We start from the raw sequence: 192,502 nt of genomic DNA on the forward strand, positions 1-192,502 counted from the left end.
CTTTCAGCGACAGATGGATCGCTTACTGTGATGCTAACAGTATCCCATATAAAAAAGTGGACTGTTATGCAACAGATATTATCCAACAGCTGGAAAGCTGCGATGCCCTGCTCTGGCATTGGCACCATGCAGATGAGAAGGCAGTACTGTTTGCAAGGCAGCTAACTTATTCACTGGAAGCACAGGGGAAAAAAGTATTCCCTGACAGCGCCACCGCCTGGTACTTTGATGATAAGGTAGGTCAGAAATATCTGATGGAAGCGATTGGTTCACCACTGGTGCCTTCTTATGTTTTTTACAATAAACAACAGGCGTTGGAATGGATAAATAACACCGCTTTCCCTAAAGTATTTAAGCTGAGAGGTGGCGCCGGATCTTCCAATGTAAAACTGGTGAAGAGTGCGGTGGCGGCCCGGCAACTGACAAACAAGGCATTTGGCCGCGGATTCTCTGCCAGGGATCGTTTTAGCCGCTTTAATGATGCGGTGTGGAGGCTAAAACGTGATAAAAATATAACTGCTGTTGCTGGTATTATTAAAGGATTAGGGAGAGTTTTTTTACCTACTGCATTCGAAAAAATGCGTGGCCGCGAAAAAGGATATGTGTACTTCCAGGACTTTATGAAAGCCAATGATTACGATACACGCATTATTGCTATTGGCGGAAAAGCCTTTGCTATCAGGCGTTATAATCGCGCAGGAGATTTTCGTGCATCCGGCAGCGGTGTAATCGGCTATGATAAAAAATTGTTTGATGAACGCTGCGTGCGCATTACACTGGATCTGGCTGCGCAACTAAAATCACAATCATTGGCGCTGGATTTCATCTTTGATGAACATAATACACCACTGATAGTAGAAATGAGTTATGGTTTTTCGATACAGGTGTATGATGATTGCACCGGCTACTGGGATACTGATTTAAACTGGCATGCGGGACCATTTATACCGCAGCACTTTATGATAGATGATTTGCTGGCAGCAATAGCTGCTGATAAAATGAGTGTAACATGAAACCACTACACGTAAAAATACTGGTGTCGCTGTTCATTCTCAGTCTTTTGTTTCTCAACAAAGAATGGCTGGTGATGTATGGTTGGGGAATCAGTTTCCTGATGTACCTGGCATTTTTTCTGGATCTGCAGAAAATAAAACATTTCGATTTTAGTCAGAATATACATGGGTATCGCATGTTTCCACTGGCTATGCTGGCACTGTTATCTGTTATATGGGCGCCCGACGGGGAAGCTACATTGCTGCATACACTTATGCTGTTTGTGACGATATTGAACAGCTTTGTACTCTACTATTTTGTGGTGCGGTATAACCTGTTTAGCCTGATCGTTTACCTGCTGCTGGGGTATTCTTTTATTAACTATTCGCTTGCATTGGGATTACCTTATTTCGGGTTCCTGCAGAATCATGATGAAGAGATGGCACGCTTTATAGGTACGGAGTTAAATCCCAATTACCTGGCTATTATGTTGTTATTCTCGATGTTCCTGAGCTTATTGTTTTTCCAGGAAAGATCTTCTTCTTCCAAAGCGCTTAAAGGATTGCACATCATTAATATCGTGCTGGCACTCTATACTATTTTTCTGACCGCCTCCCGCAAAGGAATTACGTTTAGTTTTTTACTGCTCTTCCTTTATGGTCTGATAAATTTCAAAAGGATGATGGCATCGTTTAAAACAATACTGATAGTAGGACTGGCAGGATCACTGGTGTTGTTTTTTGTGAAGATAGATTTTGTAACAGATACTATGGGGCCGGCTTTTGAACGACTGGGCAGGATGTTGTCAACAATGGGAGGTAAGAGCAATGAGGGGAGTACAGAAGAGCGCGTGATGTTTATTCGGGAAGGATGGATACAGTTTACAGCCAGCCCGTTTATTGGTTACGGCGCTGCCAGTTTTAAATATTACTATCATCTCTATGCACATAATAACTACATAGAATTATTGTTCGGCGTGGGCTTTCTGGGACCTCTTATTTATTACAGCATACACTTTTCTATACTGCGGAAATTATGGGAACACCGTACGGGCGCTTTCCTGGCAGCTTTCGTGCTGATCCTGATGCTGATGGATGTAGGCCTGGTATCATATTATGATAAACGTGTTATGCTGATGCTGCTGTTCATTATTGTGTTGGCAGACAGGAAAATTGCAGAGAGGAAAGCCGCGAAACAGTTGACCATACCCGCTGAGAATAGGTGGGAACAGGCAATATTCCCGGAAGAGTATGCGCATTTATCTTAAGGTATTGAATGAAAAACATGAAAAAGAAAATAGTGTTCATATTGCCCAGCTTAAAAGGTGGCGGTGCTGAAAAGGTGGTAATGAATATTATCAACTCACTCAATGTGGAGTTGTTTGATATTGTGATGATAGTGATTTGTTCATCCAACGATTACCTGGAACTGGTTACGCAAAAAGTAAAGCTGATACAGCTGAATAAGCCCAACACCCGATCCGGGTCGAAGGAGATTTATAATGTCTTAAAAGAAATACAGCCGGATATTGTTTTTACCAGTCTTAACCATATCAGCATTATTACTATTCTGATGCGTAAGATTAGTCGCAGCAGATTTGTTAGCGTGGTACGTTTGCCTACACTACCCAGTAATAAACTGGGAGCGGGTTTTAAAGGAAGAATAGAACGTTTTATGAATCGTCATATTCTCTGCCATGCGCATTATGTGATTGCACAAACGGAGCAGATGAAATCAGAAGCGGAAATACATTATAACATTCCTGCGGAAAAAGTAAAGCATATCCCCAATATTATAAATAATAAACAGGTAGAAACACTCAGCCAGGAATTGATCAATGTTTTTGACAACACCCGTTATAACCTGGTGGCAGCAGGAACATTATATTCCATGAAAGGATTTGATGTGCTCATTAAAGCAATGGACAGGGTGGTGAAGGTAATTCCGAAAGCGAGGCTGCATATACTTGGTAAAGAAAATACAGAACCAGGCTATGGAAAAAAATTGCATGACCTGGTGGAACAATATGGACTTGCGGATCATATATTATTTCATGGCTTTAAATCTAATCCTTATCCTTATTTCAGGGAAGGAGATGTGTTTGTATTGCCTTCCCGTAAAGAAGGATTTCCTAATGTAGTACTGGAAGCTTTGCTGCTTGGCACACCTGTGGTGGCTACCAGTTGTGTGGATTTTACCGGTGTTATTGATCCCGGTGTAAATGGTTTTATTGTACCGGTAGAAGATGAACATGCGCTGGCCAGCGCCATTATTAAAGCAAAAGATCTGCAGGGTAAAAGACTGGCTGCGCAGAATTTTGATTATTCTTCATTTTTTATGTCAATCTAAGGAGATGAAAAACCGTAAGATTTTATTTATTATCAATGGCTTGGGTTACGGTGGTGCGGAAAGCCAGTTAATAGGCATTATGCCGGCATTTGCAGATGCCGGCTATGAAGTATCTCTGGTAACAGTAGTGCGGGATCTGAGCCTGGCAGGAAGATTGGATAGCCGTATTAAACACTATAATCTTGGTGCCGGTGGTATTGGTTCTGTAGTGAAGGTATTCAGGCAATTATTCAGCATAGTAAAAGACATAGCACCTGATGTAATACACAGCCACCTGTTTAAGGCTAACCTGATAAGCCGGATGATTAAGCTACGATTCCCTGCTATCAGGGTTATTAATACTACCCATAGCAATTATGATCTGGCAGCTACTGTTTATAATCCTTATTTAATTTACCGGCTTACTTCACGATGGGTGGATTTTCATACAGCCGTGTCCGTACCTGCATTGGAAAACCTGAGTAAAAGGCATTGTATTGGACCTGACCGTTCTGCGATTGTACACAACGCCATTGATATAAGCAAGTTTACAATTGTTGAAGAAAAACCTGCTACTGATATATTTCGTTGGATAGCGATAGGACGGTTGATTGAAGTGAAAGATTATAAAAACCTGTTTGATGCGTTGCAGCTGATGCAGCCTCACGTAGCTGATTTTGTGGTGGATATTGCCGGTGATGGCGACCTGAAAACTACCTTGAAATCACAGGTAGAACTGGCGGGTTTATCCAGGCATGTGAATTTTCTTGGTATCGTTAAAAATATTCCTGCATTGCTGACGAACTACCATGGCTATGTGATTTCTTCCCGCAGCGAAGGATTGCCCATGGCTATGCTGGAGGCGATGTCTGCAGGATTGCCGGTAACAGGCACTGATGTGGGAGAAGTAAAATATATCATTGAAGATGCAGGCGGAGGAATAGTAGTCCCCCCTCAGGACCCAGCTGCACTGGCAGCAGGCATGCGACAAATGATGAATACGGAACCAGCTGCACTGGCATTACAGGGGCAACGGAATGCTGCTTTTGTCCGCAGTCATTTTGAAAAATCTATGATCCTTAAAAAATGGGAAGCCATTTATGAAAACGGCTATCAGGAAGCGTAAGAGAGTCTGATGCACTTATTGTTTTACCAATTATTAAGACGCAGGAATATGAACAGACACTTATTTATAACATTGACTTGCTTATGCCTGGTTTTCCTTGGTAGTGATGCTCAACCGGGATTTGTTTACCGGAAATTACCAGTTGGCTACACGGCTAATATTGGATTGGATGCGTTTGCAAAAGAAGCAACAGGCATCGCTAGTACAGCCTTTGACCTCACCTCCGTATTACCTGCCGGTTACAGCAAGGATGGTACTGTTGATTATACCACGCAATTACAGCAAGGTATTGATACGCATACGGAAGTGGTATTCCCCGATTTTCCTGTGCTGGTCAATGATAAAGGACTGCTGCTGAAAAATAACAGCAATGCGGTTTTCAGGAAACATTCAGCACTATTACTACAGCCTACAGATAAGAAAAATTATTCCGTGCTGAATATCATCGATGTAGAAAATGTAAAAGTATATTTTCCTGTTATAGCCGGTGACAGAAAAAATCACAAGGGCAATGAAGGGGAATGGGGAATGGGCTTGAGTATCCGGGGATCCAAAAACGTGACCATCATTCACCCGGTTGTAACAGACTGCTGGGGAGATGGCATTTATATCGGGCAATCGGCAAAGACGAAGGCAGTTTCTTCCAATATTACTATCTATAATGCTGCCCTGGATAATAACCGCCGCAACGGTATCAGCATCATTTCGGTAAATGGCTTAAAGCTGATAAGACCGGTTGTATCCAACAGTAACGGAACACTCCCGATGAGTGGTATTGATATTGAACCTAACGACAGCTGGGCATTGGTAAATAATATTGAGATGGATCATCCGGTTACATTTAATAACGCTAAATATGGTGTTGTAATAGGTTTAGACAGACTACCCGGAAGTGATGCGAGGGATGTAAATATTACGATTAATGGTCACCTCGATGATGGCTCTTCCGTTGGTTTCTGGCTGGGCGGTTCAAAAGATACTTATGCTAAAGGAACAATTCCTTTGAAAGGCAGTATTCAGGTAATAGACCCGGTATGGAAGAATAATGTTACGCCTTTTAAAGGATATAGAACTTATGATTTTGCACCTCAGTGCAAGTTTAGAAATGTATCTATTCAGAAAGCCGGCAGTACGGATGAAGTGAAGAAGCTGAAACTACAGCAAGGCAATAAGAAGAATTTAGAGATTCAATAGCAGATACCAATGGAGCATAAAAAAATAAAACTGCTGCGCGTTTCCACCATTCCTCATTCTTTGCACCTGCTGTTACGCGGACAGATCAGGTATATGAAAGATAATGGGATGGAGGTTTACATGGCCAGCACAACAGGACCTGAAGTGAATACCCTGATGAAAAATGAAGGAGCACCGCATTACCATGTTCCTTTGTCCAGATCGCTCAATCCTTTGCAGGACCTGAAAGCATTGTATCATATGGTAAAACTCATCAGGAAAATTAAACCAGACATTGTTCATTCACATTCACCCAAAGCCGGAACCATTGGTATGCTGGCTGCCTATATATGCAGAGTGCCTCTGAAAATGCACACCGTAGCAGGTTTACCACTGATGGAAAGCCAGGGGATGAAAAGAAAATTATTGGTGACCGTAGAAAAATTGACCTACCGGTTTGCGGACTGGATATTACCCAATTCGATGGAATTGGAAAAATATATCATTGAAAATAAACTGGCTCATAACAGTAATAAATTAAAGGTACTGGGAAAAGGTAGCAGCAATGGTATTGATCTTTCTTACTACAGCAAAACACCGGCTGTAATGCAGTCTGCACAAGCGTTTAAAGAAAAATATAATATCGCGGATGAGGAGGTTGTTTTATGCTTTGTAGGACGTCTTGCTTTTTATAAAGGTATCAATGAACTGGTGGCTGCATTTGAAATACTTACCCAAAAGTATAATAAACTCAGACTTGTGCTGGTAGGGCCCGCAGAAGATATCAATCCGCTGAATAAAGAAACGATCGCCTTAATGAATGACTTGCCCGGCATTATCAGTACCGGTCATCAGGATGATATCAGGCCTTATCTGGCAGCGGCGGACATATTTGTTTTTCCCAGCTACCGGGAGGGATTCCCGCAATCGTTAATGCAGGCGTGTGCAATGGGATTGCCTTGTATTACTACTGATATTAATGGCTGCAATGAGATGGTATTTAATGGGGTAAACGGCAGTTTAATTCCTGCTAAGCATGTAGCAGCTATTGTTGACGCCTGCGAAGTACTGATAGCAGATAAAACAAAACGGCTGCAGCTTGGCAAAAATAGCCGCGCTTATATAGAAGATAATTTTGAACAACAGCAATTCTGGCATAAGGTAAACAGCTTTTATATTAAACATTTAAACACGCAGTCATAAATGTCTAAGCATGTATTAATCACAGGAGCTTCCGGCTTTTTAGGAAAGATAATAGTAGATTATCTGTCGCAGCCAGCATTGGATTATTGTGTGGATACGCTGGGCAGAAGCACTTCTGCTACTTATAATACGGATCTGAGCAATGATGTGCCTGCACTTGAAAAAAAATATAATATCATTATTCATGCAGCCGGTAAAGCGCATGTGGTGCCAACATCAGCAGCCGAAGAAGCGGCATTTTTTAACGTGAATGTGGAAGGAACCAAAAATTTATGCAAAGCATTTACAACAACAGAAAAGCCCGATGCATTTATTTTTATCAGTACAGTAGCAGTATACGGAGTAGATGCTGGTCAGCTTATCAGTGAAGACGCTCCCCTTAATGGCAGTACGCCATACGCCAGGAGCAAAATTATGGCAGAGGAATGGCTACAGGAATGGGCTATACAAAATCAGGTGCAGCTAACTATTCTGCGTCTGCCATTAATTGCGGGCCCTAATCCACCCGGCAACCTGGGCGATATGTTGAGAGGTATTAAGTCAGGTCACTATTTCAGCATCGGTAAAGCAGATGCCAGGAAAAGTGTGGTATGGGCCGCAGACATTGCCGCCGTTATACCAATAGTGGCAAAGGTAGGAGGTGTGTTTAATCTTACAGACAGACATCACCCGAGTTTCGCTGAACTGGAAACCTGCATAGCTGCTGCATTGCACAGGAAAAGCCCTAAACGTATTCCATTGGTAGCTGCACAGTCGTTGGCTGCATTTGGAGACCTGGTGGGGAAACGTTTCCCGATAAATAGCCATAAACTCAGAAAAATTCTTTCTCCTTTGACCTTTGATGATCGCAAGGCAGGAAAATTGATACAATGGAATCCGTCTAATGTTATTGAAAAATTACCGACTATTTTATGATTTACCTGGTACTGATAGTATTGTTTTTTTTATTGATGTTCGGATACTTTCGTGTGGCCGACAAATATAATATTGTAGATAAACCCAATGAAAGAAGTTCACATAGCAGTATCACTATCCGGGGTGGAGGCATCATTTTTATAGTTGCTGCCCTGGTGGCGCTGGTATGGCATTTCAATGAATACTGGTTGCCTGTAGCAGGTATCATTATGGTTGGGATCATTAGTTTCCTGGATGACATATTTACTTTATCCAACAGGATACGGATTGTATTTCACATGATGGCTGTCACCTGTATGTTTGTTTATTTAAGTGTGTTTTCCAACTTTCCTGTTTACGGCGTTATTTGTTTATACATTTTGGCGATTGGAATTATCAATGCATATAATTTTATGGATGGTATAAATGGTATTACAGGTATATATAGCCTGGTAGTACTACTTTCCCTGCAGATGATTAACATACAGGTGATGCCCTTCATACAACCGGATATGGTATGGCTGCCCATACTGGCTTGTATTGTATTCCTGTTTTTTAATTTCAGAACAAAAGCAATTTGTTTTGCGGGAGATGTTGGAAGCGTAACCATCGCTTTCTGGATTATCACACTTTTACTGGATCTGATATTGACCAGTGGAAACTGGATATATATTCTTTTCCTGGCGGTGTATGGTGTAGATGCCATTCTAACCATTGTGCACCGGTTGTTATTGAAGCAAAATATATTTAAAGCACATAGGTCACATTTCTATCAAATATTAGCGAATGATCGTAAGGTGTCGCATCTCGTTATCAGTACAGCTTATGGTGTCATGCAGATGGCGATCAATTTATTGGTTATTTATAGTAATTGGAATGCGACACTCACTTTTGTGGTGATATGTGCGCCACTTACAGTGATTTATATTAGTCTGAAAAACAAATTAATGATAAAAACGGTGGCATTATGACAGGAAATAAAAATAGGAATGTAATCATCAGAAAGGAAACAGGCGGTCAGATGAATATTAACGATGATGTCAACGTAGTAATTTATGGTGCCGGTGGGCATGCTAATGTAGTAGCGGATCTCGTGGTAAGTACACAAAAAATACTTTGTGGATTTTTTGATGATGAGGCAGGAGAAGGGAATGCAACAGTGCAACAATATGGAACGCATCTTTTTAAAGAAGCGCGAATGATCATAGGTATCGGGAATAATACAGTGCGGCAACGTATTGCATATAGCGTTAAACATGCTTTTATTTCCCTGGTACATCCTGCTGCTTGTGTAGTCGATAGTGTTAAACGGGGAGAAGGAACAGTAGTGCTTGCCAACGCCGTAATACAGGCCAATGCGGTAATAGGAAAACATGTAATTATAAATGCGGGTGTGGTAATTGATCATGATGCGGTGATTGAAGATTTTGTGCACATCGCGCCCAATGCTTATATCGGCGGAAGTGCACATATAGAAAAAGGTGCTGTAGTAGGTGCAGGTGCTGTGATATCCAGGTTCGCAAAAGTAAAAGCCAATACGGTGGTGCCACCGCTGACAGTAGTTTAGATTAACTGCTAATTATTGGTTTTACGTATAGCATATATAGTATGAATTTATATATTTTCAGATGCATAAAACTCATTGGCTAGTGGCATTGGGGTTGTGTACCATGTCTCTTATGAAAACCTTAGCATTGACGGCACAGGATATTGTGATTCAGAACCCGTCGATGGAAGGCCCGCCACGTGCGGGTTCGGTACCATCTCCGTGGATACGCGCATTTCAATCACCGGATACACAACCTGGATTTTACGGGATTACATTACTCCCTTCACAAGGCAAAACATACGTAGGCGCCATTTATGGAACCGCCTGGATGGAAGGTGTTTCTCAGCAATTAATCTCACCGATGAAAGCCGGCACATCTTACCAGTTATCTTTCGACCTGGCAGCTCCTGCAAAATATGATACCCTGCAAATGTGTGGAGGCTCTATGGCTGTTTATGGCAGCAATAGTGCTACTGCAAGAGAAGAACTGCTATGGGCTTCCGGATCCTTTACACATGAACAATGGAAACGCTACACTGTAATACTCAGGCCAACAAAGGATTACAACTACCTTGTATTAATGCCTTATTTACCGGGTACCTGTGGTGCCAGCAGATATACCTCCTGTTTGATTGATAATCTTTCAGGTTCCTTAGCAGCAATACCAACTATCAGTTTTCAGATACAGCCTGCCTGCCGGGGTAGAAGTACCGGCAGTATTATGGCGCAGGCAACGCATGGTAAACCACCATATACTTATTTGTGGACCTACAATGGTGCTACGCAGGCATCCATAGATCAGCTACCGGTGGGAGACTATGAGGTAACGGTAACATCTGTCAGCGGTACCAGCGCAAAAGCAGTTGCACATGTGAACGACTATACGATGAATGTACACACCATCAACACTTTGCCATCCTGTTACGGCGACAAAAACGGTATCATTGAAGTAAAAGTGGAGAATGGTATTCCTCCTTACCGATATAGTAAAGATGAAGGACAACATTTTCAGGATCATCCTGAGTTTAAAGAACTAAGAGCCGGGGCCTATGCTTTTCTTATAAAAGATCAGATGAAATGTGAAGCCCGCAGCAGTAACACTTTGGCACAACCTGATCCGCTGGAGCTGCAAAAGATAAAAACCAGGGATGTGACCTGCACAGCAACAACGGACGGAAAAATTGTGCTGGATATTACCGGTGGCACGCAGCCCTATATCTACAGCCTGAATGACGGGATCTGGCAGGAAGATAATGCCTGGAAAAATTTGGATGCCGGTAATTATCATTTTCGCATAAAGGATATTAATAATTGCTTCATAAACGGTAACGCTGATATAATACGGAACATCCGTGCATGTGCCGTATTTGTACCTACTGCTTTTAGCCCAAATGGCGATGGACAAAATGATCTTTTCCGTGCTAAAGTAAATGACGATGTACACGATTACCGGCTGGCGGTTTATAGTCGCTGGGGGCAAATCGTTTTTATGACTACTGACCCGGAAGGTGCGTGGAACGGGGATTTTAAAGGCCGTCAGTTGCCAATGGATGTTTACGCCTGGGTGCTTACATATACAGATAGCAAACAACAGGGACGAAAACAAACCGGTAGTGTAACACTGCTCCGGTGAGTTACAAAGTCTTATTCCTGAAAGGATAATGCTCCAGTACTTTCCGCAGCTTTTTATTAGTAGCAATATTGGCTATAGCCTGCAGGTGCTTTTCATGATGCAGATCTGTTCCGATAAGGTCTGCCATTTGTGTGTCCAACATTTTTTCTGCGGCCTGTTGTATATGTTTGCCGTAATATCCGGTAAGTGATAAGAGATTTATCTGCAACAGGCAGCCCTGATTCTTTAACTGCCGGTAAGCATCTGCGTTTGAGTGAAAATAAGCATACCGTTCCGGATGCGCCAATACCGGCTGATAGCCGGCGCTCTGCAAATCAAATAACCATTTGTGTAGTTGTGGAGGGGCCGACATAAAAGAAATTTCCACCAATACCATATTGCCGGATAACGTCAGTAACGGCTTTTGCATAAGCGCTTCAAACTGTTCATCCATATAATATTCTGCCGCATGATATAATGGAATGGGAATATTTTTTGCTGTCAGCGCATCCAGTACTTCCTGGTAGGGCGTGGCCATGGTGATCGCAGAATTGGGATAACGATCCATCATGATATGTGGTGTGGTAATAATTTTTTTAATACCCATGAGCTGCAGCTGCTCAATGAAATACACTGCTGTGGCGGTGTCTGGCACACCATCATCAATACCTGGCAACAGGTGAGAATGGATATCAGTTTCCATGAAGGCCAGCACTTGCGCAGGCAAGGCTGCTTCATTTTTTCGTTTACGGAAAAAAAGCATAGCAGGTTTCTCTATAAAGTGATGGCATAAAAAATTCGCTGAACTATAACATAATCAGTGCCACGATTTCTTCCAGGAATTGTTGATCTGTTTCATCAAAATGCGATAACTGCTCGCTATCTACATCCAGTATTGCTTTTACTTCGCCCCCGCGAATCAGGGGTACCACTATTTCTGATTTAGACAAACTGCTACACGCAATATGTCCCGGAAATGCGGCTACATCAGGTACAATCAGGGTAGCAGCTTGTGCCCAGCTGCTGCCGCACACACCTCTGTTCTTACGGATACGGGTACACGCTACCGGTCCCTGAAAGGGGCCCAGCACCAGTTCATCTCCTTTCACCAGGTAAAACCCTACCCAAAACCATCCAAACTGCTCTTTCAACGCAGCGGCTACATTGGCCAGGTTAGCCACCAGGTCAGGCTCTCCCTCCAGTAATCCTTTGATCTGCGGAATCAGGGAAGTGTATTGTGCTGCTTTATCGCCCCGTATGATATGTAAGTCTTCTGCCATGATTGTTTATCTTATTACCAATTTTACAAAAATCGGGTATAAAAAACAAAACGGGAATTAATTCTCTAAAATCCATTGCCGGCATTAAATAACAAAGAGGTCCCGGTAACGGAACCTCTTTGTTATTATAATACGTGGTCTTATTTATTGTATCCTGATCACCTTGGTACTGCTCACTTTGCCTGTTTGCTGATTCGTTACTTTAATGATCCAGGTACCGGTAGGCACTTTGCTCATATCAACCCTGACCTGCTGTATACCTTTGGTTGATACGATGTAAATCTGCTGTATCACCGGGTTATGCCCTTTCAGATTCATCACTTCTATCAGCAGTTTATTGCCGGGATCACCGGTTATTTTCAACTGGAGGTCACTACCACCTACAGGGTTAGGATAGGCCACCAGCGTACCTGGTGCGGTGTTCAGGGCTGCTAATTTGGCAACAGCCGCCCCTGTGCAATCTTTTACATATGCCCAGGGTTTCCCGTCACCGGTATTAATATCCGGCTGGTCACCCTGTGTCCACCATTTGGCGTTATATACTTTGCCATTATATACTGCCTGATTGCCCGCCACATAAGTGCTGCTGCTGCTCCATACCGGTATGCCATTGCAGGTGTTTCCACCGCTGCCGGTTACCGTAACCGTTACTGCGGCAGAGGTAGTGGTAGCATTGCCATTGTCTGTCGCTTTAGCAGTGAGGGTGTAGGTCCCTGCTGCTACGTTACTCCAGGTGATGCTGTATGGTGCTGTACTATCTACACCCAGCAGGGTGGTGCCGTTATAAAAGGCAACGGATTTTATAGTGCCGTCGGAATCGGTGGCAGTGGCTTGTATGGTAATATTTGCCGGTGCTGCAAAAGTGGCATTGTTGGCCGGAGCAGTGATATTCACTACCGGTGGTATATTGCCTGGCGTACCACTACAATCTTTTATATATTCCCAGGGCAGGCCTGCACCTGTATTGAGATCAGGCTGATTGTTCTGTGTCCACCACCTGGCTTTATATACCTTACCGGCATATACTACCTGGTTGCCGCCTACATAAGCGGTAGCAGCAGACCATGCAGGAATACCATCGCAACCACCACCACCGGAAGGATTTACGGTAATATTAACTGCGGTGGAGGTGGCAGACGCACCACTGTTATCTGTTGCTTTGGCTGTAATGCTGTAGCTGCCTGCTGCTACGTTGGTCCAGCTATAGCTATAAGGTGCAATACTGTCTGTTGCCAGTAAAGTGCTGCCGTTATAAAATTCTACTTTTGTGATATTGCCCGCACTGTCTGTAGCTGTAGCTGTAATGGCTACCGTGGCCGGTGCGGTGAAAGTGGCGTTGTTAGCAGGCGCAGTAATGTTTACTACCGGTGGTTTGTGTACTATGCCATTTACTTTTACCGTAATAACGGAAGAAGTAGTACTGGCGCCTTTATCATCTGTAGCAACAGCCGTAAGACTATAAGTGCCCGCTGCTACACCGTTCCAGGTAAAGCTGTAAGGTGCGGTGCTGTCAGCTGCCAGTAAAGTGCTGCCATTATAAAACTGTACACGAGTTACTACACCATCAGTATCACTGGCTGCTGCCTGAATGGTAATGGTGGCGGGTGCTGTATAGGAGGCATTATTTGCCGGCGCGGTAATGTTTACTACTGGCGGCTTATTGACCGGTGTGGTACCAAAGAAATAACCATAGTAGTTATTGGCAAATTCATCACCGTTGGCTTTATCCCAGTTGATGGACCAGGTCATGATGCCCCTTAACCCGGGATAGCCTGCTGCTTTGCGCAACGTATAGGCGCCACCGTATGATTGCCCTTTTATGATGTAGTCCAATGCTTTTTTTACATTCGAAGGGGTGGTGTAACCGCCGCCGGCTGCATTGGCAGAAGCTGGCAGACCAAAGGCTACCTGGTCTTCCCGTAATGCAGGGAACGTTTTGCCGGTACCGGATACAGGGAATCCCTGCAGCAACATTTCCGACATGGAAACGATGAAGTCGGAAGTTGCCTGGTTGTAAATACCGTTATCCAGCGCCATTACTGAGCCGGTGTTATAATATTGCGGATGTATGAAAGTCAGCTCTGTGCGCAAGCCATATATCACCGGAAGGTAAGCCCCTACAAGCGGACTATAGGCAGCGCCATAGGCCGTTTGCACATAGTAGGTTTCAGGCGCCATGGTAAGCCAGCAATTTTTGCCCTGCCCTTTACGATAGGCGATGATCTCTTTCACTGCTGCTATCAGGTTTACTACCCTGGGAGTAGTAGGATTGGTGAAATCAGCATCACCGGTATTTAATTGCAGATTGGTTCCTCCTTCTATATCTAAATCAAATCCATCAAAATTGTATTGGTCCAGCAATGCTTTCATGGAGGTAACAAAAGCCTGCTTTTGTGCAGTAGTTGTCAGATCCAGGGTACCGTTTGCACCACCAATGGAGAGCAATACTTTTTTCTTTTGTGATTGAAGGTATTGTATGTCGCCCGCAAACTCTGCAGGGGTGGTATTTTCAGGCACCAGGCTCATAGTGGCCTTGTCGGTGCCGCTTATCGCAAAGGCAACCTGAATGACATTGTACTTGGGGTTTACATTACGTAAACGGATATACGGAGATGGATCTGTAGTAAGGCCCCAGTTTTGCCAGTAGCCCACAATCACTTTGCCGGTGTCTGTTACCTGACCGGTACCTACCGTAATATTCACTACTGCAGACGTCGTGCTGGCTCCCTTATTATCTGTTGCTATTGCAGTAATGGCATAACTGCCGGCAGCTACATTGGTCCAGTTATAACTGTAAGGTGCGGTGCTGTCTGTAGCAAGCAGGATATTATCTCTGTAAAAAGCTACCCGGCTGATGGTACCATCGGTATCGCTGGCTGCTGCCTGAATGGTAATACTGGCGGGCGCTGTATAAGATGCATTATTTGCCGGCGCAGTGATATTTACTTTAGGAGGTATGTTACCGGGCGTACCACTGGCAAATACTTCGTTGATCTTATTTACCAGTGGGGAAGTGGTGTTGGGACAATAGATCAGTTTTCCCTTTGCCTGCGTGGAGGCGGTCATATTCAGCATATCCCCGAATACCTGCCAGATAATTACCCCGGCCAGACTGTTATCTTTGATATACTGTGCTTTGGCAGCAATAGATCGTTCGTTATCATAACTAAGGAAAAAACTGCCGTTGGTTTTGTAAGGTACTTTCGCCACATCATCCCAGGCATCTGTCCAGCCGGTACCACTTCCTGTGTTTTGTGTAATATAGCTATAGTTAGGAGTGCCATCCCACACATCTTTAGCCCAGTTGGTATAATCTGCACAGGTTTGTATAGGACCATCCGGTTGCACGGTTTCTGCGCGTTTAACAGTAGGGGCGTTCACGGCTGCGGCTCCGCTGGTGATAACACCACGGCCATAGAACGGAGCCCCGAGATTTACCTTGCTCATATTTACACCAAGCGCACGGATACCTTTGGTAGTACCATCAAGGGAAAAGCCATTGTATTCCTCCCCGGGATAGTCGTACAACGGCGCATTATGTCCTGCTTTATTAGACCAGCCACCGTTATAATCATAGGTCATCATGTTAAAATAATTCATGGAATTATTGAGCCTTGCCCAGTCGAAGCCCGGCAGTTTTGCGGTGGAAGCAGCAAAGCAGGAAGTGATCAGTTTGGTAGTGCCAATAGCAGCCCGTAATTGTTCTACCAGTGTTGCGAAATTTGCGTAATCAGCTGCACTGTAATGTTCAATATTCATTCCGGCATCATTAGGATATTCCCAGTCGAAGTCGATGCCATCAAAACCCAGGCTGATCAGTTCCTGGCAGCCGGCAATGAATTTTGCACGCTTAGTGGCATCGGCTGCCATTTCAGGATAATGTTTGCACATACTCCAGCCTCCAACAGAGGCAAGTACCTTCACGCCTTTCTGATGAGCCAGGGCAATAACACCCGGGGCACCGCCCTGCTTTGGAACAGATAAAGGGAAGGTGCCGGTTTTACCGGTGTTAACGTTGCTCCATCCACTACCGGCATTACGATAGCCCAGTGAGTAAGCATAACTGGCATCAGGAACGTAGTAAAGAATATCCAGTTCGCCGTACAGCAGGTACATATCCCAGCTACTGTAAATATCCTCATCAACCAGTGGTGCAGGCTGTTGTACAGCACCCACCTGGTAAATGCTTTTGTTACGATAGTCACCGCTATGCAGTGATCCGTCTACGGCTACACCGAAGAAAGAAAAATTGAGAATGGTGTACTGTGAGTAATCTACATTCAGTTGGTTATATCCTCCGGCGGGAACGGTGCCGGCTATATTTTTCCAGGCGTCCCATTGTGTGATGTAACCGATTACTTGTTTGTTGTGTTGTTGGGTGGTGGCTGGCACAGGCGGACTTACCTGTGCTGTGAGGTTGTTGGGTAGCAACCCAATGAATAACCAACACGCCATCATTGTCCGGCAAATGATGCCAGGTTTTGATGTAAAGAAGGGTTTCATAATGAGAATTTAGATGGTTTGATGACGGTTAAATAAGGACTCGATTTTTAGTGCTGATTTACAGGGTCCGGTCTACAGTAACTTTGTTAATTTGGTTGATGCCAGGCTTCTTCTATAATATGGTTATCTTAAACAGATATGATTTTCATAACGGTACTGCACAGGTATATTAGCTCACTGGAGAAGGATGTCGGATAAAGCAGGGAAGAGTACCATATCGATAATAAAAATATTTTTTAAGTACTGCGGCGGTATTTCATGAGCAAATTATTATGACATCGCCTGAAAATCAGCAGCAGTTTTACAATGGAAAGATATTAAAAGAGATACGGTTAACAGATATTGCTTACCTGGTAAATGCTAAAAATTGTTTTAGTTAATGATGCCGTTACCAGGCAATTTAAATTTAGAATTATCCGTTATTATTGTATATTTATTTCAGTAACCATTGAAGATAGATAGTTAACCATTCAACCAATAATTGACGGTATGCGAAGGCGTTTTTTCGTTATTCATCCTTATTTCTGTCTGAGAAATGGTTAATTAAAATATCTTTGTTACACTATGAAACCATCTGAAGTAATATTAGTGAACGAATCGGACGAAGCTATTGGTACGATGGAAAAAATGGCTGCGCACTATAAAGGTTTGTTGCATCGTGCCTTCTCGGTATTCATCATTAATGATGCCGGGGAAATGTTATTACAGCAACGTGCGTTAGACAAATATCATTCGGCTGGTTTGTGGACGAATGCCTGCTGTAGCCACCCGTTTCCCGGCGAAGCAACCCTGGAAGCCGGCCATCGCCGTTTGCAGGAAGAGATGGGTTTTGATTGTGATCTCCACGAAATTTTTTCATTCACCTATAGAACGGAATTTGATAACGGGTTAACCGAACATGAATTTGACCACGTGTTGCTGGGTACCTATAATGGCATCATCTATCCCAATGCTGCCGAAGTAAATGACTACCGCTATTTGTCTGCCAACCACATACTGGAATTAATGGAAAAAGAGCCAGGCACATTCACCTCCTGGTTTCATTACGCATTGCCAATAGTTTTACAGCATCTTGATTTACGGGTAAATACAACGGGAGTATAATTGACCATTCATAAGACTGTTTTTTTTAAAGTTTAGCTATGCCACTTTTTGCTGTTAACCGGTTTGCGTTGTAAGTAAAATCAATTTTCAACACCTGCTATGCTGCTTCGTGTGGCGGGATTTTCGCATGCCTGCCCAACGATGTTTTTGCCGGGATAAACCCGGCACCACCTATGTCATTTTATAACCCGAATAGTTAACAATTAAACCCTCAAACACATGACTAGCATTCAATTTCCGCGGATCAGGTATCCCTTTCCCTCCCGTATTAACCAACGTGTGCAGGAAGCACATTTGCATGTTACTGATTGGGTAAAGTCTTACGGATTACTCTCTACAGAAAAAGCATTGGCCCGTTTCGGGAAAGCCCGTTTTGCCTGGCTGGTAGCCAGAGCTTATCCGGAGGCTACTTTAGAAGATCTCTACCTGATAACCGATTTTAACGCATGGCTGTTTATCCTCGATGACCATTGCGACGAGGCCGAAGTCGGTAAAAAATCTGATTACCTGAGAAGCGTTATGGCAGGACTGATGGATGTGCTGCAAAATAACAAACAGGTGACACTTGCTACAGCAGGCCCTATACCAGCTGCTTTGAGCAATATGTGGGAACGTATGCGGGCCATTGCCACACCCGCCTGGCGTTTACGCTTTATACGCAGCATGGAAGATTATTTTTCCGGTTGCATATGGGAAGCAGAAAATCGTGAAGCCGGCATCGTACCTGGTGTAGATGATTACATACGTATGCGGCTATTTACCGGTGCCGTTTTACCAGATGTAATATTGATCGATATTATCGAAAAAATTTATCTGCCAGAATCTTTATTACAACACGCTTTGCTGCAACGAATGGTACTGGCTGCCAGCAATATTATATGTTGGGCCAATGACATGTTTTCCTTTGGTAAAGAATCCAAGCAGGGCGATGTACATAACCTGGTGCTGGTATTACAACATGCCAACCAATCTACCCTGCAACAGGCTTTAGATGAGGCTGCCCGCATGCATAATGAAGAAGTAGCCATTTTTGCTACCCTGGAAAAATTGCTGCCGTTCCGGGGCGATGAAACAGATGCTGAATTGCTGCGTTACGTATCAATTTTACGCGCCTGGATTGCCGGTAATTTTGAATGGAGTTTGAATGATACAGGAAGGTATGGTGCAGCGATTAAAAAAGCGGTTACCGCATAAAAGGAAGGCCTTCTGCCTTTACCACAGACGGAGGCAGAAGGCCTTTACCCTTGTTTTCTTCGTTGCTCTATGAGCCGGCCTACCCACCAGAATGATAATGCAAGCACACCAAAGAAAATACCTTTATTGGTATGATCCCACAGGTATTCAAAGTAACGGGTATACAGGTCCAGCAGGAGGAAAATAACACCGAGATCACGCAGCAGATTATCTTTTATGCGGATACCCAGCAAGAGTATCCCGATGCACTGTGCCGTGTAGAAAATAACCCATTGCAGCAAATGTACCTGCCGCAAGTCCTGCCATTCCTGCCAGGTGCCGCAGTTACCAAAAATAGAAATCAGCCAGCCGGAAATAATGAACAACAGCCAGCCACCGTTCCAGGTAACATTTTTGATGAACGGGGAGCCAGCGCAGTCCCCATGCCAGCAACACCAGCACGGCACCTAATAATGCCATACGGCAGGGCAGGTTCATGCCCAGGAACAGGGAGGCATCATTTGTAAGGTAGTAGGTAAGTTTTATGTATGCAGGTATCAGGCATAGCAGCATGGAAAGCCATAGCAGCCGGGAATGAAGGGTAGCACCCAATATGCCGTAACAACAGGTGGCCAGCAACCAGAAAGCGCCATAGTTGCCCTCCAGATAATTCACACTCTTGCCAAGGTATACAACGCTCACGCCTATACTAAGAACCGGCAGCAGCCAGAATAATTCCCGGTTAAATGAAAATAACGGCTGATGTTTATTGCGCCGCCAGCCCTGGTAGCAAAGAAAAACAGTGAGACCCGCAAATAACAGGGCAATCACGCTATCGGTCAGCGAAAACTTTTTGCGGATGATCTCTATCCATTTTTCGTCCAGCACCAATGAGCCAAAGGCCATCAGCGCACAGGAAATCGCTGCAATAAAAATGTAAAGGGTAATGGTTTGCCAGTCGGTGTTATTAATGGAGTAACTTTTATGTAAATTATCTGCCTGCTCTTTACTAATGAGCTTTTCCTGCTGCCAGACATGGATGGCTTTATTAAGTAACTGGGCTTCTCTTTTATCTACTTCTAACATGGGCATCCTTTTCAGCTGTTATCGCCTTTGTGTACAAGACGGAGGGTATTACGTTTTTTAATTCTTAAACGGAAATAGTTGAATAGCATCAGGGCCGGTACACTGAAATAACTCAAACGTTGATACATCAGGTTTTCCGGGAACTTGAAATACACCAGGGCAATACACGTAAATCCGGTAGCCATGGAGAGAAAGTTATATTTAAAACGCTGATACAATAATTCTTTTTCGGTATGATGCCCGGGAATAGTAATAGCGGGATTTTTTTGGAAGATATAATAGCTGATCCAGAACAGTCCTGCCAGGCAGCCCGTGATATTACACAGATAAATAAACAGCGGCAGCATAAAATGCACCGACATTTGCAGCAAGGCAGAAGTAGAAAAAGGAAAGCACACAATAAAAAACAATAAGAAAAGATTACGTCTTATCAATCCTTCGTTGTAATTTTGAAGAAAGCGGCATAATTGTAAGTGCCGGGCCCAAAAATTCCCAATAAATATGAAGCTCACCATGAAAGCAAAAAATTCGTTCATGAGTGGCTTGAAAAGTGCAGGATAATCACTGGTAGGCGTATTCTCAGGAATATGTGGCAGTTTGATTTCAATAATCAGTAAAGTAATGGCTATAGCGAACACCGCATCGCTGAAGAGAATTAATCGCTCCAGCTCAAACTCACGATGAAACGGTTTGGGTTCCTTGATAACAGACATAGACATAGTAAAAACGATAGCTTTTGAAGCAATATACGAAAAGCAGTTAGCTTTTAGCGATTAGCAGTTAGCCCTTAGCGGATAATATCATATCAATATCCTGTTTTATCCGCTAAGGGCTAACTGCTAATCGCCAATAGCTAAAAGCTCACCACAACCTTTTTACCACTTTGTTGTTAAGTACTTATCAATCATCATATACTTTCAAAGTAATAAGTATGCGTTGTCGTCAGATCCTATTTACATTTCTTTTATTGTCAGGAATACCAGCAGTTTACGGGCAAGTGGATACAACGCAGCCCGGATCTTATGCCTTTAACCTGACCGATTGCATACAATACGGATTGGCCCATCATCACGATGTTGTAAATGCACGGCTCGATATTAATTTTTCACAGGAACAAATCAAAGAAGCCACTGGTAAACTCTTGCCACATGCGGATGTGAATGCGAGTTTTACAGATAATCTGAAACTGGCCACCTCCCTGATCCCGGATATTGCCAATGGTAACTATGATAAAAAGATCCCTGTGCAATTTGGTACCCGCTTCGCATCTGCGGTTACGGGTACGGTTAACCAGGCCATCTTCAATAGTGATTATTTCCTCGGATTAAAAGCCTCCAGGGTATACGGTGGACTGGCACAAAAGTCCTATACCCGCACAGCTATTGATACCCGCGTGGCTATCAGCAAAGCCTATTATGCAGTACTGGCCAGTGAAGAGAATATCCGGCTGGCAAAATCCAATATGGCCCAGCTAAATAAAACATTATCAGACACCAAATCCAGGTACGACGCCGGTGTGTCGGAAAGAGTAGATGTAGACAGGATCCAGGTATCCTATAACAATATTGTAACAGACATTGAAAATCAGATCAGGATACTCGTATATACGGTGCAGTTATTAAAGTTTCAGATGGGCATGCCCCAGGAAAGTAAGCTGGAACTGACACAAACGGTAAAGGACCTGAATGCGGAATCTTTTGTCACAGATACGATCGACTACCAGGTGCAGGACCGCGTTGAATATAGTATCCAGTCTACCCAGATTGCCCTGGATGAACTGCGCTTAAAAAGTAAAAAGATGGCTTATCTGCCATCTTTAAATGCTTATGTGAATTATGGATTTAACTATTTCTCTACCACATTCGGGAGTCTTTATAAAACCGGCTTCGGCGCTTCTGCATTAGGACTTACACTGGCCTGGCCTATTTTCACCGGTACCGAAAGGTTACACCAAATCAGGGAGAACAAGATTACTTTAGAAAAATCACACAATGATCTGGGATACCTGTCGCAACAAATCAAACTCGAAGTGTCTAATGCCAATACCCAGTATCAGAACTATAAAGCGCAGTTTGTAACACAGAAAACAAATATGGAACTCACCCAGGGCATATACGACCGTATTGTGCTCAAATTTGGACAGGGCGTTGCTACCAGTTTGGATGTTACTGCTGCGGAAAGTGATCTGAAACAAGCACAGGTGACTTACGTACAGGCACTGTTGAATACCCTGATCAGTAAAACAGACCTGGACAAAGCCATGGGCAAGATTAAATAGGTGAGCAGTTAGCGCTTAGCAGTTAGCTTTTAGTAAACCGCGTCAAGCAATCGCTTTAAATTGTAATTCGTAATTCGCAATTAATTTTTCATATGCATCTAAAAAATTACAAGCGGACCTTTTATGTGGCAGGTGTAATACTGTGCGGGGCCTGTGGCAACAGTAAGCAACAACATGCAGGCATGATGGGAAAAATGAAGGCTACAGTAACAGTTGCTGAAATAATACCCACTTCCTATACTGTACTGGAGAAATTCCCTGCTGTACTGACGGCACATGATGTTGTAGCAGTGCGTTCAGATGTGACGGGCTATCTCGAAGCTATTAAAGTGAAAGATGGAAGCAACGTCAGCAAAGGACAAGCGTTGTATGAGATAGATAAAAGCCGTTACGCTGCTACATACGGACAGGTGGCCGCTACGCAGCAGCAGGCAGAAGCAGACCTGGCCCAAAAGCAACGGGACTATGAAAGGTATAAGAGTTTGCTGGACCATGATGCCATTTCCAAACAAACAGTAGATCAGGCCAATACAGCAGTGTTAACCGCCAAAGCCAATGTGGCCGCAGCTAAAGCATCAGTAGCAAAGGCGGGTACCGATGTGAACCATGCGATTTTACGTGCACCCGTTACCGGTAAAATCGGGATCGTACAAATCAAAGTAGGTGATATTGTGAATGCCGGACAAACACTCATTAATACAATTGTGAATGAACATCCCATGTTCGCAGACTTTGACGTGCCACAGGCCCGTTTACCGGATTTTATCAGAATAGAAAAGGGTCAGGGAGACCAGAAATTTTTTATTCAGTTTGGTAACGGAGAACGTTATGGAGAAGAAGGGAAGATCTTTACCATCAATAATATAGTAGATGCACAAACCGGTACTGTCCGGGTACGGCTCGTTTTTCAGAATAAAACAGATATGCTGAAATCAGGTATGAGCTGCATCATTGTAATGCAATATGCTACACCAGCTACACAGATAGCCATCCCCGCCAAAGCTATTATTCAAAATTTATCTGAAACCAGTGTATATACACTTACCAAAGATAATGTGGTGAAACCGCAGGACATTGTTCCCGGGGCTGTTACCGATACAATGCTGCTGGTAAATAGCGGCCTCAATGCCGGTGATAGGGTAGTAGTAGAAGGCATACAAAAAGCAAAACCAGGAGATACAGTGAATGTGGCCGGAGCAGCTGCAGGCAAACATTAATACTAAATCACTATCACAGTATGATCTCAAAAACATTTATAGAGCGCAAGAATACTACGATCGTAATTGCTATCATCATTGTGATTGTAGGGCTCATTTGTATGATTAACCTGCCCATTGCCCAGTTACCCGATATAGCACCGCCGGTAACAGATGTAAGGGCCAGCTATGTGGGCGCCAACTCCACTACGGTAGAAGAAACAGTCACCACACCTATAGAAAATCAGGTAAACGGTACCCCCGGTGCCATGTATATACAGTCTGTAAGTGCCAACGATGGCTCTATGGGCATCACAGTCACTTTTAAGCTGGGTACCAACCCCGATATTGCTACGCTCGATGTGCAGAACCGTGTAAGCCTGGCGTTGCCGAGTACACCGGACGAAGTACGTCGTGTAGGCGTTACCGTTAAGAAGCGTTCCAACGACATGTTAATGGTAATTGCACTGAACTCACCCAAAGGAAAACATACCCGTGAGTTCCTGGACAACTACATGAATATATTCCTTAAACCCGAGCTGGCACGTATTTCCGGGGTAGGGGACGTAAATGCTTTTTCGCAGGATTACAGTATGCGTATCTGGCTGAATCCTGATAAGATGGCTTCATTGGGACTTACGGCCGGAGATATTGCGCGGGCTATTACAGAGCAGAACCAACAGGTGCCTGCCGGTAGCGTTGGAGCACCGCCCATGGCCAGCTCACAGGCATTTGAATATACCGTAAGCGTAAGGGGCCGGTTGGCTACCTCCGAAGAATTTGGTAACGTGGTGGTGGCTACCAGCAAAAACGGGAGCCTGGTACGCCTGCGGGATGTGGCACGTATCACCCTCGGCTCATTTACCTACGCCATTGAAGCAAAAGCAGATGGTAAAACAGGTAGCGGGATGGCTATCTACCTCTCACCCGGCGCCAACGCACTGGATGTAAATGACCTGGTAATTGCTAAAATGAATCTGCTGGCAAAATCTTTTCCGGAAGATGTAAACTGGCTGATACCATTTGAAACCACTTCTTTCGTAAAGATTTCTATCAAAGAAGTAATTCAAACCTTTATAGAAGCGCTGATACTGGTAGTGATTGTAGTATTTGTGTTCCTCCAGAACTGGCGGGCCACACTCATTCCTATATTGGTTATTCCCATTTCACTGATAGGTACTTTTATCTTCTTTCAGCTACTGGGATTTTCTATCAATACCCTTACGCTGTTTGGTTTTGTACTCGCTATCGGTATTGTGGTGGATGATGCTATAGTGGTGGTGGAGGCGGTACAGCATCATATTGATGCGGATTTGATGTCCCCGCGGGAAGCTACCTACAAAGCCATGTCGGAAGTGCAGGGACCGGTAATTGCTATTGCCCTCATACTGGCGGCGGTGTTTGTGCCGGTAGCATTTATTCCGGGTGTAAGCGGACGACTCTATCAACAGTTCGCTTTAACCATTGCGATCTCTGTATTGATATCTGCTTTCCTGGCACTAACGTTTACGCCTGCACTGACCGCCATTTTATTGCGGCCTGCACATCTTTCTAAAAAATCTCATGGACTCAATAAAATCTTTTTCAAATTCAATGAATGGTTTGCCAGGGTAACCAACCGCTATGGAAGAGGAGTTATGTTTGCTGTTCGTAAAACGCCGGTGGTATTGGTGCTCCTGGGAATCATTTTCGTAGTGGCCTTTTATCTGTTTAAGAAAACCCCTACTACTTTTGTACCCCAGGAAGATATGGGTGCCTTATTCATAGCACTGGAGCTGCCGGAAGCATCTTCCACTGAAAGAACCAGAGAGGTGGTGGCAGAGATCAGCGATATTTTATTGAAAGATAGTGCAGTCATACATTTCTTCGGCATCACCGGTATTAACTTTGTGGCAAACGCTACAAAACCTAATTCAGGAACTTTTTTTGTAAGTCTCAAGCCGTGGGATGAACGCTTATTGCACGGAGACAATATCAATACGGTGCTTGGGCGTATACAAGGGGCTACCAGCCATATTATCGGAGCCAATATTATTTGTATCCCTGCACCTACACTGCGTGGACTAGGTACCTCGGGTGGTTTCTCGTTTATCCTGGAGCAAAAAAGTAATCCGGATATACAGCAGTTTCTGCAGGTAATGGGACAGTTCCTCCAGGCCGCCAATCAACGGCCGGAAATAGCCAGGGCATATGCCTTCTTCAGTGCCAATACCCCACAATTCAATGTGGAGGTAGACCGTGATAAATGTAAACAACTCGGTGTAGCCGTAAGCGATGTATTCAACGCACTACAAACTTTCCTCGGCGGCCTGTATGTCAATGATTTTACTAAGTTCAGCCGCAGCTTCCGCGTGGTGTTGCAGGCAGATTCTTTATACCGTACCAGCATTAATAACCTGAACACATATTATGTCAGGAATGCTACCGGGAGTATGGTGCCACTCAGCGCGCTCATTACCACTAAAAAGACCGCCGGTGCACCGGTAATCAATCACTTTAACCTGTATCGTTCAGTAGAAATTGATGGAGATAGTAAGACGGGATATAGCAGTGGAGATGCCATTAGTGCACTGAAAGAAGTCGCCGCCAATGTACTCCCCGAAAACTTTGGTTACGAATGGGCCAATGTGTCGTTGCAGGAAATTCAGGCAGGTAACAGTAGTGTACTGATCTTTGCTTTATCTATTTTGTTTGTATTCCTCCTGCTCACCGCCTTATACGAAAGTTGGTCGGTGCCGTTCTCCGTACTGCTGGCGGTACCAATCGCCTTATTTGGTTCTATCCTGGCATTAACATTAACAAAACAAGCGAATAGCGTATACTCACAGATCGGTTTAATAACCCTGATCGGGCTGGCGGCTAAAAATGCCATCCTGATCGTGGAATTCTGCAAAGAGCGTGTAGACAGAGGTATGCCACTCCTGGACGCTACGCTGGAAGCAGTGAAACTGCGTTTGCGACCCATTCTCATGACTTCTTTTGCATTTATACTGGGGGTAATGCCACTATGCCTGGCAAAAGGGGCAGGTGCGGCCTCCCGTGTTAATATAGGTTTTACCGTAGTAGGGGGGATGCTGGCAGCTACAATGCTGGGCATTTTCTCAGTGCCTGTATTATATGTGCTCATCACAAAAATGTCTTACGGTAAAAAGAAACTGGCCGATCTGGAAGCACATGGTAATGAGGACAAGAAACCACATGGTCTGGGAGAATAACCTAACTTCATTACCCATGAAAAATACGGAACGCTTCAGCAGCCGCGTAGACAACTATGTAAAATACAGGCCACATTATCCTGCGGCCATCATTCCTTTCCTGCAACAGGAAGCCGGATTGTCGCACCACACAGTGGTTGCCGATATCGGCGCAGGTACGGGCATCTCTGCACAACCTTTCCTGGATAATGGCAACAAAGTATTTGCTGTTGAACCCAACAGGGAAATGAGGGAGATGTCTGAAAAATTACTGCAGCGCTATCCTGGCTACACTGCTATAACGGGTACGGCTGAACGTACCACTTTACCCGATGCTTCTATTGATCTGATCGTTGCCGGCACCGCCTTTCACTGGTTTGAGCAAAGTGCAACCAGGAAAGAGTTTCAGCGGATTGCCAGTAAAGATGCCTATGTGGTACTGATGTGGAATGTAAGGCAAACGGCATTGCCTTTTGAAAAGGGATATGATAAATTACTGCATCAATTTGGTACCGATTATAAAGACATGCAACATAGAAACGTAGGGGCGTCACAGTTAGCTACTTTTTTTACACAAGGCACCTTCAAAGAGAAAGCCTTCAGCAACGCACAAATCTTTGATTTCGCCGCACTAAAAGGCAGATTACTTTCTTCTTCTTACATACCCGAAAAGGAACATCCTTCTTACGACACTATGATGAAGGCTTTGGAAGAGTTATTTCAAAGATACCAGGAGCAGGGAATGGTGAAATTTCATTATGAAACGATGTTGTATACGGGGAAAATCTGAACTGTGATTTTTATGATTAGCGTGATTATCCTGATTAGCGAAGATTTTAGCGGATATTGTCTGAACCAGGATTTTTAGGATTGAATGGATTACCCTGATGGATGTTATGTTATTTGATTTGGAAAATATACGCGTATATCTTCACTATAATCTTCGGCACCCATCAGGGTAATCCATTCAATCCTAAAAATCCTGGTTCAGACAATATCCGCTAAAATCTTCGCTAATCAGGATAATCACACTAATCATAAAAATCACAGTTCAGACATTTTCATTTAATCATAAAACCCCTACACCAAACTATTATACAATATCTCAATCGGATGCAGCGCCTTCACACCGGTACCATCTTTCACCTGGTGCCGGCAACTGGTGCCCGGTGCCGCAATGATAGTGTCTGCTGCAGCACTACGCACCGCCGGAAATAATACCAGCTCACCTATTTGCATACTCAGATCGTAATGCTCTTTTTCATAGCCGAAAGAGCCGGCCATACCACAACAACCGGAAGGAATTACTTCCACCGTATAGTTTTGTGGCAGCGATAAAATCTTTTTGCTGTGCAGCGCAGAGGACAATGCTTTCTGCTGACAGTGGCCATGCAGCTTGATATGCTGCTTGCTGCCGGTAAATTGTGCGGCCGTTACATTGCCTTTATCTGCCTCGGCGGCTAAAAATTCATCTACCAGGAACACATTTCTGGCGAGGTCTTTTGCCTGCTGACGCAGGTTTTCACGCACCAGGTCAGGATATTCATCACGGAAACTAAGGATGGCAGAAGGTTCTACACCGAGTAAAGGAATATTTTCGTTGATAACGGTACTGAATATACGAACATTGTTTTCTGCAATATCGCGCGCTTTACGCAGCAATCCCTTAGACATATATGCACGGGCACTTTCAGGGTGTTCCGTCATTTGTACATCATAACCCAGGCGATGCAGCAACTGCACCGCTTTGATGCCGATAGCAGTATCATTGTAGTTGGTAAACTCATCGCAAAACAGGTACACCTTTTTGGTACCCACAGGCCCTTTCTTTTCCTGTGGCCATTTTTCGTAGAACCATTTCCGTAAGGTAATGTTATGCATACCAGGCAGGGAACGTTTTGCTGCAAAGCCGGAAAGCTTGCGGATGATGCCACCGGTGAAGTTGTTTTTGATCAGTGCATTGTAAATGCCTGGCGTAAGCGCCGCCAGAGCAGAGAGCTTGGAGAAATTACCAATTAGTTTTGAGCGGAAAGGCACACCGTTGGCATCGTAATAATGCTGCAGGAATTCCATCTTCAGCTTGGCCATATCTACGTTAGAAGGGCATTCTGATTTACAGCCCTTGCAAGCGAGACAAAGATCCAGCACCTCATAAATCTCTTTATGATCAAAACGGTTTTGTTTGTTGGAATGGGTAAGGAACTCGCGCAGGATATTAGCCCTGGCCCGGGTCGTATCTTTTTCATTGCGGGTAGCCATGTAGCTGGGGCACATAGTGCCGCCACTCAGCTCCGTTTTGCGGCAATCGCCGGAACCGTTGCACTGTTCGGCATGCTGCAGCATGGTTTGTTCCGGGAAATGAAAGATGGTCTTTAGTTCCGGTGTTTTTTGTCCGGGTTCATAGCGCAACATACTATTCATAGACGGTGTGTCTACGATTTTGTTGGGATTGAAAATATTCTCCGGATCCCAGGTGTATTTAATCTGACGCAGCAGTTCGTAGTTTTTATCACCTACCATTTGTTTGATAAATTCGCCCCGCAGCCTGCCATCACCATGTTCTCCACTGAGTGAGCCATGGTATTTTTTTACTAGGGTGGCAATTTCTTCCGCAATTTTGCGGAATAATAAATTGCCCGCTTCGGTTTTTAAATTGATGATAGGGCGCAGGTGAATTTCGCCGCTACCTGCGTGTGCATAGTGCACAGCGTATAGATCGTATTCTTTTAATATCTCATTAAAATCGCGGATAAAAGCTGGTAAATCTTCTACTGCTACGGCAGTATCTTCAATTACCGGTACTGCTTTTTCATCTCCGGGCAGGTTGCTGAGCAGGCCCAGACCAGCTTTGCGCAGGGCCCAGATCTTTTTGCTGTCGTCGCCAAAGAGGAGGGGGAAGTGCAATCCCAGTCCTGCAGCGCGCAGCGTGGCTTCCACCTTACCCGTTATTTCGATGATCTCTTCCCGGGTGTTCCGGCAAAATTCTACTACCAGGATAGCACCGGGATCTCCCTGTACAAAAAAGCGGTTTTTGCTTTGTTCAATATTATCCTTTGTGCATTCCAGGATGTAGTGATCAATCAGCTCGCTGGCGCTGGGCTTATATTCCATCACCATTACATTGGCGCGGAGCGATTCATCAATACTGTTGAAGTGAATGCATAAAAGCCCGACTTCCTTTGGTGGGAGCGGGTCTATATGTAGTTTTATCTCTGTTAAAAAAGCGAGTGTGCCTTCAGAACCTGCTATCAGCTTACAGAAGTTGAAATCTTCCGTACCGGTGGTGAAGGGCGCGGTATCCAGCAACATATCCACGGCGTAGCCGGTGTTGCGGCGCGGGATGCTTTTCTTTGGAAATTCTTTCCGGATCTCGTCCTGGTAACTATGATTACTCAGACTGGTCCGTATCTGTTTATAGATGCGGGTTTCCAGGGTATCAGGGCCTTCGCATTTCTGGTGAAAGGTTTCCGGATCCAGGATGCCGAAGGTTACTTCTTCGCCGTTGCTCAGCAGGGCTTTTACTTCCAGGAGGTGTTCGCGGGTGCTGCCATATACCACGGAGTTGGAACCGCAGGAGTTATTGCCCACCATACCACCTATCATGGCGCGGTTAGCGGTGGAGGTTTCCGGCCCGAAGTAGAAACCATGGGGTTTCAGGAACATGTTCAGCTCATCGCGGATGACGCCCGGTTGTACACGTACCCAGTTTTCTGCTGTATTAAGTTCCAGTATTTTAGTGAAGTTGCGGGACACATCGGTGATGATCCCATTACCTACTACCTGTCCTGCCAGGGAGGTGCCGGCTGTACGCGGAATCAGGGAGGTTTTATTTTCACGCGCAAAGCTGATTAATGTCTTCAGGTCACCAATATGCTGTGGAATAGCCACTGCCAGCGGCATTTCACGGTATGCCGACGCATCGGTGGCATATAGTGTTCGCATGGTATCGTCTGTATAAAGCGTGCCTTCCAGTTTTTTGGCCAATTGCTCCAGCTTGTCGCGCATCATGAATGTCCCGGTTTTGAAAAGGCGAAATTAATATTTCAGTCCGGCTTTTTAAATAATTTCACGCAAAGGCGCAAACTAATCCTTTATAAATTGAGGCTTTTTTACCTGCAGGCCACAAACCGCTTCCAGCTTGTCTATCAGGTATACTGCCAGTTCCGGCGATTTAGCTTCATCATGCATATGCATAAAAAAATACACTTCTTTCAAACCGTGGTCCAGCCAGTATTTGATACGATTGGCCCAGTCGTCAATGCGGGTATAATCCGTAGGGTGCAGACTGTTACCAACAAAACGGATAAATATTTTTGGAATGGTCAGATGCATATGCGCTACATCCCTTCTGCCGGCGGTATCAGTGATAATGGCGCCAACATTGAGTTCCCGGAGTTTTTCAAAGAGCTCCAGGCGGATGGCCTCATCTCCATACCATTGCCGGTGGCGCAGCTCTACAAAAAATTGCAGGTCAGTAGGCAGGGAGGCCAGGTATTCGTATAGGTATGACCGTTTGGCCGGACCATATTTATCACTCAACTGTAAAAAGATAGGCCCCAGGTGCTGCCCAAAGGCCAGCACGCCTTCCAGGAAAGCGGTGGTTTTGTCGCCGGCACTCACCAGGTTGCTGTAGTGACTGATAGATTGCGGTACTTTAGGGCAGAATTTAAAATCCAGTCCCTGTGCTTTAGTACCCCATTTTGCAATGGTTTCCGGTCCGTATATCTGGTAATGCGTAGCATTCAGCTCTATGCTATTAAAATGATGCACATATTCTTCCAGAAAATTAGCGTCCTTAGTGCCTTTGGGGTATATCTTCCCGATCCATTCCTTGCGGCCCCATTTGGCGCAGCCAAGATATGCCAGTGGCTTTTTTACAGGCTTCCCCTTTAATATTTGCTTATTAAATAACGGTTCTGCCGGTAATTTAAAATCGAGGTCCTCCAGTTCAGCGGGTGAAACGCGGCCAAAATCCATGTGATGAGATTTTACATGACAATCAATTCAGCTGTTAGCTGTTAGCATTTAGCTGTTAGTATGAAGCGATTAATAGAAAACAAATATAAGAAAAGCTATCCGCTAATGGCTCCTCCGCTAAACTAACAGCTAAAAGCCATCCGCTAATGGCCCTCCGCTAAACTAACAGCTAAATACTAACAGCTAAAAGCTATCCAAAAATAAAATATGCCCTTCCCTTTGTTTTCTTATTTTTCCACGTTAACTTAATAAAGATTATCAATTATTTAGCATGGAGATTTTACACATTAGCGCGGAATGTTACCCGGTAGCCAAAGTAGGTGGACTAGGTGATGTGGTTGGAGCGTTGCCCAAATATCAGCATCAGCTGGGGAGTATTGCCAAAGTGGTGATACCGGCCTACAGAACCAAGTATTTCGAAACGCATGAATTTGATGTGGTACATCAGGCCGGAATGTGGCTGGGCCACGACTGGTACCATTTCAATGTATTAAAAGAACGCAGTAATGAACTGGGATTCGACCTGTACCTGGTAGATATCCCGGGTTTGCTGGACACGCCCGGTGTATATGGTTACCCTAATGATACAGAACGTTTCCTGGCTTTTCAGATAGCAGTGCTGGACTGGATCAACGAGTGGCAGCACCTGCCGGATGTGATCCATTGTCATGATCACCACACCGGTTTAATTCCGTTTTTACTCAGCTACGGTTATAAATATACCCGTTTGAAAGAAGTGCCATCTGTGTTAACCATTCATAATGCACAGTACCAGGGCCAGTTTGGTTGGGATAAGCTCTATCTCATTCCTTCGTTCGATTTGTGGAAGTCGGGCTTGCTGGATTGGGGTGGCGCCATCAATCCGCTGGCAGCAGCTATCAAATGTGCGTGGCGCGTTACCACCGTGTCACCAGGTTACCTGGAAGAGCTGTTCTCCAATGCCAATGGCCTGGAAAGCCTTATCAGTCACGAACGGGGCAAAACCATCGGTATCCTCAACGGTATTGATACACTGGTATGGGACCCGTCGATAGATACTATGTTGCCCCTGAATTACGATATAGATACCGTAAATGAAGGCAAGCAGGAAAATAAACAACGCCTTTGCGAACGCTTCGGACTGGATTCGTCGCTGCCGCTCATTTCCTTTATAGGCCGACTGGTAGGCGACAAAGGCGCAGATCTGCTACCAGAGATCATCAGCCGTTCCCTGCATGAATTACCGGGCGAAGTAAATTTCCTGGTGCTGGGGAGTGGGGAACCACATGTGGAATGGTCGCTACAACAAACCCGGCAAACAGTGAGTTATGGTTTTAATGTACACATAGGATATAACGAACCTTTATCACACCTGATCTACGCCGGTAGCGATTTTCTCCTGATGCCCTCGCGTGTGGAGCCATGTGGCCTTAACCAGCTATATGCCCTGCGTTATGGAACCGTTCCGATGGTGCGCAGCACAGGCGGATTGAAAGATACCGTCGTTGATTTTGGCGATAAAAATGGATTTGGTATTCGTTTTAATCAGGCCGGGGTATGGGATGTATGTTATTCTGTAAAAAGAGCGATTGAACTGTATCACGATACCACACATTTACAGGCGGTACGCCTGCAGGGTATGCGAATAGATCACTCCTGGGGTAGTTCAGCACAACAATATCTGGATATGTATAATAGCATGAAATAGTATAAAAAGATCAGCTGCTTTAGAATTTGGTATGCTGTACCCGATAGGCGGCATACCCAACAACGCGTTTCAAGAACAATGATGAATTCGTAAAACCAATTTCCACTATATGACTAAGGACGTAATATCCATTATTCTCGGAGGCGGCGCCGGCACCCGCTTATATCCGCTTACCCGCCGCCGTTCCAAACCTGCGGTGCCATTGGCCGGTAAATACAGACTGGTGGATATTCCTATCTCCAATTGCTTGAATGCGGAGCTGAACCGCATCTTTGTATTAACCCAGTTCAATTCCGCTTCGCTCAACAAACACATCAAAAATACCTATCACTTCAGCAATTTTGATAAGGGATTTGTAGATATCCTGGCGGCAGAACAAACCCCCGATAATCCCACCTGGTATCAGGGTACAGCAGATGCAGTGAGACAGTGTATTCATCATATGGAGAATTTTGAATTTGAATACATACTCATCTTATCCGGTGACCAGCTGTATCAGATGGATTTCAAAAAGATGATCAGTCACCATATCGAAACCGGTGCGGAAATATCTATTGCTACTATCCCGGTAAGCGGCAAAGATGCTTCTGATTTCGGTATTCTGAAGGAAAATGAGCAGGGTGCCATCGTTTCATTTACAGAAAAGCCCTCACAGGCTGCACTGCCACCATGGGCATCGGAAGTAAGTGAAGAAATGCATAAAGAAGGCCGTGTTTACCTGGCCAGCATGGGTATTTATATCTTCAACAGGCAGGTATTATTTGACATGCTGAATGAACAACCGGAAGCAGCCGATTTCGGTAAACAGCTGATTCCACAGGCAATTGATGCCAAACGTAAGATCTTCAGCTATCAATATGAAGGCTATTGGACTGACATCGGGAATATCCAGTCCTTCTTTGAGGCCAACATCGGCTTAACAGACGATATCCCCCTGTTTAACCTCTTTAATGAATCCCAAACCATCTATTCCAGAGCCCGGATGTTGCCCCCTGCAAAAATTTCTGGTACCATGGATAAAACAATGATCGCAGATGGTTGTATAATAATGGCAGACAAGTTGGAACGCGTGGTGGTAGGTATCCGTACCCGTATCGGCAAAGGTTCGGTGATCACCAATACCTATATTATGGGTAGCGATTATTACCAGACCCTGGATGAAATTGAAAAAGCGAAAGCGCAGGGGCATCCTTCCATGGGAATCGGGGAAAATTGCATCATTGATCGCGCCATTATTGATAAGAACTGTAGCATTGGAAACGGCGTACATATTAAAGGAGGCAAACACTTATCTGACGGTGACTTTGAAAAGTATACCGTAAAAGACGGCATTGTTGTAGTAAAAAAGGGCGTAGTATTGGAGGACGGATTCAGTATTTAACAAAACTATACACATGCGATTGTCAATAGAGCGGAAGACCACAAAAATTTATCCTGATCTCAAGCGGGTAGTAGCCAGATTTTTTTTCAACGGAGAGGCCAGGGCTAAATCTATCATTCAGTTGGTAGCCGCCATGAACGATGCAGAAGTAGACATAACGATCATGCCTATACTGAGAGAGTTCTCCCGTCGTCATAGGAATATCACCCGCATTTTTGAGAGGCATGCAGACAGGTTACGCCATCTTTTTCCTGGCCTGCAAATCGATTACGATGGTTTGTCACTCAAAAGAAAATTGCTGACAGGCTCTTTTTTTACCAATGAATATTCTATAGAATCTGCCGCATTCTTTAATCCATCACTGATTGAAGATGTGGACCAGAGCGGATTAGAGGAGGGGCAGAAGCGCGTTATCATGAGCTTTCGTGCAGTCGGAGAAGGACACGTATCATCTATTGCATTCAGGTCCGGGCTAATTGATAAAGACAACACTATCTCGCTGATTGCCCCCGGGAATTATGTGGATGAAGCAGAAATCATCCGCAACTCCATGTACCAGAAACAAACTTTTTTTCAGAATGCGGCCTCCATCAAATTGCCGGATTCTGTGATGAAGGAAGTGCAAAACAGCCTGCAAGACCAGTTTGAGTACCTGGCACTCAAAAAAGTGATCCGGGAAATGCAGCAGCGTTACGCAGTAGATCATCTGCTTAAAAAAGCATTGGAAAGAATTTTATGGTTGGCAGATTCCTATTACGAATTGAATTTTTCGTTAGATACGGATCTCTCTGACCGGGTGGTATTTCCTTATTCAGATGCGGAAAGCAGAGGTATTGAAGATGCCCGCTTTGTAAAATACACCAGCGAAAATGGTAACATTACCTATTATGCTACCTACACCGCCTATGATGGTATTACCATTCAGCCTAAGCTGTTGCAAACGAAAGATTTCTACAATTTCAAGATCATGCCGCTATACGGCGAAGGTGCACAGAACAAGAACCTGGCACTGTTTCCCCGTAAGATCAAAGGTAAATATGTAATGATTTCCCGCATTGATGGTATCAACAGTTACATCATGTATTCTGATAAAATCAATATATGGGAAAATCCACAAATATTTCAAAGACCTAAATATGCCTGGGAATTTGTACAGGTGGGCAATTGCGGCTCGCCCATCGAAACCCCGGAAGGTTGGCTGATTATCACACATGGTGTTGGTCCTATGCGTACTTACTGCATCGGCGCCAGTTTGCTGGATCTGGACAATCCCGGGAAAGAGATTGGCCGCTTACGTGAGCCTTTACTGATGCCCAACAAAGATGAACGCGAAGGATATGTTCCCAACGTACTATACTCCTGCGGTTCTCTGATTCATAATGATGAACTGATCATCCCTTACGGCTTATCTGATTATGCTTCCGGTTTTGCTACGGTAAACCTGGAGAAGCTGCTCACGCAGATTATAGCGGATGGGGTGTAGGAGGTAAGGCCTTCGGCCTTTGTCTTTTCTTTACCATGATTTTGATGATTAATCTTGATTTTTCTGATTTCAGTTCTTTCTAATCAATGACTATACTGATTTTCTAAAAGCATATTATTAAACGATATAGATATCTTTTAAAAGAAAATAAAATCAGAAAAATCAAGATTAATCATCAAAATCATGGTAAAGAAAAGACAAAGGCCGAAGGCCTTCTTTATTCTTAATTCAGATCCTTGTATATACTTAGGTACCCTTCTACCATTTTTTCCGCACTGAAATTTTCTTTTGCATGCAGGTGACAGGCATATCTGTCTATTGTACTAAGCTCCTGCACACTGGCAACGGCTTCCTGGATGTTATGGACAAGGAATCCGGTGATGCCATCTTTAATCAATTCTGGCATAGCACCTTTATTGTAGGCGATGACAGGGGTTCCGCACAGCATGGCTTCAGCCACACTCAAACCAAAAGGTTCGTTAAAGCTGATAGGATGCAGCAGGGCACTGGCCTTGCCTAATAATTCGCTGCGTTTGTTTCCGCCCACGGCACCTATATATTTGATCTGATCATTATCAACAAGAGGTTTTACCTTTTCATTGTAGTAGGATTCATCCTGTATGATACCTGCTATGATCAGCCGGCGATGGGTTTGAAGGGCTATCTGTACAGCTTCATAAGTGCCTTTATGCGGATGTATGCGTCCGTAGTACAACAGGTAATTATCGGAGTTGGGTTCAAAAACAAAATCGGCAGTCCGGATGCCATTATATACAGTGGCCTTGTAATGCAGCGTATGGTGGCGGTCCGAATTACTGATGGATACATAAGCCCCAATATCATTGTACCGCTGATATACAGGTAAGATTTTTTCAGAAGAGAACCCATGGATGGTTGTTACCATAGGCGTTTTAATGAGCCGGGAATAGGTGAGGGGTAAAAAATCGAAATGATTGTGAATGATGTCAAAGTCCCTGGCTTGTTCCATCAGGTAACTGATATGCATACACTCGTTCACCTTAGCATCGGCATTGCTATCTTCTGCATATCCTTTGGCACAAATAGCGGCTAATTTCCCGGAAGTAATGGAATCTGCAGTAGCAAAAAGAGTCACGTCCATGCCTTTTGCCACCAGTCCTTCTGCCAGGTTGGAGGCCATCTGTTCCCATGGGCCATAATGCCTTGGCGGGGTACGCCAGGCCACCGGCGCCAATATTGCTATCTTCATAATTATTAATATTTACAATGATGACCTGTCAAAATGAAAGCCAAAGAACATTGGGTGGTGCCGGTCAACCAATAATCTGATAAAGCAATTAACTATTTACCTAACTTCGTTCATTCAAAAGTTTCGATGTATTGGCACCACATCGGTTAATATAATTGGTAATTTGTAATTCGCAACTTTATATGCTGGAGTATATTCCTTATGGGAAGACTGGTTATTTCAATCAGCTGGTAACAGATTTTTTAGCAGAACATCCGCAGATACGACCTTTTTACACCTATTCTCCTGTACATCCCGACTTTGCAGCGGCTATCAGGGCCCGGCAGCATTTTGATACACCGAGAACAGCACTGGTACAGGCGCTGGAGCAGCAATACCAGGACCTGGAACCGGTAAAAGCAGTGCAGGACAATATCACCGCTTTGCTGCAACCCAACACCTTTACGGTGTGTACTGCGCACCAACCCAATATCTTTACAGGTTATCTCTACTTTGCGTATAAAATCCTGCAAACCATCAAACTTTGCACGGAGCTGAAGCAGCAATATCCGCAGCACAACTTTGTGCCTGTATATTATATGGGCAGTGAAGATAATGACCTGGAAGAACTGGGCAGCATCTACCTCGAAGGCAAAACCCTTACCTGGCAAACCAGCCAGCAGGGAGCCGTAGGGCGCATGCAGCCGGAAGGACTGGAAGAGCTGATAACAACCGTGAAACAATCTTTAGGCTATGCTCCGCATACAGAAGAACTGATCACATTGCTACGTAAAGCCTACCTGGAACACCGTACTATCCAGGATGCCACACTATACCTGGTACACGAGTTGTTTGGCCGCTATGGTCTTGTAGTGCTGGTGCCGGACAATCCCACGCTGAAACGTTTATACATCCCCGTTATAAAGGATGAATTGTTTCATCAGTCGTCACATGCTATTGTAAATGATACCCTGGAAAAAATTTCTGCACATTATAAAGTACAGGCCAATCCCCGTGAAATAAATCTTTTTTATTTACAGGACGGCATACGGGAGCGCATTGTTCAGGAAGGGGATCAGTGGAAAGTATTACACACTTCGCTGACTTTCAACGCTGCTTCATTAGAAGCAGAGCTGGAAGCACATCCTGAACGCTTCAGCCCTAACGTGATCCTGCGTGGCATGTTCCAGGAAACCATTTTACCTAACCTCGCCTTTATTGGAGGGGGCGGTGAAATAGCCTACTGGCTTGAGTTACAGCAGCTGTTCGCTCATTTCAAAGTAACTTTCCCCATTTTGTTACTGCGTAACTCCCTGCTGTTGGCTGATGAAGGCTCTCAACAACGGATGGAGAAGCTGGGTATCTCTGTCTCCACGCTTTTCAAAAACACAGAGGATATTGTAAATGATTATGTGAAGCAACATACCAACGCATCACTGGTATTGAAAGATGAGTACACGGCTATAGAGAAATTATTTGATGAGCTGGAAGTAAAAGCACGCAGTATCGATGTAACACTCATTGCTACCACTGGTTCCGAAAGAAAGAAAGCATTAAAATCTATCGGTAAACTGGAACATAAGTTCCTGCGTGCTGAAAAGAAAAAATTTGCCTGGCAAACGGACCAGATCCGTCAGGTGAAAAATAAATTATTCCCTGCCGGCTCATTACAGGAGCGTAAAGAAAACTTTATGCCCTGGTATGCACAGGAAGGCCCGGCGTTCTTTGATCGTGTGCTGGCAGCCATTAACCCGGTAACGGATCAGTTTACCGTGATAAAGTATTAAAGCAGCAGCAAGCTGCTGAAATTGTCTTTCTCCCGATTAGGCTGATTACAATGATTTTTCTGATTTTATTTATTTCTAATCAATATGCTTACTGATTTTCTAAAAACATATTGTAAAACATTATAGTTATCTTTTAAAAGAAAATAAAATCAGAAAAATCATTGTAATCAGCCAAATCCTGCTAAAGAAAAGACAAAGGCCGAAGGCCTTCCCCCACTATTTACTTCATCAACGCCTTCCCCATATCTCTTACCAGCGACAATATCGCTACTAACTGATCATGCACCTGTTTTGTTTCCAGCATTTCATCGCGTATTGGCGTGGGGCCTTTACCATCATTGATTTCCTGCTGTCTTAGGTGCACCAGGTTTTCCAGGTGAGCCTCCAGCCGGTCAAAGGCGTGTACTTGTGGTGGTGGTGGTGCGGGTGTACTGCCAGCCGGATCTGTCATTAATGTGAGCTGATCCATGTAATGCAGCAGGTAGTCAGTGATCTCCCGGTATTCAGGCCGGGGGAAATGAACGCCGTGATGCATGCTGTACGCCGCCAGGGCCGCAGTGTGCGAAGTGAGTGTATGATTAAGTACCACATAGTGATATACCTGTGAAGCATTCTTCTGTTTACTTTTGGGCTCTGATAACATCCGCTGAAACGCCGACATCATATTGGCCGCTGTTACATACGTATCTTTCCGAGCCAGCTTAAAATCTGTTACGGATACGGTTTCATTGGAATAGGCCCGCATTACCAGTTCAAAATATTTCCGGTTCGCCACCATCATCTTTTTCATGTAGCCTGGCAGGAAGTTGTGCTCCCAGGTAGGCCATAGCAGCATGTTGGCAAAAAATGCCAGTCCCCCGCCAATGAAAGTATCCAATACCCTTTGTGTGGCATTGTATAAATCAGAAGGGTGCAGAAAATGCAGGAGGAAGATGATAAATGGTGTCACAAAAAATACGCTCAGCGTGTACTGGAAACTCATGAAACTATAAGCCCCCAGGATACATAATAACATGACGATAAAAATAATAGTACCGTTATGCGTAAGATAGAGTAGTCCTGCGGCAAATAAAGCACCGGTAACGGTACCTATTAAACGTTGTATGCTGCGCGATCTTGTTAAACCAAAACCGGGTTTCAATATCACGATAATGGTAAGCAATATCCAGTATATCCGGTCCAGGTGCAGGGCCATGCCCAGGCCGTAACCCGTTACAGTAGCCAGGCTCACGCGGATGGCATGCCGGAAGATATGCGACTTGAAGGTGAGGTTATCTTTGAACGTTTCAAAGTCATATTTCTGCCTGGTGGTAAATTTAGATAGCTCCAGTTTGGGATCTATGGCTTCATCTTTTAATCGCTCCAAACGGGTAAGCCGATGGAGGTTATATATACGTTGTGCCATATCCTGCAGGTTCTGCAGGATGTTGGTTAAAGGGATGGTACGTGTTCTTTCCTTGAGGGTAGGGAGTTTCATGGTAATATCGGCAATGGCCTGTTTTACCTTCTCCATTTCATATTTCAGGTTTGTTTTGGGCAGGGAACGCTGACCTGCTGCCACGGCCATGCCTATCGTTTTTAGCTCACCGGTAAATTCAATGATGAGGGTATGAAATTTTTCCAGGATGTCCTCTTCTTTGAAATCGGCCTGTAAGGCGTTATAATCTGTTTGCGAGGCCATGATCTGTTCCTGGAGGTCTACCATATCCAGGAAAATCAGTACCATGCTTTTGTTGATACTGGTAGTGCCTTGTTGGGCGGAGCGTCTTTTCAGCAGCAGCTCCCGCACATTTTCCTGTTTTTCATTTACAATCACCTGCTGTGATAGTACCGCTTTGTAGTTCTCATTCACGTTTACGCCTGGCGTATAAAAATTGGCCCGTACTTCCAGGTAGCGCGCCGTTTGAATGATGCAGTCGCCCAATGCCTGCTGTACGTTGAGATAAGGCCGTATCTGCCACAGGATCAGTGCCAGCGTCGCATACCAGATACTGCCCAGCAATACCATGGACGAGTGCAGCAGCGTTAATTGCGGCGATAGCTTTGATTCGCCCAGTATGGATACCATTACCAGCAAACAGCCCGTACCAATGTTTCCACCACGATTGCCGTATACCAGCATCATGGCATAAACAAAGCAGCAACCGGCTATCCATATCCCCATGGGCAGGGCGTATGGCATCAGCAGGCCTGTGCCGAGTGCAGTAAGGAAAATGAGTATGGTACTGATGATCAGCCCATTCCGTTTATGAATAATGGTGCCGGGAACGTCGCTGAGGGCCGTACACAGTGCCCCCATAGACATGGCTATGCCGAGGCCCAGTTCCCCGAATGCTGCAAATACCATAGACGGCACTACCACACTGATGGTAGTACGCATGCCGTTACTGAAATGATAACTATAAAGGAAATTTTTGATGTCGTTGATCCGCTGTTCTGTTCGCAAACGTAAATGGGTTTTGAAGGGGCAAAGATAATAAAACTAGGAGAAGGCCTTCGGCCTTTGTCTTTTCTTTAGCAGGATTAGGCTGATTTAGATGATTACCCTGATTTTATCTTCTTCTAAATAATATTTATATCTCCATATAATAATCTTTTAGAAAATTAGTATGGGATAATGATCAGAAAGAAATCAAATCAGAAAAATCATAATAATCAGCCTAATCCTGCTAAAGAAAAGACAAAGGCCGAAGGCCTTCCCTCCGCGAAACGATTTTCTAACAGGCAATTAAATTCTAATTATTCTTTTCACTATATTTATAATCAGTCTTTTAGGCTTTTGTTGTGTGCCGTGAGGGAGCGCAAATAACCGGTAATTGTGTATAAATAAATACCAGATATTATGGCTTCTCACTTAAATTACTTTTAGATACGGGTAAAATTATATCTTTGACGCCTTAAAAAACCTCGGAGTACGACGTGCGCTTAAAAACACTAGAAATTAAAGGCTTTAAAAGTTTTGCAGATAAAACCATCCTGAATTTTGATGAGGGTATCACCGGCGTCATAGGACCAAATGGTTGCGGCAAAAGTAATATCATCGACTCCATTCGCTGGGTAATCGGCGAGCATAAGATCAGCAACCTGCGTTCCGACAACCAGGCCGGACTTGTATTTAATGGCTCCAAAAGCCGCTCTGCCAGCGGTATGGCGGAAGTAAGCCTCACATTTGAGAACACCAAAAACGTACTTCCTACCGAATTTACTACGGTTACGATTACACGTAAATTTTATAAGAACGGCGATAGCGAATATCGCCTGAATGACGTTGCCTGTCGTTTGAAAGATATCCATAACCTGTTCATGGACACCGGCGTGAGTACAGACTCCTACGCCATCATTGAACTTGGGATGGTAGATGATATCATCAAGGATAAAGAAAACAGCCGTCGCCGTATGTTGGAACAGGCGGCTGGTATCTCCATATATAAAACCCGTAAAAAAGAAGCCAAATCCAAGCTGGACCTGACTGAAGGTGACCTCAACCGTATTGAGGATCTTTTGTTTGAGATCAATAACAACCTCAAAACGCTGGAAAGCCAGGCCCGTAAAGCAGAACGCTACTACGAGGTAAAAAAGGAATACCGCGAAATCAGTATAGAACTCGCCAAAGCCGCACTGGAAGGGTTTAACGTTACTTTCAAAGACCTGTCCGACAAACAACAGGAAGAAAGCGACCGCAAACTGGCACTGGAAACAGAAATAGTGACGGCAGAAGCAGCAGTGGAACAGGATAAGCTGCACTTTGTAGCCAAAGAACGGGAACTGCAAACGATGCAGAAATCGTTCAATGAACTGGTTTCTACCATCCGTACCAAAGAAAACGATAAAAACCTCGCCAGTCAGCAGCTCACATATCTGCGCGAACGCGAAAAAAATATCAGCGACTTCCTCGCCAATGCAGAAGGACAACTGCAGGGCCTTACCACCTCCATCGAATTTACAGAGAAACAGGTGGAAGAAGAAGGAGAGGTGTTTGAAACAATGGCAGATGAACTGGAAACCCTCCGCGATATGGTGGAGGAGAAGAAGGAACGTTTCCATCAGAAAAAACAATCGCTCGAAACATTGCGCAACGACCAGCAACGCTGGCAGCGCCAACAGTTTGAGGCAGAAAAGAAAGTAGCGGTAGCAGATACTTCTGTGCTCAACCTGCAACGCAGCATGCAACAACTGCAGGAAGAGAAAACCAACCGGCAACAGCAGATCACACAACTGGAAACAGAAAAAGAAACGCTGCAACACACGCTGGCAGGGAGCAAAACGGAACTGGACGAGATGGTCCGCTTCCAGGAAGAAACCAAAGGTAAAATCCTCGCTACCCAATCTGATATCGAAGGCCTCCGTGATAAACTGGTAGATGAAAACCGTACCCTCGATTCCAAAAAGAATGAATTTGATCTCTTAAAATCATTGGTAGACAGCCTGGAAGGCTATCCCGAGAGTATCAAATTCCTCAAAAAGAATCCGGACTGGAATAATAATGCCCCCATTCTGAGTGATATATTTTTCTGTAAGGAAGAATATCGTACCTGCGTGGAAAACCTGCTGGAGCCATATCTGAGCTACTATGTAGTGAATAATGTAGGTGAAGCGGTACAGGCCATCCAATTGCTGGACGGCAACAAAAAAGGGAAAGCCAATTTCTTTATCCTCGATCAGTTCCGTTTTGATGGCAGTCCGCTGCTGGCACCTCCAGGCACCATTCCCGCACTGGACGTGGTGGAGATAGAAGAGAAATACAAAGGACTGGGACAACACCTGCTGGGCAAAGTATTCATAGGAGAAGATATTACCCGCCTGGAATTCAGCCAGCTGGCCGACGAGCGCATATTACTGGTAGAGAAATCCGGCCGTATGCATCGTGGCAAATACAATATCAGCGGCGGTTCCGTAGGATTATTCGAAGGCAAAAAGTTGGGAAGGGCCAAGAACCTGGAGAAGCTGGAAGCCGAAATAAAAGACCTGGAAGTAGTGGTAGGCCGTTTACGGGTGGCACTCCAGGACAAACACAACGAAGTATTAGGCTACAATAGCCAACTCAATGAAAATAATATCAATGCTGCCCGCGAAAAGTTAAATCAGCTGAATAACCAGCTGTTTGGCCTGCAGAACAGGATTGAGAACTTCCATCACCTCATCGAAGCAGGTGATAAGCGACTGGAAGAAATGCAGCAATCCCTGGAAACCAACCAGGAAAGCATTTCCGGCGTGAAAGATGAACTGGAAAATCTGAACGATCGCGTAGGAGAACTGCAGGACAGCATTGTGGAAGCCGACAGAATGGCCCAGGAAGCAGAACAGCAGTTTAACATGGCCACCGTGCAGTTTAATAACCAGAACCTGCAACATACCCGGCAGCAAAGCAAAGTGCAGGCGCTGAAGCAGGAACTGGAGTTTAAGCGTAAACAACTGGCCGACCTCCACGTACAGATCACCAGCAACAAATCACAGCTGGAAGATGCCGTTGCCAATATCACAGCTGCGGCAGATAAGCTGAGTCATGCAGACGATGGCCTGGTAGAATTATTCCGCCAGCGTGAAGAAGAAGAAAAAGCACTCAACGAAAAAGACCAGGAATACTACAATTTCCGTAACCACCTGCAGGAGCTGGAAAGCACGCTGAGAACAAAACAGCGCGCCAAAGAGCAACTGGAGCTGCAACTCAATACGATCAAGGATAAGGTGAATGAACTGCGGCTGCAACTGGCTTCCATGAAGGAAAGGCTCAGCGTGGAGTTTAAAGTAAACCTCGATGAAATCATTGATGAGCAACGCAGTTCTGAGTTAACAGTAGATGATTTGCAGGGTAGTGCTGAAAGACTGAAAAAGCGCATGGAAAATATGGGAGAGATCAACCCCACGGCCATTGAAGCTTACCAGGAAATGAAAAAGAGATACGAATTTATCCTGGAGCAAAAAACGGATCTCGTATCCGCGAAAGACTCTCTCCTGGCTACTATACAGGAAGTAGAATCTACTGCCAACCAGAAGTTCCTCGATACTTTTAACCAGGTGAAAGAAAATTTCATCCGGGTATTTAAGGCATTGTTTACCGAAGAAGATCAGTGTGATATGATACTGAGCGATCCGGCCAACCTGGCTGATACCGGTATTGAGATCATCGCCAAACCAAAAGGTAAACGTCCGGCTGCCATTACACAGTTGTCCGGAGGAGAGAAAACCCTCACCGCAACGGCTTTGCTGTTTGCCATTTACCTGATTAAACCGGCTCCTTTCTGTATCCTGGATGAAGTGGATGCACCATTGGATGATGCCAATGTGGGCAAGTTCACCAATATGATCAGAAAGTTTTCCGACAATTCACAATTTATTATTGTAACCCACAACAAACAAACGATGGCCGCAGTAGACGTGATCTATGGCGTAACCATGCAGGAGCCCGGGGTTAGTAAACTGGTACCGGTAGATTTCAGAAGTTTGAACTGATAAAGCGTTTTTGTTGTTGTGAGAAGAGTCACTTAATTTTATTCTTTATTCTAAAAAAATAAAAAACCGTAAACACTATGGGCGCATGGGGCACCAGGAATTTTGAAAATGATGGATCACAGGATTGGATATTTGACCTGATTGAAAACAAGGACGGTGGTTTGGTTACTGATACGTTAGCCCGTATCATTAACAACATTGAAACACTGGAAGTACCAGATTGCGAAGAGGCACTGGCTGCGGCTGAATTAGTATCAGCGCTCGTAGGCCGCCCAAGCGAAGACTTTCCGGAAGATCCGCTTGAACAACTGGATGTACTGAACCTTATTGGTACACGTGCACTCAGAAATCAGGCTATAGCTGCAGTAAACAAAATTGTAGCTGGCTCCGAAATGAAAAACTATTGGGACGATGCCGGACAGGTCGAAGCCTGGGTTGCTGTGCAGACAGGGCTGATTAAGCGTTTGGATTAATTTCAGCGCATACAGACTGGTAGGAGCCGGGTAGGGATTGTCTTGCTCGGGGTTATCCTGCGCAGTATTGTCTTTTCAGGATTAGATGGATTCACCTGATTTTTTCATAAGATAATTAAAGGGAATAGCGAAGATCGAAGCGGTAATTACTGCAGCGGTTTTCGCTATTGTTTTATATGGCTACCTGTAGGGGAGCTTGTTCATCTCATAAAAAAAGCGCAGCTGATCATAAAGATCAGCTGCGCTGCTATATAAAAATTTATCTCTTTTAAATTAATATTCCTGCAATGGTAGCAGACATATAAGACGCTAACGTACCACACAACAAGGCTTTCAGCCCCAGTTTGGCAAGATCCGTTCTTCTGTCAGGTGCCAGTTCCCCGATACCACCAATCTGCATACCCACACTACTGAAGTTAGCAAAACCAGCAATCGCAATGGTTACAATGGCAATGCCTTTGGCAGAGATCACCGGAACTTTATGACTCGTCAGGCTTTTGAAAGCAACAAATTCATTGATGGTGAGCTTCTGTCCCAGTAAGGTAGCCACGTTTTGTACATCTCCTTTTGGTACGCCCATGGCCCAGGCCATCGGCATAAATATTTTACCGAAGATCCAGTCGAGGCTCAGGTCAAAACCAGGATTGAAGATATGGCCAATATGTATCAGGCACCAATCTACCAGTGTGATGAGGGCAATAAACCCGATCAGCATGGCTATCACGTTCATGGCTATCTTAAAACCGTCGCCTGCACCGTGAGAGATCGCATCAATAACATTGGTATAGTTACTCTTTACTTCCATTTTAACACGACTCATCGTCACGCTTTCCTCTGTTTCAGGAAATACTATTTTGGAAATCACCAGGGCGCCAGGTGCTGCCATCAGACTGGCAGTAATTAAAAAAGGAGCAATGTCCATTCCTGCCTGAAAGCCCATGTTGGCATATACTACCAGGATACCACCTGCAATACAGGCCAAGCTACCACTCATAGAAGCCAGTATTTCACTTTTGGTCATGCTGGATAAGTAAGGACGAATCATTACCTGCGCTTCTACCTGTCCTACAAAAGCACTGGCTACGTTGCTCAACGCTTCTGCTCCGCTCACACGCATGATAAAATTCATAGCCCTTGCAATAACGGCTACAACCCGCTGCATAATGCCATAGTGATATAAAATAGCCACCAGCACGCAAACGAGGATGATAGTTGCGGTTACGTTAAAAGCAAATACGAAACCCCCACCTGCATAATCCTTCATCGTACCATCAAACTGGGTAACACCAATGCCGCCATATACAAACGCTGCACCTTGTCGCGCAAATGCTTCCAGCTTGCCCATAGCATGACCTACCTGCTGAAAGAACCAGGTGATAGGAGGGACTTTAAATACTAAAATACCGATTACAATCTGTAAGGTGATACCACTGAGGACCAATCTGTAATTGATCCTGGTTCTGTTATTTGAAAATAAAAAAGCAATACCCAGTATAAGGAAGATGCCTATAATGCCCTGAAAGCGTTCCATAAATGCAAATAAATCGTAAAATGTGTGCAATGAAGCGACGAAGATAAGTTTTTTCAGCGTCGTGCAAATATGAAACTGTGACCTCGTATAATTTTTCAGAAAAAATATAATCAGAAATGTATTTTTACTTTTTGCAATCGAATTAAATGATGGGCCGTATACATTACTTTTTTATATCCACGTTATCCCTGGCCATGTTTGCCTGCGGACAAGGAAACAAGCATAAGAACGCCAGTCAGCACGAGAAAGACTCGATGGCTATGCGTGAAAAATTTGCTACATCACCGGTACTGGATGGCAAAACGGCCATCAGTAAAATGCAGTTCGACAAAGGACTGGCTGTTCAGTTGGTAGCTGAAGAGCCGATGGTAGTGGCACCCGTGGCCATGACCTTTGATGAGCGCGGAAGAATGTGGGTAGTAGAGATGACCGGCTTTATGCCCGATACTGCCGGTACCGGAGAAGATAAACCCGATGGAAAAATTGTGATCCTCGAAGATACCACTGGTGATGGAGTGATGGATAAACGCACTGTATTCCTGGACTCCCTGGTATTGCCAAGAGCAGTATGCCTGGTGGAAAATGGCGTACTGGTGGCCACACCGCCGCAGTTGTGGTTTATAGAGAACAACGGTGATAAACCCGGCAAAAGAACATTGGTAGATGATCAATACGCTGCCGGCGGCAATGTGGAGCATCAGCCCAATGGTCTGTTCCGGGCTATGGACAACTGGATCTACAACGCAAAATCGGATAGGCGTTACCGTAAGGTGGGAGATAAGTGGTTGAAAGAGAACACACATTTCCGTGGACAATGGGGCGTTACCCAGGACGATCAGGGCCGTCTTTATTATAACAATAACTCTGAAAACCTGCTGGGAGATTATTTCCCGCCGGGATTGGGAAGTAAAAACCCGCAACAGCAAAATGCTGCCGGTTATGATGAGAAGATAGTGCCGGATAATCATGTGTATCCCATCCGCGCTACACCCGGTGTAAATCGCGGTTACCAGAAAGGCGTGCTGGATGATAGTTTGCGCCTGGTGGAATTTACTGCCGCCTGCGGACCATTGATCTATCGTGGTGGACTGCTGCCTGCTGAATACGCAGGAAATGCTTTTGTAGCAGAACCCTCCGCCAACCTGATTAAAAGAAACCTGTTATCGGATAGCAGTTTTGTAGTGAAAGGCGTGCAGGCATATAAACATAAAGAGTTCCTGGCCAGCACTGATGAACGTTTCAGACCTACAGGCCTGTATACCGGTCCGGATGGCGCCATCTACATACCAGATATGTACAGGGGGATCCTGCAACATAAAACATATCTCACTCCTTATTTAAAAAATGAGATAAAAACGCGTAACCTCACGCAGCCATTGAATTGTGGTCGTATCTACCGTATTATTCCTGCTGGTGCCAAACCGCAGCATAAATCTATTTTACTTAACCCCGATTTGCTGCGCAACCTGCTGCATGATGCTAATGGAGCGTTGCGGGATAAAGCACAACAGCTGATCATTGATCATCAGATAACAGCACTGGTACCGGGTTTAAAGGAGATGTTGAAAGATACCCGCCAACCATTGGCACAAATTCACGCGTTATGGACACTGGAAGGATTGCATCATCTCACTTATGAAGATATAGCCGGCATCTGGCAACAACCCGATGCCCGGATGAAAGTGCAGGCATTGGCCACATTACCTTCCATATTAAACAGTACCAACGTGAAAGCTGTTGCAGTTGCGCTGGACAGCCTGAGTAATAACCCGGACCTGGCGCCGGTGGTTGGTTATTTATTACCGGCCGTATCCAAACTGGATAAAGGAGCAGGCGCTCACCTGGAAGATAAACTGATAAAAGCGTTTGCCCATAACCGTTATGTATCTGCTGCAGTGGTTAACAATGCTACAAATCGCGAAGCTGTTTTACTTAAACAGGTGATTGCCTGGAACCCTGATACTACATTGGTTTTGCGCAGACAACTGGAAATCGTACTGAAAAGTATGGCTAATAAGGAAAACGCAAAAAGAATGGCCGAACTGAAAGTGAGCTTGCCCCGTGGCTACAAAATATTCAATACCGTATGCCAGACCTGTCATGGTAAAAACGGTGATGGTATTGCTTCCATGGCCCCCCCGCTAAATGAAAGCAACTGGGTGAACGGTAATAAAAAAGCGTTTATCTCTATTGTATTATATGGTCTTACCGGCCCGGTGGAAGTGCATGGAAAAATGTATAAAGCCCCCGAAATAAATGGTGATATGCCAGGTATTGGTGGCAGTGATGAATTTAACGATGCTGATATTGCGCAACTCCTGACCTTTTTACGCAGTTCCTGGAATAATAAAGCAGGTAAGATTTCGGAAGCTGATATACAACAGGTGCGTAAACAATATAATGGCCGCCAGAAGCCCTTCACAGCAGCTGAATTGGGGAATTGATGCATAGTTGTAAATAAAACTCCTTATATTTGCCGGATACAATTGTTTTAATTGAATCCGGTAAATAGCATATTATTCTTTCTTAATACACCCTGTGCATCCAAACGCACGTGCGGGTTCCTTTTGCCGTTCTTATCCTGTCCAAAAGACTTCAACAATTAATCCCGGGCAACTTTAGCATGTAAAACGTTGTACCCGGGGGATGACTATCTGTATCATAACTTGTAGCTCAATCCATTTGTATTTTTTCCAAAACAATCTTATAAAATCAGTTTTATGAATCATCGGATAGCACGATGGGCGGTTTATTTTTTATGCCTTTTGCTGGATGTAAGTGTGGTAGTAAGCCTTTATCGTGGTTATTTAACCGGGTGGATATTTTTGCCGGTGGCAATAGGTATGACCATCCTTACGATTTATGACCGCCTGCAAAACAAGCATGCCCTGTTACGCAATTACCCATTGCTGGGAAGGATACGCTACCTGCTGGAGCAGATCCGGCCTGAGATGCGCCAATACTTTTTTGAATCAGATACAGATGGAAGACCATTTAACCGTCGTCAGCGTGCAGTGGTGTACCAGCGTGCAAAAGATGTAAAACAAACCGTAGCCTTTGGTGCATTGGAAAATATGTACGAGCCGGGCTATGAATGGGCGGCCCACACTGCATTTCCGATGAAAGTGAAACCAGAGGTATTAAGAGTGAACATTGGTAACGAACAATGCGATCATCCGTATAACGCCAGCCTGCTCAACATCAGCGCTATGAGTTATGGTGCCCTGAGTAAAACGGCTATTGCATCACTGAATGGTGGTGCGCAAATAGGTGGCTTTGCCCATAACACAGGCGAGGGGGGAATTAGCCCATACCACCTGCAACATGGTGGTGATCTGATCTGGCAGATAGGTACGGGTTACTTTGGTTGCCGCGATGAGAAAGGAGATTTTTCTCCTGAAATATTTGCGGTAGCTGCTGCTGAACCAACGGTGAAAATGATTGAGCTGAAACTGAGCCAGGGCGCCAAGCCTGGCAAGGGGGGCGTATTGCCGGCGGCTAAAAATACCCCGGAAATTGCGGCCATCCGTAAAGTGAAAGCGGGTGTAAGTGTATTGTCGCCCGCAGCGCATACTGCCTTTACCAATGAATATGAGATGCTGGCCTTTTTACAGCAGCTGCGTAAACTTTCCGGAGGCAAGCCGGTAGGATTTAAGCTGTGCGTGGGCCGTGCTGATGAGTTTGAGCGTATCTGTACTGCAATGGTAAATACGGGTATCTACCCCGATTTTATTACAGTAGATGGTGCAGAAGGCGGTACCGGTGCGGCGCCGCTGGAGTTTACAGATTCTATTGGTATGCCTTTATACGATGCATTGGCGTTGGTAGTGAACCTGCTGAAAAAATACAAATTAAAACAGGATGTCCGCATAATGGCCAGTGGCAAGGTGATTACGGGCTTTGATATTATGAAGCTCCTCGCCATGGGCGCAGATGCCTGTTATAGTGCCAGAGGTATGATGCTGGCATTGGGCTGTATTCAGGCGTTGCAATGCGATAGCGGTAGTTGCCCCGTAGGTGTGGCTACACAGGACCCTAATTTATACCAGGGGGTAAATGTGGCTGATAAAAAAGTACGCGTGGCTAATTATCACCGCAATACGATTGCTGCACTGGCAGAACTGATGGGTGCCTGCGGTTTTGCTTCAGCAGAAAAAGTGAGTCCTGCTGCCATGTACAGACGTGTAACAAGAACGGATATACGATCTTATGAAGAAATATATGCACCGGATCATAACAGATCTGCAGGAGCAGCATTGTTTCCGGGGCCTACTATTAACAACTGATAAAAATGTAGAACCAGGATCAAAGGATTGAATGGATTACCCTGATATTTATTTTACATTATAAAAAGAGAAAGCCCGGAACGCCGGGCTTTCTCTTTTTATAATGTAAAATAAATATCAAACAACAAAACGTCCATCAGGGTAATTCATTCAATCTTTTAATCCTGGTCTTATTTATAGGCGATCTTATCGCCGTAACCTATATGGTATTTATCACAGAACCCACCGTTTACTTCCAGCACATACTTTGCTTTTTTGAAAGAAGGTAAACTCTGCTCTGATAGTGGTGTGGCGTATTTCTGGATGGATACGATCTCCATATTATCAGCGATATAGATAATGTCAAGAGAGATGTAGGTATTTTTCATCCAGAAAGAGCGTTCTTCCATATCATTGAAGATGAAGAGCATGCCTTGTTCATCCGTCATGGATTTACGATACATCAGTCCATCTTCCCGCTGCTGGTCTGTTTGAGCTAACTGGATATCAATTTTGCGCAAGGTATCAGCACCGGATTTGGAGAGGAAGGCTAATGTTGCTTCTTTTTTGAAAGCAGTTCCATTAGCGGTTGCTGTTTGTACATTACTTACCACAGTGCCCGTGTCCGGAGCTGTGTTACTACTGTTATTATCTGCATTATGATGACAACCCGATACATACAGACTGGCTACCAGTATACATTTAAAGTGTAGTTGCATAAGATACAAGTGCTATTTGGTGAGCAGTTCTTCATCAGAAAAAACTACGTCAGAATAATCTTTTATTTCGTTGTAAACAGTATCTCTTTCCACTGGTTTTCTGCCGGCTTGTTTAATAAGCATGGCCAGCTGCGCTGTGTTCATAGAGGGGTTCTGTTCTTCAGAACCAGCCATAGAGTAGATTTTGGTAGTATCATCAATGGTACCGTCCAGATCATTTACGCCAAATGACAAGGTGAGCTGCGCAGTATTTCTTCCCAGCATAGGCCAGTAGGCTTTCAGGTGAGGGAAGTTATCCATGTACAAACGTGCAACAGCGTATAGTTTCAGATCTTCCACAATAGAGCTTTCCGGAATATGCGACATATCATTGCCTTTATTGCGGAATTTCAGCGGGATGAAGGTGTTGAAGCCGCCGGTTTCGTCCTGTAACTGGCGCAAACGCTCCATATGATCAATGCGGTGTGCGTAGGTTTCCACGTGTCCGTACAGCATGGTAGCATTGGTATGCATACCGCGGTTGTGGGCGGCTTTGTGAATAGCCAGCCATCCGTCGGCATCTACTTTATCATGGCATATTTTAGCGCGAACATCCGGGTGGAATATTTCCGCACCGCCGCCAGGCATGGATTGCAGGCCGGCTTCGTTGAGGATGCGCATTCCTTCTTCCACGCTCACTTTTGCTTTACGGAACATGTAATCCAGTTCCACGGCGGTGAATCCTTTCACATGGAGGTCCGGACGATGTGCCCTTATTTTCTGAATGAGTTCTACAAAGAAATCCAGTTGCATTTTAGGATGTACTCCACCTACGATATGTACTTCCGTAACGGGTTGGTTATCGTATTTTTTAACGATGTCCATCATCTGATCAATGCTCAGTTCCCAGCCGTCTTCCCGGTTTTTATACAAGCGGGAATAGGAGCAGAAGTGGCAGGTGAAGATGCAAACGTTGGTAGGTTCTATATGAAAATTACGGTTGAAGTAAGTTTTGTCGCCATGCCTCCGCTCTCGCACATGATTGGCTAGCGCACCCAAAAGGCCGATATCGCCTTTTTCAAATAAGATCAGCCCTTCATCGGGCGTAATTCTTTCCTGTTGGAGGATCTTTTCTGCAATACGCTTCAATTGAGCGTCCAGATTGGCTTGCTGAAGGAGCGTTTGAACAGCCGGATTATCTTTTCTCGTCGTCATCTTACTTTCATTAATTTGATGGTGTTGGCCCTGTTCCTGTAAATTAATTTTACAAAATAAACACCATTTGGTTCATTTACCAAATTAAAGGTCATACGGTTGCCGGCACCGATAGCAGTTGCTGGTTGACTCATCAAAAACTGTCCCTGCGCATTGTAAATGGCTACCCTTTGAAGGTCCGTCGGTACCTCGTAAAATGTCACCCAAACGATGCCATCTGTCGGGTTCGGGTTAATAAGTACGCCCTTTTCCTTTAGGGTCGGATTGACTTCTTTACTAACAATTCTTATATTATCAATATAAATGTTATTCTCTGAATTTGAGATGTTTCTGAAGGCTACCTGAAACCTTGCTTTATGTATAACAGCCGTTAGATCTACTGAATCACGACGCCATTCATTGGCGGCAGGAATGAACTCTGTTGTGAGCGCGGTAGGGTGGGTAATGAGATTAGGACCCCATTTGGCGTATACTATTTCACCTGTTTGCCGGCAATCAGATGTAACCAATATCTTTAATGTATCCCAGGCATTTCCGACACTTGCAGGATCGGTATATACTGCTGCGGCCACATCAAAAAAGAGGAATACAGAGTCATGTGCCTGCGGATCTATCACGGGTGTAATGAGATCATCTGCCTGATCGTTGGTGTTGTAGCCGAGGTTACGCATCAGCGCCGAAGCGTTACTGTTTTTGCCTACGTTGCGGGCACGTTCCCAGGTAAAGCTGTGGTCGGGGTTGTAGAGGTCCCAGCCCGGCGGTGGGAAGCTGTCGTTTTCAAAACCTTCTGCAAAAGGAAGCGTGGCTTCCGCATCATAACGGAAACGGCTGCTCGTGGTATCATTGGCGACGTTATCGTCGGGTAGTCCGTTTGGTGATTGTGTATAGGCTTTCAGGTCATAGATGCCAATGTTCACATCTGTGGCTGGTAAGGTAACGCTGGTTTCCTGCAAACTGCCCAGGCTGCCCGTCCACCGATAGGGAACAAGCGGGCCGTTATTGAGCCTGTAATAGATGGTAACGGCTGTCAGCGTATGCGCGCCTCTGTTGCGCATAGTAACTACCGGCTGCACATGGTTATTGCATATTTTGCCGTTGGGTGCTGCGACTGCCGTGAGCGAAGCATCTTCATTCAACAGGACAACCGGAACACAGCCATTAGAGGTGAGCAGCGTGCTGGTAATATTTTCCAGCACAAAGCGCATACGATCTGCTTGTCCGGCGGTAAAAAGGTGCATACAGGCATCATCGGTATAATCCATGTAGTTCATGAACATAATGCCGGGGAAGACAGTAGTGCAGTTATCCATCTTTGGAAAAGAAGGACATCCATAGGTATGATCTCCCTGCAAAGGGGTATCGGCAATGCCATCGTCCAGTACACATCCGCCGTCATCATCTGCCCATATATGCTTTAAACCAAAATAGTGGCCTATTTCGTGGGTGGTGGTCCTGCCCAGGTTATATACAGGTCTTATGCTGCCGGTGGTACCAAAGGCAGTATATTGAATCACAACACCTTCCTGTTCTGCCGGATAACCAGTGCCGGGAGGTGCCGCTACACCAAGGTAATTGCCGGAGAGCCGTGTTACCCATATGTTGAGGTATTTACTGGTATTCCAGGCGTCAGAGCCGCCGGTGCTGTTGTATTTTACATCCGGACTGCCGTTGAGGATGGGAAAGCTTTGTCCTGCTGCGGTTTTAACACGCACAATGCCGGTGGTAGGCTCATCAGCGGGTGTCCGCTGTGCGAGGCAAAAATTAATCTTTGTATTGCCAATGATAGGCTGCCAAACGGGGGGGACCTGGCTGATATCAGCGTTGGTGCCGGTATAGTCGTGGTTAAGCACATCCAGTTGTGATAACACCTGTGCAACGGTTACGGCAGCCGTGTCGTCCATCACAATATGCACCACTACCGGAATGGTTACTGTTTGCGGAACAGCATCCGCTTTTACACGAAATTGCTGGCGTTGTTGCCCCAGCATCATCCTGTTTTCGTTGTTCTGTATGAGTTGTTGTAGTTGTGGGTGCTCTATTATCCGTTGCTGGAGGGCAGCAGCGGTACCGCATTTTCGCTGGGCGATAGCAGTGGCACAATAAAAAAAGGTAAAAAGGATAATGATAGAATTGCGCAAAAAAGTAAAATTTGATGTTGATCAGATGATTTTAGATTGCTATTATTTACCGGATTGTAAGATACGTTGCAGAAGTGAAAATATAGGAAAGGGACAGATAATAAGCAAAAAAAGAGCGTCCCGGTTTGATCCGGAACGCTCTTTCAATCAGTTTTATATTACAATTACATGTTGGCCTGTATTTTCTTTTCCAGTACGGATTTAGGCACAGCGCCTACCTGTTTGTCTACAACCTGACCACCTTTTACAAACAGGATAGCCGGGATGCTGGTGATACCGTAGTTTACGGATAATTGTGGATTCTGATCCACGTTAACTTTTCCGATGTTTACTTTACCTGCGTAATCCTTAGACAGTTCTTCGATTACCGGACCGATAGCGCGACAAGGGCCACACCATTCTGCCCAAAAGTCAATAACAGTTAATTTATCGGAATCCAGAACTTCCGTTTGAAAATTCGCATCAGTGATTTCTAAAGCCATATGATACTGTGATTTTAATGTTTTATTAATGATTGTTTTGATTGCTGATTTCCAGTGTATAATCAAATCTTGATCCGGGTGCAAATTACTGCATTTTTGGCATCCTACTTATTGATTATCTCTATATAGACATCAATATCCGGCTGTTTATACAGGAAACCCGCCAACTCGTCATTCATCTCAATATTTTTGTTGAAAGTATGCAGTTTTGCCTGTAGCTGTTCATCCCGGTCGGTTAGCTGCAAATGCAGGATACTATTGCCCGGATAGCGGTTTACATTGTCTACCAGGAAATCAACGGTCTGACGGTTGAGGCTCTTAGGCATCGTATTCAGGAACACCTGTTTGGTATGCGTTTTCTTTACTTCCTGCAACAGCTGAATGCTGCCCACTTTAAACTCGTACTCGTTATCATTAAAGCGCTTGGATTTAAAGCCACCATTGATAAAGAGGCAAAGACCGGGTTTCAGGTAAGGTGCAAAACGGATAAAGTCTTCACTCCACAAAGCAAACTCAAATTTGCCGGTGTAATCTTCAATGGTCATTACCCCAAACTGACGGTTGTTGCGGGAAATTCGTTCCTGTGCATTGGTAATATATACGGCCAGTCTGAAGTTACGCTCTCTTGAACGACCGCCACCGCCGCCGGGTTGGGCTATCTCTGTTTGATATTCTACCAGCTCCTGCACGGAATTCATGTGGTAGTGCTTCATTTCAAAGCGATAATCATCCAGCGGATGACCGGAAATGTAGATACCTGTTACATCTCTTTCGTTATTCAGCTTCATGATCAGCGGCCATACATCGCAGGGCGCTATTTTTGGCGGTTCTACATCCGGCATATCATCGGCACCAAAAAGGCTGCCTACGTTGGAGGAACCGGCTGTTACCTGCTGCCCGAATTTTACAATCTTATCCAGACCAGTCAGTGTTTCACCTTCCGGTTTGTTAAAGTATTGTGCGCGGTGCAGTAGAGGGAAACAATCGAAAGCACCGGCCATCACCAGGGCTTCTATTGATTTTTTATTAACAGCGCGTTGATTTACGCGTTTGATAAAGTCAAAGATATTTTTGAAAGGACCTTCTCTTTTTCTTTCTTCCAGCAGATTTTCGATGGCGGCTTCGCCTACACCTTTTAATCCACCCAGGCCAAAACGTACCTGGCCCTGTTTGTTCACAGCAAAGCCTTTGAAGGATTCATTCACATCGGGCGGCAATACATCTATGCCCATGCGTTTGGATTCTTCCATGAAGAAAGTGATCTTTTCAATGTTGCTGGCGCAGTTCAGTACCGCAGCCATATATTCTGCCGGGTAGTGGGCTTTGAGGTAAGCCGTTTGATAGGCTACGAAAGCGTAACAGGTAGAGTGGGATTTGTTGAACGCATAAGAGGCAAATGCTTCCCAGTCGGTCCACACTTTTTCACAAACCTTGGGATCGTGGCCATTGCTGGCGCAGCCTTCCATGAATTGTGCCTTCATTTTATTCAGTACGGCAATCTGCTTTTTACCCATGGCTTTACGGAGTACATCCGCATCACCTTTGGAGAAGTTAGCCAGTTTCTGACTCAGCAACATCACCTGTTCCTGGTATACGGTGATCCCGTAGGTATCGTTCAGGTATTCCTCCATTACAGCCAGATCGTATTGTACAGGCTCCAATCCGTGTTTACGGCGGATAAAGGAGGGGATATACTCCAGCGGACCCGGACGGTACAAGGCGTTCATGGCAATCAGATCGTCGAATCTATCCGGCTTCAGTTCACGGAGGTATTTCTGCATACCGGGCGACTCAAACTGGAAGGTAGCGTTGGTTTCGCCTTTCTGATACAGGTCGTATGTTTTGGCATCGTCCAGCGGAATATTATCTATTTCAATGGAAAGACCGTGGTTCTGTCGAATCAGTTCCAGTGCGCCTTTGATGATGGTAAGGGTTTTCAGCCCCAAAAAGTCCATCTTGATTACGCCGGCGGATTCGATGATGCTTCCTTCAAACTGGGTGACCAACAGGTCGGAATCCTTTGCAGTGGATACGGGAATGAGATCGTACAGGTCTTGCGGTGCAATGATGATACCCGCTGCGTGGATACCGGTATTACGAACGGACCCCTCCAGTACACAGGCTTCACGAAGCACTTCTCCCTGGAGATCATCTCCTTTGATCAGTTCCCGCAGCTTTTTCACATTTTCAATATCTTCTCCGGCGAGGCCTTCTTTATCGGCCAGGCTCTTTTCTCCTTCCAGCGGTGCGTTGAAGAGGCGGGCCAGCTGTATGCCCGGTTTATCCGGCACCAGTTTGGCGAGGGCATTGGAATCTATCAGGGGCAGGTCCATTACACGGGCCACGTCTTTGATGCTCATTTTAGCGGCCATTGTACCATAGGTGATGATTTGCGCCACCTGGTTACGGCCATATTTCTGTACTACGTAGTCAATTACTTTCTGACGGCCTTCATCATCGAAGTCCGTATCAATATCGGGCATGCTCTTACGTTCCGGATTCAGGAAACGCTCAAACAGGAGGTTATACTTAATGGGGTCAATATTGGTGATACCTACACAATAGGCCACCGCGGAGCCGGCTGCAGAACCTCGTCCGGGGCCGATGAATACGCCAAGGTCGCGCCCCGCTTTGATGAAGTCGGCCACAATGAGGAAGTAACCGGCAAAACCCATGTTTTCGATTACCTGCAATTCAAAGTTGATACGTTCTTCCACTTCGGCGCTCATTCCCTGGTACCGGGTGCGGGCACCTTCAAAGGTAAGATGGCGCAGGTATTGATCCTGGGTGAAGAATTCTTTTGGAATAGGGAAGTTGGGCAGGAGAATATCTCTTTTGAGATCCAGCAGCTGTACTTTATCCACTATTTCGTTTGTATTGTCAATAGCTTGCGGCAGGTCATGAAACAATTTTGTCATTTCCTCCGTCGTCTTGAAATAGAACTGGTCGTTGTAAAACGCGAAGCGTCTGTTTTTTACCCCGGCATCATCATCTGAAAATTCTTTGTTGGTAGGTGTACTTTTCTTTTCACCGGTGTTGATACAAAGCAGGATATCGTGTGCATTGGCATCTGCCTGATCGACGTAGTGGGAGTCGTTGGATGCAATGATTTTTACATTGTATTTCTCTGCAAAGCGCAGCAGTACCACATTTACCTGGTCTTGTTCCGGAATGCCGTGGCGTTGCAGTTCTACGTAAAAATCATCTCCAAAAATATCCAGCCACCAGCGGAATTCTTTTTCGCCTTCTTCTTCTCCTTTACGCAGGATCACTTTAGGAACGGATGCACCCAAACAACAGGTAGTTGCAATCAGTCCTTTATGATATTGTAAAATCAGTTCTTTATCGATGCGCGGATACTTTCCGTACAACCCTTCCATGTAGCCGAGGGAACAAAGTTTGATAAGGTTACGATAACCTTCATCATCTTTTGCCAGTAATACCTGGTGATAGCGGATATCTTTTTCTTCCCGGGTAAACGCGCGTTTATGGCGGTTTTCTACTACATAAAATTCACAACCAACAATTGGTTTTACTTTGAGCCTTTTATCTTTCGGATCGCCTGGATTTAATTTATTGTTATATGCTTCTGCCACAAACTGGAATGCACCAAACATATTACCGTGGTCTGTAATCGCCAGTGCCGGCTGATTAGAAGACATGGCCTTTTTGTACAGCGATTTGATGTCTGCGGCGCCATCCAGTAAAGAGAATTGGGTATGTACGTGTAAGTGGGAAAAATTCATCTGCTAATCTGTTTCGTCAAGCGGCAAAAGTAGGATAAAAAAGTCTGAACTGTGATTTTTATGATTAGTATGATTATCCTGATGAGCGAAGATCTAAGCGGGTATTGTCTGAACCAGGATTTTTAGGATTGAATGGATTACCCTGATGGGCGTTATGTTGTTTTATATTGAAGATATCCGCTAAAATCTACGCTTTGATCTTCGGCACCCATCAGGATAATCCATTCAATCCTAAAAATCCTGGTTCAGACAATCTCCACTCATCAGGATAATCACAAAAATCATAAAAATCACAGTTCAGATGATCTATGTTCTTAAGAATCATGAAAATCACAGTTTCGTAATTACTTAATAGTTTGTATTTTAGCAAAAATTTAGCCAGACGCTTATGATTAGAGTAAAGGGACATCTTTGGGTGAAGTTATCGATTTGTGTATTGTCATTGAGTTCCTGCGCGTCTCTTCATAAAGGTACCGCTAAAAAAACGACGACTACGCCAACAACTGCTGACAACAGACATGCTGAGTTTATTGATGGCATTTCTACCGGTCGTAATAACCGCAACAATACTTCTTCCTATAATAAAGATGTCAGCATCAGCAAAAATATAACCCGCGGCAGTGCCAACCTGGAGAACGCGCAGAGCTGGCAGTTTAAATATGCACAGGTACTGGACGTACCCGTAGAAGAGGTGCTGAATCAACGGTTATATAGTTTTATTGAAGAATGGTGGGGCACCCCTTATCGTTTGGGAGGTAAAACCAGGAATGGGATTGATTGTTCCGGTTTTGTGAATACATTGCTGAATGCTGTTTTTCAACTGAGCATGGCAGGAAGTAATTCTGTTCAACTTTATAACCAGGTAACAAGGCTTAGCTCCCGCGAACTGCATGAAGGCGACCTGGTATTCTTTAAGATTCATCACAAACGCGTCTCCCATGTAGGCATCTACCTGGAGAATGATAAATTTGTGCATGCCTCTACCAGCGCTGGTGTAATGATCAGTGACCTGAAAGAGCCTTACTGGAAAAAGTATTTTGCCGGCGGCGGAAGACTGTAGCTCCTCCACACATTTGTTTTATTGTTAATTTTATGCGATTTTTACCGTTTTAATTTACTAAACTGCCTGTGGCAGTATCTATCCGTATTATGCAATTTGCTCCCATCGTATTATTCGTATATAATCGTCCTGAACTGACCCTCAGCACGCTCGTGCATCTGAGTAAGAACAAAGAGGCAGGGGAGAGTACATTATATGTTTTTTGTGATGGTCCTAAAGAAGGCGCTTCACCGGAGCAACTGGCACTGGTAAAAAAAGCACGTGAAATAGTTCATCAGCAACAATGGTGTAAGGAAGTGATCGTCATGGAAGCGGAAAAGAATAAGGGGCTGGCTACTTCCGTCATTGATGGTGTTACGGAGATTATAAATAAACATGGTAAGGTGATAGTGCTGGAAGATGATCTGGCCGTATCACCTTTTTTTCTGCAATATATGAACGACGGGCTCACGAAATATGAGCACGACGAGAAAATGATTTGTATTCATGGTTATCTCTATCCCATTGAGATACCAGCAGATTATAAACCGGATACTTTTCTGATACACGATCCCGGCTGTTTGGGATGGGGCACCTGGACAAGGGCCTGGAATAAATTTGAAAGAGATACAGATAAAGTGATTGCGCAGATCAGTGAAAAAAAAGGATTAAAGGCGGAATTTGATTTCTGGGGCGGTTATCCTTTTTTCAGGATGCTGCATCAGCATAAAAAGGGGAAAGTGAGTTCCTGGGCTATCCGCTGGAGAGCCGCAGCCTATATACATGACATGCTTACACTTTACCCGGTAAAATCGCTGGTAAGACATGATGGCAATGTGGCAACTGCTACCCATCATTTTATGGAAGATGACTATACATATACAGAAATTTACCAGGACAGAATTCGGGTAGAAGATATTCCCGTAAATAATTACCTGTTAATAGAAAAGAAATTCGGGACTTTTCTAAGACGTAATGCCGGCATGACCATTCAGGCAAAAATCAGGAACAGGATTATAAAATACTGGAGAAAAATTACGGGTAATGCTTAGGAAGATATTAAGAAGACTGAAAAGAAACATTATATCCCCGGTATCCTGGGAAAGTTTGAGAAGACTGGAACCGCTTTCCACCACCTTCGGCTTTGACAGAGGCACCCCCGTAGATCGTTATTATATAGAACAGTTTTTGAGCGCCAATAAGCACCTTATCCATAGCAATGTGCTGGAGATAGCAGAGAGCAATTATTCCAGGAAGTTTGGTGAAAATGTGAGCCGCTTTGAAGTATTGCATGTACAACCTGGTAAACAGGTAACCATACAAGGCGACCTGACTAATTACGCATCTTTGCCGGCCAATCATATCGATTGTTTTATATGTACACAGACGTTTAATTTTATTTACGATTTTAAGACGGCTATAGCAGGTGCGCATTACCTGCTTAAACCAGGTGGTGTATTGTTAGCTACCTTAGCAGGCATTACCCAGCTATCTGCCTATGATATGAAGCAGTGGGGCGATTATTGGCGGTTTACCCCGCAATCGGCCACAAAAGTATTTGGTGAAATTTTTGGAGAGGAAAATATAGAGATAACATCGTATGGGAATGTACTTGCCTGCACTGCCATCCTGCAGGGGATTGCAGCAGAGGAATTATCGGTAGCAGAGCTACAGCATAATGATCCTGTATACCCGGTAATTATCACCGTTAAAGCAAAAAAAGCATCACATGGGATTGATCAGCGATAACCTGGGAAAGATCAAACAGGTTTTTAGCAATAAGTTTTACCGGGAGTATTTCCGTTTATATCGTAAGCATTACGGCCAACAGATACAGCAGATAGCACCCGCTTCTTTCCTGCACTATGATATCAATATTGTAGACGGATCTTCTTTTGTATACCAGTATAAAGAAATATTTTTCAGCCGCGTATACCAGTTTGAGAGCAGCAACAAAATACCTGTGATCTTCGACTGTGGCGCTAATATAGGGTTAAGCTGTATTTATTTTAAGTCACTGTACCCAGAAGCCCGCATTACAGCCTTTGAAGCAGACCCGTTTATTGCCGGGGTGCTGAGCAGTAATATCAGTAAGAATAATTTGTCAGCTATCACAGTGGTAGCTAAGGCAGTATGGACGAATGAAGAAAGCATTACTTTCTATAGTGACAATGCAGATGGCGGGAATGTTTTTGGAGGCAACGCAGGTGGCACTAAAGTGAACGTTCCAACGGTGAGATTAAGGAGCATGCTGGAACAGGAAGGAACCATTGACTTTCTTAAAATGGACATAGAAGGCGCTGAGATAGCCGTGATAAAGGATTGCGATGGTGCTTTATCCGGGGTGGACAATATTTTTATAGAATATCATTCCTTTAATAAAACACCACAGGGGCTCGGTGAAATACTGGAAACGCTGCAACGAAACGGGTTCAGGTATTTTATTGAATCTGCCACTGAAAGAGCCATGCCGTTCATCAATAAAGCTACCGGAGAGGTGATGGACATGCAATTGAATATATTCGCCTATAAAATATAATACATACTGATGGGAAACCTAAGTGGGAAGATATTTTCTGTAATGCACTATGTTGCCAACAAGGTGCAACGTCCGGCTGTGATATTATTATACCACCGGGTAACGGAGTTATCCCAGGACCCTCAGCAGTTATCAGTTTCCCCTGCCCATTTTAATGATCAACTGGCGCACCTGAAATCGGATTATAACGTATTGGATGCGGATCAGTTTTTATATCATGTGCAGCACAAAAAAGCCTTTCCCGAAAGAGCGGTATTCGTCACTTTTGATGATGGGTATGCAGATAACTATCATGAAGCGATGCCGCTGCTGGTAAAACACGAAGTTCCTGCCTTGTTTTATATCACTACTTCAAAAATTGATACTTCCTACGAATTATGGTGGGATGACCTGGAACGTATCCTGTTAACCGACGGCACCTTACCGGCCACTTTGCAGATTAATATTGACGGCAGGTTGTGGGAATATGCGACGGGCACGCTAACGGCTATACGTGAAACTTATTACGCCCTGCAAACAATATTACGGTTTTGTAAACCGGCAGTTATTGAAGCAGCCATGCAGCAATTATATGACTGGTCGGGTAAAAGCGCTATGGGCAGGGCCTCACACCGGCTCATGACATGGGATGAAGTGAGGGATATTGGACAATCGCCTTTTGCTACTATTGGTTGTCATACACATCGTCATCCGGCAGTAGGGATGCTTACCTATGAAGAACAACTGGCTGAAATAGGTGCTTCCAAAGAGATACTCGAAGCAATACTGGCAGCGCCACAGGTACATTTTTCCTATCCTTTTGGCGGGAGAAAGTTCCTGGGCAGCAAACGTTATTATAATGCAGATAGTATCAGGGCCTGTAAAGCATTAGGGCTGCAGTTAGTATGCGCCAATTATCACGGACAGGTACATAGCTGGAGTAATCCTTTTGCATTACCAAGGATACTGGTGCGTGACTGGCCGCTGGAAGTATTTCGTCAACATATGGAACAGTTCTTTAAATACTAGCGGGTGAAAGTACTTTTTATCAATAAATATGAAAATAGCGGAGGTGCTGCCATTGCTGCCCAAAGAATAGGTGAGGGGCTGGAACGGTATTATCATACACAGAATCATTTTCTGGCCGGCATCCATCGCAAGGCAGCAGCTAATGTGACGGTAACCCGCAGTGGTGCCGTAGCTAATTTCATAGAAAGAGGTATCAATGTACTCAGCAATCGTTTGGGGCTGCAATATTTTTATTTTCCTTTTTCCACACCGGCTATATTGCAGTGCGCAAGGGCGTTTAAGCCCGATGTGATCAGTTTGCATAATATTCATGGTGGTTATTTTGATACGTCTTTATTACCCAAACTATCTGCCTGTGCGCCCATTGTATGGACGTTGCATGATATGTGGGCCATCACCGGCAACGCAGCACATACCTTTGGTGATACTTCCTGGAAAGCGGCAAAAGCCGGCCCGGGAGAACATAAACATGCTCCTGCTATAGGTTTTCCTACCGGTAATTACCTGATAAAACGAAAGCAGCGGCTGTATGCCGAAAGTGATCTGCATATTGTATCACCTTCGCGCTGGCTGTATGATATGACCACCGAAAGCCCGTTGACAAAACATCAACCGCTGTATCATATTCCCAATCCAATTGATACGGATTATTTTAAAGCGCAGGACAAAGCGGCTTCGCGGCAGGCACTGGGATTACCGGTGGATGCCCGGGTAATTACTTTTGTATCTGAAAGATTGTTTAACAGCGAATTCAAGGGAGGCGACGAACTGCTTAAAATATTACATTTACTGGATGAACAGCTGGACCGGGAGGTGCATCTGCTGATGATAGGGAGGGATCGTTTGCCCGGTACTTTTAAGCACCTGAAATGTGTGTATACCGGTTATGTGAAAGCCGTAGATAAAATGATGCAGTGTTATAGTGCCAGCGATATTTTCTTTTATCCTACGAAGGCTGATAATCTGCCGAATGTGCTGATAGAGGCCGGTAGCTGTGAAACAGCCTGTATTACTTTTGATGTAGGCGGTTGCCGCGAAATTGTATTGGATGGTAAAACCGGCTATGTAATTGCGCCGGGTATGCATGAGCAATTTGCTGCCAAAACATTGTCATTGCTACAGCATCCGGATAGGTGCCGTGAATTTGGAAAAGCTGCTAGGGCTTACATGGAGCAGCATTTTGGTATGAAGGTGATTGCAGAACAGTATCACCGGTTATTTGCATCCGTAATAAGATATTAGTTGAATTTATTTAAACAGCAGCTAGTGACGAATAGAGCTTCTTCACCGGTATTGAGCATTATTACCGTATGCTACAACGCCGAAAAATTTATTGAAAATACCATTCAGAGTGTGCTGGCGCAAACCTATCCGTATATAGAATATATTATTGTGGATGGTGCTTCCAAAGATAATACGCTGGGAGTAGTGGCGCCATACTGTTCCCGCATTGCCAAAGTAATTTCTGAAAAAGATAAAGGCCTATATGATGCTATGAACAAAGGCATGCAACTGGCTACCGGGGAGTATTTGCTGTTTTTGAATGCAGATGATACCCTGGCTGATAATGACGTGATAACGAAGATGCTGGCTACCTGTGCCGATGCAGATGTGTATTACGGAGAAGCCATGTTTATGGATGAAAATGGTGCTGACCTGGGATTACGCTCTGCGCAAACACCCCACCAGGTGCCGGAGCAGCTGAACTGGAAAAGCCTGAAACATGGAATGGTCGTGTCGCATCAGGCGTATATTATTCGTCGTAGTTTAAGTCCGTTGTACGATTTACAATACAAAGTTTGTGCGGACATAGACTGGATGATACGCTCGCTGAAGGCATCTCACAAAATATGTAACACGCACCAGGTGGTAGCAAAATTCAGGGTGGGCGGTACTTCCAAACAGCATCAACAGCTGGCCTGGAAGGAAAGATACAGCATATTAAGTAAGTATTATGGGCATCTTCCTAATTTTACACATCATTTATTTATAGGGCTGCGTTATATCTTCTCGAAAAAATATTAACAGGGATCATTACCTGTAAAAGAAAAGCCTCCGTTATGTTTTACCATGACGGAGGCTTTTATATGTTTTGCTTTTACTTTTTTACTACTGTTTCTTCTTTTTTGTTTTGTGTAAACAACTCCCAGCCGAATGCGGCTATTACTAACAACAGGAGCAGTGTAGAAGAAATACCTGCAATTTTCTGGCCTTTGAAGAAGGTGGCGGGTTCAAATTTCAGGTCAATTTTATGTTGTCCTGCAGGGATTTTTACACCACGCAGTGCGTAATCCACGCGTACAATATCTGCTGGCTTGTCATCAATGAAAGCTTTCCAGCCGGCAGGATAGTAGATTTCAGAGAATACGCCCAAACCTTCCTGGCTGTTATTGGATGTGTATGCGAGGCTATTCAAACCGTATTTGGTGAGTTTGATGGATGCGCTGGAATCAGTACCTGGTTTGAAGTTGCCACCCAGTTGCGATTGAAAACGTTTATCTATTACCGCTGTGTCGCGTGTATTCAGGTAATCCAGCGTTTTCATTTCGGTATTGGCATCCGGTGCCCATACGATATCTTTTACAAACCATGCGTTGCCGTAAGCATCGGGGTTGCGCTGTGCTACCGGCTGACCGGACTTCTGATCAGGTACTATAAAATATTTAGTGTTGAGCATATTCAACACGTGCATATTATTTTTAGCAATCTGATGAGAGATGAGATCCTGGTAGAGCCACAATTTGGCCGGGCTGTAACCACCTATACTCTTATGGAAATAGGAAGGTGTGGCATCGTCAAATGGTGAGGTAGCCACATTAAATACGCGGTAGTATGGATCCGGATCCTGTTTGATCTGCTGATCTGCTGCGGAAGGTGTTAATTCCTGCATGAAGGTCATATCATCTACAAAGCTGTCGTTGTTCAGATAATTTCTATCTACCTGTACCAGGTCAATCGTAACTGCAGCAGCAATAATAAAAGCAGCCACCGGCCATTTCAGTTTATCCTGCAGGAATGCCCAGATAGCACCTGCGGCAATAGCAATGAATACGATGGAGCGGAAACTATCTTTCAGCAACAGGCTGTTACGATCTTTTTCCAGCGCACGGATCAGGAGTTTACCATTTTCTTCTCCACCCATCATCTGTGCAAAGTATTGCAGCATACCGGCGTCGCTATGGCTGCTGAAACCAACGAAGAAGATACTGATCAGGTTAAAGAATACAATTATTCCACCTGTGATCAATAAGGATTTTTTCAATTTTGTGAGCAGTTCCGCTTTGGTGTGTTTGCCATTCGCTACTTCCTGTAAGCCCCAGCAGGCCAGCACTACAAAGGTGAGAGAGGGCAGTACCAATGCCTGTGCCGGTGCACGGAATTTGTTATATAGCGGGAGATGATAGAAGAGGAAGTCGTTGATGAAGCTCATATTTTTGCCCCATGCCAGGATGAAACCGATAGCAGTTACTGCTATCAACCACCACTTCTGCCAGCTGGTAACTAACAGTAACGACAATACGAAAAGAAAGCAGATGATAGCACCTACATACACGGGGCCGGAAGTTCCTTTTGCCTGTGCACCATAATACATGGGTAATTTCTGCTGCGACAGGAACTGATCTACCTGAGCCTGTTGTACACCCAGACTTATCATTTGCTCACCGAAATTTGAGCCGGAGCTCAATTTTTGTGCAGATGAATTACCTACGTAGCCAGGTATCAGGAAGGTAGCTGATTCCGGAACTCCATAGCTCCAGTCGTATGCATATTCTATTTCGAGACCGGTTGATTTCTTTTGTGTTACGTCATCCTGATCCAGTGTGAGCTCAGACTTGCTGCCACGCATGGTATAGTCTGCATATTCGTGGAGTATCAGCAGGCTATCCATAGAAGTAAGCACTGCTAATCCGCCTGCGATGGCCAGTAATCCGGATGCTTTGAAGAATTGTGGTAATTGTTTTTCTTTATAAGCATGAACAAATGCACCTGCTGCGAGGCACAATACCATGATCAGGGTATAATAAATAATCTGGAGATGGTTATTGTAGATGAGCATACCCGTAGCCAGGGCCGTTAAGGCGGCACCTGTCAAGAGGCGGCCACGGTAGGTAAGGATGATACCTGCCAGTACAGCGGGCATCAGGGCAATGTCGTACATTTTGGTAACGTGACCCACATCAATGATGATAACATTATAAGAGCAGAAAGCAAATGCAACGGCGCCCATAACACGGATCCAATATTTAAAATCCAGTATGCATAACAACAGGTACATGCATATCATGGCAAGGAATAACATGTTAATAGGGTCTGGCAGGTTTAGCGTAACCACCCTGTTCATATACGCTACTTTGTTGGCGCCGGGACCTGTAAATACTACATAGGAGGGCATGCCGGAAAACATGTTGTTAGACCACAGCGGACGTTCACCGGTTGCTTCATAAAAGTCCTTTGCCTCTTTAGCCATTCCTTTCACATTCTTCATGTCGCTTTGGTTCACTATCTTGCCTTCAAGGACAGGAGAGCAATACACAACAGCCAGCAATAAGAAAATGCCTATTGCCGCAACATGTGGAAGAATGGCTTTTAGCCAGTTTTGCTTCATCGGATATTTTGGATTTAGTTTTAAAGAAACAAAAATAACTGTAATTTATCCGAAATTTCAATATGCGCTGGTTACGTTTTCTGTTAAAATTTGCTTTCATATGCAATCTGTGCTTTATTATCGGTGAAATCCTTCGTATTACAGCGTATAATCATTCATGGGATGCTATTGTTAATCACGTGCTGGTTTTGGGTGTAGGTATGGCATTTCCGCTGAACGGACTGGTATGTATACTAACGGCCATCCTGTTACTGCTGAAAAAAATACAATGGAAAGCGTTGCCCCCCTGGTTATATTTGCTCAATATTGCTATCTTAATATTTCAACTTATAGTTAATTTTTAAATGATTAAGAACATCTTAAACGATAAGCCCACCAAACTTTTTATGGTATTTGCCTGTTTTTTTGTGGCAAATGCACTGATTGCAGAATGTATTGGTGGTAAATTATTTTCGCTGGAGAAATTATTCGGATTGCCTGTTCATACATTTACCCTGTTTGGCGAAAGCGGGTTGGCATACACACTTACAGCCGGCGTATTATTATGGCCACTGGAATTTGTGATGACAGATATTGTAAATGAATACTTTGGCCCCAAGGCAGTGCGCCGTATTTCCTATATCGCTGTAGCGCTGATCTCTTATGCCTTTATCATGTTTTTTGTGGCCATGAAAGTGCCGGCAGACAGCTGGTGGCGTGGTAGCAAGGCAGAAGGCGGGATTCCGGACATGCAAACCGCTTTCTCAGGTATTTTTGGTCAGGGTATGTGGATTATCCTGGGTAGCTTAACCGCTTTCCTGGTGAGCCAGATTGTAGATGTGACGGTATTTCACAGAATAAAAAGGCATACCGGCGAAAAGCATGTTTGGTTAAGGGCTACCGGCTCTACCATCGTATCTCAGCTGGTAGATAGTTTCATTGTCCTCTACATTGCGTTTAAACTGGGTAATAACTGGAGCTACCAGCGTGTACTGGCCATTTGCATGGTCAACTACAGTTATAAATTCGTTGTGGCGATAGCGTTAACACCATTGATCTATTGGCTGGAGCATCGTATAGAACGTTACCTGGGACATGCCACCGCGGCTAAAATGAAGGCAGCGGCCATGGGAAAGGAACATCCGTATGAAGAACCGGTAACAAACGATTGATTTTTGTCTTTCTCCCGATTAGGCTGATTATACTGATTACCCTGATTTTCTTTTACTGATTATAAAAAGATTAGCGAAGATTGAAGCGAATATACCCGCTCTGATCTTCGCTAATCTTTTTAAATCTTTCAAAATCAGTAAAATAAAATCAGGGTAATCAGTATAATCAGCCTAATCGGGAGAAAGACAAAATAATATTAGTACCTGTTTTTAACCATATCCGCTACTACTTTATCAATGGGTAAAGTAACTGCTGCTGCGGAAAACTCTTCCCAGTCAATCCAGCGGGCGCGTTCAACTTCTTCTGCACCTTCCGGTACAGTGAAATCAAAAGGAGTGGTGATGGTTTGTGCAGTGAAGGGAGATATTGGTGTAACAAGATAATAAATGGAGATGATCTGTGTTTCGTTATCAAAAGCAGAGATCTGGAAGAAATCAGTTGTATAAAGGTGCTCTACTACTTTTACATCCTGGCTCAGCTCTTCCTGCCATTCCCGCACAATACACTCCAGGGTACCTTCCCCGAACTCCAGACCGCCGCCAGGAAACTTGGTGTAATAACCTCCACGGATATATTCGTCGCTTACCAGCACCTGTTTTTTATCATTGATCATGATGCCGTATACTCTTACATTAAATCCTGTTTGCATGCCATGTTTATATTATGTGAAAGTAGCTAAAATGTTGAATAATGTGCTCTTTTAATGTAATATTGCACATTGAAATTTATCTAATTATTTTAATATATTAATGGGAGTTGTAAAACATCAAAGCGTCAGGTCTACCATACTGATTTATCTTGGATTTGCGATAGGAGGGATCAACACATTGTTCCTCTTTCCGCATTTTTTTTCTGATGACCAATTCGCATTGACCCGCATGTTTCTGGATATAGGAGTCATACTGGTGCCTTTTTGCACTTTGAGTGTGGGCCCCACCATGAATAAGTTTTACCCTTATTATACCGCGCGGCTTGACGATAAGAAGAATGACATGCTAACATGGGTGGTGGTAGCCACTTTGGTTGGATTCCTGTTATTTGTATTGGGCACTTTTATTTTTAAAGGGTTGATCATCCGGAAGTATTCGAAGAATGCACCTATGTTTCTGGAATATTTCTACCTGCTTTATCCGTTTATGTTGTGTTATGCGCTTTTCTCTGTTATAGAGAACTATAGCTGGACGAAGCATGAAACGGTGGTGCCTAATTTCCTGAAAGAACTGGTGGTGCGCCTTGGAACTACCTTATTGATTGTATTATACCTGTTCAAACTGATCAGTTTTGATTTGTTCCTTTGGTTATTTATATTGATATGGGGAGTTGTGTTGATAGTATTGTTGGGTTATTTGAAAAAGAAGCAGTTGCTGCATTTCAATTTCCAGGTAAGTGGTGTTACCCGGAAGTTATTCAGGCCTATGAGCACTTATTCCCTTTCCTTGCTGGGTGCTACTACGTGTACCCTGCTGGCACAAAATATAGCTCCGCTTATCATTTCCAGTACAGAGGGACTTAAAAATGCGGCTTACCTGAGTATTGCTACATATATGGCTACTCTGATACAGGTGCCGCAGCGCAGTATCTCGGCGATAGCGCTGCCCGTACTGGCACAGGCGTGGGTAGATAAAAATATGGATAAGATTGCTGAGATCTACCAGAAATCTTCTTTATTACAATTGGTTGCAGCACTTTATATTTTCCTGGGGATATGGTTGAATATTGACTGTTTTTTCATGTTATTGCCGCCAGTATACAGTATAGGCAAATATGTATTTCTGTACATGGGTATTTCAAAAGTTATTGATCTGGGTACAGGTGTAAACGCTCAGCTGCTCAGCACTTCGAGGCTTTGGCGATTTGATCTGGTTAGTTCGGTAATATTGATGATCCTGTCCATTCCGTTGAACTACATGTTGATGCGTACTTATGGGCTTGTGGGATCGGGATATGCCGCTCTTTTATCTATGTTTGTTTTTAATACTATTCGTTTTCTGTTTATTTGGAAAAGATTTCATTTGCAACCTTTTACCATGAACACTGTAAAGGCTATAGGAGTGGCAATAGCGGCCTATTGGGGGGGGGGTTGGTTACCATACCTGGGAAATCCTATTATTGATATTATGGGGAGAGCATTGCTCTTTTCTGGTATATTCATTTTTGGCATACTTGCATTACGCGTGTCTGAAGATATCAGTAGTACAGCATATGCTTTCCTGAATAAGATAAGAAGCAGAAAATAAAAATAAAAAATTAAAGGTTTATTTTTTGCTACAGGCTCAATTATAAAAGTGCTAAATATGAATTGTAGATATTGTAATAATCCTTTGGAAGTATATTACGCAGATATGTTTGATAACCGCTATGGTTATCCGGGAACGTATACTATGTGGAAATGTAAAAACTGTGATCATCTTTCACTGGAGGCTAATTTTACACCGGAAATGATTGGGGAGCTCTATTCCAATTATTATCCAAGGAAACACCTGAACCTGGATGATTGGAAACCATACAAGGAAGTGAGTGGATTTATGGCCTGGTTTAAAGGAGAGCGTAGTGCGGCTCATCACTGGGTACCTAAAAATGTACGCATCCTTGATATAGGTTGTGGATTTGGAGAAACACTGGGGTATCACGAAAACAGGGGTTGCGAGGTTTTTGGCGTGGAAGCGGATGATAACATTAAAAGAGTAGCCGATAAATACAGTTTTAATGCTGAAGTGGGCCTGTTTGATCCGGAACATTATCAACCTGACTATTTTGATTATGTAACCATGGCACAGGTGATAGAACACGTTACAGATCCGGTAGTATCTATGAAGGGAATTGCCAAAATACTGAAACCAGGTGGCGTTGCCATTCTTACTACTCCTAATGCCAAAGGCTGGGGAGTGAAGGTGTTCGGTAAAAAGTGGGCGCATTGGCATATCCCTTATCACCTGCATCTATTCTCCAAAAAATCAATGAAAAAATATGCCGCAGAAGCGGGATTGGTACTGGAAAAAGCTATTACTCTTACTAATTCTGAATGGCTGCATTATCAGTGGCTGCACATAGCGGTTTATCCGAAACGAGGCGAAGTATCTGTTTTCTGGACATTGAATGCCGAAAGAACTACTTCGCAAAAGATAAAGATGAAAATTCTCGCAGGTATTCATCGTTTGAAGGTAAATTATGTAATCACAAGATTTTTTGATGCCTTCAATGCGGGTGATAACAGCGTATATTTTTTAAAGAAACCGTTATAATGAGTCCGTTAGTATATATCATATTACCTGTTCACAACAGAAAAGAAATCACCCGTACTTTTATTTCCTGCCTGCTTAAACAGACTTACAGTAGTTATCACCTGGTACTGATAGATGATGGATCTACAGACGGTACTGCGGAGATGGTGACCTCTTATCTGCCTTCCGCCACGATTGTTACCGGTAAGGGCGACTGGTGGTGGGGTGGAAGTTTGCAACAGGGTTATGAGTGGGTGAAGGCAAATGTGACCATACCCACTGATATTGTATTGATAGCAAATGATGATGTTGAATTTGAAGAAAATTACCTGCAAAATGCAGTTGAGTTTGTTCATGAGGCACCGGATGCTTTATTGCTGTCGCAGGCTTACAGTAAACAAACAGGTAAGCTGGAAGATATAGGTGTAGTGGCCAACTGGTACAAGATGACATTTGATCTGGCCAGGAGGAAAGAAGACGTTAATTGTGTTTCTACAAGAGGATTGTTCATGACGGTAGCTGCTTTCATGAAAATAGGCGGATTCAGGCCGGTGATGCTGCCACATTATGGTTCTGACTTTGAATTTACGATACGTGCCCGGAAGAAAGGGTTTAAGTTAACCAGTGATGAACATGTAAGGATATTAATGAATGAAGAAACAACGGGCCTTCATCAGCTGAAAGAAAAATCTCTTCGAAAATATTTGAAGAAAATATTTTCGAAGAGAGCAACAGGTAATCCTGTTTATTTTTCCTTCTTTATTTTACTTTCCTGCCCTGTACTGCTTATTCCTTTTAATCTCTGCCGGGTATGGCTGGGATTTATTAAGAAATTATTTCAGAACATAGGCTGATAACTATTTAACGTTTATATCTCCTTCAAACACCAATGTAGCGGGGCCGCAGAGCCATATATTATCGAAACTGCGTTCGCCGGTTTTGGTGAAACGTACTTCCAGTTGTCCGCCTAAAGTTTGTACAGGTACTACGTATTCTTTTTCTTCCTGACCTGCAAATGTAAGGGCAGCGGCAGTTACGCCGGTTCCGCAGGAATAAGTTTCGTCTTCCACACCTCTTTCGTAAGTACGTACAAAGATGCCGTTTTCAAAATGCTGTACGAAGTTCACGTTGGTGCCATCAGCTGCAAAGCGGTCATTGTAGCGGATTCCACGGCCTTCGTTGAAAACATCTACAGCCTGCACATCTTCCACATATTTCACAAAATGTGGTGAGCCGGTATTAAGGTAATAATATAGCGGACCATGTTCTACAAAGTCTACCTGCTGCATTTTCAGGTTCACCCAGCTGTCGCCGTCCATAGTAGCTGCATGTTCTCCGTCTACTGCAATAAAGTACAGGTTACCATCGCCTACGCCCATTTTATGTGCAAAGGCTGCGAGGCATCTGCCACCATTGCCGCACATGGAGCTTTCACGACCATCTGCGTTGTAGTATTTCATGGCAAAGTCGTAGTCTTCGCTTTTATTGAGCAGCATCAGGCCATCGGCGCCTATGCCAAAGCGACGGTCACACAATTCATTTACCTGTTCGTCTGTTAGCCAGTTGTACTGCCCTTCCCGGTTATCCATGATCACAAAATCATTGCCGGTTCCCTGGTATTTATAAAAGTGTATGCTATTCATGGATACAAAGATAAATGATGAATGGAGAATTATGCAGAGATTTTAGCGGAAGGGAAAGCCTTCGGCCTTTGTCTTTTCTTTATCATGATTAGGCTGATTATTATGATTTTTCTGATTTTATTTCTTTCTGGTCATTCATCCATGCTAATTTTATAAAAGCTTACTATATAGAGATATAAATGTTTTTTAGAAGAAGATAAAATCAGGGTAATCATCTAAATCAGCCTAATCATGGTAAAGAAAAGACAAAGGCCGAAGGCCTGATTGCTTATATTCCTGCAATAATGCCCAATCCTTTTTCGATCAGTGCGGCTACTGCTGCGCCGCCATCTTTACTGAATTCCTTGCGGATGCGGTTGGCTACAATAGCGCTGACAGACAGGCAATGATGCCCCAATACGCGGCCCATACCATAAATGGCGGATGTTTCCATTTCGAAGTTGGTGATGCGATGTTCTTCGTAAGAAAAGCCGGTGAGGTTATCTATGAGATTTGGATTAGATAAGGTACCGCGCAATACCCGTCCCTGTGGGGCATAGAAGCCGGGGCAGGTAACGGTGATGCCTGTATGAAAACCATCTTTAAAATGATTTTGCAGGTGCGCTGCGGCAGCAAACAGGCAAGGGTTGGCGCCACCGGGCTGCAGGAACACCTGTCCGCGGAAGGCCTCCAGGAGCTGTTTTTCGGCGGTTGTATTTTCAAATGCATAGTAGGGCATGAGATTGTCCAGGCCTAAACCATGCGAAGACACTACAAAGCTATCTACCGGAATGCTTTCCTGCAATGCGCCGGAAGTGCCGAGGCGTATGATTTGCAGCGAAGTAAGTTCAGGTTTGATGAGCCTGGTTTCGAAATCAATATTTACCAGTGCATCCAGTTCGTTGAGTACAATATCGATATTATCTGTACCGATACCTGTAGATACTACAGATATGCGTTTGTTGCCAATATAGCCGGTATGTGTAACAAATTCGCGGTGTTGAAATTTGCTTTCTATTTTATCAAAGTGTTTGCTGACAGACCCTACACGATCCGGGTCACCTACCGTGATGATGGTATGTGCCAGTTCGTCTGGCCGTACATCCAGGTGGTACACCGCTCCACGGCTGTTGATGATCAGTTCTGATTCTGCTATACGTTTATCCATTGTATTAATTTTTATATTTCACAAATCAACATTCCGGTTTCGGTCCTCAATATTCCTTCGTTCTGGTATATTATCAAAATATTTTTTCAGATATTTTTTAAATAATATTTGGTGGTAATCAGAAAATTGCTACTTTTGCAATCCCACAAAACGAATGAAATGTACGCCGGTGGGTAGGAAGGCAAGCATTACAAAAGAGATGGTTTCGTGGCCGAGTGGCTAGGCAGAGGTCTGCAAAACCTCGTACAGCGGTTCGAATCCGCTCGAAACCTCCCAAATAAAAAGCCTTCTGAATTCAGAAGGCTTTTTGCGTTTTGTATAGAACCAAAAAGAAGTGGTTATGATAGAGATCATAAAAGTAACCGCCGAAGATGCCAGACACCTGGAACAGGTGAAGCTACTTTTCCGCGAATATGCCAATTGGTTAAATGTTGACCTTAGTTCTCAGCAGTTTGAAGAAGAGTTGGCACACTTACCTGGTGTGTATGTACCACCAGCCGGTGCGTTGTTCCTGGCAACGGTAGACGGACAGGTAGCAGGCTGTGTGGCCGTCCGGACATTTGACAACAGTACTGCAGAAATGAAGCGTCTTTTTGTAAAAGATACTTTTAAAGGTCACGGTGTAGGAAAAGCATTGGTAAGCAATGCTATAGAAGAGAGCAAAAAGCTGGGTTATAAGCGCATTATCCTGGATACACTGGCACATATGCGTCCGGCCATAGAATTGTATACCTCTTTAGGATTTCAGCCCATTGCAGCCTATTATGATAATCCTCTCAGTGATGCGGTATATCTTTCGTTAAATATTGAACCGGTATTATAGGATTAAATGGATTAACCTGCTGCGTGTTATGTTGTTAATCCACTCAATCCCATAATAATGGTCGCTACAGGGGTCTGATCCAGATATTCCTGAAACTCGCCGGATTGCCATGATCCTGCAGTGCGATGGATTTTTTTGTTTGTAGAAGCTGCCGGCCTGTCCGTTTGAGTAAGTACGGTTGTAATATTTAAGTAGATAAAGCTATTTTATTTTTCGTTTATCCGATCACGTTAGGCAGCTTATAGCCGTTGTGGTAAGGTGCTGCTAAAAATTTATTAGCATCATTATCGGTGAACTGACCTTTTTGATTATCCCAGTATATTTTTTTGCCGGTGCGGTAGGCGATATTGCCCATTTGCGCCGTGGTGGCTATTAACGCGCCTACCTGAACCGGTGCATGTAAGTCGCTCAGACTACGGGATTTAACTACTTCCACAAAATTTTTAGTGTGCAGATCGAGGCCGTTGTCTACAGATTTTTGTCTGCTTATACCTTCCATTTTACCTTTTTCGGGGATCACTTCCCAGCCGCCACGGTCCAGCACAAGCGTACCATTATTACCAATAAAGGCAATACCATGATCGCGGCCATAAGGGCCCCCATCAATGCCTGTGGCTTGTTCCCACTGTATATTGAAATGATCATATTCATAAACGGTGGTGAGGGTATCAGGTGTTTCAGCGGCATCATCGGGATAAGCAAATTTTCCACCTGCTGCCATTACTGATTTTGGTGCGCCGGCTTTCATGCCCAGCAGTGCATAGTCTAACAGGTGTACGCCCCAGTCGGTCATTAAGCCACCGGCATAATCCCAGTACCACCGGAAATTAAAGTGAAAACGGTTTTCGTTGAAAGGACGTGTGGTAGCTGGTCCCAGCCATGATTTGTAATCAACGCCTGCAGGAGGAGTAGAGTCTGGTTTTACAGGAATAGATTTCATCCAGCCCATGTACGCCCACGCTTTTACAAGTCGTACTTGTCCGAGTTTGCCGGAGTGTACAAAGTCGATCGCATCTTTAAAATGCTGCTGGCTACGCTGCCACTGGCCTACCTGTACTGCGCGGCTGTGTTTTTGTTGTGCAGCTACCATAGCGCGGCATTCTATGATGGAGTTGCCCATAGGCTTCTCTACATATACATCTTTACCTGCGGAGCAGGCATCTGTCATTTGTAAACAATGCCAGTGGTCGGGTGTACCAATGATAACCGCATCAATATTTTTATCTTCCAGCAACTTACGGTAATCACTATACGCTTTTACCCTGATACCTTTTTGCGACAACTCTGCCACACGTTTGTCCAATACGTTTTTGTCCACGTCGCACAGGGCAACGCATTGTGCAGCAGGATTTTTCAGCATAGCGGTGAGGTCAGACCAGCCCATGCCATTGATGCCGATAGCGGCAATATTGAGCCGATCGCTGGCCGCTACCGACCTGAGCGGCAACGCCTGCAGTGATGCCGGTAAAGCGGACACCAGGCCTGCTCCAGCCATGAGCGTGGATGCAGAGCGGATAAAGTTTCTACGGGAATGATTCATGTAATAAAACGTTTTGTGGAATTGTGGAATTGACACTTAATAATACAAAATAGGCAAAATTATTAAGAAGAAAGAGTGTTTGTCTTTCTCCCGATTAGGCTGATTATACTGATTACTCTGATTTTCTTTTTTGATTTTGAAAAGATTAGCGGAGATTTTAGCGGATATTGTCTGAACCAGGATTTTTAGGATTGAATAGATTACCCTGATGGGTGCCGAAGATCTTAGCGGGTATTATCTGAACTATGATTTTTATGATTAGTATGATGATCCTGATTAGTGAAGATATTCGCGTATATCTTCCAAATAAACAATATAACATCCATCAGGGTAATCTATTCAATCCTAAAAATCCTGGTTCAGACAATATCCGCTAAGATCTTCGCTAATCAGGATCATCATACTAATCATAAAAATCATAGTTCAGACAATACCCGCTAAAATCTCCGCTAATCTTTTCAAAATCAAAAAATAAAATCAGGGTAATCAGTATAATCAGCCTAATCGGGAGAAAGACAACACCCGCGTTAGAAATTATCTTCTTCCGGCTCTTCGCCACCCATATTAAAATTCATCATAGTGCCTAACAGGTCACTGAAGCGGGTTTCATTTTCCACCACTTTTTTACTGATGAGGGAGTAGGAGGAGAGTCCGTGCAGCACAAACTCCATGAGCAGCAAGGCTTCGCGGTTGTTGGCTTTAGGGAAGAGTGCTTTCACCAGTTCTTTTAATCCTTCTACTTTGGTGAGCAGGGTATCGTATTGTTTGTCACTGATGTCTTGTAGCAGCTGTACTGAGTTGCCTTTGTCGAACCACTGGATGACGCTACGGTAGGGGTTTTCAGTGGGTGCGGTCTGTTTCTTTTTCTTGAAAGAATCCGGGTTTGGAAAGTAAGCAGCAAAGAGGGTACGAATGGATTTGTCGAGCAGGTTATGTGCTACCTGCAGCGGGCCCTCCTGTTCGCCTTCATATACCAGTTCTATTTTTCCTGTGATAGCTGGTATGATAGCCTGGAGATCTGCAATGCGCACATGTGTCTCCTTTTCTTTATTGAGGATAGCACGACGTTCGCCGGCACTGACCGCATTCTCGTACGCAGCAATAGTCAGGCGGGCAGAGACGCCGCTTTTTTTGTCTACGTATTCGCTGTTGCGCGCTTCAAATGACACTTGTTCGATGAGGCGTTTTACCATATCAGCAATCTGTACTTTGCTGAGTTGTTCCTCGTGGATATCGGCTTCCTGTTCTGTGATGAGCAGGGAGTTTTCGATGCTTTTTGGGTAGTGTGTAATGATCTGGCTTTCTATCCTGTCTTTCAGCGGTGTTACAATAGCACCGCGATTCGTATAGTCTTCCGGGTTAGCGGTGAATACAAACAGGATATCCAGTGGCATCCTTACTTTGAAGCCCCTGATCTGTATATCGCCTTCCTGCAGGATGTTGAACAAGGATACTTGTATACGTGCCTGGAGATCGGGGAGTTCGTTGATGACGAAGATACCGCGATTGGAGCGGGGAATGATACCAAAGTGGATCACTCTTTCATCTGCGTAGCTGAGTTTCAGGTTAGCTGCTTTGATAGGATCAATATCGCCAACGAGATCGGCCACAGAAACATCCGGTGTGGCCAGCTTTTCACCATAGCGCTCGCTGCTGTGCAGCCAGGAGATAGGTGTTTTATCGCCTTTTTCTGCAATCAGGTCGCGGGCATAACGGGAGAGTGGCTTAAACGGATCATCATTTACTTCAGAGCCTTCCACGATAGGGATGTATTCATCCAGAAGGTCGGTCATTTGCCTGGCCATGCGCGTTTTCGCTTGTCCGCGTAAGCCCAGGAAAAGAATGTTATGTCTTGATAGCAGTGCTCTTTCGGTATCCGGAATCACGGTATCTTCATATCCGACGATGCCGGGGAAAGTAGTTTCTTTTTGTTTTAATTTTTTGATCAGGTTGCGTCTGATCTCTTCTTTTACGGAGATAGGTTTATAGCCACTTTTTTTTAGCTCGCCTAACGTTTTTATGCTTGTATCCATTCTGATGCAAATTTCTTATGACTAATAAATCAGGTTTAAAAGAATTTCTTCTTACCGCTTTCAAAATCGCGGAAGAGGAAGGAACCGAGGTTGTTTGTGCCTGAAAAGAAGGCTTTACCGTTATTGGTTTCGGTAAATTCCTGTACGAACTTTTGCAACCAGGGATCGGTGGCCACCATGAAGGTGGTAATAGGTATTTTTAATTTTTTGCACTGTGCCGCGAGGTTCAGGGTGCGGTTCAGTATTTTACGATCCAGGCCGAAGCTGTTTTTATAGTATTGAGATCCTATTTTCAGGCAGGTGGGTTTGCCATCTGTGATCATGAAGATCTGCTTGTTAGGATTGCGCCGGCGGCGGAGCAGGTCCATAGCCAGTTCCAGGCCAGCCACCGTATTGGTATGAAAAGGACCCACTTCCAGGTAAGGAAGGTCTTTGATCTCTATCTGCCAGGCATCATTGCCGAATACAATAATATCGAGGGTATCTTTTGGATACCGGGTAGTAATGAGTTCTGCGAGTGCCATGGCCACCTTTTTGGCGGGTGTGATCCTGTCTTCCCCATATAAAATCATGGAATGGGAAATATCGATCATCAGGGCAGTAGATGTTTGGGTTTTGAAGTCCGTTTCCTTTACCTCCAGGTCGTCCTGGCTGATAGAGAAACTATCGATGCCATGATTGATCTGTGCATTACGGATGGAGGCAGTAATATCCAGCTGATCCACGCCATCGCCAAATTCAAAGGGGCGTGTTTCGGCATTGAGTTCATCGCCCATACCGGATTTGCGGATATTATGATTGCCGGTAGTTGTTTTTTTCAGCTTGCCGAAAATCTCTTCCAGGGCATTTTTGCGGATGGTTTGTTCCGTTTTGGAAGTGATTTCTATCTTGCCGTTGTCTTCGTTCTCACGAATGTAGCCTTTGTCTTTCAGCTCCTGTATAAAGTCGCCGATCCCATAATCTTTATCAGTAAGATTATATTCCTTATCCAGCTCTGTGAGCCATTGTAGCGCTTCTGAAACATCTCCACTGGTGTAGGTGAGGAGTTGGCTGAAAAGATCCAGTAGCTTCTGGAAAGGTGGTTTTCTGTTTTCGTCCGGGTTGAACCTGGTAAATGATATTCCTCTCATAGCACATCTTCTAAACTAAAATTAAGCAAAATGTATGAAAGGTGGTTTTGTCTTTCTCCCGATTAGGCTGATTAAACTGATTACCATGATTTTCTTTTTTTTGATTTTGAAAGATTTTAAAAGATTAGCGAAGACCAGAGCAGGTATTATACGCTTTGATCTTCGCTAATCTTTTAAAATCAGTAAAATAAAATCGGGGAATCAGTTTAATCAGCCTAATCGGGAGAAAGATAAAATCACCCTTCAGCTTGCATTTTATCTTGAAACTAACTACTTTCAATCATCAAAAAAATATCTATATGAAAAAACTGAGAAATGCATTGATGCTGGCAGGTGGGTTAGCGGTTGCATTGTTTGCAAAATCTGCTACTGCGCAAAGCAGGGCGGATGCATTGGGCTGGAAGCTGGGTGCGCAGGCCTGGACATTCAATCATTTTACGCTGGCAGAGGCACTGGACAAAATGGATAGCTGTGGGATCCAGTACGTGGAAGCTTTCCCCGGACAAGTGATTGGTGGTGGTATTGAGGGTAAATTTGATTACCACATGTCGCCTGAAAAACAGGAACAGGTAAAAAGTTTGTTTAAGAAAAAACACAAAGTGCTGATGGCGTTTGGTGTGGTAGTACCTGAATCAGCGGCAGAATGGCGCATCCTGTTTGATTTTGCCAACAGAATGGGGATTCAGAGCATCACTTCTGAGCCACAGGCAGAATACCTGGACCTGATTTCTTCTTTGTGCGATCAGTTCCAGATTAAACTGGCTATCCATGATCATCCTAAACCCAGTCATTACTGGAATCCTGAGACGGTTTTGGCTGCTATTAAAGGCAGAAGCAAGTTAATGGGTGCATGTGCTGATATCGGCCACTGGGTGCGTTCAGGTTTAGATCCGGTAGAGTGTCTGAAGAAACTGGATGGTCATATTATGAGTTTACATTTTAAAGATCTGAATGAGAAAACTCCTGAAGGTCATGATGTAGTTTGGGGTAATGGTGTTTGCCAGATTGCTAAAGTGATGGAAACCCTGAAGAACCAGCATTTCAAAGGTTTATTTTCTGCTGAATACGAATACAACTGGGATTACAATGTGCCTGAAGTAAAGGCCAGTGCAGCGTTTTGGAGAACTATTGTAAGTAATCTTTAAATAATTACGAATTACGGAGTTGTGGGGAGATCATATTTAAGATATATGCTAAGGTCTTCGCTTATAACCGTAATTCGCAATTCGTAATTTCCATCAAAAGAAAAGCCCATGCCAACCGGCATGGGCTTTTCTTTTGATGGCAGTGTGACTACTTTCCGGAATCCCGTACTGCATTTACGGCAGCGTTGGAATCTTCCTGTGTATCCACTTGTATCATGCCTTCTTTATTTCTTTTGGTACCATTTACACCAAAGTCATTTTTCATTTGATTGAGCCAACCAATGAACTGTTGTGCATTCTGGCCATCGCGTTGTAAGTCGTTGGTTACTTTGCTGGCAGGCAGTGCGCTGTAGTAGCGTAACTGTTGCTCACAGTCTTTAATGATTTTGTTAGCCAGTTCATCTGCTCTCTTGGCATCACCTACCATATAGTAAGCGTATACTGTTTGAATAGATGTGTAGTTGTGCATGTTACCTGGTGTAGTCATGGCATACGGGAAGTTAGTTTCCAGGATGTTTTTATCCATGTAACGCAGCACATTCAACGCACTGTCTTTGCTTTTGCCTTCCTGTGTCATTGCCACAGCGAGTTTTGTATAAGCCTGACGCAGGTACAATACCATTTTCCTGTTTGGTTCATCGAAGTAAGTGCCTTTTGTTTGTGCACCACCAAACTCAAATTTATGCATCAGGTTATCATACATCACACCTACGTTGGCGTTGATTTCCATGTTTAACGGATCGGACGCTGTTGATTTAGGCAACGGCACCAGGTGATAAGCCAGACCGTCTGTTTGCAGGTAATCGTTCAGGCCAAGGTCGGTAGGACTGGTAAAGTAGATAGGTCTTTTCCAGTTGTTGGCTGAAATGATATCATAAACAGCGAGATCATTTTTCAGCAGGTAGTTTTTGGTAACCTTGAAAGGCAGTGATGGTAATACTTTTGCACTGTCTTTCGCAGCCACTACACCGTATTTCATGATAGCATCCTTGTCTACCGGAATAAACAGCTGACGGGTAGGGAGGAAGTTTTCTGAACCACCATCCTGTGTTGTTACTTTACTGTTAGCATCATCGCTTCCCATGAAGGTCATGATCTCTTTCAGGTTAAAGTATTTATCTGCTGGAATATTTCCCGGATCGAAGAAGCGGATATAGTTGCGGTTTTCGCCACGGTATTTATCAGCAGCCCAGTTCATTTGAATGGCCGGGCTTTGGTTTACCGTTTTGCGTGCCTGGTCGATGTACCAGTCAACACCCAGGAGACTCAGGTTAATTACCCTGATATCCGGACGAATGCCTTCTACTTCCTGTGCATACCAAAGCGGATAAGTATCATTATCACCTACGGTAAACAGGATCGCATCTTTTTGACAGGATTCCAGGTAATCTTTCGCCACATCTCTTGCTACGGTTTTGGTAGAACGATCATGATCGTCCCATTCCTGTGCTGCCATGAGTACCGGTACAGCCAGTAAGCAGATAGCAGTAGCGATAACTGGAGAGAGTGCGCTCTTTGTTTTCTTTTTCAGGAAGTTGTACACAGAGAGTACGCCCAGGCCAATCCAGATAGCATATGCATAGAAAGATCCTACATAGGCGTAATCACGTTCACGTGGCTGATTACCGGCCTGATTCAGGTAGATGATAATAGCGAAACCTGTAAAGAAGAACAGCAGCGATACGATGAGGGTATCTTTGCGATGATTATTATATTGATAGAAGAAACCGAGTAAACCGAGGATAAACGGCAGGAAGAACAGGGTGTTGTGTGCCTTGTTTTCCTTGAGGCTATCCGGCATGAGGGACTGGTCGCCGTAAATGAAATTATCAATAAACGGAATACCGGAGATCCAGTTACCATCGCGTACGTTACCGTAACCTTCAGTATCATTTTGCTTACCGGCAAAGTTCCACATGAAGTAACGGAAGTACATGAAGTTTACCTGGTATTGCAGGAAGAATTTAACGTTGTCGGCATAAGAAGGTTTTTCGCCTTGCTTTAATCCCAGCCAGGTGCGGTAGTATTCCGCATGGCCCTGATCATTGCTGGCATCCCATACACGTGGGAAGAGCATCATGTCTTCCGCTGCATAAACAGGATCCATTTTCTTACCGGCTACTTCATATTTTTTAGCGCCACGGGCGTAGATATTGCCGCCTTCTTTATATTCAGTAGGATGGGCAGTGAATACCTGGCCATATATCAGCGGGAAATCGCCATATTGTTCACGACCGAGGTAACCCACCAGTGAAATCGGGTTATCTACGTTATACATATCTACCGAAGGATTGGCAGTAGAACGTACCATGGTAGTGATATAGGTAGAATAACCGAGCAACATAAACACCACGAACGAAATCGTCAGGCGGCTGAAATGTGTTGTCTTAGCGATATCCATCTGTACCCCCAGTGTTTTAAGGATAGTGGGTATAAGCAGGAAGAGTGCCGCCAGTAATATTTTAAAGAAGATTACACCACCGCTGGTATCATTAAATGCAGGTACCACGATAATAGTAGCAATCACTATAAACGGAGCATATAAGCCGAATTTTGGTTTTATGTAGCCAAAGATCAGTATCGCCAGGATAAGAACGAAATAGAAGGTAAATCCGGAGAAATAGCTCATTCCGAGGGAGTTTACGAAGAACACATCCATGTAACCGGATGCTTTCACCGTATCCTGAATGAGGTATTTCTGTACCAGGCCTGTTATACCGCAACCTACTACAAAAGCCCAGAAGGTACCCCAATTGGTTACTTTAAAGCGTTTGAAATAGTATACCATTACCATGGCCGGTATAGTCAGGAGGTTGAGCAGATGCACACCAATAGAGAGTCCGAGGAGGTAACCGATCAATACGATCCAGCGATCGGCATAAGGTTGATCGGCTTCGTGTTCCCATTTCAGGATAGCCCAGAATACAATGGCTGTAAAGAAAGAGGACATACCATATACTTCACCTTCCACAGCGGAAAACCAGAAGGAATCGGAAAAGGTGTAAGCCAATGCGCCTACAGCACCCGCGCCCATGATAGCGATCATTTTTTCGCGGGTAATCTCTTCACCGGCTTTTGTCATCAGCTTGCGGGCAAAGTGTGTAATAGTCCAGAACAGGAACAGGATAGTGAAACCACTGGCCAGTGCCGTCATCGTGTTCACGCCCAGCGCAGCCTGGGTTGGTGACAGGAACATAGTAAACAATCTTCCAAGCAGCACGAACAAGGGCGCTCCAGGTGGATGGGGAATCTGTACTTTGTAAGCACTTGAAATAAACTCACCGCAGTCCCATAAGCTGCCTGTAGCCTCCATTGTCTTAATGTAAACAAAGCAGGCAATGATGCAGATGACCCAGCCGACCATGTTGTTGGTCCTTTTAAAATTCATAAGGTTGTTTTAAGGTCCGACAAAAATATAAAAAACAGCAAATTATGCTAATCTGTCGAACAGTTTTAACTTTTTGTAAATATCTTTTTAGCTGTTAGCTATTAGTATTGAGCTTTTAGTCCCTCCGTTGGGTGTTGCCGGTAAGATTAAAAAAGGATTAGAATCCGGAGGCTGATAGCTAAGTGCTAAAGGCTCACGGCTGTTTCCACCGTCCATGCCGCAGGTTTGGCATTAAACAGCACTTTGGTGGCGGCCCAGGTTTCGTGGAAGAGATCTGAGCTACGATACGCTTCCAGTGTGGCTTCCGACTCCCATTTGCTGAAAGTGAAGAAGGTATTCCCGGAGGCGGGGTGTTCCCAGAGTTCCAGATGCAGGCATCCGGGAAAATGGCGGATAAGATTTTGTTGACGTGAAAAAAGATCCCGGAAGGTTGGTACGTTTCCCGGTTCAAATTCCATTTTTACGATACGGTTGATCATTGAAAAATTATTCTTACAGTTTGATAGTAGGAGAGTTGCTGGTAGCCGGAAGGCTGGGTAAGCTGATCGCGCCGGAATCCCTGCAGACCAAAAAGACCTGCCGCATTTCCTTTGTTGATAGCAATTTCCAGGTAGCCCGCTGCATTGAAGAGGGCCAGTTTCTGGCCTTCGGGTACATCGGCATACGTTTCGCTGATCTGGCTGATCACTTCATCCCTGCGGAAGAAGATGCGGAAGCGACGTTTTTTGCACTGGGCATCAAATTGTTCGCGGGTGATGTTTACCACTACATTTTCGAAGCTGTCGATGTGGATGATTTGTCCTTCGATGAAATCATCGCCTACCAGTGGTTGCAGGTTGTTTTTTACGTTGATGCTTTGTGTTAATGGTCCCAGTTCACCTAATGCTTTGCCGCGACTTAACTCGCGCGCAGCAGAAGCCAGCAGGTGAATGATGGTGAATGTATTTTTAGGAGCATTTTTATCCAGTGGGATCTTGATGACCTTTTCCGGCATGCCGCCGGCAATCATGGTCAGCAGGCCGTTATCGGCGCAGCCGATATATTGACCGTTATGTTCAGCTACCAGTACATGATCCGGACGCCGGTCGAACAAATTGATCAGAACAAAATGGAACGTACCCAGCGGGAAGTAAGCGAAGGCACTTTTGCAGATATAAGTAGCTTGTGGTAAGTTAAAAGGGCTGATGTGATGGGTGATATCCGTAACATGACATTCCGGGCAGTATTGCCAGAGCTGCCCTTTGATGGCACCTACCAGGTAATCCTGCATTCCTATATCTGATGTTAATGTTATGATGGACATGCCAAAAAATCTAAATCCAAATCCCGATGCTCAAAACCCACAATTCAAATCCCGTCCTCACTTTTCGACCCGCTTTATCACATTCGAATGGCAAACTAATCGTTGCGCTTTCCTTCCAAAAAGGATGCCATGGGGTTATGTGACTGAAAACTAAATGCAAATAAAGACAAAAAACCCGATGAGATCGTATTTTAAAGTAATTTTTTACAGTACAACCGTTACTAACGTTAACGGCTAAGGTGAAATAATTGTTTACTTATTGTAGCGGAGAACCTGGTTCTTTCTTAAAGTGATTGTATACCAAACCATCCAGCATGCCAGGAAACAGTTTGCTCAGTAATACCGTCAGCTTGCCCTGAGAAGTAAGTACGAGTGTACGTTTACGTTTTACAATTGCCTTTGCGATGGCCGTAGCTACTGCTTCTGCACTCATCAGCTTATCTTCGCTCAGCGGTGTTTCACTCTGTGCCTGACCTTGCGGGTTAAGCGCGGTATTACGTATATTCGACGACGTGAATCCGGGACATACCCACATCACGTTAACGCCTGTATGTAAATTTTCTGTGCGCAATGCTTCCAGGAATCCCTGCATAGCAAACTTGGATGCGGAATAGCCCGTACGTGCCGGGAGTCCTCTGTAACCAGCGATGGAAGATACACCAACAATAGTTCCTTTGCTGGCAAGAATAGCCGGATAAGCAAATTTGGTACAATATACCGTTCCCCAGAAATTGATATCCATCAGCGATTTCAACACACTTATATCCAGATCGCGGAACATAGCCCGCATAGAAATTCCCGCGTTATTGATGAGTATATCTATTTTACCAAATTTCGCTATCGTACTTTCGATGAATGATTTGCAATCCGCTTCCACACTTACATCTGCTACGAAAGTAAATAAAGCAGCATTATTGATTTCATGATGTAAAGCATCGAGCGCAGCTTGTTTTCTGCCACATACTGCTACTGTGGCACCTTGCGCCAATAGTTCCGTTACCAGTGCTTTTCCAATTCCTGATGATCCACCAGTGATGACAACAGTCTTATTTTGAAAGTACGTTTTCATGGGTATATTTTGCCACACAAAAATAGGTGAGAAGATGATAGTAACAGCATTTTATTACAGGATAGTTACATAAATGTAATGAAGGTACATCGCTGATTTTAGCTTGTAATGCTTTGTGGGAGATGGTTTACGAGTTTTTTAGAATAAAAATTTGGTTAGAAATAAATTATTCCTATTTTTGCAGCCGCTTAACAGCAAACGATTCCCTAGCTCAGTTGGTAGAGCAATACACTTTTAATGTATGGGTCTTGGGTTCGAGTCCCAAGGGGATCACAACAAAGAAAATAAACAGTGTCAAAGCCGCATAAATCGTAGGATTTACGCGGCTTTTCTGCTTTTGGGATATTAAGGTAAACTACATCAAACGAATCTGAAAGGATACATAAAAGGATACAATAACTTTTTCTACTTTAATGTATCCTTTTTCTCCGGAGATGCTTATCTATACTGGGTTTTAGGAACTCAAACCGAACCAATTAACACCAAACAAAACCAATTAATCGGTAACCTAAAACTTTTGGAAGATGAAAGTAAGCCAAGACTTATCAATCCTGTTTTTCCTGCGTAGGGATAACGGAAATACAACCGGTAAAGGAACTCTCACAGTTCGATTAACTATAGACGGCGTCCGGGATGGGTTCTCTCTGGGATACCAGATTGACCCTAAAAAATTCGACAAGAAAGCCGCTGCCATTATCGGTAAATCAGCGGAAGCCATAGAAATAAATACGCAGATCCAGCATGTCAAAAGTGAATTGCTCCGTCATTACAACCTGCTGAAAGCCCAGGGCCCCACCGTTACACCCACCATGATAAAGAATGCCCATCTCTGTATTAATCAGGAAAAAAAGACTTTAATACAGGTGGCCGACTTCCACAATGCGAAGTTTAAAGAGAAAGTAGAAAAGGAGAAACGCTCTCCCGATACTTTAAAAAAATGGGTAACAACGAAGGACAAGATTACTATTTTCCTGAAGTCGGTATTTAAAATGCCGGATATTCCACTCGAAAGAATCGAATATGCTTTTGCTGAGGATTTTTTCGATTACATGACACTTACGGAAGGTATTCAGGATAACACTGCCATGAAGTACCTAAAAAACACCAAGCAACTTTTAAAGTTGGCAGTGCAAAGGAAGTGGTTAACCCATAATCCTTTGGCGGATTTTGTTTGTACTTATATTAACCCTGAACGGGATATTCTCGATATTGACGAACTCAGTACACTATATCATAAGGAGTTTACAATTCCCCGTTTACAAGAAACTAAAGACGCTTATCTGGTTATGGCCTTAACCGGCTATGCTTATAAGGATGCGTTGATGCTGTCTCCTGATAATGTTGCGAAATTTTTTGATGGAGAAGACTGGATTGTTAAAAATCGTGAGAAGACCTGGTGTCGTGAGAATGTACCCTTGTTGCCAATTGTAAAGGAGATCCTGCAGAAATATAAAAACCATCCTTATTGTGTTGCAAATAATGTGCTCCTGCCTATTAACAGCAACCAACGTTTTAACGGTTATCTCAAAGAGATTGCTGATATCTGCGGAATTAATAAGAACCTTACCACACATACCGCCCGTCATACATTTGCTACTACGGTAACGCTGGCGAATGGGGTGCCGCTGGAAACAGTAAGCGCCATGCTGGGTCATAAATCCATCCGGACAACGCAGATCTATGCAAAGATTGTAGCCAGCAAAGTTAGTACTGATATGAAGGCCTTGAAGGCGAATTTTAATCTTGTATTGCCGGATTCGTTGTATAAATCTGTAGCTGCCTAGCCTTTGCACTTCCAGTTAAATATAGGGAAGACCAGTATACCAGTCTTCCCTATATTTGTTATTCTTCTACGACACTCGCTACAGGAGCGTTTTTTTTGACTGATTCAATGCCATTGTCTCTTCCTGAAGTAGCCTCGTACATTTCGCTGGTACCAATTACTTGCCCATTTACAGCCTTTAAATTAAAATAGTGTTGTCCGTTTTTGGCAATTAATTTTTCGTAGTGGCTGTCGTTGGGGGCGTTCTTCTTAACGGAATCGATTCCGTTATTACAGGCACTTTTAGTGGTGTACATTTCGCTCGACAGAATAGTTTGGCCATTCTCAGCCTTCAGGTTAAAATAATGCTGGCCGTCTTTGGCAGTTTTAATTACGAATTTACCCATAAGTGTTTGGATTTTAGTGGAATGGAAATTTATGTTACAGTTTTAAAAGACAGGTTATTCAATCACTTATTTGTTAACGAGCCAAATTTTGAAAGCCAATACTGATTAAGAGTCAGTAGCTCTAATAAATCTGTTTTGGGTGTCTATGTAAAGTAACCGTATGCTGACAAAATTGTTCAGTTTAAATGAAAATTTCATAACCGATACTCGTGGTTGGGAATGGAATCACTAAATGGATGCTCGTTTTTCCTTATCGACTTTCTCTTGCTGTAATAAAGCTGTATGATTGAAATTATCAAGACGGACATATTTTTCATGTACCTGTCTTGATAATCAATGCTTTAACAAAACGTTAACATCGTTGGGTCGTTCAAAGTCATTTATTGCAGAACTTGTTGATACCCAGATTGGAAGACCTTCTACCTGACATGTGAAACAGTTGCAGCAAATTTCGTAACACCAAAACAATGCTCTACGTACACACTTTTAAAACCACCTATATATGCAGCAGCATTACCAATTATCTTTTTTTGAAAAACTCATTCGCGTTGACCTCAAACAGGCACCCCTTAAACAAAAGCAACCAGACAAAAATTTTTTCTCTTATACCACAAGCGACGTTATCAGTCAAAAGGACATGATGTTGCATTGTTTTGGAAAGTATCTCTATGATCTGGGCAACAAAAAGCAGGTAGGTTGGTATATCCAAATGCACCAGCATCAGTTAGTCTTGCTGATGGATCAAACCGCAGCCTATCTTTCAGAAGAAGACATCGTTAATATCAACATTCAATCATCCGAAACCACCTGGATTAATCTGTTCAAAATTATTTATTGTAACCTGGCTGAGTTATTGTCCTTTCTCGAACGCGAATTTACCCGCTATCTGGATGTTGATTGCAAAATACCGGCTTCATATCTGCTTTCTGCTCAGAACGGATTTATGCAGGAAGTTCAGATTCTGAAAGAAGATTTCGTAAAGTCCGGCGTTGATGAACATTTATTGCAAATCATATTTATCCCATTTCACGATTTTTTAGAAGCCGATCACGTTGGCTGCTTTATAAGCTACCATCAACTTTTTTATCTGAGAGAATTTAAAAAGAAGCTACGCTTGTTGCTGGAAAACCATAAAGCAGGAACAGATTTTACAGAAAGACTTGCAGACCTGTTGCAATACCTCAATTTCAATAATATTCATTATTTCAGATACTGGGCCGAAGCCGTGAACAATGAAATTGAAGAACTGCCTACTATCCGGGAAAAGCTGGACCGGCTTATATTCCTGCAAAAGAAAACCAATCAGACAGCGGTTAAACCTGATTTTATTTTCAGTAAAGTGCATCCAACTCTTCAGAATCAGTTGCAGTCCTGGCTATTAAACGAAATTAGCTATCAGGAGAAAAAAGAATCCCTTTTAAATAGTGTACACGTTGCTGATGAATTAAGCCGCTGGAAAGACTTTAAAGTTGTTACTGTTTTCTCTGTATCGCAGTTGGGCAACATCATAAAACTATTGTTTGATAGTGGACTATACCTCAATAAGAACAAAACAGAATTACTGGATTTCTTTTCCTACTTCTTTACAACAGTTAAACAGGACAATGTTTCGTCCGGTAGCCTGCGCAGCAATTTTTATAAAGACAATGCCGCCGTATCAAAAGCAGTTCGGGAAATCCTTATGGGGCTGGTTAACCACTCCCGTAAGAATGTAAATATATTTGCTTGCTGTGCGTTGACTTACTTTATCAATCACCTTTAACCATTCGTCATATATTATGAAAAGAATTATACAAAATTAATTTATTAATTATCAAATAGTTACAGAGGGTACCGTCACCCCCGTGACTGTTCTTGTGTTGATTTAATTTTTTCTTTTGCTGCCATCAAACAAAACCAAATTTTATGGCAGCAGAAATTCTCACCCGTGAAGATCTCGCAGTATTCAAAACGGAATTATTCCATGAACTGCGGGATCTTATCAACTCCCCAGGCGCTCAACCCCGCAAGTGGCTTAAGTCGTACGAGGTCCGCGACATGTTAGGGATTTCTCCCGGTACCCTACAGAACATGCGCATTAACGGAACTCTTTCTTTTACAAAAATCGGTGGCCTGATCTTCTACGACTTTAACGACATCATCAAGTTGATGGAAGGCACGAAGAAAACCGTGAAGGGCTCCTGATGGCAGGATCACCGGCACAGATCAACTACATCAGGCATTTGAATGCCTTTTTCGCACAGGTGCGGAAAGATGATCGTTTACATGCGCATCATATCAGCCTGTATATGGCATTGTTCCAGGTGTGGAACCAATACCGTTTTCAAAACCCCTTTCCCATCCTGCGCGAAGAAGTCATGAGCCTATCTCGTATTGGCTCCCGCAGCACCTATGTCGGTTGTCTGAAGCACCTGCATGTCTATCAGTACATCATCTATCAGCCGGCGAAACATCCTTACGCGCCCAGCTTTGTAACGATCCTCACACTGACAGATTTTATTGCAGATCCTACTACGGAACAGCTATCACTTTTCGGTGGTGCTATGTGGCCCAAAAGTGGGCCTCATGATCAGTACGAAACTGGGCCACACATGAGGCCCGAAAGTGGGCCACGTACTAGGCCCAAATCTGGGCCACGCTCAGGCCCAAAAGTGGGCCACATTTATAATAAACATATAAACAATTTAAAACGGGAGGGAGTAAACACACTCCCGCCCACAAAAAAAAATGAAAAAAATGAAGTTAAAAAAGACCAGTTCGATACGGGTGCACCCGGCGCGGAAAATGCAGACGGCGCCGCGCGAAATCTCCCCACCTTATCCGAGGTACAGGAATTTTTTAACGCCCACGTCTACCCGGAAGTGGAAGCAGACAAGTTTTTCCACCACTACCAGGCCAACGGCTGGCGACAGGGTGGCAAGACGTTGATAACCGACTGGCAGGCCGCCGCTCATAAATGGGTACTGAATATTCATCCACAAAAACCTGAAAGCAATGACAAACACACCAAACCAGCAACCGGGGCAGGACGGCTCCACACCAACGAAAACAAAAGCTACTCAGACCCCCTATGACTACTACCAGTTGATACAACTACTGGAAGAACACGGGAAAGCCGTATACAGCCCTCATTTCAAGGTAGACGACATAGACCGGCCCGTGGTCCTCAAACTGTTAGCATATTTCCTACGCGACGAACCAGTAGCCGCAGACGAAGGCATAGACCTGGATAAAGGCGTACTGCTTACCGGTAAAATCGGCTGCGGCAAAACCTCGCTTATCAACCTTATGCGGTCATTGTGTGCGGAAGCCTACAGACCAACCATCTTATCTTGCCGGGACATTAGTTTTGAATTTGGGAGGATTGGTTTTGATCTAATCGGGAAATACAGCAAGAACGCATTCTTCCCTTATTCCAACATTCCGCGTGTGTATTGTTTCGATGATTTGGGACTGGAAACGAATATCAATTTTTGGGGTAACAATTGTAACGTCATGGCGGAAATTCTGCTATCACGATATGACCTGCTTATCTCCAATAAAATGCTGACCCATGTTACCACCAACCTTAACAGCCACGAGTTGGAGGATTTATACGGTAACCGGCTACGCAGCAGAATGAGAGCCATGTTCAACCTCATTGCATTTGATCCTGCAACCGCGGATAAGAGACGATAACCACTACAAACACAACTCATGTATCCTTCATTTATAACTTTTATTAGCAGTGATTCAGACGGCACCAAGCTGCTAAGGATCTGCGATCAGGAATTTAAAGTATTCGACTATGATTGGTATATTGAAGATGCCATTAACTTGGCGAAGTACTGGAAAGCACACCAGGTAACCTATCAACGTATCGTGTGTTTACGGACTTGGATAAGAGAGAATTATCAGCATGGTCATGATATACCGTACAAACACATGCGCAGCCTGCAAGCCTGCCGGCATTGGGTTGAAAGCGTTATTCACGCTGAATATGAATGTGCAGACGAAATGTTTCAAGAAAGCTATAAAAGGAAATTGGTTGAGAATAAAGCGATCTTCTCAAAAAGAGAAACTGGATAATAGGAGGTATAGAGTACCCTCCAGTTATCCTCCGGTTGTCTGCTGAAATTACCTGTAGATTCCGGAGCATGATCAGAATATACATACTGTCGGCTGATTTGAGTTCAAGGATTGATGATTCTTCCTGTTCGGTAGCAAAGAAAACACTAAGATCGTCTAAGGTAATTGATAAATTTCCCTTCCAAAAAGTGATTTGCGCAAATCACTTTTAAACTTGTTTTAGTGAGGTTAAAAGTAGGTGTATCCGGACCGTGAGGGCATTTCATGTCGATACAATAAATTGCCGCTGTGATGTGTTGAATAGGGCTTGCATCCTATTTTCCTAAGCTCCGCTATTACACACTTATGAGGAAAGTTTTTACTTCCGTCTGCTGAAATAAATGCAATTTTTGGATTTAGATATTGAATAATTTTCGTAGTTAGACTTTTTCTACTTCCATGATGTGGAACGCAAAGCCAATGAATATCCTTCACGTCATAATTTTTTATTATTTTATCCAAGGATTCGGGCCCAGCATCAGATGTGAATAAATATTTTCCTTGATCTTTAGGAGTGAAAAGTATAACAACACTACTATTATTTTCACTAGAATTGTCATTTTCACTGTTAAGTAGTTCAGCAGAGCTAATTCCGTTTAGATCGCCAAGTGCTTCAAAAATATTTGTTTGTAAATCATTAGATATATCTAGCCCTTTTTCGAAAAGTAAATTAATATCACGAAAATTACTGAGTAGTCTTTGATAATATAACTTTGACGGACCCACTACTTGGATTGGAGCATGTCTATATGTTCGTCCTGCAAAAGGCTCTGACCTGGGAATTCCATTTTTATCTATTTTTTTTAGGAGTGTTTCTGCTTGATTAAGATTCTCACAGAGGAAATTCAAACTTTTTTCTATTTTCTCTGAAAGGACTTGACTTTCTAATAAATTCTCAACAATCTCTTTGTGAGCCGTTGGATCGTGGATCCAAAATTCTCCAATATGTATTTTTCCTACTATGTCAAAGAATCCACCAATATGATCGGAATCTGGATGGGTACAAATGGCCAGATCAATTTTTTTTTCTTTGTATGCCTCTTGATATGATCTCGTATTTGTTCCCCATCTTTTTTGTATCCAGCATCCATAAGTATTATGAATTCTTCTTTTTTTTCATTTACCCACTTTAAAATTATCGAATTCGCTTTTCCTACAGATAGTACATCAATTTCAAATGGCATATTTTATATTTATTAAGGTTGGACAATATAGTTTAACCTGAAGTTCCGTTAAATTTTCAGCATGTTGTATAATGTAATCTAGTTTTTGTTTTCCGAAAGGTCTAAGATTAGTGCCTATATTACGTATGGCGGTGAGATTTTCCTTAGTTAGGTTTCGCGAAAATATTGTATTATACTCCACATTACTCTTTAGAATCTGGATAATATCAGCCCTATATCTTTCAACTTCTTTTAGCATAAATTGGGGGATGTTATGAGCTTCAACTACTTCTTGAACAATGTTCTCATTTTTTAAATTATCAACGAAGCCATATAGACACGATTCGAGATCCCATCCAAGAGAAAAGTATGCAATCTCCTTATTACTTCCATTTTGAACATTTCTGTATACATTGTTAATTAGTTGGAAGTATTTAATTCGTTGCATGAATAAATCTATCGTCCTTATTAGTAAGACTAACGTGTTCTTGTATTTTTTCTTTATAGGAAGAGAGACACCTGCGTCACTAGTAATAATGATTTCGCATTCATATGAGCTGCCATTTTGAGTAATTTTGTGTATGCCCTGATTGTCATAAATGCCACCATCAATCAAAAGAGGGGTGCATCGAAAGAAGTCAGCTTCATTTTCAAAAAAGTGTTTACTTATTTGCACAGGTGTAAACGCGTGAGGGACACATGTTGACGCCATGACAGCGCGTGATATGGGAAAATTATCATGCTTGAACTTTATTGGTGCGCTTTGCTTTTGAAAGGTGTAGTAAGAATCTCCCATTTTCCTTTTTGAGAATGTAAATGGCCTTCCAGTTTCTAAATTGGTTGCATTAATAGCTAATTCAGTAGATGTTCCTAAATCGGATAGCGTTTTGCCGTGAAAGAAGAATTTGTCGTAAGCCTTCTCTATAATTTTACTTACAGGAAATAATACGAATTGAAACTTAATGAGCATAAATATATATGCAGAGAGTATAATACATGTAACAATAGGATGTTTTCCAAAAAAATAAATGTCTAATAACGGAACAATAATGAGATATAGCAGGAAAAAAAGGAATCGCCAGGAAAATATAATTTTAGTTATGACACTCTTTTTTAATAGAGTATCATAAAGTTTTGCACGAAATTTTTCATAGTTTTTATCTGAAAGACTATAGGCGGCACCAGTAATAGAACCACCTGAAATAGTAGAAATTACTGCTACCTTAGGTAATATATTGAGTTCGTTTAATTTATTTAAAACACCTAGATGAAAAGCTGCTGCTCTGTATCCACCGCCAGAAAGGGCAAGACCAATTCTCTTTTGTTGTGCCATATATTTATTTAATTTATGTAGAACGATATTTTTTTATTATCTCCAACGATCAACATGAGTGGAGGTAGTCCCAAGCTATTCATGTGCTTTCTTAGCCAGGAAAGCAATATTTTATCATCGCCGCTCATTACAGTACTATACCCTTTAGGGTGGCTGTGCCATTCTCCGATATACTGTAAAGCACCTGCTGTTATAACTTCTACCTTTTTCAATTCTTCAGAAACACCATTGATACCTCTAATATATGCTTGAGGGTATTCTATACTGTCTGATGGGGAATCTATTGTATCAGCTATATACACAATTTGCCTTTCCATATCGTAGTTGCCAATTAAGATACCACCTGTTTCGTTAGGCAACTTTTCAGATCTTTTTTCGCTGAGTTTATTTATTAGGTACTCATCATAGTAAATTGTCCAGTCGCCAGAATGATGGTAGATGCTCTTAAAAACTTCTGTATCATAAAGGCAAACGGTCCCAGTTTCATTATCGACTCTCCAAATGGAAAGGAAGGCATTTGTATGCTTTAAAATCTTCTGTTTTACCATTTTAGAGCCAATGGCTGCTGCTATGGCAACAGAATCTTGGGGGAGAACTAAACTTACATCACGACAGCCAGTACCATATCTAAATTTTTGTTCTCCATTATTGAAATGGTCGTGCAAGTATGGTTCTTTAAGTATAAATCGCAGATATTGAATTTCTAATTGCGCCGCGTTGTAGTTACGTTCTTTATCTTCGCAGAAAGCTACAAAATCATTACCACTGGGACTAAGTGAACAACTACATATTCTTCCTCTATGGGGTTGTGCGCTGATAGATTTTAGAGCGGCGGAAGAAGCAGATATCTCAAGCAGTAATTCACATTCCCTGATGGCTTTTTGAGTGGATTCTTTTTGAATATCTTCTATTATATTGCCTACTATTGGAGATACACATTCGGGGATAATTCCATTGGCGATTATGGCAAATTGCTTGGCTTTATCGCGCATAATGTTGAAGTATGTTAAGGCATGCCTAGATAAATTATGAGGTAGTAATATGTCAGAATCTATTACTGTCCATTGTCCAATGCCAGCTCTGATTAAATTTAAGATGAGTTGTGAACCCAGAGCACCTGCACCAACTGCCATGATTTTCATTGGAGTAGAAGTTTCTTCTACTCCGTTCAAGAACTGCGCTAACTGCCTATTATAGGGGTAAACAGGCCTTAATATGCCAATCGGAGTGTTTACCAGCGCATCATCCTTTATCGTTTGGCCAATTATGTATCCTACTCCTAGATTCCTATCGACATTATCCCACAAGTTTAGTCTTATTCCGATTTCCTCTATGCTTTCAGTAGTTAGAAAGACATAACTGTCTTGTGCTTCTACAGTTGTACAATCTGGATTCCTGAGTTTAGGCAAGTCTATAAGGAAGGCAAGGCGTTTAGTTAAATCGACGTTGTTGCGTTTATAGTCTTTTAATTTCTCTGTTAAAAATGTTACCAATTCAATTCCTGCATTTTTCAGCATTTGTGCAAGTACAAGCAGATTTTGTGGTGCTCTCTGAACAATACCATGCAATTGAGGTTCTCCTTTAATATATTCCATTCTGACAGGAAAAGGACTGAAGCGATTTAATGAGGGGTTACTCGACGCCAAAAGAATTAATTTGCCATTTGGTTTTTCATCAATGATATAGATATTTAAGCAATTTTTATCATGATTACCATCCAGAAATACATAACCATCATCATACAGAAATAACGGTTCTAGAGGCTGATCTTTTTGATGTAGATCCCCAACGGCAGATAGTTTTAACCACTCCCTTATTCTTTCTAGAAATGTGGGCGCGGTCCAAAATATTTTTATTTCATCATAGGGGATGTCATATAAGCATAATGAACGGGGCTTTTCATTGAGTTCCAACAATTGATGTGGAAGTGATGGGAAGTCTTCTCTTAATGTATAGACTCTAGGAATCTGTGTGTCATTTGGATCAAAAGATACTGCAATGTGTTCCTCTTTTTGTATGTCGTATTTGGGATATTGAGGAACTTCTACTTGAATTTTAATTATAATAGTCTCGCGATTTAAGTCATCCTTTATTAATTCTTGCACTTCCGAGAATACGGATTCTTTTGCGGCTTGAAGAAATGCCTTCGCTTTACTTAGCTGTAGGTCTGCTGGGGAAATTTTTTCTCCAGCAGGCCTTATAAGTGGTACTGTTTTCATTATCCCGCTTTTGGTATTTGGCGTTCAGTTACAAACCCACCTGGGATAATCGTTTTAAGGATTGTTGCCCCGTAGTTGTTGATTGTGATTTCAATCGGCATAGGCTGAGAACGAGAAGGCCATTCCATAGTGACGCGTATTTCGCCATTCTTCAACTCAGAGACTTTTTTATAGTAGTTATACGCCTGTCTATGTGGTGGTTGTATGGCATCATAATCGGTTGGAATAGAGTTAGAAGGCGAAATTAAAATGCCTTTTTCTTTGCCGTGATTTTCAAATAACTCTTTTACAGGCCCTACTGGAGTCGTTATCGTATCTCCTTTTTCAGGAGCTAACGAAAGATAGCTGCAGTGATGTGAAATGTGACAAATATCCCAGGCCAATCTATCGCTATTGCCGAATTTCTCACTGGTTCTGACAACAGCATGGAGCAATTGCCAATCAGCATCACCTAGTAATAACATTTCTGTGGATGGGAGGTTTTTGAATCTAGCATGAAGAATTAGACAAGCATCATTTCTGTTAATATCTTCGCCATCTGCGCAATAAGCAAATGGTGCATGGGCAAAGAACTCTACTTCTTGATTAGTGTTATTCCATCCTGGTACTAGCTCGCCAGCATCTACAATTAAGTGACGGACATCGGAAAGTTCGATACCCTCTCTCTTCAACCAATCTTTGAGTTTGTTTGGCTTTGAAAATACTTTTATCCCTTTTTTATTTCGCAGACGATATCTGGCTTCTGCGCGGAGTATCCTGGTGGAATCATCACATCCCTCTTCTAATATTACATGAGCAGGTACCCAAAGATCTTCAATTTTTTTTCGGCTGCCTTCTTGGTATTTACTTGCATGCTCGAGGTAGAAATAATTCTCAAAACCCTGTACGTGGTCCAGATCGGCATGTGTAAACGCAACCACATCTATGGATTCTCCGTTAATATCTTTATTCAATGATTCCGGAAGATTGCATCGGTAGTCATCTGGAGTTGTTTTGTCTGCGTAGTCGAATATTAACTGCTTACCACTACTTAATTTCAGAAAGGTACAGTCGGCATTACCTATCGGATAGAATTTAATTGTATGACTCATTAATCTTATGTGATTAATGCCTTTTGAGTCTATAGTATATTTTGGAGCGCTCTTTGTATATATTTTAGCGTGCCAGCAACGGTGCATCAAAAGGCTTGTAATAAATTATTGTTACAGCTTTTCCCACATAACCAGGTGAAAAGGTGACGCTTTTGACCTGGTTTTTTTATCAAGAACTATTCATGCTTAATAATTTAGTATCAAATTTAGTTAAATTTAATTAAATTTAACTATTCTCTTTGTTAAGCACTAGTTAATTTAACTTTGTTTGTTAATGCAAATAATATTAACTTTGGGCCATGGTTGATGCAAACGAACTCCTATTTGAGAGACTTTTTGATGGAGTACCGCTTTTTAAGAATCAGCTCGATTTAGTAACGAGCCTCGTGAGTACACCGGCATATATGGTACCATCTGATGACTTAGATGCCAGAACGAAGGCTATAAACAGACTTAAAGCCTATATTTCTCAATTATTATCTGGTAATGCTAACAGACTTATTACACAAGATTTAAGGGTATCACTCAGTTTATTGCTAGCTGAGCGCATTAAGGATAAGCGTCAAAGGGAAGAATTGATTCTGCTGATATTCGAGTCTATGCGTCGAAAGAGTAGTATTCCATCAGTAAAAGAAGTTAGACAGCCGAGTAAGAATTTCTTTCAAAACGACATTGCCGAATCTAGTTATATTTCTATTATTACAGCAACTACTATTAATGCCGATTTGATTAAAGATGATCGGAAAATGTCATTGACAGATTTTTTTTTATTGGATTTGTATGAAAGCCTTTTTAATAAGAAATCTTTGTATAAGCAGTACAGGTTTAATTTTCCTATTAGAAGTGATTGTGAGGTATTTTGGTTGGGTTTAGAGTCTGGCCTTGCTAAGTTGTTGGAACAATTATTTGATAATCAAAATCTGATTTCTTTTTTACATGATTATAAATTTGTTATAAAATCAACTACTTATAATGTATATCAAAAGTATCAAGAACTCGCAGCTGAGATATTAACAGATGACAACAGACTTTTTGAGATAAGGCAACATTTAATTCGGAATATATCAAAAGATATGGTGGAGTTTTTAAATAGGAATGAAACCATCAAGACTTTTCATGTTGAAGAACCTATTTATTCAATTCCATTAGTGGCTCTTGATCCAAATATTCCGGGATTAACTAAGTTATATGCATTAATTGAAGAAGAAAATAGACAAATTAATATTCTAAAATGCTCGCATGAGAATATGCTGCTTTGGAGACGATTTGTTTGGAATCAATTAATTACAAGTAAGAAGGCACGTAATATCCCCTGCCCGTATTTGGAAATAGCTCCAGATAATTATAGTTGACTTGAAATGACAGAGCACTAGTTGATCTAAGCGGATATAAGGTCTCACTGCGGCCTCAGTCGGCAAAAAGGGCGCCAGGCCCTCGCTTGCCCCTTCCGCTGCGCTTCAGGGGCTGCGCTCAGCCCTGTCACCCTTTTTGCGCTCCTTCAGCCTCCGTTCGGGTAGCTCCCGGTCTGGCTAAGGGCTGCTTTTAAAATTGGTCGCCATTATGCCCGCCATCCCTTCGCTACCCATTTTGTCCGCCCCCCGCCCGCCACCCCCGGCCTTCCATTTTTGATTTGCCGTCCGCTGGCGCTCCCGGCGAGATAAAGGTCGAAGGCGCGGCCTGCTGCGGCTCGCCCTCGCTTGGCCCCTCCGCTGCGCTCCGGGGCCTGCGCTCTGGCTGCCGCCGCAGCGGCCAGGGGTGGAAGGGCGGTGGGGGCGGCAGACCTCCGATTAAGCGGGAGATTATAGCACTGATCGACAGAACCCTGATTAAGCGACCGACGGGAGAACCAAGCGCGCGAACACCAGCATTTGTACCCTGATCGACATTGTACTGTCGCGCGGCGTCCGTGAGAACAGATGATGGGATCAACTGTAGAACATAGGCTCAACAGCATCACTTTGACCAGCGGAAGATCATAGGCTAGGCGTCAGTAACCCATCATCTATTCTCCCGGACGTTAGCGCGTTTGATCCCACTGTAATTTTTAATTACTCTGACTGATAGCCCAATAACTGGTCGCCTCCGGGTGGCTGGTTGCCTCCGCGCAGCGGTCCCACCAAATAACAGTCAGCACGTTATCCGCCCGGATAAAACAGGCAGATAACGCTGACAGTAATGTTATAAAAATGATTAGTTAATTATCAGGCTGTAGTTCGCCTATAAAGGATTTTATCCGTGAGCAGCACGGGCTTTTGCCTCGCTGTGGTAGCTGTCACTGGCAGCCTTCAGATCACGAAATAGTAATTCAGGGTGTTTCCAGTATTTAACGCTTAACTTCTCCCGAATCTTACGGACCTCAGCAACCGCATCATATTTTTTAGCTTTTTTCATGGTCGTTAGGCTTTAAAATTTCTCTTGGTGTTCTGATTTCAATGATTGGATAACCCATCTGTAAGTTAATGGAATTATACAATTTTATACGGTTTAAGTTAACAATATGTTTGAAATTCCAGCTCGCCAAAACTTCCGCTTTGCTTAGTGTGGCGATGGCAATATGTAAAGCATCATTAAAACTTTTATTACTTAGAGCTCCACCTGAAATATATGCCTCTGCCAGTTCTACTGCTTCCGGTGTGTTTTTATGTTCTGCTTTAAAACTGTCTGGTACTTCATCCAGTTTTAAGGTCACTTCCTCGCGGGCCTGCTTCAGCTCCAATATTACCAGATCTGATATAACCAGGTGTTTTATTCCACTTTTAAATTCTTCAAACAATGCGTTGCTGAATTCTTTGAATTCAATATCGAAACAGCCTCCGATCACGGAGGTGTCAGTATAAACATTCAACATGAATAACAATTGAAAAATGAAAGGAAGGGGTTAAAAACTAAGCAGGAGGTGCTTAGTGGCTACATACCTGTATTTCAGGGCTGCTGTTGTCTTTCAGCGTAGATACAAGGCCCGGTGAAATATCCAGGTACTGTAGTAGGTAGGAGAGTTGTGTTTTAATAATTATACGGGCCTTCCGTATTTCTTCATCGGTAGGCCTCATATTCCTGCCGCCGAGGGTAGGCAGTACCAGTTGTGAAAATAGGGACTCAGTCCAGCCCAATTCCCGGCGCAGATGATCTTTAATGTATAATGGAAAATTGCATAGCCTCGTATAGGTATCATGCAGTTCATTATCTGATAAAGGCGCCGGAGGAAATAATTTTGCAAGGTTTTCAGCGAACATCTTTTGTTCGTTGGTGCGGAATTTTTTCATTAAAACATGGTTTGGTTAACAACCCGATCCCCGCGGGCGGAAAGATCACAGATACGGTCCGCCCGCAGGCGTCCGGTTGTCAGGGTTAACAATAAAAGAGGGGGACTTAATTACTCACTGTAACGCTGTGCTATTTCGCGCATTACTGCTTTTCCTTTTCGTGCTTCTGGTTGCAGCACAGGCTTTTCTTGTTTTAGCTTGCTTATTACTATGCGGTTACTCTCTACCTGCACAGTCACTTTGTCGCCAACTATAAAGCCGGCATTCTCCAGCCAAACACCGGCTAGAGAAATACAGGAAACCAGTCTTGAATCGTAGGTACGTTCCTGATGAATGTACTTTACTGTTAAGTGTCGGGTTTTGTTTTTATCTTCCATATTTGTACTTATTGATACACAAATGTACTTATAATTACAATAATAAACAAGCATTAAAGATACTTTTTTGTATATTTAAGTCTAAATAATGTCATTTATTTGACCTGTTTTTTACCTATCAGTACAATATTTATATTATTGTTTATGTTAATGTAATTGTAATATTCTGGCTTCTTCATAGATTTAGGGTAGTTTAAAATTTTACTTCAATTGATTTGAATTAACCCAATCAAAAAAGAAATTATGACATTTGGACAGCGTGTAACAATAATGCGTAAACAGAAAAATATTAATCAGTCTGAACTGGGGGCTTTAATCGGTACCAGTGGAAATATTGTAAGCAAATACGAGAGAGATTTTATAACGCCATCGATCGACGTAGCGGCCAAAATAGCGAAAGCGTTGAACGTATCTATTGACTACCTGGTTAATGGAATAGCTACAGAGAAGGGGCCAATTACTGACGAAGAAGCAAACCAATTGCAACACTTTGATCAGTTATTACCGGAAGACAAAGTACATGTTCTGGCAGTTGTTGAAGCCTTTCTAACAAAATCAAAATTGCAATCCCTGATTGGATAAAAAAGGGCTCCCGCATTAAGCGAGAGCCCTTCCACCAAACAATCCGTAAGGTAACCACACCTTTGGCCGGAGACTATTTAACAGCGGACTAACCGCCTTCTTTTTGAACTGCTGCCTGACTCACACCGCTCATCACTGTACCGGCAACAGCCAGGTAACCGGCTACTTTGATAATGATCGCCGGAATTGCCGGAATCCCCATCAGAGCGCCACTTATCGCGGTCAGGATCAAACCAATATTGCGCACCTTACTAAAAAAAGGGGGTGTTGATGCAGAGAGACGTTGTATAAGTTTCATACACGTTTTTTAGAAGTTAAAAGATCTGGCCATGACGACCAGTTTATTTATTATACTCCACCAGGTGCCGCCGGCATACCGGAAATATTCACCAACGCAAGGGCATTGAAAGCACCGTTTTTAAGGCTATACAGCGCCCCGTTAACCTGCTGATAGAATTCTACGCCGAGAACGAGAAAGAGCGGTTTGGTGCTGTTTGCCGTCACATTAACGGACAGATTCATCACAGCGGTTGCGGTGGCGTCGATGGTCAGTTCTGCACTTGCCGCATTGCCGTTGACAAAAGTTTCGGCCTCGAAATCAATCTCCGCACCGGCAGCCAGAATTTTAAAATGGGTAGCACCACCTGGCGCCGCTACCATGTTAACAGGTATGAAGGCCGGAATATCAACTTTGAGAATACCGGTAGCTCTGTCAATGGCCGCGGTATAGGGTGCAAACAGGGTACCGGCCAGCCGTGCATTGATGTTGAACTCAAACCCACTCAAGAGCTCAGCCTCACCATCAATAACATTGCGTTGACCGCGAACACTCTTGGCATCGGCTTGAATTACCTTCAACATATCACGGGTTAACCGGGAAGTCAGATAACTATCACTGGCATTTAACAGCATAGCCCGGAAGGCAGTCCTTAACAATTTACCGGCTTTGCCGGCCCTGCCAAATTCCGCTCCATTCTCCCGTGTACGGACAAAGGCGGCGTCATTAGCAATACGACTCCCATCCACACCACCTTTTCCACGGGCCAGATGGCCGGCCTTAGACTTATAAAAGGTAATGTTACCGATGGTCCCTTTCAAAGGGACGATTCCATTTTGTTTTGCCATTTGAAAACAATTTTAGGGAACGATAGGGGCTTTCACATAGCCAAGCCCGTTAGGCTCACATCTGCGCAGGATGCAGTAAATTTGCATTTAACCACACCAAACTAAGCCGGCATTTCAGCACAACAAAATTTCCATTCCGATTATGCCGAATTCGCACACATTAATACCTAATCGCATAGTGATTTATGCAAAAGACATCAGGAATATTACCGGGAGGAGTGAACGCACCGCGAGGAAGATGCTGCAGCAGATCCGCGAGGCCAACGGTAAAAAGAAAGGTGAGTTTGTAACAGTGATGGAGTTCTGCAGTTTTACGGGGCTGGAAGAGGAGATTGTTTCTCAGTTCCTGGCGTATTGATTTGATGAGATCATAAATATCAAAATTGAATTATGCTTCTTTGATGTATTAAACCCCTTTTTAAATCAATCAGCCAGGACGATGCTGCAGCAGATATCCTGAAGATGATTTACCGGCAATAACCCCGTTTTTACCGGTACCACCCGGAGACTCACCTAAATGTACTGCCAGATGAAAATATAGTCAGCTAACTTTGTTCCAGGTTAAAAAATAAATCATGGACAACCAGGCAAGCATTGAGGCTATACAACAGGCCAATCTTGAAATTTGTAAGTCCTTTGAAACACTGGATTTCAGAGCCGCAAGCCGTTATCTGGCTGACGATTGCGACTATATCACCTTTAATGGGATGTATCTGAAAGGCAGGGAGGAATACATACGGGTACATGAAGAACTGATGAACAATTTTATGTTCAGAGGCGCAAAACTGGAAGGACAAATTAAACAGGTACGTTTTTTAAATGAAACAACAGCCATTGTTATTTCGATTGGTGCTATCCGCTTTCGCTGGCAGAAACAGGCTCCACAAAGCCGCCAGTCCATTAACACTACTGTATGGGTTAAAAATACTGCGGGTGAGTGGCAGTTTACAGCTTTTCACAACTGCAGGGTAAAAAAAATCGGGCGATTTGCCGGTTGGTTACTTAAACTGGGAAAAAAATAGTACTATCATCCCTCTATTATATATCACACAAAAAGCCGCATAAATCACACGATTTAAGCGGCTTTTGTTTGCCTAAAAGAAGGGATATCTGTTGCTGTAATTGAGTTTTGCCGGTTCACCGGAATAGAGGAGGAGTTAATCACCCAGTTTCTCATGTATTGATACTCCCGGTTCCCAACCTGTATTAAACGTATATAGGTTACTGTTATATAGTATAAGAATATATTTTAGCTTTATTTATGCTGATTTAGCAAGGGTTTTCGTATCTTTGTAGGGTGTTTAAGTTCTTACAAATCCAATTAAAATAAGCTAATCCAAAAGGATACAAAAAAGGATACAGTACCTTTTTATTACCTTGAAAGCGGCGGTTTATAAGCCTTTGATATAGTCCCAAGGGGATCACTGGAAGATTTGAAGACCTGCACTTGGTGCGGGTCTTCTTTTTTTGCTCTATAATTTACTCTATAATGATTGAGTAAGGCGGTAGAGTTTACGAGGCTTTACAAAGAGCGGAGCTATCTTTGCGAATTTACGATTATTTAGAATTAGAAGTTTCTGTCAATTAGATAAACATTATAATTAAGTCTTTGTTTTTTAGCAAAGATGAAAGTCTTAACACTCACACTGCTAGTGTAGATATTCAATAATATTCTCTTGATAAGAATATTAAACGAAAGTATTGACTCGTAAATGGAACATGGGAGTATATGTATAGGTAGGCAGTAATGGTATGCTACATTATGTACGTTTTTTGTTCGAAAATTCTCTTCTCATCTGAAAATGAATTGTCTAAAATCTGCCTAACTATTTCTGATTCTAGAGACTTTATACCCTCGTTCTGAAAGTGAATTCGATTTAGAACAAATAAAACCAAATCCATACTAAATTGAATTTTAAGGGTTAATTGACTAAGAGAGGAAAGCAATTTTATTCTATCTATTTTTAGCAGGTTCTTGGCCATTTTTCTATTGGTATTTAGGTAGTCCTTTACTTCAGAACTGAAATCGGTATTGGAAAATCTAATACGTACGACATTTCTAAATAACGAAGACCACTCCGAATTTTTATATTTTTTATAAGCTAATTCGTCAAATACTTTTAGTAGTGTCCAATCACAAGATTGCAAAACTGCAAATTGCCTATTTAATTGTCTACTCAGTCCATTTTCTGCAACCCAGTCTCCTTTGCACTTATATCGAAGATCGTGTTCGATTTCATGCCATCCTTCAGAGAATACTGTTCTAAATTGTACCTCAAATGTATTGTCAATATATGTATGATTAAAGACCTGTGAACTTTCCGAATATACATTTGGGAGCCTAAATATCATATTGCATCTTGTAGGCCCAAATCTATCATCATCAAATTTGTCAATACTATGATCATCTGGTAGTTCAATATATTTATTTTTCAGGAGATTTATTGCGAGCTCTTCGTCGTCTGCAAAATAAACAGTAACACGTATTCCGAAAATGTCTTGCATTTTCTTTTTGTTGTTGTCATATTGATTCTTTTTGTTGTTAATCTTTTTCTCTATTGAGCTTGAAGATTTTAATCTTTGGAAGACCCTATTAAAAATGCCGGTGCTATTTAATAGATCTGAAATGTCGTTTGCTAAACTTTGAATTAGCCGTTCTTCTGTAGGACCCATTTCTATTTTCATCTTCCTAGAATTTGTTTTATTTCTTTAATGTGTTCGATATTCAATTCAACAGAGAATTTACCTCGTTCTTTAATTATAATTCCCCTTTTTATTAAGGAATCAATAGCTAAATCAATATTTGTAACTTCTTCCGATGGTACACCCATCCTCAATGTACCTTCTCTTTTATGGGCAGTAAAACGATCTCTACCCGCCGGCCAAAATCTTTCAAGGACATGTTTTTCAAATGAATTGATTTCTACTTCTTTGTCATTTGTGATAATTCGCTGATCTGAATAGTTAATTAAGAAATTGGGATCAGCTTTACAATTTGTAAAATCGATTTCATTAGAAATTACTTGCCCAATATGAATATTGCAATCAATAAAAGCGCAGTTGATGAAATTTACTTTTCGAAAAGTTTCAAATGATAATTCGATGTTATAGAATTCACAATCTAAAAATATACAGTTTTCTACTATTTTGTTGAAATGGAATGTGTTTCTAAATTCAATACCTTCTATATACTCATTGGACAAATCATGATTAATTCCGCCTTTTAGGTAGTTATCGATAAAAATTCTTTTGGACGAAGGGAGAATATCAAAAAGCGTGTCATTAATTAAGTCATAGATTTTGTTTTTGGTATTGGTATTCCGTGGTGTATAAGCTGTAAGAAGAAAATCTACAAATCTCTCAGTACAAATCCATTCATCTTTGTCATTGATTAAGTTTTTTCCAACAAATGTTCCTAAAATGAAATCATTAACAAATCCTATTTTTTGTTCACTTTCACCTTTTCTATCCAAAAATGCATGCATTGTTAATTTGGCGGTCAAACTATCAATAGTCATGTTGTCACTTGCTGGATATCGCTTTACGATTGAAAATAACAGCTCTCTCTTGTTCGAAAAAATTAACTTTTCCAATACATCTTTTGATTCGGAAGTGATGTCATGAAGTACAAAGTGGGTGGAAACTAACTCAAGTATGTTTTCTTGCTCGTCGTTTGCCATAATTAATGCTTGCCTTTCCTTTTCTCGATTTAGCAATTTTTCTATATATCCTTCTATCACTAGATCTGTATTTTTTAAGCATTCTGTAAATTCCTTTTCGCTCATATTTCTTAGATATGATAACAAGACTGGATTCGAAATACTTTTTAAATTCAACCCCGCCCTTTGAAGCGCTTTTTCCCTGGTGGGGTCAATCCAATCTTTAATCGTAGGAGAAGACAAACTATATCTTCTGAATTCAAAGCTAGAACTGTTTTTTTCTATCCAGGTATGAAAATCGTCACCGTCAAATATGGCAGTTTTCCTCGTGGTAAGAATTATTTTAGCATCAATTTGCAATAATTCACGTATGGTATCTAACATTGGCTCCGCTTCTTCAAATTTTTCTCCTTTTTTGTCTTTGTTAGTTGATTTCAAAAGTTCATCAAACCCATCTATTATTACAGGTATCCGCCCTTCAATAATGTGTTTTCTGACTAGCTCAAGACTTATGCCTGTAAACTTTCTTTCTATTTCATCGTATAAAACATATTTGAATATCGGAGCCTGTCTATTCCTAGATAATTCAATGAATAGCGGGATTTTGTTGCCTTCAAATTTCTTAGTTAATTTATTTAGTACTTCAAAAGAAGTGCTTGTTTTTCCAAAACCCGCAGCGGCTTCCAAAACAACTAACACAGGCCCTTCAGCCGAAAAATCAGTTACGATTTTGTCTACAATGTTGTCATTTTTGTATTCTTCAAGTTGTGCATCATAATATTCGCTACAGATATATGTATAATTAGAAAATATTACATCTGTAATCTTATTCTTATAATCTTCATATGATTTTTTAACAGTTAAACTGGCAGAGACTGGATCAAAAAAACCCTCGAAAAGTTTTTTCTCAGCTTCTTCGAGTGAGGTATAGGCTCTTATGTTTATGTTGAAGCCTAATGCTGAGACTTCCTTTTTATAGTTTTCTAATACGGTATGTTCGATTGAGGGATCATTTATAACTATATCAGCATTTGCAAAGTATCTGCTTGTAAAAGCATACGCAGTTACTTTGTTATTTTTTAGAGGCAACTTTTGAAAACGATAAAGATTGTAAAGTCTATCTAATTCGCTTACATTCATGAATATAGGGTTTTGCATGAAAATAATATTTTCATTTTTTAGCCTTTGTTGGAAAAAGTGTCATCACAGGTTATGTGAAGCCAAAGTGAGGTATGATAGCCATCACCCTCAAATTTTTTGCTACATCAAGCTTAAGTATACATATCTATTATTGAGATATTTTGATAGAATAAAATTGTATTCTGCAGGAAAACCATTATTCTTTTAATTTGAAAATCTGAATTGATCTATGAGTCCATAGATCATAGATAGGAAATATTTTTTTGGCGGTTCAATAAAGAATGAGGTTAAATTTTAGGGAATCACATGGAGCTTAGACAAATATAAGGGATTTGTAAATAATTAATGAATTTATTCGAAAGTCAGTGTATAACCATGAGATTTCCCGCTTCGCCGCAACCCGCAAGATGTTCGGTTGTGATACAACCGGTCTTTCCGCCCCCTGCTTTGCGGTGGCTGCAAGATGTCAGGTTGTATCACAACCTGCTTTTTTTGCGCTTCCCTCCGAAGTCGGGAAGCTGGTTAACCTATATCAAATTTTTTAGGGGTTGAGGCTATGATTAAACTTTTATTTATTTTCGAATAGATAAGTAGCCCCAATAATTTTAAAAGCAATGTGTATGAGTGAAAGTGTGCGTAATGAAAATGCTATGCCCCAGATGTTATTCCCCTTCGATCCAGACCAATTTTGGCAACGTGTTAGATTAATTTGCCCCGAAATTTCCAATTTACAGCGCTACATTTTTTCGGGGGGAGGTCATCATTTCATTATCTCTAAATTAACTGGCCGAAATTCGGGGAAGTCGACATTTAAGGCAAGGATAACAAGATACTATTGGCAACATAAATTTTAATCATGAATATGGAATTTCTGGGACTAAGTGCAAGTAAGATTGTACGCTTATTTTGCATTAGCATGTTGGTGTGTCAAGTTACAATTGGCCAAATCAAAGTGACTGATAATATTGAGAGTTGGAAATTTAATCGACAAGTTGAGAAATCAGTTGAGGTGCGACATATTGTAGATTCAATATGTAACGCTTACTCAACAATAACATTTTTTGTGCGTAATAACGAGATTCTTGATTCTGTTGAGTATTCCAGAGATTTACCTCAATTTTTAAAATCTGCATTTTCTCACGCTTTACCGCTCTACAAAAATGCAAATTGGAAGACAATACTTCCGAAATCTCAAACTATTCGGGACTATGAGATTATTCAACCTTTCGTTTATGATTTTTATGCCAAACAATGTAACGATACTGTGTCAGAAAGTCAAATGAAAGATATGCTGAGTGTTGATATAAAAAGGGGAAACAATAAAATCTCCAAGTTTCTTCTGATACCTGTAGATATAAAGATTTACTATAGCGGTTATTAATAGCATCATTCAAAATCTACTGAAAATTAATGCGTAGTTAGTTAAATAATTATTCAGATCCTGTAGTATTACTTTTTCTGAATTATGCTAGAAATCAATATGTAAGCTATCATTTTTAGTTTCAAATTCGCTAAATAAAAAATAAAAATTTACGCGTTGACATTTAATATACAAATTAGGATAAGGTAAATTTGTTCTATATAGTAAAGATTATAGGTTGGATTAAATATTAACTGCTTCATTCTTTTTTAATTCCATCATTCACGCTCCAACCTTCACTCATTACAGCCTTGCGCCATTCATCATAAAATCATCATTCTTTTTTTAGAAATATTTTGTTATTCGGATTTGAAAATGTACTTTTGAAAGCGTGCCAATACTTGTTTGATGCAGTGATTTGCTGCTCCTTTTTAATAGACAATTTTTAATATCTTTTTAAATAGAAAGCCTAAAGATAATATCAGGAAACCTAAAGTAATAACCAGAAAAACTTAAATTGAATACTTTTCATTTTTGATTTTTCTATTATTTCCCTTTCCCTTACGAGTTAGAAAACAGGTAAACAACATAATTTGCGTTATACCCGTCTTAATCTGCAAGTAAATTGTACTTGCATCAGCGACAGCTTTACCAGTAAAAGTAGATTTCCTCAAAAAATACAGACCATAATCAAACTGGATATACTGATCTGACTGATACTTTGTACTAGTTCAAATACATATTGCCAGTCTTGTATGATCAAACTATTTATCTTCCTCATGGTTTTCATTGCTCGTGGAATTTTTTTATTACTGATTTTAATAACCCGTCACAAGAAAAAATTTAAACCGCATAATACCTGCGTAAAATGTTGAGTGTATTATTCTTCCAGCGCTGCAAAAATGTAATGAGTTTAATGACCAACTGAGCTTATTACAATGATCATTTTTTCCATACACTTCCTTACTGCCAGTAACATTTGTAGTTTACTGAAAGCGAAGCTTTGTTTTTATTTGCCGGTATCTGCGAGTATTATATGGAAATATATTTATCAATATTAACCTGTCCATATCTTATCTACGGCCCTATACCAGTAATTAATTTCCTGCATTAACTAAAATAGCCAGGCAGGCTATCGTAATCTTCCATTCGAATTTATAATAATTGATGCATCCCGCTCTGTAGTGCGATGTGATGCAATCCTGTTTTAAACTTTCTGCTCAACACTATTGTAAAAACCATTAAGCTTTAAACTATAAATTATGAAAAATTCAGAAAGACCTGTTGTAAAAGAAAATGCGGTTACAAAAAGTGTTTTTGATAAGAATCATAATCAGATATTGCCTTTGTTGATCCAACCTGCACATGATGAGGTTGATCTGAAACACTGGCTGCGTATGCATGAGGAAGAATTTGAGGAAGATCTCAGACGTTGTGGCGGCATTTTGTTCAGAGGGTTTAATATCTATACTGTTGAGGATTTTAATAATTTCATGCAGTGTTTTAACACGGAACCATTACCTTATATGTTCCGTTCGTCTCCCAGAAAAGAACTGGATAATAATATAAGAAATATCTATACATCTACCATTTATCCAAACAACCGCAGGATTAATATGCATAATGAATCTTCATACAGCAGGATATGGGGAGAAAAAATTGTTTTCTGCTGCATTATGCCCCCTGAATCAGGGGGAGAAACACCCATTGCAGATTCCAGACGCGTGTTAAAAGACATTGATCCCGGCTTGTTGGAAACTTTCAGGTTAAAAGGTGTGAAATACAGGCGAAACCTGTTGCCGGATCTTGGAATGCCCTGGCAGGAAGTATTCCAGACAAACGATATTAAAGTAATGGAAGCAACCTGCAAACAGTATAATATTCATTTTGAGTTTATAGATAAAGATAACCTGGTGATTGAATGGGTAAAGAAAGCGATATGGCAACACCCGGTTACAGGAGAAGAAAGCTGGTTTAACCATGCGCTTTTCTTTCACCGCTTTTCCCGTTATGAAGAACTGGGATTATCACATGATGAATATTGCCCTCCGGAATATCTGACCTCGGAAACTTTTTTTGGAGATGGATCTGAAATATCTTCTGCTGCGTATAATAATCTCCGTGAGGCATATGAAAAGAACATAGTGGCATTCCCCTATCAGCAGGGGGATATCATTTTTCTGGATAATATGCTGGCAGCGCACGGACGTTATCCATATACCGGGGAACGTACTATTGCAACTGCCATTATCAATGCTGTGTATGATACTGAAAATATTTGCTGAAATAAATTATTGAATTCGCTGCTGTGGGATTGCTATTTTAAAGCTTAATTTAAAGGCCTGATGATAATATTTTATTTCCCGGAAAATATTTTAACCGGGTTTTGTTTTTGAAATTTATCATGTCGAGAAACCTGTCCTTCAACAAAACTTTTAAGAATGATATGTTGTAACGCATACTTATAATGAAAAACCAACTTGACAGGAAACGCCGTTTATTACTGACTAACAACACTGAAAACGGGTAAATCACTTGCTGCTTTTTTTTTATTTTGCTTATTGATCCGTAGCCCATTTAATATCTGCATCACTTAAGCAAGTGATTGAACCGCCCGGAAATTTATTGGTTTACCTTATCTGATAGTAAGCTTTGTTGCTTACTGCAGCGACAGCATTGCCTTGCTGATCCGCTTTGCCTATTGATACCCCTTGTCCATCTAAATTATCTGTTCTTATGGAAAACAAGTTCGTCCCACAAACACTGGTGGAAATGTTTTTTAGTATTAAACATAACCATGATACAGGAATCAACTTCATTTTATCCGGAAATACAACATCATTTCTTTCTTATCAATCACTCCATGATAATGCGTTGGTGTGGTTAGGATACCTGCAGGCGAACGGCGTGCAGGCAGGCCATGAGATAGTGTTTCAGCTGGATGATAATAAAACATTCATACAGCTTTTTTGGGCATGTATTTTAGGTGGTATTATACCGGTGCCACTTACACTTTCTTTTCACGGAGAAAACGCCAGAAAACTCTCCAATATACAGCCTTACCTGAAACATCCCTATTTGTTTACCAACCAGGCTAATTATGAGAAGCTTCGTAAGCTGGAACATGACAATGCTGAAATTAACGGTAAATATTTTGATAAGATACTGTTCTTTGAAGATATGCCGGTAGCAGGGATTAAAGGTAGCGTGAAGGAGGCGACGCCGGATACCATCGCATTTATTCAGTTTTCATCAGGATCTACAGGTGATCCCAAAGGAGTTACATTAACACATCGGAATCTTATAACAAATATACGTGCCGCTGCTGACGCACATAAATCTTCTCGTCAGGATTGTTATCTAAGCTGGATGCCGCTTACACATGATATGGGCCTGATCGGATTTCATTTATATCCGATGATAGTGGGCGCTGTTCAATGTCTGATGCCTGCGGATCTGTTCATTAGAAATCCTTTGTTATGGATGCAAAAAGCTTCTGAGCACAAGGCAACCATTATCTGTTCTCCCAATTTCGGGTATAAATATTTTCTCAATCATTTTACAGCGGAAAAAGGAAAAGATTGGGATCTTTCTTCCGTGCGTATCATCCTGAATGGTGCGGAGCCGGTATCGGCAACAATCTGTCGTGACTTTATGCAGTCACTGGAAAATTCCGGCCTTCATCCCCATGCCATGTGTGCCGGTTATGGATTGGCGGAAGCAACGCTTGAAGTAACTTTTCCAGGTGTGCATGTGCCTTTCAGCAGCATCTTTATTCCACGGAAAGCACTGGTAACAGGACAGCGTGTAATAAAAGATGATCCGGAAAATACAGGTGATACCGCGGATAGTATGGAAGTTGTAAACCTGGGTATGCCAATTTCAGGAGTGAGCATAAAAATTGCCAATAAAAACGGACAATCATTAGAGAGCGGAAGACTCGGAATTATATGGATTAAGGGAGATGCGGTTACAAAAGGATATTACAACAATACGGTGGCTACTGCTGCTGTCATCAGGCAAGATGGCTGGTTAAATACCGGCGATACAGGATTTATATGGAAAGATTGTCTGTATGTAACAGGCAGAGTGAAAGATATCATTTTTGTGAACGGAGTAAATGTATTTCCGCATGATATTGAAGAGATGCTTGAAAAGATAGAAGGGATAGAAGGGAAAGCTGCCGGTAAAGTAGCTGCATGTGGTGTCCCCGATGAGAAAACAGGCTCAGAGTGTGTGGTGGTTTTTGTGGTACATAAATCTTCGGTAACATCATTCCTTCCGGTAATTGCTGCTGTAAAAAAGTATGCAGCCATCAACATGGGGCTGGAAATAAAACAGGTTATCCCTGTAAAGAAGATCCCTAAAACAACCAGTGGAAAAGTGAAGCGCTATTTACTGGCAGCTGAGTACCAGAATGGTGTTTATGAAGGGATGATCCAACAGATAACGGAAGTAACGGGCTATCCCGTGGATGAAAACAGCACATTGCGCGATTGGTTAAGGCAATGGTTGCAGAACAGGACGGGTACTACAAAAGAGGAATTAGATCAGGATAAAACTTTTGCAGGGTACGGCGTAACTTCCATGTTAGCCGTTGCATTAGCAGCAGATCTGCAAACCTGGTTGCAGGTGGTGGTAGATAATACAGTAATTTATAATTTCCCTACTATTCCGGCCCTGACAAAGCATCTTTCAGGTATTGTTGTTACCCCGGGTATAAAAAATGAGCACCCTCACTATTACAATGATTCTTCTGATAACAGGATCGCCATAATTGGTATGGGATGCCGCTTTCCGGGAGGCGTTAGCAACCCTGGTCATTTCTGGGATTTACTAATGGAAGAGCGTAGTGGCGTCTCTGTTATACCCAAAGATCGTTGGGGGCCTGATGCTCAGTTTGATAGGGATACTGATGCACCGGATAATGTATATATCCGGCAAGCCGGCGTCATTACAGATGTAGATCAGTTTGATCCGTTGTTTTTTGGAATCTCGCCGAAGGAAGCGGCAGGTATGGATCCTCAACAACGCTTGTTGCTGGAAGTATCGTGGGAAGCACTCGAACACGCGGGTATAAGACCATCAAAATTAAGAGGTAGTGATAGTGGTGTTTTTATCGGGATGGGAACAGATGATTATGCGCAGATTATCCGGAAAAATATGTCAGCTGAATATTTCGAAGATGCATTCAGTACCCTGGGACTGGAAAGAAGTATTGCTGCGGGTAGAATTGCGTATGTATTGGATTTTCATGGTCCGGTAATGCAGTTGGATACTGCCTGCTCTTCTTCATTGCTTAGCGTGCATCAGGCTTGCCAAAGCCTGTTGCATAAGGAATGTTCTCTGGCGCTGGCCGGTGGTGTAAACCTGATGCTGTCTCCTGAAGCTACCATTAAATTACACAGGATGAAAGCACTTTCATCATCCGGGTTTTGCAAAACATTTGATGATAGTGCGGATGGATATGTGAGAGGGGAAGGCTGTGGTATAGTGGTATTAAAGCGTTTGCGTGATGCATTGGCTGACGGAGATAATATTCTTGCTGTTATCCGTGGATCAGCAGTAAATCATGATGGGTTAAGTAACGGACTTACTGCGCCCAATGGCTCTGCACAGCAGCAGCTCCTGGAAAAGGCATTAAAATATGCCGGTGTTTCACCTGATGCTATACAATATATTGAAACACATGGAACCGGTACACGCCTGGGTGATCCGGTGGAAGTACAGGCATTGAATAATGTATATGGCAGTTCCCGTCCGGCCAGCCAACCTTTAATGATAGGCGCAGTCAAAACGAATATTGGTCACCTCGAAGCTGCCGCGGGTATTGCAGGACTGATAAAAACAGTGCTCTGCCTGCAGCATAAAAAAATACCTGCCAATCTTCATTTCCATACTCCCAACAAATTCATTCCATGGAAAGATATGACGCTGAAAGTGGTTGATCGGTTAACTCCCTGGGAGCCTGTATCAGGTAAGAGGTGTGCAGGTGTAAGCGCTTTTGGCCTGAGTGGGACGAATGTGCATATGATATTGGAAGAAGCAGCCGGAACAACAGATAAAATTGAAGTAAACAAACAGCTGCCTGCTTATCCTTCTTACCCCATATTGCTTTCTGCAAAAACTTCTGAAGCATTACAACAACTCGCTGATAACTATATTGCTTTGTTGGAAAATACAACTGCCTCATTACCTGATATATCTGGCAGTACGGTCTTTACGCGTGAAATATTTAAACACCGGTTAGCTTTTGAGGCGGCCTCTGTACAGGAAGCCAGGAAATATTTGCAGACATTTTTAACGGGGGCAGAGCAGAAAGGAATGCAATATGGAGTATCGGGTGAGCAACAGGGGAAACTGGTTTGGTTATTTACAGGAGGAGGTGCGCAGTATTGGAATATGGGGAAGGAGCTGTATGAGAACAATGTCATCTTTAAAGAAGTAATAGACCGGTGTAGTATTTTCCTGGAAAAATGCTGGGGATTTTCTTTAACAGCATTGTTATATGAAAAAGAAAAAGAGGAAGCCAGCAGGTTATTATTACAGATGACCTATTTCCAGCCAGCCATATATGCTGTTTCCTGTGCTTTGGCAGAAGTATGGAAATCATGGAATATTTTTCCTTCAATAGTTGCTGGACATAGCGTAGGAGAATATGCTGCAGCCTATACAGCCGGTGTATTTAGCCTGGAAGACGGCTTGAAAATAGTAACGGAAAGAGCACGTTTGATGCAGGCTGTTAAAGAGCCAGGCGGAATGGCTACTGTTTTTGCCTCTGAGGAAGTTGTTGCTGCAGCTATCGCACCATATGGGAAAAGTTTGTCTGTTGCAGCTATTAATGCTCCCGGACAGACAGTAATATCCGGACAGAAAAAAGCAGTGAATACGGTATTGCAATCTTTGTCTCTATCCGGAATAGATGCCAAAGAGTTATTGATAGCCCATGCTTCCCATTCGCCCCTTATGGAACCTATATTACAGGAATTCAGGGAAGTGGCAGACAGTGTCCGATACAATCCACCTGCATTGCATCTCATATCCAATGTAACCGGAAAACCGCTTTCCGGAGAAGTGGACTGGCCAACTTATTGGTGTGATCAGATTGTACAACCTGTTCAGTTCTTTAAAAGTATGCAAGCCATAAAACAAATGGGGGGTGCGTTACTGATGGAATTAGGCCCGCAACCAAACCTCTTATCCATCATACAGGCAACCTCTCTGTATGATGAAGGGGATCTGATTCCAAATATGCGTTTCGGGCGATCATCGTGGAGTACAATGCTCGAAAGCATTATGTTACTATACATAAAAGGAATACAAATAAACTGGAATAGTTTCTATGACATGTACAGTTACAGGAAAGTTCCTTTACCAACTTATCCGTTTACTCGTCAACGTTATTGGATAACAGCGGATGAAACAATGCAACCTTATATGAAAATCAACAATACCCCCCCGGATTTAACAAATGGAATCACTGTAAACGGAGAGGACCGTACAGAAATACTTGGAGCGCTTGCCGCTATTTTTGGAAGTTTGTTAAAAATTCCCCCCACTGAAATTAATATACATCAGCGTTTTCTTGAACTCGGAGCTGATTCCCTGGTATTGACAAATGCAGTACGACGGATTGAGAAAAGATATGCATTGAATTTTACCATCAAACAATTGTTTGAAGATATTAATACGCTCGATCGTATGGCGGACTATATTGCGAAACAGCGCGTGCATGTTTCTGATATTAAAGTACCGGCTGCGCTGAAGGCCCCCCGGGAGGAACCGGCTGCATCAGTAGTCAGGGAGACAGGTACAATAGCATCAGTTGCTGATTATTCTTCCATAGTACAGCGTCAACTGGACATTATTGAGCAACAGGGTCGTTATCAATATGACCTTATGTCACAACAGTTGCAATTATTATCGAAAGGACAGGTTATAAAAAGAGTTCCTGATCAACCTTTATCCGGAGGGAATGCTGATATTTCTCCGGTAACCTTGAACAAACAGCCTTTGCAGGAACCGCAAAGTAATGGAACGCCGGTATTACGGAAGAACCACAAAACAATTTTCCCGAAAATAGATACACGGTCGGGACAAACAGATTTTACAGCCGCACAACAGGAGTATCTGGATGCTTTTATCAGCAGATATAATCTGAAAACGAAAACATCGAAAGCGCTCACGCAACAATACCGGCCGGTATTGGCTGATAACCGGGTAGCTATGGGATTCCGTTTTTCCACTAAAGAAATGCATTATCCTATCCAGGTGGCCTCTTCTTTTGGTTCTAAAGTAACAGACGTAGATGGTAATGAGTATATAGATCTTGCCATGGGATTTGGAGTAAACCTGCTGGGACATCGGCCGGAAGTAGTCGTTTCAGCAGTACAGCGTCAGTTGCACACAGGATTTCAATTAGGGCCAATGTCTCCTTTGACCGGTGAAGTTGCTTCCAGGATTGCTGCGCTCACTGGTATGGATAGGGTAAGTTTTCATAATTCAGGAACAGAAGCGGTAATGACAGCGGTGAGGATCGCACGTGCAGTGACAAAAAGAAAGAAGATCGCCATTTTTATAGGGGCCTATCATGGGCATTTTGACGGTACGCTGGCTACAATAGAAGATATTGAAGCAGATCACAGGAGCATACCGCTTACTTCCGGTGTATTGGAAAATATGGTAGCAGATGTATTGATATTTGATTATACGCATCCGCAGGTAGTAGAACAAATAAGGGCTTTTGCCCCGGAACTCGCAGCAGTAGTAGTAGAACCTGTGCAAAGCAGGAATCCCGGCTACCAGCCTGTTGCCATGCTGAAAGAATTACGCGCCATGACCGCCTCAGAAAATATTGTAATGATCTTTGACGAGATGATTACAGGTTTCCGTATTCATCCCGGCGGGGCACAAGCATATTTTGGCATTAAGGCAGATCTGGTTACTTATGGAAAAATAGCCGGTGGCGGATTACCCATAGGAATTGTAGCAGGCAAGCGCCAGTATATGGATGCATTGGATGGCGGGAACTGGCAATACGGCGATGGATCATATCCCAAAGTAGAAACGACTTATTTTGCCGGTACATTTTGCAAACATCCTTTAAGCATGGCCGCAGCACTGGCGCTGCTCACAGAACTGGCTGAACGAGGACCTGCACTACAGGAGCAACTGAATATACGTACAGCACGCCTGGTAAATGATATTGCTGACTTCTTCCTGAAAAATAATGTACCGATGGAGGTGCATCATTTCGGCTCTCTCTTCCATTTTTCCAGTACAGTTAATATGGATATATTCTTTTATCATCTGCTGGAAAAAGGAGTATATATATGGGAAGGAAGAACCTGTTTTTTATCTGTTGCACATACAGATGAGGATATTGATTTTATGCTGAGTGCTGTTAAAAATAGTATCAGGGATTTACAGCATGCCGGTTTTTTGGCAACCCAATCCGATGATAAAACAACAACAACAACCGGTTTTCGTATACCCCTTTCATTTAGCCAGGAAAGCCTTTGGCTTATCGATCAACTGGAAGGGAGCGTACATTATCATGTCCCCGCAGTGCTGAAACTAAAGGGAAAGCTGGACCATAATGCACTGACTTTTGCCCTGAAGGAGATCGTGCATAGGCATGAAGCATTAAGGACTGTTATACGGCAATCGGATGAGCAGGATAATAGCGCCTGTCAGCATGTGCTGGATGCCGGTCAATGGGAGTTGCCTGTCACCGGGCAGGAAGCATTTAAAGACAATCCTGCTGCGTTACAGGAATACGTACTTGCCTTCAGTCAGATACCTTTTGACCTTTCCCGGGATTATATGTTAAAATCCCGGTTATTGAAGTTATCTCCTGATGAACATATACTGATTTTAGTATTTCATCATATTGCATTTGACGACTGGTCATCTCACATTTTTTTCAGAGAGCTTACTGAATTGTATTCGGCTCGTCTGGAAAACCGCCCCCACCGGCTGTTGCCGGTGGGTATGTCCTACACGGATTATGCCATCCAGCAGCGCTCCTTTTTTACCGGAGCATTACGGGATAAACACCTGACATACTGGAAGCATCAACTGCAGGGGGCAGTATCACTGAATTTACCGGCAGATTATCCGTTACCTGCAAATAAAAGCAGAGAGGGAAAATTGATCAGTTTCCATATTGATAGATCATTAACAGTACAGTTAAGGCAATTAAGCCAGCAGCAGGGGACCACACTGTATATGACACTCCTGGCTGTTTTCAAGGTATTATTGTATCGCCTCAGCGGGCAGGAAGACATCTGTGTGGGCAGCCCTGTATCAGGCCGGTCAAAAGAGGCGGTGGAAGATATGATAGGTTTTTTTGTAAATACGGTGGTCCTGCGCAGCAATTTGAGCAATCATCCTTCATTTGCAACTTTTCTGCAACAGGTAAAAACTACTGCACTCACAGCTTATGAATACGAAGAAGCACCTTTTGAAAAAGTAGTGAGTGAAGTAATCACTGATCGTACACCAGACCATCATCCACTGTTCCAGGTAATGTTTGTATGGCAACATACGCCCGATATGAGCGAGCTGCATCTCGGAGAAGCAACGTTATCACTGGAAAAAACAAAGCGTAATACTTCCCTGTTCGATATTACGCTTTTAATAGAAGAAGGGCCGGATGATCTTTACGGAGAAATAGAATACAGTACAGACCTGTATAGCGCTGAAACGATAAGCCGATGGATCTCCCTGTTAAAACAGTTATTATACACGGTGGTAAAATCACCGGAAATACCGATACACAGCCTGTCAATTCTCACAGAAGAGGAAGAAAAACAATTGCTGGAATCATTTAACAACGGTGCAGTTAATTATCCTGCGGATAAAACAATTATTGATTTATTCAGGGAACAGGCAGCCCGCACACCAGATGCTACAGCGCTGGATTTTGAAGGAGGATTAATGACTTATAAAACCCTGGATGATCGCTCGGATCAACTGGCACAGTACCTGTGCAGCAAAGGCGTTAAAGCAGAAATGTTGATCCCGGTTTGCCTGCAGCGTTCACCGGAAATGATAGTGGGTATCTTAGGTATATTAAAAGCAGGTGGCGCATATGTTCCTATTGACCCTGATTATCCGTCGGCACGGATCAGGTATATATTGGAAGATACATCGGCAGCTTTTGTGTTAAGCAGTAATTCCTGCAGACATTGTTTTACGGCATTGACACAGCAAATTGATGTTATTTATCTGGATGATGACACAGATATAATCGGCAGCTTTCCCGGAATAGCACCGGATATAGTAGTGGCGCCTGAGCAACTCGCTTATATTATTTATACTTCAGGTTCTACCGGAAGTCCTAAAGGTGTGATGATAGAACATAGAAATGTTGTCCGGTTATTTGAAACAGAGATGCCCTATTATGATTTTAACGACCGTGATGTATGGACACTCTTTCATTCTTTTTGTTTTGATTTTTCGGTATGGGAAATGTATGGCGCATTGTTTTATGGCGGACGGCTGGTAATAGTGCCGAAGCATATTGCTCAGGATGCAACATTGTTCGGTAAGTTGTTGGTAGCTAAAAGTGTAACGATACTTAACCAGACACCGTCTGCTTTTTATGTATTGCAGGATTATCTGACAGCACACATAAGGTCTGTACCGGTACGATATGTGATCTTTGGAGGGGAAGCACTTGATCCCGGTAAGCTGCAGCCATGGCTGGATAACTACCCAGATTGTAAGCTGGTGAATATGTATGGGATTACCGAAACAACAGTACATGTCACGTATCAACCAATAAATGCTGGTCAGCAAAATGCCCGGAGTATAATTGGAAGAGCTATTCCTACTTTATCCATATATGTATTGGACCCCTATCGCAATTTGGTTCCTGTTGGTGTAACAGGTGAATTATATGTAAGTGGCGCAGGGCTGTCCCGTGGTTATCTCCATCGTCCGGATTTAACTGCGGAAAGATTTGTTCACAATCCTTTTACCTCCGGAGCAGGAGAAAAAATGTACAGAACAGGTGACCTGGGCAGATGGTTGCCGGATGGAAATATTGAATACCTGGGCCGGATAGATGATCAGGTAAAGATCCGTGGTCATCGCATAGAATTAGGTGAAGTAACACAGGTACTACGGCAATGTGAGCTGGTAAGCCAGGCTTTTGTATTAACAGCAACACCAGGTGAGCAGTCTGAGAGCAATCATAGCTACCTGGTAGGATATGTGGTACCGGTTGGCACTTTTGACAGGGAACGTATCATGTCATATCTGATAGAAAGGTTGCCGGAGTATATGGTCCCGGTATCACTTGTTGCATTGGATAAATTACCATTAACAGCCAATGGTAAAATTGATAAGAAACAATTACCTGATCCCAATACAGGTCTATTGTCCGCAAATATTTATGTTGCTCCCCGTAATGAAGCAGAACAGATGTTGGCCATCCTTTGGGCGCAGCTATTGGGCGTAGAAAAAGTGGGTATACGTGATAATTTTTTTGAACTTGGAGGAGACTCTATAGTTGCCATACAGGTGGTAAGCCGCCTGAGAAAGGCAGGGTATGAGCTACGCCCCGGGAGCCTGTTTAAGTATCAGACAATCGAAAAATTATCTTTTCTGCTTTCGCCTGAAGAGGAAGCCCCGGTTGAAATACACAATAATATTACGTTATCATCCGCCAATTTCCTCCCTCCGGATTGTTATGGCCTGGAAGAAGAACTGAATGATAACAGGCTCCATGATTTTCTGACAGGTGTTTATGAGAGAAAGGCAGCACATGGCCGGATAACCAGCATGTATCCATTAAGTGGTTTACAGGAAGGAATGTTGTTTCATGCTGTATATGACCTGCAGACAGCGGATTATATCAACCAGTTTTCCTGTGAATTTGAACAGCTGCAGATAAATATCTTTGAGGAATGCTGGCATTATCTTTTGCAGCGACATAGTATTTTAAGAAGTGGTTTTTACCCGGATAGCTTTAATGTCCCGGTTCAGTGTGTGCACAGCAATGTGCCCCTGGAGCTTCCTGTGGCCGATTTTTCTCATATGGAGAAAGATGTGCAACAGCAGGCATTAGCGGCATATGAAGCAGCAGACCGTATTAAAGGGTTTGATCTCACAAATCCGCCACTAATGCGTTTGAGCCTGATACATCTTGATAAGGGCCGTTACCGTTTCCTGTGGACGCATCATCATATTATTTTGGATGGATGGTCATTGGTGGTTCTGGTAGAAGAGCTGCAATATATATACAGGATGCTGGTAAGCGGGCAAAAGCCGTTATGGGGAGATGAGGACTTGTATGAAGATTACATTCGTTATATAGGGCAACAGGATAAGGAAAAGGCAGCATTGTACTGGCGGGAATATCTCGGAGATATAACTGAAGGAACGTTGTTGCCTTTTATAGAAAATACCGCTGAGCGTACAAAAGGAGGCGGTACATATAAAGAAGAATTTTTGGAGATGGATGAAGCTGTCACGAAGAAAATTTCACATTATGCCCGCAGCCGCCATATTACAGTCAATACACTCATGCAGGGTATTTGGTGTTATTTACTGTATCGCTATACCGGTAATCAGTCTGTTACTTTTGGCGTAACTGTTTCCGGACGCCCGGAAACCCTTTCCGGAATGGAAGAACGTGTTGGCTTATTTATTAATGGACTGCCTTTACATACAAGGTTGGATGAATTGGCTACTATAACGGAATGGTTGCAGACACTTCAGGGAAATCAGTTACAGAGCCGGGAATATCAATATAACCCGTTGTATATGATCAGGCAATGGCTGGGAATATCCGGGGATATTTTTGACAGTGTAATGGTTTTTGAGAATTTTCCTTTTGGCAATGCACTTTCACCTGACCATCGTTTAAGATTAGATGAAATCCGGGTATTTGAACAGAATAATTATCCGTTAAGTATCATCATAACAGAAGAGAAAGCCCTGAGGATTTCATTCTGCTACAATATAAAATTACTGGAACAATCCACTGTTCAAATGATGGCAGGTCACTTTGAACAGGTATTATTACAGATTGTCAATAACCAGGTTAAAAGTTTTAAGGAACTGGAATTACTGACAACTACAGAACGCAAACAATTACTGGAAACATTTAATAACACAACAGTAAATGAACCTGCACAACAATACAAAACACTGATAGATCTGCTGGAGAATCAGGCTTTGTGTACACCGGAAGCAACAGCATTAGTTTATGATGAATGCACATTAAGCTACGAAGCACTTGTGAAACGCGTCAATCAGTTTGCGCATTACCTTCGCGGGCAAGGTGTAACAACAGAAACGCTGGTTCCTGTATGCATGGAACGGTCAATAAATATGATAGTAAGTATCCTCGCCATTATGAAGGCCGGCGGAGCTTATGTACCCATAGATCCCGATTTTCCTGCTGAAAGAATTGGCCATATAATTGAAGATTGTAAGGCAACGCTGCTGTTGACCAGTAGTATGTACCGGCAAAAATTGCCGGCAATGGAAAACATCCGTATCATTGAACCGGAAGAAGAAACCATTTCTGAGCAGATATTGCCGTCGTTAATTCCTGCCGTTATTCCTTCCCAGCTGGCTTATGTGATTTATACCTCCGGATCAACCGGCAGGCCCAAGGGTGTAATGATAGAACACCGGGGCATGCTGAATCATTTACAGGCAAAAGTTAAAACATTGCATATTAATCAAACATCAGTCGTAGCTTTTACAGCTGCCTGTACTTTTGATATTTCGGTATGGCAAATGTTTGCGGCTTTAATAGGTGGTGGAAAAACTGTCATTTACAAAGAGGACCTTATTTTTCATCCTGCTGCATTAATGGAATCAGTCAGCCGCGATAAGATTACTATACTGGAATTGGTGCCATCTTATCTGGCTTCCCTGCTACAGGAATTTTCTGGTGCAATCACCTTCAGCTTGCAGTATCTTCTAGTTACCGGGGAAGCAGTCAGTAAGCAATTGTTAAAGCAATGGTTCAGTCACCGCATTTTTGGTACTATACCTGTTGTCAACGCATATGGGCCAACGGAAGCCTCGGATGATATTTGCCATTATGTGATGCACGAAACGCCTGTGTACGCAAATGTTCCGGTGGGCACGCCAATACAAAACCTTAAGGTTTACATATTGGGCCCTTCTTTACAATTGTGTCCGGTAGGTGTAAAAGGAGAGATATATGTATCAGGAATAGGTGTAGCAAGAGGGTATCTTCAGCATGCGGCGCTTACAGCAGAAAAATTTGTGACGGACCCATTTTCTGCGGATAAATCCGTACGGATGTATTGCACGGGCGATCTGGGTAAATGGTTGCCGGATGGAAATATTGAATACCTGGGAAGGATAGATGATCAGGTGAAAATACGCGGCTACCGGGTGGAGCTGGGTGAAATAGAGCGTGTATTACAGGAAAGTGGGTTAATAAGTGAAGTAGCTGTAATAGCCTGGAGTGCTGCAGATAATGACCAGCGTCTGGCAGCTTATATAGTTCCGGCCGGCGCTTTTGACAGAGAAAGCATAATAGCATATCTGAGACAACGTTTACCGGTTTACATGATTCCTGATGACTGGATAGTGCTTGACAAGCTACCGCTGACTGCAAACGGAAAAATCAATCGTAATATACTGCCTGCGCCGGAAACCGTTGTTTTACCAGCGAATGCTTATGTGGCGCCGCGAAACACAACAGAAGAAATACTTGGCAGTTTGTGGCAGCAATTACTTGGCGTACAACGGATAGGGATACACGATAATTTTTTCAGGCTTGGCGGCCACTCATTAAAGGCCATTCGTTTAATGGCAGGAATCCGTACAACGTTACACAAAGAAGTATCCATAAAATCATTATTTCAATTCCCCACTATCTCCGGATTAGCAGCACAGCTGCTGTCGAGCGGCGGGAATAAAGCGCTTCCGGCATTGGAGGTGATGCCCCGGCCAGACTTTATACCACTTTCGTATAGCCAGGAGCGTTTGTGGTTTATCCATCAGATGGAAGGCAGTGTACAATATCACCTGCCTGCGGTATTAAGGTTGAAAGGTAAGCTGAATAAAGATGCACTGGCTTTTGCATTGCAGGCTGTCATTAACAGACATGAGGTGTTGAGAACAGTGATCCGCCAGTCTGCAGAAAAAGACATGGCCTGGCAATGTGTTGAAGACAAAGATCAGTGGCAGCTGACCATAATAGATGATGCTACCTGTAAAACAGATCCGGAAGCGCTGCAGCATTATATAAAGGCATTAATTGATATTCCTTTCGATCTGACGGCAGATCATATGTTGCGCGCGCACTTGATGGTAATAGGAGAAGAAGAGCATGTGCTGGTAATCACACTGCATCATATTGCATTCGATGATTGGTCAGCAGGTATTATTATCCGCGAACTAGTGGAGTTTTATGATGCATTTACGAAGGAACGGTCTCCGGTACTGGCGCCATTGAATCTCCAATACGCAGATTATGCAATATGGCAGCGAAAGTATTTGTCTAAATCTTTACTGGAGCATAAGATCAATTACTGGAAAGAAAAATTATCCGGAGTACCGGTATTGAAATTACCTACAGATTATGTACGACCTGTTTTACAAAAATCAAATGGCGCGGGATATTCTTTTTATCTGGATAAAACATTAACCCATCAGCTGAAAGAACTATACCTGCAACAGGGAACTACCTTATTTATGACGTTACTGGCTGCTTTTAAGGTATTGTTATACCGCTATACCGGGCAGACAGATATTTGTGTGGGATGTTCTACAGGCGCCCGTTTGCAGGAAGCCGAAGCGTTGATCGGATTTTTTGTTAATACATTGGCTTTGCGCAGCGACCTGAGTGATAATCCTTCTTTTTTAACATTTTTGCACCAGGTAAAGGAAGTGAGTTTAAGTGCCTATGAACACCAGGAAGTACCTTTTGAAATGGTAGTGGAAGCGGTGGTAAATGAACGGGAAATCAGCCGTAACCCTTTGTTCCAGGTATTATTTGTGATGCATAATGTTCCGGAAATACCGGAAATACGTTTGGGTGACATTGTACTGTCCGGAGAAATATTTGATCATACCGCCTCCAGGTTTGATATGTCTTTTTCAGTTGTTGAAGAAGCTGACAGGCTGCAGATATCAGTGGCCTACCGCAATGATCTGTTCAGTGCAACCACTATAGAGCGAATGGCAGGGCATTTTGTACAATTGCTGCAATCAATTGTAAGAAATCCGGAACAACAGGTAGGAACTTTATCCATGTTGACGGATGTTGAAGAAAAACAATTACTCACTGATTTTAGTCAAAGTATTGCTACCTATCCGGAGGGTAAAACTGTAGTGGATTTATTTGAATCACAGGCAGCAAGTTCTCCGGATGCTGTGGCCTTAGTATTTGAATCCTGTTCGCTTACGTACAGGGAGTTGAACCGGCAGGCTGATTGCCTGGCTGCTTATTTATTTAAGCAGGGTGTAAAAGCCGGAACCCTGGTTCCGATTTGTGTGGAAAGATCAGTACATATGATAACCGCGATACTGGGCATCTTAAAGGCAGGAGCGGTATATGTGCCAATAGATGCCGATTATCCGGCAGACCGTATTAATTATATACTATCAGATACCGCGGCCGCTGTAATCATCAGTAGTGATGCTTGCCGCCATCAGCTGCCTGTTACATTGGATATTATCTGTCTGGACAGAGATAATGAAAAGATCAGAAAGGAAACGCAGCTATTGCCGGTACAAGCCCCGGCCCCCGATCAAACTGCCTACATCATATACACGTCCGGTAGTACCGGTACTCCCAAAGGTGTGATGGTTACTCACCGCAACCTGGTGGATTACTTTTTTGGCCTGAAAGAAAAGGTTCCGGTAGAAGATTGCCGCTCCTTTGCATTGTTATCAAGTATTGCTACGGATTTGGGTAATACGGTAGTATACAGTGCACTGTTAACGGGAGCCAGCTTGCATCTCTTTTCACTGACAACCGTCAGTGATGGCAACTTGCTGCTTGATTATTTTTCCAGGCAATCTATTGATTGTATTAAAATTGTTCCATCTCACTGGAAAGCATTATCCGCGTCAGGAAGATTATTATTACCCGAAAAATTGCTCATTTTCGGTGGAGAGGCCCTGGATACAGCTGTAGCAGACAGTATCCGGTTATCCGGAGCTGCCTGTATGATAGTAAATCACTACGGACCTACGGAAACGACTATTGGAAAATTGCTGCACATCGTGAACGAACACACAGTTTATCATTATAATATTCCTATCGGAAAACCCTTTTCAAATACACGTATCTATGTATTAAGCCCGTATAATCAATTATGCCCTGTTGGTATACCAGGTGAGTTATATGTAGGAGGAGATGGTGTGGCACTGGGATATTATAACAACGAAGTGCTTACAGAAAGCAGGTTTATTGCTGACCCCTATTTGATTACCGGTGAAACAAGGTTTTACCGTACCGGCGACAGGGTGAAATATTTACCGGATGGAAATATTGTTTTTATCGGTAGAATGGATGAACAGGTAAAGATCCGGGGATATCGTGTTGAACCAGGTGAAACAGAACGTGTGCTGAACGCATGTACCGGTGTGAAACAGGCAGTGGTAACTGTCAGTAATAATGCTGATCAGTTGATTGGTTACATAATACCTGCGGGTGTATTTGACAAAAATGCTATTCTCTTTTATCTGAAAGAACGGTTACCGGAATATATGATACCCTCCGTGTTGGTAGAGGTAAAAGTTTTTCCGCTGCTGGCCAACGGAAAAATTGATAAACATGCCCTGCCTGATCCGGGAACAACAGCGTTATCAGGTGAAACCTATGTGGCTGCCCGCAATGAAACAGAATTGATACTGGTAAATAACTGGCAACAATTACTGAATGTTGGGAAAGTAGGAATACATGATAATTTTTTCGAACTGGGAGGTCATTCCCTGCTGGCTATGCGGTTGACGTTTTTCCTGCGTAAAGCGTTCCAGACAGAGGTGTCTGTAAAAAATTTATTTCTATATCCTACAATAGCCGGATTGGCCGCGTTTATAGAAGAGCAGCAAAAAGGAACAGCTGTTCCGGTTATTAACATAATGCCGAGACCTGAACGTATCCCGTTATCGTATAGCCAGGAACGTTTATGGTTTATTGACCGGCTGGAAGGAAGTGTTCAGTATCATATATCCGCAGTACTGAAATTAAAAGGCAAACTTAACACGGCATGTCTGCATAATGCATTGAAGGCACTTGTGAACCGCCATGAGGTGCTACGTACGGTAATTGCTCATGAAGACGGAATTCCATATCAGCGCATACTCGATAAAGACAGCTGGCAGTTAACAGTAACGGATGCTCCCTTGTACAGAAAGGATACACTGGTACTGCAATCCTATATTAACCAGTTAATGGCTGCTCCTTTTGATTTAACAGAGGATCATCCGTTGCGTGCGTACCTGGTAGTACTTGGCGAAGAAGAATATTTACTGGAATTAACATTGCATCATATTGCCTGTGATGGCTGGTCTGCTGATATTATTCTCAAAGAGTTGGCAGCATTGTACAATGCATATGTTGATAACACAGACATCATCCTGCCTTCTTTGCCAATTCAGTATGCAGATTACGCTATATGGCAAAGAGCTGATTTATCAGGAACTACCTTGGATAATAAGCTGGAGTATTGGAGAGGTAAACTAAAAGGGGTAGCCACTTTGCAATTACCCACTGATTATCCGCGCCCCGGTATACAGAGTACCCGCGGTGCAAAGAGTGCCTTCCGGCTTGACCTGGAATTGCTGAATAAACTCCGGCAGCTTTCCAATCAGCAGGGCACTACCTTATTTATGACATTGCTGACAGTTTTTAAGATATTACTATACCGGTATAGCGGACAGGATGATATCTGTGTAGGCAGTCCTATAGCGGGGCGTATTTACCAGGAAGTAACGGAGCTGATAGGGTTTTTTGTAAACACATTGGCACTGCGCAGTGATGTGAAAGAAGGCCTTTCCTTTATTTCCTTATTACGGCAGGTTAAGCAAACTACATTAGATGCTTACGACCATCAGGAAGTACCTTTTGAAAAAATAGTGGAAGCAATAGTGAGGAGCCGTGATCTGAGCCGGAACCCTGTTTTTCAGATGATGTTTGAGTTGCGTAATACGCCACAGGTTGTAGCGCCTGCCTTAAAGGATGTAGAGGTGTCAGCTATAGATATCGAACAGCAAACTACACAGTTCGACTTAACCGTTACGATGCAGGAAGAGGCGAATGGTTTGTATGGAGAAATGGTGTATTGTGTTGATCTGTTTCATGCAAAAACGATCGACCGGATGATGCGGCATTATGAACAATTACTGAAAGCAGTAGTGGCAACACCCGGTGCACAGGTAAAAGCACTATCCATGCTTACCCCGGAAGAAGAGCATCAGTTGTTGGTAACCTTTAATGATACCGCTACAGACAATGACCACATAGCCGGTAAAACATTCCTTCATTTATTCAGTGAGCAGGTAGCACTTACACCAGATGCTGTGGCGGTGGTGTTTGAGAAGGAAACACTCAGCTATAGAGAATTAAATGAACATGCAGAACAGCTGGCCAGTTATCTGATCAGTAAAAACATTGCGCCAGAAACTTTTGTTCCGGTATGTATAGAACGTTCTCCCTTATTGATTATAGCCATCCTGGGTATTATGAAATCCGGTGCAGCCTATGTTCCGATAGATATGGGATTACCTGCAAAACGGATAAGTTATTTGCTGGAAGATTGTAATGCTGGTCTTATTATAAGCAGCAGTTATGGAAAGCAGCAATTGCCACTGCATGGGTATGAAATTGTTTTGATGGATGCAGATTGGGAAATAATTGCCAGGCAACCTGCCGTATCATTGGAAACACGCACTACCCCCAACAGTTTGGCCTATCTGATCTACACTTCGGGATCAACCGGGCAACCCAAAGGTGTAATGATAGAACACCGGGGAATGCTGAATCATTTACTGGCAAAGATGAACGACCTGAAAATAAACCAGGATACCATTTTAGCCTGCACAGCTGCATATACGTTTGATATTTCTGTATGGCAGCTTTTTGCAGCTTTATTGTGCGGAGGACGTACTGTTATTTATGCGGATGACCTGATTGCCTACCCGTCCGGATTAATCAGGGCAATAGATGACGATAAAATAACTATACTGGAATTGGTTCCCTCTTACCTGGACGTATTGTTGCAGGAAAAAACAAGCGTAACATTTAAGAGCGTGCAATACCTGCTGGTTACCGGAGAACCAGTGAGCAAGCACTTGCTGGAAAAATGGTTTAAACATAAAAACTTTGGGTCTATACCTGTAGTGAATGCTTATGGACCTACTGAAGCGTCTGATGATATCTGCCATTATTTTATGTACGGCATTCCTGATGCAACGAATGTTCCTGTTGGAAAAGCATTGCAAAATCTGAAGATATATATACTGAATGATGCGCTGCAATTATGCCCGGTTGGCATTACCGGAGAGATCTGCGTAGCTGGTACAGGAGTAGCACGCGGTTATCTGAACCGTGCTGAACTAAATGCGGAGAAGTTTATCAGAGATCCGTTTAATACCGTTGAAGATATACGTATGTTCCGCACCGGAGACATTGGATGCTGGCTGCCTGACGGAAATATAGTTTTTATGGGTAGAAAAGATGATCAGGTAAAATTAAATGGATTCCGCATTGAACCGGGTGAAATAGAATATGTAATGCAGCAATGCGAATTGATAAAGCAGGCAGTTGTACTGATCAAAACAATTCCGCAGGATGATATGGGGAACAGTACACGTCAGCAACTGGTGGGTTATATAGTGCCGGAAGGAAATTTTAGCAGGGCGCAGATACTTTTTTATCTGAAAGAGCGACTTCCTGAATATATGATCCCGTCCCAGCTGATAGAACTGGACAGGATTCCGCTGACCATAAACGGAAAGATTGATAAACAGCAATTGCTTGAGTTATTTACACCCGTATCATTAACTGATACATACACCCCGCCACGCAGCGAAACGGAACATATGCTTGTCTCCATCTGGCAAAAATTGTTAGGAATACAGCAGGTAGGTATCTGTGATAACTTTTTTGAATTAGGCGGGCATTCGCTGCTTGCCATGCGTTTAGTTTCGGAACTGTATGAGTTATTTCAGGTAGAAGTGCCTGTTAGTGCTGTTTTTCAGTTAAATAATATTGAGTCATTAGCCAGATATATGGAGGTCCGCAAGGATGATTTTATGTCTGTTGATAAAGACGCATTTGAATTATAGATCTGCTACCTTTTTTCTTACGATTAAATATTTAAACATGTCTGGCTTTAATCTGATTGATGTTATAGCGTTGTTGGAAAGAGCGAAGGATACTGGTGTCAAAATATCTTTTGTTAATGGAAAGTTGATGATAAAAACAGATGAGCAAAAGGAGGTAGATCCCTCTTTTTTAAATGAGCTGAAGAATAATAAAGCACATTTAATCACCTACTTCAACAAATTAATGCACCGTAATGATACTCCCTCCGCTGGCAGAAAGATAAATATTGCGGATGGGGCAAACAGGCCCGAAAATATCCCATTGTCGTATAGTCAGGAGAGACTATGGTTCATTGATCAGTTGGAAGGTAGTGTGCAATATCATATACCTGCAGCATTAAGGCTAACAGGAAAACTGAATAGGGATGTACTGGCAAAGGCATTCCGCAATATTGTAAACCGCCATGAAATATTACGTACAGTAATAACAGAAGAAAATGGTATTCCTTATCAAAAGGTGCAGGACAAAGACCAGTGGGAGTTAAGCATAACTGCCGCTGATGCTTACTACGAAGACGATGCTGCATTGAATACCTGTATGAAAACACTTGTTGATACCCCGTTTGATTTATCACAGGACCATATGCTTCGGGCCCATCTGATAGTACTGCGGGAAGATGAACATATATTGCTGGTGGTTATGCACCATATAGCTGCTGATGCATGGTCAACAGGTATTATTATACGTGAGTTAATGGCATCGTACAACGATTATCCGGCCGGACTGGAGCCGCAGTTGCCGGCATTGCCTGTTCAGTATGCGGATTATGCGCTCTGGCAAAAGTCTTATTTGTCAACCGGGGTGTTAGAAAAAAAGCTGCATTACTGGAAAGAGAAATTATCAGGAATAACACCAATAGATTTACCTGTTGATTATTTGCGTTCCGCTATGCATAGCACCAGTGGAAGAACAATTTCATTGCATCTTGATGATGAATTATCCGGTCAGTTAAATGCGCTTTCGCAATTACAGGGTACTACTTTATTTATGACGTTACTGGCTGCTTTTAAGGTGTTGATGCACCGGTACAGTAACCAGGATGATATTTGCATTGGTTGCTCTGCGGCGGTGCGCCCCCAAACGGAAGTAAAGGATCTTATTGGCTTCTTTGTAAACACGTTGGCTATCCGCAGTGATTTAAGCAATGATCCTTCGTTTGTTTCTTTGTTGCAGCAGGTAAAACAAACTACGTTAGAGGCATATGACCATCAGGATATACCTTTTGAAAAGGTGGTGGAAGCAGTGGCAAAAGAACGGTATATGGGGAGAAACCCACTTTTTCAGGTCATGTTTGTACTGGAAAATGTGCCCGATGAACCTGAATTTCAGCTGGGGGACGTGCGATGGTCAGCATTGGAAATAGCCCGTACTACTGCCAGGTTTGAAATTACTTTTTCCATAGAGGAAAAAGCACACGGATTAGATATAAGGATTACTTACCGCGATAACCTTTTCAGAGAAGATACCATTGCGCGTATGGCTGGTCATTTTAAGCAGTTATTACAGGCTGTTGTACTTGATCCTGCACAGCATATATCCACTTTACAGCTGTTAACACCGGATGAGGAACACCAGTTGCGCTATGCATTTGGAGGAAGGAAAGAAGAACAGGCAGATAACGGGGCAGAAAATTTTATAACACTTTTCGATAAACAAGCTGCATTAACGCCATCTCATATTGCTGTTGCCTATGAACAGACGGCACTTACTTATGAAGAGCTGAAAGCGCGTGCTGATTGCCTGGCCTGGTACATCCGCAGCCGGGGTATTCAAACGGGTACTTTAGTACCATTGTACATAACTCCTTCTGTTGAAATGCTGGTAGCTTTGCTTGGAATATTAAAGGCAGGCGCTGCATATGTACCCATTGATCCGGATCTGCCGGTTGAACGGATCGATTATATACTGAAAGACACAGGTGCTACACTTATTATCGGATGTAGCCACACCAATCAGCAACTGACTGTTTCCGGTGACAGGGAAATACTGGTAATAGACAGGGATTGGGAGATGATCCGCAGGTTTTCACCTGCATCCGGTTTTGAGCTGCCTGCCCCTGGTGATCTCGCTTATGTAATCTATACATCGGGTAGTACAGGTGTTCCGAAAGGAGTAATGATATCTCATGCAAATCTTGTGGATTATACTTATGGCCTGGCAAAAGTTGTACCTGTGTCTGCATGCCGTTCCTTTGGCTTGTTATCCGGAATAGCAACAGATCTCGGGAACACAGTAATATACAGCAGTCTTGCATGGGGGGGGACTTTACATCTGTTTGCAAAAAATACGCTGAGAGATGCGGAGCAATTGCTGCATTATTTTTCTGAACATGAGATAGACTGTATAAAGATAGTGCCATCGCATTGGAAAGCCCTGGCATTTAACAATCATTTACTGTTACCGGAAAAGTTACTGGTATTCGGTGGGGAAGTATTGGAGCAGGAAGTGCTGGATATGATCCGTAATGCTGGTGGCCGATGCACGGTAGTGAATCATTACGGGCCTACAGAAACAACTGTAGGCAAGCTTTTGCATGTTGTGAATAATGAACATCGCTACGATACTGTTGTGCCAATAGGCAGACCTTTTGGAAATTCTTTCATTTATATATTGAATAAATCGCTAGGGTTATCACCGGTGGGTGTTCCCGGTGAACTGTATATAGGCGGGGCTGGCGTAGGAAAAGGTTATCTGAACAATAAAGCATTAACCTTAAAACAGTTTATAACGGACCCCTGCGATATAACTTCCCCTGCCATGTTTTACAAAACAGGTGACCTGGTTAAATATTTGCCGGATGGGAATGTTTTATTTCTGGGGCGTATGGATGATCAGGTAAAGATACAGGGGTACAGGGTGGAACCGGGAGAAATTACACGGGTATTAAATGAATGTGAACTTGTAAAACATGGTATTGTAATAGCGGAAACAGAAACCGGTGGAATAAACCGGTTGGCAGGGTATATAATAGCCGCCGGGGATTTTGACCGGGAAGCGATATATGCTTATCTGCGCTTACGACTGCCCGATTATATGGTTCCTTCTATCCTGCAGGAAATTGTATCAATGCCATTATTGCCGAATGGTAAGATAGATCGCAAAGCGTTGATGGCTACAGGCAAACTCACAAGCGGATCAACGTATGCACCACCGGTTACTCCAATGGAAAAGCAGCTATCCGCCATTTGGTCTTCCATACTGGAAACAGAACAGATAGGCCTGTATGATGATTTTTTTTCATCAGGAGGTCATTCATTGCTGGCTATCCGCGTTATATCAGCTATGCGTAAGGAAATGGGTCTGGAAGTATCCATTATGGACATATTTGATCATCCTACCATTGCATCACTGTGTGAGGTTTTAAAATATCGCCCTGTAAGTGTGCATGCTGTTCCGTTATTACCAGCTGAAAGACCTGCCCATATTCCTTTATCGTATAGCCAGGAACGTTTATGGTTTATAGATCAGTTGGAGGGCAGCGCGCATTATCATATTCCACACGTATTGGGATTAAAGGGCCATTTGAATAAAGCAGCGTTGTTCTATGCGCTGAATAGCATTGTAAACCGGCATGAAGCGTTACGGACAGTCGTTTACCAGGATGGAGGCAATGCATATCAGTATATACTGGAAAAAGACAAGTGGCAGCCGGAAGAAATAGCAGGAGGTAGCTATAAAGAAGATAAAGCTGCTTTATACGGCCTTATTAATGAGCTGGTTTCCCGGCCATTTGACTTATCCGTTGACCATCCGCTAAGAGTATATCTGATAAAGCTGGACACTGATAATCATGTACTGGTTAGCATCCTGCATCATATTGCATCAGATGGCTGGTCAACCGGGATATTAGTCCGTGAGCTGGAATTATTATATAACGCATATGAGCATAAGGAAAGCGCCACATTGCCTGCATTACCGTTGCAATATGCGGATTATGCCCTATGGCAACGGAAACATATATCCGGTACCGTATTAAACAATCATCTATCCTTTTGGAAACAACAATTGTCAGGACTGCCAATGATTGAACTGCCATTGGATGATGCCCGGCCCGCAATACAGAGCCGTCGTGGAGGAGCCGGAAAGGTGCTGATTGACGGGGAATTGTGTACAGCACTGCGGAATTTATCGCGGAGAGAAGGAGTCACCCTGTACATGACGTTACTCAGTACACTGAATGTATTGTTATATCGCTACAGCGGACAGGAAGACATTTGTATTGGTAGTCCTGTTGCAGGACGCAACCATGCGGATATAGAAGGATTGATCGGTTTTTTTGTCAATACACTGGCTATACGAAGTAATCTGCATAATGCGCTTGCATTTACCTCTTTTCTGTCGCAGGTGAAGCAAACTACCTTGTCTGCCTATGAACATCAGGAAGCACCATTTGAAAAAGTAGTGGAAGAAGTAGTGAGAGATCGTGACTTAAGCCGTCACCCGATATTCCAGGTCATGTTTTCATTACAGCAGGCCAGTGAGGCAACAACACTGCATTTAGGCGATGTTGCGGTAACCGGTATAGATATAATCACCATTACTTCTCAATTCGATCTGAATCTGACATTAGAGGAGAGGGAAGATGGCATAAGCGGGAGTCTGGTGTATTGTGCCGACTTGTTCAGTGAGGCTACAATAGACCGGATGATCGCACATTTTGTACAGTTGCTGAAATCAATCGTATCATCACCGGAAACACCGGTTGGCAGATTAAAAATGTTAAGTACTGCGGAAGAATACGAGTTAACGGCAGCGTTTAATAGTACCACCGCAGACTATGTTGCTGATACCGGTAAAACCATCCTGGACCTGTTCAGCGCACAGGTTGCAAAAACGCCATTTGCAGTGGCTATCACCTTCGGTGACCAGCAACTGAGTTATCAGGAGCTGGACGAGCGTGCCAACAGGCTGGCACATTGCCTGCAGCAAAAAGGCGTACAACCGGAAAGCCTTGTTCCTGTTTGCATAGAACGCTCATTGGAAATGATCATAGCTATGCTGGGTATATTAAAAGCATCAGCTGCTTATGTTCCGATAGACCCGGATTACCCTGAAGAACGAATCAGTTACATACTGCAGGATACGGATGCAGCAGTGATTGTCAGCAGCAGTATATGTGTGAACCGGTTACCGGCATCGTTAAAGGCTATAGTTGTTATTATATCAGCTGACACGGATGATAGTTTTAATGATTATCCGAAAACAGCACCTGCCACCACGCCCCATGCCGGAAACCTGGCGTATGTGATTTACACTTCCGGTTCTACAGGTAAACCCAAAGGTACTTTAATTGAACACAGCAGCGTAGTCAGGTTGTTTGAAACCACTGCTGCCATCTATGATTTTAATAACAAAGATGTGTGGACGATGTTTCACTCCTGTTGTTTTGATTTTTCAGTATGGGAAATGTATGGCGCGCTGTTTTATGGCGGGAGGCTGGTAATAGTGCCTGCAGCTGTAGCCAGAGATACGCTGCTGTTTGGTGAGCTTTTAATAACGGAAGGCGTTACCGTATTGAATCAAACACCGTCGGCTTTTTATGTGCTACAGGATTATTTTATCCGGAATAAAAAAGAAACAGGGATCAGGTATGTGATTTTTGGGGGAGAAGCCCTGAATCCTGTACGTATAAAACCCTGGCTTGAATCGTATGGGTATTGTCGTTTAATCAATATGTATGGGATTACTGAAACTACGGTGCATGTTACTTATCAACCCATGGACCTGGCAGGTGTAAACGGCAGGAGTATAATAGGAAGAGGAATACCCGGTTTAAGTTTGTTTATACTTGATCAGTACCGGCAATTATTGCCTGTAGGAGCTGCCGGTGAGCTGTACGTTGGAGGTGCAGGCCTTGCCAGAGGTTATCTGAACCGGCCGGAATTAACAGCAACAAAATTTATAACACATGCCTTCACTCATGAAGCAAACGTCAGGTTATATAAAACAGGTGATTTATGCCGGTGGCTGCCGGATGGAACCATTGAGTACCTGGGCCGGATAGATAACCAGGTAAAAATCCGCGGATACAGAATTGAACTCGGCGAAATTGAAAATGCATTGCAGGAATCTGAATGGGTGAAAGATGCAGTGGTATTGCACCGGCCTGGCAATAAGACCGAAGCGGAAAATAATAATCAAAGGCTCATTGCTTATATAGTGCCTTCCGGAATTTTTAATGATGATCAAATCCGGATATACCTGAGGAATAAGCTACCGGAATATATGATCCCTGCGCTGTTTATTGAAATGGATCAGCTTCCCCTTACTGCAAATGGTAAAATAAACAAACAGGCTTTGCCTGATCCTGTTTCGCATCAGGGCCCGGCAGGCGAATACGTTGCCCCGAGAAACAGCCTGGAACAAACAATGGCAGACATCTGGAAGCGCATATTAAATATACAACAGGTAGGGATATACGATAATTTCTTCGACCTGGGAGGGCATTCTCTACTGGTTATGCGATTAACCACGGAAATATGGGAGGCTTTTCATGAAAAAATCCCCGTTAAATTATTCTTTCAGTTGGCCACTATTGAAGCATTGGCCCTGCACATAAGCGTAGTTAAAAAAATGCCCCTGACTGAAAATAAACATGTAAGGGTCATCAAACTATGATCATTTATTGATTTCCTGATAATAAAATCATTCACTATGTCCAACCCTAAATTAATAGATATACTGGCCTTATTGGAGAAAGCCAACAAAAACGGTTTGCAGTTATCATTTGCAGATAATGAACTAACGGTATTACTAAGTGAAGAAGATGTTGACGAGTCATTACTGGATGAACTAAAACGTAACAAGGACCAGTTAATAGCATACTTTAAAGGATACCAGCAAAACGGAGTGACCCCGGATAACAACAGCAGAATAACTTCCTCCAACAGAACCGCATGGGAATTTCTTCCACTGTCATTTAACCAGGAACGTTTATGGTTTATTGATCAGCTGGAAGGGAGCATACCTTATCATATTCCAACGGTATTGAATTTAAAAGGCAGACTTAACCAGGATGCACTGGTGAGGGCTATTCAAACAATTATAAACCGGCATGAAGTACTGAGAACAGTGGTTGCTCAGCAGGATGGTACAGCCTTTCAGCATATACAGGATGAAAGTAAATGGCAGCTTGAAATTATTCATGAACCTTTGTATGCTGTTGATGAAAAGGCCCTGGAGCATTATGTAAGATCGTTGATCGATATGCCGTTTGATCTATCACAGGATCATATGTTGAGAGCTCATCTGATTGTACAGGGAGAAGAAGAACATGTGTTGGTGGTAACGCTGCACCATATTGCATCGGATGGCTGGTCAACCGGAATTATTGTACGCGAATTGATTGAATTGTATAGCGCCTGTGAAGAAAACCGCGAACCTGCACTCCCTGTTACAGATATTCAATATGCTGATTTCACTATCTGGCAACGGGAGTATTTAAAAGGTGCAGTATTGGATGAACAGCTAAACTACTGGAAAAATAAATTATCAGGGGTATCTCCCCTGCAACTGCCGCTGGACTATCCGCGTCCCCCGGTTCAAAGTGCACGCGGCACTTCTGCTGGTTATAGCCTGGATGCTGCATTGCTGCAACAACTGCTGGAATTGTCACGGAGTCAGGAAGCTACCCTTTTTATGACAATGCTGGCGGTTTTCAAGGTATTGATGTATCGTTATAGTGGTCAGGAAGATATTTGTATAGGTAGCCCTATTGCAGGAAGATCAAAAAAAGAAATAGAAGGATTAATAGGCTTCTTTGCTAATACACTGGCGTTGCGCGATCAGGTAAACGGGCAGGATTCATTTCTTTCCCTGCTGCATCAGGTAAAGGAAACAACTTTGAGTGCTTATGATCATCAGGAAGTTCCGTTTGCAAAAATAGTAGATACAATCACTGAAAGCCGGGATGTAAGCAGGGCGCCCCTTTTTCAGGTGGCCTTTGTGCTGCAGAATATACCTGATTTGCCGGAACTGCGCCTGGGCGATCTCCGGATCTCACAGACGGAGCCGGAAAGGGGCATAGCAAGATATGATTTAACCGTTACCGTTACAGATGCTCCGTCTGCTATAAAGATCAGTGCTGAGTATTGCACGGATCTATTCAGTGCTGCTACTATAGATACAATGATGGGGCATTTTGAGCAATTATTACGGGCTGTGGTAAAAGCACCCGGAACGCTGGTAGGTTTGCTTCCTATGATGAGTGATGGGGAGGGAAAAGCATGGCTGGAAGCTGTTAACAATAAGCCGGTAGCATGTCCGGAAGATAAATCTATTGCAGATCTTTTTTTATTGCAGGCAGGCAATACACCTGCAGCGCATGCAATTGCTTTTGGAAGGGAAACATTCACTTATGCCGCATTAAACGAACGCTCCGATCAATTGGCTTATTATCTGCGCAGTAAAGGTGTAACAGCTAATATGCCTGTACCTGTATGTATAGGACGGTCGCCGGAAATGATTATCGCAATTCTTGGCATATTGAAGGCCGGGGCCGCATATGTACCGGTTGATCCGGGATCTCCAGCGGAGCGGATCCATTATATCCTGAAAGATACTGGCGCTGCTATCATAGTAAGCACTGATGAAATGAAGCATCTGTTATATGAGGCAGTGCCCGGGGTTGATATAATTGCTGTTGATAGCGACCAGCCACTGATCAGCAAGTGTCCGGCAGTAACACCAGCCTGTTTGCCGGCAGCAGACAGCCTGGCCTATATCATTTACACATCAGGATCTACCGGACAGCCCAAGGGAGTAATGGTGCAGCACCGGTCAGTCGTCAATCTTATTTATTGTCAGAGTAAAGCCTATCATATTGAACAACAGGATAGGATATTGCTTTTATCCAATTATATTTTTGATGCTGCAGTGGAACAAATGTTTTTTGCTTTGCTGAATGGTGCCACACTGGTGCTGGTTCCTCAGGATATACAATCGGATGTCTTTTTACTGGAGCAGTTATTGGAAACACAGCGGATTACCCATCTGGAAGCCACGCATAGTTTTTTGGCAAATATAAATCCGGGGAAATACAACGGACTTAAAAGAGTCATTTCAGGAGGGGAATTATGTAAAAGGGATGTTGCCGAAAAATGGAGTGCCTGGGTAGATTTTTATAATGTTTATGGCCCGACAGAAGCAACGGTTACATCTTTGTTATTCCACTATGTGCCGGGCAGTTTGAATAATATGGATGCTTTACCTGTTGGCAGACCTTTGGCAAATGTGCTTGTATATATACTGGATCAGCACGGGAATATTGCACCTAAAGGAACAATAGGAGAAATATGTATTGGTGGTGCAGGTGTGAGCGCAGGTTATTTGAATCATCCTGATTTAACCGCGGATAAATTTGTTCGGGATCCTTTTTCAGATCATCCCAATGCCCGCATGTACAAAACCGGAGATTCCGGCAGATGGTTACAGGATGGGAACATAATGTACCTGGGCCGCATGGATGACCAGGTTAAGATACGTGGTTTCCGGATAGAGCCCGGAGAAATAGAAAATGTATTGCAGCAAAGTGAACTTGTCCGCCAGGCCGTTGTATCGGCAAAAGGAGAGGGGAATAACAGGAAGCTGGTAGCTTATGTAGTACCTGAAGAAACCTTTGATACGGATGGCATGCAAAAATTTCTGAAAAGCCGGTTGCCGGAATATATGCTGCCCGCTTTTTGGATGAAGATGAAAAGCATACCACTGACATCAAATGGTAAAGTAGACAGGAAAGCGTTACCGGACCCGGATATGAAGGCTTCCCTCCAGGGTAATTTTGTAGCTCCGCGAAATGAATCAGAACAAATCATAGCCGGTATATTTGAAGACGTGTTGAAAATAGAGGGAGTAGGTATTTATGATGATTTTTTTAAACTGGGAGGAGATTCGATATTGGTGATAACCCTTGTAGCAAGGCTGCGTAATGCTTTTGCGCAGGATGTAAAATTGTTTGACGTTTATGAAACTCCCACCGTTGAACAGATTGCCACACTCTTTGAGCATAAAAAAGAAAACACCTCCGGAAATGAAGAGGAGGACGTTTATGCATTGGTACAGCAGGAAGTAGAGGAACTTAAAAATAAGCTGTTTGCTCAATTACCTGATACTGCACTTATAGAGGATATATTTCCCATGAGCGATATTCAGAGCGGCATGGTTTACGCTTCACTGCTTAATCCTGAAAAATCAGTGTATCATGATCAGATGGGGCATTTGCTGGATAAAAACCTGAATATACCTGTGCTGGAAAAGGCGTTGTTACTAATGGTGCGGAAACATGCCATTTTAAGGACAGCGTTTAACCTGGAACTAATGACAGATGGGGTACAGGTGGTATATAAAAGCATACCTGTAAGGATAGATCATTTTAACTTGCCAACGGTTAATAATATTGAGGCAAAAGAAATTCTTGAAGCATATCTTGAAAAAGAACGGGCTATACCTTTCCGCCTGGACGAGGCTCCCCTTTGGCGTGCAGCTGCTTTTACTCTGAAGGATTGTACGGTGTTTATATTTCAATGTCACCACGCCATCATAGATGGATGGAGCGATGCCTCTTTTAATACAGAGTTGAATAATCTCTACCTGAAGCTTAAAGTACAGCCTAATCAGCCGCTCCTGCCATTGCTGAACTGCACGTATAAAGATTATGTGATAGAAAATATAGCAGAAAAAAAGAGCCCGGTAAACAGATCATTCTGGAAAGATGAAATGCATGAATACAAGCGGTTAAATATATTTTCCAGGGAAGCCGCTGATTTGCGGTTGGTTAAAAAATACAGTATCAGTTATCTGAATGATCTGAAACAACGTACGGAGGCAGATGGTCTTTCCCTGAAGGGGTTATTGTTAGGCGCATTCATTTATTCCCTTTCTGTTCTCAATTATGAAGATGAGTTAACCCTGGGATTGGTTTCCAATAGCAGACCATTGAAAGAAGATGGTGAAAAAGTATTAGGCTGCTTTTTAAATACGATCCCATTTCGCCATAAGGCCGATCCCCGCGTTCATACCTGGAAATCATACTTTGAACAGATAGAGCAAAAACTGATAGCGCTGAAAAAGAGAGATCGGGTAAGCCTGGTTGAAATTACCAGTATTGCAGGCGAACAATTTTCTGAAGAAAACCCGTTCTTCGATGTGCTGTTCAATTTTGTGAATTTCCATGTGTATAATACCATGGAAGAGGGACTGCCTGCGGTTCAGGATGAAGCGTTGAAAAATGTACTGAGCCATGGCGCTGTGAATACCTGGTTGAATTGTAATGTAAATATTACCAACAACATTTTTATAATTACGTTTTCCCTTAGACGGCAATTGAAGTCCGGAAGAACCCTGGATGATCTGTACGGTTATTTCGATGCAGTGCTGCATCAGTATCTTAATCATTATGAAGCACCTGTTAATGCGGATATTATTATTCCTGCGCCGGAATTAAAGCAGTTGCTGTTTTCCTTTAATGAAACAGCGCATTTTTACCCTGCTGACAAAACTATTACGGCGCTGTTTTCTTCGCACGCAGCTAAAAATCCGGATGCGATAGCCGTTACTGCGGGTGATGGCTCGCTGACCTATCAGCAACTGGATGAACAATCCGGTCAGTTGGCAAATTGTTTGCTTGACAGAGGTATCAGAAAGGAAATGATGGTGCCCGTTTGCCTGGAGCGTTCTGCTGCAATGATAACAGCAATATTGGGCGTGTTAAAAGCCGGTGGGGCTTATGTGCCTGTAGATCCGGAAGCTCCGGTGGAGCGGATTGCTTATATGTTGGCAGATACAGCGGCAGAAATAGTAATAACCAGCGGTGATCTTATATCAAAATTACAGGCTGTAGGGAATCTGAAAAATATTATCGACTTAAATAATGATACGCTGTCTCTTTATGAAAAAACATCACCGGATATAACGCTTTCAGCCCAACAGCTTGCATATGTAATATATACTTCAGGTTCTACCGGCCAGCCCAGGGGGGTACAGGCCATGCATGGGCCGGTGGTGAATCTTATTTTCAACCAGAGTAAAGTATATGATATTAAATCAGATGAGAGAATTTTATTACTCTCCAACTATATCTTTGATGCTGCTGTAGAACAGATGTTCTTTGCACTGCTGAACGGAGTAACGCTGGTAATAGTTCCGAAAAACATACTATTTGACAATGTTTTGTTCGAACAGTTTCTGATTGATCAACGCATCACCCATCTGGAAGCAACGCCGAGCTTCCTGGCAAATATAAATCCTGGTACATACGGTGGTTTGAAGCGGGTGATTTCGGGCGGGGAAGCCTGTAGAAGAAGTATGGCGGCAAAATGGAACAAACAGGTTGATTTTTATAATATTTATGGCCCGACCGAAGCCACTATATCGTCCCTCTGCTATCATTTTGATGCAGAAAATAATGATAACACGGAAGTGCTTCCCATTGGAAAACCACTTGCCAATACACGTGTTTATATATTGGATAAAAAAGGGAACCCGCTTCCTGTTGGAGTTACAGGAGAATTGTATATAGCCGGGATTGGGGTTACACGGGGATACTTAAATCACCCGGAACTCACAACGGAAAAATTCACTGATGATACATTTTGTAATACTCCCGGAGAAAAAATGTATCGTACCGGTGATATGGGAAGATGGTTGCCTGATGGCAATATTGAATTCCAGAACAGGATAGACGACCAGGCAAAGATCCGTGGTTTCCGCATTGAGCCTGGCGAAATAGAGAATGTATTGCTGCAATGTGATGCTGTAAATGAAACCGTCGTACTCAATAAACCCGATATTAGCGGGGCAGGCCGGCTGGTGGCCTATATTGTGCCTCAGGGAGAATTTAATAAAACAGCCATAACAGATTTTCTGAAACAGCGTGTACCGGAATATATGATTCCGGCACTGTTAATCCCGCTGGAGAAAATACCCTTGACAGTAAATGGGAAGATTGATAGAAAGGCACTGCCAGACCCTGATACAACTCTTTTGCTGAGCAATGTATATATAGCGCCCCGTAGTGAAACGGAACAGCTGTTAACCAATGCATGGCAGGAATTGCTGGGCGTTGCAAGGGTAGGTGTGCGGGACAATATTTTTGAACTCGGAGGACACTCTTTGTTGTTCATGCGTTTGATATCCTTTCTTCGCAAAAAGCTGGATATGGAAATACCCATAAAGGCTTTGTTTCTCTACCCTGATGTGGAAGGCTTTGCAGCGTATTTGCAGCAACAGCGGGCGGACCCTCAGCTACCAGCCATTAAAACAGGAAGGAGGCCGGCCGATATCCCATTGTCGTATAGCCAGGAACGTTTGTGGTTTATCGATCAGCTGGAAGGAAGTATGCAATACAATATTCCCGTTGCATTACGGTTAAAAGGGAAGCTCTATCCTGAAGGGCTGTCCTTTGCATTGCAAACAATTGTCAACCGGCATGAAGTGCTGCGAACAGTTATCCGTCAGTCAGCAGAAGACGGAACTGCTTACCAGTATATACTTGATAAGGATAAGTGGCAGTTGCATATTGTCAATAATCTATCGTACCGCGAAAGCGAGGATATGCTGCAAGATTATGTGAAAGCGTTCTTTGCTGCACCTTTTGATTTATCTGCCGGTTATATGATACAGGCAGAACTATTAATTTTAGGAGAAGAAGATCATTTGCTGATAGTAAAACTGCATCATATTGCAGCAGATGCATGGTCTGTTGGTATTATAGTGAATGAGCTATCAGAACTATATGCGGCTTATATCGCGGCACGTCCGGCAAATCTTTTGCCCCTGCCCGTTCAGTATGCGGAATATGCTATATGGCAACGTACTTATTTGTCCGGATCGTTGCTGGAAAAGAAGCTTGCATACTGGAAGGATAAATTGTCAGGAGTAACGGTATTAGAATTGCCGGTGAATTATAACAAGGCTGCAGTACAAAATATAGCAGGAGGGATGGTGTCGTATCATATAAACCACCATCTGACCCAACGGTTGAAACAGTTGTCACATCAGCAGGGGACTACTCTCTTCATGACATTGCTGGCTGCCTTTAAGGTTTTACTGTATAGATATAGTAACCAGCGTGATATTTGTGTTGGCTGTTCAGCGTCGGCCCGCCCGCAGCAGGAAGTAGAGGGATTGGTTGGTTTCTTTGTAAATACCCTGGCGTTAAGAAGTATTTTGGATACCCGGCAGTCTTTCATAGCATTGTTGGAGGAGATTAAGAAAACTACACTGGATGCCTATGAACACCAGGACGTTCCTTTTGAGAAAATAGTGGAAGCAGTGGTAAAGGACAGGGAAATAAACAGAAGCCCTTTGTTCCAGGTAATGTTTGTAATGCAGCAGAAAGCTATTACCGGAGAATTATCGCTCGGGGATCTTGTACTAACCACAGAAGAGACGGATCAGGCAACTGCCAAATTTGATATTACACTTTCCGTGATTGAGCAGGATGAAATACTGAATGTTAATATACTGTACCGGAGCAGTTTGTTCGATGAACCCTTCATAGCACGTATGGGCGCGCATTTTGAACAACTGTTACAATCTGTTGTTGACGATCCTTTCAAAAATATCGGCGTACTGCAGTTGTTAACTGCTGATGAAGAGCAGCAATTGTTGACTGATTTTAACAGAAAAGAAATGGGGATATCTGCAGACAGATCATTTATTGATCTGTTAGAGGAGCAGGCAATCCTGACTCCATCTGCAACGGCCGTGATATTTGAAGAGGTATCATTGTCATATGAAACACTCAGCAAACGTTCCAATCAGCTGGCTCATTATTTACGACGCAGTGGCGTTAAGCGGAATATGCCCGTTCCCATTTGTATAGAACGATCTGCAGAAATGATAATTGGCATTTTGGGTATTCTGAAGGCAGGAGCTGCCTATGTACCTATTGATCCTACATTTCCCCGGGAGCGAATCAGTTTTATATGCTCCGATACCTGTGCAGAAGTAGTGGTAAGCAGTAGTTTATGCCTGCCTCTTTTACAGGATGCTCACATAACAACGCTTATCAATCTGGATGAACAACAGGAAGCTATCATCAGGGAATCTTCTTTGCCATTGGATGAGCTGCCCACCCTGCAGCAACTGGCCTACATAATATATACTTCGGGTAGTACCGGTACTCCTAAAGGAGCGATGATTACACACGGTAATCTGGCAGATTATTTGTCTGGCTTAAAAGCCTCGTTACCATTGGATACCTGCCACTCGTTTGCTCTATTGTCAGGTATATCCACCGATCTCGGAAATACAATATTGTACGGCGCTTTGATGACAGGAGGTTGTTTACATGTGTTTTCTACCGAAGCAACCAGGGATAGTGAATGGTTACAGGATTATTTCAAGGTACATGCAATAGATTGTATGAAAATTGTTCCTTCTCATTGGAAGGCGCTGTCATCAACAGAACACATGTTGTTACCGCGAAAGCTGCTGATATTCGGAGGGGAAGCATTGGATGCGGAAGTGGTAAACAATATTCATCAATCAGCTGCCACCTGCAAAATAGTGAACCATTATGGTCCAACAGAAACAACAATAGGAAAATTATTGCATGTGGTAAATGATAACGCTGGTTATAAATTTACGGTACCTATAGGAAAGCCCTTTTCAAATACATGTATCTATGTGCTTAATCAGGAGATGCAGTTATGCCCTGTTGGTATTCCGGGAGAATTATATATTGGTGGTGATGGAGTGGGACAAGGATATTTGAATAATTCAGATTTAACAGCCACCTGTTTTGTAACAGATCCGTTTTCCGGAACAAATAATACGAGGTTTTACCGTACGGGAGATATGGTCAAATTTTTACCCGATGGAAACATTGTATTTATAGGCCGCTTTGACGATCAGGTAAAAATCCGGGGGTACCGGGTGGAATTGGCAGAAATAGAACGTGTGCTGGAGGAGTGTGGTCTGGTAAGCCAGGGAGTGGTGGTGAACCGTAAAGACAGCGACGGTACAAATCACCTGGCGGCTTATGTAACAGTTCATGAGGAAACAACCCAGCAAAATATTATTTCCTACCTGCAGCAGCATTTACCGGATTATATGCTTCCTGAAGCATTAGTGATATTAGACGAATTACCCTTACTGGCAAATGGGAAAGTAAACCGGAAAGCCTTACCGGATGCCACAGGAACAACCTTCCGTAAAGGATATACCGCTCCGGGCACTGCAACAGAACATCACCTGGCGGAAATCTGGGCACAACTACTGGAAGTTGAGCAGGTAGGTGTATACGATAATTTCTTTGAACTGGGCGGACATTCATTGCTGGCTATACGACTGGTATCAGCCATCAGAAAAAGGTTGAAACGGGAAGTGACGATCAGTGATGTATTTGACTATCCTACTATTGCTGCTTTGTCTACGAGGGTTACAGCGCTTTCTGAAAGAACAGGCTTGCAGGAAATAGTAGCAGGCAACAGACCTGCATATCTTCCTTTGTCGTTTAGCCAGGAGCGTTTATGGTTTATCGATCAGTTGGAAGGAAGTATCCACTACCATATACCACATGTGCTGCAATTGAAAGGGAATCTTGATCGCGGTGCTTTATCCGCAGCTTTGCAGGCAATTGTAAACCGGCACGAAGTATTGCGCACGGTAATCGCCCGGCAGGACGACATTGCTTATCAGCGTATTCTGGAAGAATCGCAGTGGCAGCTGTCAATAATCAATGAACCAATATACAGGGCTGATCCGGCTTTACTTCAGTCGCGCATTCAGTTATTGTTAAAACAACCATTTGATCTGTCAAGGGACCATCCGTTACGCGCCTATTTAATAGCCCTTGAAGAAAATGTACATATACTGGTAGTCATACTGCATCATATTGCATCCGATGCCTGGTCCACAGGTATTATCATCCGGGAGCTCATATCGTTGTATGATACATATACAACAGGTAGTGAACCTTCATTACAGGCTTTACCTGTTCAATATGCAGATTATGCAATCTGGCAGCGTACTTATTTATCCGGGAACACACTCGCAGATAAATTAAATTACTGGAAACATAAGCTTGCCGGAGTTGCTACCCTACAGCTTCCTGCCGATTATAAAAAACCGGTTGTTCAAAGCATTCGCGGAGCTACCAGCAGTTTCAAACTTGATAAAGAATTGTCAGCACAATTACAATCACTATCTCTTTATCAGGAAACTACTTTATTCATGACATTGCTGGCCGGATTTAAAGTGCTTTTATACCGTTACTGCAATCAGGACGATATCTGTATCGGTAGCCCCATTGCCGGCAGAAACAGACAGGAAACGGAAGGGCTGATAGGCTTTTTTATTAATACACTGGCCCTGCGTAGTGATCTGAAAGATAACCCCTCCTTCGTGTCGCTTTTACAACAGGTGAAAACAACCACACTGGGCGCCTATGAACATCAGGATGTGCCTTTCGAAAAAGTAGTGGAGGCGGTAGTAAAAAACCGTGATCTGTCTGTAAATCCACTGTTTCAGGTGTTGTTTTCCCTGCAGAATATTCCTGAAGAGCCCGACCTCCGTTTGGGAGATGTAAAACTGCAAACGTTAAGCGTAGCACATGTTACAGCACAATTTGATATAGCTGTTGCTATGGTGGAAAGTAATGATGGTATAAGCGGAAACGTGGTGTATTGTGCGGATGTATTTCATGAAGAAACCATCAACCGCATGATGACTCACTATGTGCAGCTGCTGAAATCAATTGTCAGCGCACCTGATGCAAAGATCGATTCCCTGGAAATGCTTGCACCTGCAGAGGAACACCAGCTACTGAAAACTTTTAACGATACTGCCAGAGATTATCCGCTGCAGAAAACACTGGTCGGTTTATTTGAACAGCAGGCGACACTTTCACCAGATGCAACTGCCGTTATTTTTGAGGAGAAAAATTTAACATACAGGGAGCTTAATGAACATGCTAACCGGTTAGCTCATTACCTGGTGAATAAGGGTGTGAAGCCGGGGTATTTAGTACCACTATGTGTAGAACGCTCCCTGGAAATGATTGTCGGGATACTGGGGATATTAAAAGCGGGTGCAGCCTACGTACCGCTGGACCCAACATATCCGGCAGACCGGATTTTATTTATGCTTTCAGATACCGGGGCAACACTTATAGTCACTTCTTCAGAACAGGCAACACTGCTTAAAGACATATCACCCGCTGCACAAGTAGTTTTACTGGATGCTGATTGGGGTATTATTGAGCAGGAACCATCTCAGGATCTGAATATAAAAACAGCACCGGATGATCTGGCTTATGTCATCTATACATCAGGTTCTACAGGTACACCGAAAGGTGTAATGAACGAACACCGCGGAGTAGTGAACCGGTTATTATGGGCGCAGGATTTCTTCTGTTTAAAGCAGGACGATGTAGTGTTACAGAAAACCACTTTCTGTTTTGATGTATCTGTATGGGAACTATTGTGGCCTCTGATCACGGGCGCGAAGATGGTATTTGCATTACCGGAAGGCCAGAAGGATGCTGTTTACCTGCGGAATGTGATCAACAGATACAGGGTTACGATGATACATTTTGTTCCTTCCATGTTGAACGCATTTCTGGAAATAATGGAAGCAGGCGAAAAGTGTTCACTGCACAGCGTAATATGTAGCGGTGAAGCATTGCAATCCCAGCACATACAGGATTTTCAGCATAAACTGCCAGGTGTCCGGCTATATAATTTATATGGCCCTACAGAAGCGGCTATTGATGTAACCTGTTGGGAAGTGCCTGCCGGTTACAACACTTCAGATAAGGTATTGATAGGAAAGCCTGTTGCCAATACACAGTTGTATATATTGGACGGTTCCGGGAATATCATGCCGGCTGGTGTTGCAGGTGAGTTGTATATAGGAGGCGCCCAGGTGGCAAGAGGTTATTTGAACCGTGGCACATTAACGGATGAAAAATTTATACCGGACAGGTTCAGTAATGAACAGGGAAGAAGATTATATAAGACAGGTGATTTGTGCCAATGGTTGCAGGATGGAAACATTGAATACCTTGGCCGCACAGACGGCCAGGTGAAGATCCGTGGTTACCGCATAGAAACAGGGGAAATAGAAAATGTTTTACTGCAATATGAATGGGTCAGTGAGGCAGTGGTGGTAGCAAAACCCGGCGAGCATCCTTACCTGGTGGCATATATTGTGCCCAATGGCGTTTTTAACAAAGAAGGGATATTTACCTGGCTGCAGCAAAAGCTGCCGGCATATATGATACCGGCTTTGTTACAGGAGATGGATCATCTTCCCTTAACCATTAATGGTAAGATTGATAGAAAGGCATTACCGGAACCTGGCATTACAGCAGATCAGCAATATGTGGCTCCCCGGAATGAAACAGAAAAAGTGCTGGCTGGTATCTGGATCTCATTGCTCGGAATAGAACAGGTAAGTATATACGATAATTTCTTTGAACTGGGAGGGGATTCAATTATTACCATTCAGGTAGTAAGCCGGGCAAAACGTGCGGGTTATGAATTTCATCCAAGGGATCTGTTTATATATCAAACTATATCAGGGCTGGCGTCTTTCCTGAAAGGGAAGAAGAATAATACCATCTATGGAGAACAGGGCCTGCTAACTGGTAGTAGTGGATTGTTGCCCATCCAGGAAGCTTATTTTGATGCAGAAAATACCGGCACGATCCATTTTAATCAGAGTGTGTTGCTGGGTATTGACAAGCGTATATCCGCTCCCGTATTGTCAGCTGTAATTGCTCAGTTAGTACAGCATCATGATGCATTACGTTTTGTATATACTGCTGAAGATGGAAACTGGACACAGACTTATGGTACTGCTGAAGGCAAACTTGAAATAACTGATTTGCAACAGGTATTATCAGACAAGCTGGCAGAAACGATTACCATTTACGGGAATGATTATCAGCGTAGCCTGGATATTACGAAAGGCGGACTGATGAAAGCTGTATTGTTATTAACACCTTCGTATGAGCGTTATAACCGCTTATTGCTGGTCATACATCATCTTGGTGTAGATGGCGTGTCCTGGCGGATTTTACTGGAAGATATGCAATTGTTACTGCAACAGGCAGGAGCATCTGCAGCTGATATACCAGAACATAAAACAAGTTCATATCGTCAGTGGAGACAGGCGCTGGAACAATATTCACAACGTAAACGCCTGTTAAAGCAAAAAGATTACTGGCAGCAGGTAACGCAAAGTTATTTTCCATTGAGAGTGGATAAGCCATTTACCGGTAAGGTAACAATGGCGGATACAGGAACTTACATCATCCGTCTTGGAAGCCTGCAAACAGGCAGATTATTAAAGGAAGCACCACTGGCATATCATACAGAGATCAATGATATCCTGTTAAGCGCACTTGCACTTACTTTATCTGAATGGAATCAGCAATCTGATATAGTGATCGGGTTAGAAGGACATGGCCGTGAAGATATTATGCCAGGTATAGATACGAGCCGCACTATAGGCTGGTTCTCTAATATGTACCCGGTATTATTGCAGGTGAAAGCGGGTATTACAAAAGGCGAATTATTAAAGTCCACCAAAGAACAGCTGCGTAAAATAACTGATAAAGGCATAGGATATGGTGTGTTGAAATATATTAATAAAGCAGATTTTTTACAGGGAAATGACCCATGGGACGTGGTGTTCAACTACCTGGGGCAATCAGATAATGTTGTTGGTGGTACAGGATATTTAACAGGTGTTTCAGAATCTCCCGGAACCACCATATCAGCAGATTTCCCAATGCGGGATAAACTAAGAATTAATAGCATTATTCAGGATGGAGAGCTGGTCTTACAATGGGGGTATAGTAATAAACATTATGAACCTGGAACTGTACAGCATCTGGCTGAAACTTACTTATCACACCTGGAAGCAATTATTTTGCATTGTATAAATCAGTCCCAACCTGCATTTACACCATCGGATTATGGTTTGGGGGCAGAGGTGAGTAATGAGGACCTCGACAGGTTCCTGGACGGCAGTCAATATCATTTTAGAAATAGGGATCAGATAGCAGGGTTATACCGGTTAAGCCATTTACAGGAAGGCATGCTCTTTCATAGTTTATACAATAAACAGGCAGGTACTTTTATCAGACAATTAAGTTGTGACTTATTGAACCTGGATGAAAAAGCCTTTTGTAAAAGCTGGGAACATCTGCTGCAACAGCACAGTATTTTAAGAAGTGCTTTTTATCATAATGAACTTAATATACCGATTCAATGTGTATACCGTCAGGTAACGTTGCCGGTAATTACGTTGGATTATAGCAGGATGGATGAAGCGGCACAGCTGGAAGCAATAAAGGCATATGAAGCAGCAGACAGAAGTAAAGGATTTGACTTCAGAGAGCCGCCACTGGTCCGTATCAGCCTGATATATCTGGGAGGAGGCCATCACAGGCTGCTCTGGACTATTCATCACATTATTCTGGATGGTTGGTCCCAGCCGGTTTTGGTAGAAGAATTATTGAATACCTATGAATTACTGGTATCAGGTAAACCTATACCTACGGCGCCGGTAGATAATTACGAAGATTACATCCGCTATCTGGAACGCACGGATCAGGAGCTGGCAGCGCAATACTGGCAGCATTACCTGGAAGGGATCAGTGAAGGCACTTTACTGCCTTTTATTGAAAACAATAATAACCGTAATAAAGGTGCCGGTCTGTATAAGGAACACGAATTATTACTGGATGCCGTGTATACTGCACAACTACACCATTATGCCCGGCAGCAGCATATTACACTGAATACTTTAATGCAGGGGGTATGGGCTTATTTGTTGTATCGCTATACAAATCAGACAAGCATTATTTATGGCGTAACGGTATCCGGCAGACCGGAAGATATGAGTGAAGTGGAACAGCGTGTAGGTATGTATATAAACACCCTGCCTTTATTGGCAAGAATTGAGGAAGATAAAAGTATAGCGGCTTTTTTACAGGAATTACAGGAAAGCCAGTTGCAAAGCAGGACATATCAATACTCCGGCTTAAGTGATATACAGCAATGGACGCAGATTCAGGGGGAATTGATGGATACCTCCATTACATTTCAGAATTTTCCGGTAAGTGAAGTCATCAACAGAAAAGAATGGAGCCTGCACGTGAAGGATGTACAAACGCATCCACGCACCAATTATCCTTTGACACTGGTAATAAGTGTGGGTGCAACATCAAGGCTGCTGTTCAGTTATAATAACGATTTACTGGATACCTGGTATGTTGAGAGAGCAGGAGAACATTTTAAACAGGTGTTAACCTGGATCATCGAAAATGAAACAGGCCGGTTGAAAGATATAGAATTGCTCACACCGGAAGATCGTGATTATTTACTGGAAGTATGTAATGAGCAGCATATGCCTGTTTTAGCGGATAAGCCTTTTTTAGCACTGTTTAATGAACAGGTGCTGATGACACCCGAAACAGCAGCACTGGTATTTGAACAGGAATCATTAAGCTTCCGGTTGCTGGATGAACGTTCTAACCAGCTGGCGAAATATCTGCAACAAAACGGAGTCGGGAAAGGTAATTTGATCCCGCTTTGTATAAGCACCTCTCCGGAGATGATTACAGGGGTATTGGGGATATTAAAATCGGGAGCGGCATATGTTCCCATTGACCCTGATTATCCGTTGGAAAAGATCAGTTATATATTGAAAGACGTTGGTGCTACAGTTATTGTAGGCGATAAATATAGTAAAGCTAAATTATCGGATGTCACCGCCGGAATGGGTTTTGTTTCTCTGGATGAAGATCAGGATGCAATTCACCGTTTTTCTGTATTGCCGGTTAGTGATCTGCCGGCCCCTGATGACTTAATATATGTAATATATACTTCCGGAAGTACAGGAGTCCCCAAAGGCGTAATGATCACGCATAAAAATATTTCAGATTATTTATCCGGCATCAAAAGCGCTATCGGGATAGATGAATGCAGCTCATTTGCGTTAATGTCCGGACTGTCAACGGATTTGGGAAATACGGTTATTTATAGCGCATTGGCGGGAGGCAGTACATTGCATACGTTCTCCAAAAATACGCTCAGCGATGCAGAAGCATTGCAACTTTATTTTTCAACACATACAGTTGATTGTATCAAGATAGTTCCGTCGCATTGGAAGGCAATTTCTTCCGGTGAAAAATTATTATTACCAAAACGGTTATTGATATTTGGAGGAGAGGTATTGCCGGCTGCTATCATTGAAAGTATCCGCTTGTCCGGAGCAACCTGTAAAGTGGTAAATCACTATGGCCCCACTGAAACAACCATCGGGAAATTACTGCATGTGGTGAATGCAGCAAATGTTTACCATCATAACGTGCCTATTGGCAAACCATTTGGTAATACACGCGCCTATGTGTTGACCCCTGATCTGAAGATAGTTCCTGCAGGCGTTCCCGGAGAATTATATATTTCGGGGGCAGGTGTTGGGATGGGCTATCTGCATAATGAAAGTTTAACCACGGACAGGTTCCTGAATGATCCATTCAGCACAGATGCCGCCACCAGTATGTATCGTACAGGAGATATCGTAAAAAGACTGCCCGATGGTAATATTGTATTTATTGGTCGTAGTGACGATCAGGTAAAGATTCATGGCTACCGGGTAGAGTTGGAAGAAATAAGCCGGATACTGAACCGGTGCGAACAGGTAAAACAGGGAGTGGTGATAGCCCGTCCGGATGCACGCGGCGATAAACAATTGATAGCTTATATAGTGGCGGCTGACGTTTTTAAAAGAGAAGAAATTTATAATTATCTCCGGGAGCAATTGCCGGACTATATGGTTCCTTCTCTGCTGATAGACATTCCTTCTTTCCCATTGCTCGCGAATGGAAAGGTAGATAGGAAATCTTTGCCGGATGTGGAAAATGAAAGACAGGAACTGGCGTATGCAGCACCTGTAACTCCTTTACAGAAAGCATTGGCACGCATCTGGTCATCGCTGCTGGAAGTGGATAAAGTAGGGCTGCATGATGATTTTTTTGCATTGGGAGGGCATTCACTACTGGCAATACGATTAATATCTGCTATAAGAAAAGAGCTGGAAGCAGAAGTATCTATCACCGACATATTTGACTATCCTACACTCTCATCGCTGTGCACACAATTGAACAGGACTTCTGCCACTATATCTGCTCCACCGTTATCAGCTGTAACAAGACCGGCAAATATACCTTTGTCGTTTAGCCAGGAACGTTTGTGGTTTATTGATCAGCTGGAAGGAAGCGTACATTATCATATACCACATATCTTACAGCTGAAGGGAAAGCTAAATAAGGAAGCATTATCGGGTGCATTACAAAGCATTGTCAATCGCCACGAAGTGATGCGTACAATTATTACAACAGCTGCAGGTATTCCTTATCAGTGTATTCAGGAAACGGATGCATGGCAATTGCAGGTGGTTGCTGCACCCGAACTTAAAGATAACGAACAGGCATTGCAATCTCATGTGCGCGCACTGATTGTGGCTCCATTTGATTTGTCAAATGATTATATGCTTCGTGCGCACCTGATTATATTGGAAGAGGAAAAATATGTATTGGTAGTAGTATTGCATCATATTGCTTCCGATGGATGGTCATCAGGTATTATTGTAAGGGAGTTGGCAGCATTATACAGCGCTCTTGAAGAAAACCGGCCGGTGGAGTTGCCGCAATTACCCGTTCAGTATGCAGATTATGCCCTGTGGCAGCGCAACTGGTTGAACGAAGACGTATTAGCCGGAAAGCTGGATTATTGGGAAGAAAAACTGGCGGGTATCACTACGCTGCAGTTGCCTTCAGATTTTATAAGGCCTCAGGTGCAAAGTACCCGTGGCGCTATCAGCCATTTTACAGTAAGCAAGGCATTGACTGATCAGTTGTACCAGCTTTCAGGAGCCCATGGCGCTACATTATACATGACCTTATTGGCTGCTTTTAAAATATTGTTACACCGTTACAGCAGCCAGGAAGATATTGCTGTAGGAATACCTGTGGCAGGAAGAACGCAACAGGAAACCGAAGCGTTGGTAGGATTTTTTGTTAATACACTCGTTATACGCAGTGATGTAAGTAATGATCCTTCTTTTGTGACCTTATTGCAGCAGGTGAAAAATACTACTATTGCAGCCTACCAGCATCAGGAAGTGCCCTTTGAAAAAATAGTGGAAAAAATAGTAAAACACCGGGATTTAAGTACACATCCTCTCTTCCAGGTATTTTTCACATTACAGAATGTTCCTGAAAGCCCTGCACTGCATATTGGTTCGCTGGAGTTGTCTTCCGTTAATGTTGCACATTATAGTGCGCAGTTTGATCTTAATATTTCTCTTCATGAAAATGCAGGCGGGATAGAAGGCAGTGTGGTGTATAATGCGGACTTGTTCAGTGCGGCCACCATTACCCGTATGATGAATCACTATGAACAGTTATTGCAATCTGCTGCAGCATCACCGGATGCTCCTATCGGTAGCCTGGACATGCTGAATGAAACAGAGGTGAATGAGTTAGTGGTAACATTTAATAATAATGGTATTGCCGCTGCACCCGAAACAGATCAAACAATAGTATCGTTGTTCAGTGCCCAGGTAAATCGTACCCCTGCTGCAATAGCGCTGATGTACGAAGATGCCGGTTTAACTTATAAGGAACTCGATGAACGCGCTTGTCAATTAGCACATTGCTTACTGGAAAAAGGCATCCAACCGGAAACGTTGGTGCCTGTATGTATAGATCGTTCTCCTGAAATGATAGTTGCTTTATTGGGAATATTAAGGGCCGGAGCAGCCTATGTACCCATTGACCCCGACTATCCGGATGAAAGGATCAGCTATCTGTTAGAAGACACGGCTGCACCCCTTATGATAAGCAGCAGTGCATATGCGCAACGGTTACAAACCATTACAGCGGCAATTGACATAGTGCTGATGGATGATAAGACGCTAAACGGTTATGAAAAAATATCACCGGATATTATTGTCCGGGCAAATCAGCTGGCATACGTGATTTATACTTCCGGCTCAACAGGTAAGCCAAAAGGAGTATTGGTGGAGCATAGAAATGTAGTGAGTTTATTCAGCGCCTGTTCACAGTTATATGATTTCAATAATGAAGACGTATGGACGATGTTCCATTCCTACTGTTTTGATTTTTCTGTATGGGAAATGTACGGTGCTTTATTCCATGGCGGACGTTTGCTGATTGTACCGGGATATATGGTACGTGATACCCGCTTATTCGGAGAACTGCTGATAACCGGGGGAGTAACAGTGCTTAGTCAAACTCCGGCTGCTTTTTACGTATTGCAGGATTATCTTGTAGCACAGAAGAAGGCTCATAAAATCAGGTATGTGATTTTTGGAGGTGAAGCCCTGAATCCGTCAAAGACCCGGCCGTGGCAGAAAGCTTATGATCATTGCCGGCTGATTAATATGTACGGAATAACAGAAACAACGGTACATGTCACTTATCAGCCAATAGGAGTTGAACATGTCAGCAACAGAAGTGTAATTGGAAAAGCAATACCTGGCTTAAGTTTATATATACTTGATTCCGGCCAGCGGCTGTTACCGGCAGGAGCAGCAGGTGAATTGTACGTAGGTGGTCCTGGAGTGTCACGGGGTTATCTGAATCGTCAGGAGCTGACAGCAGAACGTTTTATAGCATCCCCTTTCAGTAAGGACGCAGGAGCAAGATTGTACAGAACCGGCGATTTATGCCGCTGGTTGCCGGATGGCACAGCGGAATACATGGGCAGAATGGATATGCAGGTAAAGATCCGGGGCTACCGCATTGAGCTGGGTGAAATTGAAAATGCGCTCCAGCAATGTGAATGGGTAAAAGAAGCAGTGGTATTACCAGTTCCGGATAAAGTGCACCTGGTTAGTTATATAGTGCCTGCGGGAGATTTTAATCCTGAAGCAATACGTCTGTATCTGAAAAATAAGTTGCCGGAATATATGCTCCCGGCATTGTTCATTGAAATGGATCAGTTTCCCCTTACTCCAAATGGGAAGATCAATAAGCAGGCATTACCGCTTCCTGCTTCAGGTACGCAACTGACCAATAAGTATATGGCTCCCCGGAATGAAAGAGAGCGCGCCCTGGCAGATATCTGGCAAAGAATATTAAAAGTTGAACGGATAGGGATATACGATAATTTCTTTGAACAGGGTGGACATTCATTACTGGCTATGCGTTTAATAGCAGAAATAGATGAATCCCTGCAGGTAAAAATATCTGTTAAACTTTTATTCCAGCTCGAAACAATAGAATCACTGGCCAGGCATATTGAAATTTCCCGGAATATGCTAAACCCCGAAAAGAGCGAAGTAAAAGCCGTTAAATTATAATTCATCACAGGTTTTTCTTAAATCATTATACATGCCGAACCCTAAATTATTGGATGTAATTACCATACTTGAAAAGGCTGGAAAATATGGGATACGTTTTTCTCTTGAAGAAGATGAGCTGCTGTTGTTAATAGATCAGAAAGAAACGATTGACGAGCATTTTTTGCATGAGTTGAGAAATAATAAAGATTCCATTATTGCATATCTCAAAGAATACCAACCAGAGATACGGGAAACGGATTCCGCTAAAAATATCATTCATCCTTCCCGCAGGCAGGAAGTGGAATTTATCCCTTTGTCGTATAGCCAGGAACGTTTGTGGTTTATTGATCAATTGCAGGGAAGCACACAATATCATGTGCCTAATATATTCCGGTTGAAAGGAACTGTGAACAGAGCCGGATTGATATATGCATTGCAAACACTGGTTGACCGCCATGAAGTATTACGGACCGTTATATCAGCAGCAGCAGGTGTTGCGTCACAACAAATACTGGACAGCATGGCATGGCAACTTGAAATAGTGGAGGATACCCGGTATAATGAGGATACTGTAGCATTGCATTCCCGCATACAGGATATTATCTCAACACCTTTTGATTTGTCGCAGGACTACATGTTAAGAGCGCATCTGATAGTACCTGGAGAAGAAGAGCAAATACTGGTAATTACCATTCACCATATTGCGGCAGATGCCTGGTCTGTTGGTATTCTGATCAAAGAATTGATAACACTGTATAATGCTTTTACGGAAGATCGCCCTGCGCAGCTGCCATCATTATCTGTACAATATGCTGATTATGCTATCTGGCAAAGGTCCTGGTTATCAGGAAAAACATTGGCAGATAAAATTGCTTACTGGAAAAATAAGCTGGAAGATGTTTCGCCGCTGCAATTACCCGCCGATTACCCACGACCTGTTATTCAAAGCAGCCGTGGCGCTTTATACAGGTTTAACCTGGATAAGGAATTGTCTGATCAGTTAAAGGAAATGTCAAAGCAACAGGGCACCACGCTCTTTATGACTACACTAGCTGCTTTCAAAATATTGTTGTTCAGGTATAGTGGTCAGAAAGATATCTGTGTAGGCACTTCTATGACCGGCAGAGACCAAAAAGAGCTGGAAGGGCTGATCGGTTTTTTTATTAATACACTGGCTTTGCGCAGTAACCTTGAAGATAACCCGGATTTTATTTCCCTCTTACAGCAGGTAAAGCAAACAACCCTGGATGCTTATGGGCATCAGGAAGTGCCTTTTGAGAAAATTGTGGAAGTGGTAGAGAAGGAGAGAGATATGAGCAAAAGCTCATTATTTCAGGTAATGTTTGAACTGTTTAATACGCCTGATGTATCTGTACCGGAATTGAGCCAGGGCCAGTTGCAATTATTCAGGGAAAAGGCTGCACACGTTACCACATTGTTTGATATCGGCTTCTCCCTGGCCGAAAGCAGAGACGGATTAAGCGGGAATGTGGAATATTGTATTGATTTATTCAGTGAAAATACGATTGCCCGCATGGTACGCCATTATGAACAACTATTGCGGGAAATAATAAAAAATCCGAAGGCAGGTATTGATTCATACACTTTATTATGCGCTTCAGAAGCCAGACAGCTGCTGACGGAATTCAATAACACGGAGCAGGAATATCCGCAGGATAAAACTATTATAGAATTATTCGCATTGCAGGTGGCGCGCACACCTGATGCCATTGCCATTGTTATGCCGGGCGAATACCTTACCTACAGAGAATTGGATCGGCGAACAACTCAACTGGCACATCAATTATCCGCCAAAGGTATTACAACAGACAGGTTGGTGCCTGTTTGTATTGAGCGGTCTTTGAATATGGCGGTAGCTTTACTGGGCATTATGAAAGCCGGGGCAGCTTACGTTCCCATAGACCCGGCCTACCCGGCGGAGCGGATAGATTATATATTGGAGGATATCGGAGCAGACATAGTAGTGTGCAGTGAGGATTGTAAACACCGTATTACCGGAAATAAAAACATAGAAGTATTGGTGCCAGACTATGATATGGCAATATTGGAGAAATGTATTGCTCCAGATGCACCATCACCCAATCATCTGGCTTATGTTATCTATACTTCCGGTTCAACGGGTAAGCCTAAAGGCGTGATGGTGGAACATGGAGGAATGCTGAATCATTTACTGGCGAAGATAAACGAGTTGCAGATAGATGCTGAAACAGTACTGGCATTCACGGCATCATATACATTTGATATCTCTGTATGGCAGCTGTTTGCTGCATTACTGTGCGGAGGGCGTACCGTTATTTATCAGCATGAGCTTATTCTGGAGCCAGCCCGGTTTATGCAACAAATAGATGCAGACGGTATTACAATACTGGAATTGGTGCCTTCCCATCTGTCTGAATTATTACAGGAAGAAACAGGCGTCTCACTAAAGCAACTCAAATACATGGTGGTAACAGGAGAGGCAGTACATCAGTCCCTGTTGAAACAATGGTTTAATCACCGTGATTACGGCCGGATCCCAGTCGTGAATGCCTATGGCCCAACGGAAGCATCGGATGATATTACCCATTATATCATGAGAGAAGCGCCTTTGCGGACCAATATCCCATTAGGCAAGCCAATACAAAATTTGCGTATCTACATACTCGACAGCTTATATCAATTATGTCCTGTTGGTATAACAGGAGAGATATGTGTTGCCGGAATAGGTGTGGGACGAGGTTATCTCAATAATCCGGGATTAACAGCAGACCGGTTTGTGAAAGACCCATTTAATCCAACAGTACGTATGTACAGGACAGGGGATCTTGGCAGATGGTTGCCTGATGGTAATATAGAATACCTGGGTAGGGTAGACGATCAGGTAAAAATCCGTGGTTTCCGCATAGAGTTGGGAGAAATAGAAGCCGTGTTACAACAAAGCGAGCTGGTGAACCAGGCAGCTATACTGGTAAGACAGGATAACAGCAGCCAGAAAAAACTGGTAGGTTATTATGTCCCGGAATCTCAGACGGTAAAGGTAAAGGAAGCATTGTTATTTCAACAGCAGGAGAATGACTGGCATGAACTGTGGGAAACAGAATATGCGAGAACAGAGGAAGTTGGTAAAACAGCAGCAGAATTTAATCTTACCGGCTGGAATGATAGTTTCTCAGGTATGGCGATACCGGAAGATGATATGCGGGAATGGTTAAATGATATTGTTGAAGTTATATTGTCAGCGCCAATAACATCTATGCTGGAAATTGGCTGTGGCGCCGGTTTGATCTACTATCAAATGGTAGGGCATATAGAAAAATATACCGGTATTGATTTCTCCAGTGTTTCTATAGGTACTATCCGGCAGCGGATCAGTATGGGAGATAGGAATTATCCGGTTACTATATTAAAAACAGGCGCCGCTCATGAAATAACCCTGGATGCAGATGAAACAACAGACCTGATCATTATAAATTCTGTGGTTCAGTATTTTCCCGGGGAAAATTATTTATCGGATGTGCTGGATAAATGCATGCCTTTCTTAAAGCGGGGAGGAAGGATTGTATTAGGAGATATAAGAGATAATCGTTTACAGAAATTGTTTAAGTGCAGATTGAATCTGGAGAAATTTCAACCAAGGGCAGGCATCAGGGAATTCTGCTGGAAGGTAGACGAGGAACTGCTGAAAGAAGAGGAATTATGTTTATCACCTGAATATTTCTACCGGTTACAAAAGCGTTATCCGGAAATCACCGATATAGATATACAAAGACAAAAAGGCACATATATAAATGAACTGAGCCTGTACCGGTATACAGTTGTTATCCATGTGGGTATTGAAAAAGAAGTAATGGCGCCGCTATGGCAGCGTTGGGATGAAATCAGTGATATAGAAAGTATACGGAAGCAGATCAATAATAATGCAGCCGTTATCGCATTACAGGATGTACCCGATCCCCGGTTATGGAAAGAACGCTTGCTGGAAAATGGTTTGAAAGATCCATCCGTTCTTTCCGTAGGTGACCTGATGGCATGTATAGCACAACCGGACAAAAATACGCTGGGAGTGAATGAACTATTGTTTGCTGCCAGGAACAGGGGCTATCATTGCCGGCTGCTGTTGAATGAGCAGCCCCTGAAGATTAACCTGTTACTGGAACTACAGCCTTTCCCTGGATTTATAGCACCTGTAAACAGTAAATCAGCTGATACCAGTTATTGTATTACCGCCAATGTTCCAATGTATGCAAAGATCGCTGAGCTGCTGTCACAGGATATCCGGAAAAAGCTGTTACAGCAGTTGCCGGATTATATGGTTCCTACTGATCTGATAGCCTTGCAGCATTTACCTTTAACAGGTAATGGAAAGATAGACAGGAAATTCCTTAGCCAACGGGAAAACATGCAATGGAAAAGCCTGATCAACTATCAGTCACCCGTTACAACCATAGAGCTATTACTGGTTGATATCTGGCAGGAATTGCTGGGAGTAGCGCGTGTTGGTATTTATGATGATTTTTTTGAACTGGGGGGGCACTCCTTATTGGCAACCCGAACGGTATCCGCTATTCGGAAGTCATTGGGGGTAGAGTTAACTGTAAAAGACTTTTTTCTGTATCCTACTGTTGCCAAACTGGCAATATATCTTCAACAGCGGGACAAGGGATTGTTGTTGCCGGTTATTGAGGTGGGGCCAAGACCATTACATATCCCGTTATCGTATAGCCAGGAACGTTTGTGGTTCATTGATCAATTGGAAGGCAGTGTACAGTATCACATTTCTAATATACTAAAACTGAGTGGCAGTCTTGATAAAGATGCATTGGAAAATGCGCTGCGGAAGATTGTAGGCCGCCACGAAGTACTGCGCACTGTGATTGAACAGGAGGGAGGTATACCTTATCAGCGTATACAGGAGGAAAACGGCTGGGAATTAAAACTGGTATCAGATACTATATACAGGGAAGACAAACCGGCATTACAGGCATGCATAGCCGCTTTGATCGCTGTTCCTTTTGAGTTATCCCGGGATTACATGCTCCGTGCTCATTTAATCGTACTGGATGATGCAGAACATATGTTGGTTGTAACACAGCATCATATTGCGTCAGACGGCTGGTCTACCAGTATTATAGTCAGGGAACTGGGAGAATTGTACGAAGCTGCTATGGAAAAGCGTATTACCAGGCTAACTCCACTGAACGTTCAATATGCAGATTATGCAATCTGGCAGCGGAAATATTTGTTGGGTACAATATTGGATAAAAAACTGAATTACTGGAAAGAAAAACTGGACAGCGTTGATATAATGCAGTTACCAACTGACTACCCACGTCCCCGAATTCAGAGCAGCCGTGGGGCAGGTACTGTATTGAGACTGGAACAGACACTGCTGGATGAGTTAAAAACCTTGTCACGTAAACAGAGTACCACCTTGTATATGACGTTGCTGACAGTGTTCAAGGTGTTGTTGTACCGTTATAGCGGTCAGGAAGATATTTGTGTAGGTACACCGATAGCGGGGAGAACACAACAGGAAATAGAAGGGCTGATCGGTTTTTTTGTTAATACATTGGTGTTGCGTAGTAACCTTGGTAATAATCCTTCTTTTATATCGTTGCTGGAGCAGGTAAAACAAACAACTTTAGATGCTTATGAGCATCAGGAAGTACCTTTTGAAAAAGTGGTGGAAGCAGTAGTAAAGGATCGTGATCTGAGCCGTAATCCTTTATTCCAGGTAATGTTTGTACTGCAGAATGTACCTGAAACTTCGGACCTTCATTTGGGTACATTACAATTGTCCGGAGAATCCTTTAAAAAAGTTTCCACACCATTTGATCTCACGTTTTCAGTACAGGAGTTTGCGGATGGATTAGGAGTCAATGTTACGTATTGTACAGATCTATTCAGTGAGGATACCATCGGCAGGATGATGACCCATTATGAAACATTGTTACGCGCAGTAGTGGATGCTCCGCATGAAAAGATCGGGAACTTACCCATGCTTGGTGCTGCTGAAACCCAGCAGTTACTGGTTACTTTTAATGAAACTGCTGCAAAGGATTTCCCTCATCCTGATAAGACGATTATTGATATATTCAATGCACAGGTAGCGCATACGCCGGATGCCGCGGCATTGGTTTTTGAAGACGGGTATGTGACATATAAAACATTGGATGAACGAACTAATCAACTGGCTCGTTATCTGATTGCGCAAGGCGTAACTACAGAAACGCTGGTGGCCATCTGCATAGAACGTTCGCTGGAAATGATTATAGGAATACTGGGGATACTAAAAGCCGGCGGAGCATATGTACCTGTTGATCCGGAGTATCCAATGGAGCGGATCCGTTACATGCTGGAAGACACCGGCGCCGGCATATTGTTGAGCAACATTGCCTGCAGAAATAAATTACCAGACACCGGGCATACTGTGCACATTATCATGTTGGATGAAGATTGGCCGGTTATTAATGAATACCCGGGGAAAGCACCGGTTACTTCACTTATTCCTGCTAACCTGGCCTATATTATTTATACTTCCGGATCAACGGGGAAACCCAAAGGCGTGATGATTGAACATAGCAGTGTGGTGAACCTGGCCATTGGGCAGCGGGAGGCATTAAGCCTGAAAGAAGGAATGAGGACATTACAGTTTGCATCTTTAAGTTTTGATGCTTCCTGTTATGAAATATTTAATACACTATTAAGTGGCGGATGTCTTGTATTATGCCGGAAAGAAGATATTTTATCAACGGAAAAGTTTGAAGCCCTTATCAATAAGTATCAGGTAGAACTCATCACCCTTCCGCCTTCTTATCAGCATATGATAAGAGAAATAACAGGACCAGTAAAAACAATTGTATCGGCAGGTGAAACATTAAACAGTGCAGATGCGATATATCTTATGTCCAGGGGCATACGGTTAATAAATGCTTATGGGCCTACTGAAAATACAGTTTGCACCACCTTGTCTGATCAGCCGGTAAAAGAGAATGGGACAGTAGTAATAGGAAAACCAATAAAGAACATACAGGTATATATACTGGATGCACAAAAAGGAGTATGTCCTGTAAACGTAATAGGAGAGATCTTCATAGGAGGGGCAGGCGTTGCAAGAGGTTATTTAAATCAGCCCGGGCTGTCAGCAGAGCGATTTGTTCTCAACCCGTTCAGGAAAGGAGAGCGGATGTATAAAACAGGCGATTTGGGCCGCTGGCTGCCGGATGGAAATATAGCGTTTATAGGAAGGAAGGATAATCAGGTAAAAATACGTGGGTACCGCATAGAGTTAGGAGAAATAGAAGCGGTCTTACAATCTGCACCGGGTATTGATGAATCAATTGTGCTCGCGAAATTCAATAAGGAAGGGGATCAGGAATTGGTCGCCTATGTAGTAAGCAAGGTAACATTGAATAGCGCTGATTTATACGAGCATTTAAGTAAAGTGTTACCAGTTTATATGATACCCGGGAACTTTGTTCAGTTACCTTTTTTCCCTTTAACTACCAGTGGTAAAATAGACAGGAAAAGCTTATCAGACCTCAAAGGACTTGAAATGGAAACCGGTGTGGCTTATGCACCTCCGCGAAATGAAGTGGAAGAAAAACTGGTACTGATATGGCAGGAAATATTAGGTAAGGAAAGGATAGGAATAAAAGATAATTTCTTTGAATCAGGGGGACATAGTTTAAAAGCTACACGCTTAGCCCACCAGCTGTACAAGGTATTTAGCGTTAAAATATCTTTAAAGGAACTATTTATAAAAGCCGTACTGGAAGAACAGGCCCGGTTAATAAGTAAAGCAAAAAAAGCAGCTTATCAAAATATAATACCGATACCGGTACAGGAGCATTACGAGTTATCTCCTTCGCAATACAGACTATGGTTAATGGATCAAATGGGGATTGTTAATGCCTCATATAATATTTATGGTGAGTGCAAATTTGAGGAAGATATAGATCCGGGAGTTTTTAAGCAATCTATCAAAGAACTGGTGACCAGGCATGAAGTGCTCCGCACCGTATTTATTGAAACAGATGGTATACCGAAGCAAAAAGTAGTGAATGTAAACGAATTGAACTTTGATATAGACTTGGTAGCGGTTTCAGAAGAGAGGGAAATTGACGTAAATACGATTAAGCATAAAATATTTAACAATGAGTTTAAATTAGATGTATGGCCTTTATTTAAGATGCTTTTTATAAAAGAGGGGGGGCATAACAGGCTATTTTATTCAATGCATCATATTATCAGTGATGGTTGGTCAATGGAGTTGTTTGCAAGAGATGTATCAGCAATTTATAAATCGCAATTGACAGGTGATCCGGTTTTATTACCTGATTTAAAAATCCAGTATAAAGACTATGCAGGCTGGCAAAACAACCTGCTTTTAAACGAAGAAACAAATAGCCTGGAGGAATATTGGACATCTCATCTTAAAGGACAGCTACCGGATATGCGCTTGCCATATGATTATGAGGCTTACGCTGAAGTATCGGATAATGAAGCAAAGTATTTCGAATTATATATTGATGAAGCGAAAAAGAATGAGATAAACAAGTTTTTAGTTAATAGGAAAGTAAGCCTTTTCTCCTTATTGATTGCCGGTTTTAAAGTAATATTAAACAGATTGACAGGAGAGGCTGATCTGATAATCGGAGTCCCTGTTGCAAACAGAGAACATGATGATATAAGAGATCTGATAGGCTTTTTCCTCAATACATTAATGTTAAGAGATGAGTTGAAAACAGATAGTTTTTTCGAAGTATTTTTAGAACAGGTAAACAATACCATATTGGAAGGCCTGGAGCATCAATCTTACCCATTTGAGAAATTACTGGAAAAATTGAAGATTCAAAGGGACTATAATCGCTTTCCTGTCAGCTCCGTATTTTGTAATATGCTGAATTTTAATTCAACAGAGGAGATATTTTTACATAATAAGGTACCAAAACATGGAGAAGTAGCAGGCTATGCAAAATTTGATTTGGAATGCTACTTTAAAGAGTATACAGATGGAATTTCGGTAAAATGTATTTATAAGAGTAAATTATTTAAACCGGAAACAATTGAATACTGGATGAACGAATTCGTTTCGGTGATAAAACAAGTTGTAAGTAACTCACAGATTGAAATTAAAAAGATTAAAATATTTGAGCAACAGATATCAAGGATAAATGATCCGGTCCCGGTAAATCCTTTTACATATTTTAAGGAAGAATCTGTCAACCAGTCAATAATAACAAGATTTGAAGAACAGGTAAGGAAATATCCGGATAACATAGCCATTAACCAGGATGGTAAGTGTATCAGCTATTCAGCATTAAATGCGTGGGCAAATGGGTTAGCAGAAAAAATTATCACTATTACCGGATCAGCAGGAGTAAATACTGCACTGCTGCTGGAGCATGGGGAAAGTGCAATTACCGGAATGCTTGGCGTGTTGAAATCAGGGAATGTTTATGTGCCCTTAGACCCTCATTATCCTGTTAACCGGCTGAACTATCTGCTTGAGGATACAGGTTGCAGATTAATTATTGCAGATAACACTACCATTGAATTGGTAAAAACGCTTTCTAAAGAACGAAACGATATTTCGATAATTAATATCTCTGTTGAAATAGCACCTGTACAGGCAAATCCGGATGTGGAAATAAGCCCTGATAGCAAAGCATACATATTGTATACATCCGGCTCAACAGGTGTAGCTAAAGGAGTTGTTCAAAACCACAGGAATGTACTGCATTTTATAAGGGTGTATACCAATAATTTGCACATTGGTATAAATGACAAATTAAGTTTGCTGCCTGTTTATGGCTTTGACTCTTCGGTTATGGATATTTATGGTGGGTTATTAAACGGGGCCGCATTATATCCTTATAACTTAAAGCAAAACGGGACAATAGCGCTGGCAGCATGGCTGTATTCCAATAAGATTTCTATTCTTCATACAGTACCTACTATTTACCGGTATTTTATAGCAGGATTAAAAGAAGAGGTGTTTCATAATATAAGGTTGATTGTTTTAGGAGGAGAAGCTGTTTATAAAAGTGATGTTGAAAAGTTTAAAAAGCATTTTGTTGAAGGGGCTATTTTTATTAATGGATACGGGCCAACGGAGTCAACAATCACGCTCCAGAAATTCCTTGATCACAACAGTGTTATTACATCATTAAATATACCGGTAGGTTTTCCTGTTCAGGATACGCAGGTTTATTTATTGAATGAAAATGATGAAACAGCAGGAATTTATCAAACCGGAGAAATAGTTTACAAAAGTGATTATTTATCATTGGGATATTTGAATAAAGCATCTCAAACAAATGCTGTATTTACAATTGATCCGGTAACCAATGCAGGAAGGGTCTACAGATCAGGAGATATTGGCAGGATGTTACCAACAGGAGAAATCGAATTTATCGGCAGGAAAGATAACCAGGTTAAAATAAGCGGACAAAGAGTTGAACTTTCAGATATTGAACAGAATATACTGAGAATAGACGGTGTTCATGAAGCAGTGGTGTTATTCAGCACATTTAAAGAACAGGACCGGCTAATTGCGTATGTCAGGTCGGAAAAAGAAGTGAATGAGCACATGATCAGGCAAAAATTGCATAGCAACTTACCGCTTCACATGATACCTGATATTTACATGTTTATGGATAGCTTCCCGCTGACTACCACAGGAAAGATCAGCAGACTGGATCTGCCGGCTCCAACAGAAAAAGAAATTAAAAGCGCGGAATATACAGCTCCCCGTAATAAATTAGAAGAAAAGCTGGGACTGATATGGCAGGAAATATTAGGTAAAGAAAAGATTGGTATAAAAGATAATTTCTTTGAGTCAGGAGGAAACTCCCTGTTGGTGATACGTTTGATATGGGCCATAAGAAAAGAACTTGATATGGAAGTATCTACCATAGATGTATTTAGCTGTCCTACAATTGCATTATTGTCTGGGATATTGGAACAGCGTAATAACAGCGAAGTGTTGTCAGACATCGGGACAGAGGCTAACAAACATGTACTCTTGCTGAATAAGGGGAAAAAAGAATATCCCCTTTTCATCGCGCCGGGTACAACAGGTATCTGTGATGCCTATTTTGAATTGGCAGCTGCTTTAAATGATGTGGGCGCTGTATACGGATTATATATGGAAGGCCTGTTTGAAGGGGAACAACCGCTGGATAGTATTACAGCCATCGCTGCAAAAAACATTGCATGGATGAAGGAAATACAGCCTGTAGGGCCTTACCGCTTAGTGGGCCATTCTTTCGGAGGAATAGTCGCTTATGAGATGACGAAGCAATTGGAAAGTAACGGAGAGAAGATGGACCTCGTAGCTATATTAGACACTGTTGTCCTCTCCGGAAAAGAGAAACAGGTGGTTGATGCTGGCGGACAGGAGATCTTCACCAGCCTGGTGTGGGTTTTTGAACAATATAATATTATTGCATCGACGCACCCGTTGTGGGTAGCTGAATTGGGCTCAAAAGTGCTATCATTGGAACCGAAAGAAGTAGTACCTTTTATTACTGATTTTATTAAGGATAAAATCAACAGGGAGCATGCCGGGTTTATAATGAGATTGTTCAATACTTATAAGATGAATGCGTCTATACTGTATAATTTTGACGGCATAATTTATTCATCACTCTCTTTGATAAAGGCAGCAGTAACCAACTGGGCCGGCTTTGATGAGTGCCTCGGCTGGTCAAAATATGCTGCGGATGTAAAAGTATTTACTTCACCAGGGGCCCACTCATCTATGGTAAAAGATGATAATGCAAAAATATTGGCCGGATACCTGAAGGAACTGCTAAAGGGATGATAAGTAAAGCACCTGGCATTAAGTGAGATTTTCAGAAATATTTTGTTTTTCGGATTTGAAAATGTACTTTTGAAAGCGTGCCAATACATGCTTGATGCAGTGATTTACTGCTCCTTTTTTAACAGACAGTTTTTAATATCTTTTTAATCAGGAAACCTAAAGATAATAACCAGAAAAACTCAATATTTTCATTTTTTTCTATTATTTCCCTTACGAGTTAGAAAACAGATAAACAACATTGTGTTATACCCGTCTTAATCTGCAAGTAAATTGTACTTGCATGAGCGACAGCTTTACCAGTAAAAGTGTGGATTCCCTCAAAAATACAGACCATAATCAAACTGGATATACTGATCTGACTAATACTTTGTACTAATTCAAATAGATATTACTAGTCTTGTATGATCAAACTATTTATCTTCCTCATGGTTTTCATTGCTCGTTGGATTTTTTTTATTACTGATTTAAATAACCCGTCACAAGAAAAAATTTAAACCGCATAACACTTACGTAAAACGTTGAGCCACGTGTATTATTCTTCCCGCTCTGCAAAAATGTAATGAGTTTAATGACCAACTGAGCTTATTACAATGATCATTTTTTCCATACACTTCCTTACTGCCAGTAACATTTGTAGTTTACTGAAAGCGAAGCTTTGTTTTTATTTGTCGGTATCTGCGAATATTATATGGAAATATATTTATCAATCTTAACCTGTCCATATCTTACCTACGCCCCTTTACCAGCAATTAATTTTCCGCATTCACTAAAATAGCCAGACAGGCTACCGTAATCTTTTACCCGAATTTATAATAATTGATGCATCCCGCTCTGTAGTGCGATGTGATGCAATCCTGTTTTAAACTTTCTGCTCAACACTATTGTAAAAAACCATCAACTATATAACCCGATTTTATGGAGAATATATTAGCACCTCAGACTTTGGTGGAGATAATAATAAAACAAAAAGATATTAAAGACAAAGGGATAACTTTTATCGGAGCTGCCAACAAAGGAGATTTTCTTTCTTATCATCAGCTTTATCTTACTGCCTTATCATGGTTAAAATATTTGCAGGATAAAGGATTAAAACCCGGTGATGAACTGGTTTTTCAAATAGAAGACAGTCAAACATTTATTGAACTTTTTTGGGCATGTATACTTGGTGCAATCATACCTGTACCCGTTGCGATGGCGCATCATGGTGAAAATGTACAAAAGCTCTTTAATATCAAAACATTTTTAAATAATCCAACCCTGTTTATCAGCCGGGCGCAATATAAAAAATTACGCGCTATGATACATAGCGATACAGCCACAGATAAGTTGATTTTTGATAAAATACTATTTGTTGAAGAAGCAAAAGAACATACAGGGGTAGGCATTATACACCCTGTTACACCGGATGCTATTGCTTTTCTCCAGTTTTCTTCCGGCTCTACAGGTAATCCAAAAGGCGTGGTGCTCACACATCATAACCTGATCACAAATATTTATGCGGCAACAAGTGCACATCAGTGTGGTGAGCAAGATAGCTATCTCAGCTGGATGCCGCTTACACATGATATGGGATTGATCGGTTTTCACCTCTTTCCTATAGGGGCTGGTGTAAATCAGTATCTGATACCTACAGATCTGTTTATCAGGAACCCGTTACTATGGATGCAAAAGGTATCTGAGTACAGGGCTACAATTACCTGCTCTCCCAACTTCGGTTATAAATATTATCTGAATCAGTTTACAGAAGAAAAAGGGAAGGGCCTTGATCTTTCCAGTGTAAAGATTATTCTGAATGGTGCAGAGCCGGTATCGGCTTCTCTGTGTCGCACATTTATAGATACCCTCGGGAAATTCCATTTACATCCACGGACCATGTGTGCAGGTTATGGGTTGGCTGAAGCATCACTCGAAGTAACTTTTGCCGGTATCCATATGCCACTCAGAACCATCATGCTGCGCAGGGATGCTATGACCATAGGATGCGCGATTCCTGAAGAAGCCATACAGGGAAATAGTACAGACTATGCTGAAGTAGTGAACCTTGGTTACGTGATCGATGGCGTAACAGTAAAGATCACTGATGAAAAGGAAAAAGAACTGAAAGATGGTCATATAGGTATCATCTGGATCAAAGGAGATGCAGTTACCAGCAGTTACTATAACAATGAAACAGCAACAAAGGCTGTGATTAAAAAAGATGGATGGCTGAATACTGGTGATACAGGTTTTATGCGGGGGGGATGTCTGCATGTGATAGGAAGAGTGAAAGATATCATCTTCGTAAATGGTGCCAATGTATATCCGCATGACGTGGAGCAAACACTTGAACAGCTGGATGGTATTGAAACAGGAAAGGTCGTGGTTTGTGGGGTACCTGACGAAGAAACAGGATCAGAAGGTATTGCGGTATTTGTGTTATATAAATCTTCTGTACAAAAATTTCAACCGGTAATAACTGAGATAAAAAGATTTATCGCCGCCAAATTTGGACTGGAAGTAAAGCATGTGCTGCCGGTGAGGAAAATACATAAAACAACAAGCGGTAAGGTGAAACGGTTCTTCTTTGTAGAAGAATACCGGAAAGGAACCTATAATGAAGTTATCCTCGAAATAGCGGAACTAAATAATATGGTCATTAGTAAAAATGGACCGGTATTATCTGACAAGGATAATGCTACTGGTTTTCATAATGCTGAAGTGATCCGACAATGGTTGCAGCAGTGGCTGCAACAGAGGCTCCATCTCACAGTAGCAGATCTGGATACACAACATACTTTCGCATCATACGGAATGACATCCTTGCTTGCGGTTACATTGGCTGTAGACCTGGAAGCCTGGCTGCAGGTAACAATAGACAATACGGCCGTCTATAATTTCCCTACTATAGACACTTTAGCTGCACATCTTTCCGGAATAAGCACAGATAGCAGCAGGAAAAAACAACACATTGTCAGCCAGGTGACCGATAATAGGATTGCTGTAATTGGAATTGGTTGCCGTTTCCCCGGAGGAATCAGCACACCGGCAGCTTTCTGGAAATTGCTGCGTGAACAACGTAGTGCCATTACCGTTATTCCACAGGACCGGTGGAATGTCGACGATTATTTTAGCCCTGATATGGATGCTCCCGGTAAAATGTATACCCGCTATGGTGGATTTATTGAGCAGGTAGACCAGTTTGATCCTTCATTTTTTGGAGTTTCACCAAAAGAGGCTGATTGGATGGATCCACAGCAGCGATTATTGTTGGAGGTTTGCTGGGAGGCACTGGAGAATGCGAAACTCCGGCCGTCAGATTTGAGGGGTAGTAACAGTGGTGTTTTTATAGGGGTAGGAACGGATGATTACCAGCATCTTGTTCATAATAGCGTAGACGTTTCACAGTTAGAAAACGCGTTTAACATTTTGGGGATAGAAAGAAGCATTGCAGCAGGAAGAATAGCTTATATGCTTGATTTTCATGGCCCGGTTGTGCAACTGGATACCGCTTGCTCCTCTTCACTGCTCAGCGTGCACCAGGCCTGTCAGAATATTTTGTTAGGAGAATGTTCGCTGGCATTGGCAGGTGGTGTTAACCTGATGCTTTCACCTGATACTACTATCAGGTTATGTAGGATGAAAGCCCTTTCACCATCTGGTTTATGCAAAACATTTGATGACAATGCTGACGGATATGTAAGAGGAGAAGGCTGCGGTGTAGTTGTATTGAAACGATTCAGTGATGCACTTGCTGACGGAGATAATATTCTTGCTACTATTACAGGTTCTGCTGCCAATCACGATGGGTTAAGTAATGGTCTTACTGCTCCCAACGGGATTGCACAGCAACATGTTATTGAAAAGGCACTGGCCAATGCCGGTATCAGTGCAGATAAAGTACAATATGTAGAAGCACATGGTACCGGTACGCCTCTGGGAGATCCTGTTGAAGTACTGGCATTAAATAATGTTTACGGGCGCCTGCATACTGCTGAACAGCGCCTGCTGATAGGTGCTGTAAAAACCAATATCGGGCATCTGGAAGCTGCAGCCGGCATTGCTGGTTTCATAAAAACAGTGTTATGCTTACAGCATCAGCAGATTCCTGCCAGTCTTCATTATCAGCACCCCAATCATTTTATTCCCTGGAATGATATGATGATAAAGGTAGCAGATCAATTAACGGAATGGCAGCCCAGTACAGAAAAAAGAATGGCAGCAGTAAGTGCTTTCGGTTTGAGTGGTACCAATGTGCATGTAATACTGGAAGAAGGGATAATTGATAAAAATCGGGCAGGGATTGAAGCGCGGACATTACCGTCTTATCCGTTGCTCTTATCTGCTAAAACACCGGCTGCATTGCAGGCAACAGCTGAACAGTATATTGCTCTGGCAGTACAATCCACTACTGCATTGGAAGATATCGCTTATAGCAGCATCATTACCCGTGATGTTTTCGAATATCGTTTAGCCGTTGAAGTTACATCCAGGCATGACATATACCAGTATTTGCACGCGTTTATAAATAATACTGATGATAGCAGGGTGTTGAAGGGAAGTTTGTCCGCACCTAAAGGAAAGTTGGTATGGCTTTTTACGGGCCAGGGCGCACAATATTGGAAGATGGGTCAGGAGCTGTATGAAAATAGCCTGGTATTCAGGGGAGTAATGGATCATTGTGATGCTTTCCTGGAAAAATGTTGGGGCTTTTCATTAACTACACTGTTATATGAGAAAGATAAAGAAGAAGGAAATGCATTATTGAATCAAACCGCATTTGCACAGCCGGCATTATTTGCTATCTCATGTGCGTTGGCCGCATTATGGCAATCCTGGGGTATATACCCTGATATCGTAGCAGGACATAGTGTAGGAGAATACGCTGCCGCATATGTGGCCGGTGTATTCAGTCTGGATGATGGATTAAGATTGGTTACAGAACGGGGTAGACTAATGCAGGCACTTGATACGCCAGGTGCTATGTCGATAGTATATGCACCTGTAGCATTGGTGGCTGAAGTTATTCACCCGCATGCTGGTGAATTGTCTATCGCTGCTGTGAATGCTCCTGAACTGACAGTCGTTTCCGGTAATAAAAATACGCTTAACAACGTATTATCTGCATTGGGAAAATCCGGTGTTAAGAGCCGGAAACTGGTCGTTTCGCATGCATTTCACTCTCCGCTGATGCAGCCGGTATTGGAAGAATTTAGTGAAATAGCGGCGAGTATACGGTATCAGCAACCATCGATCGACTTCGTATCAAATGTTACCGGAAAGGTGGTAACCACCGAGATAGCTAATGGTGATTACTGGTGCAGGCATATTATGTCGCCAGTATATTTTTCTGAAAGTATAAAAGCAATAAAACAGCTGAACGGTGAAGTGCTGATGGAACTAGGGCCACAACCACATCTTTTATCGATGGCGCAATTAACATGGGCTATTGAAGATGATAACCTGTTTCCTGCCATGCAACAGGGGAAATCATCGTGGAGTACCATGTTGCAAAGCATTATGAAACTACATGTAAAAGGTATAGCTGTAAATTGGGAAAACTTTTATGCAGATCACACGCATTGTAAAGTGCCGCTGCCCAACTATCCGTTCCAGCGTCAGCATTATTGGATAACAGCAGGTAATAGGGTTCCTTATAGACCCGCTTTGCCAGGGAAGGAAACAGTAATACCGGATAATATAGGAGATAGTACCCTGGCAACAAAAAATAGCCGTACGGTAATACTCACATATTTAAGCAATTTATTAGGTAAATCATTGAAGATACCACCTGCTGAAATTAATATACATGCTGATTTTATGCTCCTTGGTACTGATTCTCTCATACTAAGCAGTATGATACGGAGCGTAGAAAAAGAATATAAGATTAAACTTTCTGTCAGGCAGCTTTTTGATCAATTGATTACACTTGATTTACTGGCAGGATATATTGAAGCAAATGTACCGCCAGGTTTTTTTGCTGAAACGGCTCCACAGGCTTCGGAATCACCGGATAGTGAACTTACAGCGGTAAAGGCTATTGAGGCTTTGTCAGCCAGTATACAAAATCAGTTCCTGGCATTGCAACAACAGCTTGTTGACATGCTCGGACAACAATTTCAGTTATTATCCGGGCAACTGAAAGCAGGCCATGTGATAAAGGATAACCAGGAAGTCTCTTTGCCTGACCAACCCATTGTTCAGCGCAACAGCCAGCCAGTAAAGCCATTACACATTCCTTTGTCGTTTAACCAGGAGAGCCTGTGGTTTATTGATCAGTTGTACGGAGGTAGTATACAATATAACGTGCCAATGGTTTTGAGGCTGGATGGCTCCCTTGATCCAACAGCCCTGAGCTTTGCATTGCAAAATATCGTGCACCGCCACGAAGTGCTCAGAACGGTGATACGCCAGGAAGAGGACCTGGCTTATCAGTTTGTGCTTGATAAAGATCACTGGCAGTTGATCACAATTGATAATGACCTGCTTAAAGAGGATCCGCAGGAGTTAAAGGCATATATATCAACATTGATACATACTCCTTTTGATTTATCGGAGGATTATATGTTACGCGCCCATTTAATCCGGCTTTCTGAAGCAGCGCATATCCTGGTTGTAATGACCCACCACATTGCATCTGATGGGTGGTCGGCAGAAATTATTTTACGCGAAATGGTAGAACTGTACACGGCTTTTGTAGAAAAACGCCCGGCACAAACTCCCCCTTTGCCGATGCAGTATTCCGACTATGCTTTGCGGCAGCGGGCATATTTGTCAGAGGAGAGACTGAGCGAAGCAATCGCTTATTGGAAAAATCAGCTGGCGGGAGTTACTACGTTACAGTTACCAACTGATTATACGCGACCCGCTGTACAAGGTTTAAGTGGCGCAGATAAAAGATTCCGGCTGGACCAGGAATTATCAGATCAGTTAATGGTGTTATCACGTGAGCAGGGTACCACCTTGTTTATGACGCTCTTAACGACCTTTAAAGTATTGTTATATCATTACAGCGGGCAGGAAGACATTTGTGTAGGGAGCCCTATGGCCGGCAGAATGGAGGAAGAGGTAGAAGGACTCGTTGGCTTTTTTGTGAACACATTGGTGCTGCGGAGTGACCTGGGTAACAACCCATCATTTACATCGTTATTACAACAGGTAAAGCAAACAACGTTAGCTGCTTACGAGCACCAGGAAGCTCCTTTTGAAAAAGTAGTAGAAGCAGTAGTGAAGAACAGGATGCAGGACCGGAATCCGTTGTACCAGGTAGTATTCAGAGCAGAAAAGCGACCCGATATTTCAGCATTCAGTTTAGGATCGGTTCAGTTATCCAGGGAAATAATTGACTACACGGTTGCAAAATTTGATATGGTTTTTGTGGTGTCTGAAGGCGCCGAAGGTATAAATGTGATCGTAGAATATCGTAAAGATTTATTTAAAGAAGATACAATTGCAAGGTTTTGCGGCCATTTTGAGCAATTGTTAAGCGCTGTTACTACTGCACCGGAAACAAAGATAGGAGCCCTGAAAATATTGACTGAACAGGAGCGGTACCAGTTATTGGAAGATTTTGCTCCTGCCAGGCTATCTTTTTCTTCAACAAATAAAACCATCCTGGACCTGTTTGAAGAACAGGTATCACATTCGCCGGATAACATTGCTGTAATGTTTGAAGGAACGAAGCTGACTTACCGGGAGTTGGATGGCCGTTCAAATCAATTGGCCCGGCACCTGGTGCGGTTGGGTGTGAAGCCGGATTGCCCTGTACCTATTTGTATGGAAAGGTCAGCAGACCTGATTACGGGTATATTAGGTATCATGAAAGCCGGTGGTGCTTATGTACCTGTAGACCCAGACTATCCGGCAGTCCGGATAGCCTGGGTATTGGAAGATACTATAGCTACAGTTGTAGTAAGCACCACTGCCAGTGCCTCAAAAATACCCGGAGGCAATGGCTTTGTTAAGGTATTGATAGATGAAGACTGGCCTGTTATCAGCCAGGAGAAAGACAGTAATTTTACGGGTATCGCAACAGCAGATCATCTTGCTTATATCATTTATACTTCAGGTTCTACAGGTAATCCTAAAGGAGTGATGATCACGCACAGGAACCTTATAGATTATTTATCCGGATTAAAAGAATACCTGGATATTGCTGCTTGCCGGTCTTTCGCATTAGTATCTGGTGTCTCTACTGATTTGGGTAATACGGTTATTTATAGTTCATTGTCTGCCGGTGGGGCATTACACTTGTTTTCCAAAACAACAGTAAATGATATTAACCTGTTGCAACAATATTTTATTAGAGAACAGATAGACTGCCTCAAAATAGTACCATCGCATTGGAAAGCATTGGCAGCAGACGAAAAACTATTGATACCTGCCAGGTTATTAATTTTCGGGGGAGATGTTTTACCTGCATATTTCATATCCCTTATCAGGAAGAATGGCGGTACATGCAAAATAGTTAATCACTATGGACCAACGGAAACGACTATAGGAAAACTGATGTATGAGGTAACTGATGACAGCATCCACGAAACTGGTATCATTCCGTTGGGGCGCCCTTTTTCCAATACACAGGTATACATTTTAAATCATAACATGGAACTTTGCCCGGTTGGAGTAGCTGGTGAATTATACATCAGTGGGGATGGCCTGGCCAGGGGATATTGGAATAATCAATTATTAACAGAACAGAAATTTATAACGCATTCCTTTGATGGAATAAATAAAACGCGATTATATAGAACTGGAGACCTGGTAAAGTATTTACCTGATGGTAATATAGTTTTTATATCCAGGATTGATACACAGGTGAAATTGCGTGGATACCGCATAGAGATGGGCGAAATAGAAGATGTGCTGAGGCGATGTGGGTTCGTAAGTCAGGCTGTTGTAATGATAAAGGGAGAAGAGGAAAACAGGAAGTTAGTGGGGTATGTAGTGGCGGAAGGCAATTTTGACCGGGAAGGTATTTATGCGCACCTGAAAGAAAGATTACCAGAGTATATGCTGCCAACACAGATAGTGGAGCTGGAAAACTTTCCGTTAACCTCAAATGGGAAAATAGATAGAAAAGCATTGCCTGATCCTGATATATCTGTACAACATACACGTACTTACGTAGCTCCGCGCAATATAGTGGAGAAAGCGCTGGCGGATATCTGGGAAGAACTATTAGAAACACAGGAGGTAGGTATCCATGATGATTTCTTTGAACTGGGAGGTCATTCCCTGCTGGCGATACGTTTGATATCCGCCATCAGAAAGAAGCTGGGCATTGAAATAACGATCGGTGATATATTTGACTATCCTACCATCTCTTCCCTGATGGCCCGTATTGGTCTTCACGTTGATAAAAACACAGCTCCTGCAATTATGCCGGGGAACAGACCGGCCATTATTCCATTGTCTTTTAGCCAGGAACGTTTATGGTTTATTGATCAGATGGAAGGGAGTACGCAGTATCATACGCTTGTTACTTTCAGGCTTAAAGGCAATCTTAACCGGGAGGGGTTAGCACATGCATTGCAAACCATCGTAAATCGCCATGAAGTGCTGCGCACAGTGATAGAAGAAAAGGATGGTATTGCTTTTCAGCGTGTGTTAGAGAAAGATCACTGGCAATTGATATTGAAAGATGACACCATATATAAGAAAGATAAAAAGGCATTACAATCCTACGTTCAGTCTTTAATTACGATCCCTTTTGATTTGTCTGCTGATCATATGCTGCGGGCATATTTATTTCTATTGGATGAGAAAGAGTACTTGTTGGCGTTCACAATGCATCATATAGCTTCAGATGGCTGGTCTATCAGCATTATTATCAGAGAGCTGGTGGAATTATACAATGCCACTGTGGAAGGCCGTATTGCAAAATTGCCTGTACTGCCTTTGCAATATGCAGATTATGCTGTTTGGCAGCGTACCAATATGCAAGGTGATGTGTTGGATAAAAAAATCAGTTATTGGAAAGATAAGTTGTCTGGAGTAGCTTCATTGCATTTACCTGTTGACTATACCCGGCCTGCAGTTCAAAGCACCCGGGGGGCAGATCGCAAATTCTTTCTTGATCAGGAATTGTCTGCACAGTTGCACACATTGTCGCATCAGCAAGGAACTACCTTGTTTATGACATTGCTGACAGCTTTTAATGTACTGGTACATCGTTACAGTGGTGAGGATGACATTTGTGTGGGTAGCCCTATAGCGGGAAGAACACTTCAGGAAATAGAAGGATTGATCGGCTTTTTTGTTAATACGCTGGCTCTACGAAGTGATTTAAAAGACGATCCGACATTTATATCTCTACTGCATCAGGTGAAACATACTACGCTGGAAGCTTACGAACACCAGGATGTACCATTTGAGAAAGTAGTAGAAGTGGTGGTGAAGGAAAGAGATCTAAGCAAAACTCCTTTGTTCCAGGTAATATTCGAATTGCACAATACACCTGACGTACCGGAGCTGCGTTTAAATAACCTGCATTTAATACGGGAAGAAACCGGGCAGGTGAGCACATTATCTGACTTGATTTTTAGTATCCGGGAGAGCACCGGTGGTTTAAGTGGAAACGTAATATTTTGTACTGATCTGTTCCGACTGGAAACCATAGACCGGATGATTATTCATTTTGAGCAGTTATTACGGGCTATTGTAAAAGCACCCAATGATCGGATCAGCACATTTAACATGCTGGCTCCTGCCGAAGTACAGCAGTTATTGGTAGATTTCAACAATACGGTTGTTACTAACACAAAGCAGGCAAATGAAACACTTATCAGTTTGTTTGTAGCGCAGGCAGCCCGTACGCCAGATGCTATAGCGTTAAAGTTTGAAGAACAGCAACTGACATATGAAACGCTTGATAAGCGTTCCAACCAGCTTGCGCATTACTTGTGCAGTAAAGGAATTACAGCGGAAACACTGGTGCCGGTTTGTTTAGAAAGGTCACCCGAAATGATCATAGGGATATTAGGGATATTAAAAGCAGGAGGAGCTTATGTGCCCATTGATCCCGACTATCCGGAAGAGCGTATTGGGTTCATACTTGAAGATACTGGTGCTTTAATAGTTTTGAGCAGTAGTGCCTGTCTTGCATCTGTGCCACTAACGATTCCTATAGTGATTCTACTGGACAAGGACTGGGAAATTATCGACAATTATCCGTCAATGGCGCCCAAGGTATCACTTACTGCCACTCAGTTGGCCTATGTGATTTATACCTCAGGTTCTACAGGCACCCCCAAGGGAGTATTAATAGAGCATAGTAGTGTGGTGAACCTGGTATTAAGCCAGCGTAATGCACTGCGCCTGAAAGAAGGCACATCCTCACTTCAGTTTGCCTCCCTGGGCTTTGATGCTTCCTGCTATGAAATATTCAATACATTGATGAGTGGAGGAGTACTGGTATTGCCCGGGAAAGAAGATTTGTTATCGGAAGAAAGCTTTGGTGCTTTTGTAGAAAAACATAGGGTAGAAGTGGTTACACTGCCGCCTTCCTATTTGCATATTATCAAAAATGTGCTTGGCCCTGTAACAACAGTGGTATCAGCAGGTGAGGCGTTAAACAGAGAGGATGCCCGGTACATAATGTCTAAAAGTATACGACTTGTTAACGCTTACGGGCCTACGGAAAATACAGTTTGTACAAGCCTGACCGATCAGCCATTACGGGAAAATAATGTTGTAGTAATTGGAACACCAATTGAAAATGTACAGATATATATATGCAACATACACGGCAATCTGTGCCCGATAGGTGTAGTTGGTGAAATCTGTGTAGGAGGAGCTGGTGTTGCACGTGGCTACCTGGATCGCACGGAACTGACCGCAGAGAAATTTGTACCCGATCCTTATCGCAAGGAATGGGGAGGCCGCCTGTATAAAACCGGGGATCTTGGACGTTGGCTGCCGGATGGAAATATTGAATACCTGGGTCGTATGGACGATCAGGTGAAGATCCGTGGATTCCGGATAGAATTGGGAGAAATAGAAACCGTATTACAGGCATGTGCACTGGTGAGGCAGGCGGTAGTATTGATCCAAACAGACAGTACAGGCGATAAACAACTGGTGGGTTATATAGTGCCTTCCGGAACATTTAACAGGGACGGCATCTTTGATTACCTGAAAGAAAAGCTGCCGGAATATATGATACCATCATTGCTGTCGGAGCTGGAAGAACTACCGCTGACTGCCAATGGTAAAATTGATAAGAAGGCTTTATCCGAACCGGATGCAAGCTCAATGTTGACAAGTGGATATGTGGCGCCCCGTAACATGATAGAGCAGACATTGGTAACGATCTGGGAGGAATTGCTTGGCTTGCAACGGGTAGGGATAAACGATAATTTCTTCAGATCAGGGGGCCACTCTCTGCTGGCGATACGTTTTGTATCGATGTTGCGCAGCAAATTGCAGATTGAGATCGCAGTTAATCTCTTATTTCAATACGCTACAATTGCCAGCCTTGCAGTTTATCTAAAAGAACGGGAAAGGGGGCTATTGTTACCGGGTATAGAGGCGGTAACGAGGCCGTTAAATATTCCATTGTCATATAGCCAGGAACGTTTATGGTTTATTGATCAGCTGGAGGGCAGTGTGCAATATCACATATCTGCTGCCTTTAAACTCATGGGTATATCACATATAAATGTTTTGGAAGATTGCCTGCAAACTATTATTAACCGCCATGAGGTATTGAGGACAGTAATTACACAGGAACAGGGGCAAGCTTATCAGCGCGTGCAGGAGAAAGACCTATGGAAGCTGATGATAGTTGATGATATTACCCTTGAAACAGACCCCAATGCATTACAAACATATATATCCAACCTGATATTTACACCATTTGATCTGTCAAAAGATCACATGATACGGGTGCATTTGATCCGCTTTTCTGAGAATGAGCACATCATGGTTATTACCATACATCATATTGTCGGTGATGCATGGACGCTGCCAATCCTCATAAAAGAGATTATGGAATTATACGCCGCCGGTGTAGAAGGAAGGAGTGCCACATTGGCCCCTCTTCCTATACAATATGCTGACTATGCCATCTGGCAGCGTGCCTATCTTTCAGGGCAGGTGCTAAACAAACAGTTGGCATACTGGGAAGAAAAGCTGGCCGGGCTGGAACCTTTGAACTTACCAACCGACTATATGCGACCGGCTATTCAAAGTATCAGGGGCGCGAAAAAAAGCTTCAGGTTAAGCCGCGATTTATGTAATCAATGGCAAATATTCGCTGATGAGCAGAACGCTACTTTGTTTATGACGTTACTGGCCGCCTTCAAAGTATTGTTATATCGTTACAGCGGTCAGGAGGATATTTGCGTAGGCACTTCTATAGCTGGCAGAACACATGAAGAAACAGAAGGATTGATAGGGTTCTTTGTTAATACACTGGCATTACGCAGCGATCTGAGTAATGCACCTTCTTTCATAACACTCCTGCAACAGGTAAAACAAACTACCCTGTATGCCTATGAGTATCAGGATGTGCCATTTGAAAAAGTGGTGGAGGTAGTAGAAAAGGAGAGGGATATGAGCAGAACATCCTTGTTTCAGGTAATGTTTGAGCTGTTTAATACACCGAAAGCGTCTGAACTGAAGCTGGGAGAGTTGCATTTGTCAAAGTTGCCAATTGAGCATATTACTACATTGTTTGACCTGAGTTTTTGTTTTGAAGAAGATGAAGATGGTTTAAATGGGTATGTAGAATATTGTATTGACCTGTTCTCTGCGGATACTATTACCCGGATGATTGCGCATTATGAACAATTACTCTGGTCCATACTCAGATCGCCGGAAATACCTGTTAGCTCATTGTCCATGTTCAGCGCGCAAGAAAAAGAACAACTGCTGATCGCATTTAATGATACTGTAGTTGACTATCCGCGCAGCAATACTTTCATAGATCTGTTCCAGGCACAGGCTGCACGTACTCCTGATGCGGTGGCCGTAGTATTTGAAGATACCTGTATTACCTACAAAGAACTGGATAATCGTTCCAATCAGATGTCGCGTTACTTTAGCAGCAAAGGTGTTAAAGCCGAATCACTGGTGCCAGTTTGCCTGCAGCGATCTCTGGATATGATTATAGCGATCATGGGAATCATGAAGGCCGGAGGTGCTTATGTGCCGATAGATCCGGCATATCCTGCGGAAAGGATTATCTATATCCTGGAAGATTGTAATGCATCGATACTCGTAACAAATAGTGAACTAAAGCAAAAAATGCCTGTTTGGGCCGGCATTGAAATACTGGTAGCTGAGAGTAATACAGTTATGACGGCAGATTTGCCAGTTACGCCGTTACCGGCTACTATATCTCCTGACAACCTGGCGTATGTCATCTATACATCCGGATCAACAGGGCAGCCTAAAGGTGCGATGATAGAACACGGTGGAATGCTGAATCATTTATTTGCCAAGATCAATGATCTGAAGGTGAATGATTCAACGATCCTTGCTTATACGGCCTCCTATACCTTCGATATATCCATATGGCAAATGTTTGCATCATTGTTATGCGGAGGCCATTGCATCATTTACGGGACAGACCTTATTACTGATCCGCTTAACCTGATCAGGGAGATAGACAAAGATCAGGTTACCATACTGGAATTAGTGCCTTCTTATCTGGCTGCTGTGTTACAGGAAGAACCAGAAGTTACTTTGCGCAGCCTGGAATATTTACTTGTTACTGGTGAAGTAATCCATCAACCATTGCTGGCGCAGTGGTTCCGGCATCCGGCTTATGGAAGTATTCCTGTAGTGAATGCCTACGGACCAACAGAAGCCTCGGATGATATCTGCCATTATTTTATGTATGAAACTCCTGCACGTACAAATATTCCGCTGGGAAAACCAATACAAAACCTGAACATCTATATTCTTGATAATTCACAGCGACTGTGCCCGGTAGGAGTAGCGGGAGAAATATGTGTATCCGGTGTTGGCGTTGGCCGTGGGTATCTTAACCGTCCTGGATTAACAGCAGAAAAATTTATTGAAGATCCGTATAATACAGTTTCCTCTACGCGGATGTATCGCACAGGTGATCTGGGGCGTTGGTTACCGGATGGTAATATTGAATGCCTGGGCCGGATAGATGACCAAGTGAAGGTGCGGGGCTATCGGATAGAACTGGGAGAGATAGAAAGTGCATTGCAACAAAGTGAGCTGGTAAACCAGGCAGTGGTACTGGTGAAAGCGGAAGCAAATACAAAACGACTGCTGAGTTACTACGTGCCAGACCACCAGGCGGTAAAATTAAGAGAGCAGGAATTGTATCTGCAACAGGCAGAAAACTGGCAGGAACTCTGGGAAACAGAATATAACAGAACAGTAGAAGAGGGTACTTCACAGGAAGAATTTAATCTCACTGGCTGGAATGATACTTTCACTGGTAAAGCTATCCCGGAAGACGATATGCGGAAATGGCTGGATGATATTGTAAATGTAATATTGTCTGAAAAACCGGAACGGGTACTGGAAATCGGATGTGGTGCGGGATTGATTTATTATCAGCTGGCAGGGCACATAAAGAAGTATATAGGTACTGATTTCTCCAGTGTATCAGTTAGCCAGATCCGCAACAGGATCAGCCAGGGAGAGAAGGAGTATCCACATACCATACTAAGGGTGGCGGCTGCGCATGAGGTAACATTGGATGAAGATGAAGTAGTAGACCTGGTTATTTTGAATTCTGTTATTCAATATTTCCCCGGCGAACAATACTTAACAGGTGTACTCGAAAAAAGTATCTCCTGTTTGAAAAATGGTGGTAGGATAGTAATTGGTGATGTACGTGATAATAGATTATTAAAATCACTGAAGAGCAGATTGAGCATCGATAAATTTCAGGAAAGAGCTGGTAAAAGGGAATTTGTTTGGGGTGTGGATATGCAGTTGTTGAAAGAGGAAGAGTTATGCTTTTCACCTGAATATTTTTATAATCTTAAAAATCGTTACCCGGAAATCACCCATGTAGATATCCAGTTGAAAAAGGGAGACTACGTTAATGAATTAACTTTATACCGGTATACTGTAGTGATTTATGTAGGGGTTGTAAAACCTGTGATGACGCCATCCTGGCAGCCCTGGAATTTGTTAACTGATCTGCAGAAGACTATGGTACAACTGAATAATGGTGCTCCGGTGGTAGCGCTGCAGGACGTGCCTAATACAAGATTATGGAAAGAAATACAATTGGAGCACGGATTGAAGGATTCAGCTATTATCACTGTGGGAGATCTGTCTAAATATATTGAAAACCCGGACAGTAATATGGTTGCAATGAATGAACTGCTATTACTGGCACAGGATAAAGGATATCACTGCCGTTTTCTGCTGGACGAAGACCCGCTTAAAATAAATCTTTTACTGGAACAGGCTCCCTTCCCTGGTTTTATTTCATCTGTATACGGGAATAATGATGATCTCCGTACTGCTACTACCAACATTCCGTTATATGGCGATATCTGCGAACTATTGGAGCAGGACATTCGCAATAACCTGTTAAAGCAGTTGCCAGAGTATATGGTACCATCTGAATTTGTTCCATTACATTATTTGCCATTAACGGCTAATGGTAAAATCGACCGGAAATTTTTAAATCACCGGGAAGATATACATCGAAAGAGTGTGATTAATTACCAGGCCCCGGTTACAGCAATGGAAATACAGCTGGCTAATATATGGCAGGTTTTGCTGGGCACGGACCGTATAGGTATCCATGATAATTTCTTTGAGTCAGGAGGCCACTCATTGCTGGCTACCAGGGTAGTATCTGCTATCCGGAAAGAATTAAAGGTAGAACTGACAGTAAAGGATTTCTTTTTATATCCTACAATCACGCTGCTGGCAGCATACATCCGGAAAACGGATAAAGGGCTATTGCTTCCTGCTATTGAAACGGGACCAAGGCCTCTAAATATTCCGTTATCGTATAGCCAGGAACGTTTGTGGTTTATTGACCAGTTGGAAGGAAGCATGCAGTATCATATTCCTGCTATATTGAAATTGAAAGGAAGACTTAATATTGCCGCATTGACTAATGCATTACAAACTATCATCAATCGCCACGAAGTGCTGCGTACAGTAATCATAGCGGAAGATGGTATAGCATATCAACAGGTAAAAAATAAAGATGAATGGGAGTTGATGATAGCAGATGATTTGAGCTACAGGGAAGATCAGGGGGCCTTGCAATCCTATATACAATCTTTAATTGCCACTCCTTTTGATTTGTCTGCTGATCACATGTTACGTGCACATTTAATAGTATTGGATAAAGATGAATATGTGCTGATAGTAATCATGCATCATATTGCATCAGATGGATGGTCTGCCAATATTATTGTAAAAGAACTGGTTGAACTCTATAGTGCCTTTATTGAAGCCCGCCAGGCTGAATTGCCTGCTTTGTCCGTTCAGTATTCGGATTATGCCATCTGGCAGAGAACATATTTATCTGCTGATATATTAACTAAAAAATTAGACTACTGGAAGCATACACTGAAAGATGTGAGTACGTTGCAGTTACCTCTTGATTACACACGTACTCCGGGTCAGCGTACGAATGGTGCGGGTATAAGACTTGTACTGGATAAGGAATTGTATGAACAGCTACGGTTATTGGGACATCAGCAGCATACTACCCTGTTTATGACATTGCTGGCGGCTTTTAAAGTATTACTGTATCGTTACTGTAATCAGACGGATATCTGCGTAGGCACCTCCACAGCGGTACGGCAGCCACAGGAAGTGGAAAACCTGGTCGGCTTTTTCGTCAATACACTGGCCTTACGCAGTGATGTAAGCAATCATCCGTCTTTTATATCCTTATTACAGCAGGTAAAAGCAACAACATTAAATGCCTACGAACACGAGGATGTACCTTTTGAAAAAGTGGTGGAAGCCATTGTGAAAAACAGAGACCCAGGCAAAAGCCCTTTGTTTCAGGTGATGTTTGCTATGCAGCATGCTGCTGATGCACCGGAACTTCACTTGGGAGAACTTGTATTGTCGAAGGAAATAGTAGATATCCAAACTGCGAAATTTGATATCACCTTTTTTCTGGTTGAAAACAAGAACGGCTTACAGATAGAGATAGTGTATGGCAGTGATTTATTCCGGGAAGAAACAATAGTACGCATGGCAGATCATTACGTACAGTTATTACGGTCTGCTGTAAAAGAACCTTCTCAACAGATAGATCTCCTGCCGATGCTAACGCAAGATGAGGAACAGGAGTTGTTGACCCTGTTTGATAGCAAGGTGGGTGCCGGGCTTCCTGATACAGATCATACTATCATAGATTTATTAGCCTCACAGGCCGCGCAGACGCCAAACGCAATTGCCCTGGTTTTTGAGGATAGTGTGCTCACTTATGGTGAACTGGATGAGCGTTCCAGTCAACTG

Annotated in this window: 96 protein-coding genes, 2 tRNA genes and 1 pseudogene (1 of these 99 cut by a window edge); 57 read left to right on the forward strand and 42 right to left on the reverse strand. The window is 42.9% G+C overall.

Translation table 11 applies throughout. The features are described from left to right. The 10 genes from CLV51_RS22425 to CLV51_RS22470 all read left to right on the forward strand — a co-directional run. A protein-coding gene (locus tag CLV51_RS22425; RefSeq protein WP_106530325.1) for an ATP-grasp domain-containing protein crosses the window boundary here: on the forward strand, positions 1 to 1,013 show its 3' portion. 31 nt of this gene lie to the left of the window's left edge; 1,013 of the gene's 1,044 nt are visible here — the last part of the coding sequence; the start codon falls outside the window, past its left edge; it ends in the stop codon at positions 1,011 to 1,013. Next, on the forward strand, positions 1,010 to 2,260 hold the full coding sequence (locus tag CLV51_RS22430) for an O-antigen ligase family protein (RefSeq protein ID WP_106530326.1): 1,251 nt from the start codon (positions 1,010 to 1,012) through the stop codon (positions 2,258 to 2,260). Before CLV51_RS22425 ends, CLV51_RS22430 begins: the two co-directional genes overlap by 4 nt. Before the next feature lie 17 nt (positions 2,261 to 2,277). Next, a complete protein-coding gene (locus tag CLV51_RS22435) occupies positions 2,278 to 3,342 on the forward strand; it encodes a glycosyltransferase (protein ID WP_158267115.1) in 1,065 nt (354 codons plus the stop codon). A 4-nt stretch (positions 3,343 to 3,346) separates the two neighbouring features. Further along, the gene (locus tag CLV51_RS22440; protein ID WP_158267116.1) at positions 3,347 to 4,447 is read left to right on the forward strand and encodes a glycosyltransferase; all 1,101 of its coding nucleotides are present in this window, start codon (positions 3,347 to 3,349) and stop codon (positions 4,445 to 4,447) included. Between the two features lie 48 nt (positions 4,448 to 4,495). Further along, the gene (locus CLV51_RS22445) at positions 4,496 to 5,641 is read left to right on the forward strand and encodes a right-handed parallel beta-helix repeat-containing protein (RefSeq protein ID WP_158267117.1); all 1,146 of its coding nucleotides are present in this window, start codon (positions 4,496 to 4,498) and stop codon (positions 5,639 to 5,641) included. Positions 5,642 to 5,650: 9 nt separating this feature from the next. Next, entirely contained in the window at positions 5,651 to 6,823 is a 1,173-nt protein-coding gene (locus CLV51_RS22450; protein ID WP_106530330.1) for a glycosyltransferase family 4 protein, read from the forward strand. After that, entirely contained in the window at positions 6,824 to 7,738 is a 915-nt protein-coding gene (locus tag CLV51_RS22455) for an NAD-dependent epimerase/dehydratase family protein (RefSeq protein ID WP_106530331.1), read from the forward strand. After that, positions 7,735 to 8,688, forward strand: coding sequence for an MraY family glycosyltransferase (locus CLV51_RS22460; RefSeq protein ID WP_106530332.1), 954 nt, complete (start codon positions 7,735 to 7,737; stop codon positions 8,686 to 8,688). The genes CLV51_RS22455 and CLV51_RS22460 overlap by 4 nt, the downstream gene beginning before the upstream one ends. Next, the gene (locus tag CLV51_RS22465) at positions 8,685 to 9,284 is read left to right on the forward strand and encodes a PglD-related sugar-binding protein (protein ID WP_211302088.1); all 600 of its coding nucleotides are present in this window, start codon (positions 8,685 to 8,687) and stop codon (positions 9,282 to 9,284) included. Before CLV51_RS22460 ends, CLV51_RS22465 begins: the two co-directional genes overlap by 4 nt. Before the next feature lie 112 nt (positions 9,285 to 9,396). Continuing rightward, positions 9,397 to 10,899: a T9SS type B sorting domain-containing protein gene (locus CLV51_RS22470; RefSeq protein WP_158267118.1), complete on the forward strand. Its 1,503-nt coding sequence runs from the start codon at positions 9,397 to 9,399 to the stop codon at positions 10,897 to 10,899. Between the two features lies 1 nt (position 10,900). On the opposite strand, the gene CLV51_RS22475 is transcribed toward CLV51_RS22470, so the two are convergent. From CLV51_RS22475 to CLV51_RS22485, 3 genes are all read right to left on the reverse strand, one after another. Further along, positions 10,901 to 11,641, reverse strand: a complete 741-nt coding sequence (locus tag CLV51_RS22475; RefSeq protein WP_106530334.1) for a tyrosine-protein phosphatase — start codon at positions 11,639 to 11,641, stop codon at positions 10,901 to 10,903. Positions 11,642 to 11,684: 43 nt separating this feature from the next. Further along, the gene (locus CLV51_RS22480) at positions 11,685 to 12,158 is read right to left on the reverse strand and encodes a GAF domain-containing protein (protein WP_106530335.1); all 474 of its coding nucleotides are present in this window, start codon (positions 12,156 to 12,158) and stop codon (positions 11,685 to 11,687) included. A 144-nt stretch (positions 12,159 to 12,302) separates the two neighbouring features. Further along, the gene (locus CLV51_RS22485; RefSeq protein ID WP_106530336.1) at positions 12,303 to 16,661 is read right to left on the reverse strand and encodes an Ig-like domain-containing protein; all 4,359 of its coding nucleotides are present in this window, start codon (positions 16,659 to 16,661) and stop codon (positions 12,303 to 12,305) included. A gap of 564 nt (positions 16,662 to 17,225) precedes the next feature. Between CLV51_RS22485 and idi the strand changes: the two genes are divergently transcribed. Beyond that, positions 17,226 to 17,765, forward strand: coding sequence for an isopentenyl-diphosphate Delta-isomerase (idi, locus tag CLV51_RS22490; protein WP_106530337.1), 540 nt, complete (start codon positions 17,226 to 17,228; stop codon positions 17,763 to 17,765). Between the two features lie 219 nt (positions 17,766 to 17,984). Beyond that, positions 17,985 to 18,959 carry a terpene synthase family protein gene (locus CLV51_RS22495; protein ID WP_106530338.1) on the forward strand — a complete coding sequence of 325 codons (975 nt, stop codon included), beginning with the start codon at positions 17,985 to 17,987 and terminating at the stop codon, positions 18,957 to 18,959. A 44-nt stretch (positions 18,960 to 19,003) separates the two neighbouring features. Here the strand turns inward: CLV51_RS22495 and CLV51_RS22500 are convergent, their stop codons facing one another. Genes CLV51_RS22500 through CLV51_RS22510 form a run of 3 tightly spaced genes read right to left on the reverse strand, consistent with a single transcriptional unit; the run spans position 19,004 to position 20,743 of the window. Further along, entirely contained in the window at positions 19,004 to 19,324 is a 321-nt protein-coding gene (locus CLV51_RS22500) for a hypothetical protein (RefSeq protein ID WP_106530339.1), read from the reverse strand. After that, positions 19,284 to 20,024, reverse strand: a complete 741-nt coding sequence (locus tag CLV51_RS22505) for a hypothetical protein (protein ID WP_106530340.1) — start codon at positions 20,022 to 20,024, stop codon at positions 19,284 to 19,286. The genes CLV51_RS22500 and CLV51_RS22505 overlap by 41 nt, the downstream gene beginning before the upstream one ends. 11 nt (positions 20,025 to 20,035) lie before the next feature. Then, a complete protein-coding gene (locus CLV51_RS22510) occupies positions 20,036 to 20,743 on the reverse strand; it encodes a TMEM175 family protein (RefSeq protein ID WP_106530341.1) in 708 nt (235 codons plus the stop codon). 248 nt (positions 20,744 to 20,991) lie between these two features. Between CLV51_RS22510 and CLV51_RS22515 the strand changes: the two genes are divergently transcribed. The 4 genes from CLV51_RS22515 (at position 20,992) to CLV51_RS22530 (ending at position 27,482) form a co-directional block, all read left to right on the forward strand. After that, entirely contained in the window at positions 20,992 to 22,302 is a 1,311-nt protein-coding gene (locus CLV51_RS22515) for a TolC family protein (RefSeq protein ID WP_158267119.1), read from the forward strand. 92 nt (positions 22,303 to 22,394) lie between these two features. Further along, the gene (locus tag CLV51_RS22520; protein ID WP_106530343.1) at positions 22,395 to 23,519 is read left to right on the forward strand and encodes an efflux RND transporter periplasmic adaptor subunit; all 1,125 of its coding nucleotides are present in this window, start codon (positions 22,395 to 22,397) and stop codon (positions 23,517 to 23,519) included. 20 nt (positions 23,520 to 23,539) lie between these two features. Further along, positions 23,540 to 26,713: an efflux RND transporter permease subunit gene (locus CLV51_RS22525; protein ID WP_106530344.1), complete on the forward strand. Its 3,174-nt coding sequence runs from the start codon at positions 23,540 to 23,542 to the stop codon at positions 26,711 to 26,713. A gap of 16 nt (positions 26,714 to 26,729) precedes the next feature. Continuing rightward, positions 26,730 to 27,482 (forward strand): class I SAM-dependent methyltransferase, encoded by a 753-nt coding sequence (locus CLV51_RS22530; protein ID WP_106530345.1) that lies wholly within the window; start codon positions 26,730 to 26,732, stop codon positions 27,480 to 27,482. A gap of 290 nt (positions 27,483 to 27,772) precedes the next feature. Here CLV51_RS22530 and CLV51_RS22535 read toward each other — a convergent pair whose 3' ends face one another. Further along, complete coding sequence (locus CLV51_RS22535; protein ID WP_245898895.1) at positions 27,773 to 30,700, reverse strand: FAD-binding and (Fe-S)-binding domain-containing protein; 2,928 nt, start codon at positions 30,698 to 30,700, stop codon at positions 27,773 to 27,775. Positions 30,701 to 30,775: 75 nt separating this feature from the next. Beyond that, positions 30,776 to 31,669, reverse strand: coding sequence for a DUF72 domain-containing protein (locus tag CLV51_RS22540; RefSeq protein WP_106530346.1), 894 nt, complete (start codon positions 31,667 to 31,669; stop codon positions 30,776 to 30,778). 271 nt (positions 31,670 to 31,940) lie between these two features. On the opposite strand from CLV51_RS22540, the gene CLV51_RS22545 reads away from it, so the two are divergent. The 3 genes from CLV51_RS22545 (at position 31,941) to CLV51_RS22555 (ending at position 36,220) form a co-directional block, all read left to right on the forward strand. Next, complete coding sequence (locus tag CLV51_RS22545) at positions 31,941 to 33,356, forward strand: glycogen synthase (RefSeq protein WP_106530347.1); 1,416 nt, start codon at positions 31,941 to 31,943, stop codon at positions 33,354 to 33,356. Positions 33,357 to 33,465: 109 nt separating this feature from the next. After that, positions 33,466 to 34,737: a glucose-1-phosphate adenylyltransferase gene (locus tag CLV51_RS22550; RefSeq protein WP_106530348.1), complete on the forward strand. Its 1,272-nt coding sequence runs from the start codon at positions 33,466 to 33,468 to the stop codon at positions 34,735 to 34,737. A gap of 13 nt (positions 34,738 to 34,750) precedes the next feature. Then, complete coding sequence (locus CLV51_RS22555; RefSeq protein WP_106530349.1) at positions 34,751 to 36,220, forward strand: glycoside hydrolase family 130 protein; 1,470 nt, start codon at positions 34,751 to 34,753, stop codon at positions 36,218 to 36,220. Positions 36,221 to 36,443: 223 nt separating this feature from the next. Here the strand turns inward: CLV51_RS22555 and CLV51_RS22560 are convergent, their stop codons facing one another. Beyond that, positions 36,444 to 37,448: a glycosyltransferase family 4 protein gene (locus CLV51_RS22560; protein ID WP_106530350.1), complete on the reverse strand. Its 1,005-nt coding sequence runs from the start codon at positions 37,446 to 37,448 to the stop codon at positions 36,444 to 36,446. Between the two features lie 182 nt (positions 37,449 to 37,630). On the opposite strand from CLV51_RS22560, the gene bshC reads away from it, so the two are divergent. Then, on the forward strand, positions 37,631 to 39,214 hold the full coding sequence (bshC, locus tag CLV51_RS22565; protein ID WP_106530351.1) for a bacillithiol biosynthesis cysteine-adding enzyme BshC: 1,584 nt from the start codon (positions 37,631 to 37,633) through the stop codon (positions 39,212 to 39,214). Between the two features lie 220 nt (positions 39,215 to 39,434). On the opposite strand, the gene CLV51_RS22570 is transcribed toward bshC, so the two are convergent. Next, on the reverse strand, positions 39,435 to 41,660 hold the full coding sequence (locus CLV51_RS22570; RefSeq protein WP_146151354.1) for an FUSC family protein: 2,226 nt from the start codon (positions 41,658 to 41,660) through the stop codon (positions 39,435 to 39,437). Between the two features lie 473 nt (positions 41,661 to 42,133). On the opposite strand from CLV51_RS22570, the gene smc reads away from it, so the two are divergent. Next, positions 42,134 to 45,664, forward strand: a complete 3,531-nt coding sequence (gene smc / locus CLV51_RS22575; protein ID WP_106530353.1) for a chromosome segregation protein SMC — start codon at positions 42,134 to 42,136, stop codon at positions 45,662 to 45,664. A gap of 77 nt (positions 45,665 to 45,741) precedes the next feature. Continuing rightward, a complete protein-coding gene (locus CLV51_RS22580; RefSeq protein WP_106530354.1) occupies positions 45,742 to 46,137 on the forward strand; it encodes a DUF4259 domain-containing protein in 396 nt (131 codons plus the stop codon). Positions 46,138 to 46,405: 268 nt separating this feature from the next. Here CLV51_RS22580 and CLV51_RS22585 read toward each other — a convergent pair whose 3' ends face one another. Beyond that, on the reverse strand, positions 46,406 to 47,668 hold the full coding sequence (locus tag CLV51_RS22585) for a NupC/NupG family nucleoside CNT transporter (protein ID WP_106530429.1): 1,263 nt from the start codon (positions 47,666 to 47,668) through the stop codon (positions 46,406 to 46,408). 146 nt (positions 47,669 to 47,814) lie between these two features. Here CLV51_RS22585 and CLV51_RS22590 point away from each other — a divergent pair, with 146 nt between their 5' ends. Next, positions 47,815 to 50,112 carry a DUF7133 domain-containing protein gene (locus tag CLV51_RS22590; protein WP_245898897.1) on the forward strand — a complete coding sequence of 766 codons (2,298 nt, stop codon included), beginning with the start codon at positions 47,815 to 47,817 and terminating at the stop codon, positions 50,110 to 50,112. Between the two features lie 276 nt (positions 50,113 to 50,388). Next, on the forward strand, positions 50,389 to 51,954 hold the full coding sequence (locus CLV51_RS22595; RefSeq protein ID WP_106530355.1) for an FMN-binding glutamate synthase family protein: 1,566 nt from the start codon (positions 50,389 to 50,391) through the stop codon (positions 51,952 to 51,954). 170 nt (positions 51,955 to 52,124) lie between these two features. Here CLV51_RS22595 and CLV51_RS22600 read toward each other — a convergent pair whose 3' ends face one another. The 5 genes from CLV51_RS22600 to dnaE form a co-directional block, all read right to left on the reverse strand. Further along, positions 52,125 to 52,652: a DUF192 domain-containing protein gene (locus tag CLV51_RS22600; RefSeq protein WP_106530356.1), complete on the reverse strand. Its 528-nt coding sequence runs from the start codon at positions 52,650 to 52,652 to the stop codon at positions 52,125 to 52,127. Positions 52,653 to 52,664: 12 nt separating this feature from the next. Then, positions 52,665 to 53,846 carry an aminofutalosine synthase MqnE gene (gene mqnE / locus CLV51_RS22605; RefSeq protein ID WP_106530357.1) on the reverse strand — a complete coding sequence of 394 codons (1,182 nt, stop codon included), beginning with the start codon at positions 53,844 to 53,846 and terminating at the stop codon, positions 52,665 to 52,667. After that, on the reverse strand, positions 53,843 to 55,984 hold the full coding sequence (locus tag CLV51_RS22610) for a M43 family zinc metalloprotease (RefSeq protein WP_146151355.1): 2,142 nt from the start codon (positions 55,982 to 55,984) through the stop codon (positions 53,843 to 53,845). The genes mqnE and CLV51_RS22610 overlap by 4 nt, the downstream gene beginning before the upstream one ends. Before the next feature lie 164 nt (positions 55,985 to 56,148). Next, positions 56,149 to 56,466: a thioredoxin gene (gene trxA / locus CLV51_RS22615; protein ID WP_106530431.1), complete on the reverse strand. Its 318-nt coding sequence runs from the start codon at positions 56,464 to 56,466 to the stop codon at positions 56,149 to 56,151. 104 nt (positions 56,467 to 56,570) lie between these two features. Then, positions 56,571 to 60,212 (reverse strand): DNA polymerase III subunit alpha, encoded by a 3,642-nt coding sequence (dnaE, locus tag CLV51_RS22620; protein ID WP_106530359.1) that lies wholly within the window; start codon positions 60,210 to 60,212, stop codon positions 56,571 to 56,573. 388 nt (positions 60,213 to 60,600) lie between these two features. Between dnaE and CLV51_RS22625 the strand changes: the two genes are divergently transcribed. The 7 genes from CLV51_RS22625 (at position 60,601) to CLV51_RS22655 (ending at position 66,823) form a co-directional block, all read left to right on the forward strand. Beyond that, the gene (locus tag CLV51_RS22625) at positions 60,601 to 61,272 is read left to right on the forward strand and encodes a C40 family peptidase (protein WP_106530360.1); all 672 of its coding nucleotides are present in this window, start codon (positions 60,601 to 60,603) and stop codon (positions 61,270 to 61,272) included. A 68-nt stretch (positions 61,273 to 61,340) separates the two neighbouring features. After that, positions 61,341 to 62,303: a glycosyltransferase family protein gene (locus tag CLV51_RS22630; RefSeq protein ID WP_146151356.1), complete on the forward strand. Its 963-nt coding sequence runs from the start codon at positions 61,341 to 61,343 to the stop codon at positions 62,301 to 62,303. Continuing rightward, positions 62,296 to 63,000: a methyltransferase domain-containing protein gene (locus CLV51_RS22635; RefSeq protein ID WP_106530362.1), complete on the forward strand. Its 705-nt coding sequence runs from the start codon at positions 62,296 to 62,298 to the stop codon at positions 62,998 to 63,000. The genes CLV51_RS22630 and CLV51_RS22635 overlap by 8 nt, the downstream gene beginning before the upstream one ends. Beyond that, a complete protein-coding gene (locus CLV51_RS22640; protein ID WP_106530363.1) occupies positions 62,981 to 63,790 on the forward strand; it encodes an FkbM family methyltransferase in 810 nt (269 codons plus the stop codon). The genes CLV51_RS22635 and CLV51_RS22640 overlap by 20 nt, the downstream gene beginning before the upstream one ends. Positions 63,791 to 63,799: 9 nt before the next feature. Then, positions 63,800 to 64,798 carry a polysaccharide deacetylase family protein gene (locus CLV51_RS22645; protein WP_106530364.1) on the forward strand — a complete coding sequence of 333 codons (999 nt, stop codon included), beginning with the start codon at positions 63,800 to 63,802 and terminating at the stop codon, positions 64,796 to 64,798. Between the two features lie 3 nt (positions 64,799 to 64,801). Next, positions 64,802 to 66,040 carry a glycosyltransferase gene (locus tag CLV51_RS22650; protein WP_106530365.1) on the forward strand — a complete coding sequence of 413 codons (1,239 nt, stop codon included), beginning with the start codon at positions 64,802 to 64,804 and terminating at the stop codon, positions 66,038 to 66,040. A 24-nt stretch (positions 66,041 to 66,064) separates the two neighbouring features. Beyond that, complete coding sequence (locus CLV51_RS22655; RefSeq protein ID WP_106530432.1) at positions 66,065 to 66,823, forward strand: glycosyltransferase family 2 protein; 759 nt, start codon at positions 66,065 to 66,067, stop codon at positions 66,821 to 66,823. Between the two features lie 73 nt (positions 66,824 to 66,896). Here the strand turns inward: CLV51_RS22655 and CLV51_RS22660 are convergent, their stop codons facing one another. Beyond that, a complete protein-coding gene (locus CLV51_RS22660) occupies positions 66,897 to 69,404 on the reverse strand; it encodes a YfhO family protein (RefSeq protein WP_106530366.1) in 2,508 nt (835 codons plus the stop codon). Between the two features lie 62 nt (positions 69,405 to 69,466). Here CLV51_RS22660 and CLV51_RS22665 point away from each other — a divergent pair, with 62 nt between their 5' ends. Together CLV51_RS22665 and CLV51_RS22670 are read left to right on the forward strand one after the other, a co-directional pair. Beyond that, positions 69,467 to 69,748 carry a hypothetical protein gene (locus CLV51_RS22665; protein ID WP_106530367.1) on the forward strand — a complete coding sequence of 94 codons (282 nt, stop codon included), beginning with the start codon at positions 69,467 to 69,469 and terminating at the stop codon, positions 69,746 to 69,748. Then, positions 69,749 to 70,555 (forward strand): queuosine precursor transporter, encoded by an 807-nt coding sequence (locus CLV51_RS22670; RefSeq protein ID WP_106530368.1) that lies wholly within the window; start codon positions 69,749 to 69,751, stop codon positions 70,553 to 70,555. It abuts the gene before it with no gap. A 197-nt stretch (positions 70,556 to 70,752) separates the two neighbouring features. On the opposite strand, the gene CLV51_RS22675 is transcribed toward CLV51_RS22670, so the two are convergent. After that, positions 70,753 to 71,205 (reverse strand): NUDIX domain-containing protein, encoded by a 453-nt coding sequence (locus CLV51_RS22675; RefSeq protein WP_106530369.1) that lies wholly within the window; start codon positions 71,203 to 71,205, stop codon positions 70,753 to 70,755. A gap of 100 nt (positions 71,206 to 71,305) precedes the next feature. Between CLV51_RS22675 and CLV51_RS22680 the strand changes: the two genes are divergently transcribed. The 3 genes from CLV51_RS22680 to CLV51_RS22690 are packed head-to-tail and all read left to right on the forward strand — an operon-like array spanning position 71,306 to position 74,631. Beyond that, positions 71,306 to 72,793 (forward strand): lipopolysaccharide biosynthesis protein, encoded by a 1,488-nt coding sequence (locus CLV51_RS22680; protein WP_106530370.1) that lies wholly within the window; start codon positions 71,306 to 71,308, stop codon positions 72,791 to 72,793. 57 nt (positions 72,794 to 72,850) lie between these two features. Continuing rightward, entirely contained in the window at positions 72,851 to 73,798 is a 948-nt protein-coding gene (locus CLV51_RS22685; protein WP_106530371.1) for a class I SAM-dependent methyltransferase, read from the forward strand. Further along, complete coding sequence (locus tag CLV51_RS22690) at positions 73,798 to 74,631, forward strand: glycosyltransferase family 2 protein (protein ID WP_106530372.1); 834 nt, start codon at positions 73,798 to 73,800, stop codon at positions 74,629 to 74,631. Before CLV51_RS22685 ends, CLV51_RS22690 begins: the two co-directional genes overlap by 1 nt. A gap of 3 nt (positions 74,632 to 74,634) precedes the next feature. Here the strand turns inward: CLV51_RS22690 and dapF are convergent, their stop codons facing one another. Together dapF and CLV51_RS22700 are read right to left on the reverse strand one after the other, a co-directional pair. Next, positions 74,635 to 75,420 carry a diaminopimelate epimerase gene (gene dapF / locus CLV51_RS22695; RefSeq protein WP_106530373.1) on the reverse strand — a complete coding sequence of 262 codons (786 nt, stop codon included), beginning with the start codon at positions 75,418 to 75,420 and terminating at the stop codon, positions 74,635 to 74,637. A gap of 268 nt (positions 75,421 to 75,688) precedes the next feature. Next, on the reverse strand, positions 75,689 to 76,567 hold the full coding sequence (locus tag CLV51_RS22700; RefSeq protein ID WP_106530374.1) for a nucleoside phosphorylase: 879 nt from the start codon (positions 76,565 to 76,567) through the stop codon (positions 75,689 to 75,691). Between the two features lie 201 nt (positions 76,568 to 76,768). On the opposite strand from CLV51_RS22700, the gene CLV51_RS22705 reads away from it, so the two are divergent. Both CLV51_RS22705 and CLV51_RS22710 read left to right on the forward strand, forming a co-directional pair. After that, positions 76,769 to 76,839, forward strand: a tRNA-Cys gene (locus CLV51_RS22705). A 68-nt stretch (positions 76,840 to 76,907) separates the two neighbouring features. Further along, complete coding sequence (locus CLV51_RS22710; RefSeq protein ID WP_106530375.1) at positions 76,908 to 77,390, forward strand: GNAT family N-acetyltransferase; 483 nt, start codon at positions 76,908 to 76,910, stop codon at positions 77,388 to 77,390. 64 nt (positions 77,391 to 77,454) lie between these two features. On the opposite strand, the gene CLV51_RS29945 is transcribed toward CLV51_RS22710, so the two are convergent. The 4 genes from CLV51_RS29945 to CLV51_RS22725 all read right to left on the reverse strand — a co-directional run bounded on the left by CLV51_RS29945 (position 77,455) and on the right by CLV51_RS22725 (position 82,093). Then, positions 77,455 to 77,577 carry a 3-keto-alpha-glucoside-1,2-lyase-like domain-containing protein gene (locus CLV51_RS29945; protein ID WP_425430496.1) on the reverse strand — a complete coding sequence of 41 codons (123 nt, stop codon included), beginning with the start codon at positions 77,575 to 77,577 and terminating at the stop codon, positions 77,455 to 77,457. A gap of 30 nt (positions 77,578 to 77,607) precedes the next feature. Then, positions 77,608 to 78,930: a Gfo/Idh/MocA family protein gene (locus CLV51_RS22715; RefSeq protein ID WP_106530376.1), complete on the reverse strand. Its 1,323-nt coding sequence runs from the start codon at positions 78,928 to 78,930 to the stop codon at positions 77,608 to 77,610. A gap of 527 nt (positions 78,931 to 79,457) precedes the next feature. Next, positions 79,458 to 80,963 carry a magnesium chelatase ATPase subunit I gene (locus CLV51_RS22720; protein ID WP_106530377.1) on the reverse strand — a complete coding sequence of 502 codons (1,506 nt, stop codon included), beginning with the start codon at positions 80,961 to 80,963 and terminating at the stop codon, positions 79,458 to 79,460. A 35-nt stretch (positions 80,964 to 80,998) separates the two neighbouring features. Beyond that, the gene (locus CLV51_RS22725) at positions 80,999 to 82,093 is read right to left on the reverse strand and encodes a vWA domain-containing protein (RefSeq protein WP_106530378.1); all 1,095 of its coding nucleotides are present in this window, start codon (positions 82,091 to 82,093) and stop codon (positions 80,999 to 81,001) included. Positions 82,094 to 82,392: 299 nt separating this feature from the next. Here CLV51_RS22725 and CLV51_RS22730 point away from each other — a divergent pair, with 299 nt between their 5' ends. Next, positions 82,393 to 83,238: a sugar phosphate isomerase/epimerase family protein gene (locus CLV51_RS22730; protein ID WP_106530379.1), complete on the forward strand. Its 846-nt coding sequence runs from the start codon at positions 82,393 to 82,395 to the stop codon at positions 83,236 to 83,238. 148 nt (positions 83,239 to 83,386) lie between these two features. Here the strand turns inward: CLV51_RS22730 and CLV51_RS22735 are convergent, their stop codons facing one another. From CLV51_RS22735 to CLV51_RS22750, 4 genes are all read right to left on the reverse strand, one after another. Then, complete coding sequence (locus tag CLV51_RS22735; RefSeq protein ID WP_106530380.1) at positions 83,387 to 86,626, reverse strand: glycosyltransferase family 117 protein; 3,240 nt, start codon at positions 86,624 to 86,626, stop codon at positions 83,387 to 83,389. A 185-nt stretch (positions 86,627 to 86,811) separates the two neighbouring features. Beyond that, positions 86,812 to 87,105, reverse strand: a complete 294-nt coding sequence (locus CLV51_RS22740; RefSeq protein ID WP_106530381.1) for a putative quinol monooxygenase — start codon at positions 87,103 to 87,105, stop codon at positions 86,812 to 86,814. Beyond that, a complete protein-coding gene (locus tag CLV51_RS22745; RefSeq protein ID WP_106530382.1) occupies positions 87,102 to 87,929 on the reverse strand; it encodes an SAM hydrolase/SAM-dependent halogenase family protein in 828 nt (275 codons plus the stop codon). The genes CLV51_RS22740 and CLV51_RS22745 overlap by 4 nt, the downstream gene beginning before the upstream one ends. Before the next feature lie 256 nt (positions 87,930 to 88,185). Further along, complete coding sequence (locus tag CLV51_RS22750; RefSeq protein WP_106530383.1) at positions 88,186 to 88,998, reverse strand: SDR family oxidoreductase; 813 nt, start codon at positions 88,996 to 88,998, stop codon at positions 88,186 to 88,188. A 200-nt stretch (positions 88,999 to 89,198) separates the two neighbouring features. On the opposite strand from CLV51_RS22750, the gene CLV51_RS22755 reads away from it, so the two are divergent. Beyond that, positions 89,199 to 89,271: transfer RNA gene (locus CLV51_RS22755), tRNA-Lys, on the forward strand. Between the two features lie 251 nt (positions 89,272 to 89,522). Beyond that, the gene (locus CLV51_RS22760; protein WP_106530384.1) at positions 89,523 to 90,782 is read left to right on the forward strand and encodes a site-specific integrase; all 1,260 of its coding nucleotides are present in this window, start codon (positions 89,523 to 89,525) and stop codon (positions 90,780 to 90,782) included. A 58-nt stretch (positions 90,783 to 90,840) separates the two neighbouring features. Here the strand turns inward: CLV51_RS22760 and CLV51_RS22765 are convergent, their stop codons facing one another. After that, the gene (locus CLV51_RS22765; protein ID WP_106530385.1) at positions 90,841 to 91,167 is read right to left on the reverse strand and encodes a YegP family protein; all 327 of its coding nucleotides are present in this window, start codon (positions 91,165 to 91,167) and stop codon (positions 90,841 to 90,843) included. A 502-nt stretch (positions 91,168 to 91,669) separates the two neighbouring features. On the opposite strand from CLV51_RS22765, the gene CLV51_RS22770 reads away from it, so the two are divergent. From CLV51_RS22770 to CLV51_RS22790, 5 genes are all read left to right on the forward strand, one after another. Further along, positions 91,670 to 92,929 (forward strand): hypothetical protein, encoded by a 1,260-nt coding sequence (locus CLV51_RS22770; RefSeq protein WP_106530386.1) that lies wholly within the window; start codon positions 91,670 to 91,672, stop codon positions 92,927 to 92,929. Between the two features lie 143 nt (positions 92,930 to 93,072). Continuing rightward, positions 93,073 to 93,351, forward strand: a complete 279-nt coding sequence (locus tag CLV51_RS22775; protein WP_106530387.1) for a helix-turn-helix domain-containing protein — start codon at positions 93,073 to 93,075, stop codon at positions 93,349 to 93,351. Beyond that, the gene (locus CLV51_RS22780) at positions 93,351 to 94,241 is read left to right on the forward strand and encodes a hypothetical protein (RefSeq protein WP_106530388.1); all 891 of its coding nucleotides are present in this window, start codon (positions 93,351 to 93,353) and stop codon (positions 94,239 to 94,241) included. The genes CLV51_RS22775 and CLV51_RS22780 overlap by 1 nt, the downstream gene beginning before the upstream one ends. Beyond that, on the forward strand, positions 94,162 to 94,845 hold the full coding sequence (locus tag CLV51_RS22785) for a P-loop NTPase family protein (protein ID WP_106530389.1): 684 nt from the start codon (positions 94,162 to 94,164) through the stop codon (positions 94,843 to 94,845). The genes CLV51_RS22780 and CLV51_RS22785 overlap by 80 nt, the downstream gene beginning before the upstream one ends. 18 nt (positions 94,846 to 94,863) lie before the next feature. After that, positions 94,864 to 95,235: a hypothetical protein gene (locus tag CLV51_RS22790; RefSeq protein WP_106530390.1), complete on the forward strand. Its 372-nt coding sequence runs from the start codon at positions 94,864 to 94,866 to the stop codon at positions 95,233 to 95,235. Between the two features lie 228 nt (positions 95,236 to 95,463). Here CLV51_RS22790 and CLV51_RS22795 read toward each other — a convergent pair whose 3' ends face one another. From CLV51_RS22795 to CLV51_RS22810, 5 genes and pseudogenes are all read right to left on the reverse strand, one after another. Then, entirely contained in the window at positions 95,464 to 96,123 is a 660-nt protein-coding gene (locus CLV51_RS22795; protein WP_245898900.1) for a ComEC/Rec2 family competence protein, read from the reverse strand. Between the two features lie 81 nt (positions 96,124 to 96,204). Continuing rightward, positions 96,205 to 96,378: pseudogene (locus tag CLV51_RS29950) on the reverse strand (MBL fold metallo-hydrolase); the annotation flags it as partial. 69 nt (positions 96,379 to 96,447) lie between these two features. Beyond that, positions 96,448 to 97,770, reverse strand: coding sequence for a patatin-like phospholipase family protein (locus CLV51_RS22800; RefSeq protein WP_106530391.1), 1,323 nt, complete (start codon positions 97,768 to 97,770; stop codon positions 96,448 to 96,450). Positions 97,771 to 97,778: 8 nt separating this feature from the next. Beyond that, positions 97,779 to 99,989 (reverse strand): anti-phage 6A-MBL system cap2_3 protein, encoded by a 2,211-nt coding sequence (locus tag CLV51_RS22805; RefSeq protein ID WP_106530392.1) that lies wholly within the window; start codon positions 99,987 to 99,989, stop codon positions 97,779 to 97,781. Then, a complete protein-coding gene (locus CLV51_RS22810) occupies positions 99,989 to 101,080 on the reverse strand; it encodes an anti-phage 6A-MBL system MBL-fold protein (RefSeq protein ID WP_106530393.1) in 1,092 nt (363 codons plus the stop codon). The genes CLV51_RS22805 and CLV51_RS22810 overlap by 1 nt, the downstream gene beginning before the upstream one ends. A gap of 299 nt (positions 101,081 to 101,379) precedes the next feature. Between CLV51_RS22810 and CLV51_RS22815 the strand changes: the two genes are divergently transcribed. Beyond that, positions 101,380 to 102,432, forward strand: a complete 1,053-nt coding sequence (locus CLV51_RS22815) for a hypothetical protein (protein WP_106530394.1) — start codon at positions 101,380 to 101,382, stop codon at positions 102,430 to 102,432. Positions 102,433 to 103,309: 877 nt separating this feature from the next. Here CLV51_RS22815 and CLV51_RS29220 read toward each other — a convergent pair. The 4 genes from CLV51_RS29220 to CLV51_RS22830 form a co-directional block, all read right to left on the reverse strand. Beyond that, on the reverse strand, positions 103,310 to 103,471 hold the full coding sequence (locus tag CLV51_RS29220) for a hypothetical protein (protein WP_158267090.1): 162 nt from the start codon (positions 103,469 to 103,471) through the stop codon (positions 103,310 to 103,312). Then, positions 103,458 to 103,928, reverse strand: a complete 471-nt coding sequence (locus CLV51_RS22820) for a PIN domain-containing protein (protein WP_106530395.1) — start codon at positions 103,926 to 103,928, stop codon at positions 103,458 to 103,460. The genes CLV51_RS29220 and CLV51_RS22820 overlap by 14 nt, the downstream gene beginning before the upstream one ends. A gap of 52 nt (positions 103,929 to 103,980) precedes the next feature. After that, positions 103,981 to 104,343, reverse strand: coding sequence for a hypothetical protein (locus tag CLV51_RS22825; RefSeq protein WP_106530396.1), 363 nt, complete (start codon positions 104,341 to 104,343; stop codon positions 103,981 to 103,983). Between the two features lie 110 nt (positions 104,344 to 104,453). Beyond that, entirely contained in the window at positions 104,454 to 104,720 is a 267-nt protein-coding gene (locus tag CLV51_RS22830) for a SymE family type I addiction module toxin (RefSeq protein ID WP_158267120.1), read from the reverse strand. A gap of 243 nt (positions 104,721 to 104,963) precedes the next feature. Here CLV51_RS22830 and CLV51_RS22835 point away from each other — a divergent pair, with 243 nt between their 5' ends. Beyond that, a complete protein-coding gene (locus CLV51_RS22835) occupies positions 104,964 to 105,302 on the forward strand; it encodes a helix-turn-helix domain-containing protein (protein ID WP_106530398.1) in 339 nt (112 codons plus the stop codon). 88 nt (positions 105,303 to 105,390) lie between these two features. Here the strand turns inward: CLV51_RS22835 and CLV51_RS22840 are convergent, their stop codons facing one another. Together CLV51_RS22840 and CLV51_RS22845 are read right to left on the reverse strand one after the other, a co-directional pair. After that, positions 105,391 to 105,600, reverse strand: a complete 210-nt coding sequence (locus CLV51_RS22840; RefSeq protein ID WP_106530399.1) for a hypothetical protein — start codon at positions 105,598 to 105,600, stop codon at positions 105,391 to 105,393. A gap of 50 nt (positions 105,601 to 105,650) precedes the next feature. Further along, positions 105,651 to 106,427: a hypothetical protein gene (locus CLV51_RS22845; RefSeq protein ID WP_106530400.1), complete on the reverse strand. Its 777-nt coding sequence runs from the start codon at positions 106,425 to 106,427 to the stop codon at positions 105,651 to 105,653. 142 nt (positions 106,428 to 106,569) lie between these two features. Here CLV51_RS22845 and CLV51_RS22850 point away from each other — a divergent pair, with 142 nt between their 5' ends. After that, positions 106,570 to 106,785, forward strand: a complete 216-nt coding sequence (locus tag CLV51_RS22850) for a hypothetical protein (protein WP_106530401.1) — start codon at positions 106,570 to 106,572, stop codon at positions 106,783 to 106,785. Between the two features lie 217 nt (positions 106,786 to 107,002). Then, entirely contained in the window at positions 107,003 to 107,449 is a 447-nt protein-coding gene (locus CLV51_RS22855; RefSeq protein WP_106530402.1) for a YybH family protein, read from the forward strand. Positions 107,450 to 108,182: 733 nt separating this feature from the next. Here CLV51_RS22855 and CLV51_RS22860 read toward each other — a convergent pair. Further along, entirely contained in the window at positions 108,183 to 109,112 is a 930-nt protein-coding gene (locus tag CLV51_RS22860; RefSeq protein ID WP_106530403.1) for a nucleotidyltransferase family protein, read from the reverse strand. Continuing rightward, a complete protein-coding gene (locus CLV51_RS22865) occupies positions 109,109 to 111,226 on the reverse strand; it encodes a hypothetical protein (RefSeq protein ID WP_146151357.1) in 2,118 nt (705 codons plus the stop codon). Before CLV51_RS22865 ends, CLV51_RS22860 begins: the two co-directional genes overlap by 4 nt. 856 nt (positions 111,227 to 112,082) lie before the next feature. Here CLV51_RS22865 and CLV51_RS22875 point away from each other — a divergent pair. The 7 genes from CLV51_RS22875 to CLV51_RS22905 all read left to right on the forward strand — a co-directional run. After that, positions 112,083 to 112,607: a hypothetical protein gene (locus CLV51_RS22875; protein ID WP_106530406.1), complete on the forward strand. Its 525-nt coding sequence runs from the start codon at positions 112,083 to 112,085 to the stop codon at positions 112,605 to 112,607. 1,241 nt (positions 112,608 to 113,848) lie between these two features. After that, positions 113,849 to 114,871, forward strand: coding sequence for a TauD/TfdA family dioxygenase (locus tag CLV51_RS22880; protein ID WP_106530407.1), 1,023 nt, complete (start codon positions 113,849 to 113,851; stop codon positions 114,869 to 114,871). Positions 114,872 to 115,322: 451 nt separating this feature from the next. Further along, positions 115,323 to 134,888, forward strand: coding sequence for a hybrid non-ribosomal peptide synthetase/type I polyketide synthase (locus tag CLV51_RS29815; RefSeq protein ID WP_106530408.1), 19,566 nt, complete (start codon positions 115,323 to 115,325; stop codon positions 134,886 to 134,888). Positions 134,889 to 134,925: 37 nt separating this feature from the next. Then, the gene (locus CLV51_RS22890; RefSeq protein WP_158267121.1) at positions 134,926 to 141,546 is read left to right on the forward strand and encodes a non-ribosomal peptide synthetase; all 6,621 of its coding nucleotides are present in this window, start codon (positions 134,926 to 134,928) and stop codon (positions 141,544 to 141,546) included. A 36-nt stretch (positions 141,547 to 141,582) separates the two neighbouring features. Then, the gene (locus tag CLV51_RS22895) at positions 141,583 to 162,273 is read left to right on the forward strand and encodes a non-ribosomal peptide synthetase (protein ID WP_106530410.1); all 20,691 of its coding nucleotides are present in this window, start codon (positions 141,583 to 141,585) and stop codon (positions 162,271 to 162,273) included. Positions 162,274 to 162,304: 31 nt separating this feature from the next. Continuing rightward, entirely contained in the window at positions 162,305 to 174,085 is an 11,781-nt protein-coding gene (locus CLV51_RS22900) for a non-ribosomal peptide synthetase (RefSeq protein WP_106530411.1), read from the forward strand. A gap of 915 nt (positions 174,086 to 175,000) precedes the next feature. Continuing rightward, positions 175,001 to 192,502: hybrid non-ribosomal peptide synthetase/type I polyketide synthase (locus tag CLV51_RS22905; RefSeq protein WP_106530412.1), on the forward strand; the 17,502-nt coding region annotated here is incomplete at its 3' end.

This window comes from Chitinophaga niastensis (genome assembly GCF_003014755.1).
Lineage (GTDB): Bacteria > Bacteroidota > Bacteroidia > Chitinophagales > Chitinophagaceae > Chitinophaga > Chitinophaga niastensis.

Bases quoted from the DNA above. Each gene is read 5' to 3' on its own strand.
- CLV51_RS22430 (WP_106530326.1), top strand. From the start codon at position 1,010: ATGAAACCACTACACGTAAAAATACTGGTGTCGCTGTTCATTCTCAGT.
- CLV51_RS22435 (WP_158267115.1), top strand. From the start codon at position 2,278: ATGAAAAAGAAAATAGTGTTCATATTGCCCAGCTTAAAAGGTGGCGGT.
- CLV51_RS22440 (WP_158267116.1), top strand. From the start codon at position 3,347: ATGAAAAACCGTAAGATTTTATTTATTATCAATGGCTTGGGTTACGGT.
- CLV51_RS22445 (WP_158267117.1), top strand. From the start codon at position 4,496: ATGAACAGACACTTATTTATAACATTGACTTGCTTATGCCTGGTTTTC.
- CLV51_RS22450 (WP_106530330.1), top strand. From the start codon at position 5,651: ATGGAGCATAAAAAAATAAAACTGCTGCGCGTTTCCACCATTCCTCAT.
- CLV51_RS22455 (WP_106530331.1), top strand. From the start codon at position 6,824: ATGTCTAAGCATGTATTAATCACAGGAGCTTCCGGCTTTTTAGGAAAG.
- CLV51_RS22460 (WP_106530332.1), top strand. From the start codon at position 7,735: ATGATTTACCTGGTACTGATAGTATTGTTTTTTTTATTGATGTTCGGA.
- CLV51_RS22465 (WP_211302088.1), top strand. From the start codon at position 8,685: ATGACAGGAAATAAAAATAGGAATGTAATCATCAGAAAGGAAACAGGC.
- CLV51_RS22470 (WP_158267118.1), top strand. From the start codon at position 9,397: ATGAAAACCTTAGCATTGACGGCACAGGATATTGTGATTCAGAACCCG.
- CLV51_RS22475 (WP_106530334.1), bottom strand. From the start codon at position 11,641: ATGCTTTTTTTCCGTAAACGAAAAAATGAAGCAGCCTTGCCTGCGCAA.
- CLV51_RS22480 (WP_106530335.1), bottom strand. From the start codon at position 12,158: ATGGCAGAAGACTTACATATCATACGGGGCGATAAAGCAGCACAATAC.
- CLV51_RS22485 (WP_106530336.1), bottom strand. From the start codon at position 16,661: ATGAAACCCTTCTTTACATCAAAACCTGGCATCATTTGCCGGACAATG.
- idi (WP_106530337.1), top strand. From the start codon at position 17,226: ATGAAACCATCTGAAGTAATATTAGTGAACGAATCGGACGAAGCTATT.
- CLV51_RS22495 (WP_106530338.1), top strand. From the start codon at position 17,985: ATGACTAGCATTCAATTTCCGCGGATCAGGTATCCCTTTCCCTCCCGT.
- CLV51_RS22505 (WP_106530340.1), bottom strand. From the start codon at position 20,024: ATGTTAGAAGTAGATAAAAGAGAAGCCCAGTTACTTAATAAAGCCATC.
- CLV51_RS22510 (WP_106530341.1), bottom strand. From the start codon at position 20,743: ATGTCTATGTCTGTTATCAAGGAACCCAAACCGTTTCATCGTGAGTTT.
- CLV51_RS22520 (WP_106530343.1), top strand. From the start codon at position 22,395: ATGCATCTAAAAAATTACAAGCGGACCTTTTATGTGGCAGGTGTAATA.
- CLV51_RS22525 (WP_106530344.1), top strand. From the start codon at position 23,540: ATGATCTCAAAAACATTTATAGAGCGCAAGAATACTACGATCGTAATT.
- CLV51_RS22530 (WP_106530345.1), top strand. From the start codon at position 26,730: ATGAAAAATACGGAACGCTTCAGCAGCCGCGTAGACAACTATGTAAAA.
- CLV51_RS22535 (WP_245898895.1), bottom strand. From the start codon at position 30,700: ATGATGCGCGACAAGCTGGAGCAATTGGCCAAAAAACTGGAAGGCACG.
- CLV51_RS22540 (WP_106530346.1), bottom strand. From the start codon at position 31,669: ATGGATTTTGGCCGCGTTTCACCCGCTGAACTGGAGGACCTCGATTTT.
- CLV51_RS22545 (WP_106530347.1), top strand. From the start codon at position 31,941: ATGGAGATTTTACACATTAGCGCGGAATGTTACCCGGTAGCCAAAGTA.
- CLV51_RS22550 (WP_106530348.1), top strand. From the start codon at position 33,466: ATGACTAAGGACGTAATATCCATTATTCTCGGAGGCGGCGCCGGCACC.
- CLV51_RS22555 (WP_106530349.1), top strand. From the start codon at position 34,751: ATGCGATTGTCAATAGAGCGGAAGACCACAAAAATTTATCCTGATCTC.
- CLV51_RS22560 (WP_106530350.1), bottom strand. From the start codon at position 37,448: ATGAAGATAGCAATATTGGCGCCGGTGGCCTGGCGTACCCCGCCAAGG.
- bshC (WP_106530351.1), top strand. From the start codon at position 37,631: ATGCTGGAGTATATTCCTTATGGGAAGACTGGTTATTTCAATCAGCTG.
- CLV51_RS22580 (WP_106530354.1), top strand. From the start codon at position 45,742: ATGGGCGCATGGGGCACCAGGAATTTTGAAAATGATGGATCACAGGAT.
- CLV51_RS22585 (WP_106530429.1), bottom strand. From the start codon at position 47,668: ATGGAACGCTTTCAGGGCATTATAGGCATCTTCCTTATACTGGGTATT.
- CLV51_RS22590 (WP_245898897.1), top strand. From the start codon at position 47,815: ATGATGGGCCGTATACATTACTTTTTTATATCCACGTTATCCCTGGCC.
- CLV51_RS22595 (WP_106530355.1), top strand. From the start codon at position 50,389: ATGAATCATCGGATAGCACGATGGGCGGTTTATTTTTTATGCCTTTTG.
- CLV51_RS22600 (WP_106530356.1), bottom strand. From the start codon at position 52,652: ATGCAACTACACTTTAAATGTATACTGGTAGCCAGTCTGTATGTATCG.
- mqnE (WP_106530357.1), bottom strand. From the start codon at position 53,846: ATGACGACGAGAAAAGATAATCCGGCTGTTCAAACGCTCCTTCAGCAA.
- trxA (WP_106530431.1), bottom strand. From the start codon at position 56,466: ATGGCTTTAGAAATCACTGATGCGAATTTTCAAACGGAAGTTCTGGAT.
- dnaE (WP_106530359.1), bottom strand. From the start codon at position 60,212: ATGAATTTTTCCCACTTACACGTACATACCCAATTCTCTTTACTGGAT.
- CLV51_RS22625 (WP_106530360.1), top strand. From the start codon at position 60,601: ATGATTAGAGTAAAGGGACATCTTTGGGTGAAGTTATCGATTTGTGTA.
- CLV51_RS22635 (WP_106530362.1), top strand. From the start codon at position 62,296: ATGCTTAGGAAGATATTAAGAAGACTGAAAAGAAACATTATATCCCCG.
- CLV51_RS22640 (WP_106530363.1), top strand. From the start codon at position 62,981: ATGGGATTGATCAGCGATAACCTGGGAAAGATCAAACAGGTTTTTAGC.
- CLV51_RS22645 (WP_106530364.1), top strand. From the start codon at position 63,800: ATGGGAAACCTAAGTGGGAAGATATTTTCTGTAATGCACTATGTTGCC.
- CLV51_RS22660 (WP_106530366.1), bottom strand. From the start codon at position 69,404: ATGAAGCAAAACTGGCTAAAAGCCATTCTTCCACATGTTGCGGCAATA.
- CLV51_RS22665 (WP_106530367.1), top strand. From the start codon at position 69,467: ATGCGCTGGTTACGTTTTCTGTTAAAATTTGCTTTCATATGCAATCTG.
- CLV51_RS22670 (WP_106530368.1), top strand. From the start codon at position 69,749: ATGATTAAGAACATCTTAAACGATAAGCCCACCAAACTTTTTATGGTA.
- CLV51_RS22675 (WP_106530369.1), bottom strand. From the start codon at position 71,205: ATGCAAACAGGATTTAATGTAAGAGTATACGGCATCATGATCAATGAT.
- CLV51_RS22680 (WP_106530370.1), top strand. From the start codon at position 71,306: ATGGGAGTTGTAAAACATCAAAGCGTCAGGTCTACCATACTGATTTAT.
- CLV51_RS22685 (WP_106530371.1), top strand. From the start codon at position 72,851: ATGAATTGTAGATATTGTAATAATCCTTTGGAAGTATATTACGCAGAT.
- CLV51_RS22690 (WP_106530372.1), top strand. From the start codon at position 73,798: ATGAGTCCGTTAGTATATATCATATTACCTGTTCACAACAGAAAAGAA.
- dapF (WP_106530373.1), bottom strand. From the start codon at position 75,420: ATGAATAGCATACACTTTTATAAATACCAGGGAACCGGCAATGATTTT.
- CLV51_RS22700 (WP_106530374.1), bottom strand. From the start codon at position 76,567: ATGGATAAACGTATAGCAGAATCAGAACTGATCATCAACAGCCGTGGA.
- CLV51_RS22710 (WP_106530375.1), top strand. From the start codon at position 76,908: ATGATAGAGATCATAAAAGTAACCGCCGAAGATGCCAGACACCTGGAA.
- CLV51_RS22715 (WP_106530376.1), bottom strand. From the start codon at position 78,930: ATGAATCATTCCCGTAGAAACTTTATCCGCTCTGCATCCACGCTCATG.
- CLV51_RS22720 (WP_106530377.1), bottom strand. From the start codon at position 80,963: ATGGATACAAGCATAAAAACGTTAGGCGAGCTAAAAAAAAGTGGCTAT.
- CLV51_RS22725 (WP_106530378.1), bottom strand. From the start codon at position 82,093: ATGAGAGGAATATCATTTACCAGGTTCAACCCGGACGAAAACAGAAAA.
- CLV51_RS22730 (WP_106530379.1), top strand. From the start codon at position 82,393: ATGAAAAAACTGAGAAATGCATTGATGCTGGCAGGTGGGTTAGCGGTT.
- CLV51_RS22735 (WP_106530380.1), bottom strand. From the start codon at position 86,626: ATGAATTTTAAAAGGACCAACAACATGGTCGGCTGGGTCATCTGCATC.
- CLV51_RS22740 (WP_106530381.1), bottom strand. From the start codon at position 87,105: ATGATCAACCGTATCGTAAAAATGGAATTTGAACCGGGAAACGTACCA.
- CLV51_RS22745 (WP_106530382.1), bottom strand. From the start codon at position 87,929: ATGTCCATCATAACATTAACATCAGATATAGGAATGCAGGATTACCTG.
- CLV51_RS22750 (WP_106530383.1), bottom strand. From the start codon at position 88,998: ATGAAAACGTACTTTCAAAATAAGACTGTTGTCATCACTGGTGGATCA.
- CLV51_RS22760 (WP_106530384.1), top strand. From the start codon at position 89,523: ATGAAAGTAAGCCAAGACTTATCAATCCTGTTTTTCCTGCGTAGGGAT.
- CLV51_RS22765 (WP_106530385.1), bottom strand. From the start codon at position 91,167: ATGGGTAAATTCGTAATTAAAACTGCCAAAGACGGCCAGCATTATTTT.
- CLV51_RS22770 (WP_106530386.1), top strand. From the start codon at position 91,670: ATGCAGCAGCATTACCAATTATCTTTTTTTGAAAAACTCATTCGCGTT.
- CLV51_RS22775 (WP_106530387.1), top strand. From the start codon at position 93,073: ATGGCAGCAGAAATTCTCACCCGTGAAGATCTCGCAGTATTCAAAACG.
- CLV51_RS22780 (WP_106530388.1), top strand. From the start codon at position 93,351: ATGGCAGGATCACCGGCACAGATCAACTACATCAGGCATTTGAATGCC.
- CLV51_RS22785 (WP_106530389.1), top strand. From the start codon at position 94,162: ATGACAAACACACCAAACCAGCAACCGGGGCAGGACGGCTCCACACCA.
- CLV51_RS22790 (WP_106530390.1), top strand. From the start codon at position 94,864: ATGTATCCTTCATTTATAACTTTTATTAGCAGTGATTCAGACGGCACC.
- CLV51_RS22800 (WP_106530391.1), bottom strand. From the start codon at position 97,770: ATGGCACAACAAAAGAGAATTGGTCTTGCCCTTTCTGGCGGTGGATAC.
- CLV51_RS22805 (WP_106530392.1), bottom strand. From the start codon at position 99,989: ATGAAAACAGTACCACTTATAAGGCCTGCTGGAGAAAAAATTTCCCCA.
- CLV51_RS22810 (WP_106530393.1), bottom strand. From the start codon at position 101,080: ATGAGTCATACAATTAAATTCTATCCGATAGGTAATGCCGACTGTACC.
- CLV51_RS22815 (WP_106530394.1), top strand. From the start codon at position 101,380: ATGGTTGATGCAAACGAACTCCTATTTGAGAGACTTTTTGATGGAGTA.
- CLV51_RS29220 (WP_158267090.1), bottom strand. From the start codon at position 103,471: ATGAAAAAAGCTAAAAAATATGATGCGGTTGCTGAGGTCCGTAAGATT.
- CLV51_RS22820 (WP_106530395.1), bottom strand. From the start codon at position 103,928: ATGTTGAATGTTTATACTGACACCTCCGTGATCGGAGGCTGTTTCGAT.
- CLV51_RS22825 (WP_106530396.1), bottom strand. From the start codon at position 104,343: ATGAAAAAATTCCGCACCAACGAACAAAAGATGTTCGCTGAAAACCTT.
- CLV51_RS22830 (WP_158267120.1), bottom strand. From the start codon at position 104,720: ATGGAAGATAAAAACAAAACCCGACACTTAACAGTAAAGTACATTCAT.
- CLV51_RS22835 (WP_106530398.1), top strand. From the start codon at position 104,964: ATGACATTTGGACAGCGTGTAACAATAATGCGTAAACAGAAAAATATT.
- CLV51_RS22840 (WP_106530399.1), bottom strand. From the start codon at position 105,600: ATGAAACTTATACAACGTCTCTCTGCATCAACACCCCCTTTTTTTAGT.
- CLV51_RS22845 (WP_106530400.1), bottom strand. From the start codon at position 106,427: ATGGCAAAACAAAATGGAATCGTCCCTTTGAAAGGGACCATCGGTAAC.
- CLV51_RS22850 (WP_106530401.1), top strand. From the start codon at position 106,570: ATGCCGAATTCGCACACATTAATACCTAATCGCATAGTGATTTATGCA.
- CLV51_RS22855 (WP_106530402.1), top strand. From the start codon at position 107,003: ATGGACAACCAGGCAAGCATTGAGGCTATACAACAGGCCAATCTTGAA.
- CLV51_RS22860 (WP_106530403.1), bottom strand. From the start codon at position 109,112: ATGAAAATAGAAATGGGTCCTACAGAAGAACGGCTAATTCAAAGTTTA.
- CLV51_RS22865 (WP_146151357.1), bottom strand. From the start codon at position 111,226: ATGAATGTAAGCGAATTAGATAGACTTTACAATCTTTATCGTTTTCAA.
- CLV51_RS22875 (WP_106530406.1), top strand. From the start codon at position 112,083: ATGAATATGGAATTTCTGGGACTAAGTGCAAGTAAGATTGTACGCTTA.
- CLV51_RS22880 (WP_106530407.1), top strand. From the start codon at position 113,849: ATGAAAAATTCAGAAAGACCTGTTGTAAAAGAAAATGCGGTTACAAAA.
- CLV51_RS29815 (WP_106530408.1), top strand. From the start codon at position 115,323: ATGGAAAACAAGTTCGTCCCACAAACACTGGTGGAAATGTTTTTTAGT.
- CLV51_RS22890 (WP_158267121.1), top strand. From the start codon at position 134,926: ATGTCTGGCTTTAATCTGATTGATGTTATAGCGTTGTTGGAAAGAGCG.
- CLV51_RS22895 (WP_106530410.1), top strand. From the start codon at position 141,583: ATGTCCAACCCTAAATTAATAGATATACTGGCCTTATTGGAGAAAGCC.
- CLV51_RS22900 (WP_106530411.1), top strand. From the start codon at position 162,305: ATGCCGAACCCTAAATTATTGGATGTAATTACCATACTTGAAAAGGCT.